The organism is Rothia nasimurium, assembly GCF_049068285.1.
GTDB lineage: Bacteria > Actinomycetota > Actinomycetes > Actinomycetales > Micrococcaceae > Rothia > Rothia nasimurium_I.
The window spans coordinates 1-196,813 of sequence record NZ_JBLKPV010000005.1 but is presented as its reverse complement, the minus strand read 5'-3'; the positions used below and the strand labels follow the sequence as shown (position 1 = coordinate 196,813).

Sequence of the window (196,813 nt, the reverse complement as noted above, 5' to 3'; positions counted from 1 at the left end):
GGAATACCTGCTTCTGGGCAAAGAAAAAGCCGGTTTCATCAAGTGGGCGATGAAACCGGCTTCAGCGGAGGATGGGGGATTTGAACCCCCGAGGGCGTGAACCCAACACGCGTTCCAGGCGTGCGCCATAGGCCGCTAGGCGAATCCTCCAGGCTGTTGCTTAGCTATATACATAGCTTCACGAAAGCGAACAGATACGAGCATACCCTACACTCAGGGGTTCGCGCAAATCGGAGTGCGGGCGGGGGCAGGCCGTCCGCGCCAACAGAACCCGGGGGGTCATAAAACCCTTGGAAAAACTCTCCGCTGCACCTTTGTTTTTTAAGACGGCTTAGGGTACAGTTGTTGGAGCCCCTTACGTGGCGTCATCTTGGAAAACTCCCCCAGGGCCGGAAGGCAGCAAGGGTATCTGGGCTCTGACGGGTGCGTGAGGGGTCTTTTTATGCCCGCTGGCAGGTGCCCAACCCTGGCACCAGCGGAACATGTTCCGCTGGCCATCATATGTGTGGGCTTTGCCGGAACATTTGAAGTTTTCCGGCACATTTGCCCCGAACCCGCCGCCGGGGCTTCTGCTGAGAGCGGGGGACGCTTAAAACGTCAGGCACCCCCACTAGACTGTTAACCAGCCCTCCGGGTCCCCTGTGCGTGACCCTGCCGTCCTACCGAAGGTTTCTTGTGAGCACTGCACTGTACCGCCGCTACCGCCCTGAGTCTTTTGCTGACGTCATTGGGCAGGAGCACGTCACTGAGCCTCTGATGACTGCTCTTGAAAAGAACCGGGTCAATCACGCCTACCTCTTCTCGGGCCCGCGTGGCTGTGGCAAGACCACCTCCGCGCGTATTTTGGCGCGTTGCCTCAACTGTGCCCAGGGCCCTACGCCTACCCCCTGTGGCGAATGTGAGTCCTGTCAGGATCTTTCCCGTGACGGCGGTGGCTCCCTCGATGTGATTGAGATGGACGCCGCCTCCCACGGCGGCGTGGATCATGCCCGTGACCTGCGGGAACGTGCCACCTTTGCGCCGGTGCGCGACCGCTACAAGATTTTTATTATCGACGAGGCCCACATGGTCACCCGCGAGGGCTTCAACGCCCTGCTCAAGATCGTAGAAGAGCCCCCGGCGCACATTAAGTTCATTTTTGCGACCACCGAGCCCAACAAGGTGCTGGGCACCATTCGGTCCCGTACCCACCACTACCCCTTCCGACTGGTTCCCCCGCAGACCCTGGGGGCCTACCTGGCCAAGCTCTGTGATGAAGAGGGCGTTAAGGTAGCCGACGGCGTGCTACCGCTGGTGGTTCGGGCCGGTGGCGGGTCGGTGCGTGACTCCCTTTCCATTCTTGACCAGCTCATGGCCGGTGCCTCTGATGAGCAGGGCATCTCCTATGACCTGGCGGTTGCCCTGTTGGGCTTTACCCACGGCGAGCTTCTGGACGAGGTCGTTGATGCCTTCGCCTCTGGTTCTGCCGCCGAGGTCTTTGCATCGGTTGACAAGGTGATTCAGACCGGCCAGGATCCCCGCCGGTTTGTGGAAGACCTGCTCGAACGTTTCCGCGACCTCATTATGGTCAAGGCAGTTCCAGATACCGCCGGGTCGATCCTGCGCGGGCTAGCTGCTGACCAGCTCGACCGTATGCGCGCCCAGGCCGAGAAACTGGGATCGGCTGAGCTTTCGCGGGCCGCTGACGTCACCAACGCAGCCCTGAACGAGATGAGCGGGGCCATGAACCCGCAGTTGCACCTTGAGCTCTTGTGCGCCCGTATCCTTTTGGCTGCTGGCGACGGTGGTCTGGGTAGCCTTACTGCCCGTCTTGACCGCCTGGAGCGCCAGGTCGCTTCGGGGCAGGTGTCAGCTGGGCAGGAGACTTCGCGGAAGATTTCAGCGGCTCCTACTCAGGCAGGGCAGGACGCTCCCAGCCCCCTTGCCCGCGCCCGGCAGCAGGTTGCAGCCCAGGGGGCCGCTCCCCTGGCAGGAGCACCCCTAGCAGGAGCGCCCCTAGCCCCGGCACCAGCGCCAATTTCCCAGACTCCTGTTGCGCCCCCGTCCGCACCCCAGGGCGTCCCCCAGCAAGCACCCCAGGGCGTCCCCCAGCAAGCACCCCAGGGCGTGCCCGGTGAAAATACCGTTGATTTGGTGCGCAACTCCTGGGCAGACATTATTGCCCAGCTGCCCTCCCCCTACGCCCGGGCCCAGTTTGCCCTCTGTGAACCGTCAAAGTTTGAAGAGGGAGCGCTCTTCCTCCGCGCCGACCTTGCCGTGCTCAAAAACGTCAAGAGTCATCTGCCCCTCCTGCAGCAGGCCCTCAACCAGGTGCTCGGCCTGCAGGTAAATCTACGAGGAGAGATTAAGCAGCCCGGCTCCTCCCACGGCCAGGGGGGCTCACCCGTTGTGGGAAAACCTCAGGGCCCGCAGGGTAAAGCTCCGGCTCTCACCGAGCCTGCCCCTGTAGGCCAGGCCCCCCTCCAGCCTGCCCCGGCTAGCCAGGCTCCTAGAGTGTCGCAGGCCCAGGTACCCGCCCAGGCACCTGCCCAGGTATCCGCCCAGGCGCCTCATCAAGCGCCCCTGGCTCCGCAGGCCCCAAGACCTACCCAGCCCCCTGTTACCCCACAGGCCGAGTTCTCCCCCCATGCCCCTGCCTCCCAGCAGGAGCCCGCTCCAGTTGCTGACGGGCCGCGCGGCGGCGAGCAGGCCTGGGCAACCCACGGCCAGCCCCGTACCAGCGAACCCCCGGCCTGGAGTCCAGATGACTGGAATAACCCCGTCACCTCCTGGTCTGTTGCCCCTATTCCCAGCGACGAGCCCGCCCCTGATACAGAAGAAGCAGCCCAGCCGAGTGAAGCACCCCGGCCGGTAGCTCCTGCCCAGCCGGCAGCACCTGCCCAGCCGGCAGCACCTGCCCAGCCTGTCGCCCCTTCGCATTCTCTCCAGCACACCCAGCCAGAGCACACCCAGCCTGCAGGCTCAGCTCCCCTTGCGGCCCAGGCCGCAAGCCCCTCAGTAGCCCCGAGTTTTACTCCCGGGCTCCCGGCAGGTGGCCAGCCCGTCACTGACCTTGAAGCCCAATCCCAGGCCGTGGCCGGGCAGTTCACCCCAGCCCCGGAACCAGCACTCCAAGGCCCAGCACAAGAGCAGGTCGAGCGCGGAGTAGCCCCCGTCCCCCAGGCTTCTGAGCCCGGAGAACCTGCCCAGTTCCAGGCCCAGCCGAGTCAGGCCCGTCCGGTTGCAGAAGAATACGCCGACTACGAGGGCGGATACTTTGACGACGCCCCCGCAGAAGAACCCGAATACGTGGCCGGGGTTGGGTACGTCCAGCCCGAGGAACAGGCACCTGCAGCACCCGCCCCCGCCCCTGCCCCTGCCCCTGAGACAGCGGCTCCCGAAGCCCCCGCCGCCGAAACCCTGGCCCCTGAAGCACCCGCCGCCCCAGCCCACGCTGGAGGCCGCAGTCCAGCAGAAGACCGCGGTGGCAAGCTCTCCTTCCGGGAGCGTCACGCCGCGCAGATTGCTGCAGGCCAGAGGGCCGTGCAGGAATCTAAGGCCCCACCAGCTGCACCTGATGTTGCGGAAGACTTTGCCCCCAGTGACGACGATGCAGCCCTCGAAACGGCTGTGCTGATCGGCCAAAAGGCGGTGGAGAAAATCCTCGGCGGCAAGGTCATTGACGAACAACCCCTCCACCAGGGCTAAGCACCCGTGCAGGGGCCCGGCCCCTGGCCCGGTTAACCTCTTCTGTTACTGATTGTTTACGGCCGCAGGGTCGATGACTAGGAGTTTGTGTGTACGAGAGTGCCGTCCAGAATTTGATTGACGAGCTGGGCCGCCTACCCGGGGTGGGCCCCAAGTCGGCGCAGCGTATCGCCTTCTATATCCTGAACGCAGATGCCTCAGAGATGGCCAAGCTGACCGACGCAATTTCCCGCGTCAAAAAGACCGTCAGCTTCTGCGATATCTGCGGCAATGTCTCTGAAACCAAGCTCTGCGCTATCTGCCGGGACGAGCAGCGGGACCCCAGCATGCTCTGCGTGGTTGAGGAGTCCAAGGACGTGGTCGCCGTTGAGCGCACCCGCTCCTTCAGTGGCCGCTACCATGTGCTGGGCGGGTCCATTAACCCTATGGCCGGTATCGGCCCCGAGCAGCTCCGGATTCGTGAGCTGGTAGCCCGCCTGTCTGATGAACGGATTACCGAGCTGATTCTGGCTATGGATCCCAACCTTGAGGGTGAAGCTACCGCCACCTATCTCTCCCGCCTGCTGGTGCCCATCGGTATTCGGGTATCCCGCCTGGCCTCCGGCCTGCCGGTGGGTGGCGACCTTGAATATGCCGATGAAATCACCCTGGGCCGGGCCCTAGAGGGTCGCCGGATTATTAGCGAAGGCAACCGCACCGAGACGGCTAACCCGGTTGAGGATTTTGAGGCCGCTGTCGAAGAAGAAAACCAGGCAAAGGCTGAGCAGGCCGCCCAGGCTGAGGCGGCGAAGGCCCCTCGGGCCCGCTGGTCGGGTTCAATGTTCGATGACCTTGAAGCTGGTACCCCCCACGGTACCCCCCAGAAGGGTTCCCAGTCTGGCCCCGGTGAGGCGGAACAGGGTGATTTGAACGAGGCCCTCTTGGAGCAGGAACTTGAGAAAGTCCCCGGTGAGCTTTCCCCCGAAGAGATAGCTGAGCGGGCCGCTGCTGCCGCCTTCGAGGCTGAAGAGGGTGCGTACGTCCCCGCCCCGGCGTCCGCCCAGGACGGTGAGCGCCGCGAGGCCTACCAAGCTAAGTTGGAAGAACTCAAAAAGACCCCCTTACGAACAGTGGCCCCGGAGATTCCGCCGATTCCGGGCAAAACCTATGTGAATCCTTGGACCTAAGCCCGTTACCCCCCGGCCGGGGGCTTCTCGGGTATCTACCCTTTGAGCCTCAGCCCGCTGCGTCCCCAAACATGGTGAGCTGCCCCGAGGAGCCTACCAGCTTGTGGAGGCCGGAGGGGTCTTCTCCAGTTCCTTGGAGTTTCCCTAACCGGGTCTGTAATTTTCCGTCACACACGTTATATTCCCGTCATGTGAGCAAAAATAGTTCATCTTAGGCGCCGGGCCATACCATAGGTGGTGAGCCGGTTACTCGCCGGCCCCACACCATACTTTGTACTGGAGAAAACCAAATGAGCCTGATTGTCCAAAAGTTCGGCGGATCCTCGGTATCTGACGCCGAGGGTATCAAGCGCGTTGCCCGCCGTATTGTGGACACGCAGAAGGCTGGCAACGAGGTCGTCGTTGTTGTCTCAGCGATGGGTGACACCACCGATGAGTTGCTCGACCTTGCGGCTGAAGTAACCCCCAATGCCGGCCCCTCGCGTGAACTCGATATGTTGTTGAGCGCCGGCGAGCGAATTTCCATGGCCGTACTGGCCCTGGCTATTAACAGCATGGGCGGACGCGCCCAGTCCTTCACTGGTTCCCAGGCCGGCATGATTACCGACGGCGTCCACGGCTCCGCCCGCCTGGTCGAGGTCAACCCTGAGCGTATCCGCACTGCCCTTGATGAGGGTTATGTTGCTGTGGTTGCTGGCTTCCAGGGCATGAACCGTCAGACCCGGGACATCACCACCCTGGGCCGGGGCGGCTCCGACACCACCGCCGTCGCCCTGGCTGCTGCCCTGAATGCTGATGTGTGTGAGATTTATTCTGACGTTGACGGCGTGTTCACCGCTGATCCCCGTATCGTCCCTACCGCCCACAAGCTTGACACTGTTACCAGCGAAGAAATGCTGGAGATGGCTGCTAACGGCGCAAAGATTCTGCACCTGCGTTCTGTTGAGTATGCCCGCCGCTTCAACTTGAAGCTGCATGTTCGCTCTTCGTTCTCACAGCTTGAAGGCACCCTCGTTATCCCGGACAATGAGGGTATGGAAACTAATTTGAAGGAGATCCCCTTGGAACAGCCCCTCGTCTCGGGCGTTGCCCACGACCGTAGCCAGGCTAAGGTCACTATTATTGGTGTTCCCGATGTTCCGGGTTCTGCCGCTAAGGTCTTTGGCATTCTGAATGAGACTAACGTGAACCTGGACATGATTGTTCAGAACGTCTCAACCGACCGTCCTGACGTCACCGATATCTCCTTCACTCTTCCCCAGGAGCAGGGTGCTGCGGCTCTGGCTGCTCTTGAGGCACAGAAGGCTGAGCTGGGCTTTGAGTCTGTGGAGTACAACGAGCAGATTGGCAAGCTGTCGCTGGTGGGTGCGGGCATGAAGTCTAACCCTGGTGTTTCCTTCAAGTTCTTTGATGCTTTGAGCACTGCCGGTATCAACATTGAGATGATTTCTACTTCTGAGATCCGTATTTCGGTGATTACCGATATTGAGAAGCTGGATGAGGCTGTTCGCGCAGTCCATACTGCTTTCGGCTTGGACGCTGAGGGTGAGGCTACTGTTTATGGTGGTACTGGCCGTTAGGTTGTAGGTTTTTGTTTCGTCCGGTAAGGACGGGCTGGCCCCGGGTTGGCAGTGTAGCGCTGCTGACCCGGGGCCTGGTTTTTGCCCACTAGAATAGACCTCATGCCCCTTACCCTCCTTGCCTCTGACGAGTGGCGGGCGCTGGCGTCCGCCCACGAAAACCGAGCTGGCCGCTACGCCCTACCCTTCGCAGCCCGACGCGAACGGGGCGAGGCCCATCCCGTTGAAGACTTCCTCTTCACCTACTACACCCTCAAACCCGGTCAGTTTATGCGCTGGCACCCGGGGGCCGGGGTGATCTTGCAGGACGCCGGTGAGCGGGCAGGCTGGAAGTTCTACCGGCCAGCTACCCGACAAGAACTAGAAGAGGCAGGCCTACCCCCAGCCGAAGCCGCCGCAACGGCGGAGGCAGGCACCAGCGTCCTGGTCGATACCGAAAAGTTTGCCGAAGCCCGCGCGTCCGCCATTGATTTTGCCCGCATTATTCTGGGTAATACGGCTGCTAAGCCGGGTAATTTCGGCTGTTTCGGGTTGCACGAGTGGGCGATGGCGTATAAGTCGGTGGAGAATAACATCCGCCATGATTACCTTGATTTACGGTTGGGGGCTGAAGGTACCGACCGGGTGGTGGAGGGCCACAAGATTCACTGCACCCATTTTGATGCTTTCCGTTTCTTTATGCCGCAGGCGGCGCCCCTAAATGAGCTGCAGCCGACGCGGGAGCAGCAGCGCAACTTGGAGCAGCCGGGGTGCCTGCACGCCAATATGGATATTTATAAGTGGGCCTATAAGCTCCTGCCGCTGGTGCCCTCACACCTGGTTATGGACTGTTTTGAGTTGGCCTGGGAGGTTCGGGAGCTGGATATGAGGGCAGCCCCTTACGATTTGCGGGATTGGGGCTACGAGCCGGTCAAGATTGAGACGCCTGGGGGGAAACTTGAGTACGCCCGCCAGCAGCGGGCCTTTGCTGCCCGGTCGGTTGAGTTGCGCCAGCGGCTGCTGGAGGCAATCGATCGGGCGCTTTAGCTTCACCCTCGCACTGCGTCAGAGCGGACCATACGCAAGGCCCCTCCTCTCAACCTGGTTGAGAGGAGGGGCCTTGCGTAGCTAAGGCGGTGGGAGGGGCAGGCTCTGCCCCTCCCACCGTTTGCCCCCAAGGGGGCTGAGTACATTGTGAAGGAACCTAATGGTTCATATTCAGACTCTTAGCGCTTTGCCTTATGAGTCCTTACGGCGGTTGCGGCGGGTCAGGGCTGCGCCGAGTCCCAGCAGCAGGGCACCAAGGCCGGCAGCTGTGCCTACCTGAGCACCGGTATTTGCAAGGTTGCCTCCGCTGGATGACTTACCTGCAGGGGCAGAGCTCTTACCCTGGCCGGTGCCGCTGGTGTTACCACCGGTAGAACCACCAGCGTTACCACCGGTCTTACCGGTATCGCCTGCACCACCGGGGGTGCCGCTGCCCTTGTCCTGGCCGGCGCCGGGGGTACCAGGCTGTCCGTCACCGGGGTTACCAGGCTGTCCGTCACCGGGGGTGCCGGGCTGGCCATCACCGGGGGTACCAGGCTGGCCGTCACCGGGCTGACCGGCACCAGGCTGGCCGTCACCGGGAGTACCAGGCTGACCGTCACCGGGGGCCGGAGTAATCGGCTGGTTGGGGACGCCGGGGTCAGCCGGGTCGGTCGGGTCAACCGGCTTATTCTCTACGGGCTTGTAGGGAATGACCAGGTCGTCACCGGGGTTAGCGGGGGTCGGCGGGACGTAGCCCTTCTCGGGATCGTTAGGATCAACCGGCTGCAGGGGTTCACCTGTGACCGGGTCGACCGGGATGAAGCCGGGAACGTAGGGCACCACATCTCCCTCACCAGGAACAGAGGGCTGATCCGGGTTTTCAGGGTCGAAGGGGAAGGGGATCTTGGGCAGGTTCTCGACGGGGACGCCGGGGAGCTGCGGAATCCAGTGGCCAACCTTCTGGTAGATGTAGGTGACTGTGGTTTCACCCTCAACGACCTGGCCCTTTTCGGTGCCCTCCACGGCGATGAGGACGTAGCGGCTACCGTCGGCGGTAGTTACTTCGGTGACCTTGTGGTCCTCGGTGGAGTAGTCAGTGCCGACGACTGCGTCGCGGGTGTCAGTGACCTGGTTGAGGCCGGGGATGGCGTTTCCGTCCTTGTCCTGGTACTTGACGATGACGCTACCGACCTTATCGGCGTCCTTGACGTAGTCAATGACCAGTTCTTCACCGGGGGTGCTGGGGGTCGGCGGGACGTAGCCCTTGGTGGGATCCTCGGGGTCAACCGGGGTCAGGGGCTTGGTCGGGTCCTGAGGATCAACCGGGGTGTAACCGGGGACGTAGGGGATGACGGTATCCGGGGTCGGGGTTACCGGCTGATCCGGGTTGGCAGGGTCGAAGGGGTAGGGGATCTTGGGCAGATCCTCGTCGGGGACGCCGGGCAGCTTGGGTACCCAGTTGCCTACCTTCTGGTAGACGTAGGTGACCTCGGTGGTGCCTTCGGTGACTTCACCCTTTTCGGTGCCGATGGTCTTAGAAGGTACCAGGACGTAGCGGCTACCGTCGGCTGCGATGATTTCTGCGGCCTTGGTGCCGGTGGTGTCGTAGCTACCGCCGACGGGTGAGTCGGTGACCAGGTAGGCAGGGTCCTTGATGGCGTTGCCCTCGGTGTCGGTGAAGCGAACCACGACGCTGCCAACCTTAGCCTCGGGCGCTGGGGTCTCTTCCACTACAGGGACGTAGGGAATCGGGGTGTTGACGCCAGGGGTGCTGGGGGTCGGCGGGATGTAACCCTTCTTGGGGTCCTCGCGGTCAACCGGGGTCAGGGGCTTGGTGGGATCCTCGGGGTCAACCGGGGTGTAACCGGGGACGTAGGGGATGACGGTATCCGGGGTCGGGGTTACCGGCTGATCCGGGTTGGCAGGGTCGAAGGGGTAGGGGATCTTGGGCAGATTCTCGACGGGGACGCCGGGGATCTTGGGTTCCCAGTAGCCGACCTTTGCGTAGACGTAGGTGACTTCGGTGGTTCCCTCAGTTACCAGGCCTGTTTCTGCGCCCTTGGTCTCGCCGGGGATGAGCACGTAGCGGGTGCCATCGGACAGCATGATGGTTTCGGGCTTGTTGTCAGTGGTGGTGTACTCGGTGCCTACCGCTGCGCCAGCAGTGTCCGTGACGGGAGCCTTGATGGTGTCGCCGCCGGTGCTGACGTAGTTGACGATGACACTACCGGTTGCTGCCGGAATCACAGGCTGGTAGGGGATGAGGAGTTCCTCACCGGGGGTGCTGGGGGTCGGCGGGACGTAGCCCTTGGTGGGATCGTTAGGATCAACCGGATTCAGCGGGGTCTTATCCCTGGGGTCAACCGGAACGAAGCCTGGGACGTGGGGAATGGTCTGGTCCGGGGTCGGGGTTACCGGCTGGTCCGGGTTGGCAGGGTCGAAGGGGAAGGGGATCTTGGGAAGCTCATCGACGGGGACGCCGGGAAGCATGGGGACCCAGTTAGCCACCTTCTGGTAGACGTAGATGACTTCGGTGTTGCCTTCGGTGACCTTGCCCTTTTCGTCACCCTTGGTGAGGGAGGGGACGAGAACGTAGCGACTACCGTCCTCGGTGACGATTTCGGTGGGCTTGTGGTCGGTGGTGTCGTACTCTACGCCAACCTTGGTGCCGGCCTCGGTGTCGGTGACGGAAACGGAGATTTCCTTGTCGTCAACGTCCTGGTACTTGACGGTAACGCTACCGCTAGCGTTGGGTACATAGGTGATGTTGATGTCTTCACCGGGGGTGCTGGGGGTCGGCGGGATGTATCCCTTCTTGGGGTCCTCGCGGTCAACCGGGGTCAGGGGCTTGGTGGGATCCTCGGGGTCAACCGGGGTGAGACCGGGGACATAGGGGATGGTTACGCCGTCACCGGGGACGATGGGGTCGCCCGGGTTCTCGGGGTCGAAGGGGAAGGGGATCTTTTCGACGGGCTGGCCCGGGATGTTGGGGATCCAGTTGCCGACCTTCTGGTAGACGTAGGTGACGGTGGTTTCACCTTCTGCTACGGTGCCCTTTTCGTCGCCTTCGGTGAGGGAGGGGACGAGGACGTAGCGGCTGCCGTCGACCGCAGTGAATTCAGCTGGCTTGTGGTCGGTGGTGTCGTAGTCGGTGCCGACCCGCTTGTCCTTGGTGTCGGTGACGGGAGGCAGGCCGGGAATCTCCTGGTCGGTGGTGTCTTTGTAGGTGACGAGGACGTCGCCGGTGACCTCAGTGACGCTGGGGGTGTAGACGGCGGTGGCGGGGGTGCCGTTGATGTCCTTGATCTGGACGCGGGCGGGGTCAGGTGAGCCAACAAAGTCCGGGTTGGGCTTGAAGGTGACCTGGCCGGTTGCCGGATCCAGGGTGTAGGTGCCGACCTGGACACCGTCCTTCATGGCGGGGATGGTGGTACCTGAGATGGGGTTGCCATCGCCGTCAACGAAGGTGGTGGTGGAGAAGTCCAGGGGGACTTCTTCGTGACCGGGCTGGAAGTCCAGACGGCTGGTCTGTTCCCGTCCCTGGAGGCCGGTGGTGACGTCGTCAGCGGCAAAGGGGGTGACAGTGAAGACGGTCGGGGTGTAGGTGGCGGTAACGGGCACACCGTACTTGTCCTTGACGGTGACGGTGGCGGGCACCGGGGTTCCGGTGAAGTCCTTATTGGGGGTGAAGGTGATCTTGCCGGTCAGGGGATCGACGGTGTAGGTACCAATCTGCTTGCCGGTTTCATCGGTGGCAGGGATGGTGGTTTCGTCGGTGGGCTGGCCGGTGGCAGGATCGATGAAGCGCACGGGGTTGCTTGCACTGGGAACGATGGGCTTGCCGTCGCTCTCGGTGAAGGTGGGGGTTGCGCTCTGGTCACGGCCCTGGAGGTCGCCGGTTTCCTTGCCGTCTGCCGCAGGTGCTACAGGGAAGACGTGGGGGGCGAAGATGCCGGTGGCGTGTTCGCCGTTGCGGTCGCTGATGCGGACGCGGGCGGGGTCAGGTGAGCCGACGAAGTCGGGGTTGGGCTGGAAGGTGACCTGGCCGGTTGCCGGGTCCAGGGTGTAGGTGCCGACCTGGACCCCGTCCTTCATGGCGGGGATGGTGGTGCCTGAGATGGGGTTGCCATCGCCGTCAACGAAGGTGGTGGTGGAGAAGTCCAGGGGTGCGAATTCGGAGCCCGGGGTGTAGACAATTTCGGAGGTCTGGGGAGCACCCTGACGGTCGAGGTTGGAGTCTACGGTCGCGCTGGGCTTGGCTCCTACAACGGTGGGGACGAAGATAGCGTCCATGGTGCGGGCGCCGTTGACCCGGATGTCGTTGACGTTTTCGAGCCCGTTGAGGGTGGTGTTGGAGGTCCAACCGGTGTCGTTGCCGTTTTCATCGTAGGCGCGGATAGCGACGCCCTTGGCGGTACCGACGAACTGGGGTTCGGGGGTGAAGGTGACGGTGCCGTCCGCGTTGAGGACGTAGCTGCCTTCACCTGCCAGGGTGTAGGTCTCCCCTACCCCGTAGAGGGTTCCGTCGGGGCCAACGATCTTGTATTCGCTGGTGCCGAGGAGGGCGTTGGCGACGCTGAAGTCGTCCTTGAGGTTGCCGTAGGCGTTGAAGCCGATCGGGGTGGAGGTTACCGGGGTGTTCTGGGGAGTTTCGGTGAACTGCTGGGTACCGCGCGGCGGGTGGATGACGCGCACCATGAAGTCCTCAACTTCACCGGAGGAAGCGAAGCCGGTGGGGTGCTGGATATCTGCGAAGTTATCAGCGATACGGGCACGGACGCCGACGTAGTTGAGGGAGGTATCAACAATCTGGTGGGGGTTGTTGAAGGCCAGGGTGTGCATGGTACCGGCTTGGCCTTCAGCAGTGTAGGTGTCAACGCGGACAGGTTCGGAGGCTTCACCTACCTCGAAGGTGCCGTCATTGTTGGTATCGACCCAGGAGCGCAGGTAGGAGCTCTTGGCGGGGTCATTGGAGCGGGAGGCCATCATTTGGTACTCGAAGCGGGTGCTCGAGGCAAAGTAGAAGGCGAGGTCTTCGTCGGTGTTACCAGCGGCGGTAAAGTCGGCAATGCCTTCGTCGCCGGCGTCGTACATGTCGTCGCTCTTCCATTCGACGGCAGCGCCGTCTTCAGCGCGGAAGTCGGGCCCAACGCGACCAATCTTGGGGTTCTGGTAGTTGGGGATTAGGGGATTATCGGCGATGAGGTGCTTGGCTGATCCGTAGGATTCAGGGGCATCTCCCTGATCGAAGAGGACGAAGCCCAGACGGACCTGCTGCTGGCCAGGGGAGTTCACGAAGATGGAGACGTTCATGCCCTGGGTTGAGGTGCCGGTGGTTTCAACGATGGGTACAGAACCGTTGACAGCACCGGCTGCCTCGTCACCGTTGGTCATCAAGGGGCCAACCAGGCTAGTACCGATGCCGCGGTTGGGGTCGTTGGGGTTGAGCTTCCAGTCGTTGATGTTGTAGGTACGATTATTGGCGGTGAAGTGGGCTGCAGTCAGCGGATCCGGGTAGTCCCGGAAGGAGGGGTAGGATTCTTTCCGCTTGGCCTCAGCAAGGAGGTCCCAGGCGGTACCGGTGGTGGAGTAGGCCTGGAACTCTGAGTCACCGGCCATCTCACCGTCAGCCACGATGATGGAGGGGCGGACAGGAACTTCGCTGCCGTCAGAGAGGATACGGACGGCGGTGACGTTGAAGGTGATACCGATATTACCGCCGTTGGTATCGGAGCCCAGGTTACCCAGGGCCTGACTGCCGTCCTCATTGAGCATGGGGATACCGGCCTGGGTCAGGTGGGACCAGGTTCCGCTGTCGTTCTGGGCTACGACCCGGGCTTCTGTGTTCTTCTCGCGGTTCCAGTTGACGTCGTCGTCCTGGTAGGGCTTGAGTTCCACGACTTCGGCGGTGATACGGACGACGTCACCTGCGTACATCATTTCGTGGGTGTAGACGGAGCCGACCTGGAAGGCGTTGCCGGTGCCGTAGTTCCAGACGCCGACCTGGCCCTGGCCAGCGGCGGGCTTGAAGTTGGCCCAGGAAATCTGCTGGTTGAGTTCAGCGATACTCATGCGGGCGCCATTGGAGCTGAGGGCTACAGGTAGATCTGATGCTTCAGCGGCTTGGGGAAGGAAAATAAGACCACCAGAGACGACTGCGGCTGTGGTGATGAGCGCGGCATTGCGCTTAGCGGTGTGTTTTGGGGTTGTCATGGTGTTCCTCTTGGGTACACGCGAGAAACCCCAGAGGGCCCTGCGATGGGCCGAGTATTCTGGGAATTCTCGCAAAGGTTTTAGAGTGACACCTTCAGGGTAGCCAGACAGGTTTTGAACTTCTAGAGCCTACTTTTTTGTTACATTTCCCTCTTCCTGGGGCGCCCTGCTTGAATGGTTGAAGTTTGAAATAAGACAGGTATTATTTTTCCAGACCAGACAGGTATTAGGTCCACCTAACCCACCCCCCCCCCGGCAATTTTGCACTCCTGAAAATTAGTGGAAATATGACAGCCTCTTCCGCGCCATGTCCAGGAGGTCCAACGTCCTACCTACTCAGGGCAAGAAAACACCAATCAGACACCGCACCTACGAGACTCCACGTGCCTTCACTCTGGCCATCAAAAAACCTGCAGAAGTCCACCCCACACCCCTACAGGCTCCAGGAGATTTTGTTAGATAAGAGCACCTACACCCAACAGGATCACAGCAAGCAGGGGGAAAATACCCTGCTTCATGGCCGCAGCCCGCTTATCGGGCGAGGTGATGAAAAGGACGGTCGCGGCAGCCAGCATGGAACCGGCGCCAGCAAACATGAGGGCCAGACCTACCGCAGGGGCACCCAATAGATAGGCAAGAGCACCAGCACCAGCAATCAGGGCCAGGAAGAGGTTATAGAACCCCTGGTTATAGGCCATCTCCTGAGTTTGTTCGGCTGATTCGCGACTCATACCAAAGACAGACAGGGCGCGGGTAGTCCAGGCAAAGGATTCGAGGTAGAAGATAAAGAAGTGCAGGGCCACAGCGAGAAACAGGGCGATAAGGCCGGCAATCGTCACGGGGAAGTCCTTTCAGAAAGTTTTTGTAACAACCATTCCAATATATACTGGAATGGTCAGTACATAACCCTTGGCGATAATGAAATGAGGCACATATGGGGCGCCCCCTCACCTTTGACCGCGAGCAGGCGATCGCCCAAGCCCGCAATCTCTTCTGGGCCCAAGGCTACGAAGCCACCGCCGTCCCCGACCTTGAAAAAGCCACCGGCCTCAAACGCTCCAGCATCTACCATGCCTTTGGATCCAAAAAGGGGCTCTTTGATGAGGTCATTGAAAACTACCTGGCCCAGAGCGTCCGCCCCCTTCTTACCCCTCTCACCGCCCAGGATGCCGCCCCCGATGCCCTCCGCTCCTACTTTGCCCACCTAGAAGCGTCTTTCAACTCCACAACCCCTCACCCGGGTTGCCTGCTCATTGCAGCGGCGAACTCCCCGATTGGGGCTGACCCTTCGGTGGGCGCAGCTATTTCTGGCTATTACGACGAGCTCCTGGCGGCCTTCCGCACGAGCCTGGGCAGGGCCCGTCCGAACCTTACCGATTCCCAGCTGGATCATCAGAGCCGCACCCTGGTGGCCCTCACTGTCTCGGCCTTAGCCTTGGCCCGCACCAACAGGCAGCTTGCCCTAGCCAACCTGCACACGGCACAAGAGCTCCTGGCCACTAAGAACTAAACAAAACGCCGACGACCTGCCCGTTGGGCAAAGGCGTCAAGCGCCCCCGTTAAGGCAGGAGCAGACCAGGTATTTTGCCCGCGCACTTTCTGCTCCCGCCGCAAGATACCGGTTTCCACCAGGGACTCAATAATGCGGTAGGCAGTGGACTTAGCCACCCCGGCATGTTCCTCTAACATTCCAGCCGTGAAAGCTGGCTCTGAGCAGCAGAACCTTGCCACCTGACGCACCGCCTCAGTCACCCTGGGGCGCGAGGCAAGAATCTGCTCGTAAAACTGCTCAATATCCTGGGCAAGTAAGCGGGTGTTAGCCAGGGAGGATTCAATGGCCTCCACAAAACACAGGATGATAGGCTCCATCTCCCCCCGCCTATAGGCTTCCAGGGCAGAAACATACCCCTCAAGGTCATAGAGCAAACCACTAGAGAGGGGAACCACCACATGCTGCGTCACCCCACGCGCCCTCAGCAGGGATGAAATCAGAGCCCTACCGGTGCGTCCATTTCCATCGGTGAAAGGGTGGATGGTTTCAAACTGGGCATGGGCAAGGGCAGCCTGCACGGTAGGGTCAAGGTCCCGGCGCCCTAAGAAGGCGACGAGGTCCTCCAACAGGCCAGGCACGTCTTCCCAGGCAGGAGCCACATAGGTAGCCGTCACGGGAGACTCTCCCCCAATCCACACCCATTCTTTCCGCAGCTCACCGGCGTCGTCTTGGACGCCCGTTGTCAGCTCCTCATGCATGGTCAGCAGGGCGTCGAGGCTGAGCTCATGGGCCACGTCAATGGCAGCCTTCATGGCGCGGACGTTGCGGGCCACAAGCTCGGCATTGCCTCCTACAGGCGCACCGAGTGCAGCGAGCGAAAGTTTCCGAGCGTTGGCAGTGAGATTTTCAATCTGGGAGCTAGTGGCTGATTCCCCACGCAAGAGGACCGTCGCAAAAGGGAAATGGGCGAAGGAGCTTTGCTCCTGGTCAAATCGGGTCATCGCGTCTGACGCTTCAGTGGCCCTGGTCAGGACGGCCGGGCTGAGGTTGACAGGGATAGCAGAAATATGAGGTACCTGGGGCACCTGAAAAACGCCACGGTTCTTGCGCTGACTACGGCGGGAAGCCAGAGGATCCCGGTGCGTCCACACCTGCTCTGTGTAGGTAAGAGGTGGCCAGTTCCCCATGATCCCTCCCCAAGTCTTAATGAGAAAATCCACCCCAATTTTCCCATTAAGGCCCTTATTGGGAAAATCCTCACTTTTTTGTCTCAGTAGAGGTCAGCGCCCCGACCCGGCGCCCGCCTAGAAATGCCCTGGCCCACACCATCTCAAAACAAGGCGACCTGGCTCACCGTCAGCTAAAATAGGTGACGGCTCTTACTAGATTCCAGCACCCAAGGAGTGCCCATTCATGGCCCGTATTGTTGTTGACGTTATGCTCAAGCCCGAGATCCTCGACCCCCAGGGCAAGGCAATCGCACACGAACTTCCCCGCATCGGACTCACCAACTTCACCGATGTCCGTCAGGGCAAGCGATTCGAACTTACTGTCGACGGCGAAGTCACCGAAGAACTGCTCGCCCAGGCCCGCCAGGCAGCAGAAGAACTGCTCTCCAACCCCGTCATCGAAGACGTTGTCAACGTCGAAGCGCTGGAGGACTAAACAAGGTGGCAGAATCCCTCGCAGCAACTGAAGTTCCCCTCGTCGGCGACTTCTCCGTCAGCACCCCCAACGCCGCTCTCGCAGATGTGCGCGTTGGCGTCATCACCTTCCCCGGCACCCTGGATGACCGCGACGCCTCCCGCGCCGTCCGCCTGGCCGGTGGCACCCCCGTACCGCTGTGGCACGATGAAGCAGCCCTACACGATGTAGACGCCGTTATCGTACCCGGCGGTTTTTCATATGGTGACTACCTCCGCGCAGGCGCTATCGCAGCGAAAGCCCCGGTCATGAGTAAGGTCGTTGAAGCAGCCCAGGCCGCTGGCACCTCCGGATCCGCTCCCCTGCCCGTCCTCGGTATCTGCAACGGTTTCCAGATCCTGACCGAAACCCACCTGCTACCCGGCTCCATGATCAAGAACGACCACCGTAAGTTCATCTGCCGCGACCAGATCCTGCGCGTTGAAACCAACCAGACCTTCTGGACCAGCGACTTTGAAGCAGGCCAGAACATCGTCGTCCCCCTCAAGAACCAGGACGGCCAGTACGTTGCCGACGCCAAGACCCTTGAGGCCCTTGAAGCTGAAGGCCGCGTCGTCTTCCGCTACGTGGACGTCAACCCCAACGGTTCTCGCAACGATATCGCCGGTATCTCCAACGAGCGCGGTAACGTGGTTGGCCTCATGCCCCACCCCGAGCACGCCGTCGAACCCGGCTTCGGCCCCTCCTCCTCAGGCTTCGGCACCGTGCCCCTGCGCGGAGGCGCCGACGGCCTGGGCGTCTTCACCTCGGTACTGAACAAGCTGGTTTCGGCCTAAACGCCGCGTCATAAGGAAATCCAACATTGAGCGAAAAGAAGTTTAACCTCGACACCGTCGAGCACGCCGCAGCTACCCCCGACACCGAGCTGCCCTGGGCTGAGCTGGGTCTGAAGGAAAACGAGTTCGAGGACATCAAGAAGATTCTCGGCCGCCGCCCCACCGCAGCCGAGCTGGCCATGTACTCGGTCATGTGGTCAGAGCACTGCTCCTACAAGTCCTCCAAGGTCCACCTCAAGCAGTTCGGTGCCAAGGTCACCGACGAGATGAAGAAGGACCTCATGGTTGGTATCGGCGAGAACGCCGGTGTGACCAACATTGGCAACGGCTGGGCTGTGACCTTCAAGATTGAGTCCCACAACCACCCCTCCTACGTTGAGCCCTACCAGGGTGCAGCAACCGGCGTGGGCGGTATCGTCCGCGACATCATCTCTATGGGTGCCCGCCCCGTGGCCGTCATGGACCCCCTGCGTTTCGGTGCCATTGACCACCCCGACACCGCCCGCGTCCTGCCCGGCGTTGTCTCCGGTGTTGGTGGCTACGGCAACTCCCTGGGCCTGCCCAACATCGGCGGCGAAGTTGAATTCGACGAGTGCTACCAGGCCAACCCCCTGGTCAACGCCCTGGCTGTGGGCATCATGCGCCACGAGGACATCCGCACCGCAAACGCCTCAGGTACCGGCAACAAGGTCATCCTCTTCGGTGCCCGCACCGGTGGCGACGGCATCGGTGGCGCTTCGGTTCTGGCTTCGGAGTCCTTCGACGACACCAAGCCCTCCAAGCGCCCCGCCGTTCAGGTGGGCGACCCCTTCGCTGAGAAGGTGCTGATTGAGTGCTGCCTGGAGCTCTTCAAGAACTCCATCGTTGAGGGTATTCAGGATCTGGGCGCTGCGGGTATCTCCTGCGCCACCTCCGAGCTGGCCTCTAACGGCGACGGCGGTATGCACGTTGACCTGACCAAGGTTCTGCTGCGCGACCCCACCCTAACCCCGGGTGAGATCCTCATGTCTGAGTCCCAGGAGCGCATGATGGCCGTGGTAACCCCCGAGAACCTGAGCCGCTTCGAAGACATCATGGCCAAGTGGGATGTCGAATACTCCATTCTGGGTGAGGTCACCGGCTCCGGCCGCCTGACTATCGAGTGGCAGGGCGAGATCATCGTGGACGTTGATCCCAAGACCGTCGCCCACGACGGGCCCACCTACGAGCGCCCTTACGCCCGCCCCGAGTGGCAGGACGCCCTGCAGGCCGACAAGTTCACCGGCTCAGAGGCGGACGACGCCCGCCCCACCGGTGCTGAGCTGGGCGAGGCTATCAAGGGTTTCATGGCTGCCCCCAACATGTGTTCCAAGTCCTGGATCACTAACCAGTACGACCGCTACGTTCAGGGCAACACCGCCCTGTCCATGCCCGATGATTCTGGCGTGATTCGCGTGGACGAAGAGACCGGCCTGGGTGTTGCCCTGGCCACCGACTCTAACCCCCGCTTCACTAAGCTGGACCCCTACGAGGGCGCCAAGGCGTCCCTGGCTGAGGCCTACCGCAACGTCGCTACCGTGGGTGCCCGCCCCGTGGCTGTCTCTGACTGCCTGAACTTCGGTTCCCCCGAGGACCCGGACATCATGTGGCAGTTCGCTGAGGCTGTACGCGGTATCGCTGACGGCTGTATGGAACTGGGCGTGCCTGTAACCGGCGGTAACGTCTCCCTCTACAACCAGACCGGCGGCAAGGCCATTAACCCCACCCCCGTGGTTGCCATGATGGGCGTAATGGACGACGTCACCCGCCGCACCCCCTCCGGCTGGGCTCCTGAGCATGACGGCCAGGCCCTCTACCTGCTGGGCACTACCCGTGACGAGTTGGACGGCTCCGAGTGGGCCCGCTTCAAGGGTCACCTGGGCGGCCTGCCCCCCAAAGTTGACCTTGCTGCTGAGAAGCTGCTGGGCGACATGCTGGTGAACATGAGCCGGGACGGCATGATTGATGCAGCCCACGACGTTTCTGCCGGTGGCCTGGTTGCTGCCTTGGTTGAGGGTTGCCTGCGCTTTGGCGTCGGTGCCCGTGTTGGCCTGGGTGAGGTTGCTGAGCGTGACGGCATTGACCTCTTCACCCTGCTCTTCTCAGAGTCCTTGGGTCGTGTGGTTGTATCTGTGCCCCGTTCTGAGGAGGTTCGCTTCAAGGACATGTGCACCGCCCGCGACTACCCCTTCGCCCGTATCGGCGTGGTCGATGCCGCCTCTAATGCCCTGGATATTCAGGGTGAGGTCGCTATCGACCTGGACGAGCTGCGCGAAGCCCACGAGGGCACCCTGGCCCGCTACTTCGGTGAGGTTGCCCCCAGCTAACCCTCCCGGGTTTTAAATTCAAGGACGCCGCCCGTCCGCTTCCCCTGCCTGGTGGCAGGGAGGCGGGCGGGCGGGCGGCGTCCTCGTCTATGCCTTAGAGGAAGCACTCCTGTCTCCATGATTGTTTGCTTCATCAGATCAGGAGGGGGAGACCCCTCGACAAGGTTTCTATTCCTGGATCACACCGGCAGGGGAGATCAGGAAGCCGTGGCTGGCATTGACGCAACGCACCGAGTCCTCGCTCTGGGGCTGGCAGGACATCCCCATGAAATTCAGGGAGGTTCCAATATCAAGAGGAGCCCTTTCCTGCACAGCCGGGGAGGAGGAAGAGCGAGTAGCCGCTACAGGGCCGGTGCTAGATAGGCTGGCCTGATGGTAGCCACCATCGGATGCCGCCACCGTGCAGGTGATGGGGCGGGTATCGTCCGAGGAACTAAAAGTGCCCTGGCACTGTACCTGTCCCGACGGGGTTTGGAAGGCTACATCAATCCCCGAGTCTCCAGGGGAGAGGTGCGAATAGGGGCTGGCTGTGAAACCAGGCAGGATTCGTTCGCCGTCCTCACGGATTTCAAGATAACCAGCAGTAGCCGAATTGGTGCAGATTCCAATCTGGCCGCCAATAATACTGACCGCGCCCATCATGCCTCGGCCTGAGCTGCAGGTGTAGCCCTGGATATTCTCAACGGTCATATCGCGGTTATTGGTAGGGTCAATACCGGCCATGACCTGCGCCCGGTACTCCTGGGTTACCTCCAGGGCGGTAGCACAGGATACATTCCCGCCGAAGACGTAGGTCACCGCGGGGATAGACTCCCCACTGATGGTCCCGCACTTGGTCCCGGGGGCAGCTACGGTTTGGGGATTAGGGGCAGCCTCTTCAGCCGGGGCTGGGCTGGTTTGCTCAGGTGTTGGGAGGGGCGCTGGCGCTTCAGTTGTCGGCGCGGGCTCCTGGGTAGTGGGGGCGGCTGAGGACGACGCGAGGGCAGCCGGTGTTGTTTGAGTGGCTGGCGCGGTACTGGGTGCTGCGCTTGACGAAGCGGAGCTGGTTTCTGACGCGGGAGCGGCAACGTCATTTGCTGAGCTGCAGCCGCTAAGTGCGAGGGCGGCGACAGCCACCAGGCCAGTCAGATAGGTGCGGGTAGACATCAAAGTGCCTTTCAAAAGGTGTGAGTATGTGTACTTCAACTTTACCCGTCTCCTATCCAGCCCCTAGGTATTACCTCATGCGGAGATCATCCTGATTCCCGCTGTGAAAGTTTGTCTCACAGGGCTTGTCTGTGGAGGGCTGGTGAAAGGTGGCGGGTTTCCGACTCCAGGTCTGGACTCAACTCCCCACCATCGATTAGCTGACTGTGCCCTGCGTCATGTTTAATGGAAGGAGCATGAGTAACTCCTCTTCGCGCCCGCAGGCAGCAAGGTCCCCCTGGGCCACCTACCGGCCCACCGCCCTGGTTGCCCGACTCAAGAACCTCCCTGAAGGCCAGAAGCTCACCAACCTGCCCGACTTCCTTCAGGTATTCGCCAGCCAACCCCAGGCGCTCCCCATTAAGCTCCTGAGGCACTCTTTCATGAGCACTCGCGGGCTTTTTCTCCGGCTCGCAGCCCTCCCCCTGGTTGCCCTCTATCTCCCCTTGCAGAGCGCTACCGCCTGGGGGCTCGCTCCGCTCCGAACAGCCGTCCTTGCAACCCTGGCCTGGGCCCTTGCCTCTTTCGGCCCGGCCCTCCTGTGCAGGCTGGTCCTTGCTCGGCACTACGGGGTGCGGGCGGGCGACGTCCAAGAGTACTTCCTGCAGACCGTCCAGCCCCAGCTTCTTACCTACCAGAGCGCCCTTCATCAAGATCAAGACGAGGTTAATCTCGCCCTCGCCACCGCCCACCAGGTCGCCCGCTTCCAGCAGTGGGTCGATTTCTCGCCACCTTTCACCCCGGCCCCGGAGTGTTCCAGCCGGCACCACCCCAGCTCTGCCCAACGCTACCCTGAGCCGCTTAGTTTTGAAGACCCCCTCAACCCCTACCGCAATGACTTTATCGACATCGTCAGCACCGCCACCGGCCAGGTAGAGCCCCACCTCATGTTCAAGAGGGGGATAACCCACCATATCGTCAGCAGATCCAGCAGGGTACCCCGCCCCTGGCGGTGGATTCTCAAAGACCCCGCCCGCCTGCACGGTTGCGATACCCGGGGCACCTCCTTTTGCCTGACCCTCGCTGCCTTTTCTTGGGCGTGGCGGCAGGAGCTTCTTCCCGCTGTGCGGGCTTTTCAGGACGGCCAGGCCTCAGGCGCCGACCTCGAAACCGCCTATGCCCGGTTCAGGGCCCGCTATCCTCTGACTGATCCGCACGGGTACCAAGACCATCCCCATAAGCACTAACCAAGCGCCAAGCCCCGGGGGCACAACGGGGCAAGAGGCTAGTTCCCCGCACAAGAAAACCCGCCCTGGGCTACCTTCGTAGGCGCCAGGGCGGGTAACTCATGCAGTCAATTTCAGACGGTAGAACCTATTGGGCCAGTTCTGCAAAAACGCGGGAGTTGTAGTCGAAGCCAGCCAAGGCCTCGTCAATGAGGGCGTCCCGCTGGGCGTCCGTCATGGGAGCTTCATCGAGCAGGGAGCGGTAGGAATCCTTGAATACCTTGGGCTTGGGGAGGGTGTCAAAGCGGTACATACTCAGCGCCTCGGGGGCCAGGCCGTAGTGGCGGGCCATGAGGGCGGCGACCACCTGGCCCCCAGAAAGATCGCCCAGGTAGCGCAGGTAGTGGTGGGCTAAGAACCGTTCGGGGGCGGACGCTGTTGCCCGGATAGCTGCTGCATATTCAGTAGTTGCGGGTAGGGCAGGTTCCACCTCGGTCTGACCGAGGGCAGCGAGGTCGGCCTTAATGGCCTCCAGGCGGTCTAGACCTTCAAGGGTGAAGGGCTCTGTGATGGGATTGGGGGCAGCCCGGAAGGTAGAAGCGACTTCTTCAAGGGCCTCGTAGATGTAGAAGTACTGGTTGAGCAGGCGCTGGTAGTCGGCAGCTGAGAGCTTACCGCCCATGAGGTCGGTCATGAAGGTGGAGTGTTCTGCGGCGTCGTGGCGGGCAGCGGTCTCGGCCTTGAGGCGGGCTGCGAAGCCGGTAGGACGCTGGGTGTCGGCAAGGGTTGCGGTCATGATGGTTTTCCTGGGGTAGGTGTCTAGTGGTGGCCCACAACAAAGGCCTTAAACGACAGACTGTCACTAAAACACAATTAAGTCAAGCGCTTGTAACCTATTTTTATTAGGCTGGCCTTAATGCTAATTTAGCTCTGCCAACAACATTTCTGAGGGCCCCTTGACCCCAAGTGGCCCCGCCAGATTCATCAGACACTAACAAGGACATCCCATGCCCTCACAGTTCACCGCCAAGCGCACCGGAGCGCTCCTAGCGACAGCCGCCCTCACCCTGACCGGCTTGACCCTCACTTCCTCCCCCCTGGCCCACGCAACCAGCGAACCCACCAACAGCCTGGCCGCTGCGACTGCGTCCGCAACCCACATCACCAACAATGCCACCCTCTCCTGGGCCCTCAAGGACTCCTTCATCAAGTACGTCACCGGCGCCTTCGCCGGGGGCACCATTACCGTGACCGACGGCCCCACCTTCAACGGCTCGTCCTTCGCCTGGGAGGGCGCTACCGGTGAGTTCACCGGCGCCAACGGCACCATCAACTACCCGGGCACCATCCACATCACCGCCCATAAGGGTGCCCTCGACATCACCTACACCAACATCAAGTTGGTCATCAACGGAACCAGCGGCACCCTGGTCATGGATGTGAAGTCCAAGGGCTACAACGGCTCCCCCGATATTGACTCCACCGCCGTTAACTTCGCCACCGTAGACCTCAGCGGAATCGCTTTTAATGCCGGCACTATCTCAGCCAACCAGGCCCCCACCACCTTGACTGCCGACGGCGCTGCGGCCTTCGCTGGTTTCTACAAGGCTGGGGACGTCCTGGCCCCCCTGACCTTCTCAGCCACTCTGACTGAGAAGCCCGCCCCCACCCCCGAGCCGACGCCTGAGCCCACCCCGGCTCCGTCCACCCCTGTGACCGACGGGGTCAGCAACGCAGCTGGCACCGTGACCTGGGGCATCAAGGATTCCTTCCTGAACTACCTGATCTCTCAGAACGCAGTAACCCCCGGCGAGAACACCACCCTTGAGGGCAACAATTTTGTCTTCGCAGGTGCCACCGCCCAGAAGACTGATACCGGCTACTCCATCAGTGTTCCGGGCAGCTTCTCCCTGGTTGCCCACGGCGGGGTGCTGAACATTAACCTGCACAGCTTCCGGGTCGTCGCTGATGGCGCCCAGGGCTACATCTACGCCACCGGCACCTCGGCTAACACCGGTGAAATTACCGACCAGCCCATCGCCAGCTTCGACGCAAGCGCCCTGACCACCGACTCAGCGGGCAACCTGCTTCTGGAGGGCGTGCCGACTGTTGCGACGGCTCATGCCGCCAGCATTTTTGGGGCCCGCTATGCAGAGGGAACCGCTTTTGACCCCCTGTATCTGCGGGTTGCTGCCCCCGTGGTTGAGGACGCACCGGCCCCGGCTCCCAGCGAGACTCCGGCTCCTGCCCCGAGTGAGGCACCCGCCCCGAGCCCGTCCGCTGAGCCGACTGCTACCCCCTCAACCCAGCCGTCTGCTGAACCGACTGCTACCCCCTCGGCACAGCCGTCTGCTGAGCCCACCGCTCAGCCGACTACCCAGCCCTCTGCCCAGCCGACCGTCGTGCCCTCAGCCCAGCCCTCTACCGACCCGGCTAAGGCCCCCCAGTGTGTTCCGGTGACCGTCACTGAGACTGTTGCCGGTGCGACCACTACCCAGGCTGACGGGACCGTCTCAGCTGCTACTTTCGACTGGGGTGTGCGCTCTTCCTTCCGCAACTACATCGGTGGTGGCATCGCTAAGGGTGGCTGGGAACTGAACGGCGTCACCTACGCTAACCAGGCCTTCGGCTGGTCCAACGGCACAGGAACCTACGCTAACGGCAAGGGCTCTGTGGCTTTTGATGGCTCTGTCCGTTTCACCGGCCACGGCGGTACCTTGAACACCCTGATGGCTAACCCCCGTCTTGAGATCAACGGTTCTACCGGCACCCTCTACCTGACCGTAAGTTCTAATGACGTGCAGGGGCAGACAACCCACCACGGTGAGGTGCCCTTCGCCAATGTCGATTTGGCTGGCTTGACTGTTAACGGATCCGCCATCAGCGTCAGCGGTGCTTCTGCCACCCTGACTGCTGAGGGTGCTGCTGCCTTCGCTGGCTTCTACTCAGCAGGTATGGCCCTTGACCCGATCAGCTTCACCGGCACCCTGGGTTCCAAGGAAGTAGCTGGTAAGGCTACCACCATCGAGAAGACCACCTACGTTGCCCAGGGTGGCGCTAACTGCGACGCCCAGAACGCTGAAGCTGCCCGCAAGGCTGAAGAGCAGAAGCAGGCTGCCCAGCAGGCTACTTCCCCGTCCGCTCAGGCTGGCCAGAAGCTGGCTCAGACCGGTGCGACCGTAGGCGCTACCCTCCTGGCAGGCACCGCCCTGCTCGGTGGTGGCCTCGTCCTGGTTGCCCGCCGTCGCAAGCAGGCCTAAGGAGTAACAGATGATGACCTCTTCACTCTTCTCTCGTTCTGCCCTCCGCCGTCCTGCCGCCGGCCTCATCGCCGCTACCCTGGCTCTAGCCCTGGTGGCCTGCGGTTCCCAGGCCCCGACTGTTGGAGGCGCTTCAGCCACCCCTGAAACCTCAGGTGCAGCCGCTGTAGCGTCCAGTTCACCAGCAGAGCAAAAGCAGGAAGACCAGCAGAATGAGCAGGGGGCTAATGCCACAGAAACCGCCGGTGGCATCGCCCCTGCTGAGAGTGAAGAGGTCCATCTATCTGCTCTGGCACAGGCAGAAGCTGACCTTCGAGCCTCTGCCGTGGCAGATCCCAAGGCCCTGACGGGTCTGGCTACGGCTGCCTCCGTCCCCGACGTCCTTCCCCTTACAGACCCTCAGACCCCGCAACTACCGGTGACCATCACCGACTTCCAGGGCACCGAGGTGACAGTTACCAGCGCTGACCGTATTCTGGCCCTGGATATGTACGGGACCCTCGCCCAGACCGTTGTGGCCCTTGGCCTGGGGGACCGTCTTGTAGGCCGGGTGACCTCCTCTACCGAAACGGCGCTGTCCCACCTGCCCCTGGTCACCGAGAACGGCCATGATATTGCGGCCGAAGCCGTCCTTTCTCTTGCACCGACTGTCGTCCTGATGGATACGACCAACGGGCCCCTGGAAATTACCGAGCAGCTGCGCTCTGCTGGGGTAACCGTCGTCCACTTTGACCCCGCCCGCTCCCTCGACCAGGTTGTACCGCAGATTCACGCGGTTGCCGCCGCCCTGGGGGTTGAGGACGCCGGTGCCCGCCTGGGTGAGCGCGTCCAGGGGGAAATTGACTCGGCTCTGGCCACAATCCAAGACATCGCCCCGGATAACCCCGATGAAAAGATCGGGATGGCCTTCCTCTATGTGCGCGGAACCGCTGGCGTCTTCTTCATTCTGGGGGACGGCACCGGGGCTGACGAACTCATCACCGCCCTGGGCGGACGCGACGTAGCCAGCGAAGGCGGGGCGTCCGGAACTATCCCGGCCAACGCCGAAGCCCTCGTCCGGGCCAATCCCGACTTAATCTTGACCATGACCGGTGGTGTTCAATCCACCGGAGGTATTGAGGGCTTCTTTGCCCGCCCCGGCGTCGCCCAAACCACTGCAGGCGTCAACCAGCGAGTCATCGACATGGCAGACGGGCAGATTCTCTCCTTCGGCCCCAATTCAGCGGCCGTCCTTCTCTCCCTGGCCAAGGCCATCTATACCCAGCAATAGCCCCTCCCCATGCACCCCCATCACACGCCCTCCCGCAAACCCACCCTCGTCTTCGTTGTCCTCCCTACACTTCTGACCGTCACCGTGCTGGTGTCAGCCAGCCTGGGGCAGTTTGAGATTCCCCTATCCCAGGTTCTTCAGGGAACCCTCCGTTCCTTGGGGTGGGCGGCTCCTGACCCGGCCGCCCAGCTAGCTGATGCGACCCTCTGGAATATCCGCATCCCCCGAATTCTGCTGGGCCTGCTCGTCGGAGCAGCCCTGGGGGCTTCTGGCGCCGTCATGCAGGCCATCTTCGGCAACCCCCTGGCAGAGCCCGGTGTCATCGGTGTCTCCTCGGGGGCAGCGGTGGGTGCTTGCGCCGCGATTGTCTTTGGCCTCAACCAGGTAGGCATTTTCACTGTTCCCTTATCTGCCTTTGCCTGCGCCCTGGCCACCACAGCCCTGGTCTACTTCTTCTCCCGGGTGGGGGGCAGGGCTGAAGTGCTCTCCATGATCCTGACGGGTATCGCCGTCACCGCCGTGGCCGGGGCCCTGATTGCCCTCATGATTTTCATGGCCGACGATACCAGCCGAGACCAGATTGTCTTCTGGCAGATGGGGTCGCTCAACGGCGCAACCTGGGCAGCTGTCCTCACCAGCACCCCTATTATCATCCTTGGCCTGGCCGGCTGCTTCCTCCTAGCCCGGCAACTTAACCTGTTGGCCCTGGGCGACCGCGCCGCCCGCCACTCCGGCGTCAATGTTGAGCGCCTGCGTTTGGCAGCTATCGTCTGCACCGCCCTCCTGACCGGCGCAGCTGTCGCCTTCGCTGGCATCATTGCCTTCGTTGGCCTCATCGTGCCCCACCTCCTACGAATGCTGGTAGGCCCCTCCAACCAACTGCTCCTGCCCGCGTCAACCCTCGGCGGGGCCTTCCTGATTGCCGCCGCAGACCTGGCAGCCCGCAACCTGGTGGACTTCGCAGATTTGCCCATCGGTATCTTCACCGCCCTCGTCGGCGGCCCCACCTTCTTCCTGCTCCTGCGCCGCACCCTGCGAAAGGGCTCCCTCTCATGACCGCCCTCCTCACAGCCTCCTCCCTCCACCTGGCCTACGGTCAGCGACAGATCCTCTCAGACATTAACCTGGACGTCACCCCCGGCCAGGTACTTGCCCTCATCGGCCCCAACGGGGCAGGCAAATCCACCCTCTTGGCTATCCTGGCAGGCGACACGGCCCCCGACACCGGCCAGGTGATTCTGGAGGGCCGACCCCTGACCTCCTACAAGCCCCTCGAACTGGCCCGGAAACGGGCCATGCTCCTGCAGAAAACCTCAGTCGCCTTTTCCTACACGGTAGGGCAGGTTGTTGAAATGGGCCGGGCCCCCTGGCGGGGGACCGAACAGGAGGCTGAGGACATCGCAGCTGTCACCGCCGCCCTCGACTCAACCGATACCGCCCACCTGGCCGGGCGGGACGTCCGCACCCTCTCAGGTGGTGAAGCAGGCCGGGCCCACCTGGCCCGCGTCCTTGCCCAAAGCACCCCCCTCATTTTTCTGGACGAGCCCACCGCCGCCCTCGATATCCGCCACCAGGAACAGACCCTCACCCTGGCCCGGCAGGCAGCCCAGCAGGGGGCAGCTGTCGTCGTTGTCCTGCACGACCTTGATTTGGCGGCCTCCTACGCCGACCGTATCGTCCTGCTGGCCAATGGCCAGATCCGCGCCGATGGGGAGCCGGCTCAAGTATTGACCGGTGACCTCCTCAGTGAGGTCTACGATTACCCCATTGAGGTTCTTAAACACCCGGTGACCGGTCGCCTGTTGATTCTTCCAGATCGTTCAGCCTCCGGTCTCCCCCGTCAGACTGAGCCACCGCGCTTCCTCTTCCACCTAGAATAGGATTACCCCACCCAGCTACCTGAGGAGCGTCTATGCCCGCCCACCCCAAGCATCATGTGCAGGTGAGCACTTGCCTTGATTCTGACCTCCTTAAAACAGGACTGACCGTATCGCAGGTAGCTGAGCGCACGGCAGCTGGCCTGGTCAATGTGCAGAATAATGCAACCTCCCGGTCGACTGCGACCATTGTCCGAACCCACCTCTTCACCATGTTCAACCTGGTGCTGGGTCTGTGCGGTCTAGCGGTGATTATGGTGGGGTCCTTGCTCGATACCCTCTTCCTGTTGGCTGCTATCGCCAATGTGGTGATTGGTTTTACCCAGGAGTACTCCGCAAAGAAGCAGTTGGACCGCATTGCCCTCCTGCGCCGCGACCCGGCCACTGTTCTGCGGGACGGCCAGCTGACCCAGGTGCAGCTAGAAGAGCTGGTGCTCGATGATGTGGTTTTCCTGAAGCGGGGCGACCAGGTTCCAGCTGACGCCCTGGTGCTTACCAGCGACGGTCTTGACCTGGACGAATCCCTGCTGACGGGTGAAAACGACCCCGTGGGCAAGAAACCGGGGGACGCGGTGCTCTCAGCTTCATCTGTCATTGGTGGCTCGGGTATGGTCCGTTTGACGGCTGTAGGTACGAGCTCACGGGCGGCCAAGATTACGGCTGAAGCCCGTCAGTTCACCACCATTCATTCCGAACTTCGCGCGGGCATGGAACGGGTAGTGAAGTGGATTACCTGGGCCCTTATTCCCATTATTGCCATTGTGTTGAACGGGCAAATGCAGGCAGCCGGTGGCTGGTCTGTCGCCATTGAATCAGGGGCCTGGCGGGGTGCCTTGATTACCGCTGTCTCGTCGGTTGCCTCGATGATTCCGCAGGGTCTGGCCCTGATGACCACTATTTCTTTTGCGGTGGCTTCTGTGAAGCTGGCCCGGTCTGAGGTTCTTATCCAGGAACAGCCCGCTGTTGAGGTGCTGGCCCGTGTTGATACCGTCTGCTTTGATAAGACCGGCACCCTGACCGAGGGTGGGGTCGCCTTTGAGTCGGTCCGTTCGCTCACCGGCCAGGTCTTGTTCGCACCAGAGTCAGGGCAGGACGTCCCCGCCCCGGCCCCCTCCCGGCAGGCAGGGTGGGAGCTTGCCCTCAGCTGGTTAGGCTCTGACCAGAACGCCAACCCAACCGCAGCAGCCCTCAAGGAACCTTTTGCCGGTTTTCCGGCTCCCGAGCCCACGGGCGTCCTACCCTTTTCATCAGCCCTGCGGTTCAGTGGCGTGGAATTTTCAGGCTCCGGGGCCTGGCTGCTCGGTGCTCCTGAAGCCCTGCTTGAGGCAGGCTCCCCCGCCCGGGACCTTGCCGGTGACCTGGCCGAAGGCGGCCTGCGGGTACTCGTCCTAGCCCACGCCCCGGCCTTGGTTCGCGGGGCCGACGGGGCTGTCCAGGCGGCAGTCCCTGCCCAGCTTGCCCCTCAGGCCCTGGTGATTTTCCGGGAGCAGGTGCGGGCCGAGGCCCCCGACACCCTGGCCTATTTCGCCTCCCAGGGAATCGATCTGAAAGTCTTTTCGGGTGATAACCCGCGCACCGTGCTTGCTGCCGCCCGCGAGGCCGGCATGGACATCTCTGCCGGAGCCGTTGATGCCTCCACCCTGCCTGAAAACGGCCCCGAGCTCCTTGAAGCAGCCCGCACCCACGCTATTTTTGGCCGGGTCTCTCCCGAGCAGAAAAAGAATATGGTGCTGGGCCTGCGCGAGGCCGGGCATGTGGTTGCGATGACAGGCGACGGAATTAACGACGCCCTGGCCCTCAAACACGCAGATTTGGGTATCGCCATGGGCAATGCCGCACCCGCCACCAAGGCGGTCTCCCGCCTGGTTCTTCTGGACGGTCGTTTCGATCGCCTGCCCTCGGTTCTGGCTGAGGGCCGCAAGATTATTGCCAACATCGAGCGGGTCACCAACCTCTTCCTCACCAAGACCGCCTTTGCAATCCTGCTCGGCATCACCCTGGGCCTGCTCTGCTGGAACTTCCCCTTCCTCCCCCGCCAATATTCCACCGCGGACCTTCTCATCGTGGGTGGCCCCGCCTTCTTCCTGACCATGTTGCCCAACAGTCGGCGCTATGTCAGCGGTTTTTTGAGCCGGGCCCTGCACTTTGCGCTTCCGGCAGCCATGATTATTACGGCTGTCCTGGTCTTCGTCAACGGCTACGGCCGCGCCCTTGAGACTGTCACCACCTCTGAAGTTCAGACCGCTACCTTCATCGCCCTGGTGCTGATGGGCATCTACAACATCACCACCGTCGTCCGTCCCCTGCGCGGGGTTCGCCTGGGTATTGTGGCCCTGATGTACGCTGGTCTGGCTGTGGTCCTGCTGCTACCGCCCTCCCTCTGGTACCACCTCTTCACTATTCCATCTGGGGCATATCTCCTTGCCACTACAGGTTCAGCTGCCCTTGGCTGCCTCCTCTTGGAAGTCAACTACCGCCTACACTCCGCCTGGCTCCGTACCAAGCACCCTGCGCTTGTTGCCGCTACCCAAGCGTCCTAAAATCCTGAGTCTCTCCCATCTGCTTGCCAACCCCAGCCCAGCGGAGTAATCTTGGACGTGAGCGGGGCTACGGCCCCACACGCGAAAACTAATCATCAGGATTGTTACTGGTTAGCAGGCAAGACCTGAGTTGCGATTACCCCAGCACGGGATTAGCCCGGCAGTTTTTGGGGACTCCTCTACCCACCTTGGGCAGGAGCAGGATCAGCAACTCGGGTCTTTTTGTTTAACTAGCTGGCCCCACCAGCAGGTAGCAAGCCGCACACAAGTAAGGCAAGACCCGTGAATAACTCACAGATGGGCGAGAAGATCCTTGAGGGCCTCGGCGGCCCCGAGAACATCTCTCACTTCACCCACTGCGCGACCCGCCTGCGCGTCACCCCCAAATCCAAGGCGTCCATCGACTCCGCCAGCCTCGAGAAGGTACCCGGCGTCCTCTCCGTTATCGAGCAGTCCGGCCAGACCCAGGTCGTCCTGGGCGATAAGGTTGAAGCTGTCTACAACGAAATGCTCAAGCTCCCCGGCATGGGTGCCGTTGGCGAATCTGCCGATCAGGGTTCTGGCGACGAGAAGAAGGCCAGCCCCATTACCCGCGTCTTCGACGTCCTCTCAGACTCCTTCCGCCCCATCCTCTGGGCGCTGCTGGGCACCTCCATGATTCTGACCCTCATCGTCTTCATGCAGCAGCTCGGCTACTTCGGCCAGTACACCGACCTCACCGGTAAGGTCGTCAACATTGACATCGTGAACGGCCCCCGCCTGGCCGATGCAGACGCAGCAGCAGCCATGCTGAACGAGTGGCGCGCAGCCTTCCCCTTCTGGTTCCTGCTTCTTGCAGCGTCCCTGTCCGTCCTGCAGTTCATGCCCATCATGCTGGGTGCAACCGCAGCTAAGCGCCTGGGCGCCAACATGTGGGTCGGTGCAGCTATTCCTGCAGCCCTGATGACCGGCACCTTCCAGGGCTTCAACGAAATCGCCACCGACGGCGTCGTCAACGTCCCCTTCCTGGGCCTTGACCTGCCGCTCTACGTTATGAACTACACCGGCCAGATCTTCCCGCCCCTCTTCGCAGCTGCCCTGCTGGCTCCCCTGGAGCGCTTCCTGAAGAAGGTCATCCCCACCATGCTGCACATGGTCTTCGTGCCCATGCTCTCCGTCATGATCCTGGTCCCCCTGACCGCCTTCATTATCGGCCCCATCGGCATTAAGTTCGCTCTGGCTATCTCTGACTTCATCGGTGGCGTCAACGCTTCCATGCCCTGGCTGGTTGGCGGTCTTATCGCCGGTCTCTACCTCTTCATGGTTCCCCTGGGCCTGCACTGGCCCCTGAACGCCGTCATGATTAACAACCTGCAGACCGACGGCGTGGACTTCATCCAGTCCCCCATGGGCGCCTACAACTTCGCTGTCTTCGGCGTTGTCACCGGTGTTGCCATCGTTGCCCGCCGCAACAAGGAACTCCGCCAGACCGCCGTCGGCGCAGCTGCCTCCGGTCTGCTCGGTGGTATTTCTGAGCCCTCCCTCTACGGCGTCGTCCTGCGCTACAAGCGCGTCTTCCCCCTGATTCTGGTTCCTGCCATTATCGGTGGTGCCACTATCTCCGCCCTGGGTGTTAAGTCCTACGCCTTTGCCTTCACCTCCCTGATTTCAATCCCCGCCATGCAGCCCTGGTACCTCTACATGATTGGCCTGGCAATCGCCTTCTTCGGCGCTATGGCCGGTGTGCTGGTCTTCGGTTACGAGTCCAAGGCCCAGAAAGCTGAAGCGAAGGTTGCAGCTACCGCCGAGGCCAAGGGCCAGGACGTCCAGGCAGCGGCTTCTGCTGGCGCGGCAGCCGGTGTAGCCGCCCCGGCCGCCGCTGAAGCTGTGGCAGCTCCTGAAGCTGGCACCGTCCTGACCATCCCCTCCCCGCTGGAGGGCCAGGCCCTGCCCCTGTCTGAGACTCCCGACCCCATCTTTGCCGCTGAAAAGCTGGGCAAGGGCGCTGCGATCCTGCCCACCGGCAAGGCTGTTGTCGCTCCTGCCGACGGCAAGGTCACCGTCACCATGCCTTCTGGCCACGCTATCGGCCTGAAGCTGGATAACGGGGTGGAGCTCCTGATTCACGTCGGTATCGACACCGTCAACCTGAACGGTGAAGGATTCGACGTCAAGGTTGAAAAGGGCCAGCGGGTTTCTGCTGGCGACACCCTGCTGACCTTCGATCCCGAGGTCATCAAGGCCGCAGGCTACAGCCTGGTTACCCCGGTACTGGTCACCAACACCAACCGCTTCGCCGCGGTCGATGGTGCCACCGGTAACGTCCAGCCCGGTGATGACCTGGTAAAGGTCACCACCAAGTAGTAGGCGCCTACGCCTTCTCAGCCCCGCCTCTCAGTTCTGAGGGGCGGGGCTTTTCATGCACTGAGATATTTCCCTGCCGAGGTGGGGCTGGTTTTAAACTGGGGGAATGTTTACCGTCAAAGCCTTTCATGAGCTGACCCTTGAGGAACTCAACGAAATCTATATTCTGCGGGGCCAGGTCTTCGTGGTGGAGCAGAAAATTACTGAGGAAAACGAGATTGATCGCGCAGATAGGTCTGCCCTGCATCTCTTTAGGACCACTGAGGACGGCGAGGTGCTTGCCTACCTGCGCATGTTTGATCTGGGTAAATACTCAGATGCCTCCCATCCTGCAGAGCCGGGCACATGGACCCTGGCGCGGGTTGCGGTTCGTCAGGACGCCCGGGGCACGGGCTTGGGCCGCAAACTTTTGGACGCAGGAATCGAATGGATTGCTCACAATACGGACGCTTCAAAAATTTCTATTAGTGCCCAGGCATATTTGAAAAATAACTACTATGGGGCGGCAGGTTTTGAGCAGGTTGGTGAGCATTACCTTGAGGCAGGAATTGAGCATGTACACATGGTGAAATACCTGCGATAACGCCTGTCTAAGCAGGAAACTTCTGAGACAGCCCAAGGGGGTAGCGAGGTTTTGTAGACACCTGCGCCAATCTGTGCGAGTCAGTCTATAAAACCCACAAAACCCACTCTGACTAGATAAAATGTTTCTCAGTTTACAAAAAATTTACGTTTATTGAAGAGTTTTTACCCCAGAAGTTTAGTTTCATGTGGCGCAGAACCTATCTGGTGCCCTAGTATAGGACGTACACAGCGTGTGACCCACCACACCGCTTGCGGTGCTGGGGCCTACTGCGACAGATTCGTCGGCAGGCAGCACACCGAAACATACACTTTCCCCTCACCAAGGAGACACTCAATGCGCAAGAACCGCATTACTTCAGCGATCGGCCTTTCAGCTGTTGCTGCTCTTGCCCTGTCCGCATGCGCAAGCACCAACACCGGCACCACCGCCAATGGTGGCGACACTGCCGCCGGTGACAAGTCAGTATCCATCGCGATCACCAACGTCTTCTCATCACTGAACTCCGGCACTGCAGAAGGCAACTCAGACACCAACGGCATCATCGCCCAGATGACCCACCGTGGCTTCCTGACCATCACCGACACCTTCGATCTGAAGAAGAACGAATGGTTCGGTAGCTACACCATGACCGAAGAGGGCGAAGGCATCAAGGTCGAATACAAGGTCAATGACGACCAGAAGTGGTCAGATGGTAACGAGATCGATAAGGGTGACCTCCTCCTGGCTTGGGCTTCACAGTCCGGCTACTTCAACAGCGAAGACGGCGAACTGACCTACTTCGACTACGCTGGTGAAACCGCAGGTCTGGGTGGCGCTGGCAAGCCCACCATGGGCGAAGACGGCCGCACCATCACCTTCAACTACCCCGTTGCTTTCGCTGACTGGGAAATCGCTTACGACATTGGCAAGCCCGCCCACGTTGTTGCTGAACTGGCTGGCATGGACGAAGCCAAGCTGGTTGAGGTCCTCGAAACCGCCGAGCCCGGTGCAGAGAACGAAGACCTCAAGAAGATTGCAGAAGCATGGAACACCGGCTACAACACCACCACCATGCCTGCTGAGAACCTGACCGTCGGCAACGGCCCCTACCTGGTTTCCGCTGTTGAAGAAAACCAGTCCATCACCCTGACCGCTAACCCCAACTACCAGGGTGACACCAAGCCTGCCATCGGCGAAGTTGTTCTGAAGGTTCTGCCTGACGTCAACGCTCAGATCCAGGCTCTGAAGAACGGTGAAATCACCGCTATGGCTCCCCAGGCTTCAGTTGACACCATCACCCAGCTGAACGAGATGGACGGCGTCACCACCGTTACCCAGCCTGACCAGGCCTACGACCACCTGGACCTGAACATGAAGGAAGGCTCCCCCTTCGCTGACGTCAACGTCCGCAAGGCCTTCCTCCTGACCGTTCCCCGTCAGGACATCCTCGACAAGCTGATCAAGCCCATGGACGCTGAGGCTGAGGTTCTCAACTCCCAGCTCTACGTAGCATCCGACGCTGCAAACTACGCCAAGACCGTCGAGACCAACAACTCCTCCGAGTACCCCCTCGACAACATGGACGCCAACATCGAGAAGGCTAAGGAACTGCTGGGCGGTCAGACCCCCACCATCCGCATTCTCTACAACTCCAAGAACCCCAACCGCGTCAACTCCTTCCAGATGATCAAGGAATCCGCTGAGAAGGCCGGCTTCATCGTTGAAGACGCCGGTAGCGAGCAGTGGTCATCACTGCTGTCAGGTGGCGACTACGAAGCCTCCATCTTCGGCTGGGTTTCCTCAGGTGTTGGCAACTCCTCCCTGGGTCAGATCTTCGCAGCAGGCTCATCCTCCAACTTCACCAGCTACAACAACGAAATCGTGAACGCAGCTGCTGACGAGCTCATGAAGACCACCGACCAGGCCCGTATCGACGAACTGAAGATGCAGGCTGACGCCGAAACCTTCAAGGACGGCTACGGTCTCCCCCTCTTCCAGTCCATCGCTGTTACCTCCGTGGCTGACAACGTCACCGGCGTCAAGCCCAAGCCCGGCCAGCAGCCCCTGACCTGGAACATCGAAGAGTGGGACATCGCCGAGTAGTCGATTAACGCTCACGTCATTACAGACAATGACCGGTTCATGCCTGTAACAGCCCTAGGCGCGGACGCTCATGAGCGTCCGCGCCTTCTGGGTGTTGAGTAAACTACCGTGTACCCCACGCACACGCCCCACTACCCCATCAGGACTCATCATGCTCATGTATTCTGTGAGGCGACTGATCACCGCTGTATTCATCCTCTTCGGTGCATCCTTCCTCATCTACAACCTCGTTGCCATCGCGGGCGATCCCCTCGAAGAGCTCCGAGTATCAACTGCCCCTAACAAAGAGGCCCTCATCGCCCAGCGTATTGCGGCCCTTGATCTCGACACCCCCGCCCCCCTCCGCTACTTCAAGTGGCTCGGCGGCGTCCTTGGCTGCTTCGCAGGCAAATGCGACTTCGGCCAGAACCTTGCTGGCACCCCCGTCACCCAGTTGCTCTCCAACGCGATCTACCAGACCCTGACCCTGGTCGTTGCCGCAACCATCCTCTCTATCTTGATAGGTGTGAGCCTCGGTATTGTCTCAGCGCTGCGCCAGTACTCAGGCCTGGACTACACCATCACCTTCGCAAGCTTCCTCTTCTTCTCCCTGCCCTCCTTCTGGATTGCAGTGCTGCTCAAGGAATTCGTAGCCATTGGCTTCAACGACTTCCTCAGAAACCCGAGCCTGACGATTCCAACAACGCTGATTATCTCGCTCATCGCAGGTCTCTTCTGGTACGCCGCCTCCTTCGGCAAGCAGAAGACCCGCTACCTCATGGGCCTACTCGGCTTTGCCGTTACCGCTGGCGCCATCATCTTCGTCTCCAGCACCCTCTGGTTCCGCACTCCCTTCCTGGGTCTGCCCTTCATCCTGCCCCTGGGCGTTGCAGCAGCCGTCATCTTCACCATCCTGGTATCCGGCCTGCGTAACCGCCGCGCCCTGGCAGCAGGTTTGGCCATGGTCGTCGTCGGCGTCGTAGCCTACTTCCCCATCCAGGGACTCCTCAACCAGGCAACCTTCCTGATGACCGTCGTCATCGCAGCTGCCTTCATGGTTCTGGGTGTCATCGCCGGTTACATCGCCGGTGGCTACGACAAGGGCCAGGGCGCCCGCGTCGGCCTGCTCACCGGCCTCGTCATGGCCCTGCTGATCATCGCCGACCGCTTCATGCAGGCCTGGCCCTCCTACATTGCCAACAGCCGCATTAAGGGCCGTCCAATCCCCACCGCCAACGCCTCAACCCCCAACCTGCAGGGTGACTTCTGGATCATGGGTATCGACACCATGACCCACATCCTGCTCCCCACCATCGCCCTGACCCTGATTTCGCTGGCGTCCTACTCACGCTACTCACGAGCCTCCATGCTCGAAATCATGAACCAGGACTACATCCGCACCGCCCGCGCTAAGGGTGTTTCAGAGCGCACCGTCGTCATGAAGCACGCCTTCCGCAACGCCCTGATTCCCCTGGCCACCATCATCGCCATGGATATCGGCGGCATCATCGGCGGCGCCGCGATCACTGAGCGTATCTTCGCCTTCAAGGGCATGGGTACCCTCTTCCTCGACGCCCTGCACATGACCGACGCAGCCCCCGTCATGGGCGTCTTCCTGATCACCGGTATCATGGCGCTCGTCTTCAACCTGGTTGCTGACCTTCTCTACTCAGCACTCGATCCGCGCGTGAGGGTGAAAGCATAATGAGCACAAACGAACAGAACCTCGGCTCCAGCAAAGAGCCCACCACCGAAACCACGGCCCTCCGTTCCGTCGAAACCAACATCGACATCCGGGCCCAAGAGTCCGTCGGCCAGACCCAGGGCCAGATCGTCCGCAAACGCTTCCGCCAGAACACCGGCGCGGTCATCTCCCTCTGCATCCTCATCGGTATCCTCCTGTTGGCCGTCACCTCCATCGGCGTCGGTCCCATCCCCGGTTGGTGGAAGTACACCTACACCGAGATGAACCCCATCGTCAACGGTGCAGCCCCCAACGGCCAGCACTGGTTCGGCCAGGACACCACCGGCCGTGACCTCTTCGCCATGACCATGCGCGGTGTTCAGAACTCCTTCCTGGTGGTCTTCCTCATCACCTCCATCGCAGGCTTCCTGGGCGTCCTCTTCGGCGGCCTGGCAGGCTACTACCGGGGCTGGATTGAAGCTGTCATCATGCGCTTCACCGACATGATCATCATCATCCCCCTGATCCTGCTCACCGCAGTTCTCGGTAAGCTGGCCGGTAGCTACTTCCAGGGCATCTGGAACACCATCATGTTCGGCGTCGTCGTCGGCCTGCTCTTCTGGTCCTCCCTGGCCCGTCTGGTCCGCGCAGAGTTCCTGTCCCTGCGTGAACGGGAATTCGTCGATGCCGCCCGCCTAGCCGGTGCCTCCGACCTGCGTATCATCTTCAAGCACATCCTGCCCAACGCCATCGGCGTGGTCACCGTGAACGTGTCCCTGATGATGAGTGCCGCAATCCTCACCGAAACCGCCCTCTCCTACCTGGGCTTCGGTATCAAGGCCCCCGACTGGTCCCTGGGCTCCCTGATCTCAGAAAACCAGTCAGCCTTCGCCACCCGCCCCTGGCTCTTCTGGTTCCCCGGCCTCTTCATCCTGGCGATCTCCCTGGCCGTCAACTTCGTCGGCGACGGCCTGCGTGACGCCTTCGACCCCCGTCAGAAGAAGTTCAACCCCAAGAAGGCAAAGGAACGCACCGCCCACTCCGCCGAAAACGGGGTAGGCATCGACGGCACCGCAGCACCGGCTGCAGCCGTCGCCGCAACCACCCTTGCCTCAGAAATCGAAACCCCCGACAGCAGCCGAACCTCAGATTCCCTCGACCAGAATCTTGACGGCCAGGCAGGCCCCTCGGGCGAGAACCGATAAGGGAAGGCTCCCATCACGACAGTGGCGGTGAGCGCAACCGCACTCACCGCCACATCACAACAGAATAGAGAAACGCAGAACTAACCGGTCAGGCCTACACCATCAGACCAGCCACCGCCGCAACTAGCAGCACCGCAAAAACAACCGAGCCGCGGACGTCCACCCGGCTTATCTGCACCGGCTGAACCTGATCCAAGGCCCCGTCCTCCACCAACTCCTGCCAGTAACCGCGCAGCACCAAAGCCGCCGCACCGGCAGAAGAATTCGGAAGGTCAGAGGTCCTCATCGAACCGCCCTCCCCGAAGGTAATGGACGGCAAATTCTTCAAATCCTGCTTATGGGCATTCAAAGAAGCCACCATGCCACCTGCCGGAATACCAAAAGCCTGATACCCCCTCGTCGGGGTCACCAGGGTCAGATGGTACCGGGTTGAAATATCAATCAGGGCCGCATAGTTCACGGTGTGGGTCACAAAAGGGTTAACCACCCTTACATCATGCCGGTCGACCACCACATGGGGCCGACCCAGCACATACCACACCGCATAGCCCAAGAAGACCACTCCCCACCCCCTGGTCACCAGGGCACCTACCCCGCCGCTGACTGCAAGGGTCACTAAAACCACTGCAACCACCAGCGCCGAGCACCAGGTATAGAAGGGAGCTGTTCTCACTCGAAAAATAACCGGAGGGTTCTGCACATACTGAGACTTCATAGTCTTAGATTCTCTCAGATGAGACCGCCCCACCACACCAGACTCCTAGACAAGACCACCAAGAGTTGGGAAAACCAGTGAATACTACAACTCAGCCCACCGGCCAGCCGGTGCTTGAAGTTCGAAACCTCAGCGTCGACTTTGGCGTCGAACGCAAATGGGTTCCCGCCGCCATGAACCTCAACTACGAGGTCCGCGCAGGCGAGGTCCTCGCCATTGTGGGTGAATCCGGCTCCGGTAAGTCCGTATCCTCCATGGGTATGATTGGCCTGCTGCCCAAGAACGCCCGCGTCACCGGCTCCGTCAAGCTCAACGGCCGCGAACTCATCGGCCTCTCCAACACCGAGCTCCTGAACGTCCGCGGTGAAGAAGTCGCCGTGATCTTCCAGGAACCCATGACCGCCATGAACCCGGTCATGACCGTCGGCGACCAGATCGTTGAAACCCTGCGAATCCACAAGGACATCTCCCCGGCAGACGCTAAGACCGAAGCCATCAGAATGCTTGAACTGGTCGAAATGCCCGACCCGATCAAGGCCTTCAACTCCTACCCCCACCAGATGTCCGGTGGTCAGCGCCAGCGCGCCATGATCGCCCAGTCGCTCTCCACCAACCCCAAGCTGCTAATCGCCGACGAGCCCACCACCGCACTCGACGTGACCGTCCAGGCTGAAATCCTGGAGCTCATGCGGAACCTGCAGAAGAAGCTCAACTCAGCAATTATTCTCATCACCCACGACATGGGTGTCGTTGCTGACCTGGCCGACCGCGTCGCCGTCATGCGCCGCGGCGAAATCGTAGAGACCGGCGAAATCCACGACGTCTTCAACAACCCCCAGCACGAATACACCAAGGCCCTGCTCGGTGCCGTGCTCCACCTGGGTGGCGACGAAATCGACGTCAACGCCGCTATTGACGATGCCGCCGAAAACGCCCGCCCCGCCACCGCCATGCTGGAGCAGCTCGCCCCCGAACGCACCGGCGAGGTCATTCTCTCCCTCAAGGACGTCGCCCTCGAATACCCCAAGCAGGGCCGCGTCGGCCCCTTCCGGGCTGTCACCGGTGCCAACCTTGAAATCCGGGCCGGTGAGGTCCTGGGCCTGGTCGGTGAATCCGGTTCAGGTAAGTCCACCATTGGCCGCGCAACCGTTGGCTTCCTGCAGGTTGCCGAAGGTGAGCTGAACGTCTGCGGCGTTGATATGCGTAAGCCCAGCCGCAAGGACCTGGCTGAGGTCCGCAAGCACGTCGGTATGGTCTTCCAGGATCCCTCGTCCTCCCTCAACCCCCGCCTGCCCATTGGCGAATCTATCGGTGAACCCATGATGCTCGCTGGCGTCGCTAAGGGAGCCGAGCTGCAGAAGCGGATCGAGGAGCTCCTGGACCGCGTAGAGCTGCCCCGCTCCTACCGCAACCGCTACCCGCACGAGCTCTCCGGTGGCCAGAAGCAGCGCGTCGGTATCGCCCGCGCCCTCTCCCTCAAGCCCAAGCTCCTGATTGCCGACGAGCCCACCTCAGCCCTTGACGTATCGGTGCAGGCCCGCGTGCTGGAGCTCTTCCAGGAACTCCAGGAAGAAATGGGCTTTGCCTGCCTCTTCGTCACCCACGACCTGGCAGTCATCGACGCCCTGGCAGACCGTATCGCCGTGATGCGCCGCGGTGAAATCGTGGAGCAGGGCACGCGCGAGCAGATTCTGCGCCACCCCCGCGAGGCCTACACCCAGCGCCTGCTGGCTGCTGTTCCCCTGCCCGACCCGGACGCCCAGGCCGAGCGCCGCGAACTGCGGGCCAAGCTGCTCGACGAAACCGGCCACGTCGTCAGCTAACCACAAGATAAAAGGAGCTCCACCAGATTCTGGTGGAGCTCCTTTTGTGTGCCTCGGTATGATCGCGGGGGTATCTGGCGAAAGATGCGCTCGAGTCACTGGGCAGGACGAAAGCAATGCGCTCACAGTCCGCTGGCGCGGGGCTGGCGTGAATCACGACGAGCCGCCAGACGAGGAGTGAGAGGGCCGCGGACGGAGCGCATTGCTGTTGTCCACACTGGCTAGTTCATCTTGTTGCGCCAGTTAGCCTCGACGCCAGCTCGGGTGTCGCGCAGGGCCTGCAGGTTCTGCTTAATGAGGGCTTCGGGGTCAACAGGACGGCCACCGGCAGAGTGGGGGGTAATGACCAGGTTCTTCGCGCCCCAGAGCGGATCGGTGGACGGCAGGGGCTCGGTGACGGTCACGTCAAGACCAGCACCTGCAATCTGGCCGCTGTTCAGGGCCTCAATCAGGTCAGCCTCGTTGACGGTGGGGCCCCGGCCCACATTAATGACGTAGGCGCGGTTGGGGAGCTTAGCCAGGCGGGCAGCGTTCAGAGAGTTCTGGGTTTCCTCAGAGTTGGGCAGAATCATCACCAGAATATCGGTGGTTTCAAGCACCGAATCAACATCTTCGGTTGCGACTACGGGGAAGCCGTAGCGTTCACCGGCTGAACGGGCCACGCCGGTCACCTCAGCGCCAAAAGCCTTAAAGAGCAGGGCGGTTTCACGGCCGATCGAGCCGAAGCCCCAAATGGTGACCTTGGCACCCAGCAGGGTGGTGACCTGGTTGGCCGGGTGGAGCTCCTGGGGGCCGCCCAGTTCACTTGCCCAGTTGTTCTTGGCCTGGTGCTCAGCCAGAGTGGGCAGGAAGCGCACAAAATTGAGGGTCAAAGCTAGGGCGTGCTCAGCAACCGTCTTAGAGTGCAGGCCGCTACCGGAGGCAATCACAGCCTCGGAGCGGAAGCCAGCGGCGCGGGCCTGGTCAGGGCCTGCCAGCAGGGCCTGGACTAGCTCGACGCGGTCAAGGTGGGTGGCTGCGTCCTTAAGCTGCTCATTGGTGTTGCCCCAGGCCACCAGGACGTCGGCGTCCCGGTGCTCGGGGGCAATGTTGACGGCAGGGTCATAGCTGACGACCTCGTCACCGGATTCCAAGCCCAAGGCGGCTTGATCCAGGGTGATAGAGGTCGGTAGAAGAATTTTCACGGTGTACTCCTTTGTTCCAGGTGGAAGGCGCGTAGCGCCCACTAGCCACTCTACTCTTCCCTCACCCTACCGCGTCCACCCGTGACCCCGTATGACGGCGCCGGGGCCTAATCCTCGCGGAGCAGGTGGCGGAAATTATGGACAGCCTGGGCAATCTCCCGGTCGCGGGCCTCCCCCAGGGGCAGGCGCTTGGTGTAATCCAGGTAGCGCCAGATAGCCGAGGCAATACACACACCGCCCTGCACCAGATCTTCATCGTAGTGGGTTGGAGGATCAACCGGCTCGGCAGGATCCGGGGTGAAGTAAATAAAAGGCCCCCGGCGGCCCTGCTTGGCAAACTCAATCCAATCAATCGTCCGCAAGAAATCAGCCAGCACACTCTCGCAGGCCAAATTGTGGGTGCGAAGACGGAAACGAAGCTCCGGGTAAGCCGACACCAAATCAACCACCTGGTCATAGGAAGGTCCCTGAACAGAGTCCATCACAATGTCCAGAAGCAGGTGGGTGATACGCTCAAAAATGTAGAGGTCTTCCCGCTCAGAATCCCGCCGTAAAATCTCGTCCGTCATGGCCGGAGTCCGCAAGCCCAAGACCGCGTCGTCCTTACCCTGAAAATAGTTAAAGAGGGTTCGGGGGCTCACCCCGGCCAGGGCCACGATTTGATCGGTAGTTGTTGCCTTAAAACCTTTTTCCCGCACCAGCTTCACAGCCGCCTCATGAATCACAGCATGAGTACGTTCCCTTCGCTGCTGGCGGATCGAAGGGCTGGGATGATCGGGGGAAGCAGTAGTATTCACCCTTCCATTCTATTCCAGGGGCCTTCTCCCTCCTAGGTAAGAAGATCCCCCATGCCTAGCTAGCGATCCAGGCCGAGGCGGAGGCAACCGAAAACTGTAGACTAGAAGGGTGAACCTTGGCTTACCCTTCATTGAACTGACGAACCTGCCGCCCTGGGTGGCTGCCGCACTCATTTTTATCGACCTCCTGATTCGTCTGACTGTGATCTTCTGGTTGCCCTACAACCGTAAGCCCGTGGTCGCCCTCGGCTGGCTCATGGCTATCTTCTACATCCCCTACATCGGCCTGCTAGCCTTCTTAGTCTTTGGCTCCAACCTCTTACCCCGCCACCGCCGTAGCCGCCAGCGCACCATGAACAACATCATCAAGGACGCCATCGAAGGCAACGACGCCGTCCTTGGCGACCCCATCATCTCAGAACCAGCCCGGGTTGCCGCCAGCCTCAACTACAAGCTCGGCGCCCTCCCCCTCATCGGCGGAAACACCTTCGAACTCCGCCACGACAACAACGCAGCCCTGCAGGAAATCGCAGAAAAAATCGACCAAGCCACCACATACGTCCACCTCGAGTTCTACATCACCGCCCTCGATACCACCACCGAGCCCCTCTGGGACTCCCTCATCCGCGCCCACCAGCGGGGGGTGGCCGTCCACGTCCTCATTGACCATATCGGCTCCCGCAAATACCCCCGTTGGCGCGAGCTTCAACGTAAACTCACCGACGCCGGGGTGCCCTGGCGCCTCATGCTGCCCCTCAAACCCTGGAAACTCAAATGGCAGCGGCCCGACCTGCGCAACCACCGCAAAATCGTCGTCATCGACGGTGAAATTGCCTTCGCAGGCTCCCAAAACGCCATCGACAAAAGCTACAACCTCAAAGCCAACCTCAAAAAAGGCCTGGAATGGAAGGACCTCAGCTTCTTCTGCACCGGCCCCATCGTCCACCAGCTCAACGCGGTCTTCCTCTCTGACTGGTACGCCGAAACCAAGGAACTCCTCCTCGACGAAATCGTCGCCGACATCGACGCTAACAGCTACGCCGGACTCGGCGGCGAATTCCCCCTCGCCCAAATCGTGCCTTCCGGGCCCGGGTTCGAAACCGAAAATAACCTGCGCCTCATCAACCACCTGATCTACAACGCAGAGAACCGGATCATTATCTGCTCCCCCTACTTCGTACCCGAAGAAACCCTGCTCCAGGCCCTCACCAACATGGCGCTCTCAGGTATTGAAGTCACCCTCATCGTCTGCGAAAAAGGCGACCAGTTCCTGCCTATCATGGGCCAGCGCTCCTACTACGAGCAGCTCCTGAACGCTGGCGTGGTCATTCAGCAGTACCCCGGCCCCACCGTCCTGCACTCCAAGTTCATGATCGTGGATGACGACCTCACCTTCATCGGCTCCTCCAACATGGACCCCCGCTCCTTCGCCCTCAACTTCGAGGTATCAACCTTCATCGTGGGTCAGGACATGGTCAAGGAGCTAGAGGGCATCGCCGCCGACTACATGACCCGCTGCAAGCGCCTGCGCTACGACGAATGGATCAACCGGCCCAACCACCAGAAAGTAGCAGAAAACCTCTGCCGCCTCTGGAGCGCCCTCCTCTAGGCAAGGGGCAGGACGACTCAGCCCGGCTTCTCCCCCGCACGGCTGATTTTCGCTGGACACGGCACCGGAAGTAGCCTCCCTACCTCCTTCCGGGAGGAAGCTGGCCTTACAGTGGGCTCTATGAATACCTCCTCCCCCACCCCGGCGGCCCTTCCAGACGCACCCGCCTCCGAGCAACCCGCGTCCTCACGCCCCCGCGCCCGCAGAGCCTTCTCCCCTGCAACCCGTTTCGCCCCACCCCGCATCACCGGGCTGGACGTCGCCCGGGCCCTGGCCATCATCGGCATGATGGCCGCCCACACCATCGACTACGCCTCCCCCGTCTACCTCAACGATCCCGCCACCTGGTCAGGGGTCGTCGACGGACGTCCCTCCCTCCTTTTCGCCCTCCTCGGTGGTATCTCCCTGGCCTTCATGACCGGCACAACCCAGGCCCCCTCCCCAGAAGATATGCCCCGGACCCGCCTCGTCCTCACCGGCCGGGCCCTGACTATCTTCGCCATCGGCCTGGCCCTCGAACAGCTCGGCACCAACATCGCCATTATCCTCACCCTCTACGGGGCGCTCTACTTCATCATGATCCCCTTCCTGCGGCTGAGTCCCGCCGCCCTCCTAAGCTGGGCAGCAGGCTTCGCCCTCCTTGGGCCTATCACCCTCGCAGCCCTCGGGATTCTCCTGCCCGCCCTGGGACCGGGTCACAGCCTCATCTTCCAACCCCACTACAACCTGCCCGCCTGGCTCGCCCTCATGCTCACCGGCCTAGCCCTGGGCCGCTGGATCAAAGAATGGACCTCCTGGCGCACCGGCCTGACCCTCCTCGGGGCCGGGGCCCTCCTAGCCGCCCTCGGCTACGGAACCGGTGCCCTCTACGCCCCCGAGTACGTCGCATCAGACTCATCAACGGTCGTCAAACCAGCCGACCCCTCCTCATCATCCAGCGCTGACACCATGCCCTCCAGCGTCCCGGCCGAAGACCTAGACCTCACCGGCTACCTCTGCGACGACTACGGCGACTTTGTCCTCTGCCAAACCCAGGCAGGCAGCCTCACCGCCGAGTACTACCCCGACTCAACAGCCAGCGGCTCCCTGCCCATGGACTCAGCAGAAGCCATCAGCTACAACGCCTGGGCTGACTACCTCCTCGGCATCATAGAAGCAGACTGGGCTGGATCCACCCTCGACGCCCTGTTCACCGCCGCCCCTCACAGCGGGGCCACCGCAGAAATCATCGGCTCCGGCGGATTCGCCCTGGCCATCATCGGCCTCAGCCTCCTCGCCGTCCGTCTCCTCTCCGTCGCCCTCTACCCGCTCGCCGCCCTCGGTGCCATGCCGCTGACCGCCTACTCGGCCCACGTCGTCATCATCTGGCTCGCCACCGGACCCAGCGGGCAGGTTAGCTCCCCCCTCTTCTTCTGGTGCCTCACAGCCGGACTTGCCCTCTTCGCCTCCCTCTGGCTCCTCTTCTTCCCCCGAGGGCCCCTCGAAGCCCTCACCCTACGCGCAGCCCAGGTCTTCTCAGGGCAAAGCGCCAGCCCCCGCAGAAGGCCCGCCCACCGGGCAGATTAAACACAAGGACGCCGCCCCGCCCTTCCCTGCCCGGTGGCAGGAAGGTGCAAGGCGGCGTCCTTATCTCAGAAGAACTAGTGGCCTGCGGCCTCAGCCTTCTCCGCGTTCTCAATCGCTAGCTTGAGGAAATCGCGGGCCGGGGTGTCAGCAGCGGAGGGCTTACCGACGTAAGCACCGCGGTACTTGGCAGCCGGGTGGCGCTCGTCCACATACTTGTTACCCTCACCGAAGAGGCTCTCACGCAGGGTGGAACCCTCATACGCGGTGCGGTAGCGGCCGCGCTTCTGCAGCTCGGGGACAACGAACTCAACGAAGTCCTCGAAGGAGCCGGGGGACACATGGTAGGCCAGGTTGATGCCGTCCAGGCCGCCCTCGTCAATCCACTTCTCCAGCTCATCGGCAACGGTCTGGGGGGAGCCCACCAGAACCGCACCCATACCGCCGGTGGCGCAGTGCTCGGCGATGTCCTTGCGGGTCCACTCCTTCTCCTTATCCTGCAGAGTGAAGGGGGTCAGGAAGGACTGGATAGACTCGGTCTCAACGTACTTGAGGGCCTCGTCCTCATCGAACTGATCCAGGTCCAGGCCGCTCCAGCCGCCAATAATGCCCTGGGAAGCCTCAACATTCTGGTACTTGAGGTACTCGGCGTACTTAGCCTGGGCCTTCTCGTCGGTCTCATCTACAACAACGGAGAGCATGGCCAGGATCTTGACGTCATCGCGCTTACGGCCGGCCTTCTCAGCCTCATTACGGATCCGATCGGTCAGAACCTTAGTCAGGTGGGGGCGCAGGGCGGTGATGAAGATAGCCTCAGCGTGCTGGCCCGAGAAAGCCTGACCGCGGGAAGAAGCGCCGGCCTGGAAAATCACGGGGGTGCGCTGGGGGGAAGGCTCAGTCAGGGCGATACCCGGAACCTGGAAATACTTACCCTTGTGCAGGATGGGGTGCACCTTGGAAGGATCTGCGAAGATACCGTTTTCGCGGTCGCGGGGCACTGAGCCGTCCTCCCATGAACCCTCCCAGAGCTTGTAGCAGACATCGAGGAACTCTTCGGCAATCTCGTAGCGCTCATCGTGGTCAATCTGCCCGGGCAGACCCTGGTTCTCAGCGGCAGACTGCAGGTAAGAGGTCACCACGTTGAAGCCCACGCGGCCGCCGGTCAGGTGATCCAGGGTGGAGTAAGAGCGAGCCAGGGTGTAGGGCTGGTTGTAGGTGACAGCGGCAGTAACGCCAAAGCCCAGGTGCTCGGTCACAGCGGCCATAGCGGAAATCTGCAAGAAGGGGTCACCCACCGGAACCTGGGCACCATCCTTGAGGACGGGAGCAACTGAATCCTTGTAGACGTCGTAAACACCCACCACATCTGCGATAAAGACCGCATCAAAGAGGCCCTTCTCGCAAACCTTGGCCAGGTCGGTCCAGTATTTGATGGTGTTGTACTCATCCGCCCGGTTGCGGGGGTGGCGCCAGAGGCCAAAGCTCTGGTGGCTGGTGGTGGTCATATCAAACGCGTTGACGACGATGCGCTTCTTCTCGGTCATGGAACCGGGCCCTTTCACAGGTGGTGCTTGGCCCTTCGCGCCCGTGCTGCCACCGGCGTCCTTACCCAAAAGTAAAAGGCGCCGAGCCTTCGCGAAGGTGGCGCCTGGTGCGCCGTACTTGCATAACTGCCTGATCCTCATCTGGGGCACCCCGCTACGGGAGAGGGTTGCCGCCCAACTAGCCAGAGCTTGACGTTGGGACTCATGATCTTGGAATTTAGTGTAGCCCGAAGAACCAAGACACACGCAAACCACAGGGCGCCTGTTTCATATTGTGACCCGTATTGAGCAGTATGACGCCCCGACCCACGAAGCCCCGTGCCCGACCGTCCGTCCGTATCGTGACATGCGGGGTTTCCTTCGAAACGCGGTTCTTCCTACCTCAACTCGAAGGAAACCCCGCAGTTCGATGTCGGAGCCCTAGCCTAAAGGTCTACCCCACCCACAGCGTCACAAAGGTAACGGGCTGACACAAAGCGTCACAACCTTGCCCCCGCCAAACAGGCCCCCCTAGCCTTGAAAACGTCAACCATCCAGAGCGACCGAGAGACTTGGCTCAGCGACGTCGCAGCAACCTCCCTACACCAGGGGTCGGTGCTACCGCCAAGAGACGATGGAGAAAACTATGAGCGTACCCACGCTAGAAAAGAACCCCGCCCGAACCGTTGACCTCACCGCCTGCGAAATCGACTTCCAGGCCGTCGGCAAAACCTTCATCGGCGAGCGCGGCGAGACCCGCACCGTCCTTGAAAACGTTTCCTTTACCGCCTACCCCGGTGAGATCATTTCGATTATCGGTTCCTCCGGTTGCGGCAAATCCACCCTACTGCGGGCTGCTGCGGGCCTGGGCGCAGCGACTGCCGGTACCGTTGCAATCGACGGATTCCCGGTACGCGGGCTGGATTCCCGGGTAGCGATCGGCTTCCAGGAGCCCCGCCTCTTGCCCTGGCGGACGGTTGCCCAGAACGTCGCTTTGGGCCTGCCCAAGGGCACCCCCAAGGACGTCTCCCGCGAGCAGGTTGCCCGGCTTCTAGACCTCGTGGGGTTGGCGGATTACGCCCAGCACCGCCCCCGCGAGATTTCCGGTGGCATGGCCCAGCGGGCCTCCCTGGCCAGGGCGCTGGCGCGGAACCCCGGCGTCCTGCTGCTGGATGAACCCTTTGGTGCCCTGGACGCCCTGACCCGTATCAAGATGCAGGATCTACTGCTCGATATTCACGCCCAGGACCCGGCCACTATTCTGCTGGTCACCCACGATGTGGAAGAGGCCCTCTACCTCTCTGACCGCGTCATTGTACTGGGCAAGCCGGACGCCACCTCCCCGGCGACCATTACCCGTATCGTCGAGGTGCCCGACCACCGTCCCCGCGACAGGAGCAACCCAGACCTCGCCACCTTGCGCAAGAGTCTGTTAGCCGAACTCGGCGTCGAAGAACACTAGCCCCCCACCTCAACAGGTGCTGGACCCCCCAGTACCTTCCCTTCCTGCACCCTCTTACCCCTCACGTCACTAGGAAAAACACCGTGTCACTGACCTCCCGCTTCACCACTACTTCCGCCCTGCTGGCCGCCGGAACCCTCCTCTTGACCGGCTGCCTGGCCGGGGAAAACGCCAGCTCAGATACTTCCGAATCTGCCGCCGCGAGCGACACCACCGTCACCATCGACTACGCCACCTACAACCCGCTTTCTCTGATCATCAAGGAAAAGGGGTGGCTAGAAACCGCCCTGCAAAAGCAGGGCAAGGAGGTGGAATGGGTCCAGTCAGCCGGCTCCAACAAGGCCAACGAAGCCCTGCGCTCTGGAGCCATTGACGTGGGCTCCACCGCCGGCTCAGCTGCCCTGCTGGCCCGTTCTAACGGCTCCCCTATTCAGGTGATTGACCTCTACTCCCAGCCCGAATGGTCAGCCCTGGTGACCCGTAGCGACTCCGGTATCTCATCGGTGAAAGACCTGGCAGGGAAGAAAGTGGCCGTCACCAAGGGCACTGACCCCTACTTTTTCTTGCTCCAGGCACTGGAAGAAGCCGGCGTATCGCCTGACGAAGTTACTATCGAGCAGCTGCAGCACGCCGACGGCCGCACCGCCCTCAACCAGGGCACCGTCGATGCCTGGAGCGGCCTGGACCCCATCATGGCCAGCGCCGAAATTGAGGACGGCAACACCCTCTTCTACCGGAACGTCGACTTCAACACCTACGGCTTCTTGAACGCCACCGAAGACTTTATCGAAAGCGACCCCGAAGCTGCCCAGACGATCGTGGATGTCTACGAATACGCCCGTGACTGGGCCCTAGCCAACCCGGAGGAAGGAACTCAGATTCTTGCTGACGGATCCGGCATCGAACTTGAAACCGCCCAAGTTGTCTGGGAGCGCACCTACCTGGATATCGACAATGTGCCCGGCGACAGGCAGTTAGCCGTCTTGGAGAAGGTGGGCCCCTACCTGGTTGAGTCAGGTGACGTTGCCTCACAAAGCGAAGTAGATACCGCTCTGGGCAGCATCATCAATGACACCTTTGCTACCAAGGCCGACCCCGCCCGCGTCTCTGCTCTGGTGGCTGAGTAGTCATGTCGGTTACCTCTGATCTCACCACCCAGCCGACAGCCCGCAGCCTAGCTCGGACCGAACCACCGACGTCCGCCCGACCGCTCCGCCGCCCTCTGCTCACCCGCAGGTGGACCCCCTGGCTGGGTGCCCTGCTACCCCTGGTTCTGCTGGCGCTCTGGCAGTACCTGAGCACCACCGGGGTCTTTAGCGCAGTTCAGCTCCCTGCCCCCTCCAAGGTGGTTGCTGCCGCCCTTGATTTGGCAGGACGCGGCCAGCTCGGCCTGCACGTCGCAATCTCAACCCAGCGCGTGGTACTGGGCTTCAGCATCGGCGCCCTGCTGGGGCTAGCGCTCGGGGCCTGGGTCGGGCTCTCCCGCTGGGCCCAGGTGCTCGCCGCCCCCACTATCGGAGCCCTGCGCGCTGTACCTTCGCTGGCCTGGGTACCCCTGCTGCTGCTCTGGATCGGTATCGGCGAGAACTCCAAGGTCACCCTCATTGCTATCGGTGCCTTCTTCCCGGTTTACACCACCGTCTCAGCGGCCCTAGCCCACGTGGACCCCAAGCTGGTTGAAGCCGCCCGCACCTTCGGCGTCCGCGGGGTGAATCTCTTTACCACTGTGCAACTGCCTGCGGTTCTGCCTTCTGTGGTCTCGGGTCTGCGCCTGGCCCTGGCCCAGGCCTGGCTCTTCCTGGTCGCCGCTGAACTGCTGGGGGCCTCCATGGGCCTGGGCTTCCTGCTCACCGACTCCCAGAACAACGGCCGCACCGACCGCCTGCTGCTAGCCATCGTCCTGCTGGCTATCCTGGGCAAGATAACCGACGCCCTCCTGGGGGTCTTCGAACGCTGGGTCAAGGCTCGGTTCCCCAGCAACTAGGGCATCGCCCATATCGTGACATGCGGGGTTTCCTTCGAAACGCGGTTCTTCCTACCGCAACTCGAAGGAAACCCCGCAGTTCGTTGTCTAAGGCCCCTAGCCGGCAGACCCCTCGGATGAGCCTAGCCAGCCCTGGGCTAAGAGATCGTAGAGGGCGTCGGGGTTATCTGAGTGCTGAGCCGCCCAAGCCATGCCCAGGGTGGCCAGATAGAGATCCCGTCCCGTAACGCCAGGACGGACGCTCCCCTCCTGCTGGGCAGCAGCCAGTAGCTGGTCTAACTGCGCAATCACGTTGTGGCAGGCCATGCCCAGGGGGCTTGTCGCTTCTTCTACCGCCTGGCGCATGGGGTCGGTCAAGCCGTCATAGGTCTGGAACCACCGGGCAGTTGCCTGCAGCCAGGTATGCAGCGCACTCAAAGCGGTTTCGCCGCTACCCAAGAGTGTTGCAGCAGGTTCAGGGGCATGCACACCCCGTACCTCAAGCACCGCCGCAATCAGGGCTGACCGGTTAGGGAAGTTGCGGTAAAGAGTACCGGCCCCCACCCCCGCCTGCCGGGCGATAGCGTCCATAGAGATATTGACGCCGTCTTGCTCAAAGGCGGCGCTGGCTACCTCCAGGATTTTTTCTCGATTGCGGACGGCATCAGCGCGGGGTTTGCGGGCGGCAGCGGGGGTCTTTTCGGTCATGGTGTCCATCCTACACTTGCTAAGTGGAGAATTCCTCCGTATAGTTTTGCCCATAAACGGAAAATATCTCCACTTAGAAAGAAAACATCTTGTCACACAAGAAAATGCTCATCGGTATGCAGCTGGGCAACGGCTACGGCGCTCAAGTTACCGCATGGAACTTCCCCGGCGTAGACCCCCACAACTACGCCAACATCGACTCTCATGTGCGCTACGCCCAAAAAGCTGAACGAGGCCTCTTCCAGTTCATCTTCTTCCCCGACTTCCCCAATGAATCCCAGGCCTCAGACCAGGTCGCCCCGCAGCTCACCCTAGACCCCATCGTCACCATGGCCGCCATCGCCCGGGACACCAGCCGCATCGGGCTGGCAGCAACCGCCCCCACCCAGTGGAATGAACCCTACAACCTGGCCCGCCAGTTCAAGGCCCTCGATGTGATGAGCGGCGGCCGTATCGGCTGGAACGCCGTGACAGGCTCAGACCCCCGGGGAGCTGCCAACTTCGGGCAAGACATGAAATCTTCTGAAGAACGCTACGGGCGGGCCCACGAGGTAGTGCAGACCGTCCAGGCCCTCTGGGGCTCCTGGGGTAAGGACGCCTGGGTCGCCGACCGTGAAAGCGGCGTCTTTGCCCACCGCAGCAAAATCAAACCGGTCAACGCGCAAGGCCGCTACGTGGCGTCCGCAGGCCCCCTGCCGATCCCGCCCTCCAAGCAGGGCCAGCCCGTCATCTTCCAAGCCGGTGACTCCCCCAACGGCCTGGCCATGGCCGGGCTCTACGCCAACGCGGTCATCGGTTCGACCTACACCATCGAAGACTCAATTCAACAGCGCCAGGCAGTGCGAGATGCCGCCGAGCGGGCAGGCCGCAACCCCGATGAGATCAAGTTCTTCGCCGGTATCTCCCCCACCATCGCCCCCACCAAGCGAGAAGCCCTCGACCGGCGCGGTCTGCTGGTTGAACCCCAGATTCACCAGCGCGTAGGCTACCTGGGCATGATACTGGGCATTCCGCTCAGCAGCTCAGACCTGGACCAGCCCATTGACCCCGGCGTCCTCACCTACGCCCAGCCCAACCCCGGCGACCCGCGCTCAGCCAAGGCTCTAGAGATCGCCCGCGAGGGCTGGACCGTGCGCGACATTCTCTACCACGGCATCATCGACTACCATCCCTCCCCCATCGGCCCGGCTGAGGTAACCGCCGACCACATGACCGAGTGGTTCGAAGCCGGGGCCGTCGATGGTTTCTGGTTCTCACCCGATGTCTACGAAGACGGCATTGACGCCTTCGTCGACGGGGTTGTGCCTCTTCTGCAGGAGCGCGGCCTCTTCCACACCGAATACGAGGGTGAGACCCTGCGCGAACACCTGGGCGCCCCTGACCAGTACGGCCTAGCGGAACACCTGCAAGCCTAAACCCATCACCTCAAAGACAAGGACACCACCATGAACATTGGAATTATTGGCTCTGGAGCCATCGGCGGAACCCTCGCCCTCAAACTCGCAGCTGCCGGACACAGCATCACCCTGGCCAATTCCCGCGGGGCAGATACTATACCTGAGCGCTACCTGGCCCCAGGCGTCCAGGCAGGTGACACCCGCTCCCTCCCGCAGAACCTCGACGTCCTCATCCTTTCGGTACCGCCCCAAGCCCTCCCCCAGCTTGTCGATGTGATTACTGGGCTACCTGACGACACCATTCTTGTAGATACCAGCAACTACTACCCGGGCCTCAACGGGCAGATTGATGAACTTAACCAGGGCAAAACCCAAGCTATCTGGGTTGCCGAACAACTAGGTCGCCCCATCATCAAGACCTGGAATGCGGTGCTAGCTGAAGTTCTGCAGAACCCTAGCGGCCCCCTGGCCCTACCGATTGTGGGTGACAACCCGGAGCACAAGCAGGTCGTTGCAGAGCTCGTCTCCGCTACCGGTTTTACCCCTGTGGACGCTGGCACCCTCAGCGAGGGCTGGCGGCAGGAACCGGGTTCACCCGCCTACTGCACTAGTCTGACCGCCGATGAGCTACACCAGGCTCTGGCCCAAGCCAAACAGGAATTGCGGGCAGACCGTCGAGACCTAGCAATGCAGGTCATCGCTAACCGCGGCCAGGAAAACCCCGAGCAGCTCAACGCAGCCTACTTTACTGCGGTGAACCGTCTTATCTTCGGCGGCAAATCGTAGTATCCACATCGTGACATGCGGGGTTTCCTTCGAAACGCGGTTCTTCCTACCGTATCTCGAAGGAAACCCCGCAGTTCACCGCCCGGAGGTGAGGCCGGCGTCCAGCAACCACTGCTTCACCCGCTGGGGACGATCCAGCAAATCCCGCCAACGCACCCGAATCACCCGATACCCCAGGTGCTCAAGATCCCGCTGGCGACGGTGCTCCCGCTGAATGACCTCACGAGAATCACCATAGGTACCGTTGTATTTAACCTCCCCGTCAACCTCAAGAATGACCCGCTCCCTCTCCCACACAAAATCAGGACGATACAGCCGCCCCTCGCACACCAGTTCAGCCTGCTCACACGGCTGAGGCAGCCCCCACTGAACTATCAGGTACCGAGCGATCGTTTCAGCAGGGGACTCCGCCGCCCCGCTCATAAGTTCAGCAAGGCCCCGGGCTGTACGCGCCCCGCGTCCTACCGTCATCTTCAGAGACTTCTCCAAGTCAGAAGCAGGTACATGCCGCTGATGAAGCATAAAATCAGCAACACAGAGGGCATCCAGCAGGGGCAGGACGCGGGCACAATCCAGGACGGTCTGGAGCGGGTCGGTCAGCATCGCCCCCTCACGAAAGACGCTGTTCTCGCATACGTCCGGCCGTCCCCCTGACACCTTGATGAGCCCTCTCGACCGGACGCCTTCACCCGAAGTACTCACCCACACCTTCTGGGGCAGGGTCAGCAAGGGCGCTCCCCACCAGAGGGCAGCAGAACTATGGCTCAAAACGTAATTGTTGCTGTTCTTGAGCACCCCCACATGGTGGGCCTTGCACCGGGTGGTCTGATCCCAGGAGCGCCAGAGGTCCGCGGTGGTGTACGAGTTATAACGGAATCTGATGAGCTGCCCTGCCTGGCAGGCTCGGGTAAGGGCAGCGGAGCTATACCCTTTGTGGGCAAGCTCAGATGATGTGGCAACCGATGTGAATAGCTCTTCCATAGCAGGCATTTTTACCCATGGTGTGTGATATGACAAGGAAAAACGTAGCCTGTGGATAGTGCTTCATCGCTTATCTAGGGCTTCTAGTCTGAACGGTTGCATCTTCGTGAATCTACTGACCGTATATGACGGGACTGTGTCAGGGTTTTACCCACCGAACTGGCTTAAGCGCGAGATGCGGGGTTTCCTTCGAAACGCGGTTCTTCCTACCGCAACTCGAAGGAAACCCCGCAGTTCATGATATGGACAGACTGGGGCAGGCAAACCACAGGGCAGGACGGACGGACGCGCGTCACGGGGCGTCACACGCGTCAAAGAATGGAAAGGGTTTGGCACCACAGAGAAGTAGCCCTTAACCTGAAAGAGCTTTTGTCCATCACGAGCGATACGAGAGACCTGGCTCTACGACGATCGCAGCAACCACGCCGAGAAACTGAACCCGGGCGTCCTGACCCACCAGCCCCACCCCAAGAGCCACAGGAACTTGACTGGGGGTCAAGGGGTTACAGGTTCATATTGTTCTTTTTCGAGTCCCGGCGCCGGTGCTACAGCCAGCTACCGATGGGAGATACCCTTGGGCGCACCTGCCGATTTTGTTTACACCGACCCCTCTACCCCCACCCCCAACCCGGCCCTGATTTCAGATGAGGCCCGCGTGCAGTTCTGGGCAGACCAGGCCAAGGCCCGCCTGACCTGGGGCGAACTCTTCGATGAGGCCAACCCCCACACCTTCACCAAACCTCAGAGCCTGGGCCTTGACGGTGAGGGTATTGAGCAGTTCACCGTGCCTGAGATTAAGTGGTTCGAAGGCGGCAAGCTGAACGTTGCCTACAACTGCGTAGACCGCCACGTCGAAGCGGGTAAGGGCGATAAGGTAGCCCTCTACTTCGAAGGGGAACCCGGTGACCGTCAGGCTATCACCTACGCTGAGTTGCAGCGCCGGGTAGCCAAGGCCGCCCACGGCCTGGAGAAGCTGGGCGTCACCCAGGGCGACCGCGTCGTCATCTACCTGCCGGTCATTCCCGAAACCATTATCTTCACCCTGGCCTGCGCCCGTATTGGTGCTATCCACTCCCTGGTCTTTGGCGGCTTCTCCGCCGAGGCCCTGAAGTTCCGGGTGGAAGATACCGGGGCTAAGGTGCTCATCACCACCGACGGTCAGAACCGCCGCGGAACCGTCGTACCGGTCAAGGCTACCGCCGATGAGGCCTGCTCGGGTGAGAACAACATTGAGCACGTCATTGTCATTGACCGCACCGCAGGCACCCCCGAAGCCCACGCCGCCGTGCCCTGGACCGAGGGGCGCGACATCTGGTACCACGACCTGGTCGATGACCTGCCCGACACCCACGACTACCAGCTCTTTGACGCTGAGACCCCCCTCTTTATCATCTACACCTCGGGCACAACCGGTAAGCCCAAGGGCCTGGTGCACACGTCCGCTGGCTACCTGACCCAGGTGGCCTACACCCACGCCCTGCTCTTCGACCTGCTCCCCGAGATTGAGGACGAGTCGGGCCAGCGCCGCGTGGACGAGCTGGCAACCGTCAATGACCCCGCCAAGGTTGAGAACACCGTTCACTGGTGCACCGCTGACCTGGCCTGGGTCACCGCCCATACCTACGAAATCTACGGGCCGCTGCTCAACGGCGTCACCGAGGTCATTTATGAGGGCACTCCCAACACCCCCACCTTTGAGCGCCACTTCGAGGTGATTGAACGCTACGGGGTCACCAACTATTACACGGCCCCCACCCTGATTCGCTCCCTCATGGGTGCCTTCCCTGACGGCCCGCCGGCGGGCAAGTACGATCTCTCATCGGTGCGTCTGCTGGGGTCGGTGGGTGAGTCTATTAACCCCGAGGCCTGGCGTTGGTTGCGGACGCACGTGGGCGGGGGCACCGCGTCCTTTATCGATACCTGGTGGCAGTCTGAGACGGGATCAACCGTGTGCTCGCCGCGTCCTCACGACCCCCAGTTTGCACTCGCTGGAACCTTTGCGGACGACGCCCCCCACACGGCATCCAAGCCCGGCTGTGCGACCCGGGCGGTTCCGGGTATCTCAACCCGCGTGGTTGACGAGCACGGAGCCGACGTTGAGCCTGGCGTCCAGGGCTTTATTGTGGTCGATAAGATTGGCCCCTCCATGGCCCGCACGGTCTGGGGCAACCCGCAGCGCTACTTGGATTCCTACTGGCGCCACTACGGCGAGCGCGGCTGGTTCCTGGCTGGGGACGGCGCCAAGGTCGATGAGGAGGGCGACGTCTACATTCTGGGCCGCATCGACGATGTTATTAACATTTCGGGCCACCGCCTATCGACCATTGAGATCGAGTCTGCCCTGGTCACCCATGAAGCCGTGGTAGAGGCAGGTGTCTGCCCGGTGGAAGATGAGCTGACCGGCCACCAGGCGGTTGCTTATGTGACTCTCTCTGAGGCCGGCCGCGCCCTGAGCGCCGAGGAGCTGAAGAAGGCCCTGACCGAGCATATCCGCCACGAGATTGGCCCGATTGCCAAGCCCAAGGACGTCATTGCGGTAGCGGATATCCCCAAGACCCGCTCGGGTAAGATTACCCGCCGTCTGCTGGGTGAGCTCTACCAGGGCCGGGCACTGGGTGACACCTCGTCCTTGCAGAACGAGGAGGCCCTGGAGGCTATCACTCAAGTGCTGGCTGCCCGCTAAACGCCAGGCCGAATAACCGAGTGCCCACCTTTCTTTCGAGTGCCCGTAAAACTTACGGACTTTCGAAAGAAAGGTGGGCATTTGCGTCGGCGGGGGCGGGGTAGCTTTCTACCATAGACCTATGACCACTAGCCCCACCCCAGCCCACTACCCTGTTTTCGTCTACGGCACCCTGCGCCCCGGCATGAGCAATAACCACTGGTTTCGCGGGGCTGACGCCAACCACACCAAGGCCCTGATCACCGGTTATGAGCTCGTCACCAACGGTGAATACCCCTACCTGCTCCCGGCCAGGCCCGGGCAGGACGACCCCGCCCCGCACGTCCGCGGCACCTTAGTTTTTGTGGACCCCGCCGACTGGGAGGCAGTAGCCGCCTCCCTGGATGAGCTAGAGGGCACTGACCCCACCCGACCCGTCCACGACGATAACCTCTACAACCGGGTCCTTGCCGATGTCACCACCGAGGACGGGCAGGTTTATACCGCCTGGGTCTACATTCCGCCCCGGGCTGCCCATGCCCGCCTGCGGGAGAGCTACCCCCTCATCCCCGGCGGTGAATGGACCGAATAAAGCCCACCCACAACAAACCCCCGCAGCCTTCCAGAAGGCGGCGGGGGTTTGCCTGACAGTAACTATTTTGAGGGAGCTAACCCGTACAGGGGTTTACTTGGCAGCTTCCAGGATTGCCTCGCGCAGGACGCCGAGGCCGTCGCGCAGCAGCTCTTCGCTGATAACCAGCGGGGGCAGCAGACGCAGGACGTTGCCGTAGGTACCACAGGTCAGGGTCAGGACGCCCTGCTTGTGGCAGGCGGCTGACACAGCCTTGGTGATGTCGGCCAGGGGGTTCAGGTCGGCGTCAGCGAACTCGACAGCCAGCATGGCGCCACGGCCACGGACCTGGGCAACGATTCCGGTTTCTTCAACCAGGGGTTCGAGGATCTCGCGGGCTACGCGCTCGATCATGCGGGCGTTCTCAAGGACGGCGCCGTCCTCAAGCTGCTCGAAGACAGCCAGGGCTGCTTCACAGGCCAGCGGGTTACCGGCGTAGGTGCCGCCGAGGCCGCCAGCGTGGGGGGCGTTCATGATGTCGGCGCGGCCGGTGACAGCTGACAGGGGCACGCCGTTGGCCAGGGCCTTAGCGGAGAGGACGAGGTCACCAGCGACACCTTCGTGTTCGGCAGCGTAGAGGGTGCCGGTGCGGCCGATACCGGCCTGGATTTCGTCGATGACCAGTACGATGCCGTACTTGTCAGCCAGGGCGCGCAGGCCGGGCAGGAAGCCCTTGGCGTGGACGATGAAGCCACCTTCACCCTGGATGGGTTCGATGACCATAGCGGCGAAGGTTTCGGGGCCGCGCTCGGTCAGGGTCTTTTCAACGGCTGCCAGGGCATTGGCGGTGATTTCCTCTTCGGTGGTGCCACCGGCTGCAGGACGCAGGGGGTTGGCTGAGGCGGCACGCACGACTTCGCCGGGCATGGGGCCGAAGTTGAGGCGGTAGGGATTTTCCTTGGCGGTCATGGCCATGGTCAGCAGGGAGCGGCCGTGGTAGGCCTCGTCGAAGACCAGGACGTTGGGGCGGCCGGTGTAGGAGCGGGCGACCTTGATGGCGTTCTCGACGGCTTCGGCGCCGGTGGAGAAGAGGCCGGTGCGCTTTTCGAAGTCACCGGGGGTGTGCTCGTTGAGCCACTGGCAGACCTTGGTGAAGGAGTCGTATTCGGTGACCATGAAGCAGGAGTGGGTGAACTTGGCGGCCTGGGCGGCGACGCGCTCGGCGACCTTCTGGTTGGAGGCGCCGAGGCTGGTGACGGCGATGCCGGAGGCGAAGTCGATGAGGCGGTTGCCGTCGACGTCCTCGATGATGCCGCCGCCTGCGCGTTCTACGAAGACGGGCAGGGTGACGCCGAAGCCGTTGGTGACGTGCTTGAGGCGCTCAGCGTGCAGGGCGGTTGATTTGGGGCCGGGGACCTCGGTGGCGAGGTGGCGGCTCTGGGGTACTGAGTTGTTTACAGTTTCGTTCATAGCCACATACTAGGAATTATGACGGGCCCCTGAGTGTGCATTTTTGCTGGGTGGGGGGTGTGCTATGGATAATATGACCATGGTCTCACTGCGTGAACTTCAACAAAAACTCGATACGGCCCTGGTGCCGGTGTCTGAGAAGGGGCAGGTTTCTGCCCATGAGCTGAGCGGCGTGCATCTTTCAGAGCTGCTTGACCCCACCCCCTACCTGTCGGGTGGGGAGCTTTTGCTGACGACAGGTATGGCTTTTGAGAACTCCTGTAAGGCGGTGCCGGATTATGTGTCCCGCCTGGTCGCAAAGGGGGTTAAGGCCCTGGGGTTCGGGGTTGGCCCGGTTTTTCCTGAGATACCTGAGGCAGTGCAGAGCGAGTGCGCCCGCCAGGGCCTTGAGTTGCTGATTGTGCCTGATGAGGTGACCTTCCAGCAGATTACCCGCACCTACTGGCACCTTGCGGACGAGGGCGGTCAGGCTGAGCTGAAACGCACCCTGGGGTTGCAGACGGCCCTGGTGCGGGAGGTGGTGCGTCCGGACGGCATTAAGGCGGTTTTGCGGCGCCTGGGCCAGTTTGTGGGTGGCTGGGCTGCCTATCTTCCGGCAACGGGGGCTAATGCTGTGGTCTGGCCGGAAACCGCTGAGGCTTATGTGCGGAAGTTCCGCCAGGCAGAAGACCGCACCAAGCAGGGTAACGCGAATGCCCCGCTGACCTACGAGGCTAACGGGCAGATTATTCTCAAGTATCCGGTGTCTTCGGGGGAGAAGAGCTACGGCCACCTTATGGTGGGGTCCCCCCGCAGGTTGACGGCTGCAGACGCCCAGGTGGTTGCCACTGTCTGTACCCTGCTGCTGATGAAGATCCGCCAGCGGGAAAGCTATACCGCCGGCATTGCAACCCTGGGTGCGGCTGTTGTGCGCCTGCTGGCCGGTGGCCATGCGGACGCTGCCCGCCTGCTCTCTGAGAACGTCGGCATGGGCGAACTTCCCGCACGTATGCATGTGATCGGTATCAAGGGCGATGGCCGGGAGGACCCCAACGACTGGCTGCGCGTCCTGCCCCTGCTCGAGCGGACCCCGAACGTCCCCGTCCTCGATTCAGCCCTCGAAGAGACCCAGCTGCGGCTCCAGGAGGACGGTATCCTGCTCCTGCTCATTACCGAGAAAGCCGCATCATCAGCCAGCCCCCGCGCTGCTGCCAACGACTGGTGCCGGGCAGCGACCGTCAGCGCCATGATGAGCGAGGCCGTGCTCCTGCACGAGCTGCCTACGGCCGTCGATGCCGTGCGCCGCGGCCTGCGCCGGGCCGAGCCGGGCTACTTCTCTAAGGTTGGCGGCTACGACCGCAGCCGCGCCGAAGAATGGGTTGCCACCCTCCTCGAATACGACCGCTCCGACCTGCTGGGCACGGTAGCCGCCTACCTGCGTCACCGCGGCCAGTGGGAGCCCACCTCCCGCGAACTCGGCGTCCACCGCAACTCAGTGCGCCACCGCATCGAAACCGCCCAGAACCTCCTCGGCGTTGACCTGGGCGACCCCGACGTCTTCGCCCCCCTCTGGCTGGCCCTGCGCGACCGCGTCGACTAGCCCCGTCCCCAGGAAAGGCCAAAGCCCCACCCCCTACCCAGAGGGCAGGAAGGGTGGGGCTTCGACGTCCTTGCATCAAGCCTGAAGGCTAGACGCGCTCCCGAATGAAGGCAGCGGCGGCACGCACCTCGTCGCGGCCTACGGGAAGAATACCGGCTGAAGTAAAGAGGCCGTGGGCGTAACCGGGCAGGTGGTGGGTAACCACCTCAACACCCGCGCGGGCCAGCTTCGCAGCGTAATCAATGCCCTCATCTGCGAGGGGGTCGTGCCCAACGGTCACGACGTAGGCCGGGGCCAGGCCGTCCGGAACCTCAGCAAGGGCGGGGCTCAGCTCGGGGGCTGACAGGTCAACCTCAGCGGGCACATAGGCGGCAGTGAAGTGGCGCATGGTCTCAGCGACCAGGGGGTAGCCCTCGGTCACGCGCTGGTAGGACTCGCTGCTCATGGTCAAATCCAGCACCGGGTAGAGCAAGACCTGGGCCAGCACCGGAACGGTCGCCTCGGTGTTCTCTCGGGCAATCACCGCAGCCAGGTGGCCACCGGCGCTATCGCCTGCCAGGACCACGCCGCTGACGGCCAGGCCGTGTTCTGTGCTGCCGGTGAGCCAGGTGAGAGCCTCGCGGCAGTCATCGTGAGCGGTTGGGTACAGGTATTCGGGGGCCAGGCGGTAATCCACTGCCAGCAGCGGGATACCGGCATCCGCGGCCAAGGCCCGGCAGAGGCCGTCGTGGGTATCAAGATCGCCAATACCCCAGCAGCCACCGTGGAAGAAAAGAATCACAGGGGTGGGCCCGAAAATCTCACCGGGAGTGTAGAGCCGCACCGAAAAATTGCCGAGGTCGTAGTCGGCTACCTGGGCCATCTGGGCGGCCGGAATCCCGTTCTTCGCGCAGGAGGCCCGGTAGTTGGTGCGGGCGGTTCCCAGCTCAAGGGTATGGAAGGAGGGCGAACCAGCGGCCCGGAAGGCCTCAATGACGGCCGCTGCATCCGCAGCAAGGGGCGGGTAGGAGTTAGTCATGGTGGGTGTTCTCCTTTGCTCTGCTTAAGGGAAAGGACGCCGGTGGCTTGGTTCACCGGCGCCCTAACGGGGTTCTTAGGCGGTCAGGCCGTAGTCTTCAAGGTTGAGGGTTTCGGTCAGCTCAACGAACTCGTTGACGGTGCCACCCCAGTTGTTGATGACGCGGCCATCGGCGTTCTTGTACCAGCTGGAGCAGTCAGAGGAGAAGGCTGAGCCGGTCAGGGTCTGCTGCAGCTCGTCGTTGAAGCGGTTGATGACCTCTTCGCGGACGTCCAGGGGCTGGTCGGGGTTCTTCTGCAGGTGCTTGACGGCCTGAACAACGTACTTCTGGGCGGGCTCCAGCATGGAGACCACGGAGTTGTGGTTGAGGTTGGTGTTGGGGCCGTACATCATGAAGAAGTTGGGGAAGTGGTCAACTGCCATGCCCAGGTAGGCCTCGGGGGCGTCGCCCCAGCGCTCGTCCAGGGTGAGGCCGCCGGTGCCGGTGATGACGGTGCTGCGGCCGAAGGCCTGGGACTGGAAGCCGGTTGCGTAGATGATGACGTCGAATTCACGCTCTACACCGTCGACGGTCTTGATGCCCTTGGGGGTGATTTCTGAGATGCCTTCGGTGACCAGTTCGACGTTGTCGCGGGTGAGGGCGGGGTAGAACTCGTCAGAGCGCAGGATACGCTTGCAGCCGTAGTCGTAGTCGGGGGTCAGCTTCTCACGCAGCACGGGATCGGTGATGTGCTTTTCCAGGTGCTCGCGGGCCATGGCGACGCCTTCAGCGGAGGCTTCGGTGCCGCGGCGGGTGCGCTCAAAACCTGCTTCGCGGAAGTCGTGGATTTCCTGGCGAATCTTGCGGTAGGAGTCAGGGTTGGAGACGAACTCAGCGGTCTCTTCTGCGGTGAAGATGTGCTGGTCGCGGGGCAGGATGTAGTTGGCGGAGCGCTGGAAGACGGTAACCTGCTCAGCGATTTTCGCAATTTCGGGGACGTACTGGACGGCGGTGGCTGCGTTACCGATGGAGGCAACACGCTTGCCGGTCAGGTCAATATCGTGGCGCCAGTTGGCGGAGTGGAAGCGCTCCCCCTCGAAGCTCTCGGTGCCGGGGAAGGCGGGGATGTTGGGCTCAGACAGCTGGCCCCAGGCAGCGACCAGGGTGCGGGCGAGCAGTTCGTCGCCGGTGCCGGTCTTGATGACCCAGAGCTTGCGGTCTTCGTCCCAGGTGGCGTGGGTGACCTCGGTGTTGTAGCGGATGCGCTCGTCCAGCTTGAATTCGGTGGCGAGGTCCTTGAGGTAGTTCTGCAGTTCTTCCTGGCCTGCGTACATGCGGGAGACGCGCAGGTTCAGGAAGTAGCTGAAGCAGTAGATGACGGCCTGGGTGTCGCAGGCGGCACCGGGGTAGGTGTTTTCGCGCCAGACGCCGCCGATTTCGTCGGCCTTTTCAAGAATCAGGAAGTCCTCGATGCCGTCCTGCATGAACTGGGCTCCCTGGCCCAAACCGCCGTAGCCGGCGCCGATGATAAGTGCGTCGTAGATGTGTGACATGGGGTCTTGCTCCTTTACAAGGGGTTTGTGTGATGTTAGAACTTGATGATTTGGCGAAGGGCAGCACCGTTGTGCAGGGCGTCCATGGCTTCGTTGATCTGGTCGAGTTCGATGTGTGCTGAGATGAGGCCTTCTACGTTGAGCTTGCCGTCGCGCCAGAGCTGTTCGTAGATGGGGATGTCGTGGGAGGGCACTGAGGTGCCCAGGTAGCTACCGGCAATCGTCCGAGCCTCAGCGGTGAGGGCCAGGGGGTCGATGACGGTCTCGGAGCCGGGGGCGGGCAGGCCGACGGTGACGGTGATACCGCCGGGGCCGGTGATTTTGATGGCGGTTTCAAGGGCCTTTGCGTGGCCGGCGGCTTCGATAACGGCATCAAATTTTTTGCCGGCTGCTGCCTGTTCGAGGGCTTCGGGGCTGGTAAGCGCGTCTGTTGCGCCCAGCTTCTTGGCCATCTCGAGCTTGTCGGGCTGCATGTCAACGCCAACGACTTCTTCAACGCCCAGGGCGCGGGCGACAATCAAAGCTGCCATGCCAACGCCACCCAGGCCGACGATAGCCACGCGGGAGGTCTTCTCGGGCTTGGCGACGTTGAGGACGGCGCCACCGCCGGTCAGCAGGGCGCAGCCGAGCAGGGCTGCGACGTCGGCAGGGACGTCCTCGCCCACGGGGACGACAGAACGCTGGTCAACGACGGTGTGGGTTGCAAAGCCGGAGACACCCAGGTGGTGCTGGACGGTCTGGCCGTCGCGGGTGAGGCGGCGGGCCCCGGAGAGGAGGGTGCCTTCGGTGTTGGATGCGGTGCCGGGGATGCAGGGGGTCTTGCCGTTGGAGGCGCAGCCGGAGCATTCGCCGCAGCGGGGCAGGAAAGTCATGACAACCCGCTGGCCGACTTGAAGATCGGTGACCCCTTCGCCGAGTTCTTCGATGATGCCAGCTGATTCGTGGCCCAGCAGCATGGGGACGGGCCGGGGCCGGTTGCCGTTGACGACCGAAAGGTCTGAGTGGCAGAGACCTGCGGCTTCAATACGGACGAGGATTTCGCCGGGCCCGGGGGCGTCGAGCTGGAGTTCTGAGATAGTGATGGGGTGGGTTTCAGCGTAAGGTTCTGCTGCCCCAATTTGTTCGAGGACGGCGCCGCGGATGGTGCGCTGACGGGTGGGGGTGGTGGTCATGGCCCTTGCCCTCCTTTGGGTGTCGGTCGTGGCGGCGCACCGGAAGTGGTGCCTGTGCGTTTTCAATTTCGATACTAAAAAGAGATAACCCACCGCTTATAGACATAATGACCTAGGCCACAGAGCGATTTGGTGAAAGTGTCTAAGAAAGGCAGAGCTGTATCACCGGCTTTATGGGGGGCGGACGTCCGTCGCCACCTTAAAACACTTCACCCCCTCGACCCTCCCAGCTTCTTCATCACAGAAAGCAAGTCCAGAACAATATCCTATTGTTGAAAGTGCAGCCGTTTGCCATACTGGAAAGCACAGTAAGGAGAGAACCTATGACCGTGCATGTTGAGTTTACAGCTACTGAAGAGGCACAACTACAGAGTCTTTCTTCCGCTCTTGGCACGAGCACCGAAGAGCTAGTGCGTTCTGCTGTACTTGATTATCTTGAACAGCAGGAAGAACAGGTATGGGCGCAGCAGGCGTTGGCACGATTCGAGGAAGACGGCCGTGAGACCCGCCCTGCCCAGGAATTGTGGGATGAACTCGGGGTCTGAATGTGGCCTGGCAATTAGTGCTGGCAAAAGAGTTTGAACGATCGATTAGAAAGCTCGATAAGCCGGATATTCGTAGAATTAAGACTTACCTCGACCAGGTAGTTCAATTAGATGATCCGAGGGCCCGGGGAAAAGCATTGACAGCTGACAAGGTTGGCCTGTGGCGTTATCGTGTAGGAAATTTTCGAATACTCGTAAAATTTGAAGATCAGCAGATGCAGATTATCGCTCTCGACGTTGGTCACCGCTCAGCAATTTACCGGTAGCCCTCTGAGATTCTCTGGTGTTAACACATCACCCCCTCGACACACCCACCACCCCCGTGATTTTCGAGGGGGTCAAGAGAGAAATGAGGGGGTGAAGCAGGTGGCGCGGCGCCAATTTGGTCCAAATACCCAGGCCGCCCCTAGCGCCCCAGCGCCTTAGATTCGGTAGTCCGTCATTTCGAAGATCTGTAGGAAGCGCTGGATGCGTTCGTTGTCGGAGGCGAAGAAGGCTTCGGGGGCGCCGTTGTAGAGCACGTTGCCGCCGTCGAGGAAGACGATGCGGTCGGCAACCCGGCGGGCGAAGGCCATGTTGTGGGTAACGACCACCAGGGAGCGTTTTTCGCGGGCCAGGTCGATGAGCACCCGAATGACCTCGGCTTCAAGCTCGGGGTCAAGGGCAGAGGTGGGCTCATCAAAGAGCAGGTAGTCGGGGGCAACCGCCAGGGCGCGGGCAATGGCGACGCGCTGCTGCTGGCCGCCGGAGAGGTTATCGGGGTAGGCGTCTGCCTTATGCCCCAGCCCCACCTTTTCTAGGAGTTCGCGCGCGAGCTGGGCGGCGGCGTCCTTACCCATCTTGCCGTTGAGTACCGGGGCCAGGGCCACGTTCTGCTCAGCGGTGTAGTGGGGGAAGAGGTTGAAGTTCTGGAAGACCATGGCCGAGTGCTTGCGAATGGTGCGTACCTGCTCGTCGGTCAGCCCGGCGGCGAAGTCTACCGAGTCGCCCTCGATAGTGAGGACGCCGGACTCGGGGGTTTCGAGCAGGTTCAGGCAGCGCAGCAGGGTGGATTTGCCCGAGCCGGAGGGCCCGAGAATAACCGTGGTTTCGCCGTTGTCGAGGTCCAGGGAGATGTCACGCAGGATGGTGTTCTCGCCGAAGCTTTTGGTGAGGTTCTTCAGGCTAAGCATTGGCTGTCCTTATGTAACGGCTGGTGCGCTTTTCGAGGGCGCGTTGGGCGATGGAGAGCAGGGTGAAGATGACCAGGTAGATGGCGGCGACTTCCAGGTACATGGCCAAAGGTTCGAAGGTGCGGGCGGCAACCTGCTTGCCGGAATGGAAGAGATCTACCATGGAGATCACCGAGACCAGGGAGGTGCCCTTGACCAGATCGATCAGGTCGTTGCCCAGCGGGGGCAGGGCGATGCGGGTGGCCTGCGGGATGACGACGTGGCGCAGGGTCTGCATCTTGGTGAAGTTGAGGGTGCGGGCAGCTTCAAACTGGCCGCGCGGAATCGAGGCGTAGGCTGAGCGGAAGGTCTCTGCCACATAGGCTCCGGTGTTGAGGCTCAGCGCGATAATGGCGGCGGGCCAGGTGTCGAGGGTGATGCCGATGCGGGGTAGCCCGTAGAACACCAGGAAGAGCTGCACCAGAAGCGGGGTGCCGCGGAAGAACCACACGAAGGCTGTGGCCAGCCAGTTGAGCGGGTTGTAGCGGCTGAGGTTGCGGGCGGCGGTGGCCAGCAGACCCAGCACCAGTGCGAGCACGAAGGAGATGAGGGTCAGCGGGATGGTCACCTGCACGGTGGCCAGCAGCAGGGAGGGCAGGGATTGTGCCCAGAGTTCTAGGTAGCGGTCCATAGTGTTCTACGGGTTACTTTCGGTTCGGACGCCGGGGTGCGGCTTGCCGGGGCCGGGTTAGGCCTTGGGGCTGAGGTCGATGCCAACGTACTTTTCGTAGATGGCCTTGAAGTCGCCGTTCTCCAGGTGCTTGGCAATGGAGTCGTTGATGGCGGTCTGCAGGGTGGTGGCGCCCTTGGGCATGAGGATTGCGGACTGGGAGGCGTCGCCAAGCACACCGTCGAGCAGGCGGATGGGGGCGTCGGGGTGCTGCTCGGTGTAGTAGGCGAAGGTGACGGCGTCGTTACCGCAGGCGTCGACGCGGCCGGTGAGGACCTGCTCAATGGCTTCGTCGAAGCCGGTGACGATGGTCATCTGGGCGCCTGCTTCTTCGAGCAGGGTGCGGAAGTTGGAGGTCTCTGATGAGGCTGCGGTGGCGCCGTTGAGGTCGGCAATGGTCTGCAGGCTGGAGTCCTGCAGGACGGCTACCTTGCCTTCTGAGGCGACGTAGGGGTTGGAGAAGTCGTACTTCTGCTTGCGCTCTTCGGTGGGTGAGACGTTGTTGATGACGATGTCGTAGCGGTCGGCGTCGACACCGGCAATCAGGGAGTCCCAGGGGGTTTCGGTGTATTCGGCGGTGACGCCCAGGTCAGCGGCGATCAGGTCGCCGATTTCCTTTTCCATGCCCACGAGTTCGCCGGCTTCGTTGTGGTAGTTCCAGGGGGCGAAGGTGCCTTCGAAGCCGATGCGGATCTTACCGGCGTCCTTAATGGCCTGCAGCTTATCGGCAGCTGCGGAGGATGAGCCGGAGGTGGTGGATGAGGAGGAGCCGCAGGCAGCCAGGGCCAGGGCAAGGGCGGACGCGCCAGTGAGGGCGAGAGCGGAACGACGGTTGATTGCTGTCATGGTGCCTGTCTTTCGGTGGTGGCATTTTGGGTAACTGCGCAAGCTTATAACAGGTGAAGCCCCCACAAAGAATTATTGTTACGCAAGTGTTACGAATATTTTTCAGGGCAGGCTGGAGGAGACGTAAAACACTGCAAAGATACTCCCGTCATTAGCAGAGATGAGGGGAAAAACACTTTTGAGCAGGACTGCACTAAAGCAAAGTGGCCTTATTTACCAAGCAAACACCCTTGCTCCAGAGGGGGTGGACTACTAAATTTAGAACTACCTACCAATCCAAAGCATACTTATAAGAGAGGTGTTTCACATGCTCATCTTTGGCAAGACTACGACCACCACTACCGCAACCCTCCTTCTGGCCTTCGCAGGGATTACCACCGCTTCAGCGAGCAGCGATGATCCAATCGCCGAGCTTGTAGAGCTGAACCCCGGCACCTCATATTCACAGATGCAGGCTGACCTTTCGGCCTATGCAGAAGCTAACAACACCACCGTGGACGCTGTTGCACAGGAAGCACTCGAGGACGCCCGGGGAAGCACTACCAACAACACTGCAAGCTCCTCCGACTTCCGCCAGGCTGCTCCCACCTTACCTGCTGGGCGGAATAGGGGTGACATCTTTGTCACTCCCGCAAATACCCTCAGTTTTGACCACGGCCATACTGGCTTGTACTTCTCAGCCCAAGAAGTCATTGAAGCCCCCGGCAAAAAGGGGGAACATACTCAAAGCCATAGAATCAGCCGAAACAACGTATCAGCACCATCTGGCTCAGTTTTGCTCAATGTGAAAATTGACCAGGTGACCAAGGATTCTGTCGCAGATTGGGCGAATGAGAACTTACTAGGTCGCCCTTATAACTCAAACTTTGCTGTCAATAAATTTGGTAGCTTCTCAGCCCTCAACTGCTCTCAACTGGTCTGGCACGCTTATGATGTTGCCGCCGGTATTGATTTAGACAGCAACGGCGGCGTCGGTGTCTACCCCTACAACATTAAGGACTCCGAACACACCGAGATTTACTATACCGTGAGCTAAGTAAGGAGATTTCCATGAAAAAAAGAAGCCTTATCGCGCTCACAGCTACCTTCCTCCTTACTGCCTGCACCCCTCCCCCAGCTTTAGACGGATGGCCCGCGGCAAAGCTTGCCGGGAATAACTTAGAGGACGTTGAATACGCGCTTTATCTCAGTCCCCAAGTGATTGGTTCGACCCCCGTTGACCGTAGCTATCTTGCCCTCATTAAAGCTGATGGATCCTATGAAACCATCAGGGTGGACGGGCTAGATAACGGTGGCGTTTTCTGGACAGAAGAAGGAATCCACTTTGCTGATAAATCCGCAGACTATCTGCTGACCGATGAAAAACTCGAAAAATGGTCTCTTGAAAAATCTGACTTGCTGTACGGCTACAATCTTCATCCCAACGGCTCTACCGTAGGTCTCTACAGCTTTGGTTCCCAGGAAAATCAGGGGTATACAACTCAGGTTATTCAACGAAACGGAGATGATGTTGTCTCCTTTCCAACCGAGGGTTCATACTATGATTCAGGAATTTGCCCGGATGGAACAATCGTAGGGATTTCTCCGACCACTGGACATTACAAAAATGACGGAGTTGAAGAAAAAATTCTTGTCACAATTGATGAGAAGGAAGAAAAAGAAAAACTAGTCCTTAATTTTCCTAACTACCATACCCCTGCGAACGACTTACACTGCCGGGACGGAAAAGTATTTGCCCTGGGTACACTGCCTGAAGAGAATGAATACGGTAGCTACCAGTACGGCGATGTGCTCACCTTCGACCTTGAAACAAGAGAGTTCTTAGCGGTCCCTGTGACTGATGAAGAAGGAGCCCCGCTACCTCTTACCCATGAAGACGGCAATGGAGTAGCACACGCTCAAGCTATAGATAATGAAGCTATCAAAGATGGCAAACTGTCCTGGTACCTGGGGAACACTATCTATGAGACCGATGTTTCCACCGGCGTCACCAAAGAACTCTTCGATATCTCCGCAACTAAAAAAGGACTGTCCAACTCACAAGTTGTTTTCAGGGAAGACGATATCGTTGCCTTCTCTTACAACCAAGACGAAGAAATCCAGATGGTTCGTTACGACCGCTCAACCGGGCAAGAACTTGACCGCATTCAAGTCGACGGTCTAACTGAGAAAACCTCAATCAAGATGATTCCCCGAGGGTTCGCCGCTAAACCGCTAAGCTGACCCCTTACACAGAAGGGTGGGCTTCTACTCCAGAAGCCCACCTTTAGTATCTTTACCCCGCCCTAGGCAGCATCCAGGGCAGAGGTCATATCCTCCAGTAGATCGTCGACGTCCTCAATACCGACTGCTACGCGCACCAGGCGGGTGGTGAGGCCGGCGTCGTCACGGTCTTCTGGGGAGTAGGCGCCCTGGGTCATGGTGGTGGGTAGGCAGACCAGGGACTCAATACCGCCGAGGGAGACGGCGAAGGTGAAGACCTTGAGGGAGTCGAGGAAGGCCTTGATGTCGTGGCCTTCCTTGACGGTGAAGGAGAAGAGGGCGCCCTTGCCGGTGGCCTGTTCGGCCTGGATCTGAGCTTCTTCGGCGCTGTAGGAACCGGGGAAGTAGACGGTCTCTACGGCGGGGTGGGCGGCGACAGCCTCGATGATGGCTTCGGCGTTGGCCTGCTGGCGTTCCATGCGCAGGGCCAGGGTCTTGACGTTCTGCAGCAGGCGGTAGGAGTCGATGGGTGAGAGCACGCCGCCGGAGATCAGCTGGGCTTTGAAGAGCTTGTCAGCCAGGTCGGTGTCATTGGTGGTGGCGACGCCCGCGAGCAGGTCACCGTGACCGGCCAGGTACTTGGTGGCTGACTGCACGACGATGTCGGCACCCAGTTCCAGGGGCTTTTGCAGGTAGGGGGTCATGACGGTGTTATCGACGACCAGCAGGGCCCCGTGGCGGTGGGCCAGCTCGGCGACCTTCTTGATGTCGGTGACGCGCAGGGTGGGGTTGGAGGGGGTCTCGATAAAGACCATGCCCACGTTCTTACCTTCAAAGTGGCCGTCGGAGAGGGTGGAAAGGTCGTAGACCAGTTCGTAGGCGACTCCGCGCTTGGGCAGTTCGATAGTGGCGAAGCGGTAGTTGCCGCCGTAGACGGGCATGCCCATGAGCAGGGTCTGGCCGTGTTCCAGGATGCCCATGGCGGCGGCGGTGGCGCTCATGCCGGAGGCGTAGAGGAAGGCGTGCTCGGCACCCTCGATGGCGGCGAGGGTGGTTTCTGCCTTGGAGCGGGTGGGGTTGCCGCCGCGCTGGTATTCGAAGGGGCCTTCGGTGCCGTCGGTGGGCTGGCCGAAGGTGGAGGCGGTGTAGATCGGGGGCACGACGGCCTGCTCTTCGTTGGAGTGGACGGCGTGAATGGCGCGAGTGGTAAAGCCTGCCATGGTTTTCCCTTTCGTGGTTGAGCGGTGGGTATCGCTACAGCCTACACCCGATACTTGCAAGGGAAATAATTATTGTTACGCATTTATGACGCGCTTCTTGGGCAAATACCGGGGACTATCGCCAAGCCCACAAACAGAAAGCCCCGCTCCCTGGTGAGGGAGCGGGGCTTTTCTCAAGAAAAGACGCTGTTGGCGGTTGCCTTAGCTGTTGTAGCCAGCGGGTGATACGAAGATCGGTGCGGACGCGGTGGGCAGGTTTACCGAGAAGATAGTGGTGCCCATGCCGTTCCAGCCGCCGTGCACAGCCTGGCCGTTGCCAATGTAAACGGCGATGTGCTGCTGGCCGAAGCCGTTGGACTGGTAAAGAACCAGGTCGCCGGGCTGGGGGTTGGAAGTTACGGTACCCAGTGACATGTATTCCATGGGCCAGCCGTGGAAGTTGATGCCAGCGGCGCGCAGGGAGTTGGTTGCCAGCATGGTGCAGTCGGTCTGAGCGTTGACGGCTGCAGCGGCCTTAGCGGCAGCTACGACGGCGTCGCGCTTGGCCTGGTTGGTGGCAACTGAAAGGGTGGGCTCGGGGGTAGCTACGGGAGCAGGAGCTGCGGTTTCAACGGGGGCCGGAGCGGGCTCAGCAACAGGAGCGGGGGCAGGCTCAGCTACGGGGGCTACCTCAACAGGAGCGGGAGCGGGCTCTTCAACCGGGGCGGGGGCAGGCGCTGCCTCGATGACCTCTACGGTTTCAGCCTGGGTGGTGACGTTGGTTTCTTCAACGGGAGCCTCGGGGGCGGGGGCAGCTTCCTCAGCAGGAGCTTCTACCGGCGCTTCAGGGGCGGGAGCTTCTTCAACTGCGGGGGTTGATTCGACGGGGGCTGCAGGGGCTACAACATAAGCGGGAATGCCCCAGCTTACAACCTTGCTGGGTGCTTCTGCGGCGAAGGCCTTCAGGGCAGGAGCAGCGATGACGGATTTGCTGTCTACAGTGGTCTGGGGTGCTTCTGCTGCTGCATCAGCGTTTGCTGCTACGAGGACTGCACCTGAGATCAGGACGCCTACTGCACCTACTGAGAGTGAACGACGCAATGTTGTACCTTTCGTCTCTTCTTGAGATTTTCGCAGCCGGGTTGCTGCTACTGCTGGGTGGCCCAGTGTGGGGGTTGTGGGCTCCCATGCTTCTTTCCGAAGCTGATTGGACTCCGACAAGCTTATAACGATTTGGTAACGATGTATACCAAATCGTTACAAAAAGTTGGTTTTTTAGCGGCCAGGCCTTGCGTCGCGCAGAGATTTCGCCTCGATTTTTGCCCTGTTTCCACTGGTCACCCACCCATTAGACAAGTTGTTAGACCTGTCTGCTATTTTTAGAAGAAATTTGCGCCACACAGGGCAACGGGTCACGGTTTCGCATCGAACCCGTGACCCGCTAAGTATTTTTCGCCCACCCAAGGGCTCAGTTTCAGTCGCCGCGCTGCTTCAGGCGGGCATTGGGCAGCTCCGGGGCCGGTATGACGGACGTGCGGGGCTGTTCTTGATATTCGCCAGGTAGCAGGACGACCCCACCGAAGCGCGGGGTCGCGGCGGCTCCGTCCTGCCCCTCTGCCCGGCCTGCCGCCAGGGCACCGTCGGTCACGATGTCAGCACCAGAGGAACCCGCCGGTGCAGTGACGGCCTCGAAGCTCTCGGCCTGGGCATTCCAGGCGGCGCGGGCCTCGACGATGTCTTCGTGGGTGCGGCCGATGAAGTTCCACCACATGGTGATTTTTTCACCGAAGGGGGTACCGCCGAGCAGGATCAGGCGGGTAGCGCCGATTGCCTCGATAGTCAGCTCTTCGGTGCCGGGTTCAATGTAGAGCATTTCGTCGGCGGCGACGCGCTGGCCCTTAATAAGGAGGGCACCGGTATCGACCACGAACCCGTGCTCGAACTCGGGGTTGAGGGTCAGGGTGAGGGTTCGGCGCGGGGCGTCTCCTGCCGGGTTCTTGTCGGCCCGGGGTTCTGAGCCGGGGGTGCCCACTAGAATTTCCGCGCCCAGCAGGGGCGAGAAGGTGGTGACGGGCGAGGTGCCGGTCTTGGTTTCCCCATCGACGGTCACGCCCAGCTCCCCCAGGAAGACGCGGGCCTGCACTCCAGCCGGGGCGGACACGTCCTGCCCACTCCCCTGCCCGCCGAAGGTGAGGGCTTCGGGCACGAAGTTTTCGAAGGCGGGGGCGGTGTTCATGTCGTCGCGGGGCAGGGCGATCCAGAGTTGGATGCCGTGCAGCACGGTGGTATCTGGCGTGGAGTATTCGGAGTGGTTGATGCCGTAGCCGGCGGTCATGAGGTTGAGTTCGCCGGGGCGGACGTCGGCGACGGTGCCGAGGGAGTCGCGGTGTTCGACGGTGCCGGTGAAGATCCAGCTGGCGGTTTGCAGACCGGTGTGGGGGTGCGGGGCGACGCGCATGCCGCCGGTGACGGCGACGTCGTCGGGGCCGTAGTGGTCGATGAAGCACCAGGCGCCGACCATGCGGCGGTCGCGGGAGGGCAGTAGGCGGCGGACGGTCATGGCCCGCAGCCCACCCAGGGGCACGGGGCGAGGCTCAATGAGTTTCATGGGTTTAGTCTATCTGAAGCGGGCGGAATTACTTTACTTGTGAAGTATTTTTGAGGGGTGTTGCGCTCTTATGACGCTATAGAAAAGCCCGAAAATGAAAACTCCACCCATCGCTGACCCAACTCAATGGTGAGGGCTCATCCCCGCACATGCGGGGATAAGCTACCTGACTATAATCACTAGGGCTCATCTCCAAACTTCTTTGAAGATCAGTCTCATGAAGCCCTCATCCTATTTCACCAGCTTTTTCGTGAAGGTGCTACCTACTGGTGCAACTGCAGACAGCCCTGTTCCTTGCCTCTACCCCTCAAGAAAAGACCATTTAAATCAGAAATGACCACCTAGTTCGTGGTCATTTCTGATTTAGATGGTACCTACCCCAGGGGCTAGGCCAGCACCTGGCGCTTGGACGAAATCACGCCGGTCACGAACCCTGCCAGGTGCAGGCCGCCGTGGAAGCGGGCGTGCTCAATCTTCACGCACCGGTCCATCACCACGTTCAGCCCGGCGTCCTCACCCAGCCGTGCAGCCTCCTCATTCCAGGAGCCCAGCTGCATCCACACCGTCTTTGCGCCCACCTCAATGGCCTCCTGCACTACACCGGGCAAATCCTCGTTGCGGCGGAAAATCTCCACCAGGTCAGGAGCCACCGGCAGATCAGCCAGCGACGCATACACCTTCTGCCCCAGCACCTCCTTACCCTTAGCGGCCAAAATCGGGTTCACAAAATACAGGGTGTAAGGGCTCGACGACTGCAAATAGGTCGCCACAAAATATGAAGAGCGCGAAATCTTGTCAGACATACCCACAATCGCAATGGACTTAGTCTCGTGCAGAATCTTCAGTCGCTCGGGTGCGCTGGGGCCTTCCCAGGTACGAATCTCAGTCACGGCTTAGGCCTCCTTCTTGGGTGCAGGGATCTCGCAGGCAGGCGCGGACGCCGGGGCGGACGTCCCAGCCCCCTCCCGCGCGGCGCGTTCGGCAGCGTGGGCGGCAGCGTCCGCCTCCAGGGCAGCCTTCTGGGCAGCAGCCTCAGCCTCGGCAGCCTCACGGCGGGCCACCAGCTCATCAGCGCTAGCAACACCAACGACCTCACCGGCATGGTTGCGGCCGGAGGCAATGGTCAGGGCCTGGTCCAAATCCCAGATGATATCGACGGCATCTTCCAGACCCACCGAAATACGGATCAGGTCTTCGCCCACGCCACCGGCAGCCAGCTGCTCAGCGGTCAGCTGCTGGTGGGTGGTGGACGCCGGGTGCAGAATCAGGGTGCGGGCATCACCAATATTGGCCAGGTGGGAGGCCAGCTGCAGGTTCTTGATGAATTCGGCGCCCACGTCGCGTCCGCCCGCCTTCTCGGTGCCGGCAACGCCGAAGGAGAAGACCGACCCAACACCCAGCGGCAGCAGCTTCTGAGCCCGCTCATAGTGGGGGTGCTCAGGCAGGCCAGCGTAGTTAACGTAAGAGATACGGGCGTCCTCGTTCAGCCAGGCGACGACCTCCTTAGCGTTAGCCAGGTGGGCGTCCATACGCTGGGGCAGGGTCTCAACACCCTGCAGCAGGTTGAAAGCTGCCTGGGCTGAGAGGGAGGGGCCGAAGTCGCGCAGCTGCTCCGACCGCAGCTTGGTCAAAAAGCCGTACTCGCCGAAGTTACCCCACCAAGAAATGTTGTTGTAAGAGGGAATCGGCTCGGTCATGGTGGGGAACTTGCCGTTGCCCCAGTTGAAGCGGCCCGACTCGACGACCACGCCGCCCAAGGTGGTGCCGTGCCCGCCCAGGAACTTAGTGACCGAGTGAATCACGATGTCAGCGCCGTGTTCGATGGGGCGAATCAGGTAGGGGGTAGAGAGGGTGGCGTCCACGACCAGGGGAATATCGTTCTCGTGGGCCACGCGGGCCAGACCCTCCAGGTCAGCGACCTGACCCGAGGGGTTAGCCACGATTTCGGTGTAGACAGCCTTGGTTTCAGGACGAATCGCGGCGGCATAGTCGGCCGGGTCAGTGCCGTCCACAAAGGTAGTGTCGATACCGAACCGGCGCAGGGAAACGTCCAGCTGGGTGATAGTGCCGCCGTAGAGGTTGGACGAAGCAACAATATGATCCCCAGCCTGGCAGAGCGCCGCGAAGGTAATGAACTCAGCGGCCATACCCGAAGCGGTCGCCACCGCACCGATACCGCCCTCCAGCGAAGCGATACGCTCTTCCAGCGCCGCCACAGTGGGGTTACCCAGACGGGAGTAAATGTTGCCGTACTTCTGCAGGGCAAAAAGGTTGGCGGCGTCATCCGCGTCCTTAAAAACAAAGGAGGTGGACTGGTAAATCGGAACCGCACGAGCACCGTGCTCGGCGTCGGGGGTACCGCCCGCGTGCAGGGCACGGGTGCGGAAGCCAAAAGTATGTTCGGCCATGAAAGCTCCTCGGGGTAGGTGAGTCTTCTCTACCTTCAATAGTCGCCCATGCCCAGGGGAGGGCGGTAACTTATTTCACCGTGTGAACAGGTTACGCAGCGTTACCGGGAAGGCAGGGCACCCCATCCCCCACCTCGGCCAGTGCCCACCAAACTCGCGTAACGTCCATCCCGCGCGTAAGCACCGCGCGATTCTAATAGACGCTCAGCCGCCCCTGCCCAACGTGACCAAAACCCACAGCCCGTGCACACCTTAGACCATAGTCAAATACAGGGTTCTAAGGGAGAATAGAGGGAGTTTTGTCACCGGGTAGTCTGCCCGCACCTGCAGTAGAAAGGGCACTTGTGCTCCAGAACATTATCGACTGGGTTATCTCTGTCATGGAGGCCATCGGCTCCCCCGGCGTTGGCCTGGCCGTCTTCCTTGAGAACATCTTCCCGCCTATCCCCTCCGAGGTCATCCTGCCGCTGGCCGGCTTCACCGCCTCCCAGGGCTCAATCAACGTAGTGGCCGCCTTCATCTGGGCGACCGTCGGCTCACTCACCGGCGCCTACTTCCTCTACTACCTGGGTGCAGCCATCGGTGCCAACCGCCTGCGCAAGATCGCAGCCTGGATGTGGCTGGTCAAGGTTGAGGACGTTGACGCCGCCCTCGCCTGGTTCGACAAGTACGGCAAGGCCTCCATCCTCATCGGCCGCGTCATCCCCGGTATTCGTTCACTCATCTCGATTCCCGCCGGTATCGACCGCATGAACCCGCTGACCTTCGGCCTCTACACCCTGCTCGGTTCCTCCGTCTGGAACGCCCTGCTCATCTACTGCGGCTGGGTTCTGGGCGAAAACTGGCACGCTGTTGAAGGCGTCATTGACCAGTACTCCAAGGTGGTCTACGCCCTGGTAGCCCTGGCCCTGGTGGTTGTCTTCATCTGGCTGCTGCGCCGCGCCCGCCAGGAAAAGCAGGACGTAGCCTAGCGGCGGACGTCCGCACCACCACGGCTCCCGGCTCCCGGCTCCCGGCTCCCGGCTCCCGGCCAGTTTGTACCATTTAAATCAGAAAAACCCACCAACTAGGTGGGTTTTTCTGATTTAAATGGTACCTAGGGCAAGGAACCTGCTACTTCCACAGGCGGTTGCGGGCGTGGACCACCGACGGGCGGATCTGAATCCAGTCCTCACAGGGCAGCCGCAAAGCCTTCTCACACCCAGACAGGGCGGTAATGATAGCCTCGCACCGCTGGTTAAACTCAGACACATGCCCCTTATCAACAATCTGCCCGGGGAAGTGCCGGTGCATCTTCGACACTGAATCCGATGACTCCTGCAAGCCATGCCCGGTATGCCCCGGAATGTGCTTCACCAGCACCCGACGCTCCCGAATGGCCTCGGTCAGCCGCTCCATCTCGTCCAGAACCTGCTGGTTCTGCACCCCCTCTTCAACCCAGGTGTTATAGACCCAGCGGTTATGGGCCAGACGCAGCACGAAGGTCAGCGCCCCCAGCGAATCCGTGTGAATAATCAGCTGCCGGCCCCCGTGGTAGAAGATATTAAAGGCAGCCAGCATGGCCGAGAGCTCCCCGGTCATAATGTTGGTTGCATCGTAGTGGGAGTGGAAGAAGAAGCCGTCCTCGCTCACCCCGCCAATGCCCATACGGCCGCCCTTGAGGTAACGCTTGTTGTTGGTTGCGCGGAAGGAACAATCAGTAAAAACGCTATATTCAGTCAGCTTTTCTACCGGAAGCTGGGCGGTATTCTTCTCAAGCTCGCTATGAGCCAGGCGCGAGGCCTCGTCCATAAAATGCGGCATGACCTCACCAGCCGGAGTACCTATCAACTTCACATGAATCTCCCCCAGAGAGTGCGACTCGTAAGGGTTCATGACCTTGTCAATTGACCGGTATTCCAAAAATTCGCGGAAGGCCGTGAACCTGCGGAACAGCAGTTTGAGGTAATGCTTATCGGCAGCCACCGTAATGAGGTTGGTCTTGTACTCCTCGGGGATGACGTCCATAGCAGCCAAGATAGCGCGTCCCAGCATATCCGTGTGGACGGTGTCGCACGGGTCCATGAGGCTATGGGTCAGGGACTCAGAAATCGGTTCACTTTCGATAATCTCGCGGTCCCCGTTTTCGCGGGAGATAAAGACGAAGGCGCTCAGCCCGACATGGCAATCCCCGGCGACCTGCACCTGGTCCATGACCACGGCAATGACGGCCACCCCCTGCTCGGTGAAGCCAGCCGGGTAGGAGCTGGTGTAGTCCGGGGGTTCCCAGGTTAGTTCAGTTTTCTTGATATGTGCAGGCGTGATTTCCACATTATTCATCTCCTAGGGGTGTCTATAGTTGTTTTGCTTACTCTTTAAAGCTATATCAACTCAGCGCCCTTTTGCCAACAGGTAAAGCCACATCGGTTGCCCGTTCACTCTCTCGGTGAACGTCCACGCCCCTCGCGCAGCGTCCGGTGACTGCAACCGGTGAAGACCCACCCGAGATGAACGTCCACGATCCTCGCACAGCGTCCACCCCGCGCGTAAGCACCGTGCGAGTCTGGTGGGCACTCACGGGGTACGGCCGGGTGGCCGGACGCAGAGGCAACCCGGCAGAAGGTCCCCAGCACAAGGACGCCCGCCCCGGCTTGCGTAAGCCGGGGCGGGCGTCCTTGTGCTTTGTGAAAAGGCCGAGGTTTACTCGGGGACGATGCGCACAGCACCCTTGTCGGCGCTGGTCACCATGGAGGCGTAGGCGCGTAGGGCGGTAGAGACCTGGCGCTCACGGGGTTTGGTGGGCTTCCAGGGGGCAGGGCCCTTCTTGGCGCGGCGCTCAGCCAGCACCTCATCGGAGACGTTCACGCGCAGGATGCGGTTGTGAACATCGATCTCAATTTCATCGCCGTGCTCGATCAGGCCCACAGCGCCACCGGCTGCTGCTTCAGGAGAGATGTGGCCAATGGAGATACCGGAAGTGCCGCCGGAGAAGCGGCCGTCGGTGATCAGGGCGCACTTCTTGCCCAGGCCCAGGCCCTTGAGGTAGGAGGTGGGGTAGAGCATTTCCTGCATGCCGGGGCCGCCCTTGGGGCCCTCGTACTGGATGACGACGATGTCGCCCTCCTTCACGTTCTTCGACAGGATCTCGAAGACAGCCTCGTCCTGGGACTCCACCACAAAAGCCTTGCCAACGAAGTGGAAGAGCTCTTCGTCGATACCGGCGCTCTTGATGATGGCCCCGTCCTCGGCGATGTTGCCGTAGAGAACGGCCAGGCCGCCGTCCTTGGTGTAGGCGTGCTCAACGGCACGGATGCAGCCGTTTTCGGCGTCCGTCTCGTGGGACTCGTACTTGTTGGCGGTGGAGAAGGCCTGGGTGGTGCGGACGCCGCCGGGGGCAGCCAGGAAGAGCTCCTTGGCGGTGTCGGTGGCGGCACCGGAGCGGATGTCCCAGTCAGAGAGCCACTGCTGAAGGGAGTCGGCGTGTACGGAGTGGACGTCGCGGTTCAGCAGACCGGCGCGGTCCAGCTCGCCGAGCAGGGCGGGAATACCACCGGCGCGGTGCACATGCTCGATGTGGTACTTGGTGGAGTTGGGGGCGACCTTCGCCAGGCAGGGCACCTTGCGGGAGATAGCGTCGATGTCGCGCAGGGTGAAGTCAACGCCGGCTTCGTGGGCAATCGCCAGGATGTGCAGGACGGTGTTGGTGGAGCCGCCCATGGCGACGTCCAGGGCCATGGCGTTCTCGAAGGCAGCCTTGGTGGCGATGGAGCGGGGCAGGACGCTCTCGTCGTCCTGATCGTAGTAGCGCTTGGCCAGCTCAACAATCTTGGTGCCCGCTTCGAGGAAGAGTTGCTTGCGGGCAACCTGGGTGGCCAGGGTGGTGCCGTTACCGGGCAGGGCCAGGCCGATGGCCTCGTTCAGGCAGTTCATGGAGTTAGCGGTGAACATACCGGCGCATGAGCCGCAGGTGGGGCAGGCGTTCTTTTCAACCTGGGCTAGGGCGTCGTCGCTGACACTGTCGTCCACGGCCATGACCATAGCGTCCACCAGGTCAAGGCGGTGCTCAACGACCCCCTCGATGCCTTCACCGGATTCCATGGGGCCGCCGGAGACAAAGATGACGGGGATGTTCAGTCGCATAGCGGCCATGAGCATACCGGGGGTGATCTTGTCGCAGTTAGAGATGCAGACCAGGGCGTCAGCGCGGTGGGCGTTGACCATGTATTCGACCGAGTCGGCGATCAGGTCGCGGGAGGGCAGGGAGTAGAGCATACCGTCGTGGCCCATGGCGATGCCGTCGTCCACAGCGATGGTGTTGAATTCCTTGGCAACACCGCCAGCTTCACGGATAGCACCGGCAACCAGTTCGCCCATGTTTTTCAGGTGGACGTGGCCGGGCACGAACTGGGTGAAGGAGTTGGCGATAGCGATAATCGGCTTGCCGAAGTCGTCGTCGCCCATGCCGGTGGCGCGCCACAGTGCGCGGGCACCTGCCATGTTTCTGCCGTGGGTGGATGTGCGCGAGCGCAGTTCTGGCATTTGTAGCTCCCTGTGAGTCTTGAACGAAAGTTTGGCTTTTAGTTTACGCCTGCTCTTGACGAGCCTACAGGGTGAAAGAACCAATCTCATATATTGACTGGGGCCCTACCGTGAGGCTTATTTCCCTTGCCTTGGGCCATGCTTCTGGTGACGAGGGATAGATTTGCCCGGGCGGTAGGTGGTCTGTTGGTGGCTCAGGGTGTGTGCTGGCTTGTTACTGTCCTTGTACATTTTGACGGGTGTGTGACGGGGGAGCGTCGCTAGGGGTCATGTTTGAAATGTACTGACTTAGATTGTCTCAGTCTTGGCCGGGGGCCTCTACCGGGTGTTAGCTAGGTATAACACCGCTGGATAGGCCACGTTCGAAGGGATCAGCCGGTGGTGTCTACAGCCGTAGGAACAACCTAGGAGCAGATCATGCCCATCAATACCGACCGTATTCTGACCACTCATGTTGGTTCTCTGCCGCGCAGCCAGCGCCTGCTTGAAGCTAATGCCGCCCGCCGCGGTGGCAGTATCGAGGAGGCAGATTTCCAGCAGATTCTGACCGAGGAAACCCAGGCAGTGATTGACCGCCAGGTAGACATCGGTATCGACATTGTGAACGACGGCGAGTACGGGCATGCCATGAGTCAGGCCGTGGATTACGGCGCCTGGTGGCACTACTCCTTTGCCCGCACCGGTGGCTTGAAGCTGCTGACCGAGGGCAACCCCGCCAACGAGGTACACCGTTCTGAGCCGGGCAAGCTCAAGTACACCAGCTTTGCTGACCGCCGTGACTGGACCCGTTTTCAGGACTTCTACACCGCGGAGCTCGATCTGGGAAACGACCCCGACCGCAGCTTCCCTGTTACCGTCGCCCCGCTGACCTACCAGGGGCAGGACGAGGTGGGGCGGGACGTCCGCAATCTGGCTTCCGCGACCGAGGGCAAGGGGGCGCACAGCGCTTTTGTTGCCGCCCTGTCGCCGGGCTCTGCTGCCCGCGTAGGCAACCTCTACTACCCCACCGATAAGGAGCATATCTACGCCTGGGCGGAGGTGCTGAAAGAGGAGTATAAGGCCATCACCGATGCCGGTTTCACCCTGCAGATTGATGACCCGTCAGTGGCTGAGGGGTGGGATCAGATTAACCCTGAGCCCAGCGTCCGCGACTACCTTGATTTTATTCAGGTGGCGGTAGATGCCCTCAACTACGCACTGGAGGATATTCCGACCGAGCAGACCCGCTTCCACCTGTGTTGGGGATCCTGGCACGGGCCCCACAGCACCGACCTGGAGTTCAAGCACCTGGCCGATACTCTGCTATCGATTGACGCCGCCGGCTACACCTTTGAGGCCGCTAACGCCCGGCACGCCCACGAGTGGAAGGTCTGGGAGAATCTGGAGCTGCCCGAGGGTAAGTACATCATTCCCGGTGTTGTCTCCCACTCGACCAACCTGATTGAGCACCCTGAACTGGTTGCCCAGCGCATTGAGCAGTTTGCTCAGGTGGTGGGCAAGGAGAACGTGGTGGCCTCAACCGACTGTGGCCTGGGCGGACGCCTGCACCCCGACTTGGCCTGGGCCAAGCTGGAATCGCTGACGGCAGGTGCCCGCCTGGCCACTGAGCGTCTCTTCGGCTAGGCCCGCTGGGGCCTAGGCGGCGAGGGCCTGGGCGCCGACATGGGTGGCGACGGTGAAGATTCTGCGGAAGGGCAGAATGGTACCGACGTTGCTGGCGGGGTAGGCTTCGCGCAGGGCGGCCCGGTATCGGTCGGCGAAGCGGTCGCGGACGCCGTCAGGTAGGGCGGTGAGGACGGGCCGGGCCCCTGCCCCGGCCAGCCACTCATATACGGGGTCTTGGCCCTGTAGGACGTGCTGGTAGGTGGTTTCCCAGGCGTCCACGTCCCAACCGTCGCCAGATAGGGCCTCGATGTAGGCGCCGGCGGGGGTGACCGAGTCGATGAGCTTGGTGCTGATGTAGGGGGCGAACTCGGGTTCGGCGGCGATATCTCGTAGGAGGGAGTGGGTGGGGGCGAGGAAGTTTCCCGCTACCTGGAAGGCGAAGCTACCGCCGTCGGCGAGGGCGGCTGCGATGCGGGGCATGAGGTCGATGTGGTTTTCGATCCAGTGGAAAACGGCGTTGGAGACGATGAGATCGGGGCGTTCGCCGGTTTCTTCGACCTCAGCCAGCCAGTCCTCAATGGTTTGGTGGCGGTATTCGACTGCGGGGTCGGTGTTGCTGGCGGTAGCGGCAGCGATCATGTCTGCGCTGCCGTCGATTCCGAGAATTCGAGCTTCGGGCCAGCGGGCGCGGAGCAGGGCGGTGCCGTTTCCTGGCCCACAGCCCAGGTCTACAATCAGGGCGGGCTCTTGCTGGGGGACGCGGGCGAGCAGGTCAGCGAAGGGGCGGGTGCGTTCTGAGTTGTAGCGGAGGTACTGGGCTGGGTTCCAGGTGGTGTTCACGCGGGGCGTTCCTTTCACGAACGGGGGGGCGCACTCTTGGGGCAGGACGCTGGGGGTTCTGCCTGGTGCGCCTGGTGGTGACATCACTGTATGCCAGCTCAATGGCCTGGTGGAAGCTTTTGTATATGTGCCGTCACATGGGGTAACAGTAGGGGGCGCCAGGAAGCTGCTGGCGGACTGGGCGGGGAGGCCTGGCAGGGAGGGGCTGGGGACCTGCTTCTGCGGTGATGCTACCGCGCTATGTCGTCCGTGCCCTGTCGTCCACCCCCGGTCTTCTCACCATTCGAAAACACGCCGCGTCAGGGTGGTTTTCCATATATTTTTCTCTGTCTACTGCGCCACATCACCTGTCAGACAGGCAGGTTGGTTTCACCATTACCCCTTGTCAGAGCCTTTAAAAATAAAAATATGCAGTGGTGCACCAATCATGTCCAACGATTGGCAGTTTTCTCATGGTCAGAAACCTCGAAAACTTAATGTCTGAACCCTAAACTATAAAAAACAAATAGCAGTAAGAACCACTCCCCCTCTTCTTCTGCATCTACCGCTCAACCCACAGAGGAACCACCATGGGAAAATTTGAACGCATTTACCACGACCTCGCCCGCGACATCGACGAGGGCAAGTACGGCGTCGGCGACCTCCTCCCCAGCGAAAAGAAGCTCACCGAAAAGTACAACGTCTCCCGCGAAACCGCCCGCAAGGCCCTGGCTATCCTGACCGACCGCGGCTACATCCAGCGCATCATGGGCAAGGGCTCCCTGGTCATCGACCACAAGCGCTACTCCATTCCCGTATCATCCCTGGTCAGCTACAAGGAATTCGCCGAGTCCACCAGCCGCGAAACCCAAACTGAACTCATTGCCCTAGAGGACGCCGTCCTCCCCCATGTACCCTTCCAGGCCCTCACCGACGGCGACGTTGAACAGGTGCCCGTCACCCACGTCATGCGCGTCCGCCACATGGACGGCGCCCCCGCGATTGTCGACCACGACTACATTGTCAAGAGCGTCGTTCCCAACCTGCCCCGCGAAGCAGCAGAGGACTCCCTCTACACCTACTTCGAGCAGACCCTGGGCCTGAACATCGCCTCATCTGCCAAGCAGATCACCGTCGAACAGGCCACCCCCAACGACGCCAAGTACCTCAACCTGCACGCAGGCGAATACGTTGCCGTCACCACCTCAATCACCATGCTCGACAACGGCCAGGCCTTCCAGTACACCATCTCCCGCCACCGGGCTGACAAGTTCCGTTACCTGGATTTCGCTCACCGCCGCCAGGAAATTCCGGTTTCTGAATAAAGTTCCAGATAGCAGCTGGCCGACAGACAAGCACCTGTTAGACAGGTAAGGTTGAGGACGTAGCCACCCCCGGGTGGGTACGTCCTCTTTCGTCTTTTCGACGCACCACCGCCAGATATGCCCGGCCCCCAGCTGGCCCCGGGCACCCTGCCGAGGCGGACGGCGTCCTTACCCTTGGAGCAACCAGTGAGCTTTCACCATAAGGTCATCTACCAGGTCTACCCCAAGTCCTTCCGGGATTCATCCGGCAGCGGCGTGGGCGACCTGCGGGGCATTATCGAGAAGGTCCCCTACATTGCCTCCCTCGGGGTGGACATGGTCTGGTTCAACCCCTTCTTCCTCTCCCCCCAGAACGACAACGGCTACGACATCGCCAACTACTACGAGGTAGACCCCCTCATGGGCACCATGGCGGACGTCGAAGAGCTCATTGCAGCCCTGGGGAAGGAGGGAATCGGGGTCATGTTTGATATGGTGCTCAACCACGTCTCCACCGAGCACGAGTGGTTCCAGCGGGCTCTGGCCGGCGAGAAGAAATACCAGGACTTCTTCTACCTGCGCCCGGCCCAGGAGGACGGCTCCCTGCCGACCAACTGGGAATCCAAGTTTGGAGGCCCGGCCTGGTCACAGTTTGGCGACACCGACCTCTACTACATGCACCTCTACGACGTGACCCAGGCAGACCTGAACTGGCACAACCCTGCCGTGCGGACTGAACTCTTTAAGGTCGTAAATTTCTGGAAAGACAAGGGCGTTCGCGGCTTCCGCTTTGACGTGCTCAACGTGATTGGCAAGGCTGAGAACCTCCGGGATGCCACCCCCGGCGAAAACGACAAACTCATCTACACCGACACCGACCGCGTCCACCCCTGGGTGCAGGAACTGCACCGGGCAACCTTTGGCGACACCGAGGGCACCTTGACCGTGGGTGAGATGTCATCGACCACCATCGACAGCAGCGTGCGCTACACCAACCCGGCCAACCAGGAGCTGGACATGGTCTTCTCCTTCCACCACCTCAAGGTGGACTATGACGGTGCTGAAAAATGGTCTGACGTTCCCTTTGATTTCATGACCCTTAAGGGTCTGCTGACCGACTGGGCAGTAGGTATTCAGGCGGGAGGCGGCTGGCAGGCCTCCTTCTTCAACAACCACGACCAGCCCCGCGCCCTCAACCGCTTTGGCGATGTGGAGCGTTACCGGGCTGAGTCCGCCACCATGCTGGCTGCCGCCGTGCACCTGACCCGCGGCACCCCCTACATCTACCAGGGTGAAGAAATCGGCATGATTGACCCCGTCTACTCGTCGATGGCTGACTACGTGGACGTTGAATCCCACAACGCCTTTGCCATTCTGCAGGAGCGGGGCGTGAGCGAGGCCGAGGCCTTCCGCATTGTCACCAAGAAGTCCCGTGATAACTCGCGCACCCCCATGCAGTGGGATTCATCGGAGTTCGCGGGGTTCTCGCGGGTAAAGCCCTGGTTGATGCCCACCTCACAGGCCGAGATTAATGTGGAGCGCGAAGAGGCTGAGGGCACCATTCTGCCCTTCTACCGGGAGCTGGTGCGCCTGCGCCACGAGTTGCCGCTGATCGCTGAGGGTTCTTTCGAGCCTTTTGCCCGGGAGCACGAGAGTGTTTACGGGTTCGTGCGGGAGCATGAGGGCCAGCGTCTGCTGGTGCTCTGCAATTTCTACGGTAAGGACGCCCGCCTGCAGCTGCCTGCCGAGTTCGCGGCCGGGTCTGTGCTTTTGTGTAATTACAAGAATGAGCCCGAACTGGGAGCCAGCGAGCTGGTCTTGCGGCCCTACGAGACGGTTGCTGTGCTGGCTGGCTAACGTCCCTTGAGCTGCTCTACCACCTCAAGCAGGGCGTCCATATCGCCGCTGAGGGCCAGGTTGGGGCGGGACTCGCTACTGGCGACCGCCGCGTTGTAGTAGAGCCCGTCCCCCATCAGCAAGATTGCGCGGGCTGCTGCGTCCGAGGGGGTCTCAGCCCGGATCATCTCAAACCAGCGTCCCTGGATCCTGTCGTAGACCTCAGCGACCTTTTCGGCAGCGTCCTGACGCAGACGGGAGGCGGCCACAAAAACCCGATCAAAAGGGGTGTCCTGGTACATGGAGGTGCGCACATAGTAGGCACAGGCCCCCTCCGGGTCACCTGCCATAGCCTTAAAGTCCTGCTCGGCAAGCGTCCAGGCCCGCCCCAGAAGCCCGTCAATCAGGGCTGTCTTGTCAGGGAAGTGGTAGAGCAGACCCCCCTTGGACACCCCGGCACGGGCGGCAATGGCGTTCAAGGACGCCGCCCGCTCCCCCTCTTCGATGAGTAGGGCTTCGTAGGCGTCGAGGATTTTTTCGCGAGAACTCATACACCCAACCCTACCGGGCCCCCACTTGAAAACAAAACCGTCCAGACGGTACAGTAGGGAATGTGCCTTCCCCGGCACCCAGCTACCGATGAGCGGCCAAGCGCACCGCCTGCCTCCTAACCGGCACCGCGCCCGCACCAATCCCAGGTAGCCCAAACCGCACGAAAGAGCAGACATGCACCCCGCAACCGGCCAGATAAGAGCCGCCAACCCCACAACCCCAACCACCCCCTACTCCCGCCGCTGGGCGGCCCTGGCCGTCCTCATGCTGCCGGTGCTGCTGGTCTCAGTCGACAACACCGTGCTCTCTTTCGCCCTGCCTGAGATTTCATCCCAGCTTTCCCCCAGCGGCACCCAGCTGCTCTGGATCAACGACGTCTACCCCCTGATTCTCTCGGGCCTACTCATTCCCGCAGGTAGCATGGGTGACCGCTTCGGCCGCCGCACCATGCTCATGATTGGTGGCCTAGGTTTTACCGTTATTTCAGCTGCCGCCGCCTTCGCCCCCACCGCCGCCTGGCTCATTGCCGCCCGCGCCGGTATGGGTATTTTCGGGGCCATGCTCATGCCCGCGACCCTCTCCATCATCCGCAACATGTTCACCGACGCCACCGAACGTCGCACCGCTATTGCCATCTGGGCCTCAGGCTTCGCAGGCGGCGCAGCCCTGGGCCCGGTCGTCGGCGGGTTCCTACTGGAGCACTTCTACTGGGGCTCGGTCTTCCTCATGGCCGTGCCCGTCCTGCTGCCCATGCTCCTGCTGGGCTTCTGGCTGATTCCTAACTCCAAGGACCCGGCCCCCGGCGCCATCGACTTCGTCAGTATCGCCCTGATCATGGCGACCATGACCCCCTTCGTCTACGCGATCAAGCACTTTGCCCACGACGGCTTCGACCTGCTCACCGTCGCCCTGCTGCTGGTAGCAACCATCTGTGGTTTTGTCTTCACCCGCCGTCAGCTGGCCCGCACCAACCCCATGCTGGACGTCCGCCTCTTCACGAACAAGCAGTTCACCGGCGCAGTACTGACCAACCTCATGGCGATTTTCTCGCTGGTTGGCTTCCTCTACTTCGTCTCCCAGCACCTGCAGTTGGTGAGCGGCCATTCCCCCTTCAGTGCCGCCCTTCTGCTGCTGCCTGGTCTGGCACTGACCGTTATTGCGGGGCTAGTGGTTGTCTATATCGTCAAGGTCCTCAAGCCCTGGGTCGTCATTTCAGGGGCCCTGCTGATGAACGCGGCAGCCTTCGGCCTGGTCTTCTTCACCGCCGATTCAGGCTCTGATACCGGTATTCTGGTGGCCTTTGCTCTGCTGGGTGTGGGCATTGGTTTTGCTGAGACCCTGACCAACGACATCATCTTGGCCGCTGTTCCCCCGCACAAGGCGGGTGCGGCGTCCGCTATCTCGGAGACCGCCTATGAGACCGGCTCGGTCATGGGGACTGCGATTCTGGGGTCGATTTTGAACGCGGCCTACGTTGCCCACCTGGTGGTTCCCGAAGGGGTTAGTGCTGCGGACGCGGACGCCGCCCGCGAGACCCTAGGTGGGGCAGCTGAGGTGGCTGAGAACATCGGCGGGGAGACAGGTGCCGCCCTGCTGGCCTCAGCCCAGCACGCCTTCGACTCAGGCGTGGTCTACACCTCGGCTATCGGCGTGGTGCTTATGATTCTCTGTGCTGTGATGGTGGTGCGCACCCTGCGCGGGGTGAAGATGTAGGGCTGCCCACCCCTGCGGGTAGGTACCATCTAAATCAGAAAAACCCACGAACTAGGTGGGTTTTTCTGATTTAAATGGTCTTTTCCGAGAACGGGGAGGCGGGGGCGGACGTCCGTCCTACTTCTCTTCGTCGATCAGGTCGCGCACCACAATGGTCTGCTCGCGGCCGGGGCCAACGCCGATAGCCGAAATACGGCAGCCGGAGATTTCTTCCAGCTTCTCCAGGTACTTACGGGCGTTGACGGGAAGCTCATCGAGGGTCTTGGCCTCGGTGATGTCTTCGGTCCAGCCGTCAAAGTACTCGTAAATGGGCTTAGCGTGGTGGAAGTCTGACTGGGTCATGGGCATCTCGTCAAAGCGAACGCCGTCCACGTCGTAGGCTACACAGACGGGAATCTTCTCCAGACCAGTCAGAACGTCCAGCTTGGTGATGAAGAGGTCGGTGAAGCCGTTAATACGCACAGCCTGGCGGGCCAAAACCGCATCGTACCAGCCACAGCGGCGGGGGCGGCCGGTGTTCACACCGAACTCGCCACCGGTGGTACGCAGGAATTCGCCCATGTCATCGAAGAGTTCGGTGGGGAAGGGGCCGGCACCCACGCGGGTGGTGTAGGCCTTCTGAATACCGATGACGCGGGAAATGCGGGTGGGGCCAACACCGGAGCCAACGGAGGCGCCACCTGCGGTGGGGTTGGATGAGGTGACAAAGGGGTAGGTGCCATGGTCAACGTCGAGGAAGGTGGCCTGGCCGCCTTCCATGAGCAGGGTCTTACCTTCGTCCAGGGCCTTGTTGAGCAGCTGGGTTGACTCAACGATCATGGGGGCCAGGCGGTCGGCGAAGCTCATGAAGTAGTCAACGATTTCTTCGACCTCAACATGGCGGCGGTTGTAGACCTTGACGAGCAGTTCATTCTTCTGACGCAGGGCGCCTTCAACCTTCTGGCGCAGAATGGATTCATCGAGGATGTCCTGCACGCGAATACCCAGGCGGCCAACCTTGTCCATGTAGGTGGGGCCGATACCGCGGCCGGTGGTGCCGATGGCTCGCTTGCCGAGGAAGCGTTCGGTGACCTTGTCCATGGTCTGGTGGTAGGGCGCTACCAGGTGGGCGTTGGCTGAAATCTTAAGTTTGGAGGTGTCTGCCCCGCGGGCCTCAAGGCCGTCAATTTCTTCGAAGAGGGCTTCGGGGTTGACGACCACGCCGTTGCCAATGACGGGTACAGCGTTTTCTGAGAGGATGCCGGCGGGAAGGAGCTTGAGCTCGAACTTCTGGCCGTTGACAACGACGGTGTGGCCGGCGTTGTTACCGCCGTTGGGCTTGACGACGTAGTCGACGCGGCCGCCGAGCAGGTCGGTTGCTTTGCCCTTACCCTCGTCGCCCCACTGGGCGCCTACAATCACAATTGCTGGCATATTGATGTAACTCCTGAATGGATGGTCACCTGCCGGGTTTCACGGCGGTGGGGTGGATCTGGGCTGCCGGTGCGGTGAGGCAGGAGCGTTGCACAGAAAACACCATTGTTAAGAATACCAAGGTGGCTCAGTTTTGGGGACGCCCGGGCGCGTCTTTGCCCCACCCGCCCGGGTTACTTGCCCCCTGCGTCCAAAAAACCATGTCACATGGGGTGGCAGGGGCGGCAGGGGGGTAAAAGTGGGGCTTATCCATCTAAAATTGTCTACTATGAGCGAAAACCCATACACACCTAACCCCAATCTGGGAGCGCCCCAGCCTGGTGCCCAGCCAACCGGGCCAGCGGGCACCTACCCTGCCCCGAACCAGCCCTACGGCGACCCGTACGCTACACTGCAGCAGCCTGACGGCAAGAAGCCTAAGAACATCGTTGGCCTGGTGGCTCTTGGCCTGGGCATTGTAGGTTTTATTCTGGCTTGCATTCCCGGCATCATGTTCCTTGGCTGGCTCTTGCTATTTGCAGCTTTTGTGACCGGCATTGTTGGCCTCTTCCAGAAGGGCAAGGAGAAGATTTCATCTATTGTTGCCCTGATTTTGTCGGTTGTTGGATCGATTGTTTCGACAATCGTTTTGGTTGTCTTTGTGGCGAACACTGTGGCAACCGACCCCGAGTTTGAGAAGGCCATGCAGGATCTTGAGTCAGCCCTGGCCACCCCGTCTGCTGTTACTTCTGTTGAATCCGGGGCTTCTGCTCCTGAGTCTGCTGCTGAGACTCCTGCTGCGGATGCAGGTTCTGCTTCTGCAGTTGAAGGCGTGTTGAAGTTTGGCGATACCGCCGAATATTCTGACGGCCTGCGCATGACCCTGTCTGAGCCTCGCACTGATTTTGTTCCCAGCGAGTACACTGCCCGCCTAGATGAATCATTAACCAATTATGTGGCCTTCACCGTGACCATTGAGAACGGCACCAGTGAGCCCTTTGAGCCCCTTTTCTATGCTGAGGGCAACTCTGGCGGCAAGGCTGTGGATCAGATTTTTGACGCGGATCAGAATATCGGTTCAGGTCCCAGCGGCCGTATCCTTCCCGGCGAATCTGTCACTTTTGATGTTGCCTTTGGTGTGGCTGACCCGGCGAGCGTCACTCTTGATGTTTCTGCGGATTTCGACCACGATCCCGTCCTCTATAGCAATAAGTAGTTTCTCGGCCTAGCTGTTTGTCAGTTGGCCTGGGCCCTGCCCGTCCTGACCGTGAGTGCGGTGGGGCGGGTGGGGCCTTTGTATCTGTGCAGACGGCGCGGACGCAGGGGGCACGGCGATGGGGATAAGCACTACGAGAATGCGGGTTAGGCGCTATACCCAAGCACCGCACACAACCGTCTAAATGCTTCAATCTGAACGGTGTAGTAGGCACTCCTACCCTGCTGTTGGCGCTCGATGAGCCCAACCTCAGCTAGTTTTTTGAGGTGGTGGCTGACGGTGGGTTGGCCGATATGCATCTTGTCGACGAGTTCACCTACGGTAATGGGTGAGCAGCCTTGGGCAGCAATGATTGAGACTATCTGCAGTCGTGCCGGGTCAGAGAGCACTTTAAAGTAGGCCGCGTATGTTTGGGCCTGGTTCTCGGTGAGCGGGGCAGATAAGAGTGAGCAGCAGGTTTGCTCGGGCACCAGGGTTGGGCTGAGGGTAAGAGGAAACTCGGCGGTCATGCCCCCATTTTACATTGACATATATCGATATATTCCATAGTTTTAACATCGACAGTTATCAATATACTGAGAGTCTTTCATGCACCCCACACCACCGCCCCGTCTCAGCGCCCTTGACAGGGGGCTTCCCCTGTGGATTATCGCAGCTATGGCGCTCGGCCTGGCATTGGGTCATTTTGTCCCCGGCATCGCTGACATCCTGAACCGTTGGAAGATTGGTGAAATATCCCTGCCGATAGCCCTGGGTCTTTTCGTGATGATGTACCCGCCCCTGGCAAAAGTACGCTACGACAGGGTTGCTCTCATTCTGGCAGACCGCAAACTCATGGCACTTTCCATCGCCCTAAACTGGATACTTGGGCCGGCTCTCATGTTTGCCCTAGCCTGGATATTCATACCCGATCTTCCGGGCTACCGCACCGGCCTCATCATCATTGGTTTAGCCCGGTGCATCGCTATGGTTCTCGTGTGGAATGATCTGGCCTGCGGCGACACCGATGCTGCTGCCATTCTGGTAGCCATCAACTCTCTTTTCCAGATTCTGATGTTTGGCGTCTTAGGCTGGTTCTACCTACAAATTCTTCCTAGCTGGCTCGGCTTACCTACTACCAGTGCTGAGTTCTCCTTCTGGGCCATTGTGGTCTCGGTGCTGGTCTTTCTGGGCATCCCCTTCCTGCTAGCTATTATCTCGCGGGTTGTGGGCGAGAAGATGCACGGACGCAGCTGGTACGAGCAGACCTTCCTCCCCAGAATAAGCCCCCTGGCCCTTATCGGGCTGTTGTACACCATCGCCCTTCTCTTTGCCCTTCAAGGGCAGCGGATTATTGCTGGCCCCCTTGCCGTGGGTAGGGTTGCCCTACCTTTGATGGCTTACTTTGTGGTGATGTTTCTGCTGGCTCTCGGTGCTAGTAAGGCAAGCGGGCTGGACTACGAACGTTCTACTACGGTTGCATTTACAGCCTCCGGTAACAACTTCGAGCTTGCAATTGCCGTGAGTATCGGCACCTTTGGGGCTCATTCCGCTGAAGCTCTCGCAGGCACCGTTGGCCCCCTTATTGAGGTGCCTGCCCTGCTGGGCCTGGTATACCTACTACGGGCGCTAGCTCCGCGCCTATTCTCCGATGCTCCTTCTACTAACCGTTAGGACAAACCCGTGAATACCCTTACCCCTCACGTTCTTTTTATCTGCCAGTCCAATAAGGGCAAGTCTCAGATGGCTGAGGCCCTGATGAACCTCCATGCGCAAGGACGCGTGCGGGCGACGTCCGCAGGCACCAAGGCTGCGGTGGGCAGCGCGGTTAACACTGAATCTGCCGCTTCGCTCGCTGAAATCGGTGCAGATATGAGCAAGGGCGTACCCAAGTTTGCCAGCGCCGACGACCTGGCTGCTGCTGACCGGATCGTCATTCTGGGTGGGGCAGCCCAGCTTGAAACCACCGATGAGGCCGTCCTGGCGAAGACCGAACGCTGGAACACCATTGAGCCCTCCCACGATGGAATTGAAGGGGCTGAGCGCATGAACCTGATTCGGGATGACATCGACGCCCGCGTCCGCGCCCTGCTGGCTGAGCTTACCGCCTAGCCCGGCATAAAAGGCCGCCCCTTTCCCCTACCTACAGGGGACTTCACCGTAGGTAGGAGAAAAGGGCGGCCTATCTTATTGGGGTTGGTTTAGAAGGGGGCGATTTTCTCCGGGGCCGGGAAAATCTCGTCAAGCAGGGCAAGCTCGTCCGCGTCAAACCGGCGGACAATAGCCGCCGCGTTGGCCTGCACCTGCTCAGGGCGCGTCGCCCCGGCAATCACTGAAGCCACCGGTGCCTGCTGGGCCAGCCAGGAGAAGGCAACCTGCACCTCACTCATACCGCGCTCGGTAGCAAAGGCAGAGAAGGCCTCCAGCTGGTCCCAGTTGGCGCCCTCCAGTAGCTCGGGCTTAATGCGGGTTAGACGGCCGTCGGACGGCGCAGCCTCCCGGGTGTACTTGCCCGTCAGCAGGCCGTTAGCCAGGGGGAAATAGGGCAGGACGCCCAGGCCAAAAGCCCGCGCAGCCGGCAAGACTTCAAGTTCAGCGCGGCGATCCAGCAGGTTGTAGTGGTTCTCAGCAGCAACATAGCGGTGGCCTAGGGCCCGGCCCAGGTGCTCAGCATGGGCGATCTGCCAGCCGGCATGGTTAGAGGAACCGATATAGCGCACCTTGCCCTGCTCAATCAGGGTACCCAGAGCCGAGAGGGTCTCTTCAATGGGGGTGGCGGGGTCGGGAGTGTGGTGGAAGTAAAGGTCAATGTAATCTGTGCCCAGGCGCTTCAGCGAACCTTCAACCGCCCGCATAATATACCGGCGGGAGCCTCGTACCCCGTGGTCGGTGCCGTTGGCCCCGGCCATATCCATACCGAACTTAGAGACAATCACGATCTCATCGCGGTCAATGCCAGTCTCCCGCAGGGCCTGCCCAAACATGGTTTCAGAAACCCCCGGTGCAGCCCCGTAAATATCGGCCACATCAAAGAGGGTAATTCCGGCTTCAACAGCGGCGGTGAGGACGGCGTTGGTCCCGGCCTGCGTTTCGGTGGCGGTTTTGGCGCGGCCTAGGTTGTTACAGCCCAAGCCGACGGTTGATACAGTCAGACCGCTCTGACCCAGTTGACGGTATTCAATACTCATATCCCCTACCCTACGCCCACCTGCCCGTTGGTGCCAGGGCTAAGCGGGGGCGTCCTACCCCTTGCGCGACCTTAAAAGGTGGTGCCCGGGCCGTCAGTGACCCGGGCACCACCCCTCACACACAAAGGGACAAAATACCTGAGATAGATTCAGATGTTTCTACTGAAGCTGGGTATCACGCCCATCTGCCAAGGTGCCGGTGAAGTTCAGGCCCGTGGTGCGCTGGATCCAGGCGGAGGCCTGGCTCAGCAGGGCGTACTGGGAGCCTGCATTGATATTGGCTCCGGGATCGTTGGTATCACCCTTAGAGCAGACACCGACGACCCGGCCACCGACAATCAGGGGCCCGCCGGAGTCACCGTGATTGGCTGCCCCCGTGACGCCGACGACCTGGGCGGCGGCACCGCCGTAAAGGTCAAGGTTGGATCCGTTGACGCGGACTGCCGCTGAACGCAGATGCGTGGTCGGTGTCGACCAGGCACCATTGCCGTAACCCATGATGGTTCCCGCCTGGCCGAAACCGGGCCGGTAGTTCATGTTCAAGGAGGCGTAGCTGCGGAGCTGAACCGGAGCGTCCAGGCGAATCAGGGCGATATCACCAGTAGGGGCCGAGTAGAGGCGGGCCGCGGTGGTTGCCCCTCCAGGATTAGTGACCGAATTGGAGTGGTACACATGCATGTTGTAGGAGCCTGCGACGCAGTGCTTTGCCGTCAGAATCCACCGGGAGTCCAGCTGCTGGCCGGTGCAGGTACGGACGCCGACCATACCAGCCTGGTTGTAGCGGAGCTGCACAACCCAGGGGCTACTGGCGACGCTACCGCCGATAATACTGGGGGTTGCGCTACCTGATTCCAGAGAGGCAACAGAATCCTGGGCACCAGCCGGTGCCAGGGAGCCAGCAACAAGGGCGCAACTAGCAGCTGCAGCGGCAGCCCACTTCTTCAGAGAAACCATATCTTTCCCTGCTCCTTCTTACTGGGCGGCCTCAGCCAGGGGGGCTGATTCGTCTGCCGCCCATGAGGTGCGGAGGGTGGTCAGGCCGGCGGTGCGCTGGATCCAGTTTGCTGACTGGCTGAGCAGGGCGTAGTTGGAGCGGGCGTTGATGTTATCGCCGGGGAAGCGGTCACCGGTGGAGCAGACGGCAACGATACGACCGTTGACCAGCAGGGGGCCACCAGAATCACCGCGGTTAGCGGCACCCGTGACACCATTGAGCTGAACAGCAGAGCCCCCGTAGGCATCGCGGGAGGTGCCGGTGACCCGGACGGTCGCAGAGCGCAAGGTGGTGGTGGGCTGGTCCCAAGCACCGAGGCCGTAGCCTGCAATGACGCCGGTGTCACCGACAGTGGGGGTGTAGTTGAAGTTCAGGCGGGGGTAGCTGCTGAGGTAGACAGGACGGTCTAGCTGAACAAGGGCGATGTCGCCGGAGGGGGCTGAGAGCAGGCGGGTGGCGCTGACGCTAGGGCCGGGGTTTACCTGGTCGTTGGAGTGGTAGACCCTCATGTTGTAGGCCCCGTCGATGCAGTGCTTTGCGGTGAGGATCCAGCGGGAATTGAGCTGTTCGCCGGTGCAGCCACTGGTGCCAGTGCTTCCTGTGACGTTGAAGCGGAGCTGGACGGCCCAGGGGCTGGTGGCCTGGGATCCACCGATGATGTTGGGGGTGGCACCGGTGTCAATGTTGGCGATGGGGCCTGCTGAAGCGGCAGTCAGGGAACCTGCTGAGAGCGCGGCGGTAGCGGCCAGAACAGCGCAAACTTTTTTCAAAGAAATCATGTGGGGAACCTTTCAAAAGAAAGTAATTTCTGATGAGCCCTCCTGGGAATCCCGCTACGGTGCGGGGAAGGGCCAGTTGTCACAACTCGTTGATCAGTCCCGGGTGACTCGCTGAGTTAGGCAACACACTAGTAGAGGATTCCCACATCAGGAAGAGCTTTTTTTACATTCACCCTCCGGCATATCTTCACGGTGAAAATTATATTTCCCTACATTTCGCGGGTGAACGGCCAGGGACGTGTCTAAAAACTTGCCTAAAATTTTTCTGAAAAAACCTGTGTGTCGCATCACCTTGGCGGTGTTTTGGGGGTCACTTTCACCCCCTAAGAGGGGGTAAATAAGGACGCCCCACCCCGCCTTCCCTGCCCGGGGGCAAGGGTGGCGGGGTGGGGCGTCCTGAAAAATCTACCCGGCGAGTAAGCCCTTAGTGGCCCACGGGTGCGTGGCCGGTAGCAGCCTTACCCTTCGGCACCATCAGGGCCACCACGATAGAGCCCAGCGACATGAAGGCTGCCACCAGGAAGGCCAGGTGGACACCAGCCATGTAGGCCTCGGTACCGGTGCCGCCGTGGGCAGCTGAGCCGATACCCAGCAAGGCCACAAAAAGGGCGGTCGCGGCGGCGCCTGAGACCTGCTGGAAGGTGGTCATAGCCGAGGAGCCAAAAGCGTGCAGCTCGTGCCCCAAGGATCCCAGACCCAGCGACATCAGGGGGGTGTTAATGAGCGGCAGGGCGAAGGTCATGAGCATGTAGGTGCCCACCAGGTACCAGACCGGGGTGGCGGCGTTGAAGGTGCTCATCAGCCAAATCGAGGCGCTAAAGAGAAGGGCCCCGGGAACCACCAGGGTGCGGGCACCGAAGCGGTCCGACAGGCGTCCCACGACGGGGCTGAGCACGGCCATGAGCACGCCACCGGGCAACAGCATCAGACCGGTCTGCAGGGCACTCAAGCCCAGCACGTTGGCGGCGTAGAGGGGAATCATGATTGCGGTACCCAGCATGACGCCCATACCCAGGGAGGTCATAATGACGGTGAGGGTGAAGGGGCGGGCGCGGAAGATACGCATATCCATGAAGGGGCCGCGGTCCTGCAGCTGAATCTGACGGCGTACGAAGATCGCAAGGAGCACCGCAGCTGCCGCCACAACAACCCAGGGGTTAACCGGCAGGTGGGCGCCACCGTGGGAGGAGTCCCCGCCCATAGATGATAGGCCCAAGACCAGGCCACCGAAGCCCAGCGTGGAAAGCACGATGGAGAAGATGTCGAGTTTCTGTGAGGTGCCTTCGGGCTTGTCTGCCGGGGCCAGGCGCAGGCCGATCAGCAGAGCAATAATGCCGATGGGCAGAATCATCCAGAAGAGCCAGCGCCAGGAGGCGGCGTTCAAAATGATGCCTGAAACAGTCGGGCCAGCTGCGGGAGCAGCTGAAATAACCATGCCGATAATGCCCATAGCCTGACCGATTTTGCTGGGGGCAACCAGGCGCATCATGGTGGTCATGAGCAGGGGGATCATCACGCCGGTACCACCGGCCTGTAGAACGCGGCCGACCAGCAAGAGGGCGATGCCGGGGGCGGTGGCCGCCACCAGGGTACCGGCGGAGAAGAGCGCCATGGCTGCGACAAAGACGGTGCGAATAGAGTAGCGGGAGATAATGAAACCGGAAGCCGGGGTCACCACGGCCATGGTCAGCATGAAGCCGGTGGAGGTCCACTGGGCGGTGGAGGCGCTGATGTTGAGGTCTGCCATGATGTCGGGCAGGGCCACGCCCAACAGGGTTTCATTCAGAATGAGCACGAAGGCCGCAATCACCATGATGGCCAGGAGCAGGAACTCGTGGCGTTCTAGTTTATGGGCGACGGGCATTGATGCTGTGTGCGCTGCCGGTTCGGTGACCGGGTGTGCTCCAGTTTCAGGATTGGGGTGTATTTGCGTAGAAGACATAGGCATTAAGCCTACTCTTTGCAGTTCTGTAGCAGAATAGCTGATTGCTCACAGACCCAGGTCACATGGGATTTTATTGGACAGGCCACCGGGTAGCCAGAGCTTGCTAAAGCGAATACTGGTAACCAAAAGGGGACCAGGTTTCCCCGATCCCCTATCAGTGGCTTTTTGACTTTTCTACTGGGCGGCTCGGACCGCAATCAGCAGATCACCCTTGGTCATGGACGAGCGACCCGGCACCTCAAGCTGCTTGGCCAGCTCGTAGAGCTCAGCGCGGGTAAGCTCGGCCAGGGGACGCACCTCTGCAACGAGGAAGGTCTGGTCATCCTCCTGCAGATTAGGTGCGGACGCCGCATCCTCCTGGGCAGGGGCCTCGGCCAGGGGTTCGGTGGTCAGGTCTTCGTCGAAGTCAGCGGGGTCGGCGCTGGCGAAGGTTTCCTCGTAGGCCTCTTCGGCTTCTTCAGGTTCATCTGCCTCTTCTGGGGCCAGGCCCTCGGCTGCCCCCACCTCGGTCACAGCATCGGGGGCATCTAGCGTGGGGGCTTCTTCCCCAGCCTCAAAGGCTTCAAGGTCACCGGACTCTAGGCTCTCAGCGTCCAGGATCTCTTCGTAACCGGTGGTTTCTTCTTCACTTTCGGTCACGTCAGCCAGAATCAGCTCAGCCTCCCGCTGGGCTGCGCTCTTCTTGTTATTCTTGGCCTTCTTTTTCGAGTCCTTCTTGTCAGACTTTTTCTGTTCTACCTTCTTGGACTCAGTCTTCTTCGACTCAGTTTTCTGAGCCTTCTCCGCCTTCTTTGAGTCCTTCTTGTCGGACTTCTTCGGCTCAGTTTTCTGAGACTTCTTGGCCTCTACCCGTTGGGAGTCTTTCTGGGCAGGAGCCTTCTCCACCTTCTTTGAGTCCTTCTTATCGGATTTCTTCGGCTCGCGCTTCTTCTCTGCCTTTACCTTCTGAGACCCCTTCTTGCCCTTCCCCGCAAGGGAGGTGCCGACGTCCTTGCCCTTGTCTTTACCCTTGGGGGCAGGCTGGGGCTTGTCGGCAATCTTTTCGTACTTCTTGCCAACCAGCTCATACTTCTTCTCAAGCTTCTTCTGGGCCTTTTTGCGGGCTTTCTTTTCGTCGCCGTGCTTGTCCAGGGCCTTGGTGTAGGCCTTGATGTAGCGCTTTTGGGCCTTGTCGCTGGAGCGCTTAAGTTCCTTGCTGAGTTCTGGCTTCTTACCCATGGCAATGCCTTTCGACGGGCGGTGTTCTCGTATTATCTAGCCTAGTCCTCGGGATTCTTGTTACGTAGCAGCGGCACGTTCTCTTGTCTTTGGACCGTAACGAGCCCAAAAATTGCCGTTTTTTGCCCCTTTTTTGAGCCCCACATGGTCCAAAGGGGGTGAGGGGCGGGCGCTCACGCTGTCAGCCGAACCCGCGTGACCTAGCTGACGGCAGCACGTCCTGCCCCCTAAACTGGTGGGCATGAGTAACACCGGTATTGACACCAGCTTCCTAGATTCCGCCACCAACCCAGCCGACGACTTCTTCCGCCACGTCAACGGCACCTGGTACGACGCCCACGAAATCCCCGCCGACCGCTCCCGCGACGGCGGCATGTACTTCCTCCGCGACGCAGCCGAGGAACACGTCCGCGCAATCGTCGAAAAATTCGCAACCGACGAGCCCACCTCCCGCATCGGTGCCCTCTACACCTCCTTCATGAACACCGACAAAATCGAGAAGGACGGCCTTGCCCCGCTCCTTGCCGAAGTCCAGCCCGTCCTTGAAGCAACAACCCCCGACGCCCTGGTTGACGTCATGGCCCGCCTCGACGTGCAAGGCCACGGCGGCCCCTTCGGCTGGTACACCAGCATCGACGCTAAGAACCCCGAAAAGTACGTCCTCTACCTCACCCAAACCGGCCTCGGTCTGCCTGATGAGTCCTACTACCGTGAAGAGAAATACGCCGAGCTGCGCGAAGCCTACATCGCCCACATCGAGCGCATGTTTGAGCTCACCGGCCTAGCCGAAGGCTTCGGCCTCGAACCGGCCGACGCTGCCCGTGCCGTCTTCGCCCACGAAACCGAAATCGCCTCCCACCACTGGGATAAGGTCAAGACCCGCGACGCCGACGCCCGCTACAACCCGGTAGAAGCCGCCGACCTGGACGAAAAGTTCCCCGGCTTCCCCTTCACCACCTGGCTAGCAGGCATGGGCATTTCTACAGAGAAGGCCGGCACCGTTGTGGTCAACCAGCCCTCCTACTTTGAGGCAGCAGCCCAGATGTGGACGGCCTCCCCCCTCTTCATCTGGAAGCTCTGGTACATCTGGCACATGGCCCATGCCCGTGCCCCCTACCTCACCGAGGCTATCTCAGCTGAAAACTTCGACTTCTACGGCCGAACCCTCTCAGGCACCGAAGAGCAGCGCGACCGGTGGAAGCGCGGCGTCGGCCTGGTAGAAGGTTCCCTGGGCGAAGAACTGGGCAAGGAATACGTCGCTATTCACTTCCCGCCCACCCACAAGGCCGCCATGATGGAACTTGTCGATGACCTCATCGAAGCCTACCGCCGTTCCATCACCGACCTGGACTGGATGACCGACGAAACCCGCGCCCGTGCCCTTGAGAAGCTCAGCAAGTTCGTCACCAAGATCGGCTACCCCGACACCTGGCGTGACTACTCCACCCTGGAACTGACCGACGACCTCTTCGAGAACCTGCGCCGCTCAGGCCGATTCGAGCACGAATTCCAGGTCAAGCGCATCAACGAACCCGTTGATAAGACCGAGTGGCTCATGACCCCGCAGACCGTCAACGCCTACTACATGCCCCCGGCCAACGAAATCGTCTTCCCTGCCGCCATCCTGCAGGCCCCCTACTTCGATCTCGAAGCAGACCCTGCCGTCAACTACGGCGCTATCGGCGGCGTCATCGGCCACGAAATCGGCCACGGCTTCGACGACCAGGGCTCCAAGTACGACGGCACCGGTGCCCTCAACAACTGGTGGACGGACGCCGACCGCGAAGAGTTCACCGCCCGCACCAAGGCCCTGGTCGAACAGTACAACGGCTACACCCCCACCGGCCTAGACCCCGAAAAGTTCACCGTCAACGGCGAGCTGACCCTGGGTGAAAACATCGGCGACCTGGGCGGCCTCTCCATCGCGCTGAAGGCCTACCAGATTTACCTGGAACGCCAGGGCCTAACCCTTGAGACCGCCCCAGTCCTCGACGGGCTCACCGCCACCCAGCGCGTCTTCATCTCCTGGGCCCAGGGCTGGCGCATGAAGACCCGCCCGCAGACTGCCGAAATGTTCCTGGCTATCGACCCCCACTCCCCCGAGGAGTTCCGCGTCAACGGCGTAGTCCGCAACATCGACGAGTTCTACACCGCCTTCGATGTACAGCCCGACAACGCCCTCTACCTGGCACCGGAGGAGCGCGTGCGCATCTGGTAGAAGAAACTGCACAAAGTGCGGGGACGGCCGTGCTTAACTAAAAGGACGCCGGTGAGCTGCTCACCGGCGTCCTTTCTGCTATCCCAGGGAAAGGGGTTAGGACATAGCGGGGACGTCCCAGAGGTTCAGCACGGTACCAATCCCCTTCTGGACAGCCTTGCGGTAGACCACAGTAGCCCAGGCAACATCCTCAATAGGCATGCCGCCAACGGAATAGACGGTGATCTTCTCTTCGTCGTCCTCGGGGGCGGGGTGGTTGAGGGCTTCACCCATGTCACGCAGTTCAGAAGCCTCCATGAGGCCATTGTGGATCCGGTCGTTGAACTTGCAACCAACAATCGAAACGTAGTTGTGAGACTTACCGGGCTCGGTTTCCTCAGCCCAGGCGTCATACATGCCGGCATTATCAACGAGTTTACGCACGTCATCTGCGAACATACCCTCATCCAGGTTGCAGGCAGCAGGCATAGCAAAGAAAGCGCCGGGCTTAACCCATTCGCGGCGGACGGTGGGGTAAGTTTCGGGGTCACCCACATGGATTGAGGTGCAGAAGGTGACAATATCTGAATCGCGGACGACCTCTTCAAGCTCCTCCACAACAACCAGGTTCATGCCGGGGTAGGTTTCCTGAGCCCAGTCTACGAAGGTATCAATGCCCTTCTGGGAACGGCCCAGCACCTTGATGGTCTCAACGGTGGGGCGGGCTTCAATGAGGGCAGCAACGGTTGCCTTAGCAATGACGCCGGGGCCCAGCAGGCCAAGCACCTTAGCATTCTTGGGGGCAAAACGACGGGCCCCGACGCCGGAGGCACAACCGGTACGGTAGGCCGAAAGCAGGTTAGCGCTCATGTAGGCCAAAGGGGCGCCGGTAGTGGCGTCATTGAGGGTCATCATCAAAATAGAGCGTGGCAGACCCTTGTCACGGTTCTCAAGGTTAGAGGCGTAGGTTTTCACGCCCATTGTACGGAAGGAACCGCCCAGGTAGGCGGGCATGGCAACGTAACGGCGATCGGGGCCGTCCGCAGGCATACCCTCATGGGCGGGGTTGACGGGAAACTGTACCTTGGAGCCATGGGATTCGCCGTTGTGGCCGCCCATACGGTAATCACCGCGGGCGTGGAGGGCAAGGGCTTCTTCCATGGCGTCGGTGCAGGCTGAGACGTCTTCTACGCCGGCTGCAATCATGTCGGCTTCCGAAAGGTAACGGAAGTCGATACGGGGGAAAGTGGGGTTAAGCTCTGCATCAGAGGCGGCGTTAAGGTAGGCGTCGTGTGAGGTCAATCGGGGCCCTTTCGGGGGTTGAGAAGACGATGTGGGGACGACTCAACATAACACTTTTAAGGGGAGGAAATAAATGGGGTGTGGGGAATATCTGACAGCAAGTCTGAACCAGCAGGACGGACGCCACACCCGTCTATCTGTGCAAGGGTCCTTCGCGCAGGGATAAGAACCGAACTATCAGAATCCCCGGCAGCCCTTCAGCTTGAACCAGCCCCGCGTAACAAAAAAGTGACTCCTGCTACATAAAGAAATAATTGTGTCATTTAAAAATAGTCACCCCGCCAATTCAAGGAACAGCCTTCCTTGAGGTTGACACACCACCACCCACCCCTCTAAATATGTAATGAATCACAATCACTAAATATTTCGCCTCATCACACTCACTTCCCAAGGGTTACAAGATGACAAAACATTCCCCCCGCTCCCGCGCGGTCAAGGCCGCTACTGCGGCAGTCCTAGGGCTGTCGCTAGCCTTCCCCCTGGCTGCAGCCCCCACCGCGTCAGCACTTGATATCCACCAGCTAGGAGCCGAAGCTCAGCAGCAGCTCCTCACCAATGCCAAGGTCGCCACCGACCTTCTCGACGCTGAAGGTAACGTCAGCGTCTTCGTCCAGTTCAAGGGCGACGGCGCCTTTGAAGCAACCCAGCCCGCCGACGTCCGCTCAGGTAAGCGCGAGCCCATCAACGCCCAGGCCGAAGTGCAAGCCATCGCCCAGCGGGTCCAAAGCCAGGCCACCTCAGCAGCAGCTGAATCAGGCGCAGAGATCCTCTACACCGCCCACAACACCCTACGCGGTGTAGCCCTCACCGGTGATGCTGAGGCCATCCGTGCCCTAGCCCAGCGCAGTGACGTCGCCAAGATTTCCCGCATCATCACCAAGGAACGCACCAACGCGGCCATCGACCTGGACACCGACACCGTCAACACCTGGGTCAACACCGGAAAGACCGGTAAGGACGTCACCATCGCTGTTGTCGACACCGGCGTGGACTACACCCACTCAACCTTCGGCGGCCCCGGCACCATCGAAGCCTACGAAACCGCAATCCGTAGCACCGACATGCCCGCCGCAGACTCCGGCCTCTACGACCCCGAAAAGTACGTTGGCGGCTACGACTTCGCAGGTGACAGCTACAACGGCGGCAACAACCCCAAGCCGGATGCCAACCCCATTGACTGCTCCCTCGCAGGTCACGGAACCCACGTCGCTGGCACCGCACTCGGCTACGGCGTCAATGCAGACGGCACCACCTTCGACGGCGACTACAGCACCCTCGAAGCTGACCAGGTCAAGGGCATGAAGATCGGCCCCGGCTCAGCACCTGAAGCTAAGCTCCTCGCCTTCCGCGTCTTCGGTTGCAACGGTGGCACTGCCCTCACCGGCCAGGCCCTCGACCGCTCCCTCGACCCCAACGGCGACGGCGACTACTCCGATAAGGCTGACATCGTCAATCTCTCCCTGGGTACCGACTTCGGCCCCATTGACGACCCCGAAAACGCCATCATGGACGCCCTCTACCGCAACGGCGTCCTCACCGTCACCGCAGCAGGTAACGCCAACGCCAACCTGGGTGAAGGCGACACCTACAACATCCTCGGCAACCCCGCCAACAACATCCCCTCCCTGGCTGTAGCCAACTCCGTCGGCTCAACCTCCTACGCCGACCGGGCCGAGATCCTCTCCCCCGCCAGCATTGCAGGCCCCGTCACCGGCGACTACAGCGCCAGCTTCGGCTACGGCTTCGTCACCGACGAAACCAAGCTCACCGGTGAAGTCGTGATGACCACCGCCGCCAACCCCTACGCCTGCGACCCCTACCCCGCAGACGTCAATTTCGGCGGCAAGTGGGTCTTCATCGACTGGGCCGATGAAAACAACGTCTTCCCCTGTGGCTCAGCCGTCCGCTTCAACAACATCCAGCGGGCCGGCGGTAAGGGCGTTGTCCTGGCCTCCCGCGTCCAGGAAGAAACCAATGCCATCGGCGGCAACGCCACCATCCCCGGTATCCGCTTGACCCGCGACGACGCTGAGCGCGTCCGCAACACTATCGCAGCCGGTGAAACCGTCACCATCAAGCTCGGTTTCGACATGATTGGCAGCGTTATCCGCGACACCAACGCCAAGGACACTCTGAACCCCTCAACCTCCCGTGGCCAGCACGGCTCCAAGGGCTTCACTAAGCCGGACGTCGCAGCCCCCGGCACCTCCATCCGCTCAGCAGCCGCTGGCGGCGGTAGCGCCTTCGCAACCATGACCGGCACCTCCATGGCAGCCCCCCACGCAGCCGGCATCGCGGCCCTCGTCCTGGAAGCAAACCAGAGCTACAGCCCCGCCGATCTCAAGGCAACCATCATGAACACCGCCGTCCACGACCTCCGTGACGAAGACGGCGACATCTTCACCGTAGAGCGTGTCGGCTCAGGCCGTATCGACGCCCTCAAGGCCGTCACCAATGACGTCCTGCTCTACAACGCCGACCGCAAGGAACAGGTCTCTGTAAGCTTCGGCGTCGTTGAAGTAGCCCCCGGCGACACCCAGACCCTCACCCGGAACTTCACCGTAGAGAACCTAGGCACCACCACCCGCACCTTCCAGGTAGGTTTCACCGGCAGCAACATCCTCAAGGGCGTTGCCCTCACCGCCCCTGAAACCGTTACCGTCGCCCCCGGCGGCACCGCCTCCATCCCCGTGACCGTCACCATCGACGGCTCCCAGCTGGCCAAGGAACTCGATCCTTCCACCGAAGAAACCCACACCAACTCCAGCGACGGCACCGAGGTAGCCCGCCAGTACATCTCCTCCCTGTCCTCCCGCCTGACCCTCACCGACGGTGACACCCAGCTGCGGGCCCCCGTCCAGGTAGCACCCAAGCCGGTTTCTGCAATGAGCGTCGACGGGAACATCTTCTTCGAACCCTTCGAAGAAACCGCTAACGTCACCCTCAAGGGCCAGACCCTCAACCAGGGCGGCTACACCTCAGCCCTCGGCGCTTTCGAGCTGGGCTTCTCAAGCCCCCGCCAGCAGACCAGCACCCTGGGCCTGCCCTCAGCACAGGCAGGCGACCTGCAGTACGTTGGCGCCAACAGCAACTTCGCCCACCAGCTCTACACCGACACCACCGACCAGGACACCTTCGTCACCTTCGGTATCTCCACCTGGGCTAACTGGGAAACCATCAACCCTGCTGTCGGCTTCGTCATCGAAATCGATACTAACGGCGACAACGGTGCCGAATACTCCATCGTGACCCAGCGTATTCCCGGCGTGGACTACCCCGTCGCTATCGTGACAGCCACCGAAAACTGGACCCGCAAGATCGTTGAAATCGTGCCAATCAACGGCACCTGGGGCGACGTTGACACCAACATCATGGACAACAACGCCATGGTTATCCCCCTCAACCTGACCAAGCTGGGTATCACCAAGGACACCCTGGACTCCTTCCGATACGCTGTCTACACCATGGCCCACGGCCACGACACCCTGCTAGACACCACCGGTTGGATCACCTACAGCCCCTTCGTACCTGACCTTGCTTTCGGCTCAGATCAGAAGATCGGTGACGGCCTGTTCATTGATTCTCCCGAAACTGAACTGGTTGCCTACCGCGGCACCGACAACAAGGCCCAGGCCCTCTTCCTGCACCTGCACAACGCCACCGGCGACTTGAGCGGCATCAAGGCAGGCGAGGACGGCGGCCGCGCCGAAATCATCAACGCAGGCAGCTACGCAACACCCAAGGTGAATGCGCCCAAGTTCAAGGACGTCCCTGAGGATCACCAGTTCCACCAGGAAATCTCCTGGCTGGCCCAGCGTGGTATCACCACCGGCTGGGGCGACGGAACCTTCCGTCCGGAAGCTTCAGTGAACCGTGACGCCATGGCTGCCTTCTTCTACCGCCTGGCTGGCTCCCCGCAGTTCACCGCTCCGAGCGTTTCACCCTTCACTGACGTGCCCACCAGCCACCAGTTCTACAAGGAAATTGCTTGGATGCACGCTACCGGCCTTTCCACTGGCTGGGCTGACGGCACCTACCGTCCTCACCAGCCCGTGAACCGTGACGCTATGGCAGCCTTCTTCTACCGCATGGCTGGCTCACCTGAGGTGGGCGCTGTAGAGGACTTTGCGGATGTTCCTGCTGGCACCCAGTTCCATCAGGAAATCAGCTGGATGAAGGCCACCAAGCTCAGCACCGGCTGGGAAGATAACACCTACCGTCCCCTCCAGCCTATTGAGCGTGGTGCTATGGCAGCCTTTATCTACCGCTACGATCAGAACATTCTGAGCAAGAAGTAAAGCACCCTTCACCAAAAATAAAATCGCCCGGCCTGCTCTTTAAGAGCAGGCCGGGCGATAACTTTATCTATGGACTTTCTGAAGCCTAGCTAGCTAAAGACTTATAGCGGTAGAGGAAGGCGGTCGTAGAACTTAGCAGTCTCGTGTAGCCTCGCTACCTAAAAGAACCCCCGAACCTGACACAAGATCAAGCTCGGGGGTTCTTCGCCCTCATGACGGCAGGCTCAGGGAGAGGAGGGAACTAGGCCCAGCCTGCCTGCGAGCGCCGCACCATCTGTTCACGATGCTGACGGGTTGACTCTGCTAGGAGCTCGCCGGTGCCCCAATCAAGGATCACACCGTATCGGCGGATAACATCGAGCATGTCAAGATCCCCGCTGCGGTAGCGTTCAGCAACTGACGCGGCGTCCTCGCTCAACCAGCCGGTGCGGTTCGCACGAATGAACTCGCGTTCCCGTGCCGTTGCTACCCCATCGATGCTGTACTCATCCAGTTCAGCGTCAATCACGCTCACCACTACACCGTAGTCAGCAGCGGCACGTTCAACCGACACGTAGCCGTCGATGACGTCCTCCAGTACCTCTTCAGCGGGGCGCTCCAAGGGGTCGCCGAACCCGCCGCCACCAGCGGAAGGACGGTAGAAAGTATCGCCAGCCTGAACCGGCTCTGACGAGAAGACCGACCCCAAGAACCTCTCATCATCGGTTCCCTTATTCAGCCATACCCCGTGAGGGATGGAGGGCAGGCCGCCTTCAATCCCCCAGGTAATTGAACGGGCCCGGTCACAGCAGTAGCTCATGACTGTTGACTCAGCGTCGGTGAGGGTGCCGCCTTTTTCGATGCCGCATCCTCCGCGGAAGCGGCCCGGGCCACCTGAATCTACCCCGATTTGGTGCATGGTGGTCAAAACCGGTGACAGACGTTCTTGGCCTTCACAGGGCTGAACTGCCAGGCCGGGTCCGAAGACGGGGGCGGTTGCGGTGGCGCCGTCCTTGCTGGCTCGTCCGCCCCAGCCACCTGCCATCCAGTCGTACCACATGAAGTAGGGTTTGCTGTCGAAGCGGGCATCGCGGCCGCCTACTAGGAGGTACTCGAGGTTGAAGGCACATGCCATCGCCCGGTCAGGCATAATCTGGGACCACAGCTCGAAGATTCCGTTCATCAGTTTCTCGTAGGGTCCTGCGCAGAAACCGGTGACAGCGTGCGGCCAGCCAGCGTTGACTACAGTTCCTTCGTCGCCGATATCGGCTGTGACCGCAGCGTAGAAGCCGGAGTTCAGCGGAACATCGGGGAAGAAGGTCTTTGTGCCGGAATAGATTGCTGAGAAGGTCGTACCGTAGCCGGAGTTCAAGAAGGTTTCAACGGCATCGGCACTGCCCTCAAGGTCGTAGTGTATTCCCTTGCCGTCCAGGGTCAGTTTAATCCTGATGGGTACCAGACCCTCAGGCTTACCGGGGTCGAGGTCAAGGTAGTCCACGGTTTCCCAGGTTCCCTGGGGCAGGTCGGCCAGGCGGCGACGGACCGTCCTCTCAACATAATCCTGGGTCTCTTGCATTGCTGCGACCACGGTCTCTGTACCGTATTTAGCAACCAGTCGGTGGAGCTCACGCTCGCAGACAGCTGTTGCCTCAGACTGTGCGTGTAGATCACCCAGTGCCTGTTCAGGGGCTCGTGTGTTGGCAACTAGAAGTTGGGCCACATCGTGCAGGAAAACTCCTCGGGAGAAAACACGCACCGGGGTGATACGCAGGCCTTCCCCAAAGTGTTCTGACGCCGACACGTCGAAGGAACCGGGGACCTTGCCGCCAATATCTGCCCAGTGCCCCTTATTCTGGGCGAAGGCAATAATCTTTCCCTCAGAGAAGATTGGGCGGATAAAGGATACGTCGTTGAAGTGGGTTCCGCCCCGGTAGGGGTCGTTGATAGCGAAAACATCGCCTTCATGGATGTCATCGCCAAACTGTTCGATGACGGCCTTAGCTTGGAAGTGTAAGGTACCGACGTGGACGGCGATATCGCCTGAGCCCTGCATGACGGTGTTGCCCTGCGCGTCGCAGAGCGCTGAGGAGAAGTCGCGGGAGTAGATAACGAATGAGTAGCAGGTTCGCAGGATCTGCTCACTCATCAGGTCGACACTAGTTGCAAAAGCATTCTTGAGCACTTCAAAGGTGACAGGGTCAAGATTGATGTCTCGTTCGGTTGCGGTAGCCACGGCTATTCCCCCTTCTTGATGTGGATGCGGATGTTGAGCCACTCATCGATTTCTGCGGTGGCGTAGGGTGGGACGACGGTGGTGGAGTCGAGCTGGTTGATAATTGCTGGACCATCGAAGGTGGTGCCTGCGGCAAGATCAGGACGGTTGTAGACCGGGGTATCGTGCCAGGCGCCTTCGAAGTAGACCGGGCGACGTTCGGACGCTGGTGCTGGGGCCTGCTGGATCACTTCTGCTGGGCGGAAGCTCGGCTTGGGTACCTTGCCGATTGCCTTCAGGTGTAACTGGTAGACCTCAACCGGTACGTCGTCCTGGCGGAAGGCGAACTCGCGTTCATACTGTTCGTGGAAGGTCTTGATCGCTTCAGAGAGGGCACCGGGGCCTGAACCGATATTGACCTGCAAGGAGCGCCACTGCCCCTGGTAGCGCATTGAAATCTTGCGCTGGAGTACGGCGTCTTCGTCCTTAACTCCTTCGTGGTGGAGGCGTTCGCTTGCTTCTGCTTCAAGCTGGGTGAAGGCCTCGTCGATAGCGCCTTCGTCGGCGGTAGCTGCTAGACCGGTAAACATCTGGGCGAAGTCATGCTGAATATCGACGAGCAAGCACCCCATTGCGCTGGTGACGCCGGGGTTGGGCGGTACTACAACGGTGGGGATTCCAAGTTCCCGAGCGACGTCCGCCCCGTGCAGAGCACCTGCGCCGCCGAAGGCTAGCAGGGCGAAATCACGAGGGTCATAGCCGCGGCGGATGGATACCAGACGCACCGCATCGGCCATATTGGCATTCGCTACCGACACGATAGCCTCAGCTGCTTCTTCAGTACCCATGCCCAGGGGTTCACCGATGACGGTATTGATTGCTTTCTCTGCCAGGTCTTTACGCAGTTGCTTTACGCCGCCGGCCAGGGAGGTGCCCAAGCGTCCGAGCACCACGTTGGCGTCAGTGTTGGTGGGGTTCTCTCCCCCGGTGTTGTAGCAGGCCGGGCCAGGGTCAGCACCGGCAGATTGGGGGCCGTTTCGCAGAGAACCGGCAATATCGATATGGGCAAGGGAGCCACCGCCTGCGCCGATAGTGAGCACCTCGATGGAGGGGAAGGTGATGGGGTGACCGTACTCGACCTCCCACTGTTCAGAGACGCGCAGCTCTCCATCAGCTACCAGGGCAATGTCGGTTGAGGTACCGCCCATATCGAGGCTGACAGCGTTCTTGTAACCACACTGCTGGGCGATGTGCTTGGCTGAAATAGCACCTGCGGCGATACCTGATGCGGCTAGACGCACGGGGAATTTTTCAACCATGCGCGGGGTCATGGAACCGCCGCCTGAGTGTAGAAGCAAAAGGTCGCCCTGGTAGCCACCGTCCTTGAGCTCATGATCCAGACGGTTGACGTACCCTGACACCAAAGGCGCAAGGACGGCGTTCGCCACGGTGGTATTGAAGCGTGGGTATTCGAAAATTTCGGGGAGAATCTCAGCGGAGGTTGATACGGTTGCCCCGTCGAGTTCTTCCTCAAGGATTTCGCGCATACGCAGCTCGTGAGCCGGGTTGGCGTAGGAGTTGAGGAAGCACACGGCAACGGTGGTGACGCCGCGCTTCTTCAGGAGCTTAGCGAGGGCGCGAGCTTCAGCCTCATCGAGCGGGGTGATGGTCTTGCCGTCAGCATCAATACGCTCGGTGACCTCAAAGCGGTCACGGCGACGAATGTAGGGGCCTGAAACGTCATTGTAGGCGTCCCACAAATCGTCTTTGGTGCCGTCACGGATTTCAAGAACATCACGGAAGCCGCGGGTGGTCACCATTGCACCGGCAGCGAAATTACGGGTAATCAGGGCGTTAGTTGCGACGGTGGTACCGTGCGAGAACTGGACGACCTCTGAGAGGTCAATCTCTCCTCGTTCAACGCCATTCATCACAGCGATCATGGGGTCGTGCGGGGTTGAGGGCACCTTGGTGACGCGCATGGTCTGGGCGTCATCATCGAAGATGCAGACGTCGGTGAAGGTGCCGCCTACGTCGACGGCTACGCGGGTTCGAGTCATGAGGGGTTCCTCCATACAAATAGACCTGTTAGGTAGGTCTCAGTGTATAGGGGTGATGTTTCAGGTTTTTATGTAAAAGTTACAAATTTATAAGGGTTTGGTTAGATTTTTTACTATATTGAGTTACCTAGATTACTCCCCGGTGAGATCGGGTGCACACTACGCTCTGGAGCAAGAACGGAGGCTGATTTTCTATGACCGAACCAGGAGCAGGCACAGATAACGTCCAGGCACTACAGCAGCGTCTTCACATGACAAACCAGCTTTTAGACGCCCTCGCCCACCGGTTGCCCTTCAACAGTTTGACTCAGCGCATGGGCAAACTGTGCGGCGGATCAGCACTGATCTACCGCATGGATTCGCAGGTGGTCGCTTCATCGGGGACGGCGCCATCCCGCCTCATCTGGCAGGAAGTCCAGGAAGCTGGAACGCGAGAGCGCACGGTCTACGCCGATATCGGACGCTGGTCTATGGTTGCCCGCAAGGTTTCCCTCCACGGCGGCCTCCACGTCATTGCCCTAGCATCTCAGAGCCACGAGAAACTGAAAGCTGTTGCAGAACCTATGCTCGACACAGCAGAACGGCTCATCAGCGCAGTCTACGGGGTCAGCTTTGAAGCCCTCCAGGAAGAACGGCGAGATAGGGAGCGCTTGCTACTCCAGCTCCTCACCGGGGTCCAGCCTGCCCAAGAACATCACTACTGGGCTGCACTCGAAAAGTTTGGTTTTACGTCCTACAGCTCTCTGAGGGTACTTGATATCGCTAATTTTTCGGGGGAAAACGTCACCGATAGCCAGCTCTCACTGCTCAGCCGCCGAGCTCGAGCCCTGCGCCTTCCACTTCTGATTCGTGCACAGATGGCAGGTAATGACACCCCGGAATCGGTAGCTGCCGTCGTCCCCAACAACGACACCGCCGAGCAATGGGTGGGAGAGATTAACGAGCAGTTCCTAGTGGGAGCCAGCGAACCTTTTGGCCAACTCCCGGCGGTGCACAATAAGTTCAGGGAGGCTGAAACCGCACTTCAGATCGCACAATCCCTGGCAAACCGTGCCGGGGCATGTGCGGAGGTTCCACCGGTCTACTTAGACCGCGTCGATATGGCCAGCTGGGTTCTATCCCAGGCGAACGGGGCAAAGCTACACGAAAGGTCCCAACGCACAGTGCAGGCCTTAAAAACTGCAGGCATATACGAAACGATTCTGATGTATTTAGCCTGCGAGCAGAGTATCCCCCAGACCGCTCGCAGGCTATTTATTCACACCAATACTGTGCGCTATCGTATTCAGCGCGTCCACGAGGTGATAGGAAGCCCCATCTCTGATCCCTTCACAATAACGAACCTGACCCTGTGCTTGCACCCGCAGCTGGTGGCCCTCAAGAGCGATATCGAGTCAGGCCGGAGTTCAACCTCAACTATCCCCGGACCAGGCCGAGGCAGGCACTAGACCCAGCCGTCCGTACCGGCACCTAGGAGGCCCAAGCCAAAGCAGGGCCCTGACGTGTAACGATAAACGTCAAGGCATCAGGGCTCTCGCAGATGAGCGGACGCACCCACCAAACTACTTGAGTACCTTAATCACCACTGGGTAGTTAAACACTTCGCCGTTATTGGCTTTGACCGCAGCAAGAATGTGCATAACAAGCAAGGCCACCCAAACCCCGATGAAGATGATCCAGGTAAATAGGCCCGCTATTCCAAAAGTCACGAGAGTAAGTACCCAGGCGGCAATGTTGACCAGCCAGAGGGTGAAGCTGAAATTGAAAGCCCCTGCGGCAGCTACGCGCACAAACCCGTAGCCCGGCTTGTCCTTGTAGATAGCCCAGAAAATCAGGGGGCCGATAAAGTTGGCAAAAGATGCGGTCAGCACCAGGCCCAGCAGACCCGAAAGATGGGCAAACATAGCCATGTTCTTAGCGTCAGCAGGGATGACGTTGCCGTAAGCATCGTAGGTAGGGGCGCCAAAGCCAGGCTGCTGCCCGTAACCGTACTGACCTCCCTGGGGCTGACCCTGCATGCCGGGCTGCTGCTGAGAGGGCTGGCCTTGCTGCGGGTTCGAAGGGCCGTTCTGACCCTGCTGATTGTAGTTACCGTAGGGGGCCTGGTTCTGGTTCTGCTCGTTCATATCGACCTGTGTTCCGTTCGGGGTTGGTTCTCTTGCTTTCCACCATAGCCAATCCGAAGAGGTAAGGGCGAGGAACGTGCTCACTCTCCACCGCGAAATCATTCTCTGGGTGGAGAGTTAACCGGTCCGTTACGCACCCAGGGTGAGCCTGAGACGTAGCTGGCAGTAGCATAGAGTCATGCGCGAACTACAGGCTCACATCATTGAAGAACTGGGCGTGAAGCCCGAGATTGACCCCACCGAGGAAGTACGCAAGCGCGTGCAGTTCCTAGTGGATTATTTGAAGGCCACCGGTACCCGCGGTTTCGTCCTCGGCATTTCAGGCGGCCTTGACTCGACCCTGGCGGGCCGTCTCTGCCAACTAGCCGTTGAAGAACTTGACCTAGAGGGTATCGAAGCTGAGTTCATCGCCGTCCGCCTGCCCTACAAGGTGCAGGCCGATGAGGACGACGCCCAGGCAGCCCTGCGCTTCATCATGCCCCAGCAGACCGTCACCTACAACATTGCAGAGGCCGTCGACGGCTTCAAATCAGCTTTTTCAACTGCTACCGGCCGTCCTATCGCTGACTTCAATAAGGGCAACGTCAAGGCCCGGGCCCGCATGATTGCCCAGTATGCCCTGGCCGGTGAGAAGAACCTACTGGTGGTCGGCACCGACCACGGCGCTGAGGCTGTCACCGGTTTCTTCACCAAGTTCGGTGACGGCGGGGCGGATATTATGCCCCTCTTTGGCCTGAATAAGCGGCAAAACCGGGCCCTGCTCAAGGTGCTTGGGGCCGATAAGAAGCTGTGGGAGAAGGTGCCTACCGCCGACTTGCTCGACGGCAAGCCCGGCCGCACCGACGAGGACGAACTGGGCGTCACCTACGACCAGATTGATGACTACCTCGAGGGTAAGGACATTGACCCGGTGGCAGCTGAGAACATCGAGGGTAAGTTCTTGCGGTCGCGCCACAAGCGCACTACCCCGGTCACGATTTTTGATTCTTGGTATAAGCAGTAACATTCATGGGTGGCAAATCTCCACGATAAGGGTGGCAAATCTCCATTCCAACGGTGGTAAATATCCACGCACTCTCTAAAATAAGGAGTATGACCACCCCCTTCCCGCGCCATCTTTACCCCATCTGCCAAGAGCTCCTTTTAGATACCCCCATTATGGTCATCCAAGGGGCCAGGCAGGTGGGGAAATCTACCTTGGCGCAACAACTCGCCGGAGAACAATCAACCGTCGTTACGCTTGATGATGCCGGTCAACGAGAATTCGCCCAGGCTGACCCCGCTAGATTTCTACAGCAGGCCAATGGGCACACCCTCGTGATCGATGAGCTCCAGCGTGTTCCTGAACTGACCTTGCAACTCAAAGCAGCCGTTGACCAGGACCGACGCCCAGGGCGTTTTATCATTACAGGCTCAGCTAACCTTCTCAAAACGAGAGGCTCTGGTGACTCGCTCGCGGGACGTCAAGAGTCAGTGACGCTTCGCCCCTTGAGTGTCGGTGAACAGCTCTCACTCCCCCCTGAAGATTTTGTCAGCTGGGTTCTTGCCGGAGCACAAGGCGACTTCACCGCCCAGGACCCCGCTCCCTTCGTCCTGAAAGGTGGTTATCCTGTACCTCTGCTCCGCACCAGCGAACGCACTAAACGGTCGTGGTTCACCAACTATGTTGACGCATTAGCTACTCATGATGCCGCAGAAATTGAAGAAGGAGATTTTTCAGCACATCTCCGAAACCTTATGAGCTATCTTGCAACTCACGGAGCCCATGAGCTCGTCAAACGCCGAATAGCTCAGCATCTAGGCACCAGTGAAACAACCGTGAACAAATACATCGGGTTGCTTCAACGCATGTATCTGCTAGAAGAGGCCCCCGCTTGGGGCCTCAACTATGGCTCTCGGGTTATCCGACGCCCTAAAGTCGGGTTAATAGACACCGGTTTAGCAGCATCATTGACCGGGTTCACCCTAGATAAAATCGCTACTGTTGGTGGAAGGGAGCACTACGGTTCTCTACTGGAACAGTTTGTCACCAATGAGCTGCTCAAGCAGCAAGAATGGAGCGATACGTCCTTCCGCGTGCATCATTTCCGGGAGCGCAACCAAGAGGTTGATCTCGTCCTAGAACTCAACGATGGTCGCCTTATCCTCCTCGAGGTGAAGAGCCGGTCTGTCGCTGGCGTAAGGCAAGCTGGGCATCTTCAGGCTATGAAGGAGCGGTTAGGCGACAGGGTCGCAGCAGCAGCTGTTCTTTATACTGGTGAGCTAGCTTTTTCCCCCGAGCCCTGGCTTCATGTTCTTCCGATATCAGCGCTGTGGGCGCATCCGCGCGTTTAAGCGCACCACCCCGGTCACGATTTTTGATTCTTGGTATAAGCAGTAACTAGAACCAGGTGGACCAGGCAGGCGATGGCTAGCCCCAGGGCTAGGCCGCCTAGCACGTCGCTTGCCCAGTGTACCCCCACATAGATTCGGGAAAACCCGATCGTTACCGCCAGGACGCCGAGCCCTACCCCCAGGGCACGGCGTCCTTTCTGTGTTAGGGCCGGGTAGGCGGTGAAAAAGAGGGCAGCGCAGAGGGCGGCGGTGCTGGTGGAGTGGCCTGAGGGGAAGGAGAAGGTCACTTCCTCCACCAGGCGGTGGGTGAGGGAGGGGCGGGGGCGATCAATGAGGTTTTTGAGAACGGTGACGGCCAAGGGGGCCAGGACCATGGTAGCGCCCAGGCCGATGAGGGGCCAGGGGTGCCGGTAGCGCCAGGTGAAGATCCCCAAGGCTACCAGCACATAGATTGTCATGGGCAGGGTATTGAAAGCCTGGGTGAGCGCCGAGAAGAAGGTATCGAGCGCAGCGGTGCGCCAGGTCAGTGACGCCCGCCAAATGGCATCGTCGATAGGGTTCGTGAGGGCCTGGGCGTTGACCAGCCACATGGCCACAAACACCAGTAGACCCGCCAGGCTAGCGCGGGCTAGGTGGGGCCCTAGTCCCGCCAGCTCACCGAGGGCAGGAAGGCGGGCGGGGGCGTCCTGATGATCAGCGGGCGGACGGACGCGCACCCCACCTGGGCGGGGCTGTTGGGGGCTGGGGTTCACGGGGTACCTCTCTTGACGGGAGCACCCTCTAGGATACCGGTTGGCCCGACTGAGCTTCTCTGCCCAGTTCCGGGCCGGGCCAGTAAGCTAGTGCTATGTCTGATATCCCTAAAGAGTTTTATCTTGATAAGTCCGACCCGGCAGCCTGGGCAGCTTTTGGTGCCCTGAGTAAGCAGGCCGGTGCTTCTGCCCGCGCAGCGGGGCTAGACGACCAGCTGATTGAACTGGTCTGCCTACGCGTTTCACAAATCAATGGCTGTGCCTACTGCCTGAAAGTGCACACCAAACGCGCTATCAAGGCCGGGCTGAGCGAGAACCGCCGGGCCCTGGTGGGCGTCTGGGAGGAAAGCAGTGAATATAGCCTGACCGAAAAGGCTGCCCTCTTTATAGCAGAGACGGTCACGAAACTTCCCTGCCCCGAGGACCGCGATTTTGCCCGCACCTACGCCCGGGGCGTGCTGACCGATGAGCAGTACAGTGCTGTGCAGTGGCTGGCGATTTCGATGAACGCGGCTAACCGTATCTCTATCATGTCGCAGCACCCGGCCTAACCACCCGCCCGGGAATACCTGAATGGGCAAAGTGTTGAGGTAGGTAGACCCGATGAAAGGACTTCCCCATGAACGCAACCCTTGAAAACCCGGTTGTTGCCGAGCGCGAAGAAAGTGGCCGCGGCGCCTACGAGATTTTTGCCGATAGCTCCGGCAGCCCGGCGGGCTTCACCGAGTTCTTCACCTATACCGAAGGCGGGGGCAACCAGCGCATTTTCCCCCACACCGTGGTCAAGGAGGAATTCGGCGGGCACGGGCTGGCCTCCAAACTCGTCCAGAGCGCCCTCGACCAGGCCATTGAGGCCGGGTATGAACCGGTCATTGTCTGCCCCTACATCAAGGCCTGGGTGGAGAAACACCCCAACTACGCCGAAAAGACCCGCAAGCCCGAACCTGCCCACCTGCGCTTTTTGGCCCAGGCTATGAGGGGCTAAAACTTAGCCCCTTCAGAACTGGCCAGGCGCGGGGGGGCAGGCGGAGTGCCGTCGGCCCGCGTGGATCGGGGCTGGCGATGAATTTCGACGAGCCCTCCAGGGCGAGGCGAAAGAATGGTTGCGGGCCTAGGCACCTCTGCCTGCCCCTCAGCCCGCAACCTTTGTCGCTTCTTTCCGCGTTAGACCCGGTAGAACCCCTCAATAGCGCGGGTTAGGTAGGCCATGTCTGCAACGGTGGTGAGCTCGCGGGCTGAGTGCATGGAGAGCAGGCCGACGCCGACGTCCACGGTGCGCATACCTAGGCGGGTGGCGGTGATGGGGCCGATGGTGGAGCCACAGGGGACATTGTTGTTGGAGACGAACTCCTGGTAGGGCACACCAGCCAGGGCACAGGCCTGGGCGAAGATACCGGCACCGATGGCGTCGGTGGCGTAGCGCTGGTTGGCGTTGATTTTGAGCAGGGGCCCACCACCGGGGGCAGGACGCACGGTGGTGTCGTGGTGGCCGACGTAGTTGGGGTGGGCGAAGTGGCCCGCATCAGAAGAGAGGCAGACCGACTCAGAGATAGAGCGGCGGTAGGCTTCAGCGGAGTCGCCACGGGCCTCAGAAAGCCGCACCAGGACGTCCTCTAGGAAGGGCCCTGCTGCCCCGGAGCGCGATTCTGAACCGATCTCTTCATGGTCAAAAGCGGCGAGCACGGCGGTCTGGGCAGATTCTGCCCCCGACTCGGCGTACCGGATCAGGGCGGTGAGGCCGGCGTGGACGGAGCTGAGGTTATCCAGACGCCCGGAGGCAAAGAGCTCATCGTTCTCACCGAAGACGCGGGGTTCGGCGGCATCGGCGAACATGAGGTCATAGCCCACGATGTTTTCGGGGTCAACGGCCCCGCCTTCGGCGCGTTCTGCCAGGTAGGCCAGAACATCGCCGGTGGAGTCGCCGAAGCCCCAGACGGGGTAGAGGTTGCCCTGCTTATCGAGTTTGAGGCCCTCGTTGGCGGTGCGGTCCAGGTGGATGGCAAGCTGGGGGACGCGGGCAATCGGGCCGGTGGCGACCAGGCGGGTTTCGAGCGTCCCGTCCACCAGCACAGTTAGGCGACCGGCCAGGCGCAGTTCGCGGTCCAGCCAGGAGTTGAGCAGGGGGCCACCGTAGACTTCGACCCCCACCTGGTTCCAGGTCAGGGTGCGCACCGAGGACTTGGGCTTGACCTTAAATCCGGGGGAATCGGTGTGGGCCCCCAGCACCCGGTAGCTTTCATGCCGGGCACTACCGGCCCAGGCGATGATGGCACCATCGCGCACCACGAAGTGCTTGCCGGTCGCAGCTGTGCTGCCCCAGGCGTCCTGCTCGCTCAGCTCGGTAAAGCCGGCGGCGGTCAGGCGGCGGGCAGCCTCGGCCGCCGCGTGGAAGGAAGTGGGGGACGCAGTGACGAAGGCAGCTAAATCATCAATATTGGCTCGGGCATCGAAAGTCTGTGAAAGAGTCATAGAGCACATTTTACCGGACAGGCTGTGCCCCCTCAGGGTGGCCGCCCTTGACCCAGACCTGGGCAGTACGGGTGCGTTCTATGCCCTTCTTACGGGCCACCCAGATAACTACCAGCACGAACAGGCCGTTCGATACCAGTGCCGAGATAAACATACCCACGGTAGAGCCCTGCTGCAGGAAGGGGTCTGCCATGCCCAGCACACCAAAGCTCATAGCCAGCAGATTATTCACCACGTGCAGAGCAATAGCCGCTTCGAGCCCACCGGTGCGCCAGGTAATGTACCCGGCAGCCAGGCCCATGACTAGTATGGAGAGCTGGCCCCACAGGTCGTAGAGGTGCCCCAGCATAAAGAGCGGGGCGGGAATAATAATTGCCCAGGCCGGGTGTTTGAGCCAGCGGCCGATAGTCTGCATGAGGTAGCCGCGGAAGACCAGCTCTTCGGCGTAGGCCTGCACCGGTACGACCAGGATAATGGCCACCAGCATGGCGATCAGACCGCCGGTAGGTAGGCTGGTGCTGGGAATATAGCGGGCTCCCACAGCAAGGTCGAAGGCCAGGGGCAGAACCACAACGAGCAGAGCCGCTAGACCACAGCAGGTTGCCAGCCAGCCCCAGCGCATACGCCCGGCGACCGAGTGAATCAGCCCCCAGGGCTTGGGGCCCAGAATCAGGCGGGCGACCCAGAGAGCGGGGAACATGAGGGCTACAGACCCAAACAGGAAGATGGAGATGGAGGGGCTGCGCAGAGCCTCTTGTTCAAGGGCTTCTGTGCTAGCAGAAAACAAAAGGTAGCTGGGGTCAGAAGGTAGTAAGGGATCAAGGCCCAGCAGGAGCACGAAGAAGAAGGCGACAACCGATAGCAGAAACAGCACCAGGTAGAGCGGCACCCCGATGACGGCTTCGACCAGGGGCTTCCACCAGGCACCTTTAGGGTCGGCGTGGGAGAGCCGGTGATAGCCCAAATCCTGCTGTTCTTGCCGGTAGCCGGGTCGCCAGCCGACCGGTGGCAGGGGTACCGGGTTGGGGTGGGGTGCGGGCACCTGCTCCTGCATATGGGCGGACGCCGGTGCGGCACCGGGTGCCGCACCCTGCGCTGGGTGGTGGGCAGGTGTTTGCCAGGGAATGTACGGGTCGTTGGGAGTGCTCATGCCTCTACCCTACAGGGCAGGTTTACAGAGAAAACCGAGGAAAGGTTTTCTTACACAGGTCTAACGCTCAAGAATTTGAAGCAACCGCTTAAGCGAATCGACCGATGCAGTATCTGAAGATGCTTTCAATGAACCCTGAATTCCTTTTTTCAGCCGGTATTTTTGTTTACCACTTAACTCAACTAAGCGCCTTCGTTCCCCTACACTAAGCACCTGACTCAGCAGAGCTATATCGGCAAGGTGACGACTTTTATCAGTGTCCCCATTATTCAAAAGTGCAGAGCATTTCCCGTATAAAGCTCCTAGCGCTGTCGGGCGGTTAACGGCACCTTGGCGTCCTTCTACCTGTACTACTACTTTCTCAACATCAAATAAAACAAATTGAGCTCCCCGGGTCGGTAGAAGCTTGCCGAATCCCGGGTAGTTCCACGACAGCGTCCTCAAGCTTAAGCCAGAGGGAACAAGAACATCGATCCGAGCCCGGCCCCGCACCCAACGGTGGTTTTGCCCGCTTGCATTATGTCCATCTGCAGAAAATCCAATGTGATCAAGGGCCTCATAAAATTCGGAGATATTAGCACGGCGAGCTCTCACATCAAGTACAACGTCGATGTCATTCGTTGCCCGCGCACCAAGATGCTGCCTTTCTTCAAGAAGAAGCCTCGTAAGACTACCGCCAGTTATTGCCCATCCATCTGGCATGTGGAGAGCAATATCAAAGAGAGCCCACCAGGCCTCTTTTTCAGCCTCGCTAAAAGCATGAATTTTGACGGATCTAGCCTCCATTACTAAGTCCTCGCATTATCTGCTCAAAGAGCTCTCGTGCACGAGTTCGCGAACGAGGGTTAGTATCTTCATAAAGATCAGCGGCAATATGTAGGCGTGAGATAGTCTCGGGGATATCCCCTACTCTGAGCCGCACATTATGCTGGGCTTTTGTTGCAGGAGATAGAGAATAGAAAAGTACGATATCTTCTAGCTGTTCCTTAGAGACATAGGCATCAACCAGAGTTCCATTTATTTCTGCTAGGGGGTTGCTGACACCGGTAAGCTGTGAGGCAAGCTCTTGGGAAAGTTCAGCGATTTCCTGATAAGAGAGCAAGAAGTACTTCACATCGAGGTCTGTTCTACGAGCAAAGCTAAGAAAACGATTAAAGCCTTCCACTTTTAGTTGCTGAAGTCTTTGCCCAGCTCGGTGCTTGCGCTGAGGTGAAAGTTCTAAGGAAAAATTGTCAGCGATAAGAGCTAAGTCGTTAAAAGCTTGAGCTGAGAGAGGGCGACCAGCAGATAATTTTTCAGCAGGTTGGGGTTCCTCTTCAATGATCCACTGATGCCCGAATTTACGTGCCTTAATCAGCCCCCGCTGGGCTTTAGCTCGTACAGCCCTGGGGGTTATACCTGCTTTTTGGGAGTACGCTTCAACAGTTATCATTCCACAATTATACCGACACCGGCACAATTATGGAACGCCTCTCAGCTACCCCCCCCCCTGTCAAAGTGCTAGACCGGCCTACTTCACTATTTCAAGTGCCTTTGCGAAAGCTTGCACGGTGCACGGCCTGAGGGGCTAGACTGCCGGGGCCCGCCGGTAGCGTACTGCCACCAGAACCCAGGCCAGTACCACGAGGGTCAGGCAGATAATGGGCAGGGCGGACGTCACCAGGGCTAGGTGGGAGAGCTCATCCAGATTGTGGGTGGTGGGGTCCATCCGAATACCAATACGCATGGGCCCGTAGATCAGCCCGGCGCAGCCCACAAGCGCCAGGAGGCCCGCCGTCCACTGCACCGCCCGGGGGGCCAGCGAGAAGAAGGTGGGGAAGGCGTCCAGCCAGAGAGCGGCGATGAGCAGGGGCAACCAGATGTTGTGGTGGGACCAGGAAATGGGCGACATGGCCATCATCAAGAACCCGTTCAGAGCTATCTGGGAGAGCACCATACCCCGGCGGTGCAACACCGGGATCAGGTAGGCAACACCCACCAAGAGGGCCAGGATCAACCCGAACCGCAGGGCTGAGAGCAGCGGCCCCTCGGTCAGACCCAGGTGTAGGAGCCAGCCCAGGGTTGAAATGTTATCCACATAGTTGATGTTGCCCACGCGGGAGGGATCTGAGATTGCAAAGAACCAGAACTCGCGGGCGGTGGCGGGCATGAAGATGAAACCAGCGGCAACTGTCGAAAAGAAGGTGACTCCCAGGGTGAGCACACCCTTGATGTCCCGGCGCATGAGCAGGATCAGGCCGAAGGCTAGCGGGGTGAGCTTGATGCCACCGGCAATACCGATGAGCACGCCACGGGGCACCCGGGTTGCCGGGCGCAGCAGGTCAAGGAGCACCAGTAGCAGAATCAAGGCGTTAATCTGGGCCAGGCCAATACCGCGGTCCCAGGGGCTTGCCATGGTGATGCAGGTAGCCATGACAACAACCAGTGAGCGGCTCCCCAGCAGGGCTTCCCCGGGCACGGTGATACCGCGAGCGCGCGCGTGGTTGAGAATGAGCACCGATACCCACAGGGCTGCTAGAACGGCTAGTAGGGTCATGAGCCCGGTGCCTGCCCACAGGGGGAGGAAGGCAAAGGGGGCGAAGACCATGACCGCAAAGGGCGGGTAGGTGAAGGGCAGGGTGATGGGCTGCCCGTCCTCGAGGTAGTAGTTGTAGAGGGTTTTGCCGGGGTAGAGGTCGCCGAAGACCACGCCTGCGCCGGTGCGGTAGACCTCGAAGTCCTGGCCGTTGAGGATCATGGAGTGGCGGATGTGCCACTGCATGACAGCGATGAAAAAGACACCCGCGAGCACCGGCCAGATAATATTCCGGGCGGGCAGGCGGGTATCCAGTTTAAAAATATCCACTTCGGGTTACTTCTCGGTTTTTTCAGCTGTGGACGCCGTCGCGGGGCTTCCCTGCCCGGCCTCGGGGGCGGGGGTGCCGCCGTCCTTACGGACGGCCACCAGGTTGGTGCCGCGCTTAGCCTTGGCGCGACCGGGTAGGCGGCTCCCGGGCTTCTCGGACGGCTCAGCGGCAGGCTTTTTGGGCAGGGCGGCAATACGCAGGGCCAGCTCAAGTACGAGCAGGGTCAGGGCTGCGTAGAAGACGTAGTAGGAGGGGTAGAAGTAGTAGAGGCTGGCGTTCCAGCCGGCGACGGTTGCCCCTAGAACGATCACGGAGAGGGCTGCAAGCACAATGTGCGCCAGGGGGAACCGGCCGGGGTTCTCGCGGTTGCGCCAGGTGATATACACCGACATGAGGGCGAAGAGGACCGGGAAGAAGATGTGGCCGGAGAGGGCCATGGCGTCGTCGCTGTAGCGGAAGATTCCGAGGGCCTGGACGATGGCGGTGGCGGCAAGAAGGAGGGTGGCGGGCAAAGTTTTCACGGGTCAATAGTTTACCGGGTAGCTTCGCTGAGGCTGTAGGCTGTTTGAGCTCCACCTGCGCTTTCACATTTTCTCCAGAATCTTGAAAAGTAATTCTTCCAGAAATTACTTGATGTTCTAGTTCTGCATCGTCAAGGAGGGTAGCTTTATATCAATACTGACGAAAGGATATCCATGGTATACGGGAATTATGAGGCAGTAGAAGCCCTTGCCCAACAGTTCAAAGATATTTCCCTCATCGGTCAGCAGTCGATTCTGACCGGCGAACACATATGGATTCCTCAATACTTCGATGAGCTCTACAATGCGTATGTTCTCAGTTTGGATGAGACCAGAAGATCTTTTGAAAGTAAAATCAACATTCAACTCAGCGGTGTGACCTCACAAGCTCGGCAGCTATTTGCTGAAATTTATATTCTCGATATGCTCCCCCTTGGAAACATTGGTCAAGAGCGCAAGCTAAAGAATATTAACTCTGTACTTGCAGGCTGCGACCCTGCCGTTGGTTTAACCCGAGAAATTACAACTACACTTCGAGCCGGTGTTTTTAATGGAGGTCATGGATACAACAACTACCGGTGGGGACACTTCGTTTTTGCAATTCAGTTCGGCCAAGCTTTTAGCCGCCTCTCCTTAGAGGAACGTCAGCGACGACTCTCAACTCCAGACGAAATTGAGAATACTATCTACTCCTTGGTAGATGATGTAGAAGGCAAGGGGTACGCGGGGTTTCAAAAAGCCCTCTGCTACCTTCTAGCACCACAATTTTTTGAGCCAATTATTTCAACTGACCATCTCAGAAAAATCACCACACACTTTGTAGGTCAGCTCAAAGACGATGAGCAAGACCTCTCATGGCAACGACAGGCTGCCCTTATTCGTCAGCGAATCGCTGAAGAACGTCACTCTGAGGATTGGCACTTCTACCTCGATAGCGAAGAGTGGGCTGGCGAGGCAAGCAGCGATACCAGCGATCAGCAAGTATCAGCTACTGACACCACCGATATGAGTGGTGAAGCCATAGAACCAGCTCCAGAACTCATGCTGCCTGACGAAACTGCGAACAACCTCAATGTCTCCCAGCAGTGGCTTGATCGCTTCATCACCGTACTTGGCCAGCGCCATCAGGTGATTTTGCAAGGCCCACCGGGTACCGGTAAGACATATCTGGCACGTCGTCTTGCACGAATTCTCGCCGGGGCTGAAAACCGAGTCAAACTCGTTCAGTTTCACCCGGCCTACACCTATGAAGACTTTTTTGAAGGCTTCCGCCCAGTACTCGACCATGTCAGTGGCACCACTTCACTACAGCTACGGCAGGGGCCTTTAAGGCAACTAGCCGAAGCCGCGGCTGAACAACCGGACCAAAATTTCTTCCTTATTATCGACGAAATCAATCGAGGCAATTTAGCACGTATCTTCGGTGAACTCTACTTTCTCTTGGAATACCGTGACCACGCCGTAGACCTCATGTACTCCCAAGACCAGTTCTCGCTACCAGCTAATCTCTACATCATTGGCACGATGAACACCGCAGACCGGTCAATCGCTCTCGTTGATTCAGCCATGCGCCGCCGATTTGCCTTCTTCAATCTCCACCCAGAACAAGAGCCGACAGCCAACGTCCTTGAACTGTGGGCTCGCAAGCAAAACCTTTCAGGTGTTGTCCTTGACGCCTGGAAGGAACTCAACCGGCGAATCCCCAACCCAGATCTTAAAGTTGGTCCGTCATACTTCATGCGTAAGGAGGCCTTTACCGAAGAAGGACTCAAACTTATTTGGGACTCAGAGATTCTGCCACTTCTGGACGAATACTTCTACGGGCAGACCGGCACCCGGGAACGCTTTGCGTTAAACACCATTCTCTCTGAACTAGCTCAGTAAAAACCTATGCGTTCCCTCAAGCTCAAAGAAGCAGGAGCCCACCGGGCTGTTGAACTCTCAACGCCCCAGGCTCGCTGGCTCATCGACCAGAAAATCGCCTCCGTACAGCCCAGCTATGTTCCAGGAACCTACGACTTACAGGTCGAGAATGTAGCTGGAATCGTGGCTGTTGATAACCTTGTCATTCATATTGAGCCCAAGCTCCCCATACGATCCCTGCTTTGGATGCTCGATTACTCATCTACCGGTATTGACTGGCGCCCCGAGGAGGTAGCCCTTGAAGGGCAGACACTGACCTCAGCCATGATGAGCCTTTTATGCACCTTCATTGAAGACGCTACTCGTCAGGGGCTCATCAGTGGCTACTGGCGCACCGAAGAGTCCTTACCCTATCTCCGTGGCAGGATAAGAACCGCAGAACAGTTCAGCCGTCATCATGGCTTGCTTTACCCTCTTGAGGTCTCATTCGACGAGTACAGCAACAATATATCTGAGAACCGTATTCTGCTCTCTGCCCTCATTGAAGCAGAAATGTTAGTGCCTCATGATGACGGGGCTGTGCAGCTTTTGCCACGAATTCGTGCTCTCCTGTCACGCTTTATCGGGGTAGTCCCGCTTCACCCGGGTCAGCCTCTGCCCGCTTACCAGGGGGCAAGACTCACTGCGTCTTATCAAAAAGCGCTTAATCTTGCCGGTATCTTTCTTAGCCATCGAGGTATCGACACCGCTCTGGGGAGTATTCCTGCCCGAGGGTTTCTTCTGGATATGCCCCAACTCTTTGAGGGCTTCGTGGTCAAAGCTCTCCAGAAGCAGACCTCAGATTTTATGGTGCAAGGTCAACTTTCCACTCCGTTTGTGAGTAGTGACAAGGGGGAAAGGCGAAATATCCGCCCCGATATCATCGTAAAGAACCACCACAGGATCCGATTTGCGATGGACACGAAATACAAGCGGGCTAATCCCACACTCAGCGATATCTACCAGCTCAACGCCTACGCTGACACCCTGAAACTGGAGGATGTCACCCTTATCTATGGTGAACACGCAGAACCCGAGGTGTTGACGACTGAGGCGGGCAAACGGATTCATGTTCGCGGTATCGACCTGAGCGCTCCCCCAACCGAGATCCTAGCGCAAATAACCGACCTGCTCACTCAATAGATGCGGGTACCGGGTTGCGGTTAGGCGGTGATGAAGTAGGTGATAGCGCAGATCGTGAAGATGGTGCCTGCGGTCAGGGCGGCTGCTAGTTCGATGAGGATGCCGATGCCCATGGATTTGAGGGCGGCTCCGGTACTGGCTAGAGAGTTGCTGTAGTCGCCGCGGCTCCGGCGGGTTTCTGCGATGAACAGGGCAGCTGCGAAGCCGATGAAGAGACCGACGACGGGGATGGTGAACATACCGATGACCGCGCCGACAACGCCCCACAGGATGGATGAGTTGGGGATTTCTCGTTTCTTGAGGGTACGGCCGGTGAGCAGGGCCTGGGCGGCCATGCCTGCCAGCATGATGGGAAGGGCCAGACCCAGGAGCCACCAGCCCTCAGGCCCGCGCAGGGTCAGCCCCCACAGCAGGGTGCCGCCGAGAACTGCGAAGGAGCCGGGCAAAATGGGGTAGACAATACCTACGATGCCTAGGCCAATCAGCAGGGCGGATATAAGGGTTATCACGATAGCTAGGGTCATACTGCTCAGTCTACCCAGCTTGCTATAATCGGCATTACGCATACAAGTTTTTGGAGTTGAGATGCCTGAGAAGGACGCCGCACCCCGGCCCGGTTACCGCGAGCAGCTGACCCTGGGGGCACGTCCGCTCGACGCTCCCGGTGCACCGGTCACCGACCAGCAGGCCCGCGATATCGCCAGCGGCCGCCGCACCTGGCACCGGAAGGCATCTAAGCCGGTGTCGGTGTGGATGTTCGCCCTCTTCATCGTGCTCATGGCCCACAGATGGATCCCTGAATCCCTCTGGCTCATGGTTCACATGGTCACTCTGGGTCTGATTACCAACTCGATTCTGGTCTGGTCCCAGCACTTTACCGAGGCCCTGCTCAAGCACAAGCTCCCCGATAGCGCTAGGCCCGTGCAGCTGGCCCGCATCTACACCCTCAACGCCTCAATGGTGGTGCTCATGGTGGGCGTAGTCTTTTCCCTCTACCCGCTGACCGTGCTGGGCTCGGTAGGCGTGGGTGCTACGGTCACCTGGCACGGGGTCGCCCTGTTACAGCAGATGCGTGCCGCCCTACCCGCCCGCTTCGGGGTGACAATTCGCTACTATATTGCAGCCTCCTGGCTACTGCCGGTGGGTGCAACCTTCGGCGCCCTACTGGCCTACGACGGCCTCAACGCCAGCTGGCACGGCCGCCTGCTCCTAGCCCACGAGGCCGTGAACCTGCTGGGCTTTGTAGGTATCACCGTGGTCGGCACCCTCATGACCCTGTGGCCCACCATGCTACGCACGGTCATGGTTCCGGACGCCGTTACCCGCTCCACCCGCGCCCTGGCAGGTCTGTGCGCGGGGCTGGGGCTCACCGTGGCAGGTGCCCTGGCAGGTCTTACCTGGCTGGCCGTTGCTGGCCTGCTTCTCTACGCAGCCGCCCTGGCGCTCGTCCTTACCCTGATGGTGCGCACCACCGCCGCCAAGAAACCCTCCGACTACGCCACCTTCTCAGTAGCCGCCGGTATGATCTGGCTGACCACCGGCGTCCTCTTCTCCGCCTACCTGGTGGCAACCTCCCCCTTCGACTCCCTGACCCTGCGCCCGGTCACCCCCATCTTCGTTGCGGGCTTCCTCGCCCAAACCCTGCTGGGCGCCATGACCTACCTGCTCCCTGCCCGCATGGGCGGCGGCCCCAAAGCCGTGCGCGCCGCTAACACCGAATTCAACCGCTTCGCCGCAGGCCGCGCCATCATGGTCAACCTCTCCCTGCTCATCTTCCTCCTGCCGGTTTCCTTCACCGGGTCCTGGGTGCGAACCGGCGCCTCCCTGCTCGGCGCCTTCACCCTCTTCGCCTTCATCCCCCTCATGCTGCGCGGGGTGCGGGCCTCGGTGAGCGTCCGCAAGGCCATGATCCAGGCCCGCGCACGCGGCGAAGCCCCCACCCCAGACCCGCAAGCCCTCACCCCCGTGCCAGCCCCCCACCTGCGCAACGCCCTCATCGGTGTGCTCGCCGTAGCCCTGGTGTTAGCCCTGGGAGTGGCTCTCGACCCGGCAGCCCGCGCCCGCCTAACCGCAGGAGCATCCACAGCTAGCGCCACCGGCCAGACCACCACCCTGGCCGTTGAAGCCACCGCTGATATGCGCTTCACCCCCGATACCGTGGAGGTGCCGGCGGGCAACCGCCTGGTCATTGAAGTCACCAACACCGACACCGTCAACGCCCACGACCTTACCTTTGCCAACGGAGCCACCACCGGCCGTATCGACCCCGGGGCTACCAAGACCGTGGACGTCGGCGTCATCACCGGCGATTTAGAGGGCTGGTGCTCGGTGGTCGGGCACCAGGCCATGGGTATGACCTTCACGGTGGTAGCAAGCGGGGCGGACGCCGCCCAGGCAGGCGCCAGCGACAGTAGCGGCTCAGCCCACGCTGGGCACAGCGCAAGTAGCCCAACCCTTGCTTCAAGCGATATTGACCTGCAGGGCGATATCTCTGATGACTACCAGACCCGCGACGCCGCCCTCGCCCCCGTACCCGAGGGAGAAACCGTGGACGGCCGCACCGTGCACCGCCAGACCCTCGATGTGCAAGAACTCCCCCGTGAAATTGCCCCCGGGGTCACGCTTAACGCCTGGACCTTCAACGGCTCCTACATGGGCCCCACCCTGCGCGGGCGCGTGGGCGATATTTTTGAAATTACACTCGTCAACAATGGCAGCATGGGCCACTCGGTAGACTTCCACGCCGGAACAGTCTCCCCCGACGAGGTCATGCGCACCATCGCCCCCGGCGAATCCCTCACCTACCGCTTTGAGGCAGTACGCTCAGGTATCTGGCTCTACCACTGCTCCACCATGCCCATGAGCGCCCACCTGGCAGCGGGCATGTTTGGGGCGGTTATTATCGACCCCGCCGACCTGCCCGAGGTAGACCGCGAATACCTGCTGGTGCAGTCCGAGGTGGCGCTAACCGAAGCCGCTAACAGCCAGAGTTCCACCGCCGAGCCGAGCGAAGGCGTCCTCACCGACATCTCACCCGAGGGGCTGGCCGCAGGCACCCCTACCCTCACCCTCTTCAACGGGCACGCCACCCAGTACCTGCGCGACCCGCTCACCGCCCGCGTCGGCGAGCGCGTGCGCATCTGGGTGCTCAACGCCGGGCCTAACGGTGAGCTGAGCTTCCACGTGGTCGGCAGCCAGTTCGACACGGTCTACAAGGAAGGCGGCTACCTGCTCCAGGGCGGCGTAGACGCATTTGGCTCCAGCGGGGGCGGCGCCCAGGCCCTCGACCTTTCTGCCGCCCAGGGCGGATTCGTTGAGATGGTCTTTAAAGAACCCGGCACCTACACCTTCGTCAACCACAACTTTGCCGCCGCCGAACGCGGGGCCCACGGGCAGATCATCGTCAACGAATAAGCAACCCTGCACACACAAAAAAGGTAGGACGCTCCCGCCTTCCGGTTGAGTGCGTCACCTTCAGGGGTGCAGATACAGGGACGGCTCCCAGAAAACTACACCTATCAAGTAATCTGTAAGTAATGACAAGTGAACGCCCCAACCCCAATCTCGCCCTGCGCATCGGCGCAGGCCTGATCGCGCACTGGCAGATTCTTGCATCAGCACTCCTGATGTCGGCCGGTGTCGCGGGGCTTTCTGCTACCTACGAGGACTACTGCGGGCAAACCGACCTGACCTACGCCCCCACCGAGCTGCGGGACGATATTGAAGCTGCCGCCGACGTCGCCGGCCTCCGCGCAGGCGTCCTAGCGGCCCAGCTCGAAACAGAATCAGACTGGGTAATTACTGCAGAATCCCACGCTGGCGCCCACGGCCTGGCCCAGTTCACCCAAGACACCTGGGATATCTGGGGCGAGGGTGATATCAACAGCCCCGAAGACTCCATCGCCGCCCAGGGCCGCTACCTGGCTTATCTTTCTGAGCGCCTAGCCCCCTATGTCTCGGCTGAAACTTCACTTCAGGATATTGTGCTGGCAGGCTACAACGCCGGGCCCGGTGCCGTGGAGGAATTTGGCGGTATCCCACCCTACTTTGAAACCCAGAACTACGTGGTCAAAATTGACGAGCTGGCTACCACTAAATACGCGGTGACCTGTTCCCCCTCCCCTGACTTCAAACAGGCAACCCTGATTCGATAACCCCGCGCCCCGGGGTGCAAGAACCGAATCCAGAGAAAAATACATATATCCTATGCAATTTTTATCTCTTGTCGGGTGATAATGAGAGAACCATCCAAGCCTCACAGGAGATACTCGTGACCTCAGCATCCGTTCCCTCAGACCAGCTCTTCCCCCAGGGCAAGCCTGCTCCTGCCGGTTCTTTCACCGGCCAGGCCTATATGCACCCGCTGGCACCCAGCAGCCAGCTACAGTCCCTGGCTGTTACCTTCGAGGCCGAAGCCCGCACCAACTGGCACACCCACGACGTCGGCCAGCTCATCGTGGTGACCTCCGGCATCTGCATCTACCAGCTCGAAGGCCAGGAACCCCAGACCCTCACACCCGGTGAGGCCTTCTTCTTTGAACCGGGCGTCAACCACTGGCACGGAGCCACCAGCGATGGCCCCATGACCCACATCGCCGTCACCCCCTTCAACGAGGAGGGCGAATTCGTTAACTGGGGCGCACCCGTCGACGAAGCCACCTACACCGGCTAACCCCAGCACACCTTAAAGAAGGACGCCGCCACCTGCTCCCCTGCCCTCAGGCAGGAAAGCGGGTGGCGGCGTCCTTACTCAGAAGCCCTACCGGGGCAGCCTAGCGCTTCTGGTAGAGGGCCTTCTTCTGGAACTTAGGGTCGGAGGTGACCAGCATGCCCAGGGAACGGAAGACCCCCTCGTCCACCGAGCCCAAGATGGTGGTGGTGTGGACGTCCGCCCCACGCAGGTTTTTCAGCTGCTCCAGGGCCTTACGGGCGTCCTCGTCATGGGCCGCCGAGGTTGAAAGGGCAATCAGCACCTCGTCGGTGTGCAGGCGGGGGTTCTGGCTGCCCAGGTGCAGGGTCTTCAGGCGCTGGATTGGCTCAATCGCTTCATTGGTAAGCAGGTGCTTGGAATCGTCCAGACCAGCTAAGCGCTTGAGAGCGTTCAGCAGGGCGACGGCCGAGCAACCGAGCAGGTCGGTGGTCTTGCCGGTGACGATAGTGCCGTCGGGCAACTCAATCGCAGCACCGGGAGCGCCGGTGGTCTCTTCGCGCAGGCGGGCGGGGGTTACGACCGGGCGGTCGGTTGCCTTGATACCGGCCTTAGCCATGACGACGGCGGCGCGGTCTGACTGGGTGGAATCCAGGCCGCCGCGGGCCTCGTCCACCAGGGCCTTGAAGTAGCGGCGGATAATCTCCTGCTCAGAGGCGTACCGGCAGGCAGCGTCATCGGTGATGCAGTTACCGGCCATGTTCACGCCCATGTCGGTGGGCGACTGGTAGGGGGTGGTGCCGGTCATCTTCTGAAGCAGCACCTTGAGCAGGGGGAAGGCCTCAACGTCACGGTTGTAGTTGACGGTGGACTGCCCGTAAGCGGTCAGGTGGAAGTGGTCGATGACGTTAGCGTCATCCAGGTCAACCGTGGCTGCTTCGTAGGCCAGGTTGACGGGGTGCTCTAGGGGCAGGTTCCAAATGGGGAAAGTCTCAAACTTGGCATAGCCTGCCTTCACACCGCGCTTGTTCTCGTGGTAGACCTGCGACAGAGCGGTTGCCAGCTTGCCGGACCCGGGGCCGGGGGCGGTAACAACAACCAGGTCGCGGGTGGTTTCGGCGAACTCGTTACGGCCCAGGCCGTCCTCACTCACGATCAGGTCGGTGTTGGTGGGGTAGCCCGGAATGACGCGGTGGCGGGAGACCTTCAGGCCCAGGCGCTCTAGGCGCTGCTTGAAGGCAACAGCCTTGGCGTTGTCGTCCTCCATTTGGGTAAGCACGACGTGCTCCACCAAAAAGCCGCGGTCGCGGAAGACGTCCACCAGGCGTAGGACATCATCTTCATAAGTGATGCCAAGGTCTGCGCGGATCTTATTCCGCTGCAGGTCCTTGGCATTCAGGCAGATGAGGATTTCAACTTCGTCGCGAATCTGTTCGAGCATCGCGATCTTGTTGTCGGGGGTAAATCCGGGGAGCACACGGGAGGCGTGCATGTCGTCAAAGAGTTTGCCACCCATTTCGAGGTAGAGCTTACCGCCGATTTCTTCGCGGCGCTCCTGGATGTGTCGAGACTGCATCTCGATGTATTTCTCACGGTCAAAACCAATTTTGTTCACCATGGAATTTAAGCTTATCAAGACGGAGGCCCGGACGCCCGCGCCCCACCCCCGTGGCGGCGGTGAGGGCAGGCACGCTTTAGTGGTCTAGGTGCAGGAGCTGCTCGGGGTAGTCGGTAAAGACGCCGGTGGCGCCCCAGTTTTTCAGCTCGTTGGCGCGGGCGGGGCTGTTGACCGTCCAGACGTTGACGACGTACCCGGCCTCACGCAGGGAACGGACGGTGGCGCGGGTCAGGCCCCGGTCCTCCAGGTGGGCGGCGCTGGCACCGATGAGCTCCAGGATGGAAAGCCAGTCAGGGCCTAGTGTCTCGGCCATAAAGAGAGCCCCCACCGCATACTGCGGGGCGCGTCGCTTGAACTCGGCCAGCAGGAGCGGGTTGAAGGAGGAGACAAGGACGCCCCGGCCCGGCTGCAGGCGGGCCAGCTCGTCGATCACCCTGTCGATGAGCAGGTGGGAGCGCTCCGCCCCCTGCTCATTGGATTTCAGTTCGATGTTGAGGTTGAGCCCGCGCTCATTGGCCAGGTCGATGAGCGCCGCCAGGGTGGGCACCGGCTCCCCCGCCGTGTCGGGCGAGAACCAGGCGCCGGCGTCCGCCTGAGATAGTTGCTCGGCGGTGTAGTTGTAGAGGGGGCCGGAAAGGTTGGTGGTGCGGTCAAGGTCGGTGTCGTGGATGAGGACGGGCGTGCCGCAGGCGGCGATATCGACGTCAGTTTCGATCCAGGTCGCCCCGGAATCTGCTGCGGCAGTGAAGGCGGCCAGGGTGTTTTCAGGGCGGGTTCCGGACGCCCCGCGATGAGCAAAAATACGCATGACACCAGTATGGGGCAGGGAGGTTACCGGGAGGTGGAGCAAGCACCCCAAGGCGAATGTGCCACTTATTCCCGAACCTGGGGGGTCTAGCTGCCCCGCTCGGGAATAAGTGGCACATTCGGCGAAAGGGGCCGGTCTAGAACCCCGTCTTAATTGGCTCCTCAAGCGGACCGTAGGAGCGCAGGTGCTGAATAATCGGCACAGTGCAGTGACGGTCGTGGTTCTCCAGCATTCCGGCCAGGGTAAGCACATAGTGGCGGGGGCAGTAGGTGTAAAAATCCCCGGTGTCCTGCCCTTCCAGGGGGAGGTACTCTAGGCGGTACTCCACGCTGTCAGTGCAGACCGACTTGCTCCACTCGCAGCGGAGGTTGCCGCCGTCGCCCGGGTCATCAAATTCGGGAAAGGACGTACCGTGGTCAAGTTTCTGTTCGGTCAGAGTGGTGGTCATGGGTTAGCGTCCTTCCTCAAGGAGGTCGTGCAAAATGGTGATGTCCTGGGCGATGACGTCCGCGGGGACGGGGCGGTTTTCATCCAGATACTCGCCCCAGCGGCGGTTGAACATTTCGGTGTTGATGAGGCTAGTTACCGTGTAGTCCCAGTTACAGACTTCGAGGACGGTCATGGCTCCGTCCTCGTCGATGTAGAGGTGGAGCAGGGCGCCATCAGGCGGAATGAGGAGGACCATGGGTAGCCCCACTGCGCGTACAGCCAACCACACGCCGTCCAGAAAATCCTGCTCGCGGGCGGGGGTGAGCAGGTCCTTGGCCCTTTCGTAGCTGAGCACCGCCAGGGAGTTGAAGTGGGTGACAGTGCGGCCGTCTAGGCGGAAGCCCAGGTAGGGGGTGATTTCGGTGAGCTCGCCCTGGCCACTGGGCATGAGGGTGTAGTCGTCTGCGGTCATTCCTGGCCGGAAGGCGTGCGGCGGGTAGGTGACGCGGGGGTTGTCGGGGCCGTGGTCAGCGTCAGTGTTCATGTTTTCGAACATGAGGAAGTTCTTCCTGGTGACCTCAGGGATGCGCGTCTCGTCGATGGTGTAGAACTCCCAGCCGGCGGACTGGTGCGGGGCGTGCTTAGTCAGCCAGGCCTTGAGGCCGCCCAGGGAGCGTAGGCAACCCAGGTCGACGTAGCGGTCGTCGTAGGAGACGATATTTTTCTCGATGCGCTCTAACTGGCTGTCGAGGGTATCGCCGCCGTACCGTTTTTCGGTGGACTCCGGGTTGGCCTGGGTGGCAGCTTCCCGCCAGGCGGCAGCGTGCTCGCGCAGGACAGCGTCGAACCAGTAGGCCTGCAGGGTGCGGTCTTCAACTTCGAGGATGTCGAGGTCGTATCTGATGGGGTGCTCGAAGCCGAGAAGAGAGAACTCCCAGGGTTGACCGTCCTTGAGGACCTCACCCAGGGTGGTGCCGGGGATGACGTGCAGCAGGTAGGTGTGGTCGGTGCCGTCGGGGAAGGTGGCGGTTAGTTCAAGACGCGGGGCAAAGTTGCCGTCATTTTGGACGAGGTCAGCCACGGTGAGGTCGGTGCCGTAGGGGTAACGGTACCCGGGGAAGGTTTCTTCAAGTGTTTTAAAAGTGAACATTAGCCCTCCAAGGTGTGCGTGTGCGAGTGGGGGATTCCCTCCCTTTAGCGTAGCGCTGCGCCCTTGCGGTCAGGACGGCGGCACGCCCCAGCTTTGCGGACGGCGAACCGGGGGGCCGGCGCGTCCTGCTGCAACGCGAATGTGCCACTTATTCCCGAGTGTGGGGGGTCTAGCTGCCCCGCTCGGGAATAAGTGGCACATTCGGCGAGAGGCCCTAGCCCTTCAGCACGGTTCAGCGGTGTTCGCTACGCTCACCGCCCCCGCTTCGGTCATCTCTTACGAGCTCACACGCTCACTCCCGATGACCTCAGCAAGCCTCTTCACACCCTCGGTCAGGGCGTCCGGCTCGATCGCTGAGAAGGCGATGCGCAGCTGGTTGGCGCCGGGGTTGCGGGCGACCCCGTCCTCACCGACTACCGGCTCGTAGAAAGCCGAGCCGGGAATGAAAACCACACCGGCGTCAATCGCGGGGGCGAGGGCGTCCGTCGCGTCCTCATACTTGCCACCGGCGGGCAGGGTCAGCCAGGTGAAGAAACCGCCCTCGGGTACCGTCCAGGTGGTTCCCTCGGGCATGTACTTCTCGCAGGCGTCCAGCACGGCCTTGCAACGGGCCTCGTAGAGGGCGGCGGTAGCGCGGGTGTGGGACTCCCACAGACCCTCGCTCATGAAGCCCAGCACCAGGCGCTGCGAGAGCACCGACGGGCAAATCGTCACAGCCTCGCCCGCAATCTGTAGGAACTTACGCACGCGGAAGGGGGCAACCATCCAGCCCACGCGCACGCCGGGCGAGAAAACCTTCGAGAAGGAGCCCAGGTAGAGCACGTTCTCGGGGTCAAGCGAGTAGAGGGAGCGGCGGCGTTCCCCGCTGAAGGAGAGCTGGCCGTAGGGGTTATCTTCAACGATCAGCACGTCGGCTTCACGGCAGATACGCACCAGCTCGGCGCGGCGCTCGTCCGACAGGGAAATGCCGGTGGGGTTCTGGAAGTTGGGGATGGTGTAGAGGAACTTAACCTGCTTACCCTCAGCCCGGATCGCCTCGATAGCCCGAGCGACGGCAGCGGGGTCGAGGCCGTCCGCGTCCAGGGGTACCTGGCGGACGTCCGCCTGGTAGCCCTCGAAGACGCCCAGGGCGCCGGTGTAGGTGGGGCCCTCAGCCAGGATTACGTCGCCGGGGTTGACGAAGAGTTTGGTGGCCAGGTCCAGGCCCATCTGGGAACCCGCGGTCATCTGGATATCTGCAACCGCCAGGCGGGCGCCCTCCGATTCCATGAAGTCGCAGACCAGCTCGGCCAGGGCTTCAAGGCCAGCACCTGAGCCGTACTGCAGAACTTCCAGGCCCTCTTCTTCGATCATGCGAGCGCTCATAGCCCCGAGAGTATCAAGGGGTAGCAGGTCAAGATCGGGGTTGCCACCGGCCAGGGAGATAATGCCGGGGCGCATGGCTACCTCAAAGACGTCGCGCACAGCGGACGGGCGGAACCCGGCGGCGCGGTCAGCGAAGTGGCGCATAATGCGGGCTTCAGCCGGGGTGGCTTCAGCTAAGAGTTCAGCAATTTTGCTCAAAACCTCTCCTGTGGGTTTTTATCAGAACGCCCCAGACCCTTGCCCCGCAGCGGCTTGCCTGCGGGTGGAGAAGGCGGGTGGGGCGTCCTGATTTCAATGATGAGGAACTTACTGTCCGTAGGTAATATCGGCGACGCCGGACGCCGGTGAAGTCGGCTCAGCGCCCACACCGGCGGCGTGCAGGGAGATGAGTTCGTAGACGGTGTGGGCAGCGGCAATGCCGGTCAGTTCGGCGTGGTCGTAGGCCGGGGACACCTCAACGACCTCGGAACCCACCAGGTTAAGCCCGCGCAGGCCGCGCAGGATTTCGAGCAGCTCACGGGAGGTAATGCCACCTGCTTCGGGGGTGCCGGTGCCAGGTGCGTGGGCAGGGTCGAGCACGTCAATGTCAATGGAGACATAGAGGGGCTTATCACCGATACGTTCACGCAGGAGCTCAACGACCTTCTGCACGCCCAGGTAGTAGACGTCCGCGCTGGTGACGATGCCAAAGCCGAAGCGGGCGTCGTCCTCAAGGTCTTCGGTGCCGTAGAGGGGGCCGCGGGTGCCTACATGGCAGAGGGAGTCAGTGTCGAGTATGTCTTCTTCGAAGGCGCGGCGGAAGGGGGTGCCGTGGGTGTATTCGGCGCCGAAGTAGGTGTCCCAGGTGTCCAGGTGGGCGTCAAAGTGCAGCAGGGCGATTTTGCCGTGCTTCTTGGCCAGGTTGCGCAGGTTGGCGAGCGCTACGGTGTGGTCGCCACCGATAGTGACCAGGCGGGCACCGTCCTTGGTCAGTTCGTGGGCTCCTGCCTCGAACATAGCGAGGGCTTCTTCAATGTTGAAGGGGTTGCCGATGATGTCACCGGCGTCGGCCACCTGGGCTTCCTTGAAGGGGGAGATGTTGGCAGCCGGGTTGAAAGGGCGCAACAGGCGGGAGGATTCGCGTACATGGTTGGAGCCGAAGCGGGCGCCGGGGCGGTAGGAGACGCCGGAGTCCCAGGGCATACCGGCCACGACGATGTCGGCTTTCTCGACCTCATCGAGGCGGGGCAGGCGGGCGAAGGTGGCAAGGCCGGCCCAGCGGGGCACTTCGGCGGCGTTGACGGGGCCGATGCGTTCGACGCCGTCGGCTCCGGTGGCGATGACGCGGTTGGGGTCAGCTGAGAAGAAGGCTTGAGTCACGGTTTCTCCAGGGGTAGGACGCGGGTGGCTGGCTTAGTGCGCGGGGCCGGTTGGGTGCGGGCTGGGCCCGGGGTTAGTGTGTCCCGGCGCACTAGAATCGCTACCACTATAACCCGCCTGCGGGGCAACGGCGGGCAGGTTCCCCAGCCGACAGGCTTGCGCTACCGATACTTATTCAGGTGCCGGTAAAGCTATGCCAAGCCGCCGGGGGCACCCGGGCGGGGGCAAGCGTCCTTACCGCTCAGGGCGGGAGCGGGGGTGCATAAGTTTGCAGAATATTCCATGAAAAATTGACCAAGCACCGAACGTGCCACTTACTCCCGAATGTGGGGGTCTCGCTGCCCCGCTCGGGGAATAAGTGGCACATTCAATGAGGGCCTAGCCTTCCCAGATGGTGCCCAGTTCCCAGAAGGTCAGGGAGTCAAGGACGGCGACGTCTATACTGTGAATATTCCTCACGCCCCCTAACGATTTCATAAGGCCAATCCCATGCACCTGACCTTCTCCAGCGCCCCGGCCAACCACCGGGAGCAACTACCCGACTGGGCGCAAGCCGTGTATTTTGAGGATTTCACGCGCGATGACCACACCCGCTGCCTGCTGGCGCATATTGGTGGGGAGCTGGTGGGGATTGTTGCCTGGTGGATGGCCCGTGCCCACCACACCCACTATGAGCTCCAACTTGCGGTGGCGCCTCCCCTGCGGCGTCAGGGCATAGGTACTGCCCTCTACCGGCAGGCGCGGGCGCAGACGTCCGCTCCCCTGCCCTTCTTCATGCGGGACTACCTGGGCGAACCCACCCTACACTTAGCCGACTCGCTGGGTGCCCAGACTCTTCAGATGGTTCCACCCGCCACCATACCCACCTCCTCAGCGCAGAACCTGCGGGAGCACGCGTCCGTCCGCTCTGCACGCAGCGTGAGCTACCCAGATTTCGAGCAGGCCTACGTCGATTTTTACGAGCGGACGCACGCCAGCTGGCACCCCGTATCGGGCGACCACCGGCCGGTGCTGGCCCGCCATGCCGCCGAGGCCTACAACGATTACTCGTCAATCGCGGTGGACGCCGCCGGGCAGGTGCGCGCGGTCATAGCGGTTTTTCCCGGTGACCAGCCTGAACTCTGCGGAGAGACAACCACCCCAGCCCCCGATCAGGGGGAGCTGCTCTTAGAGGCCTGCCTGCGGCGCTCCCTCGAACAACTAGGTGAAGCGGGGCACAGCACGGTCGAGGCCGATGGGCATATCTCAGACCCCCACCTCTTCCCTGCCTGGGCCAAAACCGGGGCGATCGGACGCTGGTACCGGCTCGTGGAGATACCGGCAGCTCAGTAAACACCGAATGTGCCATTTACTCCCGAATGTGGGGGTCTAACTGCCCCACTCGGGAATAAGTGGCACATTCGACGGAGCCCCTCCCGGGCAGACTCATAAACATACTGTGGCCTGCATAACATTACATCGGGGGAAATCCCGCATATTTATACACCACCCGCCTAAGCTAGACCCGACACCCCTCACCACCAGCGAAAGGCACCCATGGCACACCCTTCCCTGCCCGACCGTTCCAAGGAAGTAACGGAACCCCGCCGCAACGCCGGCTACGCAATCCTCGCCACCCTGCGCAACTACGGCATTGATACCGTCTTCGGCATCCCCGGCACCCACAACCTTGAGTTCTACCGCCACCTCAAAGAACTCGGAATCCACCCCGTCACTACCCGCCACGAGCAGGGTGCCTCTTACGGGGCGGACGGCTGGTCCCTGACCCGCGGCCTACCCGGCGTCGTCATTACCACCTCGGGCCCCGGCCTACTCAACTCCCTCTCGGGAGCCGCCACCGCCTACGCCGAGTCGCGCCCCATGATCATCCTCTCCCCCGGCCGCCCCGTCGGTCATGAGTTCCGTGACATCGGTGCCCTGCACGAAACCAAAAATCCCACCGGCGCCGTCAACTCCATCGTCGAGTTCTCCCGCCGCGTCAACTCCGCCGAAGAAGCCGTCGACATCATCCACAACGCCTTCCGCTCCTTCGCCCACTCGCGGCCCCGCCCCATACACATTGAGGTGCCCCTGGACGTCCTCGAACGCGAAGTCGTTCTCGACCCCGCTATCTTGCACGCCCGCCCCCTGGGCAAGCCCCAGCCCGCCCCCGTGGACGACGTGCGCGAAGCAGCCCGTATGCTGGCAGAGTCCAAGAAGCCCATCATCGTCGCAGGTGGCGGCTCTATCGGGGCAGCAGCAGACCTGCTCCGTCTGGCTGAAACCCTCGAAGCGCCCGTCATTACCTCGGTCAACGGCAAGGGCGCTATCCCCGAAAAGCACCGCCTCTCCCTGGGGGCCGACCTGCGCCTGAGTGCCGCCCACGCCTTCTGCCGGGAGGCCGACGCCATGCTGATTATTGGCTCCAAGATTGGTGAAGCTGAACTTTGGGACGGCGACATCCGCCCCGCTGGCCCCGTCATCCGCGTCGATATCATGCGCGACCAGATGCTCACCAACATCACCCCCGACATTGAGCTGCCCGGCAACTCCAAGGCCGTCATCCCCCAGCTTCTGGACGCCCTGGCCGAGCTGGGTCTGGCCCCCGGCTCCCGCGCACCCCGCGACCTCCAACCCATCTTCGATGCCCTCGATAACGAAGGCCGCGCCCTGGCCCCCGAGCTGGCCGAGCTCAACGAAAGAATCATGGAAATTCTGCCCGAGAACACCATCATCGCCGGTGACTCCTCGCAGGTCACCTACATGGGCACCACCACCTTCTACCGGGCAGCCCGCCCCAATTCCCTGCTCTACATGGCAACCTACGCCACCCTGGGCTACGGCCTGCCCGCCGCTATCGGCGCCAAGGTAGCCGCGCCCGAGCGTCCGGTGGTCTGCCTGCTCGGCGACGGCGCCCTCATGTTCGCCGTCCAGGAGCTCATGACCGCCGTTGAACAGCAGCTTGACCTGCCCATCATCTGTGTGGAGAACGGCGGCTACGGGGAAATCCGCCAGAACGAGCGCGACCGCGGTATCGCCCCCGTCGCCGTAGACCTTGTGCAGCCCGACTGGGTCAAACTGGCCGAGGGGTTCGGGGCAACCGGCTACACCGCCACCATGGATACCCTCGCTGAAACCGTCCAGAAGGCCCTGGCTACCCGCGGGCCCTCCCTCGTCCATCTGAAGATCGGCGAAACCCTCCGCTAGAACGCCGAATGTGCCACTTACTCCCGAATGTGGGGGATTAACTCCCCCGCTCGGGACTAAGTGGCACATTCGCGAACCGATACCTCTAGCTACTTAGCTACTCGTAGCGCAAGGCGTCAATGGGGTCGAGCTTGGCCGCCTTATTCGCCGGGTAGTAGCCGAAGAAGAGGCCAATCGCCAGCGAGAAGCCCAGGGCCAGAAGGACGGCGCTCAGCGGCGGGAAGACGAAAGTCCCCATCAGCTTGGCCCCGACCATGCCCAGGCCCCCACCCAGCAGGACCCCGATGATACCGCCCACCAGGCACACCATCATCGCCTCAATCACGAACTGGAGGCGGATCGCCTTGCGGGTGGCCCCCAGGGCCTTGCGGATACCGATCTCGCGGGTGCGCTCCGTGACCGTCACCAACATAATGTTCATGACGCCAATGCCACCCACCAGCAGGGAGATCCCGGCAATCCCGGAGATAGCTGCGCTGATTCCGTCCAGCACCGCGTTGAAGGACTCTGTCATGGCTGAGAAGTCCTGGATCTCAGCCATAAACTGCTCGTCAGCCCGGTACATTGAGGTCAACTGGGCCTGAAGCAGGGCCTGAACCTGGGCAATATCCTTCCCCTCAGCCGGACGAATCGAAATCTGCTCGTAAGCGCCGGGGCTCCAGGTGCTAAATTCCTCTTCAAGGCTAAGCGGCAGATAAACCGCGCCGGGCATGGGGAAGGAGAATATTCCGCTACCTGATGGCTCGGGTGCATAGACCCCGATCACAAGGGCATGGCGGCTCCCCATACCGAATTCGATCTCTACTTCGCTGCCCACAGCAGCTGCAATATCCCCGGCAAAAAGCGGGCCGACCTGGTCGGTCGAGATCAGAACCACCATGCGCTTACTGTCAATGTCGTTCTGGTTGATGGTACGGCCAGCAAGCAGGTTGACGGGGTTGAGGTCGAGGTAGTCGGTGTTGACGAACTTGGTCTCCGTGTAGGGGGCTTCGGAGCCGTCCTCAGCGTAGAGGTTCATGGACGTCATCATGTTACCGCCCAGAGGGATACCGGCAATGGTGTCGCCCAGGGCTGTTTTGAGGTGGGCAATGTCTTCACTGTCGAATTTAGCCTCACGGCTGACTTCGACGTACTCACCGGGCATACCCATCGGGCCGCTGGTGAGGCCTGCAGCTTCCTGGTCTTCGGTGGGCCGCTGTTTGACCTGCACGATAATGTCGTTTGCGCCCGAGCTGAAAATCGACTCGGTGGTCTTGGTTTTGAGGGCGTGCCCCAGGGTGAGAATCGTGATGACGGAGGCAATACCCACGATGATACCCAGCAGGGTCAGGAAGGACCGCATTTTGTTGTTCTTTAAGCTGCCAAGGGCCAAGCCAATGGATTCGCGCAGGTTCATCGCTTTTCCTCCTGGTGGGCGAGGTGGGCGGGCTGGTACCCGTTCCTTGGGGGCAGGACGGCGGTGGGGTCGCCGTCCCTGCCCCGGGCAAGGGCGGCTGACCCCAGGTAGGGGGTGGCGGCGTCCGCGTCACTGACGATGCGGCCGTCGATCATGGTGACGATGCGGTCGGTTTCGGCGGCCAGTTCGGGGTTGTGGGTGATGAAGACGATGGTTTTCCCTTGCTCGCGGTTGAGCTGGTGGAAGAGGTCCATGACCATGCGCCCGGTCTGGGAGTCGAGGGCGCCGGTGGGTTCGTCGGCGAGGAGGAGGGGCGGGTCGTTGGCCAGGGCCCGGGCGACGGCGACGCGCTGCTTCTGGCCGCCGGAGAGCTCGGCGGGGCTGTGGGTCATGCGGTCTGCCATACCCATCTGTTCGAGAAGGTGGGCGGCCCGTTCGTGGCGTTCTTTGGCCCCTATACCGGCGTACATCATGGGCATTTCAACGTTTTTGAGCGCTGAGATTCGGCCTACGAGGTTGAAGTTCTGGAAGATGAACCCAATGTTTTGGCTGCGGTAGTAGGCCAGCGCGTTATCGTCGAGCCCTGCGATGTGTTCGCCGGCGAAGATGTAGGATCCTGCGGTGGGGCGGTCGAGGAGGCCGATGATGTTCATGAGCGTTGTTTTGCCTGAACCTGATTGGCCGACCACCGAGAGGAACTCCCCCTGGTTGACGTGGAAGTCAATGCCGGGGAGGACTGTAATTGCGCTGGCGGTTCCCTGGTTGAAGGTTTTGACGATGCCCTGCATCTCGATCAGGGGCTGCGGGCCGGGTGGGGGCTGGGTGGTGATGGAGCTGTTCATGGTTTACCACCCGTAGCTGCCGGTGGCGACGTCCAGGGTGACGGTTTCGCCCACCCGGTGGCGGTACATTTCGCCGTACATGAGCACCATGTCGCCAGCTGCTACGTCGCCGCCGGTGATGGCGATGTCGATGTCGTTAGCCAGGCCGGTTTCGACGGTACGTTCTTCGAGGATGTAGGAGCCCTCGTCAGTGGGGGTAGCGACAACGATGCTGTCCTTGCCCATGTCATTGGTGTAGACAGCGTCGAGGGGGACGGACAGGGCGTTTTCTGCCTCTGAGGTGATGATATTGGCCTTGACGGAGGAGCCCAGGTAGAGGCCGTCACGGTTGCCGGTGACTTCGATGGTGACGGTGAAGGTGGGGCTGTTTCCGCCACTGCCCATCATGGCTGCTTCGGTGCCGGCCTGTTGGGCGCTGTCAGCGATAGAGGCGACGGAGGTGACGGTGCCGGTGTACTCCTTTGATCCGTTGGATCCTGCGGTGAAGGCGACCCGGTTTCCTTCTGCGATCTTGGAGATTTCTGCTTCGCGGACGCTGGTGGTGATGGTGAGTTTGGAATCGTCGCCGATGGTGACGACAGGACCGGACGCAGGCGCCCCGGGTTTAGCAACACTCATGACGACGCCGCTGGCGGGGGCGGTGAGGGTGGCTGAGTCGAGGTCGCCTTGGAGGGCTCCGAGGGTCTGGTTGCGGGTGGTTTCGGCGGCGGTGAGGCCGGTGCGGGCGTTGTTGAGTTCTGTTTCGAGAGCTGCAAGCTGGGTGGTTGCGGCGGTTCGGGCGGAGGATACACCGATGTCTGCGTCGGATTTAGCTCCGGTAGCTAGGCGGAGCGCTGATTCAGCTGCTGCGATTTCGGCGTCTAGGGCACTGACGTCCTCGCCTGCTTCTGCGGCGGCGTTGCGCAGGTTAATTTTGGTGTTGAGCTCGGTGGTGGCTAAGTTGACCTGTTCATCGGCTGACCGTTGGGCAGCGAGGGCTGCAAGGATTTCGGGGTTGGTGCCGTTGTTGATTCCGGTGGCGTATTGATCGTAGGCGGTCTGGGCTGCGGTGAGGGTTCCCTGGGCGCTGGTGACTGCGCTTTCTAGCTGGGTGCGCTGGGATTCTAGGTCGGTGTTGAGGGTTGAGGTGTCGATAGTGGCGAGGGTTTGGCCGAGTTCGACGCGGTCGCCAACTTCTACGTTGATGCTGCTGATGGGAGCTGGCAGGTGGGTTGTGACATTGTGGATTTCACCTGGGGCGATGGTGCCGTCAACCCTGACTTTGTTGCTGACGCCTTCGTCGCTGAGAATCAGGTAGTCGGTGGATGCGATGGAGTTTGTGTTGTTGCTGCCGCCGAAGATGGAGCCGATGATCAGGGCGCCGACTGCGATGAGCGCTACGACTCCGATGGCCAGGCCGATGAGGACCTTGCTGAGGGTGCTCAGCTTCTTTTTCTGGGGAGGACGAGGGGCCGCAGGGGCCGGGGGCGGGGTGAGGGGGTTCTCGCTCATGGCTACGCCTTTCACGGTGAAATGTGATGTATGTTATCCACCAGTGTAGTGACGTAGACCCCAGTTAAAACTGATTGGACGGGGAAAACCCAACAAATTCATACCGGGGTATGAGCCGCTCTCCCCCTTGGGTCTCAGATGCCCACCTTTCTTTCGAAAGTCTGCAAGGTTTACGGGTATTCGAAAGAAAGGTGAGCACTCGGTGAGATCGGGCTACCGGTCGAAACGGGCCCCCTTGGGGTTTGAGGGCAGGACGCAGGCAGCCAAGGTTCCGACGCTGCCAAGGACGGGGACGGCGTTGAGCCAGAGCCAGTGGCCGGAGAGGTTGACGTCGTGCATCCGCCGCACCCAGAGGGACATACTGGGTGCGCCGACCGCCAGCATCAGGGGCGCTGACGCGGCGAGGGCCGTGAGTTCAGCGCGGTTCTGGTGCTTCTTGCGGGCTGACTTCTGTTCCGGGGTTTCTTCTTCCCCGGGCTGGGGGTAGGGCACCAGGGGGTAGATGTTCGCCAGCTTTCCTTGACGGGTATAGGCTTCGGGGTGTTTTGCCTTGTCATAGTGGCGGGCGGCGATATCGCATGCTACAGCCGCAGCGCCGAAGATGAGGGTGGGCCACCAGAATTCGCTGCGAGAGGCTCGGCCGGAGTAGTCGAAGGTTTTGGCAAACATCCGGCCGGTAGCCACCAGTGGTCCCACAGAAACAGGGCCGGGAGTACGGGAGTTAGTCATAGCAACCTCCTGAATTAGTTTGTGCTTGGCACCACACTATCAGGAGAAGGACGGACGCATCCCACTCCGGCCCGGCCCGGCCCAACCCGGCCCCAAAGCCGAACGCCCACCTTTCTTTCGAAAGTTTGCAAGGTTTACGGGCATTCGAAAGAAACGTGGGCAGTTGACGAAAGAACGCTTCAGTTCAGCCTAGATGTTCCAGTCTGTCAGCATCAGTGGGCTACTGATCCTTGAGCATCTGGTAGACAATGGAGTCATCCTTGCGCCCCAGGCCTTCACGGCGTCCGCGCACATAGAGTTGCTCAGCTGCGGAAGCCAGAGGAACCGGCTGGGCGACCTGACGGGCTGCGTCGGTTACTAGACCCATGTCCTTGACGAAAATATCGAGGGCAGAGCGTACATTGTCAAAATCTTCGGTGACCATACGAGCCCCGCGGTCGTTGAACATGAAGGAGTGGGCAGCCCCTGTGTTGAGCACTCGGTGGCACTGTTCAACGTCCAAGCCCATAGAGTCAGCCAGAGCAAGGGCTTCACCAGCAGCGGCGATATGCACACCGCACAGAAGCTGGTTGACAACTTTGAAGCGCTGGCCATCACCAACGCGTGAACCGACAACCGGCCAGTTGGAGGCCATGGCCTCCAGCAGGGGAGCTACATAGTCGATGTCGTCAGCAGCCCCGCCCACCATAACGAGCAGATCGCCGGTGCCTGCGCGGGCAACACCGCCTGAGACAGGGGCGTCAACCAGATGGGTGGTGACAGGGGCAAGTTGGGCCGCTGCCGCTTCAACAGCTGCGGGGCCAACCGTTGACATGACGAGCACACGGGTTTCTGAGGTGAGCACTGAAGCAATTCCCTGTTCCCCAAACAGCACGGAGTTCAGCTGGGCACCTGTGGCGACCATGATAACGACGACGTCTGCCCCGGCTGCCGCTTCGTGGGCAGTAGGCGCGGCTGCGACAGAAGGTGCAACTGCTTCGAGGGCTTCGGGGTTCATGTCGAAGGCAGTGACGGTGTGGCCAGCAGCGGCGGTGACAAGAGCCATGGGCGCGCCCATTGCTCCGAGGCCAATCCAAGCGACGTTAAGTGACACGGTATTTTCCTTTGTGAGAGATGATTTTTAGGGGTTAGGCTGCACTTTTGAGGCGGGCTACGACTTCAGCGAGAGCGGTACGTCCACCAACATTGCCGGGGAATACAACGTAGGGGGAACCGAGAACCTCGGCGGGGGCGTCCTGCGGGGTGAAAAGAGAGATTTGGCCGGGGAAGAACTGGCCTTCAGCAGTTGCCAGGCGTATGCCCAAACCCTTGTGGGCTACCTCGTGGGAGGTGATGCCACCCTTTGCAATGACCCAGGCAGGTCGGGCCGACCGTACTCGTTGCACGACCTCAACGACGGCATCTGAGACGCTGCGGGCGAGTGCAAGAGATTCGGCGGGGTCATCGGTGGAGATGAGGATGCGACTGGTGTAGACAACGCAGTCGTTAGTTTCGAGTCCGGCGCGGACGGCGTCGACCACCTCATCGAGGTGGGGAGCGCGGGCTGCCGGGTCGAGGAGTTTTTCGACCTGGAGTTCAAATTCGGCAAGCCCGCTAGAGGCCTGAACTTCGGCGAGCTGGGCGGTAGTGAGTCCAACGTGGGAACCAACAACCAGTAGACCGTGGGGCAGGCGGTCATTCTCAAGGCTGATGCTCTCGGGGGTTAGGACGTTGGCTCCTTGCTGCCCGGCCAGGGGGCGCACGAAGGAGGGTCCGCAGCGGGTGATGAAGACTTTGCCAGTGGCTTCGAGCTGGGTGACGGCGTCAGCAACAATCTCCATGTCGGAGTAGTCGGTGGCGTTAATGACAACCCACTGACGGTTATGCGCCCCGGCGAGTTTCTCCTTGACAGCCTCAATCCCACCGTCACGGATTTCGGTAAGGCTAAGGGTCATTACATCAGCGGCAGCGATAGCTCCACCGGATTTCTCTTCGAGAAAAGCGGTGAGGTCTGAGGTTTTGTAACCAAAGGTAGCATCGCGGGCGAAGTCGGTGTCTTCAACAGGTAGGGGCTGGCCGTCAACCACAGCGTAGTGGATGTTGCCTTCGGTAAATCGGCCAGCCTCAATCATGGCTGGGCAGAAAAGGAAGGCGTCGGTTTCAACTCCGGCTTCTGCCAGGGTGTCTGCGAGGGCGTTGGGCTCGGCGATGACGTGCCCGCGGAGGGTAGAGTCTGACCGGGAAACAAGGTGGAGGCCCTCAGCACCCCGTTCGGCGAGGACACCAGCTAGGATACGGCGGTTCTTAGCGACGGCTTCGGCTTCGTCGAGGGCTCGGGTGTTAGTCAGGACGAAGCAGGTTGAGCTGGGCTCTTTGAGGGTGGTTGCGATGAGGGCAGCGTCTTCTTCAAAGGCGACTTGGACGTGAGAAACGCACTGGGAGCCGGTGGGGTCATCGTCGAGGACGAGCAGGCGGCGAGGTGAGGTGAGCATTGCAGCCTTTCAGTGGGTGCGGGGCCTGCCAGCAGGAATCAGCCTGCTGACAGGCGGTATGGGGGTGTTTTGCCTTTAGGCGATCATGCCGATAAGGGGCCACATGAGCAGGCAGACAATGAAGCCAACGAGGGAAGCAAAGGTGGTGACGATGCTGTAGGACTTCAGGGTATTTGCGGTGGTGACCTTGAAGTAGCGTGACCAGACCCAGAAGAGGGAGTCGTTTACATGTGACAGGGCCATGGAACCGATACCGATAGTGACGGTTACCAGAGCAATCTGTAGCGGAGCAAGTTCCATGGTGGCAACGAGGGGGGCCAGCAGAGGCGCTGTGGTGAGGGTTGAAACGGTTGCAGATCCCTGGGCGGCACGGATGAGTGCTGCCATAACCCAGGCCAGAACGAGGATGTGCAGGCCGCTGGCTGCCAGAACTTCAGCAACTGCGGTAGCGACGCCGGTAGTGGAGAGGACGTGGCCGAAGGTGCCACCTGCGCCGGTGATTAGGATGACGGCTGCAACCGGGGGTAGGGAGGAGTTAATGACGTCTTCAGCTTCGGTAAGACCCCAGCCGCGGCGGTAGCCAAGTAGGGCGGTAGAGAGAATAACACCGATGAGCAAGGCCATGGGGGATGCGCCGATAAATCCAAGGAAGGTGCGGATGGGGTCGCCTTCCGGCATGACCATTGCTGAGACGGTAGCGCCCATAATGAGGAAGAGCGGGGTCAGAATGAGGGCGATGATGAGGCCGACTGAGGGCGGATTTTTAATAACGGGGAAGGACTGGGTGTTGGCGTCTTCGTCCAGTTCCTGACCCATTTCAGCGGCAGCTGCAGCGTCAATCATGGGGACGGGGGAGAAAACCCGCTTGGTAATGGAGGGGATGATGAGCTGAGCGACGAACCACATGATAGCTGCAGGCACCAGGCCGATGAGCAGAACCATACCGACGTTTGCACCCATGAGTTCGGCGCCACCGACGATGCCGGGGTGCGGGGGCAGGACGACGTGGACGGTCAGCAACGCCAGGACGGTAGGCAGGGCGTAGTTGAGCATATTGCCCTGCAGGCGGCGGCCGACCGAGAGGACGATGGGAATAAGAACAATGAGGGCAACGTCAACGAAGACGGGAATGCCGAAGAGGAAGGAGGCGACGCCGAGCGCCCATGGGGCCCGCTTGGGGCCGAACTTATCTAGCAGGGTTTTGGCGAGGACGTCCGCACCACCGGAGACCTCGATAATGCGGCCCATCATGGCACCGAGGGTGACGATGAGGGCGACGGAGCCAAGGGTCTTACCCATGCCTGCTGTCAGGGTTGGGACGACTTCTGCCAGGGGGATACCGCCGACTAAGGCTAGTGCCACGGAGACGACGAGTAGCGCTAGGAAGGGGTGGGCTTTGCCCTTGATGATGAGTGCCAGAATCGCCGCAACGGATGCGAGTCCTAGCAGGACGAGTGTGCTTGTTGCCATGAAATCCTCATTGACCTCGGGCTGATGAGATAATTCTCAACAGCTCAAAACTTATCTGATATCTGATGAGTATAGTAGTTTATATCATAGAGTCAATTTGAATTTAAGAAAGAGAGAAGAACGTGAGCAGGCAAAAATCTGACATCGTCGTTGAGAAGATCCTCCACGACATCGAACGAGGCCGGTACAGCACCGGCCAGTCCATGCCGTCCGAATCAGAGCTCGCAGAACACTACGAAGTTTCCCGTCTTACCATCCGCGAAGCTGTTAAATACCTAGCCGCCCGTGGCGTCCTCGAAGTCTCCCACGGCCGCCGCAACCAACTCGCCCCCGCTGAATCCTGGTCCATCCTTGACCCCGACATTGCCATCGCCCGCGGCAAACTTACCGGTGATCACCTCACCTGGACCCTAGAGCTCATGGAGGCCCGCACCATCATCGAGGTCGGCGCTGTCGCCTTAGCCGCCCGCCGTATCACCGACGAACACCTCACCCGCATGCAGGAGCTCCTCCAGGTCATGGACGGCGAGGACGTAGACGCAGTCGTTGCCGCCGATATGGCCTTCCACCGACTTATTTTCGACGCAGCAGCCAACGAATATATCACCGCAACATACGACAGCCTCGAAGCAATCCTGCGTTCAATCCGCCAAAAAACCTCATCATCAGCCGAAGTCAGGAATGAAGCCCAACACTGGCACCGCGCTATCTACCGAGCACTAGCAACCCAAGATGAAACTGCAGCCCGCGCCGCTATGGAATCCCATATGCACCAAACTTCTCAAGGAATCGCCAAAACCATTACCACCTAGATCTCCCCTGCCAAGACCGCCCCCACGCAATAGGAGAACCCATGCACATCCTCATCACCGGTGGAGCAGGCTTCCTCGGAACCCAGCTCACCCAAGCACTCCTTGCCAGCAAAGACGCCGGTACCGCCCCCATCCCTTTCGACAGCATCCTCTCGGTGGACCTCACCACCAGCCAAGTAACTGATAAACGCGTTACCAGCGCCGTCGGCGACATCACCGACCCCGCCTTTATCAACCCTTTAATCAACGAAAATACCGTCGCCATCTACCATCTTGCCGCCGTGCTCTCTGGCGGGTCAGCCCAGAACTTCGACGCAGCCATGGCTGTCAACATCGACGCCACCCGTCTGCTTCTCGAAGCCGCCCGTACCCAGGCCACCACTCCGCGTTTCATCTTCACCTCCTCTTTAGCGGTATTTGGCGGCGACGTCCCTGACACCGTACCGGCAACCTACGGAACCCAGCCCACCTCAACATACGGAGCCACCAAAGCCATCGGGGAACTCCTCGTCAACGAATACAGCCGCAAGGGCTACATCCACGGTCTAACGTGCCGCCTACCCACAATCTCCGTCCGCCCCGGTTCCCCCAACTCAGCAGCGTCCTCTTTTGCATCAGGAATCATCCGCGAACCTCTGAACGGACTTCCCTCCACCTGCCCCGTTCCTCACAACACCCGCATGTGGCTCTCATCCCCCAACACCATCATCACCAACCTCCTTCACGCCCTCACCCTCCCCACTGACACTCTGCCCACCTGGCGGGTCCTTAACATGCCCGGCATCAGCGTCACCGTCTGTGACATGCTCGCTGCACTCGAAGACGTTGCCGGACAGGACGTCCGTGCCCTCGTCACCGATGAACCCAACCAGGACATCATGGATATCGTCTGTTCCTGGCCCGGGGCTTTCGACGTATCCCAAGAGCTAGCCCTCGGTTTCACTGCTGACACCACCTACCAGGACATCATCATCCAGCACCAAAACAGCGTCTAACCCCTACACTGCCACCCCCGGTTTCTTCCCCTTAACTTTTGGTTGAGTCCCAACGGGAATAAAACCGGGGGTTTATTCTTTAATAGTTATGCTCCCGCCCCAAAGCCCAGCTTCAGCAAGAGCAAACACCCGTTGAAGTCGACCCCACTACGACTCCTGCCAAGCAACCAAACCACATGCCCGCAAACCACCACTGCCCCAACCACGAGGTACCACCATGAAGCGCCCACCCTTCATTCATCGCGGCATCGTCGCCGTAGCGGCAACAGCAACTCTCATTCTCACAGCCTGCGGCGGCCCAGCAGGTGTCAACGGCGAACTCAAAAACAAGGGCAACAGCAGCAGCGTAGCTGCCGGAACCGTCGACACCCCCGCCCTAAAGGTCGCCTTTATTACCCACTCCTCATCAGGCGACACTTTCTGGGATATCGCCCGCAAGGGTGCTGAAACCGCAGCTGCCAAAAACAACATTGAACTCCTCTACAACGCCGACCCCGACGGCTCCCGCCAGGCCCAGCTCGTCGAACAGGCTGTAGACCAGGGCGTTGACGGCATCGTCGTCACCCTCGCCAAGCCCGACGCCCTCGCAGGTGCCCTCGCCAAGGCCAAGGACGCAGGAATCCCAGTCTTCACCATCAACTCCGGCGAAGCAGAATCAGCCACCGTTGGCGCCCTGGCCCACTTTGGTCAGAACGAATCCGTCGCCGGTGAAGCCGCCGGTGAAGCCCTCAACGAGAGCGGCGCCAAGCGTGTCATCTGCGTAATTCATGAACAGGGCAACGTCGGCCACGAAAGCCGCTGCGAAGGCGTCCAGAAAACCTTCACCGGCCAGTATGAAGTCCTCTACGTGCAGGCTGCCGATATGACCAACGTTGCCTCTACCATCACCTCAAAACTGCAAACTAACGCAGACATCGACGCGATTCTGACCCTGGGTGCCCCCTACGCCATGACCGCCATCGACTCCGCTTCAGATGCAGGGTCCACCGCTACTGTCTCCACCTTCGACCTCAGTGCCGATGCCATCGGCGCCCTCCAGGACGGCAAGCTCGGCTTCATCGTCGACCAGCAGCCCTACCTGCAGGGCTACTCGGCTGTTGACGGCATCTGGCTCTACAAGACCAACGGCAACGTCCTCGGCGGCGGCCAGGCCGTCCTCACCGGCCCCCAAATCATCACTTCCGAAAATGCCGCTGCTGTTGCTGAATACGCAGCCAACGGCACCCGTTAAGGAAGCCGACCCTATGACCACTACTGACGAGCGACTCGCTCGCCCCAACCTCTTCGTTAGGTTCTTCAGCCAACCCATCGCAGGCGCTTTCACCGCAGCTGTTGCCCTCTTCATCATCTTCGCGATGGCCTCTAGCCAGTTCCTCCAGCCGACCTCTATCGCCACCGTCCTCTACGGCGCCTCTACCGTAGGCATCATGGCCGTCGGCGTCTCCCTCCTCATGATTGGCGGTGAGGTAGACCTATCAGCAGGTGTCGCCGTCACCACCAGCGCCCTCTCAGGGGCGATTTTTACCTACTGGTTCGGCACGAATGTCTGGTACGGGGTGATCTTTTCGCTCCTGCTCTCATTAGGTATCGGAGCCCTCAACGGCTACCTCCTGACCAAGTCAAAGCTAGCTAGCTTCATCGTCACCCTCGCCACCTTCTTCATGCTGACCGGCATCAACCTCGGTGTCACCCGCATGCTCACCGGCGGTGTTGCTACACCTTCTATTGGAAGTGGATTCGGCTTCGATTCAGCTGCAACTGTCTTCGCCTCTGAGGTACCTATCGCCGGAGTTAACGTCAAAATCACGGTCTTCTACTGGATTGCTTTGGTACTCATTGCCACCTGGATCCTCCAGCGCACCCGGGCAGGCAACTGGATCTTCGCCTCCGGTGGAGCCCCCGACGCGGCCCGCGCTGTCGGCGTCCCCGTCGTCCGCACCAAAATCGCCCTCTACATGGGTGTCAGCTTCTGCGCCTGGCTCCTGGGCATGCACCAGCTCTTCGCCTTCCGCACCGTCCAGTCCGGTGAAGGTATCGGCAACGAATTCCTCTACATCATCGCAGCAGTCGTCGGCGGGTGCTTGATGACGGGTGGCTATGGATCAGTCATCGGCGGCGCCTTCGGCGCCCTCATCTACGGCATGGCCCTCAAGGGTATCGTCTACGCCGAATGGAATCCGGACTGGCTCAAGTTCTTCCTGGGCCTCATGCTCCTGATTGCAACCGTCCTTAACTTCACCCTCCAACGTCGAGCTACCCGAGGGAGAACCCCATGACGCCCCAACCCCTCATCACGCTCACCCAGGTCGGCAAAGACTACGGCAACATCATTGCCCTCCGCAATGTCGATCTTGAAGTACGCGCCGGGGAAGTCACCTGCGTCCTGGGCGACAACGGTGCAGGTAAATCAACCCTGATTAAGATCATCGCTGGCCTCCACAAGCACGACCACGGCACCTACGAGGTCAGTGGTGAGGACGTCCGCTTCAACTCCCCCCGCGAAGCCCTTGACCGGGGTATCGCAACCGTCTACCAGGACCTCGCTGTAGCCCCCCTCATGCCCGTCTGGCGAAACTTCTTCCTCGGGTCTGAAGTGACTAAGGGTTGGGGCCCCTTCAAGCGTCTCGACGTTGAGTACATGCGCGAGACCACCAAAAAAGAACTGCTGGATATGGGTATCGACCTGCGCGATGTCAACCAGCCCATCGGCACCCTGTCTGGTGGCGAGCGCCAGTGTGTAGCTATCGCCCGTGCCGTCCACTTCGGCGCTAAGGTGCTGATTTTGGACGAGCCCACGGCAGCTCTCGGTGTGAAGCAGTCTGGTGTGGTTCTGAAGTACATCCTGCAGGCCCGCGACCGGGGCCTGGGCGTCATCTTCATTACCCACAACCCCCACCATGCCTACCCGGTGGGTGACCGCTTCCTCGTGCTCCAGCGCGGCCGCTCAATTGGCTACCACGGCAAGAGCGAGATAACCGTTGACGAGCTCACCCGACTCATGTCAGGTGGGGCCGAACTGGAAGCTTTAGTCCATGAACTGCAAGCAACAGCTACAGGACACTCTGATGAAGCAGATGCGAGCGCTACTTAAAACTTGTTCCCAGAACAGACAGCTCTTTTCTGCTAATTAACCGAGAAAGGCGAGCCACTTCTGGCTCGCCTTTTCTCAAAACACACACACTTTCGGGGCGGCCCTCACGGGCGGCTACCTTTTCAGAAAGAAACACATTTTTCTTGAAAGGATTCTCACGAATCTTGAGCTTTCCGGTTTTCTCTCCTTGAGCTCTTGATTCAAGTATGGCAAGCCGGACTATGGTTGCACTTGATGCCGGCTGTGTCTTAGCTGTGAGGCGTTAGCCCGCTGGAAAAGCGTCCTCATGTTCCCCTGGGCCGGGCGCCGCCCAAGCCCTACCCCCTTAACTGAGAAAAGCGAGCCGGTGGCTCGCGTTTCTCAATCACATACATTGTTTGGGGCGGCCCTCACGGGTGGCCCTTGTCAGCTGCGGGTAGCTATCCCGCTGGCTGATATATCCAGTATGGTTTGCCCACCTTTGCGGTTGCCTATGTCAGGCTATGCGTAAGCTGTGCGTCCGTGCGGGTACCCTGGTGCTATGACTACACGCGTACTTGACCTCAATTCAGACTCTGGTGAGTCTTTCGGCTCTTGGACTATGGGAGACGATGCTGCGATGATGCAGATTGTGTCTTCCGCTAATATTGCCTGCGGCTTCCATGCTGGCGACCCGTCGGTGGCGCGGGCAACGGTGCGGGCGGCCCGCGAGAACGGCGTTACTGTCGGGGCCCATGTGTCCTACCCCGATTTGGGTGGGTTTGGCCGTCGTTTTATGGATATGACTGCCACTGAGCTCACCGATGCGGTGATTTACCAGGCTGGTGCCCTGCAGGCTATTGCCCGTGTTGAGGGTACTGAGGTGCGTTACTGTAAGCCCCACGGCGGGCTCTATAACGCGATCGTCCATCATGCTGTGCAGGCCCAGGCGGTGGCCCAGGCCCTGCATGAGCTGGGTGACCTGCCGATTCTCTGCCTACCCGGTTCGGAGGTGGCCCGGGCTGCCGATGCCCTGGGCGTCCCTGTTTTCTATGAGGCTTTTGCTGACCGCGGCTACACCCCCGAGGGTACTCTGGTGTCCCGGCGCGAGCCCGGGGCGGTCATTCATGATCCGCAGGCTGTGGCTGAGCGCGTTGTCCGTATGGCGGTTGACGGGGAGGTTGTTGCCGTTGACGGGTCTGTTATTCCCTTGCAGGCCGCCAGCGTCTGCGTCCACGGTGATACCCCCGGTGCTGTGGCTATTGCGGCTCAGGTGCGTTCTGCCCTTGAGGACGCCGGGGTTCAGGTGGCGGCCTTCGCCTAGGACCTGCCTGCGAGTGTGCCACTTATTCCCGAGCTGTGGGGGTCTTACTGCCCCGCTCGGGAGTAAGTGGCACATTCGGCGAACCGGCCACCTACCGTACCCCGGCCCGCACCAGCAGCTCCCTCAGATTCTCCGGAGCTTTGAGCAGGTCGTCCCAGTGCGCCCGCACCACCCGATACCCCAGCTTCTCAAGCCTGCGCTGCCGGTAGCGCTCCTGCTTAATCTCATGGGTCGTATCCCGGTCACTGCCGGTGTATTTGACCATGCCGTCGATCTCAAGGATCACCCTGAATTCCTCCCACAGAAAATCCGGCCGGTAGAGGTAGCCGTCAACCCACACCTCAATCTGCTCTTGTGGAGGGGTAAATCCCCAGGTCAAGATCCGATATCTAGCGATTGTTTCAGCAATAGACTCAGCCTTACCGCTCATCAGCCGCACTACCTCGCGGGCGTTGCGCACCCCGCGTCCTGAGCTTGCCGCCACCGCTTCAGCAAAGTCACCGGCCCCCATCATGCCCTGGTGCAGAAAATAATCAACAACGCACAGGGCCTCCAGGACGGGCAGGCTTCTAGCGCAGTCAAGGGCGGTGTGCAGGACGGACGTCACCCCCACCCCTTGGTAGTGCTCGGCGGCAGCGCACTCGGCCGTCCGCCCCGGGCTCACCTTCACCCCGGGACGCGAGCGCACCTCAGGGCTCGGGTGGCTTACGCGGATTACCTGCGGCAGCTTCAGGAGGGGAGCGCCCCACCATAGGGCTGCTGACTCGTGGCTCAGAATGTAGTCCGGGTTCGTTTTGATAAAGGCCAGGTGGCGGGCGGTGGTTTGCTGGGTGTGGTTCCAGCTGTGCCAGGTGGTTGCGTCGGTGTAGATGTTTCGGCGTATTTTGATGAGCTTTTGGGCGTGGCAGAGGCGGGCGAGGGCGTTAGCTGAGATACCTTCATGGCCCAGCTCGCGGGCTGTTTTGAGGTGGGGGAGGTATGTGTTCATGGTTTTTTCCTACCCCAGTAGGCAGGCCTGTTTCTGCGGTTTTGAGTAATCTGTGGATAACTTTGGCTCTGAAGTGGTTGTTTTCTCTGTGGGCGCAGTCTGTGTCAGGAAGGTTGCGTTGGTGAGGCTGGTTATCCACAGGACGTCGGGGGGTGGCTTGGTGGGTTCGTCGGGGTTTTCCGCGAGTGTGCCACTTATTCCCGAGATGTGGGGGTCTTACTGCCCCGCTCGGGAGTAAGTGGCACCTTCGGTGGTGAGGACGGGGGGGACTTGCGTGCGCCCCGCCACATCTGCCAAAATTGTTGAACAATCTCAGGAAGAGGGACATGAATCAGGCCCACCGCCGGGCCAGCCGCTACTCCGTCCCCCAAGAAGCTAGCAGAGAGGGGCGCCATGGCCACCGCACAGACACCCGGCAGGTCCACCGCCAGCGGGCGCACAGCCGATATCTACACGGTCAAACCTTTCGGAGCCCTGGCTGCCCTGGTTGACTGCCGTACCCTTGAGAACGCCCTGCACCTGCACGGCCACCTGCAGCAGCACCCGGCCCAGGGTCAGGTTGAACTGGTTCCTGCAGCCCAGACCGTCCTGGTGCGTTTTGAAACCCCTGCCCACACGGCGTCCTTCCTGGGAAATCCCCGCCTGCCGCAGGCCTCTGGCGATGTGCGCACCCACGGGCACACCGTGACCATTCCGGTCATCTACGACGGCCAGGACCTCGCCGATGTGGCCAACCACCTGGGTATCAGTGAGCAGGCGGTTATCTACGCCCATACCACCGGTCACTGGTCGGTAGCTTTTGCAGGTTTTGCCCCCGGCTTCTTCTACCTGCACCGGCACGATAATGTGCTGGATGTTCCGCGACGAGCCACCCCGCGTACGTCGGTGCCCGCTGGGGCGGTGGGTCTGGCCGGGGACTTCTCGGGTATCTACCCCCGCACCTCCCCCGGCGGCTGGCAGCTGATCGGTCGCACTAACGCGCCGCTTTGGGACCTCACTCAAAACCCGCCCGCCCTCCTGGAGCCGGGTATGCAGGTGCAGTTCGAGGCGGTGCGCGAGCTCATTACGGCTTCTCAGGCAGGGGTTCAGGACGCCCCCGCCCCGGCTCAGCAGCCCCGGGCAGGTTCACACCCGGGCAGCTCTGGGCAGACGGACGCCCCCGCCCACCCCACTGAGCCCGGGCAGGTACCTGCCCAACCTGCGTTTGAGGTGAAGGCTCCCGGCCTGCTGACCCTCTTCCAGGATTCCGGCCGGGCTGGCCTGACTCACTGGGGCGTCTCCCCCTCTGGGCCTGCAGACCGGGCTGCGGCAGCTGAAGCTAACCGTTTGGTCGGTAATTCGGCTGGTGCTACCGTACTCGAAAACCTCGCTGGCGGACTGAAGCTGACCGCCCTGGCCGATGTAGAGTTAGCCCTGACAGGGGCAGATACCCCGGCGCAGATTACCCAGGACGCCCCCGGGCAGCCTACAGGCCCCGCAGAGGGTTCAGCCCCGGTGGCAGAGACACCCCTGACCGTGCCCTCCTATGCCCCCTTTGCCTTGAAGCCCGGCCAGACCCTCACCCTGGGCGCCCCGGCCCGGGGCTTACGCACCTATCTCGCGGTGCGCGGAGGGTTTGCCGCTAGAACCGAGGCGGCGAGCGCCTCCCGCGATACTCTCGCCAGTCTGGGCCCTGCCCCCCTGGGTGTTGGCGAGCGCCTGGGCCGGGCCTGCACCAGCTCAGCGGTGGTGGCTGACCCGGCGTCCGCACTGCCCCTGCCGGAGCCGGGCAATGTGCTGAAAATCCGTACCTATGCTGGGCCGCGTGAGGACTGGTTTACCCCCGAGTCCCTGGGTAGGTTTACCAATATGACCTGGGAAGTCTCCCAGTCCAGTGACCGTATCGGGGTCAGGCTGATTTTGGCTGACGCTGCACAGAAAGCCCCGCTGGGGCAGGACGTCCCGAGCACCCCCACAGACGGGTCCGCAGCCCCCCAGCCCACCGGCGTCCTCACCCGGTCTATAACCCGGGAGCTGCCCAGCGAGGGCATGATGGCCGGGGCGATTCAGGTGCCGCCCAGCGGTGAGCCCGTGGTCTTCCTGGCCGACCATCCGGTCACAGGCGGCTACCCCGTTATTGCGACGGTCCACCCGGCTGACCTGCGCTTACTGGCCCAGGCCCCGCCCGGTACCCGCCTGCGGTTTGACCTCCTGACCTTCCCCGATTCCACCCCTGCCTGCCCCTCCGAGACTGAAAAGTGAGCCCCATGCGTAAAGTTTTAGTTGCTAACCGTGGCGAGATTGCCGTCCGTATTATTGGTGCCTGCGCCGCCCAGGGGATCGCGTCGGTGGCGGTCTACGCCGATTCGGACGCCGAGGCTCTGCACACCGCCCTGGCCGATGAGGTCTACGCCCTGGAGGGCACCGGCCCGGCGGAAACCTACTTGGATATAGAGAAGGTGCTGGCGGTAGCGGTAAAGTCGGGGGCTACCGATGTTCACCCCGGCTATGGTTTTTTGGCGGAGAACGCCGACTTTGCCCGCGCCGTGATCGCTGCGGGGCTGACCTGGATTGGCCCTGCTCCTGAGACTATCGAGGCCCTGGGAGATAAGGTTAAGGCCCGCGAGCTGGCCCAGTCGGTGGGGGCTCCCCTGGCACCCGGGTCGGACGGCCCCGTCGCCTCCCCCGAAGAGGCCCGCGCCTTTGCCCAGGAGCACGGCCTGCCCTCCATCATCAAGGCTGCCCACGGCGGCGGCGGGCGCGGTATGCGTATCGTGCGGGAACTGGGCGAGGTTGAGGACGCCTTCGTCGCAGCTTCGCGGGAGGCTGTGGCTGCCTTCGGCAACGGGGAGTGCTTCATTGAGCGTTTCCTAGAGAAGCCCCGCCATGTGGAGGCCCAGGTGGCTGCTGATTCCCACGGCAATGTGGTGGTGGTGGGCACCCGCGATTGCTCTTTGCAGCGCCGTAATCAGAAGCTGATTGAGGAGGCCCCTGCCCCCTTCCTCACCGAGGAGCAGCGGGCCCAGATTGAGCGGGCGTCCGCTGAGATTTTCCGGGCTGCCGGGTATGTGGGTGTGGGTACCGCCGAGTTTATGGTGGCCCTTGATGGCACCATTTCCTTCCTGGAGGTCAATACCCGCATTCAGGTGGAGCACCCGGTCACTGAGGAGGTCACCGGCGTTGACCTGGTGACCCTGCAGCTTGATATCGCGGCGGGCAAGCCCCTGCCCTTTACTGAGACTCCTGAGCCGATTGGCCATGCCTTTGAGTTCCGCATCAATGCCGAGGATCCGGCTCGGGGCTTCCTGCCCGCAGCCGGCCGTCTTGAGTCCATCACCGTACCCTCTGGCCCCGGGATCCGCTGGGACGCCGGGGTGCGCCCGGGCTCTGTGGTCAGCGGTGAGTTTGATTCTATGCTGGCCAAGCTGATTGTCACCGGCCCCACCCGTGAGGTGGCCCTGCGTCGGGCCCGTTTCGCCCTGGCCCAGATGGACATCGCCGGGGTGGCAACCGTCCTGCCCTTTGACCGGCAGGTGCTTGAAGCACCAGCCTTTACCGCTGAGGGCGGAGATTTCGGGGTCTACACCACCTGGATTGAGGACGTCTTCCTCCCCTCCCTTGCCCAGGGCAAGGACGCTGCCTCCACCTCTACTAGCGCCGAGGCTGGGGGCGGGGCGCAGGCGTCCTACCGTCAGCCCCTGCTGCCGGTGGGCGCTAGCGCCTTCCCGGGCACCGGCATCACCCGCTTCACCCTGGAAATTGACGGCACCCCGCACCGGGTGGGCCTGCCCGATTCGGTGTTTGCTTCTTTGGGTTCGGGTGCGGACGCGCCCGCCCCCGCGAGCGGGCAGGAGCAGGCAGGTGCCGGGCAGGTACTAGCCCCTATGGGTGGGGCCCTGCTCAAGTACACCGTGGCTGTGGGCGATGAGGTTGCCGCAGGGGATCAGGTGGCCCTGTTGGAGGCCATGAAGACCGAGGTGCCCGTGCTGGCTGAAGCCGCCGGAACCGTGGCAGAACTTCCCGCCCAAGTAGGTAAGCGCCTAGCGGCAGGTGAGGTGCTGGTGGTTTTTGAGTAAAAGAAGTCCCCGCATTCATGAGCGAATGCGGGGATTTAAACTTCATTCAAAAATACCTGGGTCACTTTTAATACCAACACAATAAGTTGGCGGCCCGGTTTCTGATTAAAGCCTACGCGCGCGCAATAGGAGAATCAATAGAACATATTTTCTAAGATGCAGGTTACTATCTATACATGACCTACCCTTTTGAAGCTCATATGGCTCCTGCCCGATTTGCTTCCTACGCTTCATGGAGCCCGAATAGAGAGGTACAGAGAGCGCTTTATCTGTGGAATATCGAGTTAGCCCAGGCCCTCAATACGACGCTAGGTCACGTCGAAGTTTTCTTGAGACACGCTATCGATACTCAACTGCGCACTTGGAATTTACAGCAACCGTACTTAGATCCCATGCCTGAAGTTCACCCTCGTGACCCCAGATATCGATACGGTGGAGCTAGCGAGGAGTGGCTAAAGCACCCCGCCAAAGAATTAGCCACACTTATCATTACAGGCCGAGGCAGAAAAACTTCCCCTTACGATACGGCCTACCAGCGAGCTGTCGCTGACCAAAGTAACCGAATTGCTACCCACCCCAGATACGGTCACACGGTTAACTACGACGACATTCTTGCTCATACAACTCTGGGGCTTTGGGGGCGCCTTTTACCCGATGCGAGATATAGGGCTGACCCTTCCAATCCAAGGTATCTGAGTCGCGACAAGCAGAGAATACGCGACGCACAAATCAAACTCTGGAATGAAAGTATCAAAAATGCCTTTCCCCACCAGAACGCCTATCCGTATCTCATCTCCCATCGAGTCAACCAGGTAAGTACTGCTCGAAACCGCATAGCTCATCAAGAAAGCCTGCTCAACGTTGATGTTAAGAAGGTTTTCCGATGCGCTGTCCGCCTGACTCAGGCTATCGATCCGGCCCTTGGAAGCTGGGTAGCTGGCACTTCTCGCGTTATGCAGGTCTACACCCAAAAACCCTATGGATAGCGGGTCTTGTCACGATGAGTGCCCGCGCCACGTCAGCGAACTTCTGCACCTACCCGCTTCCCCAGGGGCGGGGCTGGGCGCTTATCTGCCGTGGATTCTTGCTCGGTAGAATGAAACCGTGAACCCCGAGACTACCAGCATCGATATTGCACCCTCCCTGGCAGAGATTGCCCGCACCCGGCCGAGCCATGCCCAGACTACCGATTGGGCGGCTGATACCCTGCGTTCCGCTATGGACGCCGGCGCCCTCACCCCCGGTTCCAAGCTCACCGAGGAGCACCTGGCTGCCACTTTGGGGGTCTCCCGCAACACCCTGCGGGCAGCTTTCACCCTCTTGGAGGCCCAGAACCTGGTTGAGCGAATCCCTAACCGGGGGGTGTTTGTGGCTAAGCCCGGCCCGGAGCAGGTTGCCGATTTATTTATTGAGCGCTGGGCGATTCAGGCTGCTGCCCTGGACGTGGCTCCTGCTGGCCCTATCCCCCAGGCTCATCGGGCCCTGACGCGGGCTGAAGAGGCCCGGGAGCGCGGGTCGGTCGCGGGCATGGCGGGGGCCAACCAGGATTTTCACCGGGCCCTGGTCGATCATGCAGGCTCTGCTCGCTTAACCCAGGCAATGTCACGCATCCTGGCTGAAATGCGCCTGCTCTTCTTTTCGCAGGTGACAGTGCCGGGCTTCCACGCCCCCTATGTGGAGCGCAACGCCCACCTCCTTGCCCTCATTGAATCTGGCCAGGCCGAGGCCGCCCGCGCCTACCTGCGGGATTACCTGGTGGAGTCCCGCAACTACTTCACGCAAGGGTTTTAAAGCGTCAAGGACGCCCCCGCCCCGCCTTTCGTGGTGAAAGGTGGGGCGGGTGCGTCCTTATCTACAGCCTAGGTGGCAGGGGCTGGGTTTAGCCTGCCCAGAGGGCGGCAATACCGCTGAGGGACTTGTAGCCCAGGTAGATGGTCAGCAGCCAGGAGACCCAGCCGATGGCGATGAGCCAGACGGGGTAGGCGTAGCCCTTGAGCAGGGTCTTGGCGCGGAAGGTTGCCACAAACAGCAGAACCGCAAAACCGACCGGCAGGATCAGGCCGTTGACGGCACCGGCAACAATCAGCAAGGTGGCGGGGGCCTTACCCGCGATCACGAAGACGATGGTTGAGACAACGATGAAGCCGATGGTCAGGGCGTTCTTGACGGTCACGGAGGTCTTGGAGGAGGTCAGGAAGGAAACCGAGGTGAAGGCCGCACCGATGACCGACGAGATAGCTGCACCCCAGAGAATCAGACCGAAGAGGCGGGTTCCCATTTCACCTGCTGCGATGCCGAAGGCCTGGCCAGCGATGGATTTTTCAGTATCGAGGGCTACACCGGTAGCAACCACGCCCAGGATTGCGAGGAAGAGCAGGAAGCGCATCACACCGGTGATGATAATGCCGGTGACGGATGAGCGGGAGATATCCTTGACGTATTCAGCACCTGAGATACCGGCGTCCAGCATACGGTGGGCACCGGCGTAGGTGATGTAGCCGCCCACGGTGCCACCGACCAGGGTGGTAATAACAGTGAAGTTCACTTCGTCGGGGATGACAGTGTTTTTGAGGGCTTCACCGACAGGCGGGTTGGAGACGATGGCGACGTAGAGGGTTGCCAGGATCATGACGGCGCCGAGGACAACGACAATGCGGTCCAGGGCTACACCGGCTCGTTTGGAGAGGAAGACGCCGATGGCCAGGACGGCAGTGACGATACCGCCGGTGGTGGCGTCCATGCCGAGCATGGAGTTTAGGCCCAGGCCGCCGCCGGCGACATTGCCGACGTTGAAGACGAAGCCGCCCAGAGCCACCAGGACGGCCAGGAAGATACCCAGGCCGGGTAGGACGGAGTTGGCGAGCTCTTGGGCTTTCATACCGGAGACGCCGATGACGCGCCAGACGTTGAGCTGCACGGCGATGTCAATGAGGATCGATACCAGAATCGCAAAGGCGAAGGCTGCGCCCATCTGGTAGGTGAATTGGCCGGTTTGGGTGATGAAGCCGGGGCCGATGGCGCTGGTGGCCATGAGGAAGAGGGCACCGAGGAGGGCGGTGCGGCGGCCTTTGTCGGCCTGTTCTTTGGGGGTGATGAGGGCGTCAGCCATGTGTGTTGCTCCCTGTCTCTGGAGGACGCTACGGGCGGCCGGCCCTCTTGAGGGGGCGCCGGTGCGTTCTAGGTCATAGAGATAGATTACACAATTGTTGAACAATCGCAAGATGTTTCTCATGCCCTGCCCCAAGAGGCCCGTAGAGACAGGACCGCCCGGCAGTCAACCCAGGACGATTCCGGGGCCTAACTGCCGGGCGATAGATTCACCCGCACGAGGTTGTGGGGCTTAGCGCTGGCGGCGGCGCAGGGTCAGGACGCCAGCCGTCAGGGCTGCGAGTCCAGCTAGGCCAAGACCGGCCACCTGGGCACCGGTGGAGGCAAGCACCCCACCACTTGCAGCAGGCTGGCTGCCTGCAGGCTGGAAGCCCTGCTGGGTTCCAGTGCCGCCGTTCGGGGTATCCGCCTGGACTCCGGGGGTTGCGGACTGGCTTGCCCCTGAAGTGGCGCCGGGGGTGGAAGCAGGCTGGCTGCTGGTGCTAGGGGCAGGGGCCGGCTGGGGCGCAAAGACGGGCAGGCTGCTGGGGTCGGCGCTCGGCACAGGGTTGGGCTGGCTGGTCGGCTCGACGCTGGGCTCAGCAGTCGGCTCGACACTGGGTTCAACACTGGGTTCTGCAGTCGGCTCAGCACTAGGTTCTACAGTCGGTTCAACACTGGGCTCGACGCTGGGTTCCACAGTCGGTTCAGCACTGGGCTCAACAGTCGGCTCAACAGTCGGTTCAGGGCTGGGCTCTGCAACTGCGGTGAGGCAGTCGTCGATGGCCTGCTGGCCAACAGCAAAGGTAGCCTGCTGAATCTCGCTGCGGGCGGTAGTGCCGTCGGGAAGCGGGGCGCTGTAATAGACCTCGAAGGTGTAGGTGCCGGGGCTGGTGAAGACCCAGTTAGCGTGGGCGTGGGTGGCGAAGTCTATGGTGATTGCGGTCTTGGCCTGCTCGCGGGCTGCCCCACCGGCAGCGTGGAGGGTCACCTTTCCTGCAAAGTCCTGTTCGTAGATTCCGTAGGAGGCCCCCTGGGGCAGGTTCTTGGGCACCATGTGCAGGGTAACAGGCCCGGTGATCTGGCTGTAGTCGACGTCCTGGGTATTCCAACCGGGCCAGACGATTCCTGGCTGCTGGGTTTGGGGCAGGCCGTAGAACTCGCTCCCGGCGGGGCCCAGGAAGTCCAGTTCGGGGTCCATGATTTGGGGGCCGCGGGTAAAGCGGGCAGCCTCGGTGACACCGAAAGCAACCTCGTTGAGGGAGCGGTCGGTGGCTTCGGTGGTGATTTGGCGGGTTTCGTCCTTGAGGGCCAGGGCTAGGGCCCCTCCGGCGAGGGTGGCCTTGATGTCGACGTGGCCATCGGTCAGCAGGTAGCGGCCGGCTAGGTCAGGGGCCTGGCACTGCTGGGCGGGCAGCACAGGGGACGGGGCCGGAGTCGGCTCGATACTGGGGGCCGGGCTAGGTTCGGGGGAAGGGGTCGGGCTGGGTTCTGGGCTGGGCTCGACAGTAGGTTCGGGGCTGGGGGTTGGCTGCTGGACCGGTTCGGTGAGGGTCAGGGCATCTGAGGTGGTGTAGCTCTGCCCGGGCTGGTATTCGCTGGTGACGGTGTGCCGGGCAGTGCGGGCGTCCATGTCGGGGTGGGGGGTGATAGCGAGGATGAGGTGGTGGTTTTTGAGCCAGCTGGCGGCGCTGATGTAGCAGCTGGCGGTCCCGTTATCGACGAAGGTGTAGCAGTTGGCTGAGCCTGAGGCTGAGTCTGCGTTGCGGTACATACCTGCGTGGATGTAGGCCCTGACGGTGGGGTCGGTGAATTTAACCTGCAGGAGGTTGTAACCTTCCTTGTCGGAGGGGGCGACGCTGACGGTGTAGTCACCGCTGGTCAGCTGGTGGTGGCCGGTGGGCAGGACGGTATTGCGGGGGTCGTTGACGGGGGCGGGCCAGGTGCCTTCTCCTGCAGCTGAGCGGACGGAGGCGGTCCCGCCACTCTTATAGGTTAGGGCCGGGGTCACCCACTTGGCGGCTGTGGCGCCGGGGGCTGTTGCAGCGCCGTCCGGCAGGAAGACTGCCTGAATCTGGGAATCTAGGGAGCCTAGCATTTCTGACCAGGTGGCCTTGCCTTCTTCAACGCGGACGTCGGTGAGGAAGTAGCCCTGGTTGTAGAGGGTGAGGGTGCCGGAGACGTCGGTGCGGCCAGCGTCAAAGGTGATGTCGGTGAGGTGCTGGTCGCCGTCCTTTTCCTGGACTGCCTTGGGGGCCAGGGTCAGGCTGTAGTTTTCGGTGGCCAGGGCGGTGGTGAGGGCCTTGTTGTAGGTCTCAACCAGGGGCGCTTCAGTTGCGACACCAGCACCGTCTACCGGGCGATTGCCGCCCACCTGCCAGATGGCGGTGGTGGGCTTGGATTCGATGGTTTGGCCGTCGAGCCCGCGGGCTACGGTGCGGTAGGTGACCTCGTAGCGGCCGGGGCGGGAGAAGGTGGTGAAGTTGTGGGTGTGGGCGCCGGGGGTCAGGACGGCTGACTGGAAGTCAGGGTCGGTGGAGCTGAGCATACGGCGCACATCGTTGGGGAAGTAGTTGGAGCGGTAGGTGAACATCTCCATGACGCCGGGGCCCTTAACGTTGAGCAAATCCAGGGTGAAGGTTCCGTCGCGGAAGTTTTCGATGGGGATGTCGGTGTCTGCCCCGAAGCCGATCCAGGCCGGGTTGTGGTTGCCGTAGGGCAGGGAGGGGGCCATGTAGAGTTGCTGGCCGGGTTCACCCAGGAAGCGGGCGTTGGGGGAATCAGGCACGGTGAAGATGTACTGGTTGGTCGCAGATTCGCGGGCTGAGTAGCCCTTGCCGATCCAGAGGACGGACTTGTCAAAGGGGACGAGGGCGTCGTTCTTGTCGCCGTGGGGCATTTTGCCGTAGAGGCTGAAGCTGTTGTTTTCCCAGACGGTTTGGGGGGCGTCGATGTGGGCTTGGGTGCCGACGATTTTGCCGTCGTCGGGGCCTGCGATTGCGGGCATGGAAGACCCGATGAGGGCGGCGATGGCAAGGGCTGAGAGGGTCAGGGCGGGGGTTTTTCGGACGCGAACGCCGGGGGCTGATTTGTGCATGATGTGCTTTCTCGGTGGTGGGGTTGGGGGGTTCGGCAGTGACCCACCCAAGAATTTGAGAATGATTATCATTAAAGATAGAGTGGGTGCCAGAGAAAAGCAAACAGGGCACACTGCTGTGCCCTGACACCACACACCTGCACGAGCACTAGAAAGTACCCCTCCTATGCAGCTTCCCCTCCGTCCCTTTTCCGTTGCCGCCCTGGCCCTAGGCCTCTCCCTGGGCCCCCTGGCCGTCAACCCCAGCGTCGCTACAGAGGCCACCCAGAACCCCGAGGCAAGCGTCACAGCAACCGCCAGCCCCGAGGCCGCCCCCGTCACCGTCCTGCGGACCGAACACACTGACGCCGTCGCCCTGGGCCTCACCGACGGCAAGCTCGACCTCTTCACCTACGCCGACCTGCCCGGCGCCCCCCGCACCCGCCTGGATCCTGCCACCACCGTCTTCAACCTGGAAGACAAGGGGGAAACCCGCGTCCAGGTCCCTGCAGGCTTTGACTTCCTGGGCCAGGAGGGCCAAACCATCTGGCTGGCCCCCCAAACCCAGATTGCAAACGTCATCTGGCCAGGCTGGAACACCGAAGATATCCGCCCCGGCTCCCTGGCTGGAGACTCTCTCACCCTGGAACTGGTGGGGGCTAAAACCCCGGACGGCGGTGCCGTCGAAGTCTTCCAGTCCTCCCCCTTTGGCACCTCCCGGGTCTTTAGCTCCCGCGAGAAGCTCCCTGCCCTCAACCAGCCTGTGGGGGCCCACGTCCACGCCAACTGGGCCTTCACCGCCCTGGGCACCTACGAGCTGACCTTCAAGGCCAGCGCAACCCTGGCTGACGGCACCCCCGTATCTACTGAGCAGACCTACACCTTTGTCATCGGGCCAACCTCAAGCCCGGAGGTCACTCCCGCACCCGACGCCAGTGAAGCGGCACCGGTAGAGACCAGCCCGGCCCCAACCACCCCGGCCCCGGGTGAACCCAGCACCAATCCTGCAGAACCAGGTGCCCCCGAGGGCAGCCAGCCCGCCCCCACCACCCCCGCCTACCCTGAGTTCGTCAATACCCCGGCCCCCGCACCCCACACCCCAAGCACCCCGGCAGGCCCCACCACCGAGGCCCCCAGCCAGCAATCAGGCCAGCAACACGCAGCCCCGGCTGCCCCGGCCCCACAACAGCAACCTGCCCAGCAGCAGGTAGCCCAGGCCCCGGCAGGTTCATCAGCCCCCGCCCAGTGCCTGGCCACCGAAGAGATCGTGAAGACCGCCGACCAGGCAGCTTCTGCAACCCAAGAATCTGGCACCCCAACCGCCAACCGGGCGTCCTTCACCGACCTACCCGCCAAGCCCCGCTTCAGTATCGTCACCGCTACCAACACCGGATCCGACCGGGCCACCAGCGGCCACTTTGACTTCGGGGCCGTCCTAGACGGTGGAGCCCTCAGCGCCCAGGTTAAGGACGATCGCACCTCCCCCGCTATCTGGAAGCAGCCCGGGGCCCTCACCTTCATCCTGGGTGATGCCGCCAAGACCAAACTCCCGGCAGGCATGGACCATATCGCCCCGGCAGGGAGCGAGGTCTACCTCATCGGAGCTACCCAGCAGGCCAACGTCCCCTGGGTAGGCTGGAACACTCAGAACCCCGCCCTTGTTGATCAGGCGGCAGGCCCCGTCACCCTAACCCTGAGTGACCTCCAGGGCCCGGGCCGTCTCTCCGTCTTCCTCTCGGGCAACTTCGGCGGTGCGGGCACCCCCGTCTTCAACGGGGTGGGGGACTCCTTCTCCGTACCGCTCAACACTCACCAGCACGGCAACTGGGTCTTCACCGCCCCCGGCGTCTACACCGCGGCCCTGACCTGGTCAGCCAAGCTCAAGGACGGCTCCACCCAGACCGCCACCGGGACCCTCCGTTTTGAGGTAGGCGATATCAGCGCAGCGCAAACCCCCCAGAACGGTACGAGCCAGACCCCTGACACCCCCGCTGGATCCACCCAGAATCAACAGCAGGGCTCCGCCCCCGGCAGCGTCGACCAGGCCACCGGAATTGTGACCCGCCCAGACGGTAGCCAGGTGCGGATCGTCGGCAAGACCGCCGATGGCGCTGACTGCACCCTGACGGCCAGCCAGCTTGCTGACGCCCAGCAGGCCTCGGCCCGCGGAGAACTGGCCTACACCGGCTCATCCGCTATCACCACCCTGACCGTCGGCGGCCTGGTTGCCCTGCTTGCCGGTGGCCTGGCCCTGGTAGCTGCCCGCCGCCGGACCCGGGGAGCTTAACCCGTGGCGACCCGCGTCCTCAAGGGTCTAGCCACCCTCGCCTGCACCCTGGTTCTGGCCGCCTGTTCTGCGGCCGGGGCCGGGGTGCCCGGCAGCTCCACCGATACGGCCGACTCCCGTTTAAAGGTGGTGACCTCAACCCCCATCCTGGCTGATTTAGCGTCAGCTGTAGCGGGCGACCGGGCCCAGGTAACCTCCCTGGTCCCGGCAGGGGCAGACCCCCACACCTACGAGCCCTCCCTGCGGGATGTGCGCGATGTTGCCTACGCTGATCTCGCCTTCACCAATGGCCTGCTGCTGGAGCAGCAAAAACTGGTTCGCACGGTGGAGTCCAATCTTCCGGCAGGGGCGGTGTCTGTAGCGGTAGCCGAAGAAATTGAAGGCTACGGGGGTACCCTCATCCCTATCGTTGAGGACGCAGCCCTGGATTCAATCTGGCTGGGCCTTCGCACCTCGGGCGCCCCCCGGGACCGCGAGTTAGCCCGGGATTCATCGGTGGTCTTCCGGGCCACCCGGGCCGAGGGCCCGGGCCAGCTAGCGGCCTTTATCACCGGCACCTTCGGAGCGGTTGAGATGGTTGCAGATTCCCAGGCGGACGGGAGCAAGGCGGCTGGGTCACTGGGCTCAACAGAGTTGCCCCTCCAGGCACATACCCACCTGTCCTGGGCATATACCCAACCCGGTATATACCAGTTGGAGCTTGAAGCCCAGGCCCTCACCCCCGATGGGCACCCTCTAGAGGGACTCCACCCCGTCCCAGCCACCCCCATCCACTTTGCGGTGGGCACCGCCCCTGACGAGCTCGCCGCCCACCTTGAAGAAGAAACCGGCCAGCCCGTCACCGTCCTGGACGCAGGCCACGCCGACCTCACCGCCCAGCTCGACACCGGCCGTCTGGTCATCCGCACCGACTCTGGCGGGCAGGTCACCGAATACGACCCGGCCACCACCGTCATTGCTGTACCCTCCCGCACCCTGCAGGAACTGCCCGCCGGGCCCCAGTACCGATTCCTCGGCAAGCCCGGCAGCCAAATTTACCTGCTGGCCCAGGCCGTGCTGGGCAAGCACGTCCACGGGGAAATCGACCCCCACATCTGGCACTCGGTTCCCAACGCCATGGCCGCCGCCCAGCTCATGCGTGATACCCTCACCGCCGCTGACCCGGCCGGGGCCGCCACCTACCGGGCCAACACCGCCACCCTCATGGAGGAGCTCACCCGCACCGACCAAGAGCTCCACTCTATCTACGGACGGCTGAGCGCCAGCCAGAAAAACCTCATCACCACCCACGACGGCTACCGCTACCTGGCTGCCACCTACGGGCTGACCGTCGCCGGGTACGTCTCCCCCGGCGCCGGGATAGAACCCAGTATTCAGCAACGCGAGCGCCTACGCCGCACTATCGAGGACCTGGCCGTGCCCGCCCTCTACGGCGAGCGCGGTTCTATGGCCAGGACGCCCGTGCTTAAGCAGGTGGGCGAAGAGGTGGGAGTGCGGGTGTGCGAACTCTACTCTGATTCCCTCGACGCTGAGGCTCCCACCTACTCCCGAATGATGCTGGCAAATGCGCAGACCATCGCCGATTGCGCCGCAGCTACCACGACCAGAAAGTAAGACCTATGCCTACTCCTTTCCGAACCCGTACTACCCTGGCTATCGCCGCCCTTCTTCTGGCAGGCCCTGGCCTCCTGGTTTCACCCCCGGCAGCCTACGCTGCGGAGGAGAATAAGAGCGCCGAAGAGCGGGCCCTGGAGCAGACCCTTTCGCCCGATGAGCCCGTGGTGACCGGCCAGCATGAGATTGCTGCCGGGCATGTGGATATGGGCCCGGCCTTTGTGGAGGGCTCTTGGGAGCTTATGTTCCGTGATGATTCAACGGCGACCCCGGTCTGGCGGGATCCGGCTGACGTGGTGCTACGCGGGGACGATACTGCCCTGATGGCTGTGCCGGATGACTCCCGCTATTCCTTTGTGCAGGCTGCCCCCGGGGAGCAGGTCTATGTGATTCCCCAGACCGAGATGGCGGGGGTGGTTTGGCCCGGTTGGAACACCCAGAATCCCCAGGTGGTAGAGCGCCTGGGGCGGGGGGTCACTTTTACCCTTGAGGGTGTTGAGGGCCCCGGTGGTTTCTCGATGTATCTCGAGAACGGTACCTTTGGGGCGCCGGAGGTCCTGTGGACCTCGGATTCTGCTGAACCGCAGGATATCTTCGTTGACCCTAATGTTCACACCCACGCTAACTGGGTGTTTACCCAGCCTGGGGCCTACTACCTGACTGTTCGCGCCCACGCTGAACTGGCCGATGGAACTGCCGTTAGTGACACTGCCCGCCTGCTCTTTGCGGTGGGTTCTTCGGTCACCAATGAGGAGGTCTTCGCTGGGGCCGCCGCCCTGGGTTCACCCGAGAGCGTTGAGGGTGGGCAGGACGCTACCGCCCCGGCTAGCCAGGACCCTGCAGCAACCGAGGAGGCCACCAGCTCCTCGTCCACCCCTGCCTCTGCCGCAAGCCAGGCTGCCTCTGACTCCGGGCAGGATTCTTCTACCCTGGGCACCCTCATGGTGGTGGGTGGAATTCTCCTGGTAGCGGGTGCCGGGCTGGGGGCTGTGCTCATGACCCGCCGCTCATCAGCTGCCAAGGCCCGGGCCTTCAAGCACTCCGGCGGGGGCCAGTAGTGACCTCCCCTGTTCTTACTGTTGACCGGCTTACGGCAGGGTACCCGGGGCGGCCCGTCCTCACCGACCTTTCCCTGACCCTTGAAGCGGGTGAGTTTGTGGGGCTTATCGGGGCCAACGGGGCTGGTAAAACCACCCTGCTGCGCTCCATTTTGGGCCTTGTTCCCACCAGTGGCGGGCGTATTGAGGTGCTGGGGGCACCCCCGGCTAAGGCCCGGGGCCGCATTGGCTATGTGCCCCAGAAGCACCTCTTCCAGTGGGACTTCCCCATTACTGTTGAGCAGGCTGTTATGAGCGGACGCACCCGCGCCATCGGCTGGTTCCGTCGCCCCCGCCAGGCCGACTGGGAGGCCGTCTACTCCGCCCTAGCCCGCGCCGAACTGACCGGCCTCAAGGACCGGGTCGTCGGGGAACTATCCGGCGGGCAGAAGCAGCGGGTCCTTCTTGCCCGGGCCCTGGCGTCCAATCCGCAGCTGCTCCTGCTCGATGAGCCTTTTACCGGCGTGGACGCCCCCACCCAAGACCTTTTGAACACCCTCTACCGGTCCCTCACCGCTGACGGGCTCACCATCCTCATGTCGACCCACGACATGATTGCCGCCCGCGCCTGGTGTACCCGTATTGTGGGCGTCCGCGGCAACCTGGCCGTGGATGCCCCCGCCCAGCAACACAGCGTCGAAGAACTCTACGCCTTCCTGCACGGCCAGCATGAAGGGTGTGAGCGAGCCCTATGATTACCCCTTACGAATTCATCCAAGACCTTTTCAACCCCAACCTGGCTTTTCTGGCGCGGGCCCTGGGGGCTGTTGTGATTGCCTCGATTATTACCGGGGTGGTGGGCTGCCATGTGGTCATGCGCGGCATGGTTTTCATCGGCGACGCCGTGGCCCACTCGGTCTTTCCCGGCCTGGCGGTGGCCTTTGTGGTCGGGGGGTCCTTGGTGGTGGGCGGCCTGGTGGCCGGTGTCATCACCGCGATTCTGGTGGCTATTTTTAGCCAGAACCAGAAGCTCAAGGAGGACGCGGTGATTGGTATTTTCTTTGCCGGTTCCTTCGCCCTGGGTATCACCATTATTTCCCTGGCGCCGGGGTATTCGGGGTCGGTGCAGGATTTCCTCTTCGGCTCTATTGTGGGTATTTCGTCGGCGGACGTTGCCCAGGCTGCGGTGATTGCGGCGGTGCTGCTTCTTGTGCTGGGCCTTTTCCACAAGGAGATTGTGGCGGTGTCCCTGGATAAGGAGAGCGCCAAGGCGGCAGGCCTGCCGGTGCTGGCCCTGGATATTCTGCTCTATGTGGTAGTCACCGTGTCTGTTGTGATTTCCTTGCAGACCCTGGGTAATGTGCTGGTGCTGGCCTTGATTGTGGTTCCGGCAGCCAGTGCCCGCCTGGCCTGTTCCACCCTGGGCCGCATGATGGTTTTTGCCCCGGCCTTTGGGGCGGTAACTTCCACCGTGGGCCTCTACCTGTCCTGGGCCTTTAACCTGCCCACCGGTGGCGTGATCGTCCTGACCATGATTGCCGGTTTCCTGCTGACCTGGGCAGCAAGCCGGATTCGACGGAGGGGACGTCGCCCTTGAGGATGTGGAGGTCGGTACCGCAGATGGTGGTGGTATCAACCTGGGCGATGACGTCGGTGGGGTCGATGATGGTGGGGTTGGGAACTTCTTCCCAGCTGCGCTGGCCGGGGCCGTGGTAAACGAGTGCCTTCATGGGCGCTCTCCTTTGAACCGTCTAGTGTGTTACAGGGCATATGTTCCTTGAGTCATAACCGTAAGACTTGGGGAAGGTTCTAGCAAGACCCACCTCTTTTGCCTGGTCAGGCCAGTGTTTTTCTGCCAGGCAGGGCATGTATGCACACGCATATCCCACGACAACTAGAGGCGCAACAGGGCTTCAACGTCGATAATTTCAAGACTAGACGGGAATTGGCCGCGTTTTTCTACATCATCGATGTTAGGCACAACGGATTCTGATTCAATCTCTTCAGTTTCCAGATTGTACCTATATATAATCATGTCGCCACTATGGTTAAAGTCAAACCTAAACAGGTATTTATCGTATTGTTTATAGAACGACGAAGTGCCACTAGCATCGAAAACTGCAGTATTTTCGGCTGTATGAATATTAGTTTTTACAAGTTTTCCATACCCGGAAACCCACCAGATATTATCACCGTAAGCATAGTATTCATTATAATGAGGATTCAGCTGGTCCATATCTGCCCGAATGGTGTAATCACCGCTCATTTCTTTTTCAACAACGAGACCAGTGGAAGGGTCATAGGATATAAGGCTTGATCCCACTAAATGGCGATTGTCTGCATACCCTGCCCCTTCGGGGGGAGGGATATAATTATCAGATGTGAAATATATGGTGTTGTCGATACATGCGATAGCAGAATTTATGACAGTTAGATATTTCCCTGCATACTTTACAGCAGGTTTATCTGAGAAATTGGGATAGATCCTATAAATTTGTATAGGGGGTCGCATGGCCAATACGGGGTCTTCTATAGCATCTTGTTGGAACCCTGCAGCCCATACAGACCCATCTTCACACACAGTAGACGACCAAAGGGTGGCAGGCACCCTGCGCACAGCAGTGTTCTCGCCTTCAGTGATCATTACTTCAAATTCGTACTCCCCGAGGCGGTCGGGTTCCTCAGCGTACCCGCGGTTGACATAGGCGACAGCCCCACCGGAGACTAGCGGAACTTGGTTATCCACGATGTTTACCGGCGCATTGGGATGTTCGAAAGTTCTTGTTTCTGTTTTTCCGACAACGTAGTGATTCTTTTTGTCTTTTACATGGAGGTTTTTACCATCAAAAGACAGAGCCCCACCATCGAGCCCACCTAAATCCCACCGGGTCCATTCCTTAGATTCTGGGTGAAAAAAGATAACTCCACTGCCGGGTTCATCATATGCAGAAAGACCTCGATAGTCGCCGGACATATAGATTGCAAACGCGGCTGTTTTCATATGGTCTTCTGCCGGGATTTGCACAGCTTCTTGCATAGGCGAACATCCCGCAAGCAACACCCCGGCAACTACTAGTGGACAAGAGATAAATTTACGCATTATCCGCCTTCCTAGTCTGCCTTGAACAATGTACTTATTAAAAATCAAGAAATCTTAGCAGCTGAATTAAATGCGACTACCAAGACGCTATCTAAATATAAGTTAAATTAATAACACCAAAGAAAAATACTCGGGAAGTAAAATTTAATACTGAAATCATCCCTTTAACTGCTTCGGCTCCTTGGGTCTCCGCACGGGAAAATCACACCCCCCCCCCCCCGGCAAAAAGCCGCCACAGATTAGGATATTATAAAATATTCCAAAAGTTTCATAACATTAGACTCCATTATCTCAATGCACTATTTTCAACAGCAAAGTTGATTCACTTCACATTTATAACTATTTGAGAAACAGTGTATCCACCACCACACAAACCGGTCAATGGGGTTGAAAAAAATTTTTAATTTGCAGTTATGCAACTTATTGCACCCTGTGTACCACGCACAGCAGTCACTCACATAAACGCCAACAAGGCGAGCCCATGCGAACCCCGCTAGGCACAGAGTGCCCCTCCTGCCTATGATGGACATACACAAAAATGCATTTCTGTAAGGAGCATCCCCATGATTTTTATCGTTGTGAAGTACCAGATCAAGGACGGCGACCGCGAGGGCTTCCTCGCCGCCACCCGCGAGTTCACCGAGGCCACCCGCGCCGAGCCGGGCAACAAGTGGTTTGAATGGTCCCTAAGCGTCGAGGACCCCAACGAGGTTGTCCTGGTCGAAGCCTTTGACGACGACGCCGCAGCCGCCCACGTCAACTCCGACCACTTCGCCCAGGGCCTGGAGGCCATGCGTCCTTGGCTGACCGCCACCCCCAAGATCATCTCCCGCACCATCGACGGCGACGACTGGGACAAGATGGGCGAACTCCAGATCGACTAACACCGCTCACCAGTCTGTACTTAGTCCCACCGGTAGGTACCTCAGCACCTACTTTTGGGTCTAAGTACAGACTGTCGCGTTTTACCCTACGGACGACACCAAAGTCCGCTCAGCTAGCCGTCTAGAATAGTAGGGAGCCTTTCAGGGCACTTTGACTTTATCTTGCACTAGACGGGGAGCCACATGACCAGCCACCACACCGGCCACGACCACCACGACGCGCACCTGGACGCCGACCACGCCTCCGTTTCCCTGGCGGTTTCCACGGTCATCCTGGCCCTGCGCCGCAAGGAAGGTCAGGCCCACCACTCCCTCTGGCTGCCCCTCGTCCGCCGTCTCCGGGAGCCCTACAAGGGTCAGTGGGCCCTACCCGGCGGCCCCCTCCAGCCCGATATGTCCCTTGAAGAGGCAGCTGGCTACACCCTCCAGCGGGCTACCGGCCTGATCCCCGGCTACCTAGAGCAGCTCTACGCTTTCGGCGACGTCCACCGCACCCCTGACTACAAAATCATGCGTGAAGGTGGCTCCCTGCCCGTTCCATCTGAAGAAGACACCCACGAGAGGGTCGTCTCTGTCATCTACTGGGCTTCCATTCCGCAGACCGAGGTGAACCGCACCCGCGTCCACGAAAACATCCGCTGGTTCCCCATCGACGAGCTGCCCATCCTGGCCTTTGACCACAACGAAATCGTGGAATACGCCCTCTACCGCCTGCAGAACAAGGTGGAATACTCCCGTATTGCCCACTCCTTCCTGGGGGAGGAGTTCACCCTGGCCCAGTTGCGCGAGGTCTACGAGGCTATTCTGGGTCGTACCCTGGATCCGGCCAACTTCCGCCGCCAGATTGCTGCCTCCAAGTCGATTATTGATACCGGCCGCCGGGTGGAGGGCACCCGCCACCGCCCGCCGCGTCTCTACCGTTACAACCATTCGCAGGCTTTTGCCGATCAGGGCCCGCTGGGCATGTACCGGGAGGCCGCCTACCGGGCTGAAAATTCTGGCGCTGACCAGTCTTAATACTTTTTGAGATACAACAGGGGCCGCTCCCACCAACCGGTGGGGCGGCCCCTGGACTATCAGCAGGCGGGCGGACGTCCCCACCCCGGCTCCCCGGCCAAGGGGTTAGCCCTCGGTAGACCCGCTCTGGCCTTCTCCGGGGGCAGGCTCAGCGGGGTTAGAGGCCCCGGGGTGATCCATGCTGGGGTTGACCGATTCTCGGGGGGCTTCTTCGGTGGGGGCAGGCGGTGTCGTGGGCTCTGGCTGGGGCTCAGAGGTGGCAGGGGGCTCTGGCTGGGCTGGGGCCTCCTCGACAACGGCCTCCTGCGGCTGTTCTTCAGCGGCGCCGTCCTGCCCTTCGCTCTCAGGCTGGTTCTGTTCGCTCTCTTGCTTCTCGCGCTCTTCGCGTTCGCGGCGTTCCTTGTCGGCTTCTTCTGCCAGGTCAAAGACTATTTTTTTGCTGTCCACAAGACGGTTGAGGGTATCAACCTGATTCTTCACGGACTGGGTGCTGGCGATAGTAGCCAGGAGGGGTTCGTCGGCATTTCCTTCATAGCCCTTGAGTTTGTCGGTGAGTTCGCGGGCGGCGTCGATGGGTCCTTTCAAATCCAGGCCTTGGGCGGTATTGAGGTCTTTGGTAATGCGGTCGAGGCGGGCGGGAATGGTGCAGTCGGTGGTGCGGCTGTAGAGGCCGGCTTGTTTCAGGTCAGCCTCTTGGTGGGCTGCGCTGATAGCTTCTTGGTCAAGCCCGCTGGTAGCGGTTGAGGGTACGGCGTATCCGGCGCGGACCATTTCTGCGGCGAGGAGGGCGCCGTCGGCGAGGGTGACGCTGGCGGTGATCTGAATCGGTGTCTTATCATCGGTTGCTTCACCGGGGCCTAGGGCCGGGTCGTAGGTGAGGGTGACGGGGCCGCCGATGGGCAGGAGTTTAGTCATGTGCCCCTTCGCTTCAACGTGCAGGCACTTCTGCTCTTCGCTGCCCTCGAATTCCTGCGGGGTGATAGCGCCGAGCAGGTCAACCTGGACGGTCTTGCCGGAGCGGTCAACTTCTACGGTGTTGGAGTCGACAACCCGGAGGATCCGGGCTGAGTCAGTGTTCTCGCTGCTGCTCGTGGACGCTGCAGGGGTGGGGGTTTCAGCGGCGTCCTTGCCGCCGAAGAGGCCACAGCCACTGAGGGCTAGGGTTCCGGCCATGAGGGTGGCGGTGAGGGTTCTGCGGGGTGCGCGCATGGGTGTGCTCCTTGGTTGCTTGCACATCATCTTAGTCAGTGAGGGGGCAAGCTCCCAGTTTTTTCGGCGGTTTACTGCTAGATTGCGGCGGCCCCGGAGCCCGATGAGGGTAGAGCAAAGCCGGGCAAGTGCCCTGAGTGGTGTCAGGACGCCCTACCCGGCTTACGTCTGCGAGATCAGGGGGTGAGGTTTATGCCTCGGGGATGATCAGGCCCTTGGTCTGGGAGACGGCGCGGTCGAAGCGGGCTGCGACGTCTTCCCAGTTAACGATGTTCCAGAAGGCCTTGACGTAGTCGCCCTTGACGTTCTGGTAGTCCAGGTAGAAGGCGTGCTCCCACATGTCCAGCTGCAGGACGGGGATCAGGGCGACGGAGATGTTGCCCTGCTGGTCGTAGAGCTGCTCGATGACGAGGCGCTTGCCGACGGTGTCCCAGGCCAGGATGGCCCAGCCGGAGCCCTGGATGGTGAGGGCTACGTTTTCGAAGTGGGCGCGGAAGCCGTCGAAGGAGCCGAAGTCGTTGTCGATAGCTGCTGCCAGCTCGCCGACGGGCTTGTCGCCACCTTCGGGGGAGAGGTTCTTCCAGAAGATGGAGTGGTTGGTGTGGCCGCCCAGGTTGAAGGCTAGGTCCTTGGAGAGCTTGCCGATGTTGGCGAAGTCGCCCTTTTCGCGGGCTTCTTCCATCTTCTCCAGGGCGGTGTTTGCGCCGCCGACGTAGGTGGCGTGGTGCTTGGAGTGGTGCAGCTCCATGATGCGGGCTGAGATGTGGGGTTCAAGTGCTGCGTAGTCGTAGTCGAGTTCCGGCAGAACGTACTTTTCTGACATGGTTAGTCCTTTCGTTGAAGGCCCCGTCTTCGGGTCTTTCTGGGTTTAACTCTACACACTGGGGGGCACCAGGTCACGGGAGATTACCTGATAAGTCCCCTTGTTTTGCCACGGGCAAAACGGGGTGGGGGGCTGAGGTGAGGACGTCCTTCCCCGGGTTATGCACAGCTTTCCACTTAAGCCCTGGGAAAGTTATCCACAGGTGGGGATAAATCTGGGGATATTCGAATACCACGGGTGGAAGATTCGATACTGTTCGACATTTTGCCCCGCAATTGAAGCGCCTGCCGGTGGAAAAGTTCGAAAAACACACGGATGTTGTTCGAAAATAACACGGTTGTCACTTATCCACCCCTGTGGACAAACCCTGTGGAAAACCCCCTTAAAGGGGGTGATATCCCGAGTTTTTTACCCCCGGCCCCGCACTTTTCCCACAGCCCTGCCGACTTTTCCCCGCTTTAAGTGGAAATTGTTCACAGAGTTATCCACAGGTGGGGATAAATCCGCAGTCAGCCCCACCATCCCTACCCCTGAAAGCCGAGCATGGGCGTCCGGACCCCCCATTTTGAACGCCAGACAGCCCCCACACGCGCTCATACCCCGCTTTGAGCACCTGTCTTTAAAAGAAACAGGACTTATCCACGCTGTGGATAAGTCCTGTGTATAACTCCTGGCTGGGCGAACCCTACCGGTCATGTTTCTTGTGGTGCCCCTTCAGGCTAGGACGGTTGTAGTCCACCGCCTGGGTAACATCCATGAACTCGTTGAGCAGGGTTTCCTTGCCTTTGAGGGCGTACTTGAACCGGATACCGTCCAGGTTAATGCGGGCCTGGCGGTGGTACTCGGGGTAGAGGTGGGCCCAGCCAATGGTGGAGGCATCCACGTTGAAGAAGGTGTTGAAACCGTACCCCGAGAGGGTCTGCCATTTAGGGCCTTCGTACTTGCCCAGGCTAGCGAGGGTGAGGGCAGTGATGGTTCGGGTAGCAAAAACTGGAAGGTGCATGAATGGTACCTGGTGGTTGCGTGTATGGTGTGTCCTACCAGGCTACTGAAGTGTGAATGTCTTGGCTACGGTGCTTTGCAGTATGAACCCGAGTGGGCAGATAGTTGGGCGATATCTGGCCGGTGGGGTGCCCTTTTATGACTTTGCGGGCGAGTCTTCCTCTTCGAGGACGGAGTGGGAGACGGTGATGATGGAACTGGGCTTGTCGCCCAGGACGGATTCACCGATTTTGGCGAGGGCTGCCACCTGGCGGGTGTTGAGGTGATCGAAGATGATATTGCGGACGGCTTCGACGTGGCCGGGTGCGGCTTCTTGCACCTTTTCGAGGCCGGCAGGGAGCAGATGGCAGATGGAGACGCGGCGGTCCTTGGCCCAGACGCTGCGTTCAACGTATTCGTCTTGTTCGAGGCGGGTGACGACGCGGGAGAGGCGCGGCAGGAGGGTGTTGGTTTGCCGGGCCAGTTCGGTCATGGTGAGCTTCTGATGAGGAGCTTCTGAGAGCATAGCGAGCACCATATATTCAACGAAGCTGAGGCTGGAGTCCTTGTTGAGCTGGCTTTCTAGCTGGCCGGGTAGGTTGAACATGATGGAGGAGATAAAGAGCCAGGCTTCGCGCTCTTCTTCATTCAGCCAGCGGGGTTCGGGGGTGGTGCTCATGGGGGTTCGGTTCTCTATGGGGCTAGGGGTAAGGTCTGTCAGGCGGTTTCTTTTCTTCACCTATTCTATGCCTTTGAGAAGTTGCTGTGTAAATAGTTTCCGTCCTACCCACTGAGAAATTTCAGAACACACCGGGCTCGAGGTTGCCTAGATTTCCCCACCCCACATTTGATAAGCTGGGTTACTAAGGTGTGCCGGGAAGTCTGGTCGGCCCGCCAACCCAACCCCGCAACCACCGGCTGGAACCGGGTGGCCAACGCGAGCGCGTCCGCCCCCTCAGCCCACCTCATGCGGCAAAAAGGGTGGCGGTTACGCAAGAAACACGACCCCAAAGGCCTCGAATGTCCTCACAGAACACCGTCCTATCGCGCGGATCCTATAAGGAATCCCAGCGCATCTCAGAAATCCTCTCCAAAGAATCAACCGGCGGCATTATCCTGCTGGTGGCCACCGTCGCCGCCCTCATCTTTGCTAACTCCGCCGCTGCCGAGCACTACTTCGGCCTGCGCGACACCTACCTGGGCACCTACATTGGGGACCTCAAGCTGAAGCTTTCTATCGGCCACTGGGCTGCGGACGGCCTGCTAGCGGTTTTCTTCTTCCTGGTTGGGCTTGAGCTGAAAAAGGAATTTGTTGAGGGCGACCTGCGGAATCCCGGCAAGGCCCTGGTGCCGATTGTGGCTGCCGCCGGTGGCGTGGCCCTGCCTGCCATTATCTACACCCTCATCAACCTGCGTGGTAGCGATGAAGCTCTCGGCGGTTGGGCAATCCCCGCAGCTACCGATATCGCCTTCGCGGTGGCCGTCCTGGCGGTCATTGGCTCCCACCTGCCCTCTGCCCTGCGGACCTTCCTGCTGACCCTGGCCGTCGTCGATGACCTCATTGCCATCACCATCATCGCCCTCTTCTACACTACCGACCTCAAGGTCGGCTACCTGGCTCTGTCCATCATTCCGATTGCCCTCTACGCCCTGGTGGCCCGCAAGGGTGAGAAGCTCTTCCATCTCTCCCCCGCCGCCGCCTGGTTCATCCTGCTGCCTATCGGCTTCGTGGTCTGGGCCCTCTTCCTGAACTCCGGTATTCACGCCACCATTGCAGGCGTCATTCTGGCCTTCATGATTCCGGTGCGTAAGAACAAGCGCACCGAAGCGGCGGACGCCCACCACGGCCTGGCCGAGGTTATGGAACACCGGATCCGCCCCTTCTCTGCCGGCTTCTGCGTCCCCGTTTTCGCCTTCTTCTCAGCCGGTGTTGCTATCGGTGGCTGGAACGGCTTTGTTGAGTCCGTGACCGAACCCATTGCTTACGGCATTATTGCTGCACTTATCTTCGGCAAGATGATCGGTATTACCGTCTCCACCTGGCTCATTACCCGCCTGCGCCGTGCTAACCTTGACCCCGATATCGCCTGGATTGACGTTATCGGTGTGGCCACCCTGGCCGGTATCGGCTTCACCGTCTCCCTGCTGATTGCTGAGCTTTCCTTCGGCCTGGGCTCTGATTACAACGACGCCGCTAAGGTTGCTATTTTGACGGCTTCTGTTGGCGCAGCCCTGCTCGGTGCAGTGATTCTTTCAGCCCGCAACAAGCACTACAAGGCAATTGCCCTCAAGGAATCTGTGGACGAGAACGCCGACGGCATCCCCGACGTCTTCACCGACAACACGGACGCCCCCCGTCCTACCGCCTAAAGGGGCCTGTCCCTCCCCCAAGGGACCGCTGTGTAAGCGGTCCCTTGGGGTTTTAAGGCCCCATTCAGGGCGGACGCAGACTGTGCGGTTCTGCATACCAGGTGAGATAAGCGGGGCTAAAGCAAAGCTAAAGGAGCATAATGGGAACTAAAGACGTGACACCATATAACCTCTACAACCCATAAGGAGGGGCATGTCCACCGAGCCTCACCAGGAAGCCCTCTTTTCCCGCGGATCCTACGCTGAAACCAGCCGCATTTCAGAAATTATGCGGAAGGAATCGGTCGGTGGCTTCATCTTGCTCATCGCCACCGTAGCCGCTATCGTCCTTGCCAATACGCAGGCGGCCCACTTCTACGAGGGGATCCGAGATACCGAACTCGGGTTCAACATTCCCGGCTTTAGCCACCTGATGATGAACGTGCACCTGTGGGCCGCTGACGGCCTGCTCACGGTCTTCTTCTTCCTCACCGGCCTTGAACTGAAAAAAGAGTTCGTCGTCGGCGACCTGCGCGATCCGGGTAAGGCCGTTGTCCCGGTGGCAGCTGCCTTCGGTGGCGCGATGACCCCGGCCATCCTCTACTTCGCTATTAACCACGGCAACGAGACGGCTGTGCACGGCTGGGCGATTCCTGCGGCCACCGACATTGCCTTTGCTGTTGCTGTTCTGGCCGGTGTGGGCACCTTCCTGCCCGCTGCCCTGCGGACCTTCCTGCTGACCTTGGCTGTTGTCGATGACCTCATTGCCATCGTCATTATTGCCCTCTTCTACACCAGCAATTTCCACGCCTGGTACCTCATCATCTCTATTATTCCCATTGGGCTATATTTCTGGTTGACCCACAAGCACGAAAAATTCTTCCACGAGAAGAAGTGGGCCGCCTGGGTTATTCTCCTGCCCCTGGGGCTCATCACCTGGGCCCTCTTCCTCGAATCCGGTATCCACGCCACCATCGCAGGCGTTATCCTCGGCTTCTGCGTCCCCGTCCGCATGACCGCCCAGGCCAAGGAAGCCGACGCCCACGCCTCCCTGGCCGAAACCCTCGAACACCGTCTGCGCCCGCTCTCCACCGGCTTCTGCGTCCCCGTCTTCGCCTTCTTCTCAGCCGGTGTTGCTATCGGCGGCTGGGACGGCCTCAAAACCGCCCTCGCTGACTCCGTTGCCATTGGCATTATGGTCGGCCTGGTGCTGGGCAAGACCATCGGCATTACCGGAACGACCTGGCTCATTACCCGCTTCCGCGGCGTCAACCTGGATCCCGACATCAAATGGATTGACGTTATCGGCCTGGCCGTCACCGGCGGTATCGGCTTTACCGTCTCCATGCTGGTTGCCGAGCTCTCCTTCGAAACCGGCTCCCTGCACACCGAAGACGCCAAAATCGGCATTATGATCGGCTCCCTGCTGGCAGCAATCCTCGGCGCTATCATCCTCTCAGCCCGCAACAAGCACTACAAGGCAATAGCCCTCAAGGAATCTGTGGACGAAAACGCCGACGGCATCCCCGACGTCTTCACCGACAACACGGACGCCCCCCGCCCCAGCGCCTAACGTCCGCCCCTTCACCCGGTAGGTACCACCTAACTCAGAAAAACCCATCTAGTTCGTGGGTTTTTCCGAGTCAGATGGTACCTACCCGTTTAAAACGACCCACGAAACGACAACATCACACCGAACCTGTTTTGCACAAACACAAGCGAACTGTGAGAATTACCCCTAGCGTTCACCGCCCTCAAGCCGGTGACTTGACCCCCTGACTGCCCACCGTGCCGCAGCTCAAGGGCCCCACCACGAGCAACCGCGCCCACCCATACCCCGGACCGGTCTGCCCTTTTAACGATTTGGAGCACGCATGGATATTCTGCTCAACGCAGTGAACTGGATCAACGAATCCACCGCTGGAGCAACCGAGATGATCACCGGCATCTCAGATGCACTCTGGGCCAACTTCCTCATGTACGCCCTGGTCGCCGTCGGCCTAGGCATCACCATCGCCACCCGCGGCGTCCAGTTCCGCCTAATCGGCGAAATGGTCCGCACCCTCAAAGACCCGGCAGGTACCGAGTACAACGGCAAGAAGAGCATCTCCGCCTTCCGCGCCTTCACCGTCTCAGCAGCCTCCCGCGTTGGCGTCGGCAACATCGTCGGTGTCGCCATGGCTATCACCATGGGCGGCCCCGGTGCCGTCTTCTGGATGTGGGTTATCGCCTCCGTCGGCGCCGCCTCCGCCTTCGCTGAATCCCTCCTCGGCCAGCTGTATAAGCGCAAGGGCGAAGACTCCTACATCGGTGGCCCCGCCTACTACATGTCCCGCGGCCTGAACGCCCGCTGGCTAGGCCTCATCTTCGTCGCCTTTATCGTCATCACCTACGCCTTCGTCTTCGTTGCTGTTCAAACCAACGCCATCGTCGGCGCAACCGCCACATCCTTCGGCATCGACGCCTCAGACCCCAGCGCTATGGGCTTCCGCGTCATTATCGGCGTCGTCATCGCGATCATCTCAGCCTTCATCATCTTCGGCGGCATCCGCACCATCTCCTCCGTCACCGAGATCATGGTTCCCTTCATGGCCGTGCTCTACCTGATTCTCGGCCTCATCATTGTCGCCATGAACCTGGGCGCTATCCCCGGCGTCCTGGCCGACATCTTCGCTGGCGCCTTCGGCCTGAAGGAGTTCGTCACCGGCACCCTGATTGGCGTCATCACCCAGGGTATGCGCCGCGGCCTGCTCTCCAACGAAGCAGGTATGGGTACCGCCCCCAACGCCGGTGCCACCGCCTCCGTCTCCCACCCCGCCAAGCAGGGCTTCGTCCAGGCCCTGGGCGTCTACTTCGACACCATGCTGGTCTGCTCCGTCACCGCCTTCATCGTGCTGGTTGCCGGCGACATCCCCTACGGCGATAAGAGCGCCGCAGGCACCCTCACCCAGGTAGCCCTCTCCAGCCAGCTCGGCCCCTGGGCGGTTCACTTCCTGACCGTGGCAATTTCCCTCTTCGCCTTCTCATCCATCATCGGCAACTACTACTACGGTGAATCCAACATCCGGTTCGTCACCGAGAAGCACCTGCCCATGAACATCTTCCGTGCCATCGTCATCATCTTCGTCTTCTTCGGCGCTATCGCCTCCATCGACCTGCTCTGGAACCTGGCCGACCTGCTCAACGGCGGTATGGTCATCGTCAACCTGGCAGCAGTCTGTCTGCTCATGCCGCAGGTCATGAAGGTGCTCCGCAACTACGAAGCCCAGCGTGCAGCCGGCCTCGAACCGATCTTCCAGGCCTCCGACCTGCCCGAAATCAAGAACCTGGACGCCTGGGACGGCACCGACCAGCTCACCCAGCGCTCCTACTGGGAGGACTACGACCGCCAGCAGGCTGAAAAGCAGGCAGCCCGCGGCAAGTAACCACCACCCCAGGTAGAAATACCGTCAGGACGTCCCCGCCCGACTTCTTAAAAGCCGGGCGGGGGCGTCCTTTTTCATGCAGAGGAAAGGCATGCCTATACTGAAAGCTGTTCTTAACCACCACCCGAGGTGCTCTAGCTGCCCCCTGCCACTCAATCTGCGTCCTTCCCTGCCCTGGGCCGGGGCGCCGAAGGGGCGCGAGCGCTTCACCGCAGAGGATGATCTTTAGCGACAATGACCAACGACTTCCGCCACAAAGGCCTCGCCGAAGGGCGCCTGGGGCTGGCTTCTTCAACCGTCATCGGGGTAGCGTCAACCGCCCCCATGTATTCACTGGCTGCCTCAATCGGCTTCATCGTGATAGCCGTGGGCTACCAGGCCCCTATCGCCCTGATTTTGGGCTTTATCCCTATGCTCCTGACGGCGCTCTCCTATAAGGAGCTGAATGAGGCGGTGCCGGATTCGGGTACGGTCTTCACCTGGGGCGCTAAGGCTTTTGGGCCGAAGACCGGCTGGATTTCTGGCTGGGGCGTGATTGTGGCGGGTGTGATTGCTATGGCGAATCAGACCCAGATTGCGGCTATTTATATGTGGTTGCTGCTTGGGCAGGAGGATCTGGCCCATAACAAGCACGTTATTGTGGCGACCGGTGTTCTGGTGATTGCCCTGACCACCTGGATTTCCTACCGCAATATTGAGGCTGGGTCAGCGACCCAGTGGATACTAGTTGGTATTCAGTATGTGGCGATTGTGCTCTTGGCCCTGGGGGTTTTTAATTCTTTGGCTTCCGGCGCCGTTGAGGGCTTTGAGTTCGATATGGCCTGGTTTAACCCCTTTGAGGCTAGTTTCTCAGGCATGATTCAGGCGGTTCTGATCGCGATCTTCATCTACTGGGGCTGGGACACCTGCCTGGCTATCGCCGAGGAAACCAAGGACCCCCACCGCACCCCCGGCCGCGCGGCCGTCCTGTCCAGCTCTATTCTGGTGGTCACCTACGTTTTCGTGACTGTGGTGGCCCTGATGTACGCGGGCGCCGGTTCGGGTGGCATTGGCCTGGCAAATCCCGATAATTCGGACGACGTCTTCACCCCCTTCAAGGACGCCGCCCTGGGCTCTTGGGGTTGGGTGATTATTCTGGCGGTGGCCGTGTCTGCCCTGGCAACCTGCCAGACCACGATTCTGCCCTCCTCCCGCGGTATCTTTGCCATGGCGATTTATAAGTCCATTCCGGCTAAGTTTGGGGACGTCCACCCCAAGTTCAAGACCCCCAAGACTTCTACCGTCTACATGGGCGTCACTTCTGCCCTCTTCTATGCGGGCATGACCTACATCAGCGAGAATATGCTGGCCGATACGATTGAGGCTGCCAGTGTGGCTGTGGCCCTGTACTATGCGGTGACTTCGTTTGCCTGCATCAAGTACTACCGGGGCGATATTTTCACTAGCGCCCGCAACATTGTTTTCCGCCTGCTGATTCCGGCTACCGGCGGCCTGATGATGACCGCGATTCTGGTTATTTCGCTCTACAACATGGCTGACCCGGAGTACGGTTACACCCAGATGCTGGGCACCAGCGGTGTCTTTGTCACTGCGGTAGCTTCTTTTGTAATTGGGTTTGGCTTGATGGGCCTGCTGATGGGGCGGAAGGAGTTTAAGCCCTTCTTCCGGGGTGAGACTCTGAATATGGATACCCGCGTGAAGGTCCCTGAGTCAGCTAACCTGGACGAACTAGCCTAGTCTAGTTTTTTCCAACATTTTTCTGAATATTTATCCAATCGACCCCGCCTTCCTGTTTGCACAGGTCAAGGCGGGGTTTTTGGTTAATTTTTGGGGTGACAGGCTAGAACGTACAGCCCCAGAGCCGCTTCTGCATAGAAATTTCTCAGTATCAGCTGGCATACTATATGGAGCAGGTGCAACAAAGTTTGGGTTGTTGGCCTGCGATTTCAGAGTATGAGTGTGTTTCAATTTTTATTTCGTCTCTGATAGCTACCCGCAGGGGTGTGGGTAGCGTTTTTGAAATGGAGGTAGGCCCCCTGGGAAGGGCCGGCCTCCATTTCGCTTTTAACGTGCCGGAAACCTTCATATGTGTGGGCTTTGCCGTTACATATGAAGGTTTCCGGAACATGTTCCGGATATGCCGGTTGTGCGGGGCGAGTACAGTAGAGGGGTACACCCGGCGTCCGAGGAGAACCATGGCTATCGACCCCCAGCACACCCACATCAAAGAAACCGCCTTTGCCCTGGCCCGTAAGTTCGGTTGGGCGCTGGAATACAACGGCGGCTTAGAGCTCGACGGCGAGTTCCTCGATGACGCCGACCTCTCGATCGAGCGTACCGAAGACGGCGTGCAGGTCGAGTACGTCCTCAATATCAGCTACGCAGACACCACCGCCTACGGCTACACCCTGACCCGTGAGGCCTCGGGATCACCCACCTTTGGCAGCGCCTTCGGCAGCATTGTGGGGCAGGACGGCACCGCCCCGGCCCCGGCACCTGCCGGGAGTTCATTTGGGTTGGGTTCCTTCGCCACTGAGGGCCTGCCCGGTGAAAACGCTGTGACGCTGGCGGAGAAGTACTACATCACCACCCTGGCCGAGCTGATTGAGGCGGTTGAAGCTCAGCTGACCCTCCTAGCTGTAGGTAGTTAGACCCAGAAGTAGGTGTCTCAGCACCTACCGGTGGGACTAACTACCGCCCCTTACCGGCGGGAATCTTTCATCTCAAAGTCACCGAAAAGAAAGCCAAGAGCCACCCTGGCGGGATATTCTGTTGAGTGGAACACCCCATCTCAGTACACACGAAAGAACGAGCATGACCACTCCCCTGTCACGCCGTCTTGCGGGTATTACCGCAACCGGTGCCACCGTCCTGGCTCTCGTCGTTGCCCCTCTTCCCGGGGCTGGCGCAGCCGAGTCCACCACGCTGACCCTGCTGAATATCAATGACTTCCACGGCCGCATGTCCTCCAGTATCGCTATGGGCCTGGCGAACACCATTCAGACCGAACGTGCCGCCGCCCCCGGCGGTTCTTTGCTGCTGTCGGCCGGCGATAACGTCGGTGCTTCCCTCTACGTTTCTAGCGTGCAGAAGGACGCCCCCACCCTGGCTTACCTGAACGCTTTGGGGTTGGCTGCGAGCGCCGTCGGCAACCACGAGTTTGATGCTGGCTTGGACGACCTGACCCAGCGCATTATTCCTGGCTCTTCTTTCGCTTACCTGGGTGCGAACGTCGTCAAGGCTGATGGCACCCCGGCCCTGAAGCCCTATTACACTACTGAGGTTGATGGGGTGACTGTCGCTGTGATTGGTGCCGTGACCACCGAAACCCCGCAGCTGACTGACCCCTCCCAGCTGGCGTCTGTAACTTTCACCGATCCGGTAGAGGCCGTGAATAAGTACGCCGCCCAGCTGTCTGACGGTGACGCTACCAATGGTGAAGCTGATGTGATTATCGCGGAGTACCACGAGGGTGTTGATACGGCGAATCCGGCCTCTGATGCGCTTGTCAGCAAGACCAGTGCCGCTGTTGACGTGATTTTCACCGGCCACACTCACGCTGAGTACACCCTGGACGGCGCTGTTCCCGGCCAGCCCGGCAAGACCCGCCCGGTTGTGCAGACCGGTAACTACGGTAATAACCTGGGTAAGGTGCAGTTGACCGTGGACGCAAACGGTGAGGTTACTGCCTACGCTTCGTCTTTGGTGCCCCGCATGAGCGCTCCGACGGATGAGCAGATTGCTGCTGACCCCGTCCTGGCTAAGGTTAACACCATCGTTAACGACGCTAATGCCTATGCAACTGAGCAGGGTTCTGTTGTGGTTGGTGAGATTACCGGCCCTATCACTACTGGTTGGGATTCTGCGAAGGATTCCCAGGGTGGTTTCGATAACCGTAATTTTGAGTCCACCTTGGGCCACCTGGTTGCTGACATGTACCTGGCTGCGGCTAATTCAACCGGCCGTACTCCCGCTGATATTGGTATTGTGAACCCCGGTGGTCTGCGCGATGAGCTGCCTGGTGGCCTGCGCACCAGCCTCGATTTGGCGGCTAATAAGAACGTGCGGGTGATGGATATCGTCAACACCACCCCCTTCGCTAATAACCTGTGGACCACCGAGTTGACCGGTGCCCAGCTTAAGGCTGTGTTGGAGGAGCAGTGGCAGGTCACATCAAGCGGTGAGATTGCCTCCCGCCCCTACCTGCAGCTGGGTTTCTCATCGAACGTTACTTACACCTACACCGGTTCTGCTGATGCTGAGGGTCACGCTACCCGGGGCTCTAACATCAAGGACGTTTTCGTGAACGGCAAGAAGGTCGCTGATACCGATACCTTCACGGTGGCGATTCCTAGCTTCCTGTTGGGTGGTGGCGATAATTTCGGCACCCTGGCTCAGGGCGCTAACGCTAAGGACACCGCCCTGGTTGATTCCGATGCTTTCATCACTTATTTCCGTGATGCCCAGGTGGTTAAGCCTAACTACGCCAAGCAGGCGGTGCGGGTTGCTGATTTGGCTCCGTCCTACGATGTGAACGGCACCTTGGCTTTCACCCTGTCTGATTTGAACGTCAAGAGCTTCGGCGCTCCTGCCTTGGCTTCTCTGACCGTGAAGGTTGGCGAGGTTGAGGTCGGCACCGTTGAGGTGAAGGACGGCGTGGCTGCGGTTTCTCTGGACCTGGCTGGTCAGGGTATTGCTAACGGCCAGCATGAGATTACTCTGGTTGATCCTAGCGGTAACACTGGCACTGTTGTTCGTCTGAGCGCTGAGTTCACCGGTGCTGCTGAGCCTACTGCAACACCGACTGCTGAGCCTTCTGCGACTCCTTCTGCTGAGGCTACTGTTGAGCCTTCAGCCGGGGCGACTGCTGAGCCCACTGTGGCTCCTTCTGAGTCTGCGGTAGCTGCCCCCAGCACGTCCGCTACCGCCTTCGAGTACAAGAACTGTGCGGCTGTCTGGGAGGATTTGGGCCGACCCATTAAGTCTGATGAGAAGGGCTTCCATCAGGGCCTGGACGCTAATAACAATGGTGTGGGTTGCGAGTCTGATCCCAACTACACCAATAAGGCTGAGAATGGCAGCGAGATTTCTGCTTCCTCTGGCTCTTCTACCCGTGGCCCCCTTCACCTGGCTGAGACCGGTGCTGCTGTAGGTGTGGTCGCTGGTGCCGGTGCGCTGGCCCTGGTTGCTGGTGGCCTGGCCTTGGCTGCCCGCCGCCGCAAGGCATAGCCGGTAGTGCATATAGGCTAGTTAGCTTATTGTTAGAGGGCGGGTGCCCCTCCTGTGGTGGAGGGGCACCCGCCCTTGTTCGTCCTCATTTAAGATGGTAGGTATGATTTTTCTTTTCGTAAGCCCAGTCCGTGTGGACGCCCCCGCCCTCCTGGCGGCGGCCGGGCAGGTTGGCGGGGCGGGGACGTCCCTGACCCTGTTTGGCTGGTTCTTTTATGCGGTGCTGTTCCTGGCTGTGGGCATGGCCCTGTACTGTGTGCTGACGATTCACCGCCAGCCGCACCTATCGGAGGTTCAGAAGCTTAAGTGGCTTCTTTTCACTTTCTTTGTGCCGATTGTGGGGCCGGTGGCCTACTGGCTGAGGTTGCGGGCTGACCGGCGGGAGCAATCAGGCGTAGAGTAAGGGGCATACAGACCCCCGACTACCAGCCAAACCCCTGGGCGCCTGACCGATACAGGGCACCGCGCCCCAGTGAATCTGCTCGCCCGCACCAACACCAAACGTGAGTAAGTCACTGCCCTCCGAACGGAAGGCCTAAGCGTCCGCGCAATTGCCGAAAAATTAGAGATTTCTAAAAGCACCGCTGGACGATACACCCAAGAATACGAATGCCAACAACAAGTAGCGTATTGACTTGCTAGGCCCTGCACAAAAATCCATGCAGGGCCTTTCTTTGTTTATTTTCTCGCTGCATTCGAAATTTTTCCAGATGCGTAAACTATGGAAGTTCCAATGCCTGTCATAACAAGTCCAAAAATTACACTATCTAAGGTTGGTTCTCTTGAAATAAGATAAGCTGAGATGCTGACTAAAAACAATAATGTGAAAATCACGCTTCCCATGAACTGATTACGCACAGAAACCACCTTCCTCATCTATTCTTTCAAGCAGATTGCTTCACGATTTATATATACCCTTAGCTTACCCTCATCAGGACATACCCCATGTGCAGTTGCAACCGCAATAACCATTGCAGCAATTCCTGCAGCAGCTGCGCCCTGTCCAGCAGGATCTAATTCAACACAAGGCATCCTATCAATTACTGGATCGTAAGTTATTATGCTCATCTGCAGATACAGGGGAATTTCCCAGCAGACTTAGAACCAGCACACCAGCAAAAGATCCTGCTGAAACTTTCTTTACGAGGATCATTGTTCTTCCTTTCAACCCAGAGCATCCTCGCTCTAGTGATTTGCATTACATCAATACAATCATGGCAAATACAATCAGTCAACTTGTTACATCACGAACTGATAACACAACCACTAAAATCCCTAATCAAACACACATTAAAAAAATCCGCGACACACTTACCATCAGGGTGCTAGGCGGCAACACCACCCCGCCGAGCTCTGACGGAGCACCACCGACCCAACTACCACTCACTCACTTCAGCACCCCGACGACTGCGGGCTGACCACAAGGAGCGATCAGCCGTAGAGCAGGGGGTATACAGACCCCTGGCTACCATCCAAACCCCTGGGCACCTGACCGATGCAGGGCACCGCGCCCCAGTGAATCTGCTCGCCCGCGTGAATGCCAAGCGTGAGCAGGTTGCGGAACTCCGTGCACAAGGGCTATCTGTTAGAGCTATCGCTAACGAGTTAGGGATTTCTAAGAGCGCCGTGGGACGCTACGTCCAAAAGTGTGAAAGAGTAATTATTTAAAAAATTTTTTATATTTTGAAGAAGAATAAATTATCAAGGATATTAGCGCCATGATTAATGATGTAAAGAATCCCACTAAAGACAATTTGAATAATGTTTCATATATATAATTTCCTCTAAGCGCATCCCCGATTCCCACGCCAAACAGATAAGCTGTGGAAACTGCCAAGGAGAAGCAACCAAAAACACCAATAGAACCCAAATAAGAATTTTTTGAAAAATTTTTACTAGTATTTAAATATTTCCCCAAGAAATATCCTGAGGCGATTGACAAGAGCACGAACAAAGACAAGAGGGATATGTATATATTTCCCCAAAAATATCCAATATAAACTGGGTCGCTATAAGCGTTTCCAACTGTAAACCATGCGATTAGAGCAACTACCGCAATGCCAAGAAAAAATAGAAATCTTCTCAAAAAATCACCATCTGTCTTTACAAGAGCCATAACTCTTCCTTTCGCCCCAGAGCACCTTCACCCTAGTGATTGGCATTACATCAAATCAACCATAACAAATATAGTCAGTCAACTTATTACATCACGAACTGATAACAAAAACAGCAAACCCGCTAGTCAGCGCACTCTCAAAAAATCCACAGAATACCCCCCTACCGTCAGGGTTCTAGGCGGCAACACCGCCCCACCCCCCCCCACCCAAACCACCCCGCCGAGTCCTAATAGAGCACCACCGACCCAACTACCACTCACTCACTTCAGCACCCCGACGACTGCGGGCTGACCGGCGGGAGCAATCAGGCGTAGAGTAGGGTTTACACAGACCTTTGGACCCGAGGAGAAACCGGTGAGCTACACCGTCAAAGCCCTGCAAAAATTTGGCCCCGACCAGCATTTCAAGGTCACTGAGATTGAGCGCCGAGATCCGCGTGAAGATGATGTGGTCATTAAGATTGAGGCAGCCGGTATCTGCCATTCTGATATTCATACGATTCATAACGAGTGGGGCCCGGCTAAGTTCCCCCTGGCTGTAGGCCACGAGATTGCCGGAACCGTTGAGGCGGTGGGTTCTGCTGTCACCCGCTTCAAGGTAGGCGACCGCGTGGGCGTTGGCTGCCTGGTCAATTCCTGCCGGGAGTGTGAGCAGTGCCTGGCCGGTTTTGAGAATAACTGCCTGAACCGGGCTGTTGGCACCTATAACTCTCTTGATACGGACGGCACTATCACCCAGGGCGGGTACTCGCAGAAAATTACCGTCAACGAGAACTTTGTGGTGCGGATTCCTGACGCCCTGGAGTTTGATGTGGCCGCTCCCCTACTCTGCGCCGGTATCACCACCTACTCGCCCCTGGCCCGCTGGGGCGTCAAGCCCGGCATGAAGGTAGCCGTCATGGGCCTGGGCGGCCTGGGGCACATGGGCGTGCAGATTGCCGCCGCTATGGGCGCTGAGGTCACCGTGCTCTCCCGCAGCCTCAAGAAGGCGGACGCTGCCACCGCCCTGGGAGCGACCCGCACCCTGGCCACCACCGAGGAGGGCTTCTTTGAGACCCACCGGGGTGAGTTTGACCTGATCCTCAACACTATTTCAGCCCCGATTGACCTGGATTCTTACCTAACCCTACTCAAACCCCGCGGTATTCTCTCTGTGGTGGGCCTGCCCCCAGAGGCCCTGGAGATCCACATGAACCGCCTGATTGGGGGCGGCAAAGTGCTGACCGGTAACAACATCGGCGGTATTCCTGAGACCCAGGAGATGCTGGACTTCTGCGCTGAGCACGGCATTGCGGCAGTCATTGAAAAGGTGGGCGTGGACGAGGTCGACGCCGCCTACGAGCGCGTAGCCGCCGGGGACGTGCAGTTCCGCGTGGTTATTGATACCGCAACCTTCGACGCCGCCGAGGTCACCGCCTAAGCCGCCCGCCCCCGTCCTACCCCCCTTAGCCCCGCTTTAGACCCTGCCCGCCAAAGTGTGCGCGGGGTCTACGCGCCAGAGAGGGGCGGGGGCAGTATTCTTAGGAAGAAACACAACCCTTTTCCTTGAGGAGATTTCTATGGCCGGTGGTTTAGCGGCTCTACTGGATGACGTTGCGGCTCTAGCCAAGCTGGCAGCGGCAAGTGCTGATGATATTGCGGCTGCGGCAGGCCGGGCGAGCGTCAAGGCTGCCGGTGTGGTCGTGGACGACGCCGCCGTCACCCCCCAGTACGTTCAGGGTATTGAGCCCAAGCGGGAACTTCCCATCATTAAGAAAATTGCGGTGGGTTCCCTGCGGAACAAGCTGCTCTTCATCCTGCCTGCGGCCCTGTTACTGAGCCAGTACCTGCCCTGGTTGCTGACCCCCCTGCTCATGCTGGGCGGCACTTACCTCTGTTTTGAGGGGGCCGAGAAGGTCCTGGAGATGTTCTCCAAGAACAAGCACGAGGAGCATGACACCCCGGCTGTGATTGAGGGTGAGGACGCCGAGAAGAAGGTTATTTCGGGAGCCGTCCGCACCGACTTCATTTTGAGTGCCGAGATCATGGTGATTGCCCTGAATGAGGTTGCTTCTGAGGGCTTCTGGTCCCGGGCTGTCATTCTGGCCGTGGTGGGTATCGGCATTACTGTGCTGGTGTACGGGGCTGTTGGTCTGCTGGTCAAGATGGATGACATCGGCCTGGCCATGGCCCGCCGGGAATCTGCCGGGGCTCAGAAGTTCGGCCTGGGCCTGGTGAAAGCCATGCCCGTGGTCATGAACGTGATTTCTGTGGTCGGCACCTTCGCCATGCTCTGGGTGGGTGGCCACATTATTCTGGTTGGCCTGTACGACATGCACTGGTGGGAAGCCCCCTACGCCTTTGTTCACCATCTGGAGCACTATGTTGAGCACCTGGGTGGGTTTGTCACCTGGCTGGTCAATACTTTCTGCTCCATGATTGTGGGCCTGGTCTGGGGCGGCGTTATCGCAACCGTCGTTCACTTCCTGCCCGGCAAGAAGCACCACTAGGTTTTTCTGGTCTAAGGACGCACGCCGCCCCTCTCATCTGAGAGGGGCGGCTTTGTGTGTGGGCAGGTTTTGCGGGGGTCAGGGCAGGGGGATTCGTTGTCCCTCAAAGGTGACGCGCACCGGGGTGTCCGAAGCCGGCCCGTAGCAGGGGCACCCACGACCGCACCCTACGCCGACTTGCTCAACATTTTTTGTCAGATTTT

Annotated in this window: 151 protein-coding genes, 1 tRNA gene, 1 other RNA gene, 1 pseudogene and 2 riboswitches; of the genes and pseudogenes, 83 read left to right on the top strand and 71 right to left on the bottom strand. The window is 60.6% G+C overall.

Annotation, left to right across the window (positions count from 1 at the left end; all coding sequences use genetic code 11):
• Positions 1 to 65 precede the first annotated feature (65 nt).
• Positions 66 to 150, bottom strand: a tRNA-Ser gene (locus ACMXX3_RS06390).
• 196 nt (positions 151 to 346) lie between these two features.
• Here ACMXX3_RS06390 and ffs point away from each other — a divergent pair.
• From ffs to ACMXX3_RS06365, 5 genes are all read left to right on the top strand, one after another.
• An RNA gene (ffs, locus tag ACMXX3_RS06385) (signal recognition particle sRNA small type) lies at positions 347 to 443 on the top strand.
• Positions 444 to 675: 232 nt separating this feature from the next.
• Positions 676 to 3,687, top strand: a complete 3,012-nt coding sequence (locus ACMXX3_RS06380) for a DNA polymerase III subunit gamma and tau (protein ID WP_421083908.1) — start codon at positions 676 to 678, stop codon at positions 3,685 to 3,687.
• 89 nt (positions 3,688 to 3,776) lie between these two features.
• On the top strand, positions 3,777 to 4,853 hold the full coding sequence (recR, locus tag ACMXX3_RS06375) for a recombination mediator RecR (RefSeq protein ID WP_421083907.1): 1,077 nt from the start codon (positions 3,777 to 3,779) through the stop codon (positions 4,851 to 4,853).
• A 290-nt stretch (positions 4,854 to 5,143) separates the two neighbouring features.
• On the top strand, positions 5,144 to 6,433 hold the full coding sequence (locus tag ACMXX3_RS06370) for an aspartate kinase (protein WP_237188974.1): 1,290 nt from the start codon (positions 5,144 to 5,146) through the stop codon (positions 6,431 to 6,433).
• A gap of 102 nt (positions 6,434 to 6,535) precedes the next feature.
• Positions 6,536 to 7,459 (top strand): 3-methyladenine DNA glycosylase, encoded by a 924-nt coding sequence (locus ACMXX3_RS06365; RefSeq protein ID WP_421083906.1) that lies wholly within the window; start codon positions 6,536 to 6,538, stop codon positions 7,457 to 7,459.
• Positions 7,460 to 7,651: 192 nt separating this feature from the next.
• Here ACMXX3_RS06365 and ACMXX3_RS06360 read toward each other — a convergent pair whose 3' ends face one another.
• Positions 7,652 to 13,654, bottom strand: a complete 6,003-nt coding sequence (locus ACMXX3_RS06360) for a MucBP domain-containing protein (protein WP_421083905.1) — start codon at positions 13,652 to 13,654, stop codon at positions 7,652 to 7,654.
• A 455-nt stretch (positions 13,655 to 14,109) separates the two neighbouring features.
• A complete protein-coding gene (locus ACMXX3_RS06355) occupies positions 14,110 to 14,493 on the bottom strand; it encodes a DUF1304 domain-containing protein (protein WP_421083904.1) in 384 nt (127 codons plus the stop codon).
• A 95-nt stretch (positions 14,494 to 14,588) separates the two neighbouring features.
• Between ACMXX3_RS06355 and ACMXX3_RS06350 the strand changes: the two genes are divergently transcribed.
• Entirely contained in the window at positions 14,589 to 15,164 is a 576-nt protein-coding gene (locus ACMXX3_RS06350; RefSeq protein WP_421083903.1) for a TetR/AcrR family transcriptional regulator, read from the top strand.
• Here the strand turns inward: ACMXX3_RS06350 and ACMXX3_RS06345 are convergent.
• Complete coding sequence (locus tag ACMXX3_RS06345) at positions 15,161 to 16,333, bottom strand: Fic family protein (RefSeq protein ID WP_421083902.1); 1,173 nt, start codon at positions 16,331 to 16,333, stop codon at positions 15,161 to 15,163. The genes ACMXX3_RS06350 and ACMXX3_RS06345 overlap by 4 nt on opposite strands.
• 226 nt (positions 16,334 to 16,559) lie before the next feature.
• Between ACMXX3_RS06345 and purS the strand changes: the two genes are divergently transcribed.
• The 3 genes from purS to purL are packed head-to-tail and all read left to right on the top strand — an operon-like array spanning position 16,560 to position 19,971.
• A complete protein-coding gene (gene purS / locus ACMXX3_RS06340; RefSeq protein ID WP_237188980.1) occupies positions 16,560 to 16,811 on the top strand; it encodes a phosphoribosylformylglycinamidine synthase subunit PurS in 252 nt (83 codons plus the stop codon).
• A 5-nt stretch (positions 16,812 to 16,816) separates the two neighbouring features.
• Positions 16,817 to 17,626, top strand: a complete 810-nt coding sequence (gene purQ / locus ACMXX3_RS06335) for a phosphoribosylformylglycinamidine synthase subunit PurQ (protein WP_237188981.1) — start codon at positions 16,817 to 16,819, stop codon at positions 17,624 to 17,626.
• A 26-nt stretch (positions 17,627 to 17,652) separates the two neighbouring features.
• Positions 17,653 to 19,971: a phosphoribosylformylglycinamidine synthase subunit PurL gene (purL, locus tag ACMXX3_RS06330; protein ID WP_421083901.1), complete on the top strand. Its 2,319-nt coding sequence runs from the start codon at positions 17,653 to 17,655 to the stop codon at positions 19,969 to 19,971.
• A 168-nt stretch (positions 19,972 to 20,139) separates the two neighbouring features.
• Here the strand turns inward: purL and ACMXX3_RS06325 are convergent, their stop codons facing one another.
• Complete coding sequence (locus ACMXX3_RS06325; RefSeq protein WP_421083900.1) at positions 20,140 to 21,117, bottom strand: SPOR domain-containing protein; 978 nt, start codon at positions 21,115 to 21,117, stop codon at positions 20,140 to 20,142.
• Positions 21,118 to 21,353: 236 nt separating this feature from the next.
• Between ACMXX3_RS06325 and ACMXX3_RS06320 the strand changes: the two genes are divergently transcribed.
• Entirely contained in the window at positions 21,354 to 22,343 is a 990-nt protein-coding gene (locus ACMXX3_RS06320) for a hypothetical protein (protein WP_421083899.1), read from the top strand.
• A 127-nt stretch (positions 22,344 to 22,470) separates the two neighbouring features.
• Here ACMXX3_RS06320 and ACMXX3_RS06315 read toward each other — a convergent pair whose 3' ends face one another.
• Positions 22,471 to 23,118: a heme oxygenase (biliverdin-producing) gene (locus ACMXX3_RS06315; RefSeq protein WP_421083898.1), complete on the bottom strand. Its 648-nt coding sequence runs from the start codon at positions 23,116 to 23,118 to the stop codon at positions 22,471 to 22,473.
• A gap of 211 nt (positions 23,119 to 23,329) precedes the next feature.
• On the opposite strand from ACMXX3_RS06315, the gene ACMXX3_RS06310 reads away from it, so the two are divergent.
• The 10 genes from ACMXX3_RS06310 to ACMXX3_RS06265 all read left to right on the top strand — a co-directional run bounded on the left by ACMXX3_RS06310 (position 23,330) and on the right by ACMXX3_RS06265 (position 39,148).
• Positions 23,330 to 25,582, top strand: coding sequence for an HtaA domain-containing protein (locus ACMXX3_RS06310; protein ID WP_421083897.1), 2,253 nt, complete (start codon positions 23,330 to 23,332; stop codon positions 25,580 to 25,582).
• Positions 25,583 to 25,592: 10 nt separating this feature from the next.
• Positions 25,593 to 26,852: a heme/hemin ABC transporter substrate-binding protein gene (locus tag ACMXX3_RS06305; RefSeq protein WP_421083896.1), complete on the top strand. Its 1,260-nt coding sequence runs from the start codon at positions 25,593 to 25,595 to the stop codon at positions 26,850 to 26,852.
• A 9-nt stretch (positions 26,853 to 26,861) separates the two neighbouring features.
• Positions 26,862 to 27,908, top strand: coding sequence for a FecCD family ABC transporter permease (locus tag ACMXX3_RS06300; protein ID WP_421083895.1), 1,047 nt, complete (start codon positions 26,862 to 26,864; stop codon positions 27,906 to 27,908).
• Positions 27,905 to 28,732, top strand: coding sequence for a heme ABC transporter ATP-binding protein (locus ACMXX3_RS06295; protein ID WP_421083894.1), 828 nt, complete (start codon positions 27,905 to 27,907; stop codon positions 28,730 to 28,732). The genes ACMXX3_RS06300 and ACMXX3_RS06295 overlap by 4 nt, the downstream gene beginning before the upstream one ends.
• Before the next feature lie 32 nt (positions 28,733 to 28,764).
• Positions 28,765 to 31,269 (top strand): HAD-IC family P-type ATPase, encoded by a 2,505-nt coding sequence (locus tag ACMXX3_RS06290; RefSeq protein WP_421083893.1) that lies wholly within the window; start codon positions 28,765 to 28,767, stop codon positions 31,267 to 31,269.
• A 282-nt stretch (positions 31,270 to 31,551) separates the two neighbouring features.
• On the top strand, positions 31,552 to 33,612 hold the full coding sequence (locus tag ACMXX3_RS06285; RefSeq protein ID WP_421083892.1) for a glucose PTS transporter subunit IIA: 2,061 nt from the start codon (positions 31,552 to 31,554) through the stop codon (positions 33,610 to 33,612).
• 106 nt (positions 33,613 to 33,718) lie between these two features.
• On the top strand, positions 33,719 to 34,195 hold the full coding sequence (locus tag ACMXX3_RS06280) for a GNAT family N-acetyltransferase (protein ID WP_421083891.1): 477 nt from the start codon (positions 33,719 to 33,721) through the stop codon (positions 34,193 to 34,195).
• 336 nt (positions 34,196 to 34,531) lie between these two features.
• A complete protein-coding gene (locus ACMXX3_RS06275; RefSeq protein ID WP_421083890.1) occupies positions 34,532 to 36,280 on the top strand; it encodes an ABC transporter family substrate-binding protein in 1,749 nt (582 codons plus the stop codon).
• 151 nt (positions 36,281 to 36,431) lie between these two features.
• Positions 36,432 to 37,964, top strand: a complete 1,533-nt coding sequence (locus ACMXX3_RS06270; protein ID WP_421083889.1) for an ABC transporter permease — start codon at positions 36,432 to 36,434, stop codon at positions 37,962 to 37,964.
• Positions 37,964 to 39,148 (top strand): ABC transporter permease, encoded by a 1,185-nt coding sequence (locus ACMXX3_RS06265; protein ID WP_421083888.1) that lies wholly within the window; start codon positions 37,964 to 37,966, stop codon positions 39,146 to 39,148. The genes ACMXX3_RS06270 and ACMXX3_RS06265 overlap by 1 nt, the downstream gene beginning before the upstream one ends.
• 94 nt (positions 39,149 to 39,242) lie before the next feature.
• Here the strand turns inward: ACMXX3_RS06265 and ACMXX3_RS06260 are convergent, their stop codons facing one another.
• Positions 39,243 to 39,773, bottom strand: coding sequence for a PH domain-containing protein (locus ACMXX3_RS06260; protein ID WP_421083887.1), 531 nt, complete (start codon positions 39,771 to 39,773; stop codon positions 39,243 to 39,245).
• A 167-nt stretch (positions 39,774 to 39,940) separates the two neighbouring features.
• Here ACMXX3_RS06260 and ACMXX3_RS06255 point away from each other — a divergent pair, with 167 nt between their 5' ends.
• Complete coding sequence (locus tag ACMXX3_RS06255; RefSeq protein WP_421083886.1) at positions 39,941 to 41,686, top strand: ABC transporter ATP-binding protein; 1,746 nt, start codon at positions 39,941 to 39,943, stop codon at positions 41,684 to 41,686.
• A 221-nt stretch (positions 41,687 to 41,907) separates the two neighbouring features.
• Here the strand turns inward: ACMXX3_RS06255 and ACMXX3_RS06250 are convergent, their stop codons facing one another.
• Positions 41,908 to 42,870 carry an NAD(P)-dependent oxidoreductase gene (locus tag ACMXX3_RS06250; RefSeq protein WP_421083885.1) on the bottom strand — a complete coding sequence of 321 codons (963 nt, stop codon included), beginning with the start codon at positions 42,868 to 42,870 and terminating at the stop codon, positions 41,908 to 41,910.
• A gap of 107 nt (positions 42,871 to 42,977) precedes the next feature.
• The gene (locus ACMXX3_RS06245) at positions 42,978 to 43,667 is read right to left on the bottom strand and encodes a TetR/AcrR family transcriptional regulator (protein WP_421083884.1); all 690 of its coding nucleotides are present in this window, start codon (positions 43,665 to 43,667) and stop codon (positions 42,978 to 42,980) included.
• A gap of 109 nt (positions 43,668 to 43,776) precedes the next feature.
• Between ACMXX3_RS06245 and cls the strand changes: the two genes are divergently transcribed.
• Together cls and ACMXX3_RS06235 are read left to right on the top strand one after the other, a co-directional pair.
• Positions 43,777 to 45,276 carry a cardiolipin synthase gene (gene cls, locus ACMXX3_RS06240; RefSeq protein WP_421083883.1) on the top strand — a complete coding sequence of 500 codons (1,500 nt, stop codon included), beginning with the start codon at positions 43,777 to 43,779 and terminating at the stop codon, positions 45,274 to 45,276.
• A gap of 120 nt (positions 45,277 to 45,396) precedes the next feature.
• Entirely contained in the window at positions 45,397 to 46,842 is a 1,446-nt protein-coding gene (locus tag ACMXX3_RS06235; protein WP_421083882.1) for a heparan-alpha-glucosaminide N-acetyltransferase domain-containing protein, read from the top strand.
• A gap of 74 nt (positions 46,843 to 46,916) precedes the next feature.
• Here the strand turns inward: ACMXX3_RS06235 and ACMXX3_RS06230 are convergent, their stop codons facing one another.
• Complete coding sequence (locus ACMXX3_RS06230; RefSeq protein WP_421083881.1) at positions 46,917 to 48,383, bottom strand: LLM class flavin-dependent oxidoreductase; 1,467 nt, start codon at positions 48,381 to 48,383, stop codon at positions 46,917 to 46,919.
• A 109-nt stretch (positions 48,384 to 48,492) separates the two neighbouring features.
• Positions 48,493 to 48,593: riboswitch (SAM riboswitch) on the bottom strand.
• A gap of 316 nt (positions 48,594 to 48,909) precedes the next feature.
• Positions 48,910 to 49,003: riboswitch (SAM riboswitch) on the top strand.
• 5 nt (positions 49,004 to 49,008) lie between these two features.
• Between ACMXX3_RS06230 and ACMXX3_RS06225 the strand changes: the two genes are divergently transcribed.
• The 3 genes from ACMXX3_RS06225 to ACMXX3_RS06215 all read left to right on the top strand — a co-directional run bounded on the left by ACMXX3_RS06225 (position 49,009) and on the right by ACMXX3_RS06215 (position 51,808).
• The gene (locus tag ACMXX3_RS06225; protein WP_421083880.1) at positions 49,009 to 49,824 is read left to right on the top strand and encodes an ABC transporter ATP-binding protein; all 816 of its coding nucleotides are present in this window, start codon (positions 49,009 to 49,011) and stop codon (positions 49,822 to 49,824) included.
• Positions 49,825 to 49,913: 89 nt separating this feature from the next.
• Complete coding sequence (locus ACMXX3_RS06220) at positions 49,914 to 50,951, top strand: aliphatic sulfonate ABC transporter substrate-binding protein (RefSeq protein WP_421083910.1); 1,038 nt, start codon at positions 49,914 to 49,916, stop codon at positions 50,949 to 50,951.
• Between the two features lie 2 nt (positions 50,952 to 50,953).
• Positions 50,954 to 51,808, top strand: coding sequence for an ABC transporter permease (locus ACMXX3_RS06215; protein WP_421083879.1), 855 nt, complete (start codon positions 50,954 to 50,956; stop codon positions 51,806 to 51,808).
• Between the two features lie 96 nt (positions 51,809 to 51,904).
• Here ACMXX3_RS06215 and ACMXX3_RS06210 read toward each other — a convergent pair whose 3' ends face one another.
• Entirely contained in the window at positions 51,905 to 52,495 is a 591-nt protein-coding gene (locus ACMXX3_RS06210) for a TetR/AcrR family transcriptional regulator (protein WP_421083878.1), read from the bottom strand.
• Positions 52,496 to 52,584: 89 nt separating this feature from the next.
• On the opposite strand from ACMXX3_RS06210, the gene ACMXX3_RS06205 reads away from it, so the two are divergent.
• Together ACMXX3_RS06205 and ACMXX3_RS06200 are read left to right on the top strand one after the other, a co-directional pair.
• Positions 52,585 to 53,910 carry an NtaA/DmoA family FMN-dependent monooxygenase gene (locus tag ACMXX3_RS06205; protein ID WP_421083877.1) on the top strand — a complete coding sequence of 442 codons (1,326 nt, stop codon included), beginning with the start codon at positions 52,585 to 52,587 and terminating at the stop codon, positions 53,908 to 53,910.
• A 30-nt stretch (positions 53,911 to 53,940) separates the two neighbouring features.
• Complete coding sequence (locus ACMXX3_RS06200; RefSeq protein ID WP_421083876.1) at positions 53,941 to 54,678, top strand: NADPH-dependent F420 reductase; 738 nt, start codon at positions 53,941 to 53,943, stop codon at positions 54,676 to 54,678.
• A 75-nt stretch (positions 54,679 to 54,753) separates the two neighbouring features.
• Here the strand turns inward: ACMXX3_RS06200 and ACMXX3_RS06195 are convergent, their stop codons facing one another.
• Positions 54,754 to 55,659: a DUF559 domain-containing protein gene (locus ACMXX3_RS06195; protein ID WP_421083875.1), complete on the bottom strand. Its 906-nt coding sequence runs from the start codon at positions 55,657 to 55,659 to the stop codon at positions 54,754 to 54,756.
• Between the two features lie 574 nt (positions 55,660 to 56,233).
• Between ACMXX3_RS06195 and ACMXX3_RS06190 the strand changes: the two genes are divergently transcribed.
• Both ACMXX3_RS06190 and ACMXX3_RS06185 read left to right on the top strand, forming a co-directional pair.
• Positions 56,234 to 58,342: an AMP-binding protein gene (locus ACMXX3_RS06190; protein WP_421083874.1), complete on the top strand. Its 2,109-nt coding sequence runs from the start codon at positions 56,234 to 56,236 to the stop codon at positions 58,340 to 58,342.
• Between the two features lie 121 nt (positions 58,343 to 58,463).
• Positions 58,464 to 58,913, top strand: a complete 450-nt coding sequence (locus ACMXX3_RS06185) for a gamma-glutamylcyclotransferase family protein (protein WP_421083873.1) — start codon at positions 58,464 to 58,466, stop codon at positions 58,911 to 58,913.
• 93 nt (positions 58,914 to 59,006) lie between these two features.
• Here ACMXX3_RS06185 and ACMXX3_RS06180 read toward each other — a convergent pair whose 3' ends face one another.
• Positions 59,007 to 60,362 (bottom strand): aminotransferase class III-fold pyridoxal phosphate-dependent enzyme, encoded by a 1,356-nt coding sequence (locus ACMXX3_RS06180; RefSeq protein WP_237189768.1) that lies wholly within the window; start codon positions 60,360 to 60,362, stop codon positions 59,007 to 59,009.
• A 64-nt stretch (positions 60,363 to 60,426) separates the two neighbouring features.
• Between ACMXX3_RS06180 and ACMXX3_RS06175 the strand changes: the two genes are divergently transcribed.
• Positions 60,427 to 61,941, top strand: coding sequence for a PucR family transcriptional regulator (locus ACMXX3_RS06175; protein ID WP_421083872.1), 1,515 nt, complete (start codon positions 60,427 to 60,429; stop codon positions 61,939 to 61,941).
• An 88-nt stretch (positions 61,942 to 62,029) separates the two neighbouring features.
• Here the strand turns inward: ACMXX3_RS06175 and ACMXX3_RS06170 are convergent, their stop codons facing one another.
• The 3 genes from ACMXX3_RS06170 to ACMXX3_RS06160 all read right to left on the bottom strand — a co-directional run bounded on the left by ACMXX3_RS06170 (position 62,030) and on the right by ACMXX3_RS06160 (position 65,664).
• Positions 62,030 to 62,959, bottom strand: coding sequence for an alpha/beta hydrolase (locus tag ACMXX3_RS06170; RefSeq protein WP_237189301.1), 930 nt, complete (start codon positions 62,957 to 62,959; stop codon positions 62,030 to 62,032).
• 75 nt (positions 62,960 to 63,034) lie between these two features.
• Positions 63,035 to 64,492, bottom strand: a complete 1,458-nt coding sequence (locus tag ACMXX3_RS06165; RefSeq protein ID WP_421083871.1) for a flavin-containing monooxygenase — start codon at positions 64,490 to 64,492, stop codon at positions 63,035 to 63,037.
• A 35-nt stretch (positions 64,493 to 64,527) separates the two neighbouring features.
• Positions 64,528 to 65,664, bottom strand: a complete 1,137-nt coding sequence (locus ACMXX3_RS06160) for a zinc-binding dehydrogenase (protein WP_237221611.1) — start codon at positions 65,662 to 65,664, stop codon at positions 64,528 to 64,530.
• Between the two features lie 323 nt (positions 65,665 to 65,987).
• On the opposite strand from ACMXX3_RS06160, the gene ACMXX3_RS06155 reads away from it, so the two are divergent.
• Entirely contained in the window at positions 65,988 to 66,209 is a 222-nt protein-coding gene (locus ACMXX3_RS06155) for a DUF6290 family protein (protein ID WP_421083870.1), read from the top strand.
• Positions 66,210 to 66,211: 2 nt separating this feature from the next.
• Entirely contained in the window at positions 66,212 to 66,475 is a 264-nt protein-coding gene (locus ACMXX3_RS06150; protein ID WP_421083869.1) for a type II toxin-antitoxin system RelE family toxin, read from the top strand.
• Positions 66,476 to 66,631: 156 nt separating this feature from the next.
• On the opposite strand, the gene ACMXX3_RS06145 is transcribed toward ACMXX3_RS06150, so the two are convergent.
• The 3 genes from ACMXX3_RS06145 to ACMXX3_RS06135 are packed head-to-tail and all read right to left on the bottom strand — an operon-like array spanning position 66,632 to position 68,936.
• Positions 66,632 to 67,381, bottom strand: a complete 750-nt coding sequence (locus ACMXX3_RS06145) for an amino acid ABC transporter ATP-binding protein (protein WP_421083868.1) — start codon at positions 67,379 to 67,381, stop codon at positions 66,632 to 66,634.
• A complete protein-coding gene (locus tag ACMXX3_RS06140; protein ID WP_421083867.1) occupies positions 67,374 to 68,051 on the bottom strand; it encodes an amino acid ABC transporter permease in 678 nt (225 codons plus the stop codon). The genes ACMXX3_RS06145 and ACMXX3_RS06140 overlap by 8 nt, the downstream gene beginning before the upstream one ends.
• A 57-nt stretch (positions 68,052 to 68,108) precedes the next feature.
• Entirely contained in the window at positions 68,109 to 68,936 is an 828-nt protein-coding gene (locus tag ACMXX3_RS06135; RefSeq protein ID WP_421083866.1) for a transporter substrate-binding domain-containing protein, read from the bottom strand.
• A gap of 307 nt (positions 68,937 to 69,243) precedes the next feature.
• Here ACMXX3_RS06135 and ACMXX3_RS06130 point away from each other — a divergent pair, with 307 nt between their 5' ends.
• Together ACMXX3_RS06130 and ACMXX3_RS06125 are read left to right on the top strand one after the other, a co-directional pair.
• Positions 69,244 to 69,972 (top strand): hypothetical protein, encoded by a 729-nt coding sequence (locus tag ACMXX3_RS06130; RefSeq protein WP_421083865.1) that lies wholly within the window; start codon positions 69,244 to 69,246, stop codon positions 69,970 to 69,972.
• A 14-nt stretch (positions 69,973 to 69,986) separates the two neighbouring features.
• Positions 69,987 to 71,159: a hypothetical protein gene (locus ACMXX3_RS06125; RefSeq protein WP_421083864.1), complete on the top strand. Its 1,173-nt coding sequence runs from the start codon at positions 69,987 to 69,989 to the stop codon at positions 71,157 to 71,159.
• A 62-nt stretch (positions 71,160 to 71,221) separates the two neighbouring features.
• Here the strand turns inward: ACMXX3_RS06125 and ACMXX3_RS06120 are convergent, their stop codons facing one another.
• The 5 genes from ACMXX3_RS06120 to ACMXX3_RS06100 form a co-directional block, all read right to left on the bottom strand.
• Positions 71,222 to 72,358: a trans-sulfuration enzyme family protein gene (locus tag ACMXX3_RS06120; protein ID WP_421083863.1), complete on the bottom strand. Its 1,137-nt coding sequence runs from the start codon at positions 72,356 to 72,358 to the stop codon at positions 71,222 to 71,224.
• A gap of 201 nt (positions 72,359 to 72,559) precedes the next feature.
• Complete coding sequence (locus ACMXX3_RS06115; protein ID WP_421083862.1) at positions 72,560 to 73,438, bottom strand: NlpC/P60 family protein; 879 nt, start codon at positions 73,436 to 73,438, stop codon at positions 72,560 to 72,562.
• A gap of 373 nt (positions 73,439 to 73,811) precedes the next feature.
• On the bottom strand, positions 73,812 to 74,945 hold the full coding sequence (locus tag ACMXX3_RS06110; RefSeq protein ID WP_421083861.1) for a pirin family protein: 1,134 nt from the start codon (positions 74,943 to 74,945) through the stop codon (positions 73,812 to 73,814).
• 386 nt (positions 74,946 to 75,331) lie between these two features.
• On the bottom strand, positions 75,332 to 75,835 hold the full coding sequence (locus ACMXX3_RS06105) for a CoA-binding protein (RefSeq protein ID WP_237201539.1): 504 nt from the start codon (positions 75,833 to 75,835) through the stop codon (positions 75,332 to 75,334).
• 3 nt (positions 75,836 to 75,838) lie between these two features.
• Positions 75,839 to 77,353, bottom strand: a complete 1,515-nt coding sequence (locus ACMXX3_RS06100) for an O-acetylhomoserine aminocarboxypropyltransferase/cysteine synthase family protein (protein ID WP_421083860.1) — start codon at positions 77,351 to 77,353, stop codon at positions 75,839 to 75,841.
• A gap of 344 nt (positions 77,354 to 77,697) precedes the next feature.
• On the opposite strand from ACMXX3_RS06100, the gene ACMXX3_RS06095 reads away from it, so the two are divergent.
• Positions 77,698 to 78,324, top strand: a complete 627-nt coding sequence (locus ACMXX3_RS06095) for a DedA family protein (protein WP_421083859.1) — start codon at positions 77,698 to 77,700, stop codon at positions 78,322 to 78,324.
• A 142-nt stretch (positions 78,325 to 78,466) separates the two neighbouring features.
• Here ACMXX3_RS06095 and ACMXX3_RS06090 read toward each other — a convergent pair whose 3' ends face one another.
• A complete protein-coding gene (locus ACMXX3_RS06090; protein WP_421083858.1) occupies positions 78,467 to 79,672 on the bottom strand; it encodes an RNase H family protein in 1,206 nt (401 codons plus the stop codon).
• Between the two features lie 360 nt (positions 79,673 to 80,032).
• Positions 80,033 to 81,871 (bottom strand): dihydroxy-acid dehydratase, encoded by a 1,839-nt coding sequence (gene ilvD, locus ACMXX3_RS06085; protein ID WP_421083857.1) that lies wholly within the window; start codon positions 81,869 to 81,871, stop codon positions 80,033 to 80,035.
• A gap of 417 nt (positions 81,872 to 82,288) precedes the next feature.
• Here ilvD and ACMXX3_RS06080 point away from each other — a divergent pair, with 417 nt between their 5' ends.
• Complete coding sequence (locus ACMXX3_RS06080) at positions 82,289 to 83,494, top strand: cobalamin-independent methionine synthase II family protein (protein ID WP_421083856.1); 1,206 nt, start codon at positions 82,289 to 82,291, stop codon at positions 83,492 to 83,494.
• A gap of 12 nt (positions 83,495 to 83,506) precedes the next feature.
• Here ACMXX3_RS06080 and ACMXX3_RS06075 read toward each other — a convergent pair whose 3' ends face one another.
• Positions 83,507 to 84,316, bottom strand: coding sequence for a methyltransferase domain-containing protein (locus ACMXX3_RS06075; protein ID WP_421083855.1), 810 nt, complete (start codon positions 84,314 to 84,316; stop codon positions 83,507 to 83,509).
• Positions 84,317 to 84,885: 569 nt separating this feature from the next.
• On the opposite strand from ACMXX3_RS06075, the gene treR reads away from it, so the two are divergent.
• Both treR and ACMXX3_RS06065 read left to right on the top strand, forming a co-directional pair.
• Entirely contained in the window at positions 84,886 to 85,620 is a 735-nt protein-coding gene (gene treR, locus ACMXX3_RS06070; protein WP_421083854.1) for a trehalose operon repressor, read from the top strand.
• 186 nt (positions 85,621 to 85,806) lie between these two features.
• The gene (locus tag ACMXX3_RS06065) at positions 85,807 to 87,456 is read left to right on the top strand and encodes an alpha,alpha-phosphotrehalase (RefSeq protein WP_421083853.1); all 1,650 of its coding nucleotides are present in this window, start codon (positions 85,807 to 85,809) and stop codon (positions 87,454 to 87,456) included.
• Here the strand turns inward: ACMXX3_RS06065 and ACMXX3_RS06060 are convergent.
• On the bottom strand, positions 87,453 to 87,986 hold the full coding sequence (locus ACMXX3_RS06060) for a TetR/AcrR family transcriptional regulator (RefSeq protein WP_421083852.1): 534 nt from the start codon (positions 87,984 to 87,986) through the stop codon (positions 87,453 to 87,455). The two genes, ACMXX3_RS06065 and ACMXX3_RS06060, sit on opposite strands and share 4 nt — an antisense overlap.
• Positions 87,987 to 88,161: 175 nt before the next feature.
• Here ACMXX3_RS06060 and ACMXX3_RS06055 point away from each other — a divergent pair, with 175 nt between their 5' ends.
• Positions 88,162 to 89,700, top strand: a complete 1,539-nt coding sequence (locus ACMXX3_RS06055; protein WP_421083851.1) for an MFS transporter — start codon at positions 88,162 to 88,164, stop codon at positions 89,698 to 89,700.
• A gap of 117 nt (positions 89,701 to 89,817) precedes the next feature.
• Here the strand turns inward: ACMXX3_RS06055 and ACMXX3_RS06050 are convergent, their stop codons facing one another.
• Entirely contained in the window at positions 89,818 to 91,113 is a 1,296-nt protein-coding gene (locus ACMXX3_RS06050; RefSeq protein WP_421083850.1) for an adenylosuccinate synthase, read from the bottom strand.
• Between the two features lie 268 nt (positions 91,114 to 91,381).
• Here ACMXX3_RS06050 and ACMXX3_RS06045 point away from each other — a divergent pair, with 268 nt between their 5' ends.
• Positions 91,382 to 92,308, top strand: coding sequence for a hypothetical protein (locus ACMXX3_RS06045; RefSeq protein ID WP_421083849.1), 927 nt, complete (start codon positions 91,382 to 91,384; stop codon positions 92,306 to 92,308).
• Positions 92,309 to 92,454: 146 nt separating this feature from the next.
• Here ACMXX3_RS06045 and ACMXX3_RS06040 read toward each other — a convergent pair whose 3' ends face one another.
• Positions 92,455 to 92,817 carry an ArsR/SmtB family transcription factor gene (locus tag ACMXX3_RS06040; protein WP_421083848.1) on the bottom strand — a complete coding sequence of 121 codons (363 nt, stop codon included), beginning with the start codon at positions 92,815 to 92,817 and terminating at the stop codon, positions 92,455 to 92,457.
• 79 nt (positions 92,818 to 92,896) lie between these two features.
• On the opposite strand from ACMXX3_RS06040, the gene arsB reads away from it, so the two are divergent.
• The gene (arsB, locus tag ACMXX3_RS06035; protein ID WP_421083847.1) at positions 92,897 to 93,961 is read left to right on the top strand and encodes an ACR3 family arsenite efflux transporter; all 1,065 of its coding nucleotides are present in this window, start codon (positions 92,897 to 92,899) and stop codon (positions 93,959 to 93,961) included.
• A gap of 9 nt (positions 93,962 to 93,970) precedes the next feature.
• Positions 93,971 to 94,399, top strand: a complete 429-nt coding sequence (locus tag ACMXX3_RS06030; RefSeq protein WP_421083846.1) for a low molecular weight phosphatase family protein — start codon at positions 93,971 to 93,973, stop codon at positions 94,397 to 94,399.
• A gap of 89 nt (positions 94,400 to 94,488) precedes the next feature.
• On the opposite strand, the gene ACMXX3_RS06025 is transcribed toward ACMXX3_RS06030, so the two are convergent.
• From ACMXX3_RS06025 to ACMXX3_RS06005, 5 genes are all read right to left on the bottom strand, one after another.
• Positions 94,489 to 95,475 carry an aldo/keto reductase gene (locus ACMXX3_RS06025; RefSeq protein WP_421083845.1) on the bottom strand — a complete coding sequence of 329 codons (987 nt, stop codon included), beginning with the start codon at positions 95,473 to 95,475 and terminating at the stop codon, positions 94,489 to 94,491.
• A gap of 159 nt (positions 95,476 to 95,634) precedes the next feature.
• On the bottom strand, positions 95,635 to 96,429 hold the full coding sequence (locus tag ACMXX3_RS06020) for a S1 family peptidase (RefSeq protein WP_421083844.1): 795 nt from the start codon (positions 96,427 to 96,429) through the stop codon (positions 95,635 to 95,637).
• Between the two features lie 18 nt (positions 96,430 to 96,447).
• Positions 96,448 to 97,248, bottom strand: coding sequence for a S1 family peptidase (locus ACMXX3_RS06015; RefSeq protein WP_421083843.1), 801 nt, complete (start codon positions 97,246 to 97,248; stop codon positions 96,448 to 96,450).
• A gap of 424 nt (positions 97,249 to 97,672) precedes the next feature.
• Positions 97,673 to 99,112: an MDR family MFS transporter gene (locus ACMXX3_RS06010; RefSeq protein ID WP_421083842.1), complete on the bottom strand. Its 1,440-nt coding sequence runs from the start codon at positions 99,110 to 99,112 to the stop codon at positions 97,673 to 97,675.
• A 255-nt stretch (positions 99,113 to 99,367) separates the two neighbouring features.
• Positions 99,368 to 100,411 carry a ChaB family protein gene (locus tag ACMXX3_RS06005; RefSeq protein WP_421083841.1) on the bottom strand — a complete coding sequence of 348 codons (1,044 nt, stop codon included), beginning with the start codon at positions 100,409 to 100,411 and terminating at the stop codon, positions 99,368 to 99,370.
• 241 nt (positions 100,412 to 100,652) lie between these two features.
• Between ACMXX3_RS06005 and ACMXX3_RS06000 the strand changes: the two genes are divergently transcribed.
• The gene (locus ACMXX3_RS06000; protein WP_421083840.1) at positions 100,653 to 102,629 is read left to right on the top strand and encodes a M13 family metallopeptidase; all 1,977 of its coding nucleotides are present in this window, start codon (positions 100,653 to 100,655) and stop codon (positions 102,627 to 102,629) included.
• A gap of 96 nt (positions 102,630 to 102,725) precedes the next feature.
• Here ACMXX3_RS06000 and ACMXX3_RS05995 read toward each other — a convergent pair whose 3' ends face one another.
• On the bottom strand, positions 102,726 to 103,910 hold the full coding sequence (locus ACMXX3_RS05995; RefSeq protein ID WP_237221635.1) for a tyramine oxidase subunit B: 1,185 nt from the start codon (positions 103,908 to 103,910) through the stop codon (positions 102,726 to 102,728).
• Between the two features lie 401 nt (positions 103,911 to 104,311).
• Here ACMXX3_RS05995 and ACMXX3_RS05990 point away from each other — a divergent pair, with 401 nt between their 5' ends.
• Positions 104,312 to 108,208 (top strand): S8 family serine peptidase, encoded by a 3,897-nt coding sequence (locus tag ACMXX3_RS05990; RefSeq protein ID WP_421083839.1) that lies wholly within the window; start codon positions 104,312 to 104,314, stop codon positions 108,206 to 108,208.
• Between the two features lie 241 nt (positions 108,209 to 108,449).
• Here ACMXX3_RS05990 and ACMXX3_RS05985 read toward each other — a convergent pair whose 3' ends face one another.
• Positions 108,450 to 110,420, bottom strand: coding sequence for a hydantoinase B/oxoprolinase family protein (locus tag ACMXX3_RS05985; protein ID WP_421083838.1), 1,971 nt, complete (start codon positions 110,418 to 110,420; stop codon positions 108,450 to 108,452).
• Between the two features lie 2 nt (positions 110,421 to 110,422).
• Entirely contained in the window at positions 110,423 to 112,459 is a 2,037-nt protein-coding gene (locus tag ACMXX3_RS05980; protein ID WP_421083837.1) for a hydantoinase/oxoprolinase family protein, read from the bottom strand.
• 194 nt (positions 112,460 to 112,653) lie between these two features.
• On the opposite strand from ACMXX3_RS05980, the gene ACMXX3_RS05975 reads away from it, so the two are divergent.
• Complete coding sequence (locus tag ACMXX3_RS05975) at positions 112,654 to 113,907, top strand: PucR family transcriptional regulator (protein WP_421083836.1); 1,254 nt, start codon at positions 112,654 to 112,656, stop codon at positions 113,905 to 113,907.
• Positions 113,908 to 114,021: 114 nt separating this feature from the next.
• On the opposite strand, the gene ACMXX3_RS05970 is transcribed toward ACMXX3_RS05975, so the two are convergent.
• Positions 114,022 to 114,585, bottom strand: a complete 564-nt coding sequence (locus ACMXX3_RS05970; RefSeq protein ID WP_421083835.1) for a DUF4870 domain-containing protein — start codon at positions 114,583 to 114,585, stop codon at positions 114,022 to 114,024.
• 178 nt (positions 114,586 to 114,763) lie between these two features.
• Between ACMXX3_RS05970 and nadE the strand changes: the two genes are divergently transcribed.
• Positions 114,764 to 115,588 (top strand): ammonia-dependent NAD(+) synthetase, encoded by an 825-nt coding sequence (gene nadE, locus ACMXX3_RS05965; RefSeq protein WP_421083834.1) that lies wholly within the window; start codon positions 114,764 to 114,766, stop codon positions 115,586 to 115,588.
• A gap of 89 nt (positions 115,589 to 115,677) precedes the next feature.
• Complete coding sequence (locus tag ACMXX3_RS05960) at positions 115,678 to 116,919, top strand: ATP-binding protein (RefSeq protein WP_421083833.1); 1,242 nt, start codon at positions 115,678 to 115,680, stop codon at positions 116,917 to 116,919.
• Positions 116,920 to 116,933: 14 nt separating this feature from the next.
• Here the strand turns inward: ACMXX3_RS05960 and ACMXX3_RS05955 are convergent, their stop codons facing one another.
• Positions 116,934 to 117,671 carry a phosphatase PAP2 family protein gene (locus ACMXX3_RS05955; RefSeq protein ID WP_421083832.1) on the bottom strand — a complete coding sequence of 246 codons (738 nt, stop codon included), beginning with the start codon at positions 117,669 to 117,671 and terminating at the stop codon, positions 116,934 to 116,936.
• Between the two features lie 95 nt (positions 117,672 to 117,766).
• On the opposite strand from ACMXX3_RS05955, the gene ACMXX3_RS05950 reads away from it, so the two are divergent.
• A complete protein-coding gene (locus ACMXX3_RS05950; protein WP_421083831.1) occupies positions 117,767 to 118,222 on the top strand; it encodes a carboxymuconolactone decarboxylase family protein in 456 nt (151 codons plus the stop codon).
• A gap of 68 nt (positions 118,223 to 118,290) precedes the next feature.
• The gene (locus tag ACMXX3_RS05945; protein ID WP_421083830.1) at positions 118,291 to 118,656 is read left to right on the top strand and encodes a GNAT family N-acetyltransferase; all 366 of its coding nucleotides are present in this window, start codon (positions 118,291 to 118,293) and stop codon (positions 118,654 to 118,656) included.
• Positions 118,657 to 118,835: 179 nt separating this feature from the next.
• On the opposite strand, the gene ACMXX3_RS05940 is transcribed toward ACMXX3_RS05945, so the two are convergent.
• The 6 genes from ACMXX3_RS05940 to ACMXX3_RS05915 all read right to left on the bottom strand — a co-directional run bounded on the left by ACMXX3_RS05940 (position 118,836) and on the right by ACMXX3_RS05915 (position 124,657).
• Positions 118,836 to 120,140, bottom strand: a complete 1,305-nt coding sequence (locus tag ACMXX3_RS05940; protein WP_421083829.1) for a M18 family aminopeptidase — start codon at positions 120,138 to 120,140, stop codon at positions 118,836 to 118,838.
• Between the two features lie 10 nt (positions 120,141 to 120,150).
• Positions 120,151 to 121,290, bottom strand: coding sequence for a CPBP family intramembrane glutamic endopeptidase (locus ACMXX3_RS05935; RefSeq protein ID WP_421083828.1), 1,140 nt, complete (start codon positions 121,288 to 121,290; stop codon positions 120,151 to 120,153).
• A gap of 60 nt (positions 121,291 to 121,350) precedes the next feature.
• On the bottom strand, positions 121,351 to 122,076 hold the full coding sequence (locus ACMXX3_RS05930) for a hypothetical protein (RefSeq protein ID WP_421083827.1): 726 nt from the start codon (positions 122,074 to 122,076) through the stop codon (positions 121,351 to 121,353).
• Complete coding sequence (locus ACMXX3_RS05925; RefSeq protein WP_421083826.1) at positions 122,066 to 122,722, bottom strand: hypothetical protein; 657 nt, start codon at positions 122,720 to 122,722, stop codon at positions 122,066 to 122,068. The genes ACMXX3_RS05930 and ACMXX3_RS05925 overlap by 11 nt, the downstream gene beginning before the upstream one ends.
• Before the next feature lie 135 nt (positions 122,723 to 122,857).
• The gene (locus tag ACMXX3_RS05920) at positions 122,858 to 124,135 is read right to left on the bottom strand and encodes a glycosyltransferase 87 family protein (RefSeq protein WP_421083825.1); all 1,278 of its coding nucleotides are present in this window, start codon (positions 124,133 to 124,135) and stop codon (positions 122,858 to 122,860) included.
• Between the two features lie 6 nt (positions 124,136 to 124,141).
• Entirely contained in the window at positions 124,142 to 124,657 is a 516-nt protein-coding gene (locus tag ACMXX3_RS05915) for a hypothetical protein (RefSeq protein WP_421083824.1), read from the bottom strand.
• 174 nt (positions 124,658 to 124,831) lie between these two features.
• Here ACMXX3_RS05915 and ACMXX3_RS05910 point away from each other — a divergent pair, with 174 nt between their 5' ends.
• Positions 124,832 to 126,541 carry an McrB family protein gene (locus ACMXX3_RS05910; RefSeq protein ID WP_421083823.1) on the top strand — a complete coding sequence of 570 codons (1,710 nt, stop codon included), beginning with the start codon at positions 124,832 to 124,834 and terminating at the stop codon, positions 126,539 to 126,541.
• Between the two features lie 6 nt (positions 126,542 to 126,547).
• Entirely contained in the window at positions 126,548 to 127,702 is a 1,155-nt protein-coding gene (locus ACMXX3_RS05905) for an McrC family protein (protein WP_421083822.1), read from the top strand.
• Positions 127,703 to 127,722: 20 nt separating this feature from the next.
• Here ACMXX3_RS05905 and ACMXX3_RS05900 read toward each other — a convergent pair whose 3' ends face one another.
• Positions 127,723 to 128,226, bottom strand: a complete 504-nt coding sequence (locus tag ACMXX3_RS05900; protein WP_421083821.1) for a DUF456 domain-containing protein — start codon at positions 128,224 to 128,226, stop codon at positions 127,723 to 127,725.
• A gap of 61 nt (positions 128,227 to 128,287) precedes the next feature.
• Here ACMXX3_RS05900 and ACMXX3_RS05895 point away from each other — a divergent pair, with 61 nt between their 5' ends.
• The 3 genes from ACMXX3_RS05895 to ACMXX3_RS05885 all read left to right on the top strand — a co-directional run bounded on the left by ACMXX3_RS05895 (position 128,288) and on the right by ACMXX3_RS05885 (position 132,374).
• Positions 128,288 to 131,116: a multicopper oxidase domain-containing protein gene (locus tag ACMXX3_RS05895; RefSeq protein WP_421083820.1), complete on the top strand. Its 2,829-nt coding sequence runs from the start codon at positions 128,288 to 128,290 to the stop codon at positions 131,114 to 131,116.
• A gap of 122 nt (positions 131,117 to 131,238) precedes the next feature.
• Positions 131,239 to 131,856, top strand: a complete 618-nt coding sequence (locus ACMXX3_RS05890) for a lytic transglycosylase domain-containing protein (RefSeq protein WP_421083819.1) — start codon at positions 131,239 to 131,241, stop codon at positions 131,854 to 131,856.
• Between the two features lie 116 nt (positions 131,857 to 131,972).
• Complete coding sequence (locus ACMXX3_RS05885) at positions 131,973 to 132,374, top strand: cupin domain-containing protein (RefSeq protein WP_421083818.1); 402 nt, start codon at positions 131,973 to 131,975, stop codon at positions 132,372 to 132,374.
• A gap of 100 nt (positions 132,375 to 132,474) precedes the next feature.
• On the opposite strand, the gene ACMXX3_RS05880 is transcribed toward ACMXX3_RS05885, so the two are convergent.
• From ACMXX3_RS05880 to speB, 6 genes are all read right to left on the bottom strand, one after another.
• Entirely contained in the window at positions 132,475 to 133,968 is a 1,494-nt protein-coding gene (locus ACMXX3_RS05880; protein ID WP_421083817.1) for a DUF1846 domain-containing protein, read from the bottom strand.
• A gap of 76 nt (positions 133,969 to 134,044) precedes the next feature.
• Positions 134,045 to 134,776, bottom strand: a complete 732-nt coding sequence (locus ACMXX3_RS05875) for a glycerophosphodiester phosphodiesterase family protein (RefSeq protein ID WP_421083816.1) — start codon at positions 134,774 to 134,776, stop codon at positions 134,045 to 134,047.
• Between the two features lie 136 nt (positions 134,777 to 134,912).
• Complete coding sequence (locus ACMXX3_RS05870) at positions 134,913 to 135,224, bottom strand: hypothetical protein (protein ID WP_421083815.1); 312 nt, start codon at positions 135,222 to 135,224, stop codon at positions 134,913 to 134,915.
• Between the two features lie 3 nt (positions 135,225 to 135,227).
• Positions 135,228 to 136,355, bottom strand: coding sequence for a hypothetical protein (locus tag ACMXX3_RS05865; RefSeq protein ID WP_421083814.1), 1,128 nt, complete (start codon positions 136,353 to 136,355; stop codon positions 135,228 to 135,230).
• Between the two features lie 276 nt (positions 136,356 to 136,631).
• Entirely contained in the window at positions 136,632 to 137,918 is a 1,287-nt protein-coding gene (locus tag ACMXX3_RS05860) for a PLP-dependent aminotransferase family protein (RefSeq protein WP_421083813.1), read from the bottom strand.
• 108 nt (positions 137,919 to 138,026) lie between these two features.
• Complete coding sequence (speB, locus tag ACMXX3_RS05855) at positions 138,027 to 139,040, bottom strand: agmatinase (RefSeq protein ID WP_421083909.1); 1,014 nt, start codon at positions 139,038 to 139,040, stop codon at positions 138,027 to 138,029.
• Between the two features lie 528 nt (positions 139,041 to 139,568).
• Here speB and ACMXX3_RS05850 point away from each other — a divergent pair.
• Together ACMXX3_RS05850 and ACMXX3_RS05845 are read left to right on the top strand one after the other, a co-directional pair.
• On the top strand, positions 139,569 to 140,411 hold the full coding sequence (locus ACMXX3_RS05850; protein ID WP_421083812.1) for a GNAT family N-acetyltransferase: 843 nt from the start codon (positions 139,569 to 139,571) through the stop codon (positions 140,409 to 140,411).
• Between the two features lie 204 nt (positions 140,412 to 140,615).
• On the top strand, positions 140,616 to 142,265 hold the full coding sequence (locus ACMXX3_RS05845; RefSeq protein ID WP_421083811.1) for a thiamine pyrophosphate-binding protein: 1,650 nt from the start codon (positions 140,616 to 140,618) through the stop codon (positions 142,263 to 142,265).
• Between the two features lie 97 nt (positions 142,266 to 142,362).
• On the opposite strand, the gene ACMXX3_RS05840 is transcribed toward ACMXX3_RS05845, so the two are convergent.
• The 7 genes from ACMXX3_RS05840 to ACMXX3_RS05810 form a co-directional block, all read right to left on the bottom strand.
• On the bottom strand, positions 142,363 to 143,661 hold the full coding sequence (locus ACMXX3_RS05840; protein ID WP_421083810.1) for an ABC transporter permease: 1,299 nt from the start codon (positions 143,659 to 143,661) through the stop codon (positions 142,363 to 142,365).
• Positions 143,658 to 144,503, bottom strand: a complete 846-nt coding sequence (locus ACMXX3_RS05835; protein WP_421083809.1) for an ABC transporter ATP-binding protein — start codon at positions 144,501 to 144,503, stop codon at positions 143,658 to 143,660. Before ACMXX3_RS05835 ends, ACMXX3_RS05840 begins: the two co-directional genes overlap by 4 nt.
• A 3-nt stretch (positions 144,504 to 144,506) precedes the next feature.
• Positions 144,507 to 145,994, bottom strand: coding sequence for an efflux RND transporter periplasmic adaptor subunit (locus ACMXX3_RS05830; protein ID WP_421083808.1), 1,488 nt, complete (start codon positions 145,992 to 145,994; stop codon positions 144,507 to 144,509).
• Between the two features lie 213 nt (positions 145,995 to 146,207).
• A complete protein-coding gene (locus ACMXX3_RS05825; protein ID WP_421083807.1) occupies positions 146,208 to 146,723 on the bottom strand; it encodes a DUF805 domain-containing protein in 516 nt (171 codons plus the stop codon).
• A 220-nt stretch (positions 146,724 to 146,943) separates the two neighbouring features.
• Complete coding sequence (locus ACMXX3_RS05820) at positions 146,944 to 147,816, bottom strand: NAD(P)-dependent oxidoreductase (protein ID WP_421083806.1); 873 nt, start codon at positions 147,814 to 147,816, stop codon at positions 146,944 to 146,946.
• A 34-nt stretch (positions 147,817 to 147,850) separates the two neighbouring features.
• Positions 147,851 to 149,194 carry a four-carbon acid sugar kinase family protein gene (locus tag ACMXX3_RS05815; protein ID WP_421083805.1) on the bottom strand — a complete coding sequence of 448 codons (1,344 nt, stop codon included), beginning with the start codon at positions 149,192 to 149,194 and terminating at the stop codon, positions 147,851 to 147,853.
• Between the two features lie 75 nt (positions 149,195 to 149,269).
• Complete coding sequence (locus ACMXX3_RS05810) at positions 149,270 to 150,664, bottom strand: gluconate:H+ symporter (protein ID WP_421083804.1); 1,395 nt, start codon at positions 150,662 to 150,664, stop codon at positions 149,270 to 149,272.
• 122 nt (positions 150,665 to 150,786) lie between these two features.
• Between ACMXX3_RS05810 and ACMXX3_RS05805 the strand changes: the two genes are divergently transcribed.
• The 6 genes from ACMXX3_RS05805 (at position 150,787) to ACMXX3_RS05780 (ending at position 156,844) form a co-directional block, all read left to right on the top strand.
• Positions 150,787 to 151,476: a FadR/GntR family transcriptional regulator gene (locus tag ACMXX3_RS05805; RefSeq protein WP_421083803.1), complete on the top strand. Its 690-nt coding sequence runs from the start codon at positions 150,787 to 150,789 to the stop codon at positions 151,474 to 151,476.
• A gap of 41 nt (positions 151,477 to 151,517) precedes the next feature.
• Positions 151,518 to 152,471 (top strand): D-erythronate dehydrogenase, encoded by a 954-nt coding sequence (gene denD / locus ACMXX3_RS05800; RefSeq protein WP_421083802.1) that lies wholly within the window; start codon positions 151,518 to 151,520, stop codon positions 152,469 to 152,471.
• Positions 152,472 to 152,688: 217 nt separating this feature from the next.
• Positions 152,689 to 153,702 (top strand): substrate-binding domain-containing protein, encoded by a 1,014-nt coding sequence (locus ACMXX3_RS05795; RefSeq protein ID WP_421083801.1) that lies wholly within the window; start codon positions 152,689 to 152,691, stop codon positions 153,700 to 153,702.
• 13 nt (positions 153,703 to 153,715) lie between these two features.
• Positions 153,716 to 154,747 carry an ABC transporter permease gene (locus ACMXX3_RS05790; RefSeq protein ID WP_421083800.1) on the top strand — a complete coding sequence of 344 codons (1,032 nt, stop codon included), beginning with the start codon at positions 153,716 to 153,718 and terminating at the stop codon, positions 154,745 to 154,747.
• A complete protein-coding gene (locus ACMXX3_RS05785; RefSeq protein ID WP_421083799.1) occupies positions 154,744 to 155,562 on the top strand; it encodes an ATP-binding cassette domain-containing protein in 819 nt (272 codons plus the stop codon). Before ACMXX3_RS05790 ends, ACMXX3_RS05785 begins: the two co-directional genes overlap by 4 nt.
• Positions 155,563 to 156,082: 520 nt before the next feature.
• The gene (locus ACMXX3_RS05780; RefSeq protein ID WP_421083798.1) at positions 156,083 to 156,844 is read left to right on the top strand and encodes a LamB/YcsF family protein; all 762 of its coding nucleotides are present in this window, start codon (positions 156,083 to 156,085) and stop codon (positions 156,842 to 156,844) included.
• Between the two features lie 91 nt (positions 156,845 to 156,935).
• On the opposite strand, the gene ACMXX3_RS05775 is transcribed toward ACMXX3_RS05780, so the two are convergent.
• Positions 156,936 to 157,832, bottom strand: a complete 897-nt coding sequence (locus ACMXX3_RS05775) for a DUF559 domain-containing protein (RefSeq protein WP_421083797.1) — start codon at positions 157,830 to 157,832, stop codon at positions 156,936 to 156,938.
• A 393-nt stretch (positions 157,833 to 158,225) separates the two neighbouring features.
• Here ACMXX3_RS05775 and ACMXX3_RS05770 point away from each other — a divergent pair, with 393 nt between their 5' ends.
• The 3 genes from ACMXX3_RS05770 (at position 158,226) to ACMXX3_RS05760 (ending at position 163,678) form a co-directional block, all read left to right on the top strand.
• Positions 158,226 to 160,073, top strand: coding sequence for a carboxyltransferase domain-containing protein (locus ACMXX3_RS05770; RefSeq protein WP_421083796.1), 1,848 nt, complete (start codon positions 158,226 to 158,228; stop codon positions 160,071 to 160,073).
• A 5-nt stretch (positions 160,074 to 160,078) separates the two neighbouring features.
• Positions 160,079 to 161,887 (top strand): acetyl/propionyl/methylcrotonyl-CoA carboxylase subunit alpha, encoded by a 1,809-nt coding sequence (locus ACMXX3_RS05765; protein ID WP_421083795.1) that lies wholly within the window; start codon positions 160,079 to 160,081, stop codon positions 161,885 to 161,887.
• 1,104 nt (positions 161,888 to 162,991) lie between these two features.
• Positions 162,992 to 163,678, top strand: coding sequence for a GntR family transcriptional regulator (locus tag ACMXX3_RS05760; RefSeq protein WP_421083794.1), 687 nt, complete (start codon positions 162,992 to 162,994; stop codon positions 163,676 to 163,678).
• Between the two features lie 88 nt (positions 163,679 to 163,766).
• Here ACMXX3_RS05760 and ACMXX3_RS05755 read toward each other — a convergent pair whose 3' ends face one another.
• Both ACMXX3_RS05755 and ACMXX3_RS05750 read right to left on the bottom strand, forming a co-directional pair.
• Positions 163,767 to 164,996 carry an NRAMP family divalent metal transporter gene (locus ACMXX3_RS05755; RefSeq protein ID WP_421083793.1) on the bottom strand — a complete coding sequence of 410 codons (1,230 nt, stop codon included), beginning with the start codon at positions 164,994 to 164,996 and terminating at the stop codon, positions 163,767 to 163,769.
• Positions 164,997 to 165,227: 231 nt separating this feature from the next.
• Positions 165,228 to 168,071, bottom strand: coding sequence for a choice-of-anchor M domain-containing protein (locus ACMXX3_RS05750; RefSeq protein ID WP_421083792.1), 2,844 nt, complete (start codon positions 168,069 to 168,071; stop codon positions 165,228 to 165,230).
• Between the two features lie 166 nt (positions 168,072 to 168,237).
• On the opposite strand from ACMXX3_RS05750, the gene ACMXX3_RS05745 reads away from it, so the two are divergent.
• The 5 genes from ACMXX3_RS05745 to ACMXX3_RS05725 are packed head-to-tail and all read left to right on the top strand — an operon-like array spanning position 168,238 to position 174,585.
• On the top strand, positions 168,238 to 170,337 hold the full coding sequence (locus ACMXX3_RS05745; protein WP_421083791.1) for a TIGR03773 family transporter-associated surface protein: 2,100 nt from the start codon (positions 168,238 to 168,240) through the stop codon (positions 170,335 to 170,337).
• A gap of 3 nt (positions 170,338 to 170,340) precedes the next feature.
• A complete protein-coding gene (locus ACMXX3_RS05740; RefSeq protein ID WP_421083790.1) occupies positions 170,341 to 171,951 on the top strand; it encodes an anchored repeat ABC transporter, substrate-binding protein in 1,611 nt (536 codons plus the stop codon).
• Between the two features lie 5 nt (positions 171,952 to 171,956).
• Positions 171,957 to 173,009, top strand: coding sequence for a choice-of-anchor M domain-containing protein (locus tag ACMXX3_RS05735; protein ID WP_421083789.1), 1,053 nt, complete (start codon positions 171,957 to 171,959; stop codon positions 173,007 to 173,009).
• Positions 173,009 to 173,743: an anchored repeat-type ABC transporter ATP-binding subunit gene (locus ACMXX3_RS05730; RefSeq protein WP_237221558.1), complete on the top strand. Its 735-nt coding sequence runs from the start codon at positions 173,009 to 173,011 to the stop codon at positions 173,741 to 173,743. Before ACMXX3_RS05735 ends, ACMXX3_RS05730 begins: the two co-directional genes overlap by 1 nt.
• Positions 173,740 to 174,585 carry an anchored repeat-type ABC transporter permease subunit gene (locus ACMXX3_RS05725; protein ID WP_421083788.1) on the top strand — a complete coding sequence of 282 codons (846 nt, stop codon included), beginning with the start codon at positions 173,740 to 173,742 and terminating at the stop codon, positions 174,583 to 174,585. The genes ACMXX3_RS05730 and ACMXX3_RS05725 overlap by 4 nt, the downstream gene beginning before the upstream one ends.
• On the opposite strand, the pseudogene ACMXX3_RS05720 reads toward ACMXX3_RS05725, so the two are convergent.
• Both ACMXX3_RS05720 and ACMXX3_RS05715 read right to left on the bottom strand, forming a co-directional pair.
• A pseudogene (locus ACMXX3_RS05720) lies at positions 174,554 to 174,718 on the bottom strand (alcohol dehydrogenase); the annotation flags it as partial. The gene ACMXX3_RS05725 and the pseudogene ACMXX3_RS05720 sit on opposite strands and share 32 nt — an antisense overlap.
• 164 nt (positions 174,719 to 174,882) lie before the next feature.
• Positions 174,883 to 176,088 carry a hypothetical protein gene (locus ACMXX3_RS05715; protein ID WP_421083787.1) on the bottom strand — a complete coding sequence of 402 codons (1,206 nt, stop codon included), beginning with the start codon at positions 176,086 to 176,088 and terminating at the stop codon, positions 174,883 to 174,885.
• Between the two features lie 563 nt (positions 176,089 to 176,651).
• Between ACMXX3_RS05715 and ACMXX3_RS05710 the strand changes: the two genes are divergently transcribed.
• The gene (locus ACMXX3_RS05710; RefSeq protein ID WP_421083786.1) at positions 176,652 to 176,972 is read left to right on the top strand and encodes a putative quinol monooxygenase; all 321 of its coding nucleotides are present in this window, start codon (positions 176,652 to 176,654) and stop codon (positions 176,970 to 176,972) included.
• A 183-nt stretch (positions 176,973 to 177,155) separates the two neighbouring features.
• Positions 177,156 to 177,989, top strand: a complete 834-nt coding sequence (locus ACMXX3_RS05705; RefSeq protein ID WP_421083785.1) for an NUDIX hydrolase — start codon at positions 177,156 to 177,158, stop codon at positions 177,987 to 177,989.
• A gap of 105 nt (positions 177,990 to 178,094) precedes the next feature.
• Here ACMXX3_RS05705 and ACMXX3_RS05700 read toward each other — a convergent pair whose 3' ends face one another.
• The 4 genes from ACMXX3_RS05700 to ACMXX3_RS05685 all read right to left on the bottom strand — a co-directional run bounded on the left by ACMXX3_RS05700 (position 178,095) and on the right by ACMXX3_RS05685 (position 181,681).
• Positions 178,095 to 179,198, bottom strand: a complete 1,104-nt coding sequence (locus ACMXX3_RS05700; protein ID WP_421083784.1) for a thermonuclease family protein — start codon at positions 179,196 to 179,198, stop codon at positions 178,095 to 178,097.
• A 190-nt stretch (positions 179,199 to 179,388) separates the two neighbouring features.
• Positions 179,389 to 180,021 (bottom strand): superoxide dismutase, encoded by a 633-nt coding sequence (locus tag ACMXX3_RS05695; protein ID WP_135012588.1) that lies wholly within the window; start codon positions 180,019 to 180,021, stop codon positions 179,389 to 179,391.
• A 685-nt stretch (positions 180,022 to 180,706) separates the two neighbouring features.
• Positions 180,707 to 181,024, bottom strand: a complete 318-nt coding sequence (locus tag ACMXX3_RS05690; protein ID WP_421083783.1) for a hypothetical protein — start codon at positions 181,022 to 181,024, stop codon at positions 180,707 to 180,709.
• Between the two features lie 135 nt (positions 181,025 to 181,159).
• Positions 181,160 to 181,681: a MarR family winged helix-turn-helix transcriptional regulator gene (locus ACMXX3_RS05685; RefSeq protein ID WP_421083782.1), complete on the bottom strand. Its 522-nt coding sequence runs from the start codon at positions 181,679 to 181,681 to the stop codon at positions 181,160 to 181,162.
• Between the two features lie 341 nt (positions 181,682 to 182,022).
• Between ACMXX3_RS05685 and nhaA (ACMXX3_RS05680) the strand changes: the two genes are divergently transcribed.
• The 7 genes from nhaA (ACMXX3_RS05680) to ACMXX3_RS05650 all read left to right on the top strand — a co-directional run bounded on the left by nhaA (ACMXX3_RS05680) (position 182,023) and on the right by ACMXX3_RS05650 (position 192,408).
• Entirely contained in the window at positions 182,023 to 183,372 is a 1,350-nt protein-coding gene (nhaA, locus tag ACMXX3_RS05680) for a Na+/H+ antiporter NhaA (RefSeq protein WP_421083781.1), read from the top strand.
• Between the two features lie 193 nt (positions 183,373 to 183,565).
• Positions 183,566 to 184,924 (top strand): Na+/H+ antiporter NhaA, encoded by a 1,359-nt coding sequence (nhaA, locus tag ACMXX3_RS05675; protein WP_421083780.1) that lies wholly within the window; start codon positions 183,566 to 183,568, stop codon positions 184,922 to 184,924.
• A gap of 301 nt (positions 184,925 to 185,225) precedes the next feature.
• On the top strand, positions 185,226 to 186,776 hold the full coding sequence (locus ACMXX3_RS05670; RefSeq protein WP_421083779.1) for an alanine/glycine:cation symporter family protein: 1,551 nt from the start codon (positions 185,226 to 185,228) through the stop codon (positions 186,774 to 186,776).
• Between the two features lie 234 nt (positions 186,777 to 187,010).
• On the top strand, positions 187,011 to 188,513 hold the full coding sequence (locus ACMXX3_RS05665) for an APC family permease (RefSeq protein ID WP_421083778.1): 1,503 nt from the start codon (positions 187,011 to 187,013) through the stop codon (positions 188,511 to 188,513).
• A gap of 458 nt (positions 188,514 to 188,971) precedes the next feature.
• Complete coding sequence (locus ACMXX3_RS05660) at positions 188,972 to 189,427, top strand: hypothetical protein (RefSeq protein WP_421083777.1); 456 nt, start codon at positions 188,972 to 188,974, stop codon at positions 189,425 to 189,427.
• A gap of 163 nt (positions 189,428 to 189,590) precedes the next feature.
• Positions 189,591 to 192,005, top strand: a complete 2,415-nt coding sequence (locus tag ACMXX3_RS05655) for a 5'-nucleotidase C-terminal domain-containing protein (RefSeq protein ID WP_421083776.1) — start codon at positions 189,591 to 189,593, stop codon at positions 192,003 to 192,005.
• A 103-nt stretch (positions 192,006 to 192,108) separates the two neighbouring features.
• Positions 192,109 to 192,408: a PLDc N-terminal domain-containing protein gene (locus tag ACMXX3_RS05650; RefSeq protein ID WP_421083775.1), complete on the top strand. Its 300-nt coding sequence runs from the start codon at positions 192,109 to 192,111 to the stop codon at positions 192,406 to 192,408.
• A 275-nt stretch (positions 192,409 to 192,683) separates the two neighbouring features.
• Here the strand turns inward: ACMXX3_RS05650 and ACMXX3_RS05645 are convergent, their stop codons facing one another.
• Complete coding sequence (locus ACMXX3_RS05645; protein WP_421083774.1) at positions 192,684 to 192,872, bottom strand: hypothetical protein; 189 nt, start codon at positions 192,870 to 192,872, stop codon at positions 192,684 to 192,686.
• A gap of 648 nt (positions 192,873 to 193,520) precedes the next feature.
• On the opposite strand from ACMXX3_RS05645, the gene ACMXX3_RS05640 reads away from it, so the two are divergent.
• On the top strand, positions 193,521 to 193,673 hold the full coding sequence (locus ACMXX3_RS05640; protein WP_421083773.1) for a helix-turn-helix domain-containing protein: 153 nt from the start codon (positions 193,521 to 193,523) through the stop codon (positions 193,671 to 193,673).
• Here the strand turns inward: ACMXX3_RS05640 and ACMXX3_RS05635 are convergent.
• Entirely contained in the window at positions 193,666 to 194,121 is a 456-nt protein-coding gene (locus tag ACMXX3_RS05635) for a hypothetical protein (RefSeq protein ID WP_421083772.1), read from the bottom strand. The genes ACMXX3_RS05640 and ACMXX3_RS05635 overlap by 8 nt on opposite strands.
• A gap of 355 nt (positions 194,122 to 194,476) precedes the next feature.
• Here ACMXX3_RS05635 and ACMXX3_RS05630 point away from each other — a divergent pair, with 355 nt between their 5' ends.
• The gene (locus ACMXX3_RS05630; RefSeq protein ID WP_421083771.1) at positions 194,477 to 195,541 is read left to right on the top strand and encodes an NAD(P)-dependent alcohol dehydrogenase; all 1,065 of its coding nucleotides are present in this window, start codon (positions 194,477 to 194,479) and stop codon (positions 195,539 to 195,541) included.
• A 139-nt stretch (positions 195,542 to 195,680) separates the two neighbouring features.
• On the top strand, positions 195,681 to 196,610 hold the full coding sequence (locus ACMXX3_RS05625) for a DUF808 domain-containing protein (protein WP_421083770.1): 930 nt from the start codon (positions 195,681 to 195,683) through the stop codon (positions 196,608 to 196,610).
• Positions 196,611 to 196,813: the final 203 nt, after the last annotated feature.

Coding starts and splice junctions, on each gene's coding strand:
- ACMXX3_RS06370 (WP_237188974.1), top strand. CDS start 5,144: ATGAGCCTGATTGTCCAAAAGTTCGGCGGATCCTCGGTATCTGACGCC.
- ACMXX3_RS06365 (WP_421083906.1), top strand. CDS start 6,536: ATGCCCCTTACCCTCCTTGCCTCTGACGAGTGGCGGGCGCTGGCGTCC.
- ACMXX3_RS06360 (WP_421083905.1), bottom strand. CDS start 13,654: ATGACAACCCCAAAACACACCGCTAAGCGCAATGCCGCGCTCATCACC.
- ACMXX3_RS06350 (WP_421083903.1), top strand. CDS start 14,589: ATGGGGCGCCCCCTCACCTTTGACCGCGAGCAGGCGATCGCCCAAGCC.
- ACMXX3_RS06345 (WP_421083902.1), bottom strand. CDS start 16,333: ATGGGGAACTGGCCACCTCTTACCTACACAGAGCAGGTGTGGACGCAC.
- purS (WP_237188980.1), top strand. CDS start 16,560: ATGGCCCGTATTGTTGTTGACGTTATGCTCAAGCCCGAGATCCTCGAC.
- ACMXX3_RS06325 (WP_421083900.1), bottom strand. CDS start 21,117: ATGTCTACCCGCACCTATCTGACTGGCCTGGTGGCTGTCGCCGCCCTC.
- ACMXX3_RS06320 (WP_421083899.1), top strand. CDS start 21,354: ATGAGTAACTCCTCTTCGCGCCCGCAGGCAGCAAGGTCCCCCTGGGCC.
- ACMXX3_RS06315 (WP_421083898.1), bottom strand. CDS start 23,118: ATGACCGCAACCCTTGCCGACACCCAGCGTCCTACCGGCTTCGCAGCC.
- ACMXX3_RS06310 (WP_421083897.1), top strand. CDS start 23,330: ATGCCCTCACAGTTCACCGCCAAGCGCACCGGAGCGCTCCTAGCGACA.
- ACMXX3_RS06305 (WP_421083896.1), top strand. CDS start 25,593: ATGATGACCTCTTCACTCTTCTCTCGTTCTGCCCTCCGCCGTCCTGCC.
- ACMXX3_RS06300 (WP_421083895.1), top strand. CDS start 26,862: ATGCACCCCCATCACACGCCCTCCCGCAAACCCACCCTCGTCTTCGTT.
- ACMXX3_RS06295 (WP_421083894.1), top strand. CDS start 27,905: ATGACCGCCCTCCTCACAGCCTCCTCCCTCCACCTGGCCTACGGTCAG.
- ACMXX3_RS06290 (WP_421083893.1), top strand. CDS start 28,765: ATGCCCGCCCACCCCAAGCATCATGTGCAGGTGAGCACTTGCCTTGAT.
- ACMXX3_RS06280 (WP_421083891.1), top strand. CDS start 33,719: ATGTTTACCGTCAAAGCCTTTCATGAGCTGACCCTTGAGGAACTCAAC.
- ACMXX3_RS06275 (WP_421083890.1), top strand. CDS start 34,532: ATGCGCAAGAACCGCATTACTTCAGCGATCGGCCTTTCAGCTGTTGCT.
- ACMXX3_RS06270 (WP_421083889.1), top strand. CDS start 36,432: ATGCTCATGTATTCTGTGAGGCGACTGATCACCGCTGTATTCATCCTC.
- ACMXX3_RS06265 (WP_421083888.1), top strand. CDS start 37,964: ATGAGCACAAACGAACAGAACCTCGGCTCCAGCAAAGAGCCCACCACC.
- ACMXX3_RS06235 (WP_421083882.1), top strand. CDS start 45,397: ATGAATACCTCCTCCCCCACCCCGGCGGCCCTTCCAGACGCACCCGCC.
- ACMXX3_RS06230 (WP_421083881.1), bottom strand. CDS start 48,383: ATGACCGAGAAGAAGCGCATCGTCGTCAACGCGTTTGATATGACCACC.
- ACMXX3_RS06225 (WP_421083880.1), top strand. CDS start 49,009: ATGAGCGTACCCACGCTAGAAAAGAACCCCGCCCGAACCGTTGACCTC.
- ACMXX3_RS06215 (WP_421083879.1), top strand. CDS start 50,954: ATGTCGGTTACCTCTGATCTCACCACCCAGCCGACAGCCCGCAGCCTA.
- ACMXX3_RS06210 (WP_421083878.1), bottom strand. CDS start 52,495: ATGACCGAAAAGACCCCCGCTGCCGCCCGCAAACCCCGCGCTGATGCC.
- ACMXX3_RS06200 (WP_421083876.1), top strand. CDS start 53,941: ATGAACATTGGAATTATTGGCTCTGGAGCCATCGGCGGAACCCTCGCC.
- ACMXX3_RS06195 (WP_421083875.1), bottom strand. CDS start 55,659: ATGGAAGAGCTATTCACATCGGTTGCCACATCATCTGAGCTTGCCCAC.
- ACMXX3_RS06185 (WP_421083873.1), top strand. CDS start 58,464: ATGACCACTAGCCCCACCCCAGCCCACTACCCTGTTTTCGTCTACGGC.
- ACMXX3_RS06180 (WP_237189768.1), bottom strand. CDS start 60,362: ATGAACGAAACTGTAAACAACTCAGTACCCCAGAGCCGCCACCTCGCC.
- ACMXX3_RS06175 (WP_421083872.1), top strand. CDS start 60,427: ATGGATAATATGACCATGGTCTCACTGCGTGAACTTCAACAAAAACTC.
- ACMXX3_RS06170 (WP_237189301.1), bottom strand. CDS start 62,959: ATGACTAACTCCTACCCGCCCCTTGCTGCGGATGCAGCGGCCGTCATT.
- ACMXX3_RS06165 (WP_421083871.1), bottom strand. CDS start 64,492: ATGTCACACATCTACGACGCACTTATCATCGGCGCCGGCTACGGCGGT.
- ACMXX3_RS06160 (WP_237221611.1), bottom strand. CDS start 65,664: ATGACCACCACCCCCACCCGTCAGCGCACCATCCGCGGCGCCGTCCTC.
- ACMXX3_RS06155 (WP_421083870.1), top strand. CDS start 65,988: ATGACCGTGCATGTTGAGTTTACAGCTACTGAAGAGGCACAACTACAG.
- ACMXX3_RS06145 (WP_421083868.1), bottom strand. CDS start 67,381: ATGCTTAGCCTGAAGAACCTCACCAAAAGCTTCGGCGAGAACACCATC.
- ACMXX3_RS06140 (WP_421083867.1), bottom strand. CDS start 68,051: ATGGACCGCTACCTAGAACTCTGGGCACAATCCCTGCCCTCCCTGCTG.
- ACMXX3_RS06135 (WP_421083866.1), bottom strand. CDS start 68,936: ATGACAGCAATCAACCGTCGTTCCGCTCTCGCCCTCACTGGCGCGTCC.
- ACMXX3_RS06130 (WP_421083865.1), top strand. CDS start 69,244: ATGCTCATCTTTGGCAAGACTACGACCACCACTACCGCAACCCTCCTT.
- ACMXX3_RS06125 (WP_421083864.1), top strand. CDS start 69,987: ATGAAAAAAAGAAGCCTTATCGCGCTCACAGCTACCTTCCTCCTTACT.
- ACMXX3_RS06120 (WP_421083863.1), bottom strand. CDS start 72,358: ATGGCAGGCTTTACCACTCGCGCCATTCACGCCGTCCACTCCAACGAA.
- ACMXX3_RS06110 (WP_421083861.1), bottom strand. CDS start 74,945: ATGAAACTCATTGAGCCTCGCCCCGTGCCCCTGGGTGGGCTGCGGGCC.
- ACMXX3_RS06100 (WP_421083860.1), bottom strand. CDS start 77,353: ATGGCCGAACATACTTTTGGCTTCCGCACCCGTGCCCTGCACGCGGGC.
- ACMXX3_RS06090 (WP_421083858.1), bottom strand. CDS start 79,672: ATGAATAATGTGGAAATCACGCCTGCACATATCAAGAAAACTGAACTA.
- ilvD (WP_421083857.1), bottom strand. CDS start 81,871: ATGCCAGAACTGCGCTCGCGCACATCCACCCACGGCAGAAACATGGCA.
- ACMXX3_RS06080 (WP_421083856.1), top strand. CDS start 82,289: ATGCCCATCAATACCGACCGTATTCTGACCACTCATGTTGGTTCTCTG.
- treR (WP_421083854.1), top strand. CDS start 84,886: ATGGGAAAATTTGAACGCATTTACCACGACCTCGCCCGCGACATCGAC.
- ACMXX3_RS06060 (WP_421083852.1), bottom strand. CDS start 87,986: ATGAGTTCTCGCGAAAAAATCCTCGACGCCTACGAAGCCCTACTCATC.
- ACMXX3_RS06055 (WP_421083851.1), top strand. CDS start 88,162: ATGCACCCCGCAACCGGCCAGATAAGAGCCGCCAACCCCACAACCCCA.
- ACMXX3_RS06050 (WP_421083850.1), bottom strand. CDS start 91,113: ATGCCAGCAATTGTGATTGTAGGCGCCCAGTGGGGCGACGAGGGTAAG.
- ACMXX3_RS06045 (WP_421083849.1), top strand. CDS start 91,382: ATGAGCGAAAACCCATACACACCTAACCCCAATCTGGGAGCGCCCCAG.
- ACMXX3_RS06040 (WP_421083848.1), bottom strand. CDS start 92,817: ATGACCGCCGAGTTTCCTCTTACCCTCAGCCCAACCCTGGTGCCCGAG.
- arsB (WP_421083847.1), top strand. CDS start 92,897: ATGCACCCCACACCACCGCCCCGTCTCAGCGCCCTTGACAGGGGGCTT.
- ACMXX3_RS06025 (WP_421083845.1), bottom strand. CDS start 95,475: ATGAGTATTGAATACCGTCAACTGGGTCAGAGCGGTCTGACTGTATCA.
- ACMXX3_RS06020 (WP_421083844.1), bottom strand. CDS start 96,429: ATGGTTTCTCTGAAGAAGTGGGCTGCCGCTGCAGCTGCTAGTTGCGCC.
- ACMXX3_RS06015 (WP_421083843.1), bottom strand. CDS start 97,248: ATGATTTCTTTGAAAAAAGTTTGCGCTGTTCTGGCCGCTACCGCCGCG.
- ACMXX3_RS06010 (WP_421083842.1), bottom strand. CDS start 99,112: ATGCCCGTCGCCCATAAACTAGAACGCCACGAGTTCCTGCTCCTGGCC.
- ACMXX3_RS06005 (WP_421083841.1), bottom strand. CDS start 100,411: ATGGGTAAGAAGCCAGAACTCAGCAAGGAACTTAAGCGCTCCAGCGAC.
- ACMXX3_RS06000 (WP_421083840.1), top strand. CDS start 100,653: ATGAGTAACACCGGTATTGACACCAGCTTCCTAGATTCCGCCACCAAC.
- ACMXX3_RS05990 (WP_421083839.1), top strand. CDS start 104,312: ATGACAAAACATTCCCCCCGCTCCCGCGCGGTCAAGGCCGCTACTGCG.
- ACMXX3_RS05980 (WP_421083837.1), bottom strand. CDS start 112,459: ATGACTCGAACCCGCGTAGCCGTCGACGTAGGCGGCACCTTCACCGAC.
- ACMXX3_RS05975 (WP_421083836.1), top strand. CDS start 112,654: ATGACCGAACCAGGAGCAGGCACAGATAACGTCCAGGCACTACAGCAG.
- ACMXX3_RS05970 (WP_421083835.1), bottom strand. CDS start 114,585: ATGAACGAGCAGAACCAGAACCAGGCCCCCTACGGTAACTACAATCAG.
- nadE (WP_421083834.1), top strand. CDS start 114,764: ATGCGCGAACTACAGGCTCACATCATTGAAGAACTGGGCGTGAAGCCC.
- ACMXX3_RS05960 (WP_421083833.1), top strand. CDS start 115,678: ATGACCACCCCCTTCCCGCGCCATCTTTACCCCATCTGCCAAGAGCTC.
- ACMXX3_RS05950 (WP_421083831.1), top strand. CDS start 117,767: ATGTCTGATATCCCTAAAGAGTTTTATCTTGATAAGTCCGACCCGGCA.
- ACMXX3_RS05945 (WP_421083830.1), top strand. CDS start 118,291: ATGAACGCAACCCTTGAAAACCCGGTTGTTGCCGAGCGCGAAGAAAGT.
- ACMXX3_RS05940 (WP_421083829.1), bottom strand. CDS start 120,140: ATGACTCTTTCACAGACTTTCGATGCCCGAGCCAATATTGATGATTTA.
- ACMXX3_RS05935 (WP_421083828.1), bottom strand. CDS start 121,290: ATGAGCACTCCCAACGACCCGTACATTCCCTGGCAAACACCTGCCCAC.
- ACMXX3_RS05930 (WP_421083827.1), bottom strand. CDS start 122,076: ATGGAGGCTAGATCCGTCAAAATTCATGCTTTTAGCGAGGCTGAAAAA.
- ACMXX3_RS05925 (WP_421083826.1), bottom strand. CDS start 122,722: ATGATAACTGTTGAAGCGTACTCCCAAAAAGCAGGTATAACCCCCAGG.
- ACMXX3_RS05910 (WP_421083823.1), top strand. CDS start 124,832: ATGGTATACGGGAATTATGAGGCAGTAGAAGCCCTTGCCCAACAGTTC.
- ACMXX3_RS05905 (WP_421083822.1), top strand. CDS start 126,548: ATGCGTTCCCTCAAGCTCAAAGAAGCAGGAGCCCACCGGGCTGTTGAA.
- ACMXX3_RS05900 (WP_421083821.1), bottom strand. CDS start 128,226: ATGACCCTAGCTATCGTGATAACCCTTATATCCGCCCTGCTGATTGGC.
- ACMXX3_RS05895 (WP_421083820.1), top strand. CDS start 128,288: ATGCCTGAGAAGGACGCCGCACCCCGGCCCGGTTACCGCGAGCAGCTG.
- ACMXX3_RS05890 (WP_421083819.1), top strand. CDS start 131,239: ATGACAAGTGAACGCCCCAACCCCAATCTCGCCCTGCGCATCGGCGCA.
- ACMXX3_RS05880 (WP_421083817.1), bottom strand. CDS start 133,968: ATGGTGAACAAAATTGGTTTTGACCGTGAGAAATACATCGAGATGCAG.
- ACMXX3_RS05875 (WP_421083816.1), bottom strand. CDS start 134,776: ATGCGTATTTTTGCTCATCGCGGGGCGTCCGGAACCCGCCCTGAAAAC.
- ACMXX3_RS05870 (WP_421083815.1), bottom strand. CDS start 135,224: ATGACCACCACTCTGACCGAACAGAAACTTGACCACGGTACGTCCTTT.
- ACMXX3_RS05865 (WP_421083814.1), bottom strand. CDS start 136,355: ATGTTCACTTTTAAAACACTTGAAGAAACCTTCCCCGGGTACCGTTAC.
- ACMXX3_RS05850 (WP_421083812.1), top strand. CDS start 139,569: ATGCACCTGACCTTCTCCAGCGCCCCGGCCAACCACCGGGAGCAACTA.
- ACMXX3_RS05845 (WP_421083811.1), top strand. CDS start 140,616: ATGGCACACCCTTCCCTGCCCGACCGTTCCAAGGAAGTAACGGAACCC.
- ACMXX3_RS05840 (WP_421083810.1), bottom strand. CDS start 143,661: ATGAACCTGCGCGAATCCATTGGCTTGGCCCTTGGCAGCTTAAAGAAC.
- ACMXX3_RS05835 (WP_421083809.1), bottom strand. CDS start 144,503: ATGAACAGCTCCATCACCACCCAGCCCCCACCCGGCCCGCAGCCCCTG.
- ACMXX3_RS05830 (WP_421083808.1), bottom strand. CDS start 145,994: ATGAGCGAGAACCCCCTCACCCCGCCCCCGGCCCCTGCGGCCCCTCGT.
- ACMXX3_RS05825 (WP_421083807.1), bottom strand. CDS start 146,723: ATGACTAACTCCCGTACTCCCGGCCCTGTTTCTGTGGGACCACTGGTG.
- ACMXX3_RS05815 (WP_421083805.1), bottom strand. CDS start 149,194: ATGCTCACCTCACCTCGCCGCCTGCTCGTCCTCGACGATGACCCCACC.
- ACMXX3_RS05810 (WP_421083804.1), bottom strand. CDS start 150,664: ATGGCAACAAGCACACTCGTCCTGCTAGGACTCGCATCCGTTGCGGCG.
- denD (WP_421083802.1), top strand. CDS start 151,518: ATGCACATCCTCATCACCGGTGGAGCAGGCTTCCTCGGAACCCAGCTC.
- ACMXX3_RS05795 (WP_421083801.1), top strand. CDS start 152,689: ATGAAGCGCCCACCCTTCATTCATCGCGGCATCGTCGCCGTAGCGGCA.
- ACMXX3_RS05790 (WP_421083800.1), top strand. CDS start 153,716: ATGACCACTACTGACGAGCGACTCGCTCGCCCCAACCTCTTCGTTAGG.
- ACMXX3_RS05785 (WP_421083799.1), top strand. CDS start 154,744: ATGACGCCCCAACCCCTCATCACGCTCACCCAGGTCGGCAAAGACTAC.
- ACMXX3_RS05780 (WP_421083798.1), top strand. CDS start 156,083: ATGACTACACGCGTACTTGACCTCAATTCAGACTCTGGTGAGTCTTTC.
- ACMXX3_RS05775 (WP_421083797.1), bottom strand. CDS start 157,832: ATGAACACATACCTCCCCCACCTCAAAACAGCCCGCGAGCTGGGCCAT.
- ACMXX3_RS05770 (WP_421083796.1), top strand. CDS start 158,226: ATGGCCACCGCACAGACACCCGGCAGGTCCACCGCCAGCGGGCGCACA.
- ACMXX3_RS05765 (WP_421083795.1), top strand. CDS start 160,079: ATGCGTAAAGTTTTAGTTGCTAACCGTGGCGAGATTGCCGTCCGTATT.
- ACMXX3_RS05755 (WP_421083793.1), bottom strand. CDS start 164,996: ATGGCTGACGCCCTCATCACCCCCAAAGAACAGGCCGACAAAGGCCGC.
- ACMXX3_RS05750 (WP_421083792.1), bottom strand. CDS start 168,071: ATGCACAAATCAGCCCCCGGCGTTCGCGTCCGAAAAACCCCCGCCCTG.
- ACMXX3_RS05745 (WP_421083791.1), top strand. CDS start 168,238: ATGCAGCTTCCCCTCCGTCCCTTTTCCGTTGCCGCCCTGGCCCTAGGC.
- ACMXX3_RS05735 (WP_421083789.1), top strand. CDS start 171,957: ATGCCTACTCCTTTCCGAACCCGTACTACCCTGGCTATCGCCGCCCTT.
- ACMXX3_RS05725 (WP_421083788.1), top strand. CDS start 173,740: ATGATTACCCCTTACGAATTCATCCAAGACCTTTTCAACCCCAACCTG.
- ACMXX3_RS05715 (WP_421083787.1), bottom strand. CDS start 176,088: ATGCGTAAATTTATCTCTTGTCCACTAGTAGTTGCCGGGGTGTTGCTT.
- ACMXX3_RS05710 (WP_421083786.1), top strand. CDS start 176,652: ATGATTTTTATCGTTGTGAAGTACCAGATCAAGGACGGCGACCGCGAG.
- ACMXX3_RS05705 (WP_421083785.1), top strand. CDS start 177,156: ATGACCAGCCACCACACCGGCCACGACCACCACGACGCGCACCTGGAC.
- ACMXX3_RS05700 (WP_421083784.1), bottom strand. CDS start 179,198: ATGCGCGCACCCCGCAGAACCCTCACCGCCACCCTCATGGCCGGAACC.
- ACMXX3_RS05695 (WP_135012588.1), bottom strand. CDS start 180,021: ATGTCAGAAAAGTACGTTCTGCCGGAACTCGACTACGACTACGCAGCA.
- ACMXX3_RS05690 (WP_421083783.1), bottom strand. CDS start 181,024: ATGCACCTTCCAGTTTTTGCTACCCGAACCATCACTGCCCTCACCCTC.
- ACMXX3_RS05685 (WP_421083782.1), bottom strand. CDS start 181,681: ATGAGCACCACCCCCGAACCCCGCTGGCTGAATGAAGAAGAGCGCGAA.
- nhaA (WP_421083781.1), top strand. CDS start 182,023: ATGTCCTCACAGAACACCGTCCTATCGCGCGGATCCTATAAGGAATCC.
- nhaA (WP_421083780.1), top strand. CDS start 183,566: ATGTCCACCGAGCCTCACCAGGAAGCCCTCTTTTCCCGCGGATCCTAC.
- ACMXX3_RS05670 (WP_421083779.1), top strand. CDS start 185,226: ATGGATATTCTGCTCAACGCAGTGAACTGGATCAACGAATCCACCGCT.
- ACMXX3_RS05665 (WP_421083778.1), top strand. CDS start 187,011: ATGACCAACGACTTCCGCCACAAAGGCCTCGCCGAAGGGCGCCTGGGG.
- ACMXX3_RS05660 (WP_421083777.1), top strand. CDS start 188,972: ATGGCTATCGACCCCCAGCACACCCACATCAAAGAAACCGCCTTTGCC.
- ACMXX3_RS05655 (WP_421083776.1), top strand. CDS start 189,591: ATGACCACTCCCCTGTCACGCCGTCTTGCGGGTATTACCGCAACCGGT.
- ACMXX3_RS05650 (WP_421083775.1), top strand. CDS start 192,109: ATGATTTTTCTTTTCGTAAGCCCAGTCCGTGTGGACGCCCCCGCCCTC.
- ACMXX3_RS05635 (WP_421083772.1), bottom strand. CDS start 194,121: ATGGCTCTTGTAAAGACAGATGGTGATTTTTTGAGAAGATTTCTATTT.
- ACMXX3_RS05625 (WP_421083770.1), top strand. CDS start 195,681: ATGGCCGGTGGTTTAGCGGCTCTACTGGATGACGTTGCGGCTCTAGCC.